The organism is Streptomyces sp. JLSY215, assembly GCF_059682825.1.
The window spans coordinates 4817555-5044023 of sequence record NZ_CM185022.1 but is presented as its reverse complement, the minus strand read 5'-3'; the positions used below and the strand labels follow the sequence as shown (position 1 = coordinate 5044023).

The following is a 226469-nucleotide window of genomic DNA, read 5'->3' as shown; positions in this document are numbered from 1 at the left end:
CCCCCTGCGCACCGAACGCCTGGAGCTGCGTCCGGTCCGCGCCGAGGACTTCGAGGCGATCTACGCCTACCAGCGGCTGCCCGAGGTCTGCCGCTACCTCTACTGGGGCCCGTTCGAGGAGGCGGAGTCCCGTGCCTCCGTCGCCACCAAGACGACCCGCACCACCCTGCGCCAGAGCGGCGACGTCCTGAACCTGGCCGTCATCGTCCGCGAGACAGGCCGCCTCATCGGCGATGTCACCTTCTTCTGGACCAGCGCCGAACACCGCCAGGGCGGCATCGGCTATGTCTTCCACCCGGATCAGCGCGGCCACGGCTACGCCACCGAAGCGAGCCGCGCACTGCTGAAGCTGGGCTTCGAGGACCTTCAACTGCACCGCATACAAGCCGAGTTGGACGGCCGGAACACCGCGTCGGCGGGGGTGCTGGAGCGGCTGGGGATGCGCCGCGAGGGCCATCTGCGGGAGAACGAGTTCCTCCACGGGGAATGGACCGACGAGGTCATCTACGCGATGCTGGCGCGGGAGTGGCGGGCGCAGCGGGACGCCGGCCGGCCGAAGACCGGATAACCGGCACCCCGCGGCGCCCCGGCCGCCTCAGGTCTCCGACCGGTACATCAGATCCGTCTCATGCGTGACGAAACCCAGCCGCTCGTACACGCTCACGGCCGCCACATTGTCCGCGTCGACGTACAGCATCGCGGTCGGCAGGCCCTGCGCCGCCAGATGCCGCAGCCCGATCGCGGTCAGCGCCTTGCCCAGTCCGCCGCCCTGCGCACCCGGCCGCACCCCCAGGACATAGACCTCGCCGAGGCCCTCCTCGGCGTGCACCTTGGTCCAGTGGAAGCCGACCAGCCGGCCGTCCCGCTCCGCGAGGAAGAAGCCCTTCGGGTCGAACCACGGCTCGGCCTTGCGGGCATCCAGGTCGCGCTGGGTCAGCGAGCCCTGCTCGGGGTGGTGGGCGAAGGCCGCGGCGTTCACCTCGAGCCAGGCCGCGTCGTCGGTGCCCGGCTGGAAGGTCCGTACGGAGATGCCCTCCGCGAGCTGCGGCTCCGGCAGGATCAGATCGCCCAGCGAGCGCCGCATCTGCCGCAGCTCGCGGAACATCGTCAGGCCGAGGGTCTGGGCGAGGTGCCGGGCGGCCGGATGCCCGCCGTGCGCCCACACCCGCAGCCGGCGCCCGGACTGCGCGAGCAGTTCGGTACCCAGCGCCCGGCCGTGCCCGCGGCCGCGGTAGGCGGGATGCACGACCAGCTCGGCGGCCGGCGCCTCCACCGGGTCGGTGTCCTCCAGCTGCCCGTACCCGACCAGCATCTCCTCGTCGTCCGCCAGCGCATGGACGAGCACATGCCGCACGCCCTCCCGCCGCCCGCCCCGCAGCTGCAGCCGCCCCTGCTCGGACACGGCCGGCTGCCCGTCCGTACGCCCGGCCCGCTCGATCAGCTCCAGCACGGCCGCGGCCGCATCCGGCGCCAGCTCCTCGGCCACCTGAATCCTGCGGCCGGACCGGCCCATCTCGTGTGCAGCGTCAGTCATGCCTGAAGCGTACGGCTCTCCCGGGGCCGGGGGCCGGGTGGTCGGGCGCGGGACACCGCACGGGGGTGACCTCGCGGACCGGTCCGGTGGTGCCGCGGCGCTCCGGCGATGTCGCGCCGCTCCGCGGGCGGCCGTCACCGTCATGGCGCCGGCCGCACCCTCAGCCTTACTCAAGGTCCACGGGTTCGCCCGCCCGTAACCCCTTCCCCCCTGTTGCGCTACGCGCGTTGACCTTATGCTGCCGACCGCTCAGACCATCCAGGAGGGGAACCCATGCCATCCACACCTCAACGGCGGCGGCCGACAAGCAGATTGACGGTCGGACTCACGACCGGGGCCGCCGTACTGGCCGCCGCCATCGGGGTCACCGCGACGGCCCTGCCCGCCGGGGCCCAGAGCGCGCATCCGCGGCCCGGCCGCACGGTTGATGTGCAGCTCCTCTCCTTCAACGACTTCCACGGCAACCTCGAACCGCCGCAGGGCTCGTCCGGCACCGTCGAGGAGCTCCAGGCCGACGGCACGAAGAAGAGCGTGCCGGCCGGCGGCGTCGAGTACCTGGCGCAGTCCCTCCGCACGGCCCGTAAGGGACACCCGTACTCCATCACCGCCGCGGCCGGCGACCTGGTCGGGGCCAGCCCGCTGCTGTCCGGCCTCTTCCACGACGAGCCGACCGTCGAGGCCATGAACAAGCTGGGCCTGGACGTCACCTCGGTCGGCAACCACGAGTTCGACGAGGGCCGGGCGGAGCTGACGCGGCTGCAGAAGGGCGGCTGCCATCCGAAGGACGGCTGCTCCGAGGAAGGGAAGAAGTACGCCGGGGCCGACTTCCCCTACCTCACCGCGAACGTCACCGACGACAAGACCGGCAAGCCGCTGCTCAAGCCGTACACCGTCTGGCAGCACAAGGGCGTCAAGATCGGCTTCATCGGCGTGACGCTGGAGGGCACCCCCGACATCGTCAACGCCGACGGCATCAAGGGCCTGAAGTTCCACGACGAGGTCGAGACGATCAACAAGTACGCCAAGGTGCTGAACAAGCAGGGCGTCAAGGCGATCGTCGCCCTCATCCACGAAGGCGGCATGCCCGCCTCCACCTCGTACAACTACAACTGCGACAGCCCCGGACCGGGCGACGGCATCTCCGGCCCGATCACCGAGATCGCCAAGCACGTCACCCCCCGGGTCGACGCCCTCGTCACCGGCCACACGCACCAGGCCTACGCCTGCACCATCCCCGACCCGTCCGGCCGCCCGCGCACCGTCACCTCCGCCGCCTCCTACGGCAAGCTCTACACGGACACGACGCTCACCTATGACCGGCGTACCAAGGACATCGTGCGGACCAGCGTGCACGCGCCGCGCGGGGTCAACCACGTCGTGGACCGCACCCAGCCCAAGGCCGCGGACATGACGTCCCTGATCGCCCGCTGGAACAAGCTCGCCGCACCGGTCGCCAACCGCCCCGTCGGCCATATCGCCGCCGACATCGCCGGCCGCGGCGCCAACGGCCCCGAATCCCCCCTGGGCGACGTCATCTCCGACGCCCAGCTGGAGGCCACCCAGGCCGCCGACAAGGGCGGCGCCCAGCTCGCCCTGATGAACCCCGGCGGCATCCGCTCCGACCTCGCCTACAAGGCGTCCGGAGCGGAAGGGGACGGCGTGGTCACCTACGGCGAGGCCTTCACCATCCAGCCCTTCACCAACATGATGAACGTCGTCGACCTCACCGGCACCCAGCTGCTGACCGCCCTCCAGCAGCAGGTCAGCGGCCCGAACCAGGCCTCCCCCAAGATCCTCCAGGTCTCCAAGGGCCTGACCTACACCCTGGACCTGACCAAGTCGGGCGCCGACCGCATCGTCAAGGACTCGGTCAAGCTCAACGGCACGCCCCTCGACCCGGCCAAGACCTACCGCGTCGCGATGAACGAGTTCCTGGCCGGCGGCGGCGACGGCTTCCCCGTCTTCAAGGACGCCAAGAACAAGTACGTCGGCGCCTCCGACCTGGACGCCTTCACCGCCTACCTCACCGCCCACTCCTCGGCGTCCGGCCCGCTGGACCCGCCGAAGGCGGACCGGATCACGGTCGTGAAGTAGACGACTGAGGAGAGCTGTTCGGCCCCGGCCGTCCGTCTGAGAGGCGAGCGGCCGGGGCCGCTGCGCTTCGCACCGCGGCACAGACCGAATCCGGGCCCAGTCGCTACGGCATCCGTTCCTGGGCTCCCATGACGACGGCCCGGTGGGAGCGCTCCCACCGGGCCGTCGTCCTGTGTGTGCGTAACGCGTTGCTCAGCCGCCGTACGGGTTGCCCTGCTGCGGCGGCGCCTGCGGGTAGCCGGGCTGCTGCGGCGGGGCCTGCTGGTAGCCCGGCTGCTGGGGCTGGCCGGGAGCGGGCGGGTAGCCGTACTGGCCGGGCTGCGGCTGGGGCGCGCCCTGCTGGTAACCCGGCTGCGGCTGCGGGGCCTGCTGGTAGCCGGGCTGCGGCTGCTGCGGGGCGGGCTGCTGGTAGCCCGGCTGGGGGGCCTGCTGCGGGTAACCCGGCTGCGGCTGCGGCTGGTAGCCGGGCTGCGGCTGCGGGGCGCCCTGCGGCGCATAGCCCTGCTGAGGGGCGTACCCCTGCTGCGGCGCAATGGCGTGCTGCTGCGGCGGCGGGGCCATCCCCGGCTGCTGCTGGACCGGCGGCATACCGGGCTGCTGCCCGGCGAATCCCTGCTGCTGCCCGGCGAACCCCTGCTGCTGCACACCCAGCATGCCCAGCAGCTGCTCCAGCTCACCCCGCCAGATCCGGTGGACGTTCAGCCGGACCGGCGCCGACTCGCCGGGGAGCGCCATCTTGACGTAGCTCCACAGCGGGTTGAAGTTGATGTCCGAGAACGCCTGCTGGGCCTGTTCCCGCGGAATCGCGTGGACAACCTCCTGCGGCCGCTGGCTGAGCCGGTGCAGCCGGTGCAGCACGACCGCCTGGTCCGTCACGGTCACGAAGTAGTACTTCACCAGCAGCTGGCCGATCAGCCCCAGCACCCCGTTGGTCAGCCACGGGGTGGGTCCCGTGACCGTGGCGAACGTCACCAACGCCCGGTCCCCGGGGGCCTGCTGGGCTATCGCCGCGGAGACCTGTTCCTTCATCGTGTCCTTGCGTATCGCCATTGCGGCTGTTCCCCAATTCCCGTGACAGTGGACCGCCCAGCGTATCCACGCGGCCAATGGGCTCCATGGTGGTGCCGGATGCCGGTCCCCCGCACCTTTCCGTGGAACACCGCGCAACCTCTCCCGCGCCCGCGCCCGCGCGCCGTGCGCCGTGCGCCGTGCGGCCATGGGGAACGGCGGACCGGCCGCACCCCGGTCAGGACCGGTCAGGACCGGGGTGCGGACGGTCAGGCCCCGTCAGGCCCCGCCGGTACCCGTCAGGAGAAATCCGCGGCGTGATCCCGCGCCCACTGCGCGAAGGTGCGGGCGGGACGGCCGGTGACGCGCTCGACCGCGTCCGAGACGGGGAAGGCCGGCCGGCCGACCGACTCGCCGAAGAGCCGGACGAGCTGCAGCGCGGCCTCCTTGGGGAAGCGCGGTCCGGCCATCGCCTCGGCGGCCGCCTCCTCGGAGATCTGCTCGACGCGGGTGTCGCGCCCGATCGCCCGCCCGATCTCGGCGACCTGCTCCGCCACGGACATCGACTCCGGGCCGGTGACGACATAGGCCTGGCCCACGTGGGCGCCGCTGCGGTCCAGCAGGGCGACGGCGGCGACATCCGCGAGGTCGGCTTCATGGACGGGGACGCCCTGCGCGCCCGGATGCGCATCGCGCACCACGCCGGACTCCCGGATCGCCGGGGCCCAGGCGAGGGTGTTGGTGGCGTAGTTGGCGCCGCGGACGAAGGTCCACTCCAGGCCGGAGTCGCGGACCGCGCGTTCCACGACGGCATGCATCCGGGAGATGAAGTTCGACTCGTCGGCGGGCGTATCGGTCACCGAGGCCGAGGAGTTGAGGACGACGCGCCGGACGCCGGCCTTCGCCGCGGCGGCCAGCACCCCGGTGGCGGCGGCCTCGCCGCCCGCGGCGAGGTTGAGGAACAGGGCATCGGCGCCGGTCAGCAGGGGTTCGAGGGAGGCGGCGTCGGTGAGGTCCGCGCGGACCGTCTCGGCCTCGTCCGGCAGCCCGGCGCGGGCCGGATCGCGGGTCAGCGCGCGGACGGCCACACCGTCCGCCAGCAGCCGGCCGACAAGGCTGCGGCCGATATTTCCGGTGGCTCCGGTCACGACGATCATGGAATACACCTTTACGGGAGATGTCGGAACGTGGCAGTCGTCACGGGAACGCGCCCACCGCACCAATTGTTCCGGCAGGCTCCTCTCCTTGAGAGCCAAGGAGTCGAGGAGTCGAGGAGGCTCAAGGGTCCCGGGAATCCGAGGAGTTCAACCTGAAGAAAGAGGCGGAGCGGAACGGAAGGGAGCGGCACGGAACGACGGGAAAGAGCCCCGAAGAGCGGGCACGGCAAGTGGCGACGGCTCAGGTCATCAAACGATCTGACGCTAGTTCAGCGGGACTCACGGGCGCGACAAATTTTCCCCAAGCCGACGGGGCATCTTTCGCGTACATCACATACTGCCGGTAAGAGTTGCACTCAAGGGTCCCGCTCATGGTGGGATATGCGGATGCGAACCCCCACACGCATATCGTCACCCGCACCGTCGTCCACCCCGCAGCAGCCCCCGCATTCCCCGGCGCCGGGCGCTTCCGACGACTCCCGCGGCGACACCCGCGAGCTGGAGAGGGTCAACCCGTACGCGGATCTGGCCGCCCTCGCCGACCCCGAGCCGCAGCCCGAGCCGGAGCCCGAGCCCGGATACCGCCTCACCCGCCGCACCTACCTCAACGAACGCGACGACAGCGACGACCCGCTGGGCCTCGGACTGCGGTCGGACGAAGAGGACGAGGAGGCGTGGACGCCGCCGAACCACCGCCGGACGAAGCGGGGGATCAGCCGCTTCGCCGCCGTCCCGCGCACCGCGAAGGTGCTGGTGGCCGTCCTGGTGTGTACGGCGTTCCTCGCCCTCTTCGACCGGTTCGCGGTGCTCTACGCGCAGAACAAGACCGAGGAAAAGCTCAAGGAATCCCTGCATCTGACGGCCAACCCGGAAGTCACCATCGAGGGGTTCCCCTTCCTCACCCAGGTCCTGGAAAAGCGCCTCGACCATGTGGACGTCACCATTCCCGACCTGGCCGCCGACCGGGTCTCGCTGGCGAAGTTCTCGGCGACCGCGAACGACATCCGTATCGACGGCGATCTGCCCACCTCCATCAAGGGCGCCACGATCGGCCGCGTGAACGGCAGCGTGCTGCTCGCCTTCGACGACATGAATCGCGAACTGGGCGCCTCCCAGGTGAAATTCAGCGAGATGGGCCCCAATGCGGTGCGCGCCGACGGCCGGCTGCCGATCGCCGGTCACCAGCTGCGGGTACGGGCCGAGGCGCGCATTCAGCGGGCCGGCGACCGCGGGATCTCCACCGACATCAGCCGGATGCGCCTCGACATCGGCGATGTCGCCGTCTACCGCCCCGGCACCGGCAAGGAGGAAGGCCTCCGGCTGACCCGTAAGGCGGCCGCCCAGCTCAGCCGGGAGGCCGCCAAGGCGAAGGCGATGCTGAGCATTCCGGCGATCGCCCAGCGCATCGGGATTCCCCAGCAGTACATCGACGAGGCGTTGCGCAGCGAGGAGAAGCTGCATGAGCTGACCGGCTCGCCGCGCTTCATCGAGAAGCTGATGAAGGTCAACCTCGTGGATGTCGTCGTCGATCACCCCTGGCTGCTGCAGAAGGTCGGCATCGACCCGAAGGTCCTCGGCGCGCTGACCGGGCTGACCAAGCCCCAGCTCGCGGACCGACTGTCGCTGTCGTTCCGGCTGCCGAAGACTCCCGGCGACATCCGGCTGGTCGACATCTCCGTCGAGCGGGACGGCATCCGGGCCACGATGGCGGGACGGAATCTGCCGTTCGGGGACGCCGCGAAGAAGTAGCGAGGGGCTGCGGTCGCTACCGCTGCGGCGGCTCGGGCGGCTCGGGCGGCTCCGGCATTTCCGGCGGCGGAGTCGACGCGCCCGGCAGGGTCAGCACCGCCTCCGTGCCGCCGAGGTCCACGGACCGCAGCCGTACGGCGCCGCCCGCCTGCTGCGCCGTACGGGCCACGATCGACAGGCCCAGCCCGCTGCCGGGCAGGCTGCGGGCGGACGGCGAGCGCCAGAACCGCTCGAAGACATGCGGCAGCTCGTCCTGCGAAATGCCCGGTCCGTGGTCCCGGACGGTCAGCTCGCCGCCCGCCAGCCGGACCTCCACGGAGCCGTTGGCCGGGCTGAACTTCACGGCGTTGTCGAGGAGGTTGACCACCGCGCGCTCCAGCCCGGCGGGCTCGGCGCGTACGTACCAGGGGTCGAGGTCCGCGGTGATGGTCAGGGACGGGCCGCGCAGCCGGGCGCGGGCCAGGGCCGAGTCGACGATGCCGTGCAGGGCGACGACCTCGACGGCGGCCTGTCCGCGCTCCGGGCGGGACAGCTCCTGAAGGTCGCCGATCAGCGCCGCCAGCTCCCCCATCTGTGCCTTCACCGACTCCAGCAGCGCCGCCTTGTCCGCGGCCGGGATCGGGCGCCCGGACTGCTCGCTGCGCACCAGGAGGTCGATGTTGGTCCGCAGGGAGGTCAGCGGCGTCCGCAGCTCATGCCCGGCATCCGCGATCAGCTGCTGCTGGAGGTCGCGGGAGGCGGCCAGCGCGGAGGTCATGGAGTTGAAGGAACGGGAGAGGCGAGCGATCTCGTCCTCGCCGTCCACGGGGATGCGGACGGCCAGGTCCTCGGTGCGGGCGATGTGTTCGACGGCGTCGGTGAGCTGGTCGACGGGTTTCAGGCCCGCGCGGGCGATCCAGAGTCCGGCGCTGGCGGCGCCGAACACGCCGGCCCCGGCGACGAACAGCAGCACCAGGGCGAGCTGGTTGAGCGGACGGGTGATCTGGTCCAGCGGGGTGGCGATGGAGACGGCCAGCCGGTTGCCCGCGCGGTCGAGGGCGGGAACGTCGAAGACCCGCATCTCGGCGCCGTTCTCGTCCCGGGTGGTGTACAGGTTCTTGCCCAGCCGGCCCTGGGCCACCAGCAGATCCGCCCGCTGCGCCGGGATCTTGGCCTTGCCGGGGACATGGCAGACCTCACCGGTCGCCGTGATCACCCGGACGGTGTACGGCGTGAAGAAGGGGGGCTGGGGCTGGCCCTGGCAGGACGCATACAGGTTCGCGACGTTCGTGTCGGCCACGTTGACCGAGGTGAGGGTGTCGTTCAGCTGCTCCGTGAGCCGGTCGCGGGTGATCAGCCAGCACGCCGCCGCCGAGAGGGCGACCGCCACCGCGACCGCCGTCGCCACCAGCATCGCCAGCCGGGAGCGCAGCGGCAGACTGCCGTACCAGCGCGTCATTCCGCGCCGCCCTCCGACCGCAGGACATAGCCCACCCCGCGCACCGTGTGCACCAGCCGCGGCTCGCCGCCCGCCTCCGTCTTGCGGCGCAGATACATCACATACACATCGAGGGAGTTGGAAGTGGGCTCGAAGTCGAAGCCCCAGACGGCCTTGAGGATCTGCTCGCGGGTCAGGACCTGCCGCGGGTGCGCCAGGAACATCTCCAGCAGCGTGAATTCGGTACGGGTCAGCTCGACCGGCCGGCCGCCGCGGGTCACCTCGCGCGTGGCCAGGTCCATCCGCAGATCGGCGAACGCCAGGGTATCGCCCTCCTCGGGCTGCGCACCGGCCGCCGCGTACGAGCTGCGCCGCAGCAGCGCGCGGATCCGGGCCAGCAGCTCGTCCAGTTCGAACGGCTTGACCAGGTAGTCGTCGGCGCCGGCGTCCAGCCCGGTGACCCGGTCGCCGACCGTGTCCCGCGCGGTCAGCATCAGGATCGGTACGGTCACCCCGCTCGCCCGCAGCCGCCGGGCGGCGGTCAGCCCGTCCATCCGGGGCATCAGCACATCCAGCACGATCAGTTCGGGGGCGTAGGACGCCACCTTCTCGACCGCGTCCAGACCGTCGACCGCCTGCTCCGTTTCATAGCCTTCGAAGGCGAGCGAGCGCTGCAGCGCCTCGCGGACGGCCGGCTCGTCGTCGACGATCAGGATGCGGGCGGGCTGATCACCGTGCTCGGCGGGGCTCATGTGCGTGGTTACCTCGGGTGGATGGGGGTACCTCCCGTGCCCTTGAGGCAGGGGGGAGGAACGAACGGCCGGTTCTCAGCCTGGCACGGCGGTGGGCCGCGTGGGGACGGTCAGACGCCGCTGTTGCCGCCCCCGTTCCCGCCGTCCCGCAGCGAGTCGAGATCCGCCTTGACGGTGTTGATCGGGATGGCGAAGCCGAGGCCGACGCTGCCCGCGGTGCTGCTCGACGCCGAAGTCGGCGAGTACATCGCGGAGTTGATGCCGATGATCTGGCCCTGCATATTGATCAGCGCGCCGCCGGAGTTGCCCGGGTTGAGCGAGGCGTCGGTCTGGATGGCCTTGTACGAGGTCTTCGAAGACCCGGTGTCGCCGTTGTATTCGTTGCCGCCGAACTCGAACGGCCAGCCGCCGCGGTCGCCCGGATTGCCCTGCTGCCCCTGGCCCTCGTCCTTGGGGACGGTGACGTCGCGGTTGAGGGCGGAGACGATGCCGCTGGTCACGGACCCGGTGAGGCCCTCGGGCGAGCCGATCGCCACCACGCCGTCGCCGACCGCGATCTTGTCGGAGTCGCCGAGGGTGGCGTGGGTCAGCCCCTTGGCGCCGCTGATCCTGATCAGCGCGAGGTCCTTGTCGGGGTCGGTCCCGACGACCCGGGCGGTCTTCTTGCTGCCGTCGCTGAAGCTGACCTGGACCGTGCGCGCGCCGGCCACCACATGGTTGTTGGTGACGATCTCGCCGCTGCCGGTGATCACCACGCCGGACCCGGTGGACTCCCCGCCCGCGGTCCGGGACTTGATCTCCACTATCGCCGGGCTGACCGCCTTGGCCACCCCGGAGACGCCGCTGCCGCTGGTCTTGCCCGCGTTGACGAGCGGCGTGCCGCTGCTGTCCTGCTGCGCGTGCCCGGTGGCGCCGGCCAGCAGCGCCGCGCTGCCGCCGCCGATGAGACCGGAGGCGAGTGCCACCGCCGCGATCAACGCGATCGGCCGGCGCACCTTGCGCCGCGGCTCCTGCGGCGCGGGGCCCGGCGTGTACGGGGGCGGCGGGGGAACCGCCTGGCCGTGGCCGTACTGCCCGTGCCCGTACTGCCCGGGATCGCTGTGGCCGGGATCGCTGTGGCCGTGGTCGTTCCGGCCGTGGTCGTCGCCGTATGCGTACGGCCGGTCCTGTGGCATCTCATCGCCGCTTCGGCGGTAGCTGTCGGTCATACCTTTGACTGTGCTGTGCATCCATGAGAACAGTCTGAGAGCGCCCTGAGAGACCCGACAGAAGTGGGTATGCCCGGTATAAAGGCGCCCCCGGAACGCCCCCGCTGCCGCTGCGGGCCGTCAGCCGTCGCAGCCGCAGGACCGGCGTACGACCAGCCGCGACGGGAACTGCCGCAGTCGCTCCCGGCGCGATCCGACCACCCGCAGCCCGTCGTCCAGGACGAGGTCCACCGCGGCCCGCGCCATCGCCTGGCGGTCCGAGGCCACGGTCGTCAGCGGCGGATCGGTCAGCCCGGCTTCCTTCACATCGTCGAAGCCCGCGACCGCCAGCTCGCCCGGCACATCGATCCGCAGCTCACGGGCGGCCCGCAGCACCCCGATCGCCTGGTCGTCGGTCGCGCACATGATGGCCGGCGGCCGGTCCGGTCCCGCCAGCAGCTGCAGCGCGACCTGGTAGGCGTCATAGCGGTTGTACGGCGCCAGGAAATAGCGGCCCTCCGGCGTCTTGCCGGACTCCAGCATGGCCCGCCGCCAGCCCTCGACGTGGTCGGTGACCGGGTCACCGGACTTCGGGGTCTCCTCCGTACCGCCGAGGAAGGCGACGTAGGGGTGGCCGTGTTCGAGCAGATGCCGGGTGGCCAGCTGGGCGCCCCAGACGTCGTCCGTCATCACGGCGACGTCGTCGATGGCGTCCGGCCGGCGGTGCAGCAGCACCACCCGGGCGTCCCAGGCGTCGATCTCGGCGGCGGCGTGCTCGCTGGGACCCTGGCTGATCAGGATCAGCCCGGCCACCCGCATCCCGAGGAACGCCCGCAGATAGTGGGCCTCGCGCTCGTCCTCGTAGTTGGCGTTGCCGACCAGCACCATCTTTCCGCGCTCGGACGCGGCCCGCTCCACGGCATGCGCCATCTCCGCGAAGAACGGCTGCCGGGTGTCCGGCACGATCAGGCCTATGAGATCGGTACGGCGGGACGCCATCGCCTGCGCGACCCGGTCCGGCCGGTAGCCGAGCTCCTTGATCGCGGCGAGTACCCGCTCGCGCGTGGCCGGGGCGACCGGCCTTGGTCCGTTGTTGATGACGTAACTGACGACGGCGGTGGATGTCCCCGCCAGCCTTGCCACATCATCCCGCGTCACCTTGGCCACGCGCGGCAGTCTACGCGGGTGGCCCTACCGGGAGGCAGGGCGTCCGGCGGCGGATCCGGCGCGGGCCCCGACGGCCTTCCCGGAGCCGTCACCGTCCCGCGACGGCGCCCGCTCGTCCGTCGCCGCCTCGGTGGCGTCCTTGGTTGCCTTCTTCTGGGGCTCCGCCGCCCGCTCCGCCTTCTCCGGCGTCACGAAGCGGTAGCCGACGTTACGGACCGTGCCGATCAGCGACTCGTGCTCGGGGCCGAGCTTGGCGCGCAGCCGCCGGACGTGCACATCGACCGTGCGGGTACCGCCGAAGTAGTCGTAGCCCCATACCTCCTGGAGGAGCTGGGCGCGGGTGAAGACCCGGCCCGGGTGCTGCGCCAGATACTTCAGCAGCTCGAACTCCTTGAAGGTCAGATCCAGTATCCGGCCCTTCAGCTTCGCGCTGTACGTCGCCTCGTCCACCGAGAGGTCGCCGTTGCGGATCTCGGTGGGGACGTCGTCGGTGGTGATCTGCTGGCGGCCCATGGCCAGCCGCAGCCGCGCCTCGACCTCGGCGGGTCCCGCCGTGTCCAGCAGTACGTCGTCGATGCCCCAGTCGGCGGTGACGGCGGCCAGCCCGCCCTCCGTCACGACCAGCACCAGGGGACAGCCGGGTCCCGTGGAGCGCAGCAACTGGCACAGGGACCGGACATGCGGAAGATCACGACGGCCGTCGATCAGTATGACGTCGGCCCCGGGGGTGTCGATCAGGGCCGGGCCCTCGGCGGGGGCCACCCGCACGCTGTGCAGCAGCAGGCCCAGCGCCGGGAGCACCTCCGTCGACGGCTGGAGTGCGTTGGTCAGCAGCAGAAGCGAACTCACTTCCGACCACCTACCCGGTTTTCGGCGTGACTCATCCTGTGCGGCTGCTCACGGTTCTGCTCGCTTCGTTTGCCCATGACGTCTGGTTCCTCCTCGGTCCCTGCGACGAAGGCACACCCCGGCCGGAGCCGGGGGCAGTCTGCGGCACTGCTTCGTACGAGTGCTCTCTCGACCACGTTTCGCGGACACCTCACGCCTGCCCGCTTCGCATGTGTGAAAGCACAAAAGGACCCGGGGGCTACGCTGCCCGGATCCTTCTTGCCCAGCAGAATAGCTCAACTGGCTTCCGTACCCGCGGCCGATTTTGCACGTTCTTGTGTTCCGTCGATCACTTCGAGTGGTCATCGGGCGCCATCGTTGACGGAGGACGGCGCCCGGACCGGGGCCGAACTCGCCCCGCACGCGGGCCGGATCGGGCGGGCTCCGGGAGCCTTCGCCCGCCCCTGCGCCGGCGCCCCGGAGCGCGCCGCGCCACCTCACCCCGCCGCCGCTTTTCCCAGCATGCGGACATGATCACGCTCGCCCGTCGGAGGCGCGACCGCTCCGCCGCCGGCCACCGGGAGGCGCAGGACGGCGCCGCCACGGTCCGCCGGCCCACCCGACGGGGGTGATCCGTCGGCGGCTCCCCGGGCGGCCCGGCCTCCCGCGGCGCGCGGCCCTCACGGCCCGGGGGAGCACGAGGGGCGCACGGGTGCGCGGCCGGTGTCACATGCCGACCGCCCTACTCCGGCTACTCCGGCTCCGCCACCGCCTCCGCGAACTGCGCCGCGTACAGCCGGGCGTAGGCACCCCCGGCCGCCAACAGCTCATCGTGGGTGCCCTGCTCCACGATGGCGCCCGACTCCATGACGAGGATGAGGTCCGCGTCGCGGATCGTGGACAGCCGGTGGGCGATGACGAAGCTGGTGCGGCCGGTGCGGAGCTGCGCCATGGCGTGCTGGATGAGGACCTCGGTGCGGGTGTCGACCGAGCTGGTGGCCTCGTCCAGTACGAGGATGGCGGGTTCGGCGAGGAAGGCGCGGGCGATGGTGATGAGCTGCTTCTCGCCGACGGAGACATTGCTGCCCTCTTCGTCGATGACGGTGTCGTAGCCCTCGGGGAGGGTGCGCACGAAGCGGTCGACGTGGGTGGCCCTGGCGGCCTCGATGACCTTGTCGAGGGAGGTGCCCTCGGGGGCGCCGTAGGCGATGTTGTCGGCGATGGTGCCGCCGAAGAGCCAGGTGTCCTGGAGGACCATGCCGATGTGGGCGCGCAGTTCCTCGCGGGACATCGCGGCGATGTCGACGCCGTCCAGGGTGATGCGGCCGCCGCGGACCTCGTAGAACCGCATCAGGAGGTTGACCAGGGTGGTCTTGCCGGCGCCGGTCGGGCCGACGATGGCGACGGTCTGGCCGGGGTGGACGCTCAGGGAGAGGCCGTCGATGAGGGGCTTCGCCTCGTCGTAGCGGAAGGAGACGTCCTCGAACGCGACCCGCCCGGTGACGACGTCGGGGCGGGCCGGGCGCTCGGCATCCGGCTCCTGCTCCGTGGCGTCGAGGAGCTCGAAGACCCGCTCGGCGGAGGCGACGCCCGACTGGACGAGGTTGGCCATCGACGCGACCTGGGTGAGCGGCTGGCTGAACTGGCGGGAGTACTGGATGAAGGCCTGGACATCGCCGATGGACAGGGCACCGGAGGCGACCCGGAGTCCGCCCACGACGGCCACCAGGACGTAGTTCAGGTTGCCGATGAACATCATCGCGGGCTGGATGATCCCGGATATGAACTGGGCCTTGAACCCGGCGGCGTAGAGCGCGTCGTTCTGCTCGCGGAAGAGGGCGGCGGACTCCCGCTGCCGGCCGAAGACCTTGACCAGGGAGTGCCCGGTGTACATCTCCTCGATGTGCGCGTTGAGCTTGCCGGTGCTCTTCCACTGCTGGACGAACTGCGGCTGGGCGCGCTTGCCGACCTTGGTGGCCACCAGGACCGAGAGCGGGACGGTGAGCAGCGCGACCAGCGCCAGCAGGGGCGAGATCCAGAACATCATGGCGAGGACGCCGACGATGGTCAGCAGCGACGTCACTATCTGGCTGAGGGTCTGCTGCAGCGTCTGCTGGATGTTGTCGATGTCGTTCGTCGCCCGGGAGAGCACCTCGCCGCGCTGCTGCTTGTCGAAGTAGCTCAGCGGCAGCCGGGCCAGCTTCTCCTCGACCTGCTCGCGCAGCCGGAAGACCGTGCGCTGGACGACGTAGGTGGCGATCCGCGCCTGGAGGAAGCCGAAGAGGGAGCCTCCGGCGTAGATCAGCGTGGTCCACAGGAGGACGACGCCGATCGCGCCGAAGTCGATGCCGAGGCCGGGGACGACCGGCAGCGCGCCGACCATGTCGGCGAGCCCGCCCTGACCGTCCGCGCGCAGCTGGGCCGCGGCCTGGGCCTTGGTGAGTCCCTCGGGCAGCCGGCTGCCGATGACACCGGCCACGATCAGGTCCGTGGCATGCCCGAGGACCTTGGGCGCCGTCACGGTCAGCGCCACGCCCAGCACGCCGAGCAGCAGCCCGGCGGATATGACGGCGCGATCGGGCCGCATCTGGGCGAGCAGCCGTTTGCCGGAGCCCTTGAAGTCCATCGACTTCTCGGTGGGCTGGCCGCCCATCATCCGGCCGGGCCCGGCCATCGGGGCGGGCCCGCGCCGGGGCGCCGCCTTGGCCTCGGGGGCGGCCGCATTCCTGTCCGCGGTGGTCACGCCGCCTCCTGCTCGGTGAGCTGGGAGAGGACGATCTCCCGGTAGGTGTCGTTGCCGGCCATCAGCTCGGTGTGGGTGCCGGTGCCGACGACCCTGCCCTCGTCGAGGACGACGATCCGGTCGGCGCCGCGGATGGTCGACACCCGCTGCGCGACGATCACCACCGTCGCCCGGTCCGTTTCGCGGGAGAGCGCGGCCCGCAGCGCCGCGTCGGTGGCGTAGTCGAGGGCGGAGAAGGAGTCGTCGAAGAGGTAGATCTCGGGCTTGCGGACCAGGACGCGCGCGATCGCGAGCCGCTGGCGCTGGCCGCCGGAGACATTGGAGCCGCCCTGGGCGATGGCGGCGTCCAGACCGCCGTCCATCCGCTCGACGAACTCGCGCGCCTGGGCGGTCTCCAGGGCGTGCCACAACTCGTCGTCGGTGGCCTGCGGATTGCCGTAACGGAGGTTCGTGGCGACCGTGCCGGAGAAGAGATACGGCTTCTGGGGGACCAGGCCGATGGCCTTCGCCAGCGTCTCCTCGTCGAGGGTGCGGACGTCCTCGCCGTCCACCAGGACCGCGCCGCCGGTGGCGTCGAAGAGGCGGGGGACCAGCCCGAGGAGGGTGGACTTACCGCTGCCGGTCGAGCCGATGACGGCGGTGGTCTCGCCGGGGCGGGCGGTCAGCGAGATGTCCTTGAGGACCGGCTCCTCGGCGCCCGGGAAGCGGAATTCGACACCGCGGAGTTCCAGTTCGCCGTGGCGGCGCAGCTCGGTGACGGGGTGCTGCGGCGGGACGACGCTGGTGTCCGTGCCGAGCACCTCCTGGATGCGCTCGGCGCAGACCTCGGCGCGCGGCAGCATCATCACCATGAACGTCGCCATCATGATCGACATCAGGATGTACATGAGGTAGCTGAGGAACGCCGTCAGCGCCCCGATCTGCATCTCGCCGCTGTCGATCCGCAGCCCGCCGAACCAGACGACGGCCACGCTGGAGAGGTTCACGATCAGCATGACCAGCGGGAACATCATCGACATCAGTCGGCCGGCGCGCAGCGAGATGTCGTAGAGATCGGTGTTGGCCCCGGCGAACCGCTCGCGCTCGTGCCGGTCGCGGACGAAGGCGCGGATGACGCGGATGCCCGTGATCTGCTCGCGCAGCACGCGGTTGACGGTGTCGATACGGGTCTGCACACCGCGGAAGAGCGGGCGCATCCGGCGCACGATCAGCGAGACGAAGATCCCGAGGACCGGGACGATGACCAGGAGCGTGCCCGACAGCGTCACGTCCTGGTTCAGCGCCATGGCCACGCCGCCGATGCACATGATCGGCGCCGAGACCATCATCGTGAACGTCATCAGCACCAGCATCTGGACCTGCTGGACGTCATTGGTGGTCCGGGTGATCAGCGACGGTGCGCCGAAGGTGCCCATTTCGCGGGCGGAGAAGGACTGCACCCGGTCGAAGACGGCGGCGCGGATGTCGCGGCCGAGCGCCATGGCCGTCCGGGCGCCGAAGTAGACCGCACCGATGGCGCAGAGGATCTGCAGGACCGTGACGGCGATCATGAAGCCGCCCAGGCGGAGGATGTAGCCCGTGTCCCCCTGGACGACGCCGCTGTCGATGATGTCGGCGTTCAGGGTGGGGAGATAGAGATTCGCCAGTGTCTGGATCAGCTGGAGCAGCACGATCAGGGATATCGAGCGCCTGTGGGGTCGCAGATGCGCCCGCGCGAGTCGGACCAACACGGACCGAGCCTAAGGGAAAAATTGCCTTCGGCAATCGATTATCCGGGTTTGCGCGGCCCGCCGGGAGGCGTCACCGGGCCGCGGCCGGGAGCCGGGCCGGTCGCCGCGTACGCCATCATGGTGGCGGCAACGAAGGAGAAGGGGCCGTCGTGACAACAACAGGCACCGTGCGCTACTGGGCGGCGGCCAAGGCCGCGGCCGGTACGGCCGAGGAGCCGTACGCGGCGAGCACGCTCGCCGAGGCACTGGACGCGGCGCGCGCCGCGCACGCCGCCAACCCGGAGTTCGCACGCGTCCTGATGCGCTGCTCTTTCCTGGTGAACGGCACCACCGTCGGCTCCCGGGACCACGCGACGGTCGAACTGTCCCAGGGCGGCACCGTCGAGGTGCTGCCCCCGTTCGCCGGAGGGTGAGCACACGAACATGAGCGACAACCAGCCGCAGCAGTACCCCGGGTACCAGCCGCAGGATCCCTACGGGGCCCCGTACGACCGGCAGCCGGCGCCGCAGCCGTACGACCCGTATGCGCAGCAGCAGCAGTACGGGCACGGCCACGAGCAGTACGGCCAAGAGGCATACGGCCAGGACGCATACGGCCAGGCCCCGTACGGCACGCCGCCGCCCGCGGACCCCGCCGCCTTCCCCTCCCAGCACCACCAAGCCACCCTGGCGCCCCAGGAGCCGGACGCCCGGCAGCACCCGCAGTCGGCCCGGCCCGGCGCCGCCGCCGCGCCCGCCGCCTCGCCCGCGTCCACCGCACACCTGGCGCCCAACCAGCGCGCCCGCGCCGAGGGCCGCTCCCCGATCATCGCGCCCGGCATGCAGCCGGCCGTGCTGACCGCCGTCCTCGCCGCGCTGCTCGCGCTGACCGCGCCGCTGCCCCGTCCGGTGCTCGCCGTGCCGGTGGTGCTGCTGCAGGCGGTCACGGCGGCGGGCTGGTTCCGGCTGAACGGCATGTGGCCCGCCCGCCAGGGCATCGCGCTCGCCTTCCTCGCCGGGCTCACCACCGATGTCGCGCTGCTGGCCACCGACCGCGCGGACGCCCCCGTGGTGGCCATCGGCACGCTCGGCGTGTGGTGTGCGTTCGTCCTCGTCCTCCAGCTGCGCAACCGCAGCAGCGCCGACGAGCGGATGTACGCGCTGACCGCGGGCCTCACCTCGACCGCGCTGGCGGTGCTCGCCTCCGGCCACCTGGCCGCCGCCCCGCACGCGGTCTCGGTCGGCGCCGCCGCGGTCGCCGTGGCGACGCTCGCCCGTGCGCTGCCGCTGCCCTCGTTCGTCTCGGTGGCCATCGCCCTGGTGGCGGCGGCGGGCGCCGGAATCGGGGCCGGGCAGCTGACCGGCTTCGGGACGTCCGGGGCCCTGCTCGGCCTGGCGGCCGGCGGCTGCGCCCTGATCGGCCTGCGGGTGGCCAGCTACGACTACCCGTCGCGGTTCGTGCACATGACGGCCGGTGTGGCGCTGCCGCTGGCGCTCGCCGCGCCCGCCGTATACGTCCTGGGCCGCGCCCTGGGCTGACCGGGCGCCACCGGGAGGAACGGCACCTCCCGGTGGCCGCGGCGCGCACCCGCCGGGCGTCCTCGTCTAGGCTCCCGGTGCGCAGGCAGGGGGCCTGTGCCGTTTGCACCGAAGACACGGCCGGGCGTCCGGCCCTTGTGTGGGGGTAGTGGTTCGATGCGTGCACTGCGAGTGCTGCTGGTGATCGTCGTCATATTCGGCGCGCTGTTCGTGATCGGCGACCGTCTCGCGGTGAATTACGCCGAGGACATGGCCGCGGACAAGATCCGCAGCAGTCAGGGGCTGGAGAAGACCCCCGAGGTCTCGATCAAGGGCTTCCCGTTCCTGACCCAGGTCCTCGGCCGCAGCCTGGACGAGGTGGACGCGGAGCTCGGCGGCATGTCGGCCAGCGCCCAGGGGCACACCCTGCGCGTGGACAAGCTCAGCGCCCAGTTCCACGACGTGACGCTGGGCAGCGACTACACCTCCATCCAGAGCGCCGCCTCGGCCACCGGCAAGGCGCACATCTCCTACGCGGACCTGACCAAGGCGGCCGGCGGCGAGGTCAAGATCAGCTACGCCGGTGAGAAGAACGGCCGCAGCCAGGTCAAGATCTCCCCGAACATCCCGGTGCTCAACAATCTCGAGGTGACCGGGTCGCTCACCGTCTCCGGCAACACCGTCAAGCTGCGCGCCGACGAGATCCCCGCGATGTGCAAGGCCATCCCGAGCTGCCAGTCGGGGGTGCGCTCGCAGACGGACCACGAGTGGACGCTGTCGCAGCTGCCCGGCAACCTGAAGCTGGACGAGGTCGTGACGAAGGCGGACGGTATTTCCCTCACCGCCTCCGGGACGGACGTCAAGCTCCCCAGCTGACCGGCCGGACCTCCGCGGCGGATCGCCCCACCGACCCGCCGCGTCCACAACCTGAGACGGCACCGTCCGTACGCCAGACCCTCCACCCGCGCACCGGCGACCCCGGACCCGCCCGCACCCCTCGCCGGCAGCACCGCATCCCACATTGCGGACAATCACGTCTCAGCATTTGAGGCACCGGTGACACGCCCGGCCGTCCGTCCCTACGATCGGTGCCATGCAGAGCGCATTGAGCGGTCTCCGTCCACGGAGGCAAGCGGTACTGACGAAGCGGCGGGCAGTCGACCTGTGCCGCGTCGCCGCCATGCTCTGTCGCCCTGCCTGACGGGCACTCCGCTCCCCGTCCGCACCGGCGCGGCCCCCTCGGGGTCGTCCCCCGCATGTCCCCCGCGCAGCGTCGCGCGGCACCCCTCGCACAGACCTCCCGTCTGACGGGGTGCCGCCGCACACAAATGGCGCATTCGCGTGCAAACCTGCCACTGCCCCCCGCAACTGCCCCGGAGGAGAAGAACATGAGCCGTAGCGACGTCCTCGTAGACGCCGACTGGGTCGAGGCCCGCCTCGAGGACCCGAAGGTCGTGATCGTCGAGGTCGACGAGGACACCTCGGCCTACGACAAGAACCACATCAAGAACGCGGTCCGCATCGACTGGAAGCAGGACCTCCAGGACCCGGTGCGCCGTGACTTCGTCGACCAGGAGGGCTTCGAGAAGCTGCTCTCGGCGAAGGGCATCGCCAACGACGACACCGTCGTCCTCTACGGCGGCAACAACAACTGGTTCGCCTCCTACGCGTACTGGTACTTCAAGCTCTACGGCCACCAGGACGTGAAGCTCCTCGACGGCGGCCGCAAGAAGTGGGAGCTGGACTCCCGCGACCTGGTCGACGGCTCCGAGGTCCCGGCCCGCCCGGCCACCGAGTACAAGGCGAAGGCCCAGGACACCTCCATCCGCGCCTTCCGTGACGACGTCGTCGCCGCGATCGGCGACCTCAACCTCGTCGACGTGCGCTCCCCCGACGAGTTCAGCGGCAAGCTGCTCGCGCCCGCTCACCTCCCCCAGGAGCAGTCGCAGCGCCCCGGCCACGTCCCCAGCGCCCGCAACATCCCGTGGTCGAAGAACGCCAACGACGACGGCACCTTCAAGTCGGACGAGGAGCTCACCGCCCTCTACGAGGCGGAGTCCGTCGACCTGGCGAAGGACACCATCGCCTACTGCCGCATCGGTGAGCGCTCCGCGCTGACCTGGTTCGTGCTGCACGAGCTGCTCGGCCAGAGCAACGTCAAGAACTACGACGGCTCGTGGACCGAGTACGGCTCGCTGGTCGGCGTGCCGATCGAGCTCGGCGCCAACAAGTAACCCCAGAGCTTCTCCCTTACCCCTCAAGGAAGTACCCCTATGTGTGGAGCACAGGCAGGCGGCCCCGACGCCTCGACCATCAAGCCCGGCGAAACGACCATCCAGGGCAGCGTGACCCGTGACGGCCAGCCCGTCACCGGCTACGTCCGCCTCCTGGACAGCACCGGCGAGTTCACCGCCGAGGTCCCCACCTCGGCGACCGGACAGTTCCGCTTCTACGCGGCCGAGGGCACCTGGACGCTGCGTGCGCTCGTTCCGGGCGGCACCGCCGACCGCACCGTCGTCGCCCAGAAGGGTGGCCTGGCGGAGGTCGCCATCGCCGTCTGACACACGGCACGAGTACGGCCGGAGGGCCGCACCCCAGGGGTTTGGACGCCTTTGGCGGGGTGCGGCCCTCCGCGCTGCGCCGGGCTTCTCACCCGTCAGCCGCGGACTTACCGTGGACGTATGTACGCGCACCGTCGGCTGTCAGCACCACAACGCCGTCATCGCAGGTACTTCCTCCTGATGGGCGTATGCCTGGTGCTGTTCGTGCTGGCGTGGAGCGTGGTGCGGCTGTGGTCCGTGCCGGCCGCGGTGGCGATGTGCGTGGTCGCCATGGTCATCCCGCCCGTCGCGGCGATCATCGGCAACCGCCGGGAGCCCGGCGAACGCTGGTGGGACGAGTGCGGCGACCCGGAGTCCGACCGCTGGTGGCGCGAGCTGGACGACCGGGACGACCAGCAGCACCCGCAGTAGCCGCCCGCCGGCTCCGTGCACCCCGGGCTCAGTACACCAGCGCCTGCACGCCCTCCGGCATGATCTCGCTGACGAAGACCTGGGCGCCGGCGATCCCCGCCCGGTCGATCAGGTCCTTCTGCTCGATACCGCGCCGGGCCGCGCACTGGGTGCACACCGTGATCGCCCCGCCGCCCGCGAGGATCCCGTCGATCAGCTCCGGCAGCGGCGCCGCATGCGGCAGCTCGAACTCCGCGGCCCGCCCCGGCAGCGCGAACCACGCCGATTCCCCGGTCAGCCACAGCGACACCTCGACGCCGCTGGCCACCGCCACCGCCGCCACCGTGAACGCCTGCGAGCACCGTTCGGGCGCGTCCGCACCCGCCGTCACCTTGATCACGAGCTTTTTCGCCATACGGCAAGAGTAGGCCGCGGGCCGCTAACGGGGACGTTCCCCACTCCCCGAGAGGTCAAGGGGGGTCCCCCTGCTCCTCAAGAGCTTGGGGGCAGACCTCACAGCGCCGCCGTCACCGTCGCCGACTAGACTCACAGGCGGTCCGTTACACCACACTCCGCCCAAGGAGCGCGCTCGTGCTTGAGGCATTCTTCACCACCCTGCTCGTCCTGGTCGCCGTCGGCGTCATCGCCTTCGCCGGCCTGACCTGGAAGAAGCTGTACCAGGGCCAGCGCTGACGGACCCGCCGAGCAAACCCTCCCCTCTCTATAGATCGCCTGAGCTCTCATGATCGAGATCCCGTCCGACCTGAACCCGGCCCTGGTGCCGCTCGCCTTCCTCCTCGGCACCTGGGAGGGCGCGGGCGTGTCCGACTTCCCGGGCGCCGAAAAGTGCAACTTCGGGCAGGAGGTCACCTTCAGCCACGACGGCCGTGACTTCCTCGAATACACCTCGCACAGCTGGGTGCTCGACGGCGAGGGCAAGAAGGTCCGCCCCCTGGAGACCGAAAGCGGCTACTGGCGCATCGACGCCGACCGCAAGGTCGAGATCGTCATGGTCCGCGACCAGGGCGTGGCGGAGGTCTGGTACGGCGAGCTGGCCGACCAGAAGCCGCAGATCGACCTGGCCACCGACGCCGTCGCCCGCACCGCCGCGGCCGGCCCGTACAGCGGCGGCAAGCGGCTCTACGGCTACGTCAACGGCGACCTGATGTGGGTCGGCGAGAAGGCCACCCCCGAGGTGCCGCTGCGCCCCTACATGTCGGCGCATCTGAAGAAGGTCGGCGACCTGAAGGCATGGGCCGAGAGCCTGCCCGACGACATGCCTGACGGCGTCTCCTTCTTCCGCCCGGACGGCACGCCCTACGAGGGCTGAGCAGGGCGGCGAGCGCCGCTCCCCCCGGACGGGACCACCCGCCAACTGCCGTGGCACCGCCCGGCAGTTGGCGGCGTCGGGGCCCGTCCGCGATGGCCGGCCGGCTCGGCGCATACGCACCCGGCCGTCGGCCCTCCTACACTGGGCGTGTGGTGACCACCGACTGGCAGAGCGACCTCCGCAGGCGCGGATACCGCCTGACCCCACAGCGCCAGCTCGTCCTGGAGGCCGTGGACAGGCTGGAGCACGCCACCCCCGACGACATCCTCACCGAGGTGCGCAAAACGGCGGGCAGCGTGAACATCTCCACCGTCTACCGGACCCTGGAGCTGCTGGAGGAGCTCGGCCTGGTCAGCCACGCGCACCTCGGACACGGCTCGCCGACGTACCACCTGGCCGACCGGCACCACCACATCCACCTGGTGTGCCGGGACTGCACGGACGTGATCGAGGCGGACCTTTCGGTGGCCGATCTCCTCACGACCCAATTGCGCGGACAGTTCGGCTTCGAGACCGATATGAAGCACTTCGCGATCTTCGGGCGGTGTGCGGCGTGCACGGAGAAGGCCGCTCGGAAACAGAGCTAGCCGCGCCGTAGGCTGGTTCCATGCTGCGACATTCCTACGCCAGCCCCCTGCTGTCGCTGCCCGGCGCGGTGCCCGCCGAGGCCCCCGATGAAGGTGTCGCCGCGCATTACGGCGATCTCTTCCGGGAACAGCGCGCCCTCGCCGACGGCTCCGGCTTCGTCGACCTCTCCCACCGCGGCGTGGTCACGGTCACCGGCGCCGACCGGCTGAGCTGGCTGCATCTGCTGCTCACCCAGCACGTCAGCGACCTGCCGCCCGGCCAGGCCACCGAGGCGCTGATCCTCTCCGCGCACGGCCATATCGAGCACGCCGTGTATCTCGTCGACGACGGCGAGACGACCTGGCTGCACACCGAGCCCGGCCGGCAGGAGGCGCTGATCGCCTACCTGGAGAGCATGAAGTTCTTCTACCGGGTCGAGGTCGCCGACCGCACCGCGGAGATCGCCGTGGTCCATGTGCCGGCCGGCTCCATCGCCGAGGTGCCCAAGGACGCCGTCGTCCGGGAGACCCCGCACGGCCGCGACTTCTTCCTGCCGCGCGCCGAGCTGGAGTCCTTCGCGGCGGCTCACGGACCCGCCATCGGCATCCTCGCCCTCGAAGCCCTGCGCGTCGAGGCGCACCGGCCGCGCCTGGGCCTGGAGACCGACCACCGCACCATCCCGCACGAGCTGGGCTGGATCGGCACCGCCGTCCACCTCCAAAAGGGCTGCTACCGCGGCCAGGAGACCGTCGCCCGGGTCCACAACCTCGGCAAGCCGCCGCGCCGCCTGGTCTTCCTCCACCTGGACGGCAGCGAGGTCCATCTCCCACCGCACGGCGCCCCCGTACGCCTGGCGTCCGAGGGCGAGGAGGGCCGCCAGCTCGGCTTCATCACCACCTCGGTCCGCCACCACGAGCTCGGCCCGATCGCCCTCGCCCTGATCAAGCGGAACGTCCCGGTGGACGCGGAGCTGATGGCCGGGGGGACGGCGGCGGCGCAGGAGGTCGTGGTCGCGCCGTAGCGACGCCGACGGGCCGGGGGCAGAGCGCGCCGGGGGTCGGGGCCCGTCCGGTGGGTCAGGGGCGGACCCGGCCATGACCCACCGGACAGGCCCTACACCTCGACCAGCACCGTGAACGGCCCGTCGTTCGTCAGGGACACCTTCATGTCCGCGCCGAAGCGGCCGGTCTCCACCCGGGCGCCCAGGGCCCGGAGTTGGGCGACGACCTCGTCGACGAGGGGCTCGGCGACCGGGCCGGGGGCGGCGGCGTTCCAGGTGGGGCGGCGACCCTTGCGGGCGTCACCGTAGAGAGTGAACTGGCTGATCACCAGGAGCGGCGCCCCATTGTCCGAACAGGACTTCTCGCCCTGCAGGATCCGCACCGACCACAGCTTGCGGGCGAGCTGCGCCGCCTTCTCGCGGGTGTCCTCGTGGGTGACTCCCACCAGCACGCACAGCCCTTCCCCGACGATCTCGCCGACCGTCTCGCCCGCCACCTCGACGCGTGCGCCGTCCACCCTCTGTACCACTGCTCGCATACGCGCCATCATGCCCCGGGCGTCTCGGCCTGCGGACGGCCGTACCCCCGCAGGGGCCGTTCGGGTGCCCTTGCCCTGCACATGGACCGCCCAGAGTGGCACGATGCGTGCACGTGGTGCGTTACACGGACAACATGCCCTGGATGCCGCGCCAAACAAGGGGACGGAACGACTCATGACCACTGCCGGCTCCGGACAGACACCCGGTCCCGTACCAGCCGCCCGTACGACACCGGCCGCACCCGCGTCGCCGGCCGCCCGGATGAGACCGACCGCCCCAGAGACGCCCATCCCTCTGAAGCCCCCCACTGCCCTGACGACCACGACAACGGCTCGCATCGAGCCCGCCCGCACCGAGGACGGCCCCATGCCCCAGGCAGGCCAGGCGCAGCACCCCCGCCCGCCGCAGCAGCGTGACCGCTTCCGCCCCGTCGCCACGCCCGACCTGTCCGGTCTGGGCCTGCCCGAGCTGCGCGTGGTGCGGCGGGACTCGCAGCAGGAAGAGGCCGATCTGAGCTATCTGCGGCGGCTGCTCCAGGGCCGGATCGACATCCTGCGGGCCGAGATCGCCCACCGGACCACGCCGCATTCGCCGCTGCTGGACCGCCTCCCGGAGATCCTCACGGACGTCCCGTCGCGGCACCGCTCCTCGGCCCGGCATGTGACGCTGGGCACGCCGCACAGCGAGGAGTACCGCCGGCTGGCCGAGGAGATGCTCGGTGAGGTGGAGCTGTCCGACCTGAGCGCGCGGACGGACGAGGAGCTGCATGCGGCGATGGCGCGGCTGATCCGCCACGAGCGGGGCATCTCGCTGCGCCGTTCGTCGCTGCAGCGGATGGCCGACGATTGCAGCGGGGAGATTGCCCGCAGGTACCGTGAAGGTGAAGCACAAGTCGACGACCTGCTGTCCTGACCAGGCCACAAGCCCTCGGGGTGCGGGTCCATCCCATCCTCCGGAAGGCCGCCGATGACCTCGCCCAGCCCGATATCCGACCCGGTATCCGCACCGGCATCCGCGCCGGTATCTGTGCAGTCCCCGGAAGCCCCCGCCTCCCCCGTCCTCGCCGAGGTCGTCCGCTCCGGCTTCGTCGAGGGCCGCCACCGCGGCTCCCTGGTGGTGCTGGCCGCCGACGGCAGCGTGGAGTGGTCGCTCGGCGACAGCGCCGCCCCCGTCTTTCCCCGCTCGTCCAACAAGCCGATGCAGGCCGCGGCCGTGCTGCGGGCCGGCCTGGACCTGGCGGGCGAGCGGCTGGCGCTGACCGCCGCGAGCCACTCCGGTGAGCCCTTCCACCTCGATCTCGTCCGCACCATGCTCACCGAGCACGGCCTGACCGCCGAGCAGCTGCAGACGCCGCCCGACCTGCCGCTGGACCCGGCGGAGGCGGAGGCCTACCTGGCCGCGGGCAACGTCCGCGACCCGCTCACCATGAACTGCTCCGGCAAGCACACCGCGATGCTGGCCGCCAGCGCCCTGAACGGCTGGCCGCTCGACTCCTACCTGGACCAGGACCACCCGCTCCAGCAGCTGATCCTGGCGGGCGTCCGGGAGGCCAGCGGCGAGGACGTCGCGCACATCGGCACGGACGGCTGCGGCGCCCCCTTGATGTCCCTGTCGCTGACCGGCCTGGCCCGCGCCTTCCGCCACTTCGTCCTGGCCGAGCCCGGCACCCCGGAGCGCCGGGTCGCGGACGCCATGCGCGCCCACCCCGAGTACGTCGCCGGCACCCGCCGCCCCGACACCTGGCTGATGCGGGCCCTGCCCGGCACCCTGTCCAAGATGGGCGCCGAGGCCGTCCAGGCGCTGGCCCTGCCCGACGGCCGGGCCCTGGCCTTCAAGATCGACGATGGCGCGACCCGCACCCTGGGCCCCGTACTGGCCCGCGTCCTGCGGCAGATGGGCATCGACGACCCCGTGCTGAAGCAGATCGACGACGTACCGCTGCTGGGCGGCGGGGCGCGGGTGGGCGAGATCCGCGCGGCGTTCTGACGGGCGGGGATCTCCGGTCCTCATGCCCTCGGCGGCACGGCGAGGGCATGAGGACGGCGGCTACGGCCGGGACGCGGGAAAACGCGCGACGCGCCCGCCCACCCGTGACTAGCGTGCGGGTATGGACCCTGAGATCCGCACCATCGGCGACGAGGACATCCACGACTGGATCGTGGCCCTGGCGACGGGCTTTCTTCGCCCCCCGGAGGCTTCCGACGAGGACGTCGCGTTCCGGAAGGCGGATTACGACCCGGAGCGGACCTGGGGTGCGTACGACGGCGGGCGCTGCGTCGCCACCTTCCGCAGCTTCGCGCAGGAGCTGACGGTGGTGGGCGGGGCCGTCGTGCCCGCCGATGCCGTCTCCGCCGTGACCGTCCTGCCCACGCACCGGCGCCGCGGCCTGCTGAGCCGGATCATGGCGAAGGACCTGCGGGCGGCCAAGGAACGCGGTGAGGTCGTGGCCAGCCTGGTCGCCGCCGAGTACCCGATCTACGGGCGGTTCGGCTTCGGCCCGGCGGCCTGGACCACCAGCTGGCGTATCGACACGGCCCGCGCGGCGCTCGACCCGCGGCACGCCGCCCCGGAGAGCGGCGGCCGGATCGACTTCGCCACCCCGGAGGAGGTCCGCGCGTTCGGGCCCGGCCTCCACGACCGGTTCCGCGTCCGGGTGCCGGGCGCGGTCTCCCGTCATCACTGGTGGTGGCAGCGGGCCACCGGGGCCGTGCGGCTGACCGGCGACACCGCGGCGGAGCGGCACTACGCCGTCTACCGCTCCCCCGCCGGCGAGATCGAGGGCCTGGTCGACTACTCCTACGAGGCGCGCTGGGAGGCCAAGCGACCGGAGAACACCGCGCAGGTGCATCGCCTGATAGCGACCTCGCCCGCCGCCGAGCGGGCGCTGTGGCGGTTCCTGTGCTCCATCGACTGGGTGCAGTACGTCCACACCGGCCAGCGCGCGCCCGACGATCTGCTGCCGGACTTCCTGGGCGACCCGCGGGCCGCCGTCATCCAGGAGCACTCGGACTATCTGTGGCTGCGCCCGCTGGACGTCCCCCGCCTCCTGGAGGCCCGTACGTACCCGGTGGCCGGCGCCCTCGTCCTGCAGGTCGAGGACCGCGCCGGGCTGGCCGGCGGGCGCTTCCTGCTGGACGCGGGCCCGGCGGGCGCCACCTGCACGCCGACCACCCGTTCCGCCGAACTCACCCTGGGGGTGGGCGAGTTGGCGGAGCTCTATCTGGGCGACGCGGCGGCCACCCGGCTGGCGGCGCTGGGCCGGGTGCAGGAGGAGCGGCCGGGCGCGCTCGCCACCGCCGACACGCTGCTGCGCACGGCGCGGCGGCCGTGGTGCCCGGACATGTTCTGACCAGCGGCTTCCGGCCGGTCCGACGGCCCCGCGCGATCCCCGCCGAAACGGCGGCCGTGGCCACTGCCCCTCGCCTCCTGGCCTGCATAAGGTGGCGAGGACAGACCACGATTGTTTGCACGAGTGTCCGGGAGCCTCTCCCATGCTCCCGGACACCCACCACCACATCAGGAGGCCGGCGACCATGAGCGACGCGAATTCCGAGCCGCAGGGGCCCGAGGCGATCGAGCACGCGCACGACCCCGAGGTGCTGCAGCTCGCGGCCAAGGTGTTCGACCTGGCGCGGCACGGTGACACCGACACCGTCGCCGCCTATGTGGACGCGGGTGTGCCCGCCAACCTGACGAACGACAAGGGCGACTCCCTGGTGATGCTCGCCGCCTACCACGGCCACGCGGCGACCGTCGAGGCCCTGCTGCAGCGCGGCGGCGACCCCGATCGCCCCAACGACCGGGGCCAGACGCCGCTCGCCGGGGCGGTGTTCAAGGGCGCGGACGAGGTCATCAAGGTCCTGGTCGCGCACGGCGCGGACCCGGCGGCGGGCACCCCCTCGGCGATCGACACCGCGCGGATGTTCGAGAAGGCGGAGCTGCTGGAGCTCTTCGGCCAGGGATGAACCGGTGGCGCGACAACACGCCTTGACCTCAACGTCACTTGAGGTCTTAGCGTCGGGGCCCTGACGGCAACACCGCCGTGTGCGCGTCCTCCGGGCCGCGCGCCCCCGCCACGAAGGGCCCCGCATGTCCGCGCCACAGCACACCGCCGAGCACCGCCACACCCTCGCCGTGATCGTCGGCAGCACCCGGGAGGGCCGGTTCGCGCCCGTCATCGCGAACTGGTTCACCCGGCACGCCGAGACCCACACCCATATCGACGTCGACGTCATCGACCTGGGCGCCATCCGCCCGTACGAGCTCCGCGCGGGCACCGAGGCGTATGCGTCCTTCGCCAAGCGGATCGACCAGGCGGACGCGTTCGTCGTGATCACCCCCGAGTACAACCACTCCTTCCCGGCCCCGCTCAAGCACGCCATCGACCTGCTGCATCCGCAGTGGCAGGCCAAGCCGGTCGGCTTCGTCTCGTACGGCGGAATCTCCGGCGGCCTGCGCGCCGTCGAGCAACTCCGGCTGGTGTTCGCGGAGTTGCATGCCACCACGGTGCGCGAGACGGTCAGCTTCCCGCTCGCCGGCAGCCTCTTCGACGACGAGGGCGAGCTGCGCGACCCGGCCCTGCCGGCGAAGGCGGCCGACGCCCTGCTCCGCCAGCTGACCTGGTGGGCGGTGGCGCTCCGGGAGGCCCGGCTGGCGCGGCCGTACGGCGTCTGACCCGGCCGCGCCCGCCTGCCCGGCTACTCGGCCTCCGAGCCGACCGCCCGGTCGACCAGCGTGGAGATCAGCCCGTCCGTCTCCTCGACCGGCACCACCCCCGGCAGCGTGAGCTGCTCCAGCATCAGTCCGGTCATCGCCAGATAGATCAGCATCACGGCCGTCCGGTCACCCGGCAGCCCGCCCTCCAGATGGAAGCGGATGTCCTCGTCGAGCGTCTCGCGGATGACCCGGGTCAGCTCCGCCCGCAACTCGGGCCGCCGGGTGGCCTCCAGACGCAGCTCCAGCATCGCCAGATAGCCGGTGCGGTTCTCCGTCACCCGGCGGTTGATCCAGCGCATCAGCTCGGCCACCAGCGCCCGGCTCGGCGGCGCCGCCATCACCTCGGCGACCTCGTCCGGGTCGGGGGCGATGCGCTGGTGGATCTGGCCGGTGACCTGGCCCAGCAGATCGTCACGGCTGGAGAAGTAGTTGGACGCGGTCCCCTTCGGCACCGCCGCGGCCTCGTCGACCGCCCGGAAGGTCAGCCCGCGGGCGCCGTCCCTGGCCAGCACCTCGATCGCGGCGTCCACCAGGGCCGTACGCCGCTCCGGATTACGCACCATTGCGCTCTTCTCCCTCCTCGGGCCGCTCGGGCCCGCACCGGAGGCCGCCGGGTCCCGGAAAAACTCGTTCCCGAAACCACTTGCAACCACTACGGGAAGAGTACTACAAATAGAGCACTACAAGCGGAGTGGTTAACCGATTGCGGCCGTCCCGGCCTGCGCCGCGCGACCACTCGGCACGGCAACGAACACAAGGAATCCCCGTATGCGATTCAGCAAACTCGGCACCGCCCTGCTCACCGACGACGTCGTCGCCAGCACCCGCTTCTACGCCGACCACTTCGGCTTCCGGCCGCTCGTCGAGCTCGGCTGGTACGCCTCCCTCCAGCACCCCCAACACCCCGAATTCACCCTCGACTTCACACAGCGCGGCCACGAGGCGATGCCCGAAGACTTCCGCGCCCAGAAGACCGGCGGCGCCCTCCTCGGCTTCCTGGTGGAGGACGCGGCGGCAGAGGAAGCCGCCCTGCGCGACAAGGGCGTCCCCATAGCCGAACCGCTCCGCGACGAACCCTGGGGGCAGCGCCGCTTCAACGTCTGGGGCCCCGAGGGCACCCTGATCGAGGTGCTCCAGACCATCGATCCCGACCCGGAATGGATGGCGGCACAAGGGCTGTGACGGGTCAACCGGCGGATGCCCGGCCGCTCCCGCCGGCCTGCCGCTCGCGTGCGGCATGCCGGGCGCGCGCGGCCTGCAACGCCCGGTCGAAGCCGTGCTGGGTGGCGTCGCACCACCGCATGAGGTCCGCCAGCAGCTCCTGGAGGTTCTCACTCGGGGTGCGCCGCCACCCGTCCTCGGACAGCCCGTACGACGCCAACGCCTCGTTGGCGCGCGCGAGTCCACTGTCGGTCTCCGTCATGACGCCCCGCCCCTTCGCTCGTTCCGGCCCGCCGCGCGCCTCGCGGCGGGCGTTTCAATGCAAGCGCATCGGAACGATTCCGGGCAACCGTATTCCGGTCACGCCCCCCTCACCCCCTCGGCCGGCCGCTCCTGCAGGGCCCAGCCGTTCCCGTCCGGATCGCTGAAGTAGACGAACGAGTTCCACGGCTCGCCCGGCCCGTCGGCCATCGCCCCGTTCTCCACATGTTGTACGGGACCGGCCGCCACACCCCGCTCGACCAACTGGGCGCGGGCCGCCGCGATATCCGGGACGACCAGCTGCAACCCCTGCACCGACCCCGGCTCCGACGCCACGATGCCCGCGCCCTCGGCGATGACGATGGAGCAGCCCGAGCCGGGCGGCGTCAGCTGCACGATGCGTACGTCCTCGCCGACACGGGTGTCGTGATCGACGGCAAAGCCCACCTGCTCGCTGTAGAAGCGCTTCGCCCGGTCGACGTCCGACACCGGAACCGGCACCAGTTCGAGCTTCCAGTCCATGCCCATCACGCGTCGTCCTTCCGTGCCCTTCCCTCGAAGCGACGGACAAAAGTGTAGGTACCGGACGTCGGGCGCGCTTGCGCGCGGAGCGGGCGAGGAAATTCCTTGACGGAGTGAGCACTCACTCCGTACCGTGAATGCTATGACGCAACGCACTTCGGATACTTCAGAGGCTGCTGCGGAAACGGCATCCGCCGGCCCGGCCGCACCCCGCCGCCGCGCCCCCGGCATGAGCATCGACCAGCGCCGCATCATGATCGTGAGGGCCGCGCTGCCGCTGGTGGCGGAGTACGGAGCGGCCGTCACCACCAGCCAGATAGCGCGTGCCGCCGGGATCGGTGAGGCCACGATCTTCCGGGCGTTCAAGGACAAGGACGAGGTGCTCGACGCCTGCGTCGCGGAGGCGATCGGCACGGACCATGTGCTGCGCGAGCTCGGCTCCATCGACCTCGCGGAGCCCCTGGAGATACGGCTGACGGAGGCGGCCGAGGCGCTGCATGCCCATCTGGAGCGGGTGGGCACCGTGGTCGGCTCGCTGCACGCCTCCGGTCATCGCCGCGGGCGCGAGCCCGGCGGCCCCGCCCACCCGGCCGACCGCCCGGCCGGCGGGCCGGCGCCGGACAGCCGGGCGCGGTCCTTCGCCTCCCTGCGCGACGGCATCATCGACCTGATCGAACCCGACCAGGACGCCCTGCGCCTGCCGCCCGAGAAGGTCGCCTCCGCCTTCCTCGGCCTGCTCTTCACACGGATGCGGCCCCCGGTCGCGGAGGCCGACGCCCCGCTGTCGCCGGAAGAGCTCATCGCCGTACTGCTGCACGGCACCCTCAACGACCCGGGGAGCGCCCGATGACCATCAGCCTCAACCACACCATCGTCCCGGCCGTCGACCGCCACGCGGCCGCCCGGCGCTTCGCGACGGTCATGGGCCTCGAGGAGCTCCCGCCGGACGGCCATGGGGGCCACTTCGCCCCGGTCCGCGTGAACGACTCCCTCACCCTCGACTTCATGACCGTGCCGGACCCCGAAGGACATCATCTGGCCTTCGATGTCGACCCCGAGACGTTCGACGGGATCCTCGCCCGCATCCGGTCGGCGGGCATTGCGTACGGCAACGACCCCGCCGCGCCGGACAACGGCCGGATCGATCACCCACTGTGCGCCCGCGGCCTGTACTTCCGCGACGAGGCCGGAAATCTCTACGAGATAATGTCCCCGGCCTGAGCGGGCCCGGCGGAGGCGCGGGCGTCCGGGCTCACCGCCCCACGAACGTCATGCTCGTCGCGTCGTACCGGGTGCCGGCGATCCGGCCGGCCGGGGCCGCGGCGTCGATCGCGGCGAGGTCCTCGGGGGACAGCTCCACGGCCAGCGCGCCGAGGTTCTCCTCCAGGTACTTCTCGCGACGGGTGCCCGGGATCGGCACGACGTCGTTACCGCGGTGCTGCACCCAGGCCAGCGCGAGCTGCCCGGCGGTGACGCCCTTCGTGGCGGCCAGCTCGTTGAGCTTGTCCACGATGGCCAGGTTCTGCTCCAGGTTGCCGTCGGCGAAGCGCGGCTGGGAACGGCGCACGTCGTTCTCCGGCAGCCCCTCCACCGAGGTGTAACGCCCGGTCAGGAAGCCGCGGCCGAGCGGCGAGAACGGCACCAGTCCGACACCCAGCTCCCGGCACACCGGCGCGATCTCCTGCTCCAGGTCCCGGGTCCACAGCGACCACTCGCTCTGCAGCGCGGCGATCGGATGCACCGCGTGCGCCCGCCGGATGGTCGCGGCACCCGCCTCGGAGAGCCCGAGGTGACGTACCTTGCCGGCCGCGACGAGTTCGGCCATCGCGCCGACGGTCTCCTCGATCGGCACATCGGGGTCGACCCGGTGCTGGTAGTAGAGGTCGATGTGGTCGACGCCGAGACGGCGCAGCGAGGCGTCGCAGGCCTGCCGCACGTAGGCGGCGTCACCGCGGATGGCGGTCGGCTCGCCCAGCCGGTTGGCGAAGCCGAACTTGGTCGCGAGCACCACCTCGTCCCGCCGTCCGGCGATGGCCCGTCCGATCAGCTCCTCGTTGTGCCCCGCACCGTAGAAATCGGAGGTGTCCAGCAGAGTGACGCCGAGGTCGAGCGCCCTGTTGATGGTGGCGATCGACTGCGCGTCGTCCGAGTCCCCGTAACCGTGGCTCATGCCCATGCAACCGAGCCCCTGCGCGGAAACCACCAGCTCACCAAGGTGACGTGTGGGATTGTCCGTCATGCTGCTGCCTCCTGGCGCCGTATCGCGGATGGATCCGGGCGGTCCCCGTGATCGCGTTCCACACGGTAGGAGTTGAAGCGCGCTCCAAGTCAACAGAACTTCGGGCGCACCCCTGGGATAGCCCCTCAGCCCCCTTCCCCCTCAACCCCTGCCCACCACACCGGCCGGCCACCAGGGTGACCCCATGAACTCCAACTAGCCTCATTCACAGGCCACTTCGCCTTTCAGTGACGCCGTTGTGCCGAGCGGGTCGTGGAGTGCTGATCTCGACCGGCACCGCCTTCCGGAACGCCCCGGTCGAGTTCGGCACCATCGGGGCGTAGGGGGGAGGGGGCGCGGGGCGCGGCGGACGCAGGGGCACGGAGGGCGCGGGGGACACGGGGGACGCGGAGCCATCGCGGCCGGGCCGTCGGGAATGAGCGAGGGCGACACACCCGGCGCGGCTTCGCCCGCCCTCGGGTACTCTTGCCGTTCCCCACAAGGGGATCGACCAAGGAGGTGAGACCGATTTCCCGCCAGATCAGGCAGGTGCTCCCGTCTCACGCCGTACGGTCCACCGGACTCAGGTGACTGTCCGGCACAGGTGACCCGGGAGCGCCCATCGGCGTCCCGAAAGGCTCACAGGCTCATATGCCGACCCAGCGTTCTTCCCTCGGCTCATCACGCAACGCCGCACGCACCTCATCGCGCAAGGCAGCACGCGGTTCCTCAGGGACCGCGGCACGTAGCTCATCAGGCAGTTCGTCAGGCAGTTCGTCAGGCGCTCCCTCAGGCAACGCCGCACCCGGCCCGACGCGCCCCTCGTCGCCCCATTCGGCGACTCTCCCCGCAGCCGCCCCGCCCGCACTCTCCCGCCCCGCCGCCGTCGCCAGGCTCCGCGCCGCCGGCTGTGTCTTCGCCGAGGACGAGGCCGAGTTGCTCATCTCCGCGGCACGCACCCCGGCCGAACTCGCCGCCATGGTGGAACGGCGGTCCCTCGGCCTGCCCCTGGAACACATCGTCGGCTGGGCGGAGTTCCACGGTCTGCGGGTGGCCGTCGACCGTGGGGTCTTCGTGCCACGCCGCCGCACGGAGTTCCTCGTCGGCCGGGCCGTCGCCCTCGGCCACCGCGCGGCCCGCGCCGCACCGGACCGTACGGTCGTCGTCGATCTGTGCTGCGGCTCCGGCGCGGTCGGCGCGGCGCTGGGCACGGCGCTGGACCGGGTGGAGCTGTACGCGGCCGATATAGAGCCGGCGGCGGTGCGCTGCGCCCGCCGCAACATCGGTGCCGTCGGCGGCGAGGTGTACGAGGGCGACCTCTTCGCCCCGCTGCCCACCGCGATCCGGGGCCGTATCGACATCCTGGTGGCCAACGTCCCGTACGTACCCTCCGAGGAGGTGGGCCTGCTCCCCGCGGAGGCCCGCGAGCACGAGCCGCTGGTGGCGCTCGACGGCGGGGCGGACGGGCTCGACGTACTGCGCCGGGTGACCGCCGCGGCACCGCAGTGGCTGGCGCCCGGCGGCCATCTGCTCGTCGAGACCAGCGAGCGCCAGGCCGACCGGGCCGTCGAAACCTTCGCCCGCAGCGGGCTGATCCCCCGGGTGGCCGTGTCCGACGAGTGGTACGCCACGGTGATCATCGGGACGAGACCACGGCACACACGCGACGACCGGCGAGGACCACGCCACCGGCAATAAAGAAACGCGCCCCCCGCCGCCCGCGACTACCGTGGCGTCATGGCCTCGACGAGCATGAGCTACGCACGCCACTGCACCGAAATCGTCGCGCAGACCAGCCTGTTGCGGTCCGTCGTCGCGCGCGCGGACCTGACGGCGCCGGTGCCCGGCTGCCCCGACTGGACCCTCGGCCAGCTGCTGCGGCACCTCGGCGGCGCACACCGCTGGGCCGAGACGATCGTCCGGACCCGGGCCACCCAGCAGGTCTCCGACGCCCAGGTCAACGACGTCTTCGGCTTCCACGACGAGGACCCCGCCGCGCTCGGCGCCTGGCTCACCGAAGGCGCCGAGCAGCTGGCGGACACCTTGCGCGCCGCCGGGCCGGACGCCGAGGTGTGGACCGTGGTGCCCGGCGGCACCCCGGAGTTCTGGGCGCGCCGGATGACCCACGAGACGGTCGTCCACCGGGCCGATGCGTCGTTCGCCGTCGGCGCGGAGTTCGGCGTCGACGCGGCGCTCGCCATCGACGGCCTCGACGAGTGGATGGCCTTCGGCTCGCTCGATCAGGTCCTGGAGGCCAAACCGGAGATGCGCGACCTGCTGGGCCGCCCCACCAGCACCCTCCACTTCCACGCGACGGACGCCGCGCCGCAGGACACGGCGGAATGGCTGATCGACCTCACGGGCGCCACCCTCACCTGGCGCCACGCCCACGAAAAGGCCGCCGTCGCGGTCCGCGGCCCCGTCGCCGACCTGCTGCTGCTCGTCTACGGCCGGCGCCGCCCGCACGGCGACGGCATCGAGATCCTGGGCGATGCCCAGCTGCTGGATGCCTGGCTGGACGGGGTGAGCTTCTGGCTCAAGGAGTGAACGCGGGCCCGTCGAACGAGGCCATCGGCGCCGGATGACGGCATGCACACCGGTGGACGCGCCGACGCCGCATGCCCCGCGCGGGCGCGACTGCGGACGCGCACGATCCCGCGCGGGCATCACCTCATGCGGGCACCGCCTCACGCGAGATCATTCAGATGGGCAGGGCATGGCGCCAGGAGATAGCGGCGGGACACAGCAGCAGGGCATTTAGATGAGCAGCACAATGGCGGCGCCGATGCCCCCCACGAACAGGGCGAAGGCCGCCTCACCCCAGCCGCCCTTCCCCCAGCGGAACGGCCGGTCCAGGGAGAGCCTGCCGGGGCCGGTGGCGGCGATGGCGAGGGCGACTATCGCGATGCACACGTTGTACTCCGTGCCGCCGCTGGTCGCCCACAGGCCGTGGGCCGCGGTGACGGTCACCATGGCGTTGATCATCACGCCGATCAGGGCGGCGGCCGCCAGCGGGGTGAAGAGCCCCAGCGCCAGGCCGAGGCCACCGAGGAGCTCGGTTCCGCCGCCGACCACGGCGTAGACCTCGCCGGGGTGGTAGCCCAGCTTGGCGAATCCCTTGGCGGATTGCGTCAGGCCGCCGCCGCCGAACATCCCGAAGAGTTTCTGGGCGCCGTGTCCCGCCATGAGCAGGCCGAAGGTAATGCGGACAAGAAACAGACCGACGTCGCCGGCGGACGCCAACGGCTGCGCCTGGGCGTCGGCCGGGGGCGTGGGGGAGGCGCGCAGTCGCTCAGGGATGCGTGTCATCGGGAGCTCTCTTCTGCGCCGAGGTCCCCGGGCGGAGCCGACCGGCCGCTCAAGGAACCGGCAGATCGGGTTGTACGGTCACGCGGCGTTGCCCCTCGCGTGCGAGGCGCGGGGGTCACCCCACTGTCGGGGCGGCGGCCGGGACGACGTGGGGCGGGAATTCAGCCGGGGAAACGCCACACGCTCATGCACACATCGCCGTCGCTTCGCGCCGGTTCGGATTGTGTGGCGGACCGGCCGGGCCGCCGGTCTTTCTCGTCATGAGATAAGTCGGCTTGGGTGCTCGCGCTCGATCGTCATTCCTTTCCCTTCAGCCTCTCACGAGGACCCCGCGGCGCGGGAGTGCGGCAGCGGCCCGGCGACGTCGTAGACACTGTCTACTACTCTCTGGTAGACAGTGTCTATGCCCACGCCCGAGCCCGCATCCTCGCCAGAGTCCTCGTCCGGGTCCGCGCCTCCGCCCGCGCCCGCTCCCCCGCCACCCCCCGGCAGCGACGACCAGGCCGCGGGCCTGCGCGCCCGCCTCGTGGACGTCGGCGTCGACCTCGTCACCCGCGAGGGAATCCAGGCGCTGTCCCTGCGCGAGATCGCCCGGCGGGCCGGCGTCTCCCACGGGGCGCCGCGGCGCTACTTCCCGACCCATCTGTCGCTGCTGTCCGCCATCGCCCGCCGCGGCTTCGCCGACCTCGCCGCCCAGGTCGCCGAGGCGCTCGCCGACGGCGACGGGGACACCCGGCCGGCCGCTCGCGCCCAGCTCCTCGCGCTGAGCCGGGTCTATCTCGACTTCGCCCTCACCCACCGCGGCATGTACGAGCTGATGTTCCGTCACGACCTGCTGGAGAGCAACGAGCTCGGCCTGCGGGACACCAGCCTGCCGCTGTTCGACACCCTCGTCCGGCTCGTCACCCGGGCGCGACCGCCGTCGGACGCGGGGCCGACCGTGACACCGGCGGTCGTCGCGGGCGCGCTGTGGGCCAACCTGCACGGCATCGCCCAGCTGTGGGGCTGGGGCAGCCTCCCCCTTGCCACCGGCGCCGACACCGTCGAACCGCTGCTCCGCGCCGCCCTCGACGCCCACCTCGGCCCCGATACGGAGAACCAGTGACCCCCACACCCAGCCCCGAGCGCCACCTCGAACCCCGCCCCGAGCACCCTCCCCAGGACCACCCCCAGCACCCACGCCACCGGCGCCTCGCTCTCACCGGCAGCATCATCGGAGCCGTGATCGTCGCCCTCGACGGCACCGTGCTGACCATCGCCCAGCCCTCCCTGCAACGCGACCTGCACGCCTCCTTCGTCCAGGTCCAGTGGACCAGCACCGGCTACCTCATCGCCGTGGCCGCCCTGCTCGTCTTCGCGGGCCGGCTCGGCGACCGCTACGGCCACCAACGGGTCTTCGCCCTCGGCATCCTGGGCTTCGGTGCCGCCTCGGCGGGGATCGCCCTGGCGCCCGGCGTCGGCGGAGTGATCGCCCTGCGCATCGTCCAGGGGATCTTCGGCGCGCTGCTGCAACCGGCCACCCTGGGCATGCTGCGCGCCACGTATCCGCCCGACAAGCTGGGCATGCCCATCGCGCTGCGGACGAGCGCCATCGGACTGGCCGCCGCCGCGGGCCCGGTCATCGGCGGCGCCCTGACCGCCCGCCTGGGCTGGCAGTCCGTCTTCCTCCTCAACGTCGTACCCGCGCTCGCCATCGGCGTACTGGCGCTGCTCGTACGGATACCGACGCACCGTCAACCCACCGCCCCCGCCCGGCTCGACCTGCCCGGCGCCTGCCTGCTGGCGGCCGCCCTGGCGTGCCTGGTGCACACCCTCGTCGGCATACCGGAATCCGGCTGGACGGCGACGACCACGCTGGGACTCGTCGCGGCGACGGCGGCGGGCATCGCGTTCGTCCGGCACGAACGCCGTACGACGAGCCCGCTGGTGCCGCTCGCCGTGCTCGGCTCGGCCACCGTCGCCTCGGCGCTCGGCATCCTTCTCACCGCGTCGGCCGCGATGTTCGGCACGCTGTTCGTCGCCACCTACTTCCTTCAGGACGTCCTCGCCCTCGACCCGCTGCAGAGCGCGCTACGGGTGCTTCCCCTGGCCGCGATGATGGTGCTGAGCGCGCCGGCCTCGGCCGTACTGCAACGCCGGCAGGGCCCCCGCCGGACCACGGCCGCGGCGATGGCCCTGATCGCCCTCGGCATCCTCCTGCTCTCCCGCCTCGACCAGTCGTCGTCAACGGTGGCGATCGGCGGCGGCTTCCTCCTGCTGGGCGCCGGCTTCGGCACGGTGATGGTCACCGCGACGGCCGTCATCGTCCGCCACGCCTCCATGGCCCACGCCGGGGTGGGCGGCGGCCTCCAGCAGACCGCCATGAACATCGGCCCGGCCCTCGGTGTCGCCGCCGCGACCGTGCTGGTGACCCTCACCGCACCCACCGCCCCGGGACGCCCGTCGGCCCCCGGCGACGGTCCCCACTGGAGCGGCCCGGCCTTCACCTCGGCCATGGGCACCACCCTCACCGCCCTCGCGGCCGTCGCCGCCGCCGGCGTCCTGCTCACCGTCAAACTGCCCGGCCGGACCGACCGGCGACGCGCCGGGTCCCCGTCGGAGTCCGCCGCCTGATCACCCGCCGGGCCCTTGGCCCTACCCGCGGCCGAGGAGCTCGGCGATCCGGATGAACCCGTCCGTGCCGTGCCCCCGCCCGATGGCGCGACGGGCCAGGCCCTCGGCCGCACGCATCACGCCCGCATCGATGCCATGGGCCTCGGAGGTGTGGACGATATGCGCCATGGACGACACCGCCGAGGTGAGCGGATTGCCCTCGCCGGAGAAGCTGCCGCTCTCCATGTCCTCCGCGGTCTCTTCGAAGAGCGGCGGAAGGATCGCGCCGATGCCCTTGGCGAACGGTGCCAGCTCACGGGCGGTGACTCCCTCCGCGTTCGCCACCGCCAGCGCATGCGCATAGCCCGCCATGGCGGTCCAGAAGATGTCGAGCAGCGCGATGTCGTATGCCGCCGCCCGGCCGATCTCCTCGCCGAGGTGGGTGTGGGTGCCGCCCAGCGCCCCCAGCGCCGGCCGGTGCTCCTCGTAGAGGTCTTCCGGGCCGCTGTGGAGGAACACCGCGGCCGGCGTTCCGATGGTGGTGGTCGGCGTCATGATCGCGCCGTCCAGGTAACGGATGCCGTGCCCGGCCGCCCAGTCCGCGGTGTCCCGGGCGCGGTTGGGGGTGTCGGCGGTGAGGTTCACGACGGTGCGCCCCTTGAGCGCAGCGGTGACCGCGTCGCGCCGCAGAATGGCGTCCGCCGCCTCGTAGTTCACCACGCAGACCACGATCAGCCCGCTCGCGGCGACCGCCTCCTCGGCCGATCGCGCACCCACCGCGCCCCGCCCGACCAACTCCCGGTCCCGGCCCGGCGTCCGGTTCCAGACCGTGGTCCGCAGACCGGCTTCCAGAAACGCACCGGCCAGCGCCCGGCCCATCGGCCCCAGCCCGAGCACGGTGACGTCAGACTGTGCGGAGTGCGTGGAGTGCGTGGACGGAGACATGGTGGACATCAGCTCAACTCCCTGAGAAATAAAGGCAGAAACAACGCCGGAAGCAACGGCAGAGGCAACGCCGGGAACGGCGAAGCGAAACCGCGAAGCGAGACGGCGAAGCGAAACAGAAGACGGAATCAGGAACAGGAAAAGGAACGGGACGCAGATGACACGCAGTCGTGCCCAGGACCCGAATGTCTGCGGAGTGACGGCCGCGATCGCCGTGATCGACGGCAAGTGGAAGACGGCTCTGCTCTGGCTGCTGGAGTCCGGCCCGCAACGCCCCGGTGAGCTGCGCCGGCAGCTGCCCGGCCTCAGCGAGAAGGTGCTGACTCAGGCGCTCCGCGAAATGGAGACGGACGAACTCGTGCACCGGGAAGTGCACGATGTGCTGCCGCTGAAGACCGTGTACTCCCTGACCGCCTTCGGCCGCGAGCTCTCCGAGGCGCTGAGTCCCCTTTCCGACTGGGGGCACCGCCGCCTGGAGAAACTCGCCGAGGCTCCCTCGGCCTCCTGACGCAACAGACCTCCGTCCCCTCCGCGTCCGGCGGCCCGCCGGCCACCTGCCATCAGATTCGCCCGCTCGCCATCGGCTGCCAAGTACCCACAAAAAAGTGGGTACGGCGGGCGAGCCGTACGACCCGGGCCGGGCGCCGGAAAATTGCCCTGCGCGCCGCGGCCGTCCTTGGTACGGTCCCCGGCGTGATGATTTCCGCCGGCCAGAACTGGTTCCTCAAGCCCCGCAGCGCCGCTTAGCGGCAAGCTGCGACCGACGTTCCGACAGCTTCGCCGCACTCCGGTTCCCGGCCGGTGCGGTGCTCGACGCTGCCCGGCTCCGACGATGACCCACACCGCGGAGCACTTCGATGAACGACCAGAACCACCACGAGAACCAGAACCCGAACCACGGCAACAGCCGGAACGACCACGGCGACAACCACCACACCCACCACGGCGATCTCCACGACCTCCGTGATCTCCTCCCCCCGGCCGAGCCGACCCTGACCGAGGCCCCCGTCGAACTGACGCACTGGGTCACCCGGCACGCCTCCCGGCTGGCCGCTCTCGGTCCGGGAGCGGACCTCGGGGCGCCGCTCGACGACCTGGAGCCACTGCGCGCCCTCGTCGGCGACGCCCGTGTGGTCGCCCTCGGCGAAAGCTCCCACCAGATCCGCGAGTTCGGTCAGCTGCGCCACCGCATCCTGCGTTTCCTCGTCGAGGAGCTGGGCTTCACCGTCTACGCCATGGAGTACGGAGCCGCCGAGGGCCGAGCCGTGGACGCCTGGGTCCAGGGCGGGCCGGGCGACATCGACGACCTCCTCGCCCCCGAGCGCGGCGAAGCCGGGCAGCACGGCACCGACGGCGAGGACAAGATCCTCAAGGGTCTGGGACAGCCCGCCGAATGCCGGGACACCTTGCGATGGCTGCGCCGTCACAACTCCGGCGCCGCGCGGCCGGTCCGCTTCGTCGGCTGCGACATCCCCATGGCGGGCGGCTCGCTCGCGCCCGTACTCGATCCGGTCGCCGTCTACCTGGCGACGGTGGACCCCGGCGCGCTGCGCTTCCTGAACACCGCGCGGGAGATCTCCGAGCCGATCGCCGGCGGGACGGTCATGGTGCCCGCCTACGCCCGGCTCACCCTGGACCCGGCGGAGCAGGACCGCCTCACCACCGCGCTCGCCCGGCTGCTGGGCCGCGTCACGGACCTGCGCGAGATCTACACCGAGCGCAGCGGCCCCGAGGCGTACGCGACCGCGCTGTCGGACGTCCGCGCGGCGGTGACGACGGACCGGGCCCAGCGCGCCATGGCCGAAGCGCTCGCGGGCGCGCCCGACGGCCTGGGTTTCGCCACCCGGGAGCGCTATCTCGCCGACACCTTGCTGGAGCATCTGCAGCGGTCCGGGCCCGGCGTCCGCGTCGTCCTCGTCGGGCACAACGCCCACATCCAGCGCTCGGCCAACCAGGCCGAGGGCCCGCTGGCGGTGACGACCATGGGCAATCTGCTCTCCCGGGCGCTCGGCGCGGACTACGTTCCCCTCGCGCTGACCGGCAACGGCGGCGAGACGGTGGAGAACGTGCCCGACCCGGAGCACCCGCAGGGGATGCGCTGGGGCCGGGCCGTCACTCCTGAGGCCGCGCCGGACAGCGTCGAGGCGCTGTTCGCGGGCGTGCCCGGGGAACCGTCCCTGGTGGACGCGCGGGCGCTGGGCGCATACGCGCGGCGCCACGGGCTGCCGGAGCCGGTCCGCACGCGGCTGGACACGGCGTTCATCGAGATCCCCGCCCTGGAGGCGTTCGACGGGATCTTCTGCGTCCCGGACACCACCCTCGCCGCCGACGCGCAGGAGTAAGCGGCAAACAGCAGGAGGTAGCCGTGGGAAGCAGTAGGAGGCGCTAGGAGGCGGTAGGAAGACGCAAGCGCCGGAAGACGGGCGGTCGGGCCGTTCCGTACGAGCCAGGAGCGGCCCGCCGCGCCCGCCGGCGCGACCGGTCGCCCGACATCCACCCCCACTTTTGCTAGCGCTTGCTTGCAATAGTTAGCACTACCGTGCAGTATCGAGTCATGGCATCACTCAACGTCGGCAATCTCGGTGAGTTCCTGCGGGAGCAGCGGCGCACGGCGCAGCTGAGTCTGCGGCAGCTCGCGGATGCCGCGGGGGTGTCCAACCCGTATCTCAGCCAGATTGAGCGCGGCTTGCGCAAGCCGAGTGCGGAGATCCTGCAGCAGCTGGCCAAGGCGCTGCGGATCTCCGCCGAGACGCTGTATGTCCAGGCCGGGATCCTCGATGAGCGACAGGGGCCGGACGGGGTCGAGGTGCAGACCGCGATACGCACCGATCCGTCGCTGAACGAGAAGCAGAAGCAGGTCCTGCTCCAGATCTACGAGTCCTTCCGCAAGGAGAACGGGCTCGGGAGCGGCGCGGACCGCACTGCGCACGGGCATGAGAACGGGCGCGGATCGGGCTCCCCAGAGTCAGAGGCCGACGGCGGCCCGCACGCCACCTGAGCAACCGAATTCGTTTCCAGGAGGAAGAACGCATGGCCATCACCGATGACCTCCGCAAGACCGTCACCGACGCGACCCCGCTGTACGCCCTCGCCGGTGCCGCCGATCTGGCCGCCGAAAAGCTCGGCGAGGTGCCGGCCCTCGTCGAGAAGATCCGCGCCGAGGCCCCCAAGCGCTTCGAGGCGGTACGGGCCACCGACCCCAAGGACGTGCAGGACCGGCTCGCCAAGCAGGCCAAGGACGCTCAGGAGAAGCTGGGCGAGCTGCTCGGTTCGCTGGACGGTGACCTGAAGAAGCTCCGCGACCAGGCGCAGGACATCGCGCTGCAGGGCCTGGGCCGGGCCGCCGAGGCCGCCGTGCAGGTGCGCGAGACGTACGACGAGCTGGCCGAGCGGGGCCGCGGCGCGGTGGACACCTGGCGCGGGCAGACCGCCGACCACGTCGAGGAGCTCGCGGTGGCGATCGAGCCGGAGTCGGCCGCGAAGTCCGAGCCGCAGGCGCAGCCGACGGTGAACAACGACGCGGCGACGGGCAAGGCCACGACGGCGAACGGCACGAAGACCACGGACGGCCGGACGGCCGGAGCGAAGAAGACCACGCCCCCGGCGCGTAAGCCGGTGGCGAAGAAGTCCACCCCGCCGGCCGCCAAGTGACATCCGTCACCTTGCGCTGAGCGGGGCCGGGCCGGGCACACTTCAGGTGCCCGGCCCGTTGTTTGGGTACGGTGGGGCCCCGCAGAAGGGCCGCAAGAGGCTGAGGCCGGTAGAGCGACTGGTGGTGCGAGCGTGCTGTTGTACGGCTTTGGAGAGTTTCTGTACTGGGTGCAGATGGCTCTGGGCGTGTACGCCGCCGTGATGCTGATCGACTCCGCGGTGCACCGCGAGGACGCCTATCGCGCGGCCGACAAGCAGAACAAGGGCATGTGGCTGATCTTCCTCGGCCTGGCCACGGCGGCGCTGTTCCTGCTGCCCTTCGACGCGTTCGTGCCGATCCTCGGCCTGATCGCCGTGATCGTCTACACCGTCGATGTGCGCCCGGCGCTCCGCCAGGTCGCCGGCGGTGGCCGGGGCCCGCGCCGCGGCGGCTCCAGCTCGGACGGTCCGTACGGGCCGTACAACGGCGGCCGGTAAGCCCCCCCCGGGGGCCCGGGTCCTCCCCGTCGGCCCGCCGCCCACCGCCGTCCGGCGCGGCCCTACCGCCGGTCCAGCAGCAGCACGGCCACGTCGTCCGTCAGCTCGCCGCCGTTGAGATCGCGTACCTCCCGCACGGAGGCGTCCAGCAGCTCCTCGCCGCGCAGGCCGGCCGCCATCTGGCGGCTGACCAGCTCGGTCATGCCGTCCTGGCCCAGGCGCTGGTTACCCTCGCCGATCCGGCCCTCGATCAGGCCGTCGGTGTACATCATCAGGCTCCAGGAGCCCCCCAGCTCGACCTGCCGGCGCGCCCAGCGGGCATGGGGCAGCAGCCCGAGCGCCGGGCCGCCGAATTCGTACGGCAGCAGGCGCGGCGGCCGTCCTTCGCGGGCCAGCAGCGGCGCGGGGTGACCGGCCAGGCACAGGCCGGCGCGGCGGCCGTCGGGGGAGATGTCGACGGTGCACAGGGTGGCGAAGATCTCGTCGTCGGAGCGCTCGTGCTCCAGCACCTTCTGGAGGGTGGCGAGCAGTTCGTCGCCGCACAGCCCGGCGAAGGTCAACGCCCGCCAGGCGATGCGCAGTTCGACGCCGAGCGCGGCCTCGTCGGGGCCGTGGCCGCAGACGTCGCCGATCATGGCGTGCACGGTGCCGTCCGGGGTGCGGACAGTGTCGTAGAAGTCGCCGCCGAGCAGCGCGCGGCTGCGACCGGGGCGATAGCAGGCGGCGAACCGCAGATCGGAGCCGTCGAGGAGGGGGGTCGGCAGGAGACCGCGTTCGAGGCGGGCGTTCTCCTGGGCGAGCATCCGCGATTCGGTGAGCTGGCGCTGGGCCAGGTCGGCGCGTTTGCGTTCGACGGCGTAGCGCACGGCGCGGCTGAGCACGGCGCCGTCCAGCTCGTCGCGGAAGAGATAGTCCTGGGCGCCGACCCGTACGGCCTCGGCGGCCCGCTCCGCGTCCGTCTCCGAGGTGAGGACGAGGACGGCCTGTCCGGTCGCCATCCGCAGCACCTCGCGCAGCGTGCCGAGCTCGTCACCGGGGCAGCCGGTGTCGGCCGCATCGCACTCGGTGTGCTCGGGCGGGGCCAGGTCGAGCAGGATGCAGTGCACATCGTCGGTGAGCAGGCGCTCGGCCTCGGTGAGGTTGCGGGCGGTGCGCAGACGGACCTTGCGGCCCGCCCAGTCCCACATGTCGGGGACGGGGCTGTTGGGGTCCTCCCCGATGAGGAGCAGGATCAGGCCCTGGGGCAGCGCGCCGTGATCGGAGGCAAGGGCATCGGCCTCCACCGGGGCGCCGGTGTCCTGGAAGGAGGCATCGCCCGCCACCGGTGCGACGGCTTCCTGCGCGGTATCCGCGCAGGCGTCATCCACCGGTCCTGCCTGGTGCGGCAGCACGGCCGTCCGCTGGTGCGGTACGGGTACGGGCATTCCTCAGTTCCTTCCCTCCCCCCGAGGGTGCGGCGGTGCGCCGAGCGGCGTACCACCGTGCCCGGATTCCGCGTCGCTCTTCGGTCACCTGAGCGATCCGATACCGGGCACTGAGAGGCGACCATAGCGTCAGTGCCGAGCGGTTTGGAATGGCCGACGGCAATCGGCCAATGTCATATGCGGCATCTCATCTGCGATTTGGCGCGGGGTGGGAGGAAAGCGGAATGACGAACATCACCCCGCCTGACCGAATCCTGACCGTGCCTGGTTACCCGGCGTTAACCGCCCGATACCCATCAATCCGGTCATTGAGCCAGTGGCCCAGGTCACGGAACGGGACTCCCGTTTCCGTCGCCTCTGCCGGTACTCCGACTTCCGCTTCCGCCGCGGTTTCCGCTTCCGGTCCGCCGCGTTTCCGCTCCGGTGCGTTTCCGCTCCGGCGCGTTTCCGCTTCCCGCCGCCGCTACCGGTCCGTTCCCCGGTCGGATTCGGCATCCGGCCGCACGACCCCCAGGATCGGCATCGAGCCCGCTCCGGTGATCGTCACCTGCCGGCCCGGCCGCGGGGCGTGCACGATCGCACCGTCACCGATGTACATCCCGACATGACTGGCGTCCGAGAAGTAAATGATCAAGTCCCCGGGCCGCATGTCCTTGATCGCGACCCGGTGCAGCTGCCGCCACTGCTCCTGCGAGGTCCGCGGAATCGTCGTACCGCCGGCCTGCCAGGCGCGCAGGGTCAGCCCGGAACAGTCAAAGGTGTCCGGCCCCTCGGCACCCCATACATAATCCTTGCCGATCTGTGCCGTGGCGAACGAGATCGCCTTTTTCCCGAAGCGGGAGGCTTTGTTGCTGATCTCGTCGAGCACACCGGAGTCGAGCCATTTCTGCTGCGTGCGGAACGCCTGCTCGTCCTCCAGCTTCCGCAGCCGTTCCTTTTCCTTGGCGGCCAGCCGGGATTCGATTTTCTTCGCCGCTTCGATCTTTTTCTTGATGTCCCGCCGCGCGCTGTCCTTCTTCTTGCGGTTCGCTTCGAGCCGCTCCCAGCGGTCCGTAGCGGCCTCCGAATAATCCTCCAACTCGCCCTTTGTCCTGGACAGTTGAGTGATCACGCCCTTGGCGGCCTGCTGCGCCTTGCGGACCAGGGTGGCGTTGTCGAGAAACCCGCTGGAGTCGGCGCCCAGCATCAGCTTGGCCTCGGAGGGCATTCCGCCGCCGCGGTACTGCGCGCTGGCCAGTGCGCCCGCCTGGCGTTTGAGGGCGGCCAGCTTCTGCTGGGTGCGGTCGATGTTCCGGGCCAGCTTGACGATCTCTTTCTGCTGGAGCTCGACCTGCTCCTTGGCCCCGTTATAGGCGTCGGTGGCCTTCTCCGCCTTGCGGTAGAGATCGTCGATCTTCTTCCGTACGTCCTCGAGGTGCTTGAGCGACGCCTCGGCGGACTCCCGCCCCTGCCCCGACTCCCGCTGCGCGTCCCGCTTCTCGCCCGGCTTGGGATCCGCGTACGCGGCGGTCGCCGTCCCGCCCAGCAGCCCCATCGCACACAGGACCACCACCGTGCACGCCACGGCCCGGCCGCCCCCTGCAACGCCCCGGTCCCCATTGCCCCGTACGCCCCGAACGCCCTGCCGTGCCCCCTGGCTCCCCACCAGCCACCTCCGGTCGTTCCGCACCGATTCGCGTGTTCGTCTCCCGCGCGGATGCTGCCATACCTACCGGTAATTTGACAGGGCGACGGGCCGTTTCCGCGCCGGTCCCACCCGGCATCCACACCGGGCCCCGCCGACATCCGCAACCGGGCGAGCGACCCCGTGCCGGCGGCCCGCACCGGGGCGAGCGGCGGCGCGGCCGAGTCCGCTGCGCCACGGCGGCCACGGGGGATCCGCCCGGCCCGCCCGAGGAAACCCCCGGCAGACCTCCTCCCCCCTGTCCCCTCTTACGCGCGCGAGCCCCCTGTCCCCTCTTACGCGCGCGAGGCGAGGGAGAGAAGGGCGAGGAGGGCGAGGAGGGTGCAACGCACGGATGTTCGACATCTGCCCCCTATATGTCGCACTGGCCGATCGTTTTCGGACACCGTCCGGCCCTCACCCCCACCTGATGGCCGAGGTTCACCTTGCGTTCACTCTCCTCCATCGGCCGCTTCACCTGATCTGCCTAATTTCTGCCGTACCGAGTGCGCGGCACGCCCAGATGGCAAGCGCGACACGGTGGACCGACGCTGGAAGTAGCGCTGGTCACCTCACCCTCAAAAGCTCCCAGCACGCCGATGATGCGGCGCGCCCCAGGAAGGAACTCTCGACAGTGAAGCTTCAGCGCAAGAACCGGGTTCGCGCCCTCGCCGTTGGCGCTCTCGCCGTCTCCGGTGCCCTGGCCCTGACGGCGTGCGGCTCCGACGACACCAGCGGTTCCAGCGGTGGGTCCGGTGCCGCCAAGGCCGCGAACATCAAGTGTGAGGGCAAGGGCAAGCTGCTCGCGTCCGGCTCCTCCGCGCAGAAGAACGCCATGGACGTCTGGGTCCAGAACTACGCCGGCGCCTGCAAGGGCACCGAGATCAACTACCAGCCCACCGGCTCCGGCGCGGGCGTGACCACCTTCCTCCAGGGCCAGACCGCCTTCGCGGGCTCCGACTCGGCGCTCAAGCCCGAGGAGATCGCGAAGTCGAAGAAGGTCTGCAAGGGCGGCCAGGCGATCGACCTCCCGATGGTCGGCGGCCCGATCGCGGTCGGCTACAACGTCCCCGGCGTGGACAACCTCGTCCTGGACGCCCCGACCCTGTCGAAGATCTTCAACTCGGAGATCAAGAACTGGAACGACGCCGCGATCAAGAAGCTGAACCCGGGCGCGAAGCTGCCGGACCTCAAGATCCAGCCGTTCCACCGCTCCGACGACTCGGGCACCACCGACAACTTCACCAAGTACCTCAAGGCCGCCGGTGGCTGGAAGCACGAGCCGGCGAAGAAGTGGGAGGGCGAGGGCGGCCAGGCGGCCTCCGGCTCCTCCGGCGTCTCCTCGCAGGTCAAGGCCACCAGCGGCGCGATCTCGTACTTCGAGCTGTCCTACGCCACCCAGGGCAAGATCCCCACGGTCAAGGTCAACACCGGCGCCAAGGCCCCGGTCGAGGCCACCGTGGAGAACGCCTCCAAGGCCATCGCCGAGGCCAAGCCGGCCGGCGAGGGCAACGACCTGGCCCTGAAGCTCAACTACACCACCAAGGCCGAGGGCGCGTACCCGATCACCCTGGTGACGTACGAGATCGCCTGCGACAAGGGCAACAAGGCCGACACCCTGCCCGCCACCAAGTCCTTCCTGACCTACGTCTCCAGCGAGGACGGCCAGAAGGCCCTCAACGCGCTCGGCTACGCCCCGCTGCCCACCGAGATCGCCGACAAGGTCCGCAAGACCGTCGCCACCCTCTCCTGACCCACCGGGCGGCGGCCTCCCACAGGAGGCCGCCGCCCGTCCGGTGCACCGCCGCGCCAGGAGCCGGAGGACCCTCTCCCACCGGCTCCGCAGACCGGAGAAATCATGAACTCAACAGCTACCCCAACCGATACGCCGCCACCGCCGCCGTCGGGGAACGACGCCCCCGCCGCCATATCCGGCAAGGCGGTCCGTCCCGGTGACCGGATCTTCCTCGGGCTCTCCCGCGGCTCCGGCATCGCCCTCCTGGTGATCATGGCGGCCATCGCCGCCTTCCTCACCTACCGGTCCGTGCTCGCCATCTCCGGCGACAAGGCCAACTTCTTCACCACCCTCGACTGGAACGCCACCGGCACCGAGCCGAAGTTCGGCATCGCCGTCCTGGCGTTCGGCACGGTCGTCAGCTCCGTGATCGCGATGGTCATCGCGGTCCCGGTCGCGGTCGGCATCGCGCTGTTCATCTCGCACTACGCCCCGCGCAAGCTGGCCTCGCCGCTCGGCTACGTCATCGACCTGCTCGCCGCGGTGCCCAGCATCATCTACGGCCTGTGGGGCGCGCTGTTCCTCGTACCGCATCTGTCCGGTCTCTACAGCTGGCTGGACGACTACCTCGGCTGGACCGGCATCTTCGCCTACGGCGACGGGGCCGCCCGCTCGCTGTTCGCCGTCGGCATCCTGCTCGCGATCATGATCCTGCCGATCGTGACCAGCGTCAGCCGCGAGGTCTTCCTCCAGGCCCCGAAGATGCACGAGGAAGCCGCCCTCGCACTGGGCGCCACCCGCTGGGAAGTCATCCGGATGTCGGTCCTCCCCTTCGGCCGCTCCGGCGTGATCAGCGCCTCCATGCTGGGCCTGGGCCGCGCGCTCGGCGAGACGATGGCCGTCGCCACGGTCCTCTCCCCCAGCTTCCTGATCAACGCCAGCCTGCTGGACCCGGGCGGCGGCACCTTCGCCCAGAACATCGCCAGCAAGTTCAGCGAGGCCGATGAATTCGGCCAGGACGCCCTGATCGCCTCCGGCCTCGTCCTCTTCGTGATCACGCTGCTCGTCAACGGCGCGGCCCGCCTGATCATCGCCCGCCGCAAGGAGTACTCGGGAGCCGCCGCATGACCGCCGTAACTGACCGTCCCACGGTCGCCAATGGCGGCGCGCCGCGGCCCGTCTCCCTCAAGCAGGCCCGGCTGCCCCGCTGGACCCCGCCGGTCCTCGCGCTGGTCGCGGCCGGTGCGGGCTGCGGCATCGGCCTGGCCGCCGGACTCGACAGCAAGATCCAGTGGGGCCTGATCGCCGCCCTGCTCTTCGTCTTCGGCACCTACGCCCTGGCCACGGCCGTCGAAGGCGGCCGGCAGGCCAAGGACCGGCTGGCCACCAGCATGGTCTGGACGGCCTTCCTGCTCGCCGTCATCCCGCTCGCCTCCCTCCTGTGGGAGACCGTCGCCCGCGGCAGCAAGGTCCTGGACGGCTACTTCCTCTCCCACTCGATGGGCACCCTGCCGGACGCGATGCCCGGCGGCGGCATCTACCACGCGATCATCGGCACCCTGGAGCAGGTGGGCCTGGCGACCCTGATCGCCGCGCCGATCGGCCTGCTCACCGCGATCTACCTCGTCGAATACGGGCGCGGCACGCTCGCCAAGGTCGTCACCTTCTTCGTCGACGTGATGACCGGCATCCCGTCCATCGTGGCCGGCCTGTTCATCCTCTCCGTCTGGATCCTGATCCTCGGCTTCGGCCCGTCCGGCTTCGCCGGCGCGATGGCCCTGGCGATCCTGATGGTGCCGGTCGTCGTCCGCTCCACCGAGGAGATGCTCAAGCTCGTCCCGAACGAGCTGCGCGAGGCGTCCCTCGCCCTGGGCGTGCCCAAGTGGCGCACCATCCTCAAGGTCGTCCTCCCCACCTCCATCGGCGGGATCACCACCGGCGTGATGCTTGCCATCGCCCGTATCACCGGTGAGACCGCCCCGGTGCTGCTCCTGGTGTGGGGCGCGAAGACGATCAACAACGACCCCTTCGAAGGCGCCCAGCAGTCGCTGCCGCTGTATGTGTTCCAGCAGTGGCAGATCGGCTCCGACGCCGCGTACGACCGAGCCTGGGCCGCGGCGCTCGTCCTCATCGCCTTCGTCATGATCCTCAACCTGGTGGCCCGCGGCATCGCCCGCTGGAAGGCCCCCAAGTCCGGTCGCTGACGCGGCCAACACAGCGACCAGACATACCCCCGCGAAAGAAGCAGTGATCCCCATGGCCAAGCGAATCGACGTCAGCGGCCTCTCCGCCTTCTACGGCAGCCACAAGGCCATCGACGACATCTCCATGACCGTCGAGCCGCGCTCGGTGACCGCCTTCATCGGCCCGTCCGGCTGCGGCAAGTCGACCTTCCTGCGCACCCTGAACCGCATGCACGAGGTCACCCCCGGCGGCCGCGTCGAGGGCAAGGTGATGCTGGACGACGAGAACCTCTACGGCTCCGGCGTCGACCCGGTCGCCGTCCGCCGCACCGTCGGCATGGTCTTCCAGCGCCCCAACCCGTTCCCCACGATGTCGATCTTCGACAATGTGGCGGCCGGCCTGCGGCTGAACGGCTCGTACAAGAAGAGCGAGCTCAAGGACATCGTCGAGCGCTCCCTCAAGGGCGCCAACCTCTGGAACGAGGTCAAGAACCGCCTGAACAAGCCCGGCTCGGGCCTGTCCGGCGGCCAGCAGCAGCGTCTGTGCATCGCCCGCGCGATCGCCGTGGAACCGCAGGTCCTGCTCATGGACGAGCCCTGCTCCGCGCTCGACCCGATCTCCACCCTCGCCATCGAGGACCTGATCGGCCAGCTCAAGGAGCGCTTCACGATCGTCATCGTGACGCACAACATGCAGCAGGCCGCCCGCGTGTCGGACCGTACGGCCTTCTTCAACCTCGCGGCCGTCGGCAAGCCCGGCAAGCTGATCGAGATCGACGAGACCGAGCGGATCTTCTCCAACCCGTCGGTGCAGGCCACGGAGGACTACATCTCCGGCCGCTTCGGCTGAGCCGCCGAGCCCGGCCCATGGCCGACGCCCCTTGAGCGTCCTGCGGTGCTGCATGGCGGTGCCACCGCAAGGCGAAGGGCCCGCCCCTCTTCCCGGGGGGCGGGCCCACTTGCGTGCTGTCGTGCGGTGTCTAGCCGAACGCCAGCCGGATGATCCAGTACGCCAGCGCCGCGACGCCCGCCGCCGCCGGCATGGTGATGAACCAGCCCATCACGATGTTCTTCGCCACGCCCCAGCGCACCGCGCGCGAGCCCTTGGTCGAGCCGACGCCCATGATCCCGGCCGTGATGACGTGGGTCGTGGAGATCGGCGCGTGGAACATGAAGGACGCGGTGTACATGACCGAGGCGGCCGTGGTCTCCGCGGCGAAGCCCTGCGGCGGGTCCAGCTCGATGATCCGGCGGCCGAGCGTGCGCATGATCCGCCAGCCGCCCGCGTACGTACCGAGCGAGAGCGTGATCGCACAGGCCAGCTTGACCCAGACCGGGATGGCGTCGTTGGCGTCCTCGACGTCCGCGATGACCAGGGCCATCACCACGACACCCATGGTCTTCTGGGCGTCCTGCAGACCGTGGCCGAGCGCCATGCCCGCCGCCGAGACGGTCTGCGCTATGCGGAAGCCGCGCTTGGCCTTGTGCGGGTTGGACTTACGGAACATCCAGAGGATCGCGACCATCACCAGATAGCCGAGCACCAGGCCGATCACCGGCGAGATGAACATCGGCAGGACGACCTTCTCGATCACCCCGGACCAGATCACCTTGGTGCCGCCGGCCAGCGCCGCGCCGACCATGCCGCCGAACAGCGCGTGCGAGGACGACGACGGCAGCCCGAAGTACCAGGTGACGAGGTTCCAGACCACCGCGCCGAGCAGCGCCGCGAAGAGGATGCCCATTCCCTGGTTGCCCTGGGGCGTGGCGATCAGCCCCTCGCTGACGGTCTTGGCGACCCCGCTGCCCAGAAAGGCACCTGCGAGATTCATCACGGCGGCCATCGCGAGCGCCGCCCGCGGGGTCAGCGCGCGCGTCGAGACCGAGGTCGCGATGGCGTTCGCCGAGTCGTGGAAGCCGTTGGTGTACGTAAAACCGAGCGCGACCGCAATGGTCACGACAAGCGCAAAGGTATCCATGGCCGGGGCTCAGGATTCCTTTACCGCGATGGTCTCGACGGTGTTGGCGACGTGCTCGAAGGCGTCCGCCGCCTCCTCCAGGATGTCCACGATCTGCTTGAGCTTGAGCACCTCGATGGCGTCGTACTTGCCGTTGAAGAGGTGCGCGAGCAGTTTGCGGTGGATCTGGTCGGCCTGGTTCTCCAGGCGGTTGACCTCGATCCAGTACTCCGTGAGGTTCGACATCGTGCGCAGATTCGGCATCGCCTCGGCGGTCAGCTCCGCCGCCCGCGCCAGCACCTCGATCTGCTGCTCGATGCCCTTGGGCAGCTCCTCGACCTTGTACAGAACGACAAGATCGACGGCCTCCTCCATGAAGTCCATGATGTCGTCGAGCGACGAGGCGAGGTTGTAGATGTCCTCGCGGTCGAACGGCGTGATGAAGGAGGAGTTCAGCTGATGGAAGATCGCATGCGTCGCGTCATCTCCCGCATGCTCCGCCGCCCGCATCCGCTCGGCGATCTCTGTCCGCGCGGAGGCGTCGGCCCCGAGCAGTTCCATCAGGAGCTTGGAGCCCGTGACGATGTTGTCCGCGGAGGCGGCGAACATGTCGTAAAAGCTCGTCTCCCTGGGGGTCAGACGAAAGCGCACGTGAAATCCTCGGGGTGCATCGGATTCGGTCGAGTTGATGCTAGGCGCATCATCCAGCCACTGCTAACCGGCATTCCTTCAGTGTCGCCCATCGGGCAGCATGCTCTGCACGGGGTACCGCCGGTGCCCGCAAAGTTCGGTACGATATACCCACCAGGGGTATACGGATCGCCTGTATACGGAACGTCGAGATACCACGGGAGACGGCCATGACGACCACGGACGCCGACACCAACGGCACCGCCCCAGCCGCCGCGGCCTGCCACACCCCGCAGCCGAAAACCGACCCTGACACGGTGACCGATCACGACCGTGGCATCCACGGCTACGCCAAGCAGAAGGACGCCCACATCAAGCGTCTGCGCCGCATCGAGGGCCAGATCCGCGGCCTCCAGCGGATGCTCGAGGAAGACGTCTACTGCATCGACATACTCACCCAGGTCTCGGCGAGCACGAAGGGCCTGCAGTCCTTCGGCCTCCAGCTCCTGGAGGAGCACCTGCGGCACTGCGTCGCCGACGCCGCCGTCAAGGGCCCCGACGCCATCGACGCCAAGGTCCAGGAAGCGACCAAGGCCATCGAGCGGATGCTGCGCACCTGACCGGCGCGCCCTGGGGTGACGCGGGCCACGGCCCACCGGGCGGGCCCTAGCCGCGTCTCGCCGGCGCGCCGGGGCCTGGCGGCGCCTCGCCGTCGCCGCCGCCTTCCCCGTCTCCGCCCCCGTCCACGTCCAACACTTCGTCGATACGGTCCGGGCTGAGCCGATCCTCCGCGGCGGCCGCGGCCGCGATCATCAACTCACCAGTCAGGTCGATCTCGACGAGGGCGACGTGGTCCTGAACCGTCGGATGGCGGTGTGCAGGCACGTACCCCACCTCCTCCTTCGAGCGCCTTCCCACGCCTCTGGTGGTTACCGCCCAGCGTAGGGACGGGCGCACGCTCCACGCATGGCACGGATGGACCATTTCCGCCACCCGGCAAGCGCCCCCGGCAGTTGCGGGCCTGCCGTCCTCGCGGCGCCTTCCCGGCGCACTCCCGGCGCCTTCCTTCCGGCCGGCCGCCGTATCGTTACGGCGCCGCGGAGGCGATCTTCCCGGCATAGATGTCGCGCCCCTGCGGCATCCGCAGCGCGGCCTTCGCTCCAAAGTCGTACAGCTCTGTGGTGGAGGTCACCGACGCCCCCTTGGGCACACCATTGGCGAACTGGAACCGCTGGCACACCTTGCGCAGCCGCCCCGCCCGGTCCAGATAGGCATCGAACGGCACCACATCCGTGGTGAACCCTTTCTTCGCCGCCATCAGCGCCGGCCTGCTGCGCCGCGACGCCGCCCGCGCGGCCACCGCGATGTCCGTCGCACCGCGGTAGTGCCGCACCCGGACGCCGCCGAGCCGCTCCTCCCCCTGGTACGTCACATCCCGCGCCCCCCGCAGCAGTTCGGCGGCGGCCAGCGGATCGGTCGCGCCGCCGGTGACCAGATTCCCGTCGTCCAGCGAGGCGGTGGCGACCCGCACCCACTTGTCGGCCGGCACCCCGGCCCCGCGGTTCTTCATGAACAGCGCGCCCGGCGCCAGGACCTCGGTGATCGGCTGATGCCCCTCGCTGGGCCGGCCCGCCGGATCGGGCAGCAGAACGCGCAGCCGCCCGCCGTTCGCGCGGAAGTCATAGACCCCGGTGCCCCGGATGGCGACGCGGGTGCCGCCGCTCGCCGTCTCCATCGCCGTACGCACCCTGGCGGAGCCGGCCCGGACCAACGCATCGGCGCTGCGCCGGACCTCGGAGGCGGCCGCCGGGCCGCGGGGTGCCTGGTCGTCGGCCGCGGCGCCGTCGGGGGAACAGCCCGTCGCCAGGAGCCCCACGGCCAGACCCGTTCCGCACACCGCGGCCAGGGCGACCACGCCGCCTCGCCTGTCCTGCACCACCATCGCGTACGAGCCCCCTCGGCCGCTGTGTTCGGGACGGCCTGTGCCGACCGCTCCGTTCAACGACCAATACCGGGGGCCCGTCACGCAGCCCCCCTCCGGGCGCGTAGCGTGGCCGGGTGCCCGACCGAGCCCCGCACGCGACCTCCACCACCGAACGCGGTTCCTTCTGCCACGCCCGCTGCGACTGCGGCTGGCGGGGGCCGGCCCGCCGCGCACGCTCCCAGGCCCGTACGGACGCGGAGCGGCACCAGTCCGCCCCCGAAGGTGACGCGAAACGCCCCCTGGAATGACCCGGTCCGCCTCGGGAACCCACAACGCCCTCACCGCATCTGGGTATTAAGGGAAGCAAGAGCGCCGAGCGGCAACGGACTTCGCGGCCATAACGGGACACCGCAGGGCAACAAGCACCGGACGACATCGGCCTTTTCCGGACACGGCGGCATCCATCCGTTATGCGCCGCCGCCTGGTAGCCCGCTTCCCCTGCGCACCCCGTGACCACCCGCCGGCCATCGGCGGACGGGGCCCAACCGGACACATCGAGGGGGACACATCCCAATGAAGCGGCGCACACTCCTGCAAACGGGCGGCGCACTCGCGGCGACCTCGGTCGCCTGGGCCACCGGCTGCAACAGCACGACGGGCAAACCGGGCGCGGCGTCCTCCGCCACGGCCACGGCACGCGGCGCCGACGGGATACAGACGAACGCGGCCTCCGCCCCCGCGGCCGTCGCCAAGCGCCGGGCCACCCAGGCCTCCTGGACCGCCCTCGGCAAGAGCCTGGACGGCTCGCTGATACAGGCCTCCGACGCCGGATACGCAACGGCCCGCCGCCTGTACAACACCCGCTACGACAGCCTCAAGCCCTCGGCCATCGCCTACGTCAAGCACCCCGCCGACATCGCCGAATGCCTCGCCTTCGCCCGCCGCTACGACACCCCGCTCGCCATCCGCAGCGGCGGCCACTCCTACGCGGGCTGGTCCAGCGGCAACGGCAAGCTCATCGTCGACGTCTCCGCCCTCTCCAAGGTCGGCGCGCCGTCCGGCGGCATCACCCGCATCGGCGCCGGCGCCAAGCTCATCGACGTCTACGAGGGCCTGGCCCCGCACGGCGTGACGGTTCCCGGCGGCTCCTGCCCCACGGTGGGCATATCCGGCCTCACCCTCGGCGGCGGGCACGGCGTCGTCTCCCGCGCCTACGGCCTGACCTGCGACAGCCTCGTCAGCGCCACCCTCGTCACGGCCGACGGCAAAACCGTCGACTGCGACGCCTCCCACCACTCCGACCTCTTCTGGGCGCTGCGCGGTGCGGGCAACGGCAACTTCGGCGTGGTCACCGAACTCCGCTTCCGCACCCACCCGGCGCCCCGCGCGGTGATGGCGTACATGACCTGGCCCTGGGCCAAGGCCGCCAAGGTCCTCGCGTCCTGGCAGAAGTGGGGCCCGACCCAGGCCGACGAAATATGGTCGGCCTGCCATCTCGACGCCCGGCCCGGCGGCACCCCGGCCGTCTCCGTCGCCGCCTTCTCCCTCGGCAGCTACCGCGACCTCCAGAACGCCGTCGACAAGCTCGCCGACCAGCCCGGCGGCCCCGGCCCCGCCACCACCGTCCGCCTCACCCCGACCGGCTACCTGGACGCCATGGAGTCCTACGCCGGCTGCTCGTCCAAAACCACCACGCAGTGCCATATGCCGGGCAGCCTCCCCGGTCACACCGGCGACGGCCAACTGGGCCGCGAGACCTACGCCGCCCGCTCCCACTTCTTCGACCGCGCGCTCTCCGCGGGCGGCATCCAGACCCTGATGGCCCAGATAGAGAGCGGCGGCCGCAAGGGCGTCGCCGGCAATGTCGCCCTGACGGCCCTGGGCGGCGCGATCAACCGCGTCGGCCGCACCGACACCGCGTTCGTCCACCGCGGATCCCGCTTCCTCGCCCAGTACTTGACGTCCTGGCCCGCCGGCGGCTCGTCCACCACCCGCACCGCATGGCTGAATTCCTTCCATGCCGCCATGCGCCGCCACTCCTCCGGCGCCGCCTACCAGAACTACACGGACCCGGCGCTGACCGACTGGAAGTCCGCCTACTACGGCCCGGCCGCCGACCGCCTCGCCAAGGTCAAGCAGAGCTACGACCCGCAGCGGCTGTTCAGCACCTTCCCGCAGGCCCTCTGATCCCGCAGGCCGCCGAGGACCGAACGGCGACGGCCCGGCCCCCTCATGGGGACCGGGCCGTCTTCGTCCCTCCGGGACCGGCGCGTCAGGCCGCCAGATCCCTGTCGCGGTCACGGCGCCGCGTCGGCATCGCCGAGCCGGCCGCCACGACCCGCTCACCCTCGGCGTCGAGCTCCGCACGGCCACCGCCACCGGCAGCGGCCTGCGCCCGGCCACCCGGCGCCCGCACGAACCACGCGATCCACCCGGCCCGCGACCGCCCGATCGCCGTCATCAGCGGCACCAGCAGCGCCTGCGCAACCGGCGCGAGCAACAGCGCCACGGCCGTCCCCAGCGCGAACCCGCCCACCACATCGGTCGGGTAGTGCACCCCCATGTACACGCGGCAGAACCCCTCCGCCAGCGCCAGCGCGATCCCGATCAGCCCGTACTTCCGGCTGGCGACGAACAGCCCGACCCCGACCGCCATCGTCAAGGTCGCATGATCACTCACGAACGAGTAATCGCTCTTGCCCGGAATCAGCACTTCCAGCCCGGCGTGGTCCTTGAACGGCCGCGGCCGCTCCACGAACGCCCGGATCGGAATATTGGCCAGCAGCGCGAGCCCGGCCGCCAGGGGCGCCCAGACGAACCCGGCGATGGCGGCGGGCGCATCGGGCTTGCGCCGCGCGCCCCACCACGCGATCAGACACAGCACTCCGAGCCCGGCGATGATGCCGTACTCGCCGATGTACTCCATGGCCTTGTTGACCCAGTGGGGGGCATCCTTGGCAAGGCCGTTGATGCCGTCGAGCACGTCGACATCGGGGTTCGGCCCCTCCAGTGCGAGTCCAGCCATCTGCCGCGACCCCTTACCTTTCGCGCGCGCGAGCGCCTGTGTGTACTGCCGGCCCCCGTGATCGTCGAGCGTCTGCCGCGTTCCGTGCTTCTGGCTCGGATACGTCCACACGTCCCCACGCAAGGGAAACGCGAGGCCCCCCTCCGGCGTTCCACTCGCTACCGGATGATCACCAGGACGTTATCGAAGCTTGACTCATCACCGCAGTTCAGGGCCCGAATCCGGGCCCGCTCCGCCCTCCATGGTCACGCAGCGCCCGGCCGCGGCAGCGCTTTCGCGCCATCCGACGTGACCCGGGTCGCCCCGATGTAGTCCGGCGTATCGATCTTGTCGAACCGGATCACGGCCCCGGTGTACGGCGCATTGATCATGTAGCCGCCGCCCACGTACATCCCCACGTGGTGGATCGACCGCGGGTCCTTCAGGTCGTACGCGAAGAACACCAGGTCCCCCGGCAGCAGCTCGTCCCGCCCCGGATGCGGTCCGGCGTTCCACTGGTCATTGGCCACCCGCGGCAGCTCGATGCCCACCGAGTGGTACGCGGCCTGTGTCAGCCCGGAACAGTCGAACCGCCCGCCCTGCGCCGCCGTGCCCGTACCGCCCCACAGATACTTCGTCCCCAGCCTCTCCTGGGCGAAGTAGATGGCGGCCGCGGCCTGCCTGGACGACGCCACCGGCCCCGTGGGCGCCTCGAAGCTCTTGGCCAGCGTCGTGATCGTCTTCACGTAGTTCTGCGTCTCGCGGTACGGCGGCACCCCGTCGTACTGGATCACCCGGTACGCGCCCGCGTTGTACGCGGCAAGCATGTTGCGCGTGGCGTCTCCTGACGCCCCCTTCACATACTTCGCCAACTCGCAGTCATAGGAGGCCGCCGACGGAATCGCATCCTCCGGATCCCAGACATCCCGCTTCCCGTCGCCGTTCCCGTCCACCCCGTGCGTCTGCCACGTCCCCGGAATGAACTGCGCCATCCCCTGTGCGGCGGCCGGACTCTGGGCCTTGGGGTTCCACCCGCTCTCCTGGTACAGCTGCGCCGCCAGGAGCGCCGGGCTGATCGCCGGACAGAGCGTCCCCCACTTCTGCACCAGCGACTGATACGCGGCCGGCACCGCCCCCTTGGCCAGCCCGACCGCCCGCCCCCCGGCCCCCGCCAGCCCGGCCGCCGCCGAATACGTCCCCACCACCAGCAACCCCAGCAGGCAGAGCACCAGCCCCGCCCCGATCCCACCGGCAACCCAGAATTTCCGCACCCCACAACCCTCCCCCATCCGCGCCACGTTCACCGGATTTTCCCGTACCTACGCGCGATTTACGGCCGCACGGCGGGGCGCGGGGGCGCTCGGAGCGGGGGCACCGACGGGAGCGTCCGGCCCTCCGGCGGGGCGACGAGACGTCCGGAACCGGGGCGCACCGGGCCGCCCGCCACGGAGCCGCCAAGAGCTCCCCGCCCGCACGCCCACCCCGCGGCCCCCGCCCCCGTACGAGCCGCCACGCCCGCCCTCAGTCCGCACAGCGGCCGCCCGCGGGCCGAATCCCCCCCACGGCCCCGCCCACCCCGCGTACGGCCGAAAGGCCGCCGACTTCGACCACTTCGCGGGACTCCAGGACCGAACCGGACTCCGCGACCGCCCACCCCTGACCGACCGGGCGACCGGCCGACCGCCGCCCCCCGGTGATCATTGCTCAGGGTTATCGACCGTGATACACACAGTGAGACTAATGGGCTCAGTGGACGGTGTGAGTGCCCACGCACACACCTCCCCCACCGGATCCATCAAAGAAAGCCGCCAAGTCGACTTCTGATGGCGCCTTTGTCAGCGAAGATAGAGGCTGACTGTGCCATCCGGGCGCAGTCACACAACTACCCATAAGGGGCGGTGAGTTCACACATGGCACACATGTCAAACATGTTTCTTGCGGCCGAAAAGGGCGACATCACCACCATCATCGGCGGAATCGCCCCGGACTGGGGCCCGTTCGGGAGCCTGGGCAACGAAGCCCGCGTGATGGTCGAAGTGGTCATGGCGATCGCGATCCTGCTGTGCCTCGGTATCGCGATCTGGGGTGCGGCCAAGCAGCGCATCGGCGCCACCGCGCTGCGCGACACCTTCAGCGCCGAACAGGGCAAGGGCCTGATCGTGGCCGGCCTGACCGGCGTCTTCATCATCGGATCACTGGGGACGCTCTTCACCATCGTCTACGGCATGGCGGTCTAGGGCCACCAGCCCGCCCCCTCCATAGCCGCCGCCCCGCCGCACACGGTGCACGTACCCGTCCCGGTGCCGTCCCCGTGCGCCCCCGCCCGCCCCCTCTCCGCCGCCCCGTGCCCCCACTCGCTCCCACTGGCCCCACCTTCCCTGCCGAGGCCTCATGCTGACGCCCACTCACCCCGGCTCGACCCCCGCCCCGCCACGCCTGCGCCACCCGTGCCACCAGCGGGCCGATTGGGCGGGCCGTTGCGGGGGGACAGGTGGTTCCGGAGAGAAGAAGGCCGCGACCGGCGCGAAGCAGGCGATGGGCGCAAATGCCCCAGAGTCCCCCATTCGCCTCTGCCGCCCAGCATCTGAGGAACCGTCACCGTGAGATGTACTCGTACCACTTCGCCCGAGCCGCCGCCCACGCGGCTACGGTCATATGAGGGCGGCACCACAACAGCACGGACGGCGACGGCGGCAGAGGGGGCACAGGCGCGATGAGTCTCAGTGATGACGGCGGCTACGGCAGCGACCGCGGCCCCGAGACGGGCCAGACCCGCACACGACTCCCCGACAGCGGAGGCGACGGCTACGGCTCGGGACGACGGTCCCGGGCCGGCGTCTCCAGCCGCAACCTCGTCACGGGCGTCGGCGTGGTCGTCCTGCTGATCGCGGCCATCGCCTTCGCCAACCGCAGCGGCGACACCAACGGCGGCGCACCCTCCGCCGACTCCCCCAAGGGCACCGACACCCAGCCCACCGCCCCCACCGGCACCAAGCCCGTCACCGGCAAAAACGGCAACATCGCCACGGGCTTCGCCAAGACGGAGCAGGGGGCGCAGTCGGCGGCGGCTAATTATGCGGTGGCGCTCACCAGCGACGGGATGTACCAAACCGCGAGGCGCCAGCAGATCACCAAAACCGTTTACGCACCGACGATAGCGGCCGCGCGCAAGAGCGACCTCGACAAGGTGTACTCCGACCCCAAGTTCCTCGGCCGGATCGGCCTCAAGCCGGATGGCAGTGCCCCCAATGGCTTGACGTTCGTCTCTCGCGCCAACCCGGTAGGCACAAAGATCGAGTCCTACAAGGGCGACACCGCCAAGGTCTCGGTCTGGTACTCCGCTCTCTTCGGTCTCGCAGGTACGGAGTCGAAGAACCCCGTCTCGGAGAGCTGGTACACGAACACCTTCGACCTCAAGTGGATCGACGGCGACTGGAAGGTCACCGACTTCACGCAGAAGGACGGGCCGGCACCGGTCGGTAGGGACCAAGCCGCCGCATCGGCAAAAGACATGACCAAGGCCGTGCAAGGGTTCGGAGGGTTCACCTATGCCCGCTAACAGTCGCCGCCGCGCCTTGTCACTCACCGCTTTGGTGACGGGGATCCAGACGGCCGCCATCCTCCTGGCCTCGCGCGCATTCGCGGCCCCCCAGCCCAAGCCGAGCAGTGACCCCTGCGACCTCATCCGCGGCCCCGCCAAGGACTACTGCCAATCCGGCGACAAAGCCGGCTCCGGCACCCCCAAGCTCCCCTCCACCAACCCCCTCGACAACAACCCCCTCGACCCCCTCACCTCCCTCGCCAAGGGCTGCGCCAAAGCCGCCGCCTGGATCGTCACCAAACTCTCCGACGCCGTAAAGGCAACCTCCCAGGTCGACTTCACCAACGCCGCCTTCCTGCGCCAGTACGCGGTCGTCTTCGCCGCCTCCACCGTCCTGACCCTCGTCCTGTGGCTGCTCGCCGTCGCCAAGCGCGCCGTCCGCGGCGTACGGCTGACGGAAGCGATCAGCGAGGCGGTCGGCTTCCTCTGGCTGACGGTGCTCGCCTCCGCCTTCACCCCGCTCATCCTCTACACGATCGTCTCGGCAACCGACGGCGTCACCGAGATCATCGCCAAGGGCACGGGCGCCCAGACCGACACCTTCTTCGGCGCCTTCTCGGCGGCGCTCACCAAGGGCACGGACATCGGCGGCGGCCCGATCATGCTGATCGTCGTGTCGCTGGTCTCCGTGCTCGCCGCCGGCATCCTCTGGCTGGAGCTGGTGGTCCGGGCGGCCCTGCTCTACGTCGGCGCGCTGCTCGGCACCGTCGTCTACGCCGGGCTGGTCGACAAGAACATGTGGACGCATGTGCGCCGCTGGGCCGGCATCATGATCGCGGTGATCATGGTGAAACCGGTCATCGTGATCGTGCTCGGCATCGCTGGCGCGCTCTCCTCCGGCGACGGCCCGAACGCCTTCTCCGCCGTCGTCTCCGGCCTCGCGATCATCCTGCTCGCCATCTTCGCCAGCGCCATGATCTACCGCTTCGTCCCGGGCTTCGGCGACGAGATCGCCAATTCCCGCAACAACCGGCTCATGCAGGGCGCCGAGAACAAAGCTGCCGCCGTCATCAGCTCCCCCGCCGCCCTCGTCTCCCAGGGCATCAAAACGCACAGCACCCGCAAATCCGGCGACGGCGGCGGCCAAGGCGGGCAGGGCGCGCAAGGCGGCCAGTCCCGGCAGGCCGACGCCGTGGCCGGCGGCGTCGCCGCGCACAGCTCGCGCTCCGGCGGCGGCCGGGCCACGCCCCCCGCTCCCCGTACGAACAACCCCGGTCCGAGCACCAACGCCCGCACTGGCAAGACAGCAGGAGGTGAGGGGCGTTGAGCGCACAGTCCCACCCGATCGCACCCCGGCGCACCTATCTCATCGGCCGCGCCCGGCCCAACGCGATCGTCGGCAAGAACCGCGAAACCGGCGAGATCGCGCTGATCATCGCCGGGGCCTTCCTCGGCATGATGTGCGGCCTCCTGGTGCCCGTACTCCCGCTGCGGATCGCCACCCTCACGGGCTTCCCGATGCTCGGCCTCGCCACCGTCTACGTCCCGTACAAGGGCCGCACGTTCTACAAGTGGTTCGAGATCAACCGCAGCTACCGCCGTACGGTCCGCAACAACGCCGTCTACCGCTCCGGCGCCGCCGAGGCCGGCACCCGCTTCGACGGCCGGGAGATCGAGATCGGCCCGCCGCCCGGCATCGGCCGCATCAACTGGCTGTCCGCCCCCTTCGGCCCGGACGAGATCGCCGTACTGCTGCACGCGGACCGAAAGACCGTAACGGCCGCCATCGAGATCGAGGGACCGGGCGTCGGCCTGCGCGACAGCGAGGACCAGGAGGCCCTGGTCGACCGCTTCGGGACGCTCCTCAAGCACGTCGCCAACGGGGACGGCTTCGTCACCCGCCTGCAGATCCTGGCCCGTACGCTGCCCGCCGACCCGGACGCGCACGCCAAGGACGTCGCCCAGCGCGGCGACCAGAACTCCCCCCACTGGCTCCAGGATTCCTACGACCAGCTCCAGTCGATGGTCTCCACCTCCTCCGAACAACACCGCGCCTACCTCGTCGCCTGCATGCACTACACCCGCGAACTGGCCGCCGAGGCCCACACCATGGCGCGCGCCGCCCGCACCACGCGCGGCGGCCTCTTCGGCAAGAAGCTGGACCGCGACGCCGGCCTCGCCGTCGTCATGGCCCGCGAGCTCACCGACATCTGCGCCCGCCTCGCGGAGGCCGACATCCGCGTACGCCAGCCCCTCGGCCAGGGCCGCCTCGCCTCCCTCGTGCACTCCATGTACGACCCGGACCACCCCATCGACCACATCCAGGCCATGAGCAAGCGCAACGCCTGGCCCGCCGAGCTGGACGCCACCGAGCCGACATACCTCCAGGCCAAGACCCGCGAGTCGACGACCCGCGCGCCCTGGTGCCACTCCACCGCCTGGGTCAAGGAATGGCCGCTGACCCCGGTGGGCGTCAACTTCCTCGCCCCCCTCCTCGTCCACACCCCGGACGTGATCCGTACGGTCGCCGTCTGCATGGACCTCGAACCCACCGAGATCGCCATCGAACGGATGCTGACGGAGAAGACGAACGACGATGCCGAGGCCAGCCGCGCCGCCAAGATGAACCGCGTCGTCGACCCCCGCGACGTCGCCCACCACGGCCGCGTCGACCAGCGCGGCGAGGACCTGGCGTCCGGCGCCGCCGGCGTCAACCTCGTCGGCTACATCACGGTCTCCTCCCGCTCCCCCGAAGCCCTCGCCCGCGACAAGCGCACCATCCGCGCCTCCGCCGGCAAGTCCTACCTCAAGCTGGAGTGGTGCGACCGCGAGCACCACCGGGCGTTCGTCAACACCCTGCCGTTCGCGACCGGGATCCGCCGCTAAGCCGCTGGGAGGCGCGTACGTCATGGCCATGCTCGACCCGCTCGGTGCCCTCACCGACGCATTCACCAGCTTCCTGTTCGGGAAGGTGGAGACGACGCGGCTGCCCGTACGCACCTCCACCGGCCAGGCCCAGGCCGTCTATCTGCCCACCGCGGCCCCCGGCCTCGGCGACTCCGGCGTGATCATCGGCCGCGAGGTCTACAGCGGCAAGGGCTACATCTACGACCCCTTCCAGCTGTACGGACAGCAGCTCCCGGCCCCCCACTGGCTGGTCCTCGGCGAATCCGGCAACGGCAAATCCGCGCTGGAGAAGACGTACGTCCTGCGCCAGCTCCGCTTCCGCGACCGGCAGGTCGTCGTCCTGGACGCCCAGGGCGAGGACGGCGTCGGCGAATGGAACCTCATCGCCCAGGAGCTGGGTATAACCCCCATCCGCCTGGACCCCACCGCCGCCCTCAACGGCGGCATCCGCCTCAACCCCCTCGACCCCTCCATCACCACCACCGGCCAGCTGGCCCTGCTCCGTACGATCATCGAGGTCGCGATGGGGCACGGCCTGGACGAACGCTCCGGCTTCGCCCTCAAGGTGGCCCACGCGGCCGTACTCAACGACTTCACCGCCACGGACGCCGGCGACGGCAACCAGGACGACAGGCCCCGCACCCGCCGCCAGCCCGTCCTGACCGACATCGTCGAGCAACTGCGCCACCCGCAGGCGGAATCCGCCGAGGCCATGAACGTCGATATAGACGACGTACGAGCCTGGGGCCTGGACGTGGCGCTGGTCCTGGACCGCCTCGTCGACGGCGACCTGCGCGGCATGTTCGACGGCCCGACAAGTGCGGGCATCGACCTGGACTCGCCCCTGATCGTCTTCGACCTCTCCCATATCGACCGCAACTCCATCGCCATGCCCATCCTCATGGCGATCGTCGGCGTATGGCTGGAACACACCTGGATCCGTCCCGACCGGAAGAAACGCATCTTCCTGGTCGAGGAGGCCTGGCACATCATCAACTCCCCCTTCGTCGCCCAGCTCTTCCAGCGCCTGCTGAAGTTCGGCCGACGGCTCGGCCTGTCCTTCGTGGCCGTCGTCCACCACCTCAGCGATGTGGTCGACGGCGCGGCCGCCAAGGAGGCCGCGGCGATCCTCAAAATGGCCTCGACCCGCACCATCTACGCCCAGAAGGCCGACGAGGCACGCTCCACCGGCCAGGTCCTGGGCCTGCCACGCTGGGCCGTCGAGATCATCCCGACCCTCACCCCCGGCATCGCGGTCTGGGACGTCAACGGCAACGTCCAGGTCGTCAAACACCTCGTCACCGAAGCCGAGCGCCCGCTCGTCTACACCGACCGGGCGATGACCGAGGCCTCCGCGATGCCGACGGACGAGGCGCGCGCCCTCGAAGCGGCGGCGGACGCCGAGGCCGAGGCACGCGCCGAAGCCATGGCGATGGAACGACAGTGGAGAGACGAGTCGAGCGAGACGGTGGCGTGACACGCGGATACGAGCCGGAGCGAGGCCACGGCAGATACAGCAGCCGGGACGACCATGACGTCAGGAGCGCTCGCGGCCGCGAGCGCGGCATCCCCGACGCCCTGCTCATAGGGCTGCTCGTCTTCCTTCTCGGCCTGACCCTGCTGGTCTGGACGGCAACCGGCCTGGCCGGCCTGCTGGCCCACGGCTCCTGGCCCCGCGGCGTCAGCTATCCCGGCACCCCCATGGCCCTGCGCCATCTCGTCGCCGCCCCGCACGACCTCGCCGCCGCCTGGCCCCACACCCCCAAGGGCCAACTCTCCGGCTACGGGCTGTTCTGGGGCATCCTCATCGGCGAGCTGATGGTGCTGCTGGTCCTGACGATCTTCACGCTCGGCACGGTCACCCGCTATCGCGCGGTACGCGCCGCACGCCGCCAAGCCACCCGCACACCGGCCCACGACACGGCGGCGGCCGAGCCCCGCCCCCAGGCGGCACCAACCGCCCCCAGCGCCCACGACACGGCACCTTCCCCCGCACCTGAACCACCCCCCGCTTCCCTCCAGAAGCCCCCCGCCGTGGCCGGCCTCACCACCCCACCCGCCCACGACCTTCACCCCGCCCAACGCCCGACACCCGCACAAAAATCCCCCATCGACGCCAAACCGCTCGAATCACCCGAACAGGTGAAGGCGACCGCCCCGGCCACGCCACCCGAACTCGGCGCCCCCACCACCGCAGCAGCACCGGCGACAACGGCCCTGTCCTCACCACCCCTCCCCCACCTCCACTTCAGCTCCGACCGCACCGCCACCCGCGCCGCCGCGGCCGCCGCCATCACCTCCGCCGAGGGCCCCCTGGTCGTCGCCACCACCGACCCCGCCCTCTGGGCCGAGACCAAGGACGCCCGCGCCAAGCTCGGCCCCCTGCTGACCTACGACCCCACCCACCGCCTCGACACCCCGGCCCGGCTCCGCTGGTCGCCCACCTCCGGCTGCGAGGACATCGCCACCGCCACCACCCGCGCCGCCGCCCTCCTGGCCCCCGTACGCCCCACGAGCACCCTGGACTCGGCCGTCGCGGACGCCGCCCAGACCCTGCTGCGCTGCTGGCTGCACGCCGCCGCCGTGGACGGCCGCCCGTTCCGCCAGCTGCACCGCTGGGCCCACGCCACCGGCGCCGCGCAGGAACCCGTACGCATCCTGCGCACCAGCCCCAAAGCTTCGGCCGGCCAGGCCGGCGAGCTGGAGTCGGTCCTCACCGCTCACGCCGAACGCCGCGAAATGGCGAAGGAGTTGCTCGGCCGCGCACTGGCCGCCCTCTCCTCCATCCACATCCGGGACGCCTGCAATCCTCCCCGAGCGGATTCACTCATTCTCGAATCATTCATCCACGAGGGGGGAACGCTCTACGTGGTAGGCGAACCCATCGAGGACCCGCGTACCGACCCGGGTGCGATGCCCTTGCTCACCGCACTCCTCTCGCACGTGGTCGAGCACGGCCGCCGCATGGCCGAACGGTCATCTGACGGTCGGCTCGACCCACCACTCACCCTGGTCCTGGACGACATCGGAGCGCTCGCCCCGCTCCCGTCCCTCCCCGAACTCCTCGAGACCGGCCCCACCCGCGGCCTCCTCGCCCTGGCCACCCTGCGCTCCCCCGAACAGGCCCAGGCCCGCTGGCCACTCCGCCCCCTGCAGGCCTGACCGAAACAGCCACCACCCCTGCCCGGACGCCCCACTGTCATCATCAGTCTCAACCGGGCAAAGAAATACCGGTGGCAGCGGCCGCATTAACGATGCATCTCATGATGATCGGGTCCCTGGGCACGGCCCTGTTCTTCATCCAAGGCGAGCTCCTCCTCTCCTTATGGGGCTGGCCGAGCCTGAGCATCGGCTGGCTCACCGCATTCCCCCTCACGATCCTCGCCGGCCTGGCCTCCTCCTGCTGGCCTCCCTCGGCCGCGCGACCCGCACGATCCAGCCACTCCCCGCACCCGCCCCGGCCTCCTCCGCTGGGCCCTCGGCGTCTACGGCCTCGGCACGGCCGGCGCCGCCGCCCTGATAGCCGCCTCCTGGCAAGAGATCCCGTCCAACCTTCCCGGCGGCGTACTCCTGCTCACCGGCCTCCCGTACGCCTGCGCCGCCGCGCTCTTCCTCCCCGGCAAGCCCATCCGCCTGGCCGCGCTGGCCACCGCGACCACCCTCCTGACTCTCACCTGGTACGCCACCCATTAATCGACCACAACGCAAAAAAGCCTCATTCTCCGAGTTTTCACTCGGAGAATGAGGCTTTTTCAAAATTTGTTCGGCGGCGTCCTACTCTCCCACAGGGTCCCCCCTGCAGTACCATCGGCGCTGAAAGGCTTAGCTTCCGGGTTCGGAATGTAACCGGGCGTTTCCCTAACGCAATGACCACCGAAACACTATGAAGTTAACACCGGAGCATGACTCAACGGTCGTTACTTCAGAACCTACACAGTGGACGCGAGCAACTGAGGACAAGCCCTCGGCCTATTAGTACCAGTCAACTCCACACCTTACGGCGCTTCCATATCTGGCCTATCAACCCAGTCGTCTACTGGGAGCCTTAACCCCTCAAGGGGGTGGGAGCCCTCATCTCGAAGCAGGCTTCCCGCTTAGATGCTTTCAGCGGTTATCCTTTCCGAACGTAGCCAACCAGCCATGCCCTTGGCAGGACAACTGGCACACCAGAGGTTCGTCCGTCCCGGTCCTCTCGTACTAGGGACAGCCCTTCTCAAGACTCCTACGCGCACAGCGGATAGGGACCGAACTGTCTCACGACGTTCTAAACCCAGCTCGCGTACCGCTTTAATGGGCGAACAGCCCAACCCTTGGGACCGACTCCAGCCCCAGGATGCGACGAGCCGACATCGAGGTGCCAAACCATCCCGTCGATATGGACTCTTGGGGAAGATCAGCCTGTTATCCCCGGGGTACCTTTTATCCGTTGAGCGACGGCGCTTCCACAAGCCACCGCCGGATCACTAGTCCCTACTTTCGTACCTGCTCGACCCGTCAGTCTCACAGTCAAGCTCCCTTGTGCACTTACACTCAACACCTGATTGCCAACCAGGCTGAGGGAACCTTTGGGCGCCTCCGTTACTCTTTAGGAGGCAACCGCCCCAGTTAAACTACCCACCAGACACTGTCCCTGATCCGGATCACGGACCCAGGTTAGACATCCAGCACGACCAGAGTGGTATTTCAACAATGACTCCACAACCACTGGCGTGGCTGCTTCAAAGTCTCCCACCTATCCTACACAAGCCGAACCGAACACCAATATCAAGCTATAGTAAAGGTCCCGGGGTCTTTCCGTCCTGCTGCGCGAAACGAGCATCTTTACTCGTAATGCAATTTCACCGGGCCTATGGTTGAGACAGTCGAGAAGTCGTTACGCCATTCGTGCAGGTCGGAACTTACCCGACAAGGAATTTCGCTACCTTAGGATGGTTATAGTTACCACCGCCGTTTACTGGCGCTTAAGTTCTCAGCTTCGCCACACCGAAATGTGACTAACCGGTCCCCTTAACGTTCCAGCACCGGGCAGGCGTCAGTCCGTATACATCGCCTTACGGCTTCGCACGGACCTGTGTTTTTAGTAAACAGTCGCTTCTCGCTGGTCTCTGCGGCCACCACCAGCTCACCGAGTAAATCGGATCACCAGCAATGGCCCCCCTTCTCCCGAAGTTACGGGGGCATTTTGCCGAGTTCCTTAACCATAGTTCACCCGAACGCCTCGGTATTCTCTACCTGACCACCTGAGTCGGTTTAGGGTACGGGCCGCCATGAAACTCGCTAGAGGCTTTTCTCGACAGCATAGGATCATCCACTTCACCACAATCGGCTCGGCATCAGGTCTCAGCCTTAACGTGTGACGGATTTGCCTACCACACGGCCTACACCCTTACCCCGGGACAACCACCGCCCGGGCTGGACTACCTTCCTGCGTCACCCCATCGCTTACCTACTACCACCTTGGGTCAGCGGCTCCACCACGTCCCTTCGTCCGAAGACTCCAGGCCGGCTTCACGGCCTTAGCATTAATGGATTCGATATTGGGCGTTTCAAAGCGGGTACCGGAATATCAACCGGTTGTCCATCGACTACGCCTGTCGGCCTCGCCTTAGGTCCCGACTTACCCTGGGCAGATCAGCTTGACCCAGGAACCCTTAGTCAATCGGCGCACACGTTTCCCACGTGTGTATCGCTACTCATGCCTGCATTCTCACTCGTGAACCGTCCACAACTCGTTTCCACGGCTGCTTCACCCGGCACACGACGCTCCCCTACCCATCACAGCAGACGTTGGTCCTAATGCTGCAATGACACGACTTCGGCGGTGTGCTTGAGCCCCGCTACATTGTCGGCGCGGAATCACTTGACCAGTGAGCTATTACGCACTCTTTCAAGGGTGGCTGCTTCTAAGCCAACCTCCTGGTTGTCTCTGCGACTCCACATCCTTTCCCACTTAGCACACGCTTAGGGGCCTTAGTCGATGCTCTGGGCTGTTTCCCTCTCGACCATGGAGCTTATCCCCCACAGTCTCACTGCCGCGCTCTCACTTACCGGCATTCGGAGTTTGGCTAAGGTCAGTAACCCGGTAGGGCCCATCGCCTATCCAGTGCTCTACCTCCGGCAAGAAACACACGACGCTGCACCTAAATGCATTTCGGGGAGAACCAGCTATCACGGAGTTTGATTGGCCTTTCACCCCTAACCACAGGTCATCCCCCAGGTTTTCAACCCTGGTGGGTTCGGTCCTCCACGAAGTCTTACCTCCGCTTCAACCTGCCCATGGCTAGATCACTCCGCTTCGGGTCTTGGGCACGCTACTCAACGCCCTATTCGGACTCGCTTTCGCTACGGCTTCCCCACACGGGTTAACCTCGCAACATACCGCAAACTCGCAGGCTCATTCTTCAAAAGGCACGCAGTCACGACGTTGAATCCGAAGACTCAACGCGACGCTCCCACGGCTTGTAGGCACACGGTTTCAGGTACTATTTCACTCCGCTCCCGCGGTACTTTTCACCATTCCCTCACGGTACTATCCGCTATCGGTCACCAGGGAATATTTAGGCTTAACGGGTGGTCCCGCCAGATTCACACGGGATTTCTCGGGCCCCGTGCTACTTGGGTGTCTCTCAAACGAGCCGTCAATGTTTCAGCTACGGGGGTCTTACCCTCTACGCCGGACCTTTCGCATGTCCTTCGCCTACATCAACGGTTTCTGACTCGTCTCACAGCCGGCAGACTATGAAAGAGAGATCCCACAACCCCAACCACGCAACCCCTGCCGGGTATCACACGTGACTGGTTTGGCCTCATCCGGTTTCGCTCGCCACTACTCCCGGAATCACGGTTGTTTTCTCTTCCTGCGGGTACTGAGATGTTTCACTTCCCCGCGTTCCCTCCACACTGCCTATGTGTTCAGCAGCGGGTGACAGCCCATGACGACTGCCGGGTTTCCCCATTCGGACACCCCCGGATCAAAGCTCGGTTGACAGCTCCCCGGGGCCTATCGCGGCCTCCCACGTCCTTCATCGGTTCCTGGTGCCAAGGCATCCACCGTGCGCCCTTAAAAACTTGGCCACAGATGCTCGCGTCCACTGTGCAGTTCTCAAGCAACGACCAGCCACCCGTCACAACCCACCAAAGTGAGCCTTTACCGGGGCCGGCATCGCGAAGGTCCAGACTCACAGTCCGTACCCTCAGATACCCAACAACGTGCCCGGCCCACCATCTCAATCCCCACGTTCCACGCCGAAGCAGTACTAGTGACAACCAATTAAGTGCGCCGAATAGTCAACGTTCCACCCATGAGCTGACCACCGTCGGACATTTGCCGACGTAGTGGCTCTGGATCCCTTACGGGATCTAGATGCTCCTTAGAAAGGAGGTGATCCAGCCGCACCTTCCGGTACGGCTACCTTGTTACGACTTCGTCCCAATCGCCAGTCCCACCTTCGACGATTCCCTCCCACAAGGGGTTGGGCCACCGGCTTCGGGTGTTACCGACTTTCGTGACGTGACGGGCGGTGTGTACAAGGCCCGGGAACGTATTCACCGCAGCAATGCTGATCTGCGATTACTAGCAACTCCGACTTCATGGGGTCGAGTTGCAGACCCCAATCCGAACTGAGACCGGCTTTTTGAGATTCGCTCCACCTCGCGGTATCGCAGCTCATTGTACCGGCCATTGTAGCACGTGTGCAGCCCAAGACATAAGGGGCATGATGACTTGACGTCGTCCCCACCTTCCTCCGAGTTGACCCCGGCAGTCTCCTGTGAGTCCCCATCACCCCGAAAGGCATGCTGGCAACACAGAACAAGGGTTGCGCTCGTTGCGGGACTTAACCCAACATCTCACGACACGAGCTGACGACAGCCATGCACCACCTGTACACCGACCACAAGGGGGACCCTGTCTCCAGGGTTTTCCGGTGTATGTCAAGCCTTGGTAAGGTTCTTCGCGTTGCGTCGAATTAAGCCACATGCTCCGCTGCTTGTGCGGGCCCCCGTCAATTCCTTTGAGTTTTAGCCTTGCGGCCGTACTCCCCAGGCGGGGAACTTAATGCGTTAGCTGCGGCACGGACGACGTGGAATGTCGCCCACACCTAGTTCCCAACGTTTACGGCGTGGACTACCAGGGTATCTAATCCTGTTCGCTCCCCACGCTTTCGCTCCTCAGCGTCAGTATCGGCCCAGAGATCCGCCTTCGCCACCGGTGTTCCTCCTGATATCTGCGCATTTCACCGCTACACCAGGAATTCCGATCTCCCCTACCGAACTCTAGCCTGCCCGTATCGAATGCAGACCCGGGGTTAAGCCCCGGGCTTTCACATCCGACGCGACAAGCCGCCTACGAGCTCTTTACGCCCAATAATTCCGGACAACGCTTGCGCCCTACGTATTACCGCGGCTGCTGGCACGTAGTTAGCCGGCGCTTCTTCTGCAGGTACCGTCACTCTCGCTTCTTCCCTGCTGAAAGAGGTTTACAACCCGAAGGCCGTCATCCCTCACGCGGCGTCGCTGCATCAGGCTTTCGCCCATTGTGCAATATTCCCCACTGCTGCCTCCCGTAGGAGTCTGGGCCGTGTCTCAGTCCCAGTGTGGCCGGTCGCCCTCTCAGGCCGGCTACCCGTCGTCGCCTTGGTAGGCCATCACCCCACCAACAAGCTGATAGGCCGCGGGCTCATCCTTCACCGCCGGAGCTTTCCACACGGAGGTCATGCGACCCCGTGTCGTATCCGGTATTAGACCCCGTTTCCAGGGCTTGTCCCAGAGTGAAGGGCAGATTGCCCACGTGTTACTCACCCGTTCGCCACTAATCCACCACCGAAGCGGCTTCATCGTTCGACTTGCATGTGTTAAGCACGCCGCCAGCGTTCGTCCTGAGCCAGGATCAAACTCTCCGTGAATGTTTACCCGTAATCGGGTGACACTCGCGTTGAGCGGAACGAGCGGGCGGAATAAGCCCGCTACGTTCACAGCGTCCTCGCTGTGTATTGCCTACCGTCACACAAGATGTCGGCAGGACTTTCAAAGGAACCTCATCTCCCGGATGTTTCCGGTCGACGGGGTATCAACATATCTGGCGTTGACTTTTGGCACGCTGTTGAGTTCTCAAGGAACGGACGCTTCCTTTGTGCCTGTTTCACCAGGCTCTCCGGGCGCTTCCCTTCGGTCTTGCGTTTCCGACTCTATCAGATCCTTGCGGCCCCGATTTTCGCCGGTGCGTTTCCGCCTTTCGGCTTCTTCGCGTTTCCAACCTTACCAGATCCGTTTCCGTCTCCGGCCCCCTGTTGGAGCGGGGTTGGCCGCTTCGCTTTCGCTTTTCGGCCTTTCCGACTGTATCAGATCCGATTTCGTTCCGTTTCCGGTTCGAATTCAGTTCCGATTTCCTGTCGGGGTCACTACTTTAGCGGAATTCCTCGGTGACTCATAATCGAGTCCCGGTCCGAATTTCGGCATGCCGAAATTGTTCCCGGTGAGGGGCCGTGCAGTAGTGGTGTGCCGCGAAGCGGCGGGATGGTTGTCCGGGGCCTGCTGGCTCCGTGGCAACTCGGAGGACACTACACGAGGGGGTGAGGTTCTTCAAACTCCCGCCGGGCGCGGGGTGTGGGGGTACTTTGGGGTCCATGACTTCGCATGCGCTCGTACAGCTGTGGTGGCCCGCCTGACGGCGGCCGCCCCTTTGCGCATGCATGACCACGGCCGCCGCTTCGGCGGCCGTTCGCGTATCTCCATCTCGTAGCCGGCCGGTGAGTGCGGCGGTCCCGGACGGTGTTGGGAGAGATGGATGTTGGGTTCGCGGGCTACGGGTGTTGCTGGGCCTCGGGTCTTCAGTGGGGTGCAGCCGACGGGGCATCTGACGTTGGGGAACTACCTGGGGGCGATGCGGCGCTGGGTCGAGGTGGATCAGCGGCGGGGCGACGCGTTGTTCTGCGTGGTGGATCTGCATGCCCTGACCGTGGAGCACGATCCGGGGCGGGTGCGGCGGCTGACCCGGCAGGCGGCGACGCTGTTGCTGGCGGCGGGGCTGGATCCGGAGCGGTGCACGGTGTTCGTGCAGAGCCATGTGGATGAGCATGCGCGGCTGTCGTATCTGATGGAGTGCACGGCCTCCGACGGTGAGATGCGGCGGATGGTGCAGTACAAGGAGAAGTCGGCGCAGGTGGCGGCGCGGGGTGGGAGCGTGCGGCTGTCGTTGCTGACGTATCCGGCGCTGATGGCGGCGGACATCCTGGCGTACGGGACGCAGGAGGTGCCGGTGGGGGCGGACCAGACGCAGCATGTGGAGCTGACGCGGGATCTGGCGGTGCGGTTCAACCAGCGGTACGGGCCGACGTTCGTGGTGCCCAGGGCGACGCATCCGAAGGTGGCGGCGCGGGTGATGGACCTTCAGGAGCCGACGTCGAAGATGGGGAAGTCGGGGCAGGGGCGGAAGACGGGGGTGGTCTATGTGCTGGATGAGCCGGAGGTGGTGCGGAAGAAGGTCATGCGGGCGGTGACCGATGGGGGGAGTGAGGTGGCGTATGCGCCGGAGGAGCGGCCGGGGGTGGCGAATCTGCTGAATGTGCTGGCCGCGTGTACGGACGGGGATCCGCGGGAGCTGGCGGGGGCGTACGGGTCGTACGGGGCCTTGAAGAAGGACACGGCGGACACGGTGGTGGAGACGTTGCGGCCGGTGCGGGAGCGGCATGCCGCCCTGGCGGCGGACACGGGGTATGTCGATTCCGTGTTGCGGGGCGGGGCCGAGCGGGCCCGGTCGCTGGCGCGGCCGCGGGTGGACGCGGCGTATCGGGCCGTGGGGCTGCTGGCGTAGGTGGGACGGGCGGGGCGCGTGGTGTGGCGCCCCGCCCTTGGGTCAGCCGTTGCCGTAGGTCAGCCGTTGCCGGAGGCCAGTTCGCGGCTGCGGTCCCGGGCGGCTTCGAGGGCCGAGATCATGGCGGCGCGGACGCCGTGGTTCTCGAGTTCGCGGATGGCGTTGATGGTCGTGCCGGCCGGGGACGTGACGTTCTCGCGGAGGGTGACGGGGTGTTCGCCGCTGTCGCGGAGCATGACCGCGGCGCCGATGGCGGCCTGGACGATCAGGTCGTGGGCCTTGTCGCGGGGGAGGCCGAGGAGGATGCCGGCGTCGGTCATGGCCTCGACGAGGAAGTAGAAGTAGGCCGGGCCGGAGCCGGAGAGCGCGGTGGCGGCGTCCTGCTGGCTCTCGGGGACGCGGAGGGTCTTGCCGACGGTGGAGAAGATCTCCTCGGCGAGGGTGAGGTGGGCGGCCGTGGCGTGGGTGCCGGCGGAGATGACGGACATCGCCTCGTCGACGAGGGCGGGGGTGTTCGTCATGACCCGGACGACGGGGGTGTTGGTGGCCAGGCGTTCCTCGAAGTACGAGGTGGGGATGCCGGCGGCGCCGCTGATGACCAGGCGGTCGGCGGGGACGTGCGGGGCGAGCTCGGTCAGGAGCGTGCCCATGTCCTGGGGCTTGACCGTGAGGATCAGGGTGTCCGCGGACTCGGCGGCCTCGGCGTTGCTGACGGCCTCGACGCCGTAGCGGTCGTGGAGCGTCTTGGCGCGTTCCTGGCGGCGGGCTGTGACCAGCAGGTCGGAGGGGGCCCAGCCGCCTCGGATCATCCCGCTGAGCAGGGCTTCGCCGATTTTTCCGGTGCCGAGGACGGCGACCTTCTGGGTCATGCTGCGGTTCACCTCGCCGATGGTGCCTGATCGGTTACGCGGTCATCCTCGCACCTGGTGGCGCGGGGTGCCGGGGCGTATCGAGGGCCGGACGCGTCAGGCCGTGCGGCGGCGGAGGGTGGCGGCGCCGAGGGCGAGGACGAGCAGGGCGCAGCCGCTGACGATGAGGGTGTCGCGGACGAAGTCGGTGGTGATGCCCGGGTGGTGGAGGACCTCGGCCATGCCGTCGACGGCGTAGGACATGGGGAGGACGTCGGAGAGGGCTTCCAGGGCCGGCTGCATGGTGGCGCGGGGGGTGAAGAGGCCACAGAGCAGGAGCTGGGGCATCAGGACGGCGGGCATGAACTGGACGGCCTGGAATTCGGAGGCGGCGAACGCCGAGACGAAGAGGCCGAGGGCGGTGCCCAGAAAGGCGTCGAGGACGGCCACCAGGAGGAGCAGCCAGGGGGAGCCGGTGACGTCGAGGCCGAGGAGCCAGACGGACAGGGCCGTGACCAGGGCGGACTGGAGGGCTGCCAGGAGGCCGAAGGCGAGGGCGTAGCCGGTGAGCAGGTCGGCCTTGCCCAGGGGCATGGCGAGCAGGCGTTCCAGGGTGCCGGAGGTGCGTTCGCGGAGGGTGGCGATGGAGGTGACCAGGAACATCGTGATCATCGGGAAGATGCCGAGGAGGGAGGCGCCGATGGTGTCGAAGGTCTCCGGGCGGGCGTCGAAGACGTAGCGGAGCAGGGTGATCATCGCGCAGGGGACGACGAGGAGCAGCGCGAGGGTGCGGGGGTCGTGGCTCAGCTGTCTCAGGACGCGGGCGGCGGTGGCCAGGGCGCGGGACGGGGAGAGCGGCGGGGTCGTGGCGGGGTGGGGTGCGGGGGTGGTCATCGGGCCGACTCCTCGGGGGTGGGCTCCGGCTGCGGGGCGGCGGCCTCGTCGACGAGGTGGAGGAAGGCGGCCTCGACGGTGGGCGAGCCGGTGCGCTCGCGCAGGGCGTCGGGGCCGTCGGCGGCGAGGATGCGGCCCTCGCGCATCAGGAGGAGGTGGTGGCAGCGCTCGGCCTCGTCCATGACGTGGGAGGAGACGAGGAGGGTGGTGGCGCGGGTGGCGGCGAGGGTGTGGAAGAGGTTCCACAGGTCGCGGCGGAGGACGGGGTCGAGGCCGACGGTGGGCTCGTCGAGGACGAGGAGTTCCGGGGCGCCGAGGAGGGCCACGGCGAGGGAGACGCGGCTGCGCTGGCCGCCGGAGAGCCGTCCGGCCAGGGTGTCGGCGTGCCGGGTGAGGTCGACGTCCTCGATGGTGCGGGTGACGGTGGCACGGCGGGCGGCGCGGGCGGCGCGGCCGGGGTGCAGTACGGCGGCGAAGTAGTCGAGGTTCTGGCGGACGGTGAGGTCGTCGTATACGGCCGGGTCCTGGGTGACGTAGCCGATGCGGGGGCGCAGGCGGGGGTGGCCGGCGGGGTGGCCGAGGACGTCGAGGGTGCCGGTGAGGTGGGCCTGGGTACCGACGACGGCTCGCATGAGGGTGGTCTTGCCGCAGCCCGAGGGGCCGAGGAGGCCGGTGATCCGGCCGCGGGGGATGTCGAAGGCGAGGTCGTCGAGGACGGTGTGGCCGCCTCGTACGACGGTGAGGTGGTGGGCGTGGACGGCGGGGGCCGTGCCGGAGGGGGCGGTGGGGGCGGCCGGGGCGCGGGAGTGGCGCAAAAAATTCATCACGCGATGAATAGTCCTGGCGGGTGGCGTGCCCGTCAAGCGGTGCGGGCGGACTTCCGTGCCGTGGGGCGTGTGCGGGGCCGGGTCGCGCGCCGGCGGGCGCCGGGGCGATCGGAGCTGATCGTTCCTTTTCGACAGTTCCGGGTTTACATGGCGGTTACATACCGAGTTGCGACGGGACGTGTCCTCTTGGACAGAATGGAGGGCACTGTCCAGCCACACCGAAACGCGCCGGAACGCGCCGGAACCGGAAGGGGCGATGATGGCCGGCAGTCATTTCTGTGGCCGCGGTCGCGGCCGGTTCCTGTTGTTCGTCGTGGCCGTCCTGGCGGCGGCCCTCGTATTTCCGGCGGGTGCCGGGGGTGGCTACGGGGAGGCGTCCGGCGCGAGCGCGGCGGCCGCGCGGACGGCGGCCGGCGGGTCCGGCCCCGGCGCCCCGGCCGCCGCCCCGGTGGCGCTGGACACCCATGACCATCCGGAGACCGCCACCGACCGCGTGCGGCCGCGCCGCGGCGGACGGCCGGCGGCCGCGGTGTCCGCGCCGCCGCCGCTGTCCACGCCCCTGTCGACCGCCTCCCCGGCGCGCGAACCCGCCGGGCTGCCCGCGTCCGTACCGCTGACCGGGCAGCAGGCCGTCCCGTTGTCGAGATCCGGCGAACTGCCGGGCCGACTGCTCGTCTTCCGCTGCTGAGAGTCACGAGCCGAACGACGCTCCCGGGCTTCCCCCGCCCGCGCATTTCCGACGGATCCAGCCGTCACCTTCACGGCGCCACGTGGCGCGCGCCCCGCTGCGCGCCGCCGCGTCGCGCGCCACCGCATCCCGTCACGCTGGAGGCACTCTCATGCAGAAATCCCGGCAGATGTTCCCGCGTCTCACGGCCCGCATAGCCGCGCGCCGCTCCCAGCCCCCGTCCGCACGACTGTCCCCGCGCCGGTCCCCCTGGCACTTCGCCACCTGGCGGGCCGACTTCACCGCATCGCTCGTCGTCTTTCTCGTCGCCGTCCCGCTGTGCGTGGGGGTGGCCGTCGCATCCGGGGTGCCGGCCGAGCTGGGGCTGATCACCGGGATCGTCGGGGGGCTGCTCACCGGGCTGCTGCCCGGCAGCAGTCTCCAGGTCAGCGGGCCGGCCGCCGGGCTGACCGTGCTGGTCTACGAGGCCGTGCGGGAGTACGGGCTCGGCGCTCTGGGGGTGCTGGTGCTGGCCGCCGGGGTGCTGCAGCTGGCCATGGGGGCGCTGCGGCTGGGGCGGTGGTTCCGGGCGATTTCCGTTGCGGTGGTGCAGGGCATGCTGGCGGGGATCGGACTGGTGCTGATCGCCGGGCAGTTGTACGCGCTGATGGATGCCAAGGCGCCCGGAAACGGTCCGGCCAATGTGGCCGGGCTGCCGGGGCTCGCGGCCGAGACCGCCGGGTCCGGGCCGGGGCTGGCGGCGCTGGCGGTGGGCGTGGCGACCATCGGCGTGCTGCTGCTGTGGCCGCGCTGGCGGCGGGCGGCGGAGGTGCTGCCCGCTCCGCTGGTGGCGGTGGTGCTGACGACGGCGGTCGTGGGCGTCCTGGATCTGCCGGTGGCGCGGGTCGAGGTGCAGGGGCTGCTGGAGGCCGTGCAGCCGCCGGGCGGGGCGGACTTCGCCCGGCTGGCGGAGGCGGGGGCGATCGCCGGCGCGCTCGGCACGGTGCTCGCGTTCGCGCTGATCGCCTCGGCGGAGTCGCTGTTCAGCGCGGCCGCGGTGGACCGGCTGCACGACGGGCCGCGTACCGAGTACGACAAGGAGCTGATGGCGCAGGGCGCGGGCAATGCGGTGTGCGGGCTGCTCGGGGCGCTGCCGATGACGGCCGTGATCGTGCGCAGCGCCACCAATGTGCGGGCGGGCGCGCGGACCAAGGCCTCGCGGGTGCTGCACGGTGTCTGGCTGCTGGTGTTCGCGGCGGCGTTCCCGGCGGCCCTGGGCGTGGTGCCGGTCGCGGCGCTGGCCGGCGTCCTGGTGCATGCGGGCTGGAAGCTGATCCCGGTGCGCGAGCTGCGCCCGCTGTGGCGCGAGCACCGGGGCGAGGCGGTGGTGCTGATGGCGACGGCGCTGGCGATCATGGCCACCAACATGTTCGAGGGGGTGCTGCTGGGGCTGCTGATGGCGGTCGCCAAGTCGGCGTGGGAGACCTCGCACGTCCACCTGGAGATCGCGGGCACGGAGGAGTCCGGGGAGACTCCCCCGTCCGGCCGGCCCCTGTGCGTACGGGCGGTCGGGCATGCCACCTTCCTGCGGCTGCCGAAGCTGCTCGACCAGTTGGAGGCGCTGCCCCGGGACCGGGAGATCGAGCTGGACCTGTCCGGGCTGCGGCACCTCGACCACGCCTGCGCGGCCGCGCTCGGCAACTGGTCGGAGCAGCGCCGTCCGGGGCGGAACGCCTCGTTGCACAACAGCCGCTAAACGGAAAGGAACGGCGTTCGGGCAGAAACCGCCGTAGGGTCGGGAGACTTGTCGATCACCGACCCTAGGAGTGCTGTGACGACCCGCCGGCCCCTGCGCTACTGCGGTGCGACCGCAGCGCTGTCCGTCGCCCTGCTGCTGTCCTCCTGTACGGGCGGAACGGCGTCCTTCACGGGAAAGGCGGGCGCCGGCGGGGTCGGCGACCCGCTCTTCCCGGCACTCGGCAACGGCGGCTATCAGGTCACCCACTACGGGCTCACCCTCGACTACGACGTCAAGAAGCGGTATCTGGACGCGACCGCCCGCATCACCGCCGAGGCCACGCAGAACCTGACGTCGTTCAGCCTCGATCTCCAGGGGCTGAAGGTGTCCGGAGTGCAGGTCGGCGGCAAGGACGCGGACTTCTCCCGCAAGGGGCACAAGCTGCGGATCACGCCGGCGACGGGGCTCAGGAAGGGCGCGACATTCCGTACGACCGTCACCTACAGCGGGACGCCGCAGGAGGTGACGGACCCGGACGAGTCGACGGAGGGGTGGGTCAAGACCGCCGACGGCGCCTTCGTCTCCGGGGAGCCGGAGGGGTCCATGGCCTGGTTCCCGAGCAACAACCACCCCAGCGACAAGGCCACTTACGACTTCACGATCACCGTGCCGAAGGGCTACACGGCCGTCGCCAACGGGGAGCTGCGGTCGCAGAAGACCGCCGACGGCCACACGACGTTCATCTGGCACAACGGCCAGCCGATGGCCAGCTATCTGGCGACCGCCGGCATCGGGCACTTCCGCTTCACCGTGGACCGGATGCCTGACGGGCTGCCGCTGTACGAGGCGGTGGACCCGGCGGAGGCGGCCGACAGCGCGGAGGCGCTGAGCAGGCTCCCGGAGATCATCACCTGGGAGAAGAAGCTGTTCGGCCCGTACCCCTTCCGCTCCGCGGGCGCGATCGTCGACAACACCCCGCCGCGGATCGACTGGCTGGCCCTGGAGAGCCAGACCAAGCCGGTCTACGCGGGGGCGCCGGACACCGAGACCGTGGTGCACGAGATGGCCCACCAGTGGTTCGGCGACTCGGTCACGCCGAAGACCTGGCAGGACGCCTGGCTCAACGAGAGCTTCGCGACCTACACCGAGTGGCTGTGGGCGGAACGCGAGGGCGGCCCCACCCCCCAGGAGCAGTTCGACGAGCTCTACAAGCTGGGCAAGAAGGACCCGCTCTGGAAGTTCCCGCCCGGCAAGCCCGGCAAGCCCCAGAACGTCACCGCCGACCCCGTCTACTACCGCGGCGCGATGCTGCTCCAGCAGCTGCGGGACGCCGTCGGCGACAAGACCTTCTTCAAGATCCTCAAGGAGTGGCCCGCCAAGTACCGCTACGGCAACGCCGATGCCGCGGACTTCATCGCCTTCTGCCAGGAGCGGACCGACAAGGACCTGACGGACCTCTTCGACGTCTGGCTCTACGGGAAGGGCAAGCCGGACCGGACGTTCTGAGGCACTCCCCCGCCCCTCACAGCCGGTCGAAGTCCAGATGCCCGAGCTTGTCGGGGTTGATGACGGCGTCCACCTCCGTGATCCGCCCGTCGTGGACGGTGAAGGCGAGGACGCCCTCCTGGTCGCCCGCGGCGCCCGCGTAGACCAGCCCGGTGGCGCCGTTGACGTCCCGCAGCGCGACCCGCATCGTCGACGGGTCGTAGCCGCGGGCGACCAGGCCGAGCGCGTAGCGGGCGACCTTTTCGCGGCCCAGGACCGGGCGGCGGGCGGCGGACACCTTGCCGCCGCCGTCGGAGCGCCAGATGACCTCCGGGTCGAGTACGGACAGCAGCGCCTCGAAGTCGCCGCCCATGACGGCGGACAGGAACGCCTCCACGGTGCGCCGGTGTTCCGCCCGGTCGACGGTGCGGCGCGGGGCCTCGGCGCGCACCCGTCGGCGGGCGCGGGAGGCGAGCTGGCGGACGGATTCGGGGGTGCGGCCGACCGCCTCGGCGATCTCCGGGAAGGGGACCGCGAAGACGTCGTAGAGGATGAAGGCGGTGCGTTCGGCGGGGGTGAGGCGTTCCAGGACGGTCAGCAGGGCCATGCCGACGGATTCGTCGAGGGTGACCCGGTCCTCGGGGGCGGCCCCGGTGGCGTCGGCGGGTGCGTCGGCGAGCAGCGGCTCCGGGAGCCAGGGCCCGACGTACAGCTCGCGGCGGGCGCGGGCCGAGCCCAGCAGGTCGTAACAGATGCGGCTGACCACGGTGGTGAGGTAGCCGCGCGGATTGGCCACCGGCGGGTCGTCGGGCAGCGCCTGCCAGCGCAGCCAGGCCTCCTGTACGGCATCGTCGGCGTCGCTGACGGTGCCCATGATCCGGTAGGCGACGGCCCACAGGCGGCTGCGCTGCTCCTCGAAGCGGGCGAGGCGGTCGCCGCCGGGGATGCTCTGGGTGTCGTGTGCGTCCGTCACGGGGTGCTCCTCTGCCTCGTCCGACTCGTCTGACTCGTCTGCCTCGCCGGTACCTCCGGCTCGTTCGGCGCTTTCGCCCCGTTGGGCCTTCGGTGCCTTCGTTGCCTTCGTCGCCCTTAGGACGACGCGGCCGGGCGGAGTGTGACAGTGAGGTCGACGCCGTACCGCTCCTGGACGATGCCGTCCGGGAAGACGTCCAGGAGGGCGGCGCGTTCGTCCTCCAGGATGGCGGCGGCGGTGACGGTGTCGAGGACGGCGAACTGGGAGTGGCTGCCGAGCATCGAGATGTGGGTGTCGAGGGGCACCGGCCGGGTCCAGTCCGCGGCCCGGAAGGCGGGCCGCAGGCCGTGGCGGCGGAACAGCGTGTCGGGGTCGTCCGTGATGCGGTGGCGGTCGTAGCCGAACAGCCGACGGGCGAGCCGGGCGTCCTGGTCGGCGGCCCAGCCGGTCTCCCGGTACGGGATGTTCCACCACAGGGCGAGCGCGCCGCCGGGGCGGAGCACCCGCATCGCCTCGGGGACCGAGCGGGCCGGGTCGGTCCAGTGCCAGGCCTGGGCGTAGCAGACGAGGTCGAAGGCGGCGTCGGCGAACGGCAGGGCGTCGCCGCTCGCGCGGACCAGCGGGGTGGCGGGGAGGTCGGCGCGCAGCTGCGCGGCCATGCCGGCGCCCGGTTCCACGGCCGTGACGTCGGCGCCGCGGGCGGCCAGCAGCCGGGTGGCGATGCCGGTGCCGGCGCCGACGTCCAGCACCCGGGCGCCCTTCAGGGAGCGGCCGGAGCGCTCCTCGATCGCGTCGAAGAGCTCCGGAGGGTAGCCGGGGCGGGATGCCGCGTACTGGGCCGCCACCGCATCGAAGGACCGGGAGCGGGCGGCGCGGGTGGACGACCAGGGCTGCTGGGGCTGCTGGGGTTGCTTGGGGTGCTGGGGCTGCTCGGGGTCTTGGGACTGTGGAGGCTGTGGGGGCATGCGGGTCATCCTGCCGTCGAGTGCGGGGCCCGGCCCGGAATTTTGCGAAAGGTATGCCCCTCCGGCTGCTGTGCATTTTCCGCCGGCAGGCGGGGCGATTGCGTTTCTCGTGAGGGGCGGTGCCCCGTGGGCGCTGGGCGGAAGGAGATCTTTCCCTTTTCTTGATGTCCGGCGACTCGGCGGGCCGCTGCGACATACTCCGCCTGAAGAATTGATGCTCGGGCCCATAGCCGCGCCGACCGCGCGGTGGAGGGCCCCATCAGACCCAATCCTCTTCCCTCACCACGCAGTTCACAGGGCGGCCGGGGAGAGGCCGGAGAGAGTAAGAGGTCGATGTGCGCGCACGGGGTATCAACTACGACACCGGATTTCTGCCCGGTGAAGAGCTTTCCCGCAAGAGCTTCACCGAGGAGGCCGTACAGCGGGACATGGCGGCGATCGCCCATGAACTGCACTGCACCGCGGTACGGATTTCGGGCGGGCACCCCGAACGCCTGAGTGTGGCGGCCCGCCATGCCGCCGAGGCCGGCCTGGAGGTGTGGTTCGCGCCGTTCCCGGTGGATCTCGGGGTGGCCGAGCTGCTGCCGTTCTTCGCGGACTGCGCGGAGCGGGCCGAGGCCGTCCGGGCGGCCGGGGCCGAGGTGGTGTTCGTCGCCGGATGCGAGATGAGCGCTTTCTGCCACGGGTTCATTCCGGGGGAGACATACGGGGAGCGACTGCAGGCGATGGTGACCGGCGACCAGGACTGGTGGATGTCGCTGGGGCCCATACGGGAACGGCTCAACGGCTTTCTCGCGGAGGTGGCCGAGGCGGTCCGGGGCCGGTTCGGTGGCCGGATCACCTATGCCTCGGGGCCGTGGGAGGCCATCGACTGGCGGCCGTTCGATGTCGTCGGCGTGGATGCGTACCGGGCCGCGTACAACGCCGGCACGTTCCTGGACGAGCTGCGCGGGCACTTCGCCCACGGCAAGCCGGTCGCGGTGACGGAGTACGGCACCTGCGCCTACCGGGGTGCGGGCGAGCTGGGCGGGATGGCCTGGCGGCCGCCGCAGGGCGCGGTGCCGGACGAGGGCGAGCAGGTGCGCTATCTGACGGAGCTGCTGGACATCTTCGAGGCGGAGGGGGTGGATACGGCGCTGTGGTTCACCTTCGCCGGGTTCGGCAAGGTGGCGGACGGCGGCGATCCGTCCTCGGGCGAGGACCTCACGTCGTACGGCGTGGTGCGGATGGTCGGCCCGGAGCGGTGGGAGCCGCGGGCGGTGTTCCACACCATGGCGGAGCGGTACCGGCGCGGCGTCGAGCGCTAGGGGCCCGTCCAGCGGCGAGCGCCAGGGGACCGTCCGATGGGCGCCGCCCGACGAGCCGGGGCCTAGCGGCGCTTCTTCCCCTTCGGGCGGGGCTTCTTCGCGGCCGGGTTGCCGGTACGGGAGTTCCGTCGCCGCTCGTGGCGCTCGCGGGCTGCGGTGTACTCGGCGCGGCGCAGCTTCTCGCCGGGGGCTTCGACGAGGCTGCGGCAGAAGTAGGCCAGCAGCGAGCCGATGAAGCCGATGAGCATCAGGCTCTGGGCGGACTTGTCGGCGGCGCTCTCGCTCGAAGGGTCGGGGCGCTTCCCGAACCCCTCCCAGGTGCGGCGGAAGGCGAGGGCGCTGCAGATGGCGAATCCGGCGACGACGAGGACGCTGACGAGCGGGCCGACGTTGCCGAACTCCAGGCCCTGGAAGGCGAAGCGCAGGATGAGCGCACCGAGGGCGGCGAGCGCGAGCGAGCCCACCGCGACGGCGGCGCGGCGCAGTGCGTAGCCGCCGTCGTGATGGACCCAGGTGGTGCCGAAGAAGCGGATTTCCTCGGGCTGCGGGCCGCCGGTGGCCGCGCCGCCGTCCCGCTCCGGGCCGCCGGGTGCCGTGTGCGCTTCGCTCATGGCATCGATTATCCCCGGCGACCGGTCGCCGTCGGCCGGTGCGGCGGGGCGGCGCGGATCGGCCGGCGCGGCCGGTGCGGCGCGGCTCAGCTGGAGCAGCGCGGCGCGACCGGGCCGCTGCTGCCCGTCCGGACATACGCGTCGGAGACGTACTGGCCGGGCCCGATGCTGTCCCAGATGTCCGTGGTGCCGTAGGGGCCGGTGATCCGCTGGCCGCGTCGCTGGCACTGGATCTGGATCCAGGCGCCGCCCGGCAGCTTCCGGACGACCGAGGCGGCGGTCGAGGGGCCGCTGCGGACCTTGAGCTGCTGCCCGGGGGCGATCTGGTAGGTGCGGCGGGTGGCGGCGGCCTGGACGACGGGCGCGTCGGAATCCGTGGCGGTTTCCTTCTCGGACCGCACGCCGGACGCCGGGCCGGCCCCCGTGCCGGACGCCGGGCCGGAGCCCAGGTCGGAGTCCAGATCCCCGACGAGCGCATCCAGGTCCGGGAAGTGCCGATGATCCTCAGTGGTCATTTCGCGTTCCCCCGTATGTGACTTTTGCGTGGTTGATATGTGGCGAGTATGTGATGCGTACGCGATCCGTCGATACCCGTGGCTCTGGGCATTTTCGGACGCGCAACGCGCACGCTAGCAAGCCTCGTTCATCTCGTACGTGTCATCGACTAGGCTCCGCGCGTCGCACCTGCGACCGAATTGCATGGGTAGGACACGGGGGTGGAACAATGCCGCCGCTGCGTAATTCCGGGGACGGCCCGGAAGCGGAGCGTCCGGAATACGCCGGTCAATATCGCCTGGAGGCACGGCTGGGCTCCGGCGGTATGGGCGTGGTGCATGTGGCGCGCTCATCTTCCGGGTTGTCGCTCGCGGTCAAGGTCATTCACGCCGAGTTCGCCCAGGACTCGGAGTTCCGGGCGCGGTTCCGGCAGGAGGTGGCGGCCGCGCGCCGGGTCAGCGGGGCTTTTACGGCGCCCGTCGTGGATGCCGATCCGGATGCGGAACGGCCCTGGATGGCCACCCTCCACATTCCCGGCCCCACCCTTTCCGACCATGTGAAACGGAACGGGCCGCTGGCGCCCAACGAGGTACGGAAGCTGGCCGCGGGACTCGCCGAGGCGCTGCGTGACATCCACCGCGCCGGGGTCGTCCACCGCGATCTGAAGCCGTCGAATGTGCTGCTGGCCGCCGACGGCCCGAAGGTCATCGACTTCGGAATTTCCCGGCCGTCGGACAGCGAAATGCGCACCGAGACCGGCAAGTTGATCGGTACTCCGCCGTTCATGGCGCCCGAGCAGTTCCAGCGGCCGCGCGAAGTGGGGCCGGCGGCGGATGTGTTCGCGCTGGGTTCGGTGCTGGTGCATGCCGCCACCGGGAGCGGGCCGTTCGACTCGGACAGCCCGTATCTGGTGGCGTATCAGGTCGTGCACGACGAGGCGGATCTGACGGGGGTGCCGGAGGAACTGGCGCCGCTGATCGAAAGCTGCCTGGCGAAGGATCCGGCGGACCGGCCGACGCCCGGCGAGCTGATGGAGCTGCTGCACACCGAGATCCATACGGAGCTGGACCTCGGCCTGCCCCCGGTCCCCACGGCGTCCACGTCGCCCGCGCACCGGCCGGTCTCCGCGTCCCCGCGCATACCGGCCCAGCGGCAGCCGGCGGGCGCCGCCTCCGCCCCGTCCCCCGCCGAGACCACCCATGTACGCGCCCGCACGGCCCTGCCACCGGACCCGCCCGAGGAGACCGGAGGGGACGGAAGGAACGGAAGCAGCGGACGGGCCGGACGGGAAGCAGGCGCCGCCGCAGGAAAGTCGCGCCGCTGGCCGGTATGGGCGGCGGTGGCGCTGCTGATCGCCGGGTCCGGTGTCTTCGCGGGCGTACGGGCCCTGTCGTCCGGCGACGACTCCGGCCTCCAGACCCGCCCGCCGCAGGCCGAGGCCGCGATCCGCCCCTGGCACACCACGGTCGTCCAGCGTTCCCCCGGCCACCGTTCCGAGCTGCCGTTCTGCGCGGCCGGCCCGGGTGCGGTCTTCTGCTCGCTGTCCGGGCTGCGGGCCGGCCGCTTCGACGCCGACACCGGGCGGGCGTCCTGGCGCCGCGACGCCAAGGTCGCGCTCCGCACCGACGCGCCGCCGAGGGCACCGGTGCTGTCCGGCGGGCTGCTGTACGTCTGGACCGCCGACGGCAAGCGGCTGGAGGCGCTCGACCCGTCGGCCGAGGGGACGGGCGCCACGCGCTGGAGCCAGGACCTGGCCGGATACGAGGTGGCGGCCGTCATCGGCAACCGAGTGCTGCTGTCCGCCGGCGACGGCACGGTGACCGCGCTGGACAGCACCACCCACCGGCAGAGCTGGCGCAAGCGCTACCCCGCGCACACCCCGGCGACGTTCTTCTCCTACGGCGACCCGCACACCGCCTACGCCGTCGGCCTCACCCCCGACAGCAAGGGCACCCAGGTCACCGCGATCGACCTGAAGGACGGCGCGGTCCGCTGGGCGCGGCGCCTGCCCGGCTCGCTGACCCCCGCCGGTGTCGGCTCGTCCGGCGCGCTCTATTTCACCGCCGCCGACCCCATGCAGCCCATGACCACCACCGCCGTCGTCCGCTACGACCCGGGCACCGGCCGCCCGCGCCGCATCCCGCTGGACAGCCCGCTCGACGGCCTCGTGACGGCCGCGGTCCACGGCGAGACGGTCTACGTCCTCGCCGAGGGCGGCTCCCTTCAGGCCGTCGGCGCACGGAAGTGGAGCACCGAGACGTCGGTCAGCCGCGCCTCGACGCCCGTACTGAGCGGCGACCGGCTCTACTTCACCGCACCGGACGGCCGCCTGCTGGCCGTCGACACCCGCACCGGCACGCTGCTCGGCCAGACCCCGCCCCGTCTGGCGGCCGACCGGCACAACGGCTACCTCGACGTCCTGCCCGCTCCGGTGCTCGACGCCCGCCACGGCCGGATCTTCGCGTCGGCGCCCGACGGCACGGTCTTCGCCGCACCGACCAAGGACCCCGCCCGCTGGTGACGCCCGGCACCGCGGTCAGCCCGCTGCCGTAAGGGGCCACGCGCCCCATTGTTCGCCGGCGCCGACGCCGACGAAGGCGCCGGGATCCGCCTCGTGGCAGGGACAGGCGCAGACCTCCCAATGGACGCCGGGGGCCGAGGTGATCTCGGGCCCCGGCGTCCCCTTGTTGCAGGCCGCGTGGGTCCCGATATGGCAGGCCGGTGAGACGTACGGCGCCAGGATGTACGGCCGTACGAGCCGCGGGGTGTCCACGAACAGCCCCCCGTCGGCCGCATCGCGCGCGTACGGACTCCTGTGCCGCGGCAGCCGCCGACGGCGCCGGGGGCCCGGCGCGGGCTCCGGCTCCGGTACGGCGGCGGCGCGGTGCCTCCCGTACGCGGGGAAGAGCCGCACGAGCACGGCCCGTACGAGCCGCCGCCCGCTCACCGCTCCGCCGCTTTCCGGAGCACGGCGATCAGCCGGTGGGCCGTCTCCAGATTGCAGCGCCCCAACTCGACCAGCGCGCGGGGCTGTACGTGACTCAGCCAGACCGGGTCGACGCCGAGCGACGGCAGCACGATGCCGACCTGCTGGAGTGCGGCCGCCAGCTCATCGCAGGCCGCGTGCGCTTCGCTGTGGGGTTCTGTGGTCATTTGGTGCCGCTCCCGGTTGTCGTTTCCCTGCGTCGCACGCCGGACGCTGACTACCGTGAGTGGTCCGGCCATCACGAGAATGGACCGGCAAAAGGGCGCAACCCGCCACATGCGGCTCGTAGCTCCGCGCCCTGGGCGCTTGTTCCACACGTTCCCCGGAGGAGGTCGCATGCCGCCCAGAAGTGTCGTCACCGGACGAAGCACGGACCCGCGTCGACGATTCGCGGAGGAGCTGCGATTACTGCGCACGCGGAGAGGCGAGAGCCTGCGCCAGCTCGGCAGCGCGCTGGGGTGGGACGCGTCCCTGTTCGGGAAGATGGAACGCGGCCAGACGATCGGAGGCCCGGAGGTCGCCGAAGCGCTCGATCAGCATTACGGGACGCCTGGATTGCTGCTGGCGCTTTGGGAGTTGGCGGCGGCGGATCCTACGCAGTTCAAGGAGCGGTACCGCCGGTACATGCTTCTGGAATCCGAAGCGGCGAGCCTCTGCCACTACGGAGTCAGCACCGTTCACGGGCTGCTCCAGACGGAGGGCTACGCACGGGCCCTGCTCACGGCAGGTGGCATCAGCGGCGACGCACTGACACGGCAGGTGGATGCGCGCATAGGGCGCCGCGAAGTACTGCACGCAGAAGGCGCGGCGCAGTTCCGCACCATCCTGTCCGAAGCCGTCCTGCGCACGCCGCTGGGCGACGCCAGCGAGTGGCGTCAGCAGCTTGAGCACCTCATGGCCATGGGGGAGCAACCGAACGTCACCGTTCAGGTCGTGCGGTACGAGGTCGGGCTGCACGCCCTGTCGAACACCGACACCATGCTCCTGCGGCTCCCCGGCGGCCCCACCGTGGCTTGGGTGGAGACCGGATATTCGGGCGAACTCGTCCAGGAATCGGAACCAGTTGAGCGTCTGCAACGCGCGTACGATGCGGTGCGGGACCTGGCGTTGAGCCCGGCCGACTCACGGAAGTTCATCAACCAGACGTTGGAGGAAGTGCCGTGCGAACCATCGACCTGAGCACCGTCACCTGGCGCAAGAGCAGCTACAGCAACCAGGACGGCGGCGCCTGCATCGAGGTCTCCGACGACTTCCTCGCCACCGCCACCTGGCGCAAGTCCAGCTACAGCAACCCGGACGGCGGCCAGTGCATCGAGGTAGCCGACAACCACCCCGCCCTCGTCCCCGTCCGCGACAGCAAGGACCCCCACGGCCCCGCGCTCGTCTTCCCCGCGGCCGCCTGGTCCTCGTTCGTCACCACCGTCAAGGGCAGTGAACTGCCCGACGCCTGACGCCCCAAGCCCCAAAACCGGCCCCCGTCGCTACCGCGGCGGGGGCTGGCTCCGCGGTTTCCCGTTCCGTCAACCAAGATCCCTTGACCCCTGGGTCACAGCCTCGGGAGCATCGAGGCAACGCCGCGAACCAGCGGCACGGCAGAGGGGGACGGTGACCATGAAGGTGACCAAGCTCGTCAGTTCCTGCGACAAGAAGGACTGCCCGACGCTGTACGCGACGGACCGTGACACGCTCCTGGTACAGGGGGAAACCCCGGCCAACCACGGCTTACGGATTCCCGCTCACGAAACCCTCGTGGAGATCCCGATTGACCTCATCCGGAAGGCCATCCGTGACCAGCTCATCTAAGACCCTCGGAGATCTCTTCGACACATTCGAGCGAGAGGCATTCCGGCTGGAAACCCTGGACGACTACAGCAACTCCGGGAATGTCGACGCCTATCGAATTTTCCTGGCCGGCCAACCTCAGCCGCAGGACTACAACTCCCGATGGGTGGGCGAGGTCAAGTCGCACACGAGTCAGGGAAAGCGCATGTATCGCGTGCACATCCTGACCCGCCCGCTGACGAACTATCTCAGGTACGAGCTCGGGTGGGGCTATCAGAAGAACATGACCGGCGGGGAAGAGTTCTTCATCCTCGACGTCACCGAACAGCCCAACCCTCTGGCGGACGTCCCAGATTTCTGGCTCTTCGATGCGGAGAGCGCCGCCGCCATGCGCTACGACGATCACGGCGCGTTTCTAGGGGCGGACGTGCTGCCGCCTGACCGCGCGGCAGAGTTCGTCGGTTACCGGGACGAGGCGCTTGCACGCGCGGTGCCCTTCACCGACTGGTGGGCCAAGCACGGCGAGTGAATAGAGCACAGCTCGGGGCCGCGCTGCGGGCACTACGCTTGGCATCCAAGAAGGAGGCCAAGGCGGTGGCCCGCAGCGCACTCATGTCGCCGTCCAAACTTTCCAAGATCGAAAATGCCAAGCTGTCGCCGAGCCCGGCCGACGTCGAACGAATCCTGAGCGCAATCGGCGTATCGGATGAGGTCAAAGCGGAGTACGCGAACGCGGCACGCGCCGCCGCGACCGAGGTGACCGCCTGGCGAATACTGCATCGGGCAGGCCTCCACAAGGGCCAGCAGGCCACCCAGGCGCTCGAAGCGCAGATGACCACGCTTCGGCTCTTCCAATCGGCCCTGGTTCCCGGACTGCTCCAGACACCGGAATACATCAAGGCCATTCTGCAGCGTCACGATCTGAGCGAAGGGTCCCTGGCACGCACCATCGCCGGGAGAATTGATCGTCAGGGAGTCCTCTACGCCGGCACCAAATCATTGCACTTCATTATCACGGAGCCGGTTCTCCGATGGAGAATCGCATCGCCACAGATGATGGCCGCTCAGCTCGACCGGATCGTCTCCATCTCCCGGCTACCCCACGTGGATATACGGATTGTTCCCCTCACCGTGCAGCAAAACGATGTAGCGAACCACTCTTTCGTCATCCGGGACGACCGGATGGTGACCGTCGAAACGGTTCACGCAGAGGTGACCGTAACCGACCCACGGGACGTCCAGCTCTACGTTCGGAAGTTCCAGGGTTTCGAGGAGATAGCCCTGTCGGGCGAAGGAATGCGCGACATGCTCGAACGCATCAGGGACGAATTCTTGCGGGAACAGGAAACAGGCTAGGCCGGGTGCCGACCGCTGCCGAAGATAAATCCGTGCCGACAGACGGTCGGCACCCGGCAGACGACCAGGAAGGCACACCGATGCAGAACGGAACCGACCTGTACGCGCTCGACATCGATGGCGCCGCATTCACCACGGCATGCGGCGGCAACACCCACCCGGACGGGGAATCCTGCGTCACCCTCGCTCGAATCGGCCCGGATGCCTGGGCAGTTGGTGACAGCAAGCGACCGGGCCGGGAGCCGCTCCGGTTCACCACGGCGGAACTGGACGCGGCCGGTCTCGACCCGGCGCGGTTCGGGCTCCCGGCCTGACCGGCCCCTCAGCCCCGCCGGCCCCGGCCCTTCATCGAGGGGCCGGATCGGCGGGTCCCCTCACCACATCGAGCCGAACGGGACGACTGTGCACCACCACGGCTATCTCTGGACGGGCCCGAAACAACGCTTCGACGAAGAGGGCGTACGGCGGCCTCCACGCCCCGAGTCGCCTCCCGCAGCAGCACCGGACGACGGGGAACGCCACCGGTTGCAAGAACGGCATCGGGAAGCCGTAGCGGAATTCCCACGTACCAACCTGCCGCCCATCGAAACAGCCCACTGGCTCATGAAGCCCCGAACCTCCGTCCTGGGGACGTGGGAAGAGGCGGACGAGGCGGCGGCCTGGCTCGGGGAACAACTGACGGCGTACGCCACTCGCTTCGACTCCGGCGCCCACCGGAAGGCACCCCACCTGGCCATGCTCGTCAGCTCTGCCACCGAGCGGCTCGGCTGGGGTGGGGACGTGTCCCTCGGCTTCTACCTGGAACGCCCGTCGTTCCTGTCGCTGGCCCTGGTGACCTGTTCCCCGAACCGTTCTCTTCCGGAACTGCGCTGTCCCATCGGGTAGCCGAAGCGCAAAGGGCCCCGCCCGCCGGTGAATCCAGCGGACGGGGCCCGTACGGCTCTCGGGCTCAGCCGAGCTTGCTCACGTCCCGGATCGCGCCCTTGTCGGCGCTGGTTGCCATCGCCGCGTAGGCCCGCAGTGCCTGCGACACCTTGCGTTCGCGGTTCTTCGGGGCGTAGACGCCGCCGAGGGCCTCCCGGCGGGTGGCCAGTGTGGCGTCGTCGACGAGCAGCTCGATGGAGCGGTTCGGGATGTCGATGCGGATGCGGTCGCCGTCCTCGACGAGGGCGATCGTGCCGCCGGAGGCCGCCTCGGGCGAGGCGTGGCCGATGGAGAGGCCGGACGTGCCGCCGGAGAAGCGGCCGTCGGTGATCAGCGCGCAGGTCTTCCCGAGGCCGCGGCCCTTCAGGTACGAGGTCGGGTAGAGCATCTCCTGCATGCCGGGGCCGCCCTTGGGGCCCTCGTAGCGGATGACGACCACGTCGCCGTCCTTGACCTGCTTGTTCAGGATCTTCTCGACGGCCTGCTCCTGGGACTCGCAGACCACGGCCGGGCCCTCGAAGGTCCAGATGGACTCGTCCACGCCCGCGGTCTTCACGACGCAGCCGTCGACGGCGAGATTGCCCTTGAGGACCGCCAGGCCGCCGTCCTTGGAGTACGCGTGCTCAGCCGAGCGGATGCAGCCGCCCGCGGCGTCCTCGTCCAGCGCCTCCCAGCGCTCGGACTGCGAGAAGGCCTGGGAGGAGCGGACGCAGCCGGGGGCCGCGTGCCACAGCTCGACGGCTTCCCGGGACGGGGAGCCTCCGCGCACGTCCCAGGTCTTGAGCCAGTCGGCCAGCGACGGGCTGTGCACGGAGTGCACGTCCTCGTTCAGCAGACCGGCCCGCTGCAGCTCGCCGAGGAGGGCCGGGATGCCGCCGGCGCGGTGCACGTCCTCCATGTAGTACGTGCGGTTGCCGGCGACGTTCGGCGCGACCTTGGCCAGGCAGGGGACGCGGCGCGAGACGGCGTCGATCGCCTCCAGGCCGAAGGGGACCTCCGCCTCCTGGGCCGCGGCGAGGAGGTGCAGGATCGTGTTGGTCGAGCCGCCCATGGCGATGTCGAGGGCCATGGCGTTCTCGAAGGCGTCGAACGTGGCGATGTTGCGCGGCAGGACGGAGTCGTCGTCGCCCTCGTAGTAGCGCTTCACGAGGTCGACGACCGTACGGCCGGCGTTCTCGTACAGCGCCTTGCGGGCGGTGTGGGTGGCCAGCACCGAGCCGTTGCCGGGCAGCGAGAGGCCGATGGCCTCGGTCAGGCAGTTCATCGAGTTGGCGGTGAACATGCCGGAGCAGGAGCCGCAGGTCGGACAGGCGTTGTTCTCGATCCGGAGGATGTCCTCGTCGGAGATCTTGTCGTTGACCGCGTCCGAGATCGCGTCGACCAGGTCGAGGGTGCGGACCGTGCCGTCGACGAGGGTCGCCCGGCCGGACTCCATCGGGCCGCCGGAGACGAAGACCGCCGGGATGTTGAGCCGCAGGGCGGCGTTCAGCATGCCCGGGGTGATCTTGTCGCAGTTGGAGATGCAGATCAGCGCGTCGGCGCAGTGCGCCTCGACCATGTACTCGACCGAGTCGGCGATCAGGTCACGGGAGGGCAGGGAGTACAGCATGCCGCCGTGGCCCATCGCGATGCCGTCGTCGACGGCGATGGTGTTGAACTCGCGCGGGACGGCCCCGGCCGCCTTGACGGCCTCGCTGACGATCCGGCCGACCGGCTGGAGGTGGGTGTGGCCGGGCACGAACTCCGTGAAGGAGTTGGCGATCGCGATGATCGGCTTGCCGATGTCCTCGCGCGCTACGCCCGAGGCCTGCATAAGGGCACGGGCGCCCGCCATGTTGCGGCCATGGGTAACGGTGCGGGACCTCAGCTCGGGCACGATGGTCACTCCCTCGGGATACGTACGCATGGCAGCGGTGCCATACAGCAGCTGATCCCGAGGTTACGCTCTTGATCCAAGATCCGGACACTGACTCCGGTATGTGAGACTCCTGACCGGAGTGCGAGATGCCGCTTTTCGGCCGGGGGCGGCTGACCGCTACGGCCGCGGCGAGAGCTACCGCTACGGCTGGGTCAGGTATCTCTGGAGCGTCGGCGCGACCATCGCGACGATCTCCTCCAGGTCCGCGGACGCCATCGGCTCCATCTTGATCACATAGCGCAGCATCGCGATCCCGATCAGATGGCTCGCGGCCAGCTGCGCCCGGAACTCCGGATCGGGCACCTGCAGCTCGCCGGCCACCCGCTGGAGCAGGCGGCGCTCGACCAGCCCGCGCAGCACCGCCGCCGCGGTGTCGTTGGTCAGCGCGGAGCGCATGATCGCCAGCAGCGGCGGGCGGCTGACCGGGTTCTCCCAGACGCCGAACATGAAGCGGGCCATCCGCTCCCCCGCCCCGGCCTCGCCGCCGCCCACGATCGCGTCCGGCATGGTCAGCGCGGGTGCGAAGGACAGCTCGATGGCCGCCGCGAAGACCTGCTCCTTGGTGCCGAAGTAGTGGTGCACCAGGGCGGCGTCCACCCCGGCCGCCTTGCCGATGGCCCGCACCGAGGTCTTGTCGTAGCCGCGCTCGGCGAATTCCGTACGGGCCGCGGCCAGGATCCGCTCGCGGGCGCCGGGCCCCTCGGCGGCCTCGGCGCGGGCCGGGCGGCCGCGGCGGCGGGCGGGCCGGGACGGCTCCTCGCTCACGACCCCGGCACCCAGGTGGGCGACGCGAGGTGCAGCCGGGTGAAGGCCAGCGCCTCGGCGAGGTCGGCCTCGCGTTCCGAAGCGGACATCGCCCGGCGGGTGTTGACCTCGACGACCACATGCCCGTCGAAACCGGTGGCGGCCAGCCGCTCCAGCACATCGGCGCACGGCTGGCTGCCGCGGCCCGGCACCAGATGCTCGTCCTTGGCGGAGCCGTTGCCGTCGGCCAGATGGACATGCGCCAGCCGGTCGCCCATCCGCTCGACCATCTCCAGCGCGTCATTGCGCGCGGTGGCGGTGTGCGAAAGATCGACGGTGAAGTGGCGGTAGTCGTCGTTGGTGGGGTCCCAGTCCGGGGCGTACGCCAGCATCTCGCGGTCCCGGTAGCGCCACGGATACATGTTCTCGACGGCGAACTTCACATCCGTCTCGTTCTCCATCCGCCACACACCGCGCACGAAGTCCCGGGCGTAACTGCGCTGCCACCGGAACGGCGGGTGCACGACCACCGTCGAGGCGCCCAGCTTCTCCGCGGCGCTGCGGGCCCGCTGGAGCTTGACCCAGGGATCGGTGGACCACACCCGCTGGGTGATCAGCAGACACGGCGCATGCACGGCCAGCACCGGCACCCCGTGGTAGTCCGACAGCCGGCGCAGCGCCTCGATGTCCTGGCTGACCGGGTCGGTCCAGACCATGACCTCGACGCCGTCGTAGCCCAGGCGCGCGGCGATCTCGAAGGCCGTCGCCGTCGACTCCGGATACACCGAGGCCGTGGACAGGGCGACCTTCGCATCGGGGATGCGCACCACTGGCTCCGTCACGAGGGACAGCGTACGGGCCGTGGCTGTGCACCGGGCAGGAGGTCCGGGCCGCCGCGTTCACTCCGTCGCGGGAGGCGGCAGATGGTCCAGCCGCCGCAGGATGACGCCCTCGCGCAGCGCCCACGGGCAGATGGCCAGCGTCTCCACCCCGAACAGATCCATCGCCGCCTCCGCGACCAGCGCCCCGGCCAGCAGCTGCCGGGAGCGGCCCTCGGACACGCCGGGCAGCTCGGCCCGCTCCCGCGCCGACATCCCCGCCAGCCGCGGCACCCACTCCTCCAGCGTCTTACGGGTCAGCTCCCGCTGGACGTACAGGCCCTCCGCCGAGCGCGCCGCGCCCGCGATCCGGGCCAGCTGCCGGAAGGTCTTGGAGGTGCCGACGACATGATCGGGCGTGCCGAAGCGTGTGAAATCGCTCACCACCCGGGCGATCTCGGCCCGCACCCGGCGCCGCAGCGCCCGTACGTCCTCCGGGTCCGGCGGGTCGCCGGGCAGATCGCGGCCGGTCAGCCGGCCCGCGCCGAGCGGCAGGGAGGCCGCCGCGTCCGGCTCCTCGTCCAGGCCGTACGCGATCTCCAGCGAGCCGCCGCCGATGTCCAGTACGAGCAGCCGCCCCGAGGACCAGCCCAGCCACCGGCGGGCGGCGAGGAAGGTGAGCCGCGCCTCGTCCTGGCCGGACAGCACCCGCAGCTCGACGCCGGTCGCCGCGGCGACCCGGCGCAGCACGTCCTCGCTGTTGGTGGCCTCGCGGACCGCGGAGGTGGCGAACGGCAGCACGTCCTCGACGCCCTTGTCCTCGGCCACCTGGAGCGCCTCCAGGACGGTGGCCACCAGCCGCTCCACGCCGTGGTCGCTTATGGCGCCGTCGTCGAGGAGTTCGGCAAGGCGCAGCTCCGCCTTGTGCGAGTAGGCGGGCAGCGGTCGCGCGCCGGGGTGTGCGTCCACCACCAGGAGATGGACCGTATTCGAACCCACATCGAGGACACCGAGTCTCATGAGGGGAAACCTACTGCCGCGGCCGGTGAGTCTTGTCAGCCGCCTTAGGCTGGAGTCGTGGCAAAGACGAAAAAGGCGAAGAAGACAAAGCACGCCAAGCAGGAAAAGTCCGCGGCGGGCGGGGCGTCGCCCGACGAGGTGGGCCTCGACTTCGCCCGCGCCTGGGTCACCTTCCCCGACCCGGCCGATGACGAGCAGCTCTTCCGCTGCGACCTGACCTGGCTGACCTCGCGCTGGACCTGCATCTTCGGCAGCGGCTGCCAGGGTATCCAGGCCGGCCGCGCGGACGACGGGTGCTGCACGCTCGGCGCGCACTTCTCCGACGAGGAGGACGAGGAGCGGGTCGCGACGCATGTGGCGCGCCTCACGCCCGACCTGTGGCAGTTCCACGACGTCGGCACGACGACCGGCTGGACGGAGGAGGACGAGGACGGCGAGCGGCAGACCCGCCGCTGGCAGGGCTCGTGCATCTTCCAGAACCGCCCCGGCTTCCCCGCCGGCGCGGGCTGCTCGCTGCACATCCTCGCGCTGCGCGAGGGCCGCGAGCCGCTGGAGACCAAGCCGGACGTGTGCTGGCAGCTGCCCATCCGGCGCACCTACGACTGGATCGACCGGCCCGACGACACGCAGATCCTCCAGGTGACGATCGGCGAGTACGACCGGCGCGGCTGGGGTCCGGGCGGCCATGACCTGCACTGGTGGTGCACCTCGGCGACCTCGGCGCACGGCGCGGGCGACCCCGTCTACGTCACGTACAAGCCGGAGCTGACCGAGCTGATGGGCAAGAAGGGCTACGCCAAGCTCGCCGAACTGTGCGAGGAGCGGCTGTCGGCGACGCTGCCGATGGCCCCGCATCCGGCGGATCCGAAGCCGGCGGGCGCGAAGCCGGAGGCCTCGAAGCCGGCGGGCGGGAAGAAGTAGGGGCGGGTCGGGGCCGGAAAGGCCCCGGCCGCCTTCGGACGGGCCCTGGGGGCGGGCCCGGCCAGGACCCACCGGAGCGCCCCTAGCCCGCCCATTCCCGCAGCAGCCGCTCCCGCTCCGCGCCCCGAGGCGAGCCGCCGTCCCAGGCGCGGCCCCACTCCGCCATCGCCGCCAGCGTCGTGGACATCGTCGCGGCGCCTTCCGTGAGGCGGGACAGGAGGGCCCGGGAGAGTTCGACCTCCGCCGGGGAGTAGCCGACGGCCGCGGCCGCGTAGGCCGTCAACTCGTGGTCGCCGCCGGGCGATTCCACCCGCACCGTGATCAACGGCGGAGCGTCCCCCGCCAGGCCGGAGCCGATGGCGAGGTTCATCACCGTGTCCAGGGCCAGGTCCTTGACCGCGCCGGCCTGCCGCTTCAGGGATTTCACGGGGACGTCCGCCACCGTCAGGGCGTGGACGTCCTCCCACAGGTACAGGCCGGACTGGCTGTCGCCGAGGGCCACCACGCCCTCGGGGGTCAGGCGTACTCCAGGGGCGAGACCGGTCGGCTTCGCGCCCAGGTACACGTCGCCCTCGGTGATCCAGAACAGGCCGACCATGGCCATGCGTTGCTCACTTCCCCCGACGACGGCACCGCCGTCGTATCGCACGTCAAACGATCAGGTCGTCCCGCGCAACGCGCGACGGCGCCGAGAAGTTCCCGCATTCCCGGGCGGGACGGGCGGGCTCAGCGGGCCGGCTCAGCGGGCGGGGTTGGTGGTCGTGGACGGCTGCGTCGACGGGGTCGGTGTCGGGGTCGGGTCCGTGGGGCTCGGCGTCGGCGTGGGGTGCGTGGGGGTCGGTGTGGGCGTCGGGGTCGAAGGGGGCGGGGTGGGGGCCGGGGGCGAGGGGTCGCTCGGGCCCGGGTCGGGGTCGGTCACGCCGTAGCCCTCCATCGCGACGGCGGTGCCGCCGGGCTCGATCGCGATACGGGTCCGCCAGTGGCCCTCGGGCTCCCGGTCGTGATCGACGTAGACCGTGATCGTCGTGGACTCCCCCGGCCGCAGCACCCCGGCCGTATGGCTCATCTGGAGCCAGGGCGCACCGGCCGACGCCGTCCAGCGCACCGGGGTGCCGCCGGACGCGCTGAGCGTGATGACCGTCGTCGCGCCGCTCGGGTGCACCGTGACGGTCAGCCGGCCCGGACCCGACCGGCCCCGGGCGGCGTCGGCCGGCCGCAGTGGGGTGCCGTCCGCGCCGATGACCTGGGCCGACACATCGGACGCCGGGTCGCCCGGGGCGGGGGCCGGGCCGGGGGTCGTCCGGGCGTTGCCGGCGTTCTCGTAGCGGCGGCCGCCCAGCCGCCCGTCGTGACCGCCGGACTCGTTGGCCGTCACCGCGGGCGTGCCGTCCGTCGTCTCCTCGGTCGCCGGGGCCTGGCGGTACGCGGCCCATACGGCCAGCATCGGCGCGGCCAGCACGGTGGCGACGACGGTGCTGGTCAGCGCCCGGTTGCGCAGCCGGCGGCGGCGGGCGGCGCGGTCGGTGGGGGCGGCCGGGAATCCGCTGCGGTCATAGCGAGGAGAACCGTTTGCCCCGGTGGCTCTGCCCGCGCGTCCGGGGGCCGCCGCCGCGCCCGCGCCCGCCACTCCCTCCGCGCGCCCCGACCGCGACCGCCGGGCCGCCGCCATCGCCTCGGCCACCGCCGCCCGCGGCGCGGCGACCACCGGCAGCGAGCCGGGGCCGGCGGGCTCGGTGCCCGGCCAGGGACCGGCGGCGGTGGCCCGCTCCGCCGTCCGACGGCACTCGGGGCAGTCGTCCACATGCCGCACCAGCTCCCGGCGGAGCGCCGGGCCCAGCAGCATCTGGGTGTCGGCCGCGAGCCGCGCGACCTCCGGGCAGCGACCGCGTTCGACGACGGCCAGCGCGGCCCGGGTCCGCTCGACCTCGCAGGAGGCGGCGGCCAGCAGCACATGGGTGGCGGCCGGTTCGGCGCCGAGCACCGCGGCGACCTCGCCCGCCGGGAGGCGATGGCGTACCGACAGCTCCAGCGCCTCGCGCTGCTCGGGGGTCGTGCCGGCGGCCTCCGGCCACGCCAGCGTGGCGAGTTCACGCTGCCGGGCCTCGGCATCGGCGGGCTCCTCGCCGCCCTGCCCGAACGGCGCCTGGGGGACGTCCGCGAGCCGGCGCAGACACGCCCAGCGGGCCAGGGCGTAGAGCCAGGGCCGGTAGAGGTCCGGGCAGGACGGGCGGCGGCCGTGGTGCCGCTCGGCGAGCGCCAGCGTCTCGCCGAGCACCGCGGTCGCCGCGTCGTGCTCGCACAGCACCGACAGGCAGTACGTGAACAGTCCGTCCAGACAGGCGTCGTAGCGCTCCATGCGCTCGGCACGGTCCTGGGTCTGCGGGCTGCGCGACCGGTGTGCGCCGGTGGAGTGCGTGGGGTGCTCAAGCCTGCTGCTCATCACCCGGACGGTAGGCGGATGATGCAGCCGCACTCGCTCCCCTTGGACAGTTTTAACCCCTACGGGTGACCTTCTCCCTCAAAAGGGGACACCAGCCATCAGTCCCGTCCCGCGCGCACCACCCGGTCGGCCCAACCGGCGGCGCCGCCGGGCACTGTCGGTGCCCGCCGATACGGTGACCCCATGGCAACCCGTAAAACGTCGGCCAAGGAGCGCCCCTCCTACCGTTGCACCGAGTGCGGCTGGACCACCGCGAAGTGGCTCGGCCGCTGCCCCGAGTGCCAGGCGTGGGGCACGGTCGAGGAGTTCGGCGGCACCCCCGCGGTCCGCACGACCGCGCCCGGCCGGGTCACCACCGCCGCGGTGCCCATCGCCCAGGTCGACGGCCGGCAGGCCACCGCCCGCTCCACGGGCGTGCCCGAGCTGGACCGCGTACTGGGTGGCGGGCTGGTCCCCGGCGCGGTCGTTCTCCTGGCGGGCGAGCCGGGCGTCGGCAAGTCCACGCTCCTCCTGGACGTCGCCGCCAAGGCGGCAAGCGGCGACCACCGCACGCTCTACGTCACGGGCGAGGAGTCCGCGAGCCAGGTACGGCTGCGCGCCGACCGCATCGGCGCCCTCCACGACGACCTCTACCTCGCCGCCGAGACGGACCTGTCCGCCGTCCTCGGCCATCTGGACAGCGTCAAGCCGTCCCTGCTCGTCCTCGACTCGGTCCAGACCGTCGCCTCGCCCGAGATCGACGGGGCGCCGGGCGGTATGGCCCAGGTCCGCGAGGTGGCCGGCGCATTGATCCGCGCGTCCAAGGAGCGCGGCATGGCCACGCTCCTGGTGGGCCATGTCACCAAGGACGGCGCCATCGCCGGCCCCCGCCTCCTGGAGCACCTGGTCGACGTGGTCCTCCAGTTCGAGGGCGACCGCCATGCCCGTCTCCGCCTGGTCCGGGGCGTCAAGAACCGCTACGGCACCACCGACGAGGTGGGCTGCTTCGAGCTGCACGACGAGGGGATCATCGGCCTCGCCGACCCCTCCGGCCTGTTCCTGACCCGCCGCGACGAGCCGGTGCCCGGTACGTGCCTGACGGTCACCCTGGAGGGCCGCCGCCCCCTGGTCGCCGAGGTCCAGGCGCTGACCGTCGACTCCCAGATCCCCTCCCCCCGGCGGACGACCTCCGGCCTGGAGACCTCCCGGGTCTCGATGATGCTGGCCGTCCTGGAGCAGCGCGGCCGGATCAGCGCCCTGGGCAAACGCGACATCTACAGCGCGACGGTCGGCGGCGTGAAGCTGACCGAGCCCGCCGCCGACCTCGCCGTCGCCCTCGCGCTGGCCAGCGCCGCCAGCGACACCCCGCTGCCGAAGAACCTGGTCGCCATCGGCGAGGTGGGCCTCGCGGGCGAGGTCCGGCGGGTCACGGGCGTCCAGCGCCGCCTGTCGGAGGCGGCCAGGCTCGGCTTCACCCACGCCCTGGTCCCCGCCGACCCCGGCAAGATCCCCGACGGAATGCGGGTGATCGAGGTCGCCGATGTCGGGCAGGCGCTGAGCGTGCTGCCCAAGCGGGTGCGGCGGGAGGCACCACAGGATCAGGAGCAACGCCGGTAGACTTTGCCCTGGTCTCGCCCGTCACCGCAGTCGTGTGACCGACTGGGCTCCCGTCGTACTCTCGCTGAGTACGTCACCGCAGCACGGGCCGGGCGGCCCGCGGACCGAATGACCTTGCGACGGAGGAGTGCAGTGGCAGCCAACGACCGGGCATCGGCTCCCGGCAGGTCCGGGAGCTCCGGCACCGATCGCCTGATGCGCGCCACGCTGAGCGCCGTCGCGCCCGGTACGGCCCTGCGCGACGGCCTGGAACGGGTCCTGCGCGGCAATACGGGCGGCCTGATCGTCCTCGGCTGGGACAAGACCGTCGAGTCGATGTGTACCGGCGGCTTCGTCCTCGACGTCGAATTCACCGCCACCCGCCTGCGCGAACTGTGCAAGCTCGACGGCGCCCTCGTCCTCGACAAGGACATCACCAAGATCCTGCGGGCCGGCGTCCAGCTCGTCCCCGACGCCTCGATCCCCACCGAGGAGACCGGCACCCGTCACCGCACGGCCCAGCGCGTCTCCATCCAGGCGGGCTTCCCGGTCGTCTCGGTCAGCCAGTCGATGCGCCTGATCGCCCTGTACGTCGACGGCGAGCGCCGGGTCCTGGAGGAGTCGGCCGCGATCCTCTCCCGCGCCAACCAGGCCCTGGCGACCCTGGAGCGCTACAAGCTCCGCCTGGACGAGGTCGCCGGCACCCTCTCCGCCCTCGAGATCGAGGACCTGGTCACGGTCCGGGACGTCACCGCCGTCGCCCAGCGCCTCGAAATGGTCCGCCGCATCGCCACGGAGATCGCCGAGTACGTCGTCGAGCTCGGCACGGACGGCCGCCTCCTCTCGCTCCAGCTGGACGAGCTGATCGCCGGCGTGGAGCCGGAACGCGAGCTGGTCGTCCGCGACTACGTCCCCGAGCCGACCGCCAAGCGCTCCCGCACGGTCGCCGAGGCGCTCGCCGAGCTGGACTCGCTCAGCCACACCGAGCTCCTCGAACTCCCCGCCGTGGCCCGCGCATTGGGCTACAGCGGCGCGCCCGAGACGCTGGACTCCGCGGTCTCCCCGCGCGGCTTCCGCCTGCTGGCGAAGGTCCCCCGGCTGCCCGGCACGGTCATCGACCGCCTCGTCGACCACTTCGGCGGCCTCCAGAAGCTGCTCGCCGCCAGCGTGGACGACCTCCAGGCCGTCGACGGCGTCGGCGAGGCCCGCGCCCGTTCGGTCCGCGAGGGCCTGTCGCGGCTGGCGGAGTCGTCGATCCTGGAGCGGTACGTCTGACGCCTGGGCGCCGTACGGTGCGGCGGGCGCCCGTCGCGGCCGCCGCAGCGTACGCCCCGGGCCGGCCCGCTTCCCGCCGGGCCCGGCCCTCCGCGATCCGGCCCCGGGGCCGGCTCAGCCCTTGGCGAGCGTGAACTTCGCCTCCGCCGGGTCCAGCCCCGGCACCTTCGCCTCGATGACGTACTTCCCGGCCGGCACCGCCGCCGCGCTCGGGGTCGCGCACTGCGGGGCGCTGGCCCGCCGGTCCCATTCGACGGTGCGCTCCACGGAGCCCTTCGACGGAACCTTCAGGAGGGCCGGGCTCGTGCCCGCGGGGCAGTCGTTGGAGGCCCACACCCGGTCGTCGCCCGCGGAGTCCTTGATCGTCAGCACCGCGGCCTTGCGGCCCAGGTCGACCTTGCAGGCGACGTCCGCGGAATTCTCGACCGTCAGCTCGAACCGCGGCTTCTCACCCTGCTTGTAGCTGCTCTTGACGCTGCGGAGACTCAACTCGGCACCGCTGGTGGTGCAGTTGAGGAGCGGGGAGTCGGCAGGTACGAGCTTGCCGCCCGCGCCCTCGCCGATGGGCCCGCCGGCGGAACCGCCGCCGGCCGCGCCGTCGCCGGAGCCCTTGTCGCCCTCGTCCGATCCGGACCCGCCGCCCGCACCGTCCGAGCCCGACTCGCCCCCGCCGCCCGATCCGCCACGCCCGCCCGGCTTTTGACTGATCGCCGGCCCGCTGCCGGAGGGGCCGGGCGTGATGGACGTCGCCGGCCCCGAGCCGTGCGCCTTGCCGTTGCCGCCCTTGCCGCCGGTCTGTTCGGTGTCCCCGCCCATGCTGAGGACCCACACGACCACAAGGGCGAGCAGTGCGACGATGGCCAGCGCAACGGCCCTCCGCCGCCAGTAGATGGAGGAGGGAAGCGGCCCGATCGGATTGCGCAGTGATCCCACGTGGAAACTCTACGAGAGATCGGCGCGCAGACCGGCCAGTACCCGCCGCACGACGCTGCAACTTTTCCCATCATCGGCCCGGATACGGCCCGTCGGGGAGCCGGTGTGGGGCATTGCCACCGATCCGGCACGATCACACCCGATGTGCCGCGCCCCGCGCGTTCCGGACGTTTGCGCACCGAAAACCACCCGGCGGAAACGGCCCGGCGAAACGGCGCGGACGGAAACGGCCCAGGGCGGCTACGCGCTCCCGGCCCGCCGCCACTCCTCCTTGTGCCCGAATCCGCGGCCGTTGTCGATCAGCCGCAGCCAGTCGGGGCGCAGCTCCCACAGCGTGGTCCGCTCCAGGGCCGCGCGCAGCGACTCGCTCTCGGCGACGAAGGGGAAGCGTCCGGTGTAGACGCGCCAGCCGGCCGCCCGCTCGTCGTCCCCCAGCGGCCGGCAGCGGCCCCGCCCCTGAAGACCGGTCAGCCCGCTCCACTCCTGGCCGTCGCGCTGCGCGGTGAAGGCGACGCGCGCGCCGCCGCTCGCGGGTGCGGGTCCGGCCAGCGCCCGGCCGTGCCGCGTGCCGGTCGAGGTGACGAAGTAGAGGACCGGCCCCGCGTCCGGGCCGGGCGCGTACAGCACCGCGGCCGCCTGCGGCCCGTCCTCGTCCACATACGCCAAGGTCATCGTCGTATGCGCGGCCAGCGCCCGACGGATTTCCACCGGGCACGGGCTGTCCTTTGTGACCGGATTTTCTTCGCTCATGACCACATCTTCTTCCCTCCTGTTCCCTCCTGATTCCCTCGTGGCCGCTTCCCCCGCGTACCGCCGGTAGCGGCCACCCGTACGTACCGGGCCGTCCCGCGTGCGAGTGGGCGCGGGCGGCGCGGGGCCGGGGCGTTTCCCGGGCGGGCGTGGGCGTGCCAGGATCGGTGGTGCCATGACTTCGACGCCTGCCACATCCACTGCCATGACCGCCGCCGCCGAGACCACCTCCGCCGCTTCCGCCGCGGAGGCCGCCGACGGGACCGCGCTGCACGGCCCGGTCACCGACTGGTTCGACGAGCACGCCCGTGATCTGCCCTGGCGCCGCCCCGAGGCGGGTGCCTGGGGCGTGATGGTCAGCGAGTTCATGCTGCAGCAGACGCCGGTCAGCCGAGTGCTGCCGGTGTACGAGCAGTGGCTGGCCCGCTGGCCGCGCCCCGCCAACCTGGCCGCCGAGGCGCCGGGCGAGGCGGTCCGCGCCTGGGGCCGGCTCGGCTATCCGCGGCGCGCGCTGCGGCTGCACGCGGCCGCGTCCGCCATACAGGAGCGGCACGGCGGTGACGTACCGCGCGAGCACGGCCAGTTGCTGGCGCTGCCCGGTGTCGGCGAGTACACCGCCGCGGCCGTGGCGTCCTTCGCGTACCGGCAGCGGCACGCGGTGCTGGACACCAATGTGCGCCGGGTGTTCGCCCGCGCGGTCACCGGCTCCCAGTACCCGCCGAACGCCACCACGGCCGCCGAGCGCAAGCTCGCCCGCGCCCTGCTGCCCGAGGACGAGCAGCTGGCGGCGCGCTGGGCGGCGGCCACGATGGAGCTGGGCGCCCTGGTGTGCACGGCGCGCTCCCCGGAGTGTCAGCGCTGCCCGATCGCGGCGCAGTGCGCCTGGCGACTGGCCGGATCGCCGGCGCACGAGGGTCCGCCGCGGCGCACCCAGACGTACGCCGGCACCGACCGCCAGGTGCGCGGCAAGCTGCTGGCCGTACTGCGGGAGGCGGTGGCTCCGGTGCCGCAGCAGGTGCTGGACGCGGTGTGGGACGAGCCGGTGCAGCGGGCCCGTGCGCTCGACGGGCTGGTCTCGGACGGCCTGGTGGAGCCGCTGGGCGGCGGCCGGTACCGGCTGCCGCACGCGTAACGACCGAAGCCCGCATCACCGCGTGGCTGAAAGCGGCCCCAATTCGGCTTGATTGCGCTTGATTGGGGCCGTCGGCCTTTAGGCGGGCGCCCTCATCCCCCCGGAGTATGACCCGAACCGGCCCGCCGTCCGCCCCAGGTATGACCCCTGGCCTGCTGTTACACAACCGAAGGATTTCCGTGCATTCGCTGTGGGGGCGATGCACATTACGTCGCAACACCCCCTCCGTAGCGTCTTCCTCGTGCTGGAGATGACCGCCAGCGCATTCAACGTGGGGAACGCAAGCGGATCGGAGGCGTCGGGATGGCGACCAGCGGCGGCAAGGTACTGGACTTCGAAGAGTATGTGCGTACGCGGCAGGAGGCCCTGCTGCGCAGCGCCCGGCGACTGGTCCCGGACCCGGTCGACGCCCAGGACCTGCTCCAGACGGCCCTCGTCCGCACGTACGGCCGCTGGGACGGCATCGCCGACAAGTCGCTGGCCGACGCCTACCTCCGCCGCGTCATGATCAACACCCGTACGGAGTGGTGGCGCGCCCGCAAGCTGGAGGAGGTGCCCACCGAGCAGCTCCCCGACGCGAGCGTCGACGACGGCACCGAGCAGCGCGCCGACCGGGCCCTGCTGATGGACATCCTCGGCGTGCTCGCGCCCAAGCAACGCAGCGTGGTCGTGCTGCGACACTGGGAGCAGATGAGCACGGAGGAGACCGCGGCGGCGCTGGGCATGTCCACCGGGACGGTCAAGAGCACGCTGCACCGAGCCCTCGCCCGGCTCCGCCAGGAGCTGGAGAATCGCGACATCGACGCGCGGATGCTGGAGCGCGGCGACCGGGACCGGGAGCGGTGCGCGGCCTGACCGTGACGAACGTCGCGGCACACTTCACGGCATGTCGCGCGACAATCGCCACACGAGCACGACAGAGCACCACACGAGCAGCGGCGGGACCAGCGGCTGTGCGAGCGGCACGGTGAGCAGGAGCGGATTGTCCAGGAACAGGTTGACCGGGGGGTTGACCAGAGGCGGCGCGGTCACGGCGGGCGTGGCCGCCGTCGGCCTTTTGCTGGCCGGATGCAATCCCGGTGGCGACGGCGTACGGACCGAGGGCTCGGCCACGGGCACGCCCGCACCCGCGGGCAAGGTGAGCGCCGTCCCCTCCCCGGCCTCCGGTTACAAGAAGGTCGACGCGGTCGAGCTGCTCAAGCACGACCCCAAGGTCGGCGACGACGTGAAGAAGTCCCTCGCCAAGCCCTGCGCGGCGGACGAGTACCCGGTCGAGGTGACGTACGCCTCACTGACCGGCAACAAAGACCCCGACGTCATCGTCAACGTCATGACCTGCGCGGACTCCGTCGGCCTCGGCGCCTATGTGTTCCGTAAACAGCGCGACGGCGGGTATGACAACGTGTACCGCAATGAGCAGCCGTCGGTCTCCGCCGGGGTCAGCAAGGGAGGCCTGGAGGTCTCCGTGCAGACCTATGAAGCCGACGACCCGGTGTGCTGCCCATCGGGCGAGGACGTCCTGACCTACCGCTGGTCGGACGACCGCTTCACCCCGTACGGCGAGAAGTCCCACACCGACTACAGCAAGACCACCGTCGACAACGCACCCGTGGCCACCGACGGCACGGGATCGGAGGGTTGAGACAACGGCATGGCCGACACCCATGTGCTCTTCGTCGAGGACGACGACGTGATCCGCGAGGCCACCCAGCTCGCCCTGGAGCGGGACGGCTTCGAGGTCACCGCCATGCCCGACGGGCTCGCCGGGCTGGAGGCGTTCCGCGCCAACCGCCCGGACATCGCCCTGCTCGATGTCATGGTGCCGGGCCTGGACGGCGTCAGCCTGTGCCGCCGCATCCGCGACGAGTCCACGGTCCCGGTGATCATGCTCTCGGCCCGCGCCGACTCCATCGACGTCGTTCTCGGCCTGGAGGCCGGCGCCGACGACTACGTCACCAAGCCCTTCGACGGCGCCGTCCTGGTCGCCCGGATCCGCGCCGTCCTGCGCCGCTTCGGCCACGCCAGCGGCCCCGACGGCAACGGCAACGGCGCCACCGACACGGACGGGCCCGCCGAGGCCGTCCTGCGCTTCGGCGACCTGGAGGTCGACACCGAGGGCATGGAGGTCCGCAAGGCCGGCCAGAACGTCGCCCTCACCCCCACCGAGATGCGGCTGCTGCTGGAATTCTCCAACGCCCCTGGTACGGTCCTCTCCCGCGACCGCCTCCTGGAGCGGGTCTGGGACTACGGCTGGGGCGGCGACACCCGCGTCGTCGACGTCCACGTCCAGCGGCTGCGCGGCAAGATCGGCCAGGACCGGATCGAGACGGTCCGCGGCTTCGGCTACAAGCTGAGAGGCTGACACCCCCGGTGGTCAGGCTGGCCCTGCGCACGGGCCTGAGATGGAAGCTCAGCGCGGCGATCGCGCTCGTGGGAGCGCTGGTCGCGATCGCGCTGAGCCTTGTCGTGCACAACGCGGCCCGGCACTCCATGCTCGACAGCAGCCGCGACGTGCAGGTCGAGCGGCTCAACTTCACCGAGAAGATCTTCCGGTCGAGCAACCGCCTCCAGTTCGGCGCCCGCATCAACGACCCGGCGCTGCCGGAGGCCCTCAAGAAGGAGATCGGCGAGGGCGAGCGCGCCACCTACGTCCAGGACGACGGCGACCAGGCCCCCGAGGTCTGGGCGGCCACCCCGCTCGGCAACGGCCAGGTGCTGTCCCTGCACGACCCCTTCTTCGACCGCTTCACCGTCCTGGACGACCTGGACCGGGCGCTGCTGATCGGCTCGTCCGCGGTCGTCCTCGGCGGCTGCGCACTGGGCGTACTGATCGGCGGGCAGCTCTCCCAGCGGCTGCGCAAGGCGGCCGCCGCCGCGGGCAAGCTCGCCGAGGGCGATACGTCCGTCCGCATCCGTGACGAGGTCGGCGGCCGCGTCCGCGACGAGACGGACGACCTCGCCTGGGCCGTCGACGCCATGTCCGATGCCCTCCAGCAGCGCATCGAGGCCGAGCGCCGGGTCACCGCCGACATCGCCCACGAACTGCGCACCCCGGTGACCGGGCTCCTCACCGCCGCGGAACTCCTGCCCCCCGGCCGCCCCTCCGAGCTGGTCCGCGACCGCGCCCAGGCGCTGCGCACCCTCGTCGAGGACGTCCTCGAAGTGGCCCGCCTCGACGGCTACGCCGAGCGCGCCGAGCTTCAGGACGTCGCCCTGGGCGAATTCGTCAGCCGCCGCGTCCGCGCGCTCAGCCAGGACGTCAGCGTCGACGTCGTACGGGACGCCGACGTCACCACCGACCCCCGCCGCCTGGAACGCATCCTCGGCAACCTCATCGCCAACGCGGCCCGGCACGGCAAGCCGCCCATCGAGGTCACGGTCGAGGGCCGCGTCCTGCGCGTCCGCGACCACGGCCCCGGCTTCCCCGAGCACCTCCTGCGCGAGGGCCCAAGCCGCTTCCGCACCGGCAGCACCGACCGCGCCGGCCGCGGCCACGGCCTCGGCCTGACCATCGCCGCAGGTCAGGCCCGCGTCCTCGGCGCCCGCCTCACCTTCCGCAACGCCGACGAGCTGACGGACGGCTCGACGGGCGCGGTGTCGGTGCTGTGGCTGCCGGAGAACGCACCGACGAGCACGGGCAGCTTCCCGGTCATCCACCTGCCGGACCGCTGACCGGCGGCCCGGCCGGTTCTCCTCACATCTTCCGCAGCTGCTCCTGCGTGGGCAGTTGAGACGCCGGCGTCAGATCCGACTCCGTCTCGCCGCCCTGGTAGAAGACGACGAGGCGCGCCCCCTTGCGGTGCACCGTCACCCGCATCAGCGGATGGGCGGACGAGCCGTCGGACGACATCTCCAGGGTGTAGCCGGCGCGCTCCCCCGGCACATTGCCGTCCCCGGGCGTCACCCCCGTCACCTCGGTCTCGTCGTTGACGAGGGTCGCGTTGGGGTCGAGCGTGAAGGAGCCGCACGTCGACAGGGCACCGATGACCTTGTCCACGACCGTCTTCGCGGTCGCCTCGTCGGCGTATCCGCGCAGGCCCATGCGTACCGTCCAGCTGCGCGACGTCGCATCGAGACGGCGTACCTGGCCGAAGTGGGTGGGCGTCGGCAGCTCGGCCGGTTTGTGGCTCAGTACGTCCACCAGCGGACGGCACTCCGCGGGCTGCGTCCGCCCCTCGCTCAGGGCCGCGTAGACGGGCCTGCCGTTGTTCGTGACGGCCTCCACCGTCCATGGATTCGCCCCGCCGGCCAGGTCCTTGGTGGTCACGGCCGACTCCTCCAGGCCCCGCGCGGAATCCCCGCCGGAGTCGTCACCCGATAACAGCTGCACTCCGCCGTAGACGACGAGCGCGACGGCCAGGACCAGGGCCAGGGCGAGGGCCGCCACGGTCAGCCGTCCGGACCGGTTGTTGGTGACGGTCAGCGGACCGAGGGCGATCTGGTTGCCCTTCAGCCTGCTGCCCGTGATCACCACGCTGCCGGTCACCGACGCCGGTGCCGACGGCGGCCCGTTCAGCGCCGTCCGCAACGCGGCGGCGAACTCCGGGGCCGACAGCGCGGCGTCGAGAGCCGAGCGGACGGCGGCCGCCGCGTCGGGATCGTCGGGCGCGCGCTCCAGCCGCGCCAGCGCCTCGCGGCCCTCCTCCGCTCCCTGTAGACGCTCCCGCGCGAGGGCCGCGGCGTGCTGCCCCGCGACCGTTCCGATGCTGGTGCCCGCCCCCGTGGCGAGGGCGACAAGCACCTGCACCACCTGCCCCGCCAGATCCCCGTTTGATGCATCCATGCCAGGGGTTGTCTCCTGTACGGATTGTGATGAAACGCGCACGGCGCGTCGTCACACGGCGTAGCGTTGCCGCTACGGGGTTGCAGCGGGCAACCTGCAAGCAGCGGTGGTGAGTTATGCCCCCTCGGAAGGATCCTGACGCTTCGGCGAGCGTTCCGTGTTTCTACGGTGCGGAGTTGCGCTACCAGAGAGAAAAAGCCGGCCTCACGCTGGAACAGCTGGTGGAGGGCAGCTTCCGCGGCCTCTCGTTCCTCAGCCAGATCGAGCGGGGGGAGCGGGCGATGCCGGAGGATCTGGCCCGGCACGTCGACAAGAAGCTTGCCACGAACGGCTTTTTCGAGCGCCGTTGCGAAGATGCGCAAAAGGCGCGCCTGGTCGGACATCCGCCGTACTTCGCGAAGATCCCGGAACTGGAGAAGACCGCTACGACGGTCGAGGACTGGGCGCCGTTCATCCTCCCGGGCCTGTTTCAGACCAAGGCGTACGCCCGGCACATCGTGCAGACCACAGCACTGTGGGTACCACCCGAAATTGTGGAAAAGCGCGTCCGCGCAAGGCTGGCACGCGCCGAATTCTGGAGGCGTGACCACCGCGCCACGTACTGGGGGATCCTCGCCGAGCCGCTGATCCGTAAGGCGGTCCTCCCACCCGACGAGATGGCCGAGCAGCTGGAACACATCGCCGAACTGATCAGGTCGACTCAGTGCGTTGTGCAAATCCTTCCGGAACCGGAGGTCCAACACTCACTCATGATGGGGGTTCTCAAAGTCATGACCTTTCCGGACTCCCCACCGATCGTCTGGACCGAGGGCGTTCACCACGGCCAACTCATCGACTATCCACCCCTCGTGAGGGACTACCGAAGCTCGTACGATCTGCTCAGGGCCGCCGCACTGTCACCCAAGGCGTCCCTGGCCATGATCGAGGAATCGGCAAGGGGCTACAGAAATGAAGCGCAGCAACAGGACTGACGTGAGCTCTGCCTCCTGGCGCAAGAGCAGCTACAGCAACGGTGAAGGCGCCGAATGCCTGGAGGTCCGCGACGACCTCCCCGGCCTCGTCCCCGTCCGCGACAGCAAGGACCCGCACGGCCCGGCGCTCGTCTTCCCGGCCGCCGGCTGGACGTCCTTCATTGCCGCCGTCCAGGACGGCGAACTGACCGGCGCCTGACCTGACTTGCCCCGTCGAGACGCTCGGCGGGGCAAGGCGCTCGGAACGGGCCACACCGGCGACGGCCGCCTGGCAAGATCGCCTGCATGTCGAACGAATCGGCGAATACCTATAGGCGCATAGGCGACATCCTCCGCGACCTCGGCATCACGCCGCATCAATCCGGGGCAGAGGGAGCCGGCCATCCGCCCGACAACACCACCCAGCCGCCCTCGCTCACCTACGCCCGCATAGGCGCGGTCCTGCACGACCTCGGCATGGTGTCCGAGGAAGCGAGAGACCGTGTCCTCGAAGAATGGGCCCATGGCGCCGACGACGAACTGGACTACGGCAACGCGGCCGACGCCCTCGAAGAGTTCGGCGTGGCGATCTCGGTCAGTTCCACCAGCGTCGACCTCCACTACGAGTACGAGGTGCTGATGAGGGACGCCGCCGCGATCGCCGGCGACAACGTCACCATCACCAACTTCCGGCTCGTCGAGGGCGAGGGCGATTTCGCGAACCCCTTCGGCGACCGTTTCGACACTTTGGAATTCGAGCGGAACGGCGAGCCCGTCACCATCGGCGTCGAGCACTTTTCGGATCACTACTTCAACCCGGGGGCGGCCGTCGATGCCGTCGTGATGACCGTCGCCGACGACGACCCCCGCTCCTGGCACGAGATCGACTTCGAGGGCACACCGCGCAGCGGGGGCGACACCGTCCTGGTCCTCGCCACCCCCGGGCAGGCGGCGGCCCTCCACGACCGGCTGGGCTTCGCCTTCGTCGCGTACGAGGACGAGGACGAGGACCCGACAACGTTCACGTATGCCCAGGTCGGCACCGTCCTCCACGAGATCGGCATGATCTCCGAGGAGCGGCTGCGGCGCGGCATCGAGGAGTTCGCCGACTACGCGGACGAGGCGGGGGACCACTACGAGGCGGCCTGCGCGCTCGAACACTTCGGTGTGGCGGTCTCGGTGCACGCCGACGACATCGACTCGATCCACGAGGGCTACGCCTACCTCCTGGAAGCTGCTTCCGAGGTCGCGGGCAACAGGGTCGCCATCACCGATGTCCGGCTCGTCGAGGGCGAGGGCGAGCTCGCGGACGGCCGGGACGACATCCTGGAGTTCGTGCGCGACGGCAAGACCGTGTCCATCGACGCCGAGCACCGGGCGACCGACTACTACGACCACCAGGCGGCCTGCGACGCCATCGAGGCGACCGGTCACGAGGACGACCCCCGTGACTGGTGCGTCCTCGACTTCCAACGGGAGCAGCACCGCGTCTACGACACCGTGATGGTGTTCGCGACGCCCGAGCAACGGAAGACGCTGGGCGAGCGCCTGGGGTTCATGTTCCCGTCCGACACGGAATGACGAGCGGCCCCCGCGTATGCGAGGGCCGCTCCGTTCAAGACGGTCGCTCCGGTCCGGCCGGACCGCCGCCGTCCGTCAGACGCCTGCGGGCTCCATCATCGGCGCCTCGTCCGCCGCCGCGTCCGCGTCCGGCTTGGGGGCCGCCGGGCCGCCCCGCAGCGGGACCTCCTTCAGGAACCAGGCCGCGGCGAAACCGATGATGCTGACGGCCGCGCCCCACAGGAAAACCTGGTGGCTGCCGTTGGCCACGGCGTGTGCGTACGCGTCCTGGACCACCGGCGGCAGCTGCGGCAGGCGCTTCGGGTCCATCTGGGCGCCGCCGCCGGTGACCTTGGCGCCGGCCGCGGCACCGAGCCGGTCGACCATCGTCGTCTTCACCTGGCTGGTGAAGATCGCGCCGAGGATGGCGACGCCGAACGAGCCGCCGATCGTACGGAAGAGGGTGGCCGAGGAGGAGCCGACGCCCATGTCCTTCATCTCGACGCTGTTCTGCGCGATCAGCATCGTGGTCTGCATCAGGAAGCCCATACCGGCGCCGAGCACCGCCATGTAGAGCCCCGAGGTGAAGCGGGTGGTGTCGGTGTCCATCAGGGACAGCAGGGCCAGACCGGCCGTGATGAGCGCGCCGCCGACGACCACGAAGACCTTGTACTTGCCGGTCGTGGTGGTGACCCGGCCGGCGAACAGCGAGACGGCCATCATCGCCAGCAGCATCGGGAGCAGCAGCAGGCCCGAGTTGGTGGCCGAGGCGCCCTGCACGGTCTGCTGGAACAGCGGCAGGAAGGTCATCGACCCGAACATCACGAAGCCGACGAGGAAGCCGATGACCGTGATGAGCGAGAAGTTGCCGTTACGGAAGATGTGCAGCGGCACCACCGGCTCGCTGACCTTGCGCTCCACCAGGACGAAGAGCAGCAGGGCGACGACGCCGCCCGCGCCCAGCCCCAGGATCTGCGGCGAGGTCCAGGCGTACTCGGTCCCGCCCCAGGTGGTGAGCAGCACCAGCGCGGTGATGCCGAGGGTGAGCAGCGCGGAACCGACGTAGTCGATCCGGGCCTTCGACCGCTTCTTCGGCAGGTGCAGCACCGCGGTGACCATGATCAGTGCGACCGCGCCGAGCGGCAGGTTGATGTAGAAGCTCCAGCGCCAGCCGAGGTGGTCGGTGATGCCGCCGCCGACCAGCGGTCCGCCGATCATCGCGACGGCCATGACACCGGCCATCATGCCCTGGTACTTGCCGCGCTCCCGCGGCGGAATCAGATCGCCGATGATGGCCATGACGCCGACCATCAGGCCGCCCGCGCCCAGGCCCTGCACCGCGCGGAAGCCGATCAGCTGCCCCATGTCCTGGGCCATGCCGGACAGCGCGGAGCCGATCAGGAAGATCACGATGGACGTCAGGAAGACGCCCTTGCGCCCGAACATGTCGCCGAGCTTGCCCCAGATCGGGGTCGATGCGGCGGTGGCGAGCGTGTACGCGGTGACCACCCAGGACAGGTGCTCCATCCCGCCCAGTTCACCGACGATGGTGGGCATCGCCGTACCCACGATCATGTTGTCCAGCATCGCGAGAAGCATCGCGATCATCAGCGCGAAGAGGACCACCCGCACGCTGGCGGGCTTCTTCCCCCCGTCCGCTGCCGATATCTGTCTGTCCCCCGCTGAGGCCGCTTTCTGCGACATCCCCGTCGTCACTTCTCCCACTCCTACTTACTTGCCGCCCGGCTAGTTCAGTACAGTGAGGAAGGTAGGCGGCTAACTAGCCGGGCGTCAAGTAAGTTTCTGGGGCGCCCGACGGGGCAGCCCTCTGACCAGCACCGACTACGCAAGCAGCACGTGCACATCACATGCGAATCACAGACGAACCACGCAGCAACGACGCGGCAGCGACGCAGCGACCACGCAGGAGAAGGCCATGAGCACACCGCACACGCGCCGGGGAAACACCCGGCAGCGCATTCAGGACGTCGCTCTGGGGCTGTTCTCCGAGCAGGGCTACGAGAAGACCTCGCTGCGTGAGATCGCCGAGAAGCTCGACGTCACCAAGGCGGCGCTGTACTACCACTTCAAGACCAAGGAAGACATCGTCATCAGCCTGTTCGAGGACCTGCGCGGTCCCATCGACGAGCTGATCACCTGGGCCGAGGCGCAGCCCCGCACCCTCGCCACCAAGCAGGAAGTGATCCGCCGCTACGGCGCATCGCTCCGCGACGCCGAACCCCTCTTCCGCTTCATGCAGGAGAACCAGGCGACCGTACGCGACCTCGCCATCGGCGACACCTTCAAGGAGCGCATGCACACCCTCTTCGGCCTCCTGAGGGAGCCCGATGCGGAGCTGGCGGATCAGGTGCGCTGCCTCACGGCGCTGTTCTCGATCCACGCGGGCATGTTCGCGATGCAGAACCTCGAAGGCGACCCCGAGGAGAAGCGCAAGGCCATCCTCGAGGTCGCCACAGAACTGGTCACGGCGGCAAACCCGCCGAACCGCCGGCCAGTCCGGCCGGATTCAGCTCAGACGGCGTCGCCGTGAGCCCGCAGGAATCCGGTCGGCTCGATGCCCGTCCCGTAGTCGGGACCGGTGCGGACCTCGAAGTGCAGGTGCGGGCCGGTGGAGTTGCCGGTGCTGCCGGAGAGCCCGATCTGCTCGCCCGTGGCGACCTGCTGGCCCACCTGGACCTGGATCTGTGAGAGGTGCGCGTACTGGGTGTACGTGCCGTTGTCGTGCTGGATCACGATGGCGTTGCCGTACGCCGGGCCGTCGCCGCCGCCCCAGGGGCCGGCCTTGACCACGGTGCCGTGGTGCACGGCGTGGACCTGGGTGCCGGTCGGCACGACGAAGTCCTGACCGCTGTGCTTGTGCGCCCAGTGGCTGCCCGGAATACCGAACGGCTCGCCCAGGGTGTAGCTGTCGACCGGCTTGACCCAGGCCTCGGCCCGCTGGGCCGCGTCCTTCCGGGCCTGCACGGCCTTCGCCTTGGCCTTCGCCGCGGCCACCTTCGCGTCCTTGACGGCCTTGGCCTGCGCGGCGGCCTGGTTGCTGACCGTGGAGCCGATGTTCGCGGAGAGGTTCATCAGGCTCGAGTCGGCGGCGCTGGCGACACCGGCGCCCAGCGCGGCGGCTATGCCGAGACCACCGGCGACCACGGCGACGCGATTGCGCAGTACGGACTTCTTCGCGGAGTTCTTGGAATTGCGGATGGCAGCGAACTTGGACATGCGGGTTTTTCCTCCAGTGATCTGGAATCAGGAATTCAGGGGGCTTCTCCCGGCTGCGGACCGGGTTGGCCATTCCTTGGTAACCCGCATTCGGCGCCCCGCCAAGCCGCCCCCGCTACTACCCGATGCCGTACTCGACCCGATGTAATTCAGGCCATTGCGAGGCGACGAAACCTGCTCACCGGCGACATCACGGCACCCGCACACCGCTTCCGACCTGCCATTACGTCGACACCCCACGCTCCGTCGACCACCCGCTCCCCTGAGCGGCATCGCCCCCGCCGCGCCGCCCCGCCAATCCCCTAATTTCTCTAGTAGGCGCCAAATACGCTGTGCGCCATGTCACCGCCGAATAAGATCCACGGCTTTCTTTGTGACCTGAGCAACGTGACGCGGGTTACCTGAAATCCCGAGAATTACGCGAATTGCCCACCCGGCGGCCCCTCGGCGCGTAGCCTGGCCCGGACGACATCAGCAGCCACGGGGGAGGCCGCCCGCATGGTGGAACCGTCAGCAGTGGGCATCCGGCTCGCCTCGGGCGTGGTCGCGCCCCTCGTGAAGAAACTGTTCGTCCAGGAAGGGCCGGGCGCCGGGCTCGTCTCCGGCCCCGTACGGATCTCCGGCCTGGTGTCCTTCAAGGGCGAGAAACGCACCCTCACCGACAAGGACCTGCACAGACTCGCGGCGGAGCTGGTGTCCAGGTCCGTACGCGCCGCCCGCCCCGGCGAGCGGCCGTGCCCCGAGGACGAGGAAACGGCGGTGGCCGACGCCCTGGCCGCCACGCTGAGCGGCCTCGGCGCGCTCGCCATGGACGACGTACAGGCCGTCCTGCTCGGCCACAGCGTCCTCGCGGAGCGCCTGATGGGCGCCGCCCCGCACGCCACCCGCGGCCTCACCCGGGACGCCGAGCTGCTCCATCACACCCTGCTCAGCACGGCCTGCCTGCACATCGTCCACTTCTTCACCCAGCGGTCGACGTTCGTGGCCCGCACCCTCGTCGAGCAGAGCCGGACCCTGGACGGCGTGATCACCAAGATCGACGCCTTCCTGGAGGCCCACCCCTCCCCGCGCGCCGCCGACACCGCCTTCGAGCGCAGCTACCTCACCTACATCGCCCGCAAGCACAGCCGGCTGACCATCTACGGCATCGATCTCGCCCACTCCCCGGACCGGTGGCCGCTGGACTCCGCGTATCTGAGCCTGGGCGCGACCAGCCCCCGCCACGAGTTCACCGTCATCACCGGCGCCGGAGCCCAGGAACCACCGCCCCGCCCGCCCCGGCCCGCCGACCGGGCCCTCGCCGACTTCGACCGGGTCCTGCTGCGCGGCGTCGCCGGCTCCGGCAAGAGCACCCTCATCCAGTGGCTGGCGGTCTCCTGCGCCAAGGACCCCGCCGACACCCCCCTCCCCCACCTCTCCGGCCGCATCCCCTTCGTCCTCCCCTTACGCACCCTCACCCGCTCCGGCGCCGCCCTGCCCACCCCCGACCGCTTCCTGTCCGCCGTCGGCTGCCCGGTCTCCGGCGCCCAGCCCGACGGCTGGGCCGAACGCGTCCTGACCTCGGGCCGCGGCCTGCTCCTGGTCGACGGCCTGGACGAGATCCCCGAGGCCGAGCGCAGACCCGCCCGCACCTGGCTGCGCGACCTGCTGGACGCGTTCCCGGACAACCTCTGGCTGGTCACCACCCGCCCCTCCGCCGTACGCGAGAACTGGCTCGCCACCGACGGCTTCGACGAGCTGACGCTGACACCGATGGGCCGCGAGGAAGTGACCGCGTTCATCGGACGCTGGCACGCCGCGGCGCGCCAGGACGCCGAGGACACCGACCGGCTGGACGCGTACGAGCAGTCGCTGCTCTCCGCCGTCCGCACCAAACAGGACCTCGGCCGCCTGGCCACCAACCCCCTGATGTGCGGACTGATCTGCGCACTCCACCGCGACCGGCGCGGCTATCTCCCGCACGGGCGCAAGGAGTTGTACGACGCGGCGCTGGGGATGCTGCTGTCGCGGCGGGACCGGGAACGGGACATGGGGGCGCCGACGGGCATCGAGCTGGCCGACGAGCCGCAGGTGCAGCTGCTGCAACGGCTCGCCTACTGGCTGATCCGCAACGGCCGCACGGAACTCGTCCGCGAACGGGCCGAGCGGATCATCGGCGATGCGCTGCCGGCGGTGCCCGCGGCCGCGGCGCAGGGCGACTCGGCGGCCGTCTTCCGTCATCTGCTGCTGCGCTGCGGCCTGCTGCGCGAACCGACGCCCGGATCCGTGGACTTCGTCCACCGCACCTTCCAGGACTACCTGGGGGCCCGCGCCGCCGTCGAGGAGGGCGACTTCGGGCTGCTGGTGGAGCACTCCGTCGACTCCCAGTGGGAGGACGTGATCCGGATGGCGGTGGCGCACGCCCGGCCGCGCGAACGGGCGGAGATCCTGCGGGCGATGATCGCCCACGGCGACGGCATCCGGAGTCCTCGTACGCGGCTGCGGGTGCATCTCCTCGCCATGGCCTGCCTGGAGCATGCGACGGAGCTGGATCCGGACGTACGGGACCTGGTGCACAAGCGGGCGAGAGCAATCCTGCCGCCCCGTTCCCGCGAGGAGTCGGAGCTGCTTGCGGCGGTGGGGTCGATCATTCTGGAGCTGCTGCCCGGTTCGGACCATCTGGAGGACGACGAGGCGCAGGAAGTGGTGGTCACCGCCGTGCGCATCGGATCGGACGCCGCTCTGGAAGTACTGAAGGGCCTCCGGAGGCATCCGGCGTTCGGCGCGCGCGCACAACTCGCCTTGTCCTGGGGATCTTTCGACACCGAACGCTATGCCCAGGAGATCATCTGCCACCTCGACGCCGACGCACCCATCCGGGTCGGCAGCCCGGCCGAGCTGCGCATCCTCAAAGATCTCGGCGGCCGGCCGCGCACCTCTGTCCGCGGCCCCTTCACCGACCGGCAACTTCTCGACGGGCTGGTCTACCAGAACATCGCCCATCTGGCGCTCAACAACAACCAGGAAGTCCGCGACCTCACATTTCTCCGGGACTTCCCTGCACTGAAATCGCTGGAACTTGTGGATTGTCCCGCAATCGGCAGCGTCGCCCCCCTCGCGGATCTACCCCTCCGCAGCCTCTTCATCAGCGGGTCGAAGGACAGCACGGTGCGTATCCCGCAAGGACTGGACCGCCTGCGCCACGTCGACTCCCTGATGCTCTATGCCCCGCTCCCACCGGAAGGACTGGCGGCCCTCCCAGCAGCGGCCCCACTAACCCACCTCTCTCTCGGGGAGCCCGTCGGCGCCGACTTCACCCATGCGACGTCCTGGCCGCATCTGAGGTACATCCAACTACGACGCATGGCCTCCGACTTCGCCGAAAGCCAGTGGCAGACCCTCACCCATCTCACCGAATTGGAGGGCTTCACCTTCGGCCTGGACACCGAAGGCGCCCCCCTGCGCATTCCCCCCGGTCTTCAGCTGCCGCAGGTGAAGACCCTCAGCCTCCTCAATACGGACCGCAGCCCCGTCTCCGAGCTGCTCCGCATCCTGCACGCCGCCCTCCCCGCTTTCCCCGGCACCCAAAAACTCCAGCTCTACGGCATGGCCGACGCCCCCATCGAGCTCCCGCCCCTGACCGCTCTCCCCGACCTCCAGGAGGTCTACCTCTCCTACCTCCACCCCGAGAACCCCGACTCGCTCCCACCCCACGTCAACCTCACCCTCTACCCCCGCCCCCGCACCTGACCGCAGCCACAGCCGTTACGGGAAACCCATGGATCCCACAAACCCCACGCCGGGCCCCACCCCCGACTCCCCCTCCGCCCCCTCGTCCGATCCCTCTCCCACCCCCGACTCCGCCTTCGAAGCCCACTACGCCCGCTCCACCGCCACCACCCACAACCACCTCACGATCTTCGGCATCGACCTCGCCCACTCCCCCGACAGCTGGCCCCTGGACGCCGCCTACCTGGGCCTCCAGTGCGAGCCGGACCCGGCCGCCCAGTCCGCGGGCGACGAGCCCCCGACCCCCGCCGAGCAGGCCCTCGCCGGCCGCCCCCGCATCCTCATCCGCGGCGTCGCCGGCTCCGGCAAGACCACGCTCCTCCAGTGGCTGACCGTCGCCACCGCCCGCGACGAGCTGCCCGACGCGCTCGCGGGGCTCCGCGACCGGGTCCCCTTCCTCCTCCCCGTACGCCGCTTCGCCCGCGACGGCTTTCCCGAACCGGCCGCCTTCCTGGCGGCCACCGGCTCCCCGGACGCGGCCGCCCAGCCACCCGGCTGGGCCGAGCGCGTCCTGAGCCAGGGCCGGGCCCTCCTCCTCATCGACGGGATCGACGAAGCGCCCGAGAGCGCCCGCGAGGAGGTACGCGAACGCCTCCGCGACTGGACCGTCCGCTACCCGGGAACCATCTGCATCGTCACCTCCCGCCCCTCCGCCGTACCGGACAACTGGCTCGCCGCCGAGGGCTTCACCGAGCTGTCCCTGGCGCCCATGAGCCGGGAGGACATCGCCGCGTTCATCCAGCGCTGGCACCGGGCCGCCGCCCAGCAGAACCCGGCCGACCTCGACCGGCTCGGGCATTACGAGCACACGCTGCTCAATGCCGTCCGCATCACCCGCGACCTGGGCCGGCTCGCCACCAATCCGCTGATGTGCGGGCTGCTGTGCGCCCTGCACCGCGACCGGCGCGGCTATCTGCCCAACGGCCGTAAGGAGCTCTACGACGCCGCGCTGTCGATGCTGCTGGAGCGCCGCGACCGGGAGCGGGCGATGGTGGCCACCGACGGCGTCGAGCTGACCCGGCAGCCCAAGATCCAGCTGCTGCAGAAGCTCGCCCACTGGATGCTGATCAACGGGCGTTCGGAGATGGACCGGGACACGGCCATCGCGACCCTCGCCGAGCATCTGCCGGCCATTCCGGACGCCGCCCGCCAAGGCGGCCCCGAAGAGGTGTTCCGCCATCTCCTCAACCGCACCGGGCTGCTGCGCGAGCCGACCCCCGGCACCGTCGACTTCGTCCACCGCACCTTCCAGGACTATCTCTCCGCGCGCGCGACCGTCCAGCGGCACGACTTCACGCTGCTCCTCGACCACGCCCACCACGACGCCTGGGAGGACGTCATACGGATGGCCGTGGCCCTGGCCCGGCCCGACGAGTGCGCGGCGCTCCTGGACGGCCTGCTGGCCCCGCACGCGGGCATCAAGGCCGCCGAGGCCCGGCACCGCAAGCTGCTGGCGGCCGCCTGCCTGGAACACGCCACCGAGCTGGACCCTGCGGTCCGGGCCCGGGTGCAGCGCTTCACCCGGGACATGGTGCGGCCCGGCACCCCGTCCGCGGCCCGCGCCCTGGGCTGGATCGGGCCGATCGTCCTGGAAATGCTCCCCGAACCCGCCCGCGCCTCCGACGACGAGGCGTATCTCCTCGCCGTCACCGCCACCTCCATCGCGGACGATATGGCGATCGACTATCTGACGGGGCTGCGCCACCACCAGCACCACGCCGTACGGGCGCAGCTCGCCGGGGCCTGGCGGCATTACGACACCGCCCGCTACGCCCGCGAGATCATCGCCCATCTGGAACCGGCCGAACTGTATTTCCCGGTGGCCGACATCGGGGAATTGCATGCGCTGCGCCGTCTCGGCGGCCGTCCGCACCTCCGGATCTCCGGGCACTTCACCCCGGACCAGCTGATCGAGGGCATCGCCCCGGCGGACGGCCTCACCCGCCTCTGGCTCGCCTATGACCTGGGCGTCTCCATGGAATGGCTGTCGGCCTTCCCCAAGCTGGACACCCTCCGGATCGGCCGCCGCATCCCTCCGGTGACGGGCGTCCCCGACGGCATCCGCGTCATCCAGCTCTAGGCGGGGGGCGGATGCCGCCCCAGGGGAGCCGGGGCCGGCGTCGGCCGAGGGGAACCGGGGGCTGGCTTCGGCCGAGGGGAACCGAGGGCTGGCGTCGGCCGAGGGGAGCCGAGCCTCTTGGCGATCGGACCGCCGGGCGTCGGGCAGCTGCGCAGCCGGGCCGCTGAGCCGCTGAGCCGCTGAGCCGCTGAGCCGACCCTCCCCGATCACGTTGCGTGCCCGCGGAATACCGCCCTGTCACCCCGCGTTGTGGCCCCGCAGGGGGCCCTCGCACCCCCTACGGGATGCGTTCGACCACCCCGTAGGGGCTTCGCCCCGTGAGGCCCCGCCCCCACCCCCTACCGCCCAACGGGACCACCCAGCCCAACAAAAACCGCCCCACCCAACGAAAACCGCCCCGGACCCGCACGAAGCGGTCCGGGGCGGTTCCCGTATGGCGAGGCGGGCGCTTACGCGTCCTTGCTCAGGTTCGGGCCCGAGCCGCCGGTCGCGGACTCGATCGGCGGGGCGTCGGGCAGGGCCGACTTCTCCTCGCCGCGGAAGGTGAACTTGGCGGTGTCACCCTCGCCCTCGACGTCGACGACCACGATGTGACCCGGACGCAGCTCGCTGAAGAGGATCTTCTCCGAGAGGGCGTCCTCGATCTCGCGCTGGATCGTGCGGCGCAGCGGACGGGCGCCGAGCACCGGGTCGTACCCGCGCTTGGCCAGCAGCGACTTGGCCTCGCCGCTGAGCTCGATGCCCATGTCGCGGTCCTTGAGCCGCTCGTCCACCTTGGCGATCATGAGGTCGACGATCTGGATGATGTCTTCCTCGGTCAGCTGGTGGAAGACGACGGTGTCGTCGACACGGTTGAGGAACTCGGGGCGGAAGTGCTGCTTGAGCTCTTCGTTGACCTTGTTCTTCATCCGCTCGTAGCTGGACTTCGTGTCGCCCTGGGCCGCGAAGCCGAGGTTGAAGCCCTTGGAGATGTCCCGCGTGCCGAGGTTGGTCGTCATGATGATGACCGTGTTCTTGAAGTCCACGACCCGGCCCTGGGAGTCGGTCAGGCGACCGTCCTCCAGGATCTGCAGCAGGGAGTTGAAGATGTCCGGGTGGGCCTTCTCGACCTCGTCGAAGAGCACGACGGAGAACGGCTTGCGGCGCACCTTCTCGGTGAGCTGGCCGCCCTCTTCGTAGCCGACGTAGCCGGGAGGCGAACCGAACAGCCGCGAGACCGTGTGCTTCTCACTGAACTCCGACATGTCGAGGGAGATCAGCGCGTCCTCGTCACCGAAAAGGAATTCGGCGAGGGTCTTGGACAGCTCCGTCTTACCGACACCGGACGGGCCCGCGAAGATGAACGAACCGCCGGGGCGCTTCGGGTCCTTCAGGCCGGCACGGGTACGGCGGATGGCCTGGGAGAGCGCCTTGATGGCGTCCTTCTGGCCGATGACGCGCTTGTGGAGCTCGTCCTCCATGCGCAGCAGGCGGCTCGACTCCTCCTCGGTCAGCTTGAAGACCGGGATGCCCGTCGCCGTCGCCAGGACCTCGGCGATCAGCTCCTCGTCGACCTCGGCGACGACGTCCATGTCGCCGGCCTTCCACTCCTTCTCCCGCTTGGTCTTCGCGGCCAGGAGCTGCTTCTCCTTGTCGCGCAGGCCCGCGGCCATCTCGAAGTCCTGCGAGTCGATCGCGGACTCCTTCTCCCGGCGCACATCGGCGATCTTCTCGTCGAATTCGCGCAGGTCCGGCGGAGCGGTCATACGGCGGATCCGCATTCGGGAGCCGGCCTCGTCGATCAGGTCGATCGCCTTGTCCGGCAGGAAGCGGTCGGAGATGTAACGGTCGGCCAGAGTGGCCGCCGCGACCAGGGCGGAGTCCGTGATGGAGACGCGGTGGTGCGCCTCGTAGCGGTCCCGCAGGCCCTTGAGGATCTCGATGGTGTGGGGCAGCGACGGCTCCGCGACCTGGATGGGCTGGAAGCGGCGCTCGAGGGCCGCGTCCTTCTCCAGGTGCTTGCGGTACTCGTCGAGCGTCGTGGCACCGATGGTCTGCAGCTCGCCTCGCGCCAGCATGGGCTTGAGGATGCTGGCGGCGTCGATCGCGCCCTCGGCGGCACCCGCACCCACCAGGGTGTGGAGCTCGTCGATGAACAGGATGATGTCGCCGCGGGTGCGGATCTCCTTGAGGACCTTCTTCAGGCGTTCCTCGAAGTCACCGCGGTAGCGGGAGCCGGCGACCAGGGCGCCGAGGTCGAGGGTGTAGAGGTGCTTGTCCTTGAGGGTCTCGGGCACCTCGCCCTTGACGATGGCCTGCGCCAGTCCTTCGACGACCGCCGTCTTGCCGACGCCGGGCTCGCCGATGAGGACCGGGTTGTTCTTCGTACGGCGGGAGAGCACCTGCATGACCCGCTCGATTTCCTTCTCGCGCCCGATGACCGGGTCGAGCTTGGTCTCGCGAGCGGCCTGCGTGAGGTTGCGGCCGAACTGGTCCAGGACGAGCGACGTCGAGGGCGTGCCCTCGGCGGGGCCGCCGGCGGTGGCGGCTTCCTTGCCCTGGTAGCCGGAGAGCAGCTGGATGACCTGCTGCCGCACCCGGTTGAGATCGGCGCCCAGCTTCACCAGGACCTGGGCTGCGACGCCCTCGCCCTCGCGGATCAGGCCGAGCAGGATGTGCTCCGTACCGATGTAGTTGTGGCCGAGCTGGAGGGCCTCGCGGAGCGACAGCTCCAGGACCTTCTTCGCACGGGGGGTGAAGGGGATGTGCCCGGACGGAGCCTGCTGGCCCTGCCCGATGATCTCCTCCACCTGCTGGCGGACCGCCTCGAGCGAAATCCCGAGGCTCTCCAGGGCCTTAGCGGCGACACCCTCACCCTCGTGGATCAGGCCCAGGAGGATGTGCTCGGTGCCGATGTAGTTGTGGTTGAGCATCCGGGCTTCTTCCTGAGCCAGGACGACAACCCGCCGCGCGCGGTCGGTGAACCTCTCGAACATCGTTAATCGCTCCTCAGAGCGGTCAGAAAGATCGGGGACGATCCCCTCCCTGTCCTTCCGCATGCTAGTCCCGCGGGGCGGGACAGCTCATTCCAACTGCCGACACCCGTCCGGATCACCCCCGCTCCGGCGGGGAAATTTACTGCCGAACAGCTGACATCTGCTCCAACTCGATGGTGCGAGACGATGTTCCCGCAGGCCAGGCATATACGCTCTTCGCCACTACGCCCGTGGCGAACGCGCCCCTTGCCGACACGCCCACCGCATCCCGCCATCAGCCGGGGTAAATCGCCGTGAGCGCCGGTCACACGGTCTCTTCCCACTGTGACTGTCTTACCCGCTGCCACTGACACTCCATGCGGCGCGGGCCGCTTCCATCCGCTACGGGCGAACATCCACGCGCCACCGGATGCGCCGCCGCACGCCCTTACGGCTACGGTGCGTATCCGCATCTCGACCCAGCGTAACTTCCTGGGTTTCGGGGAGTTGCACCGGATATGGCCCGCGCGCTTCCGCGACCCCGCAGCCCTCTTTCCGCCGTCCGCCGGTGGTACGAGGAAGAGATGAGCTGGCCGACCGCCGGCACGGAGCCGGTGGAACTGCTGGTGGGGCAGCGTTTCGACGTCCTGGAGATGCCGGCCGACGCGGGGCGGGCCGTGCTGCGGCGGCTGCCGGGCACCGGTCCGGTCGCGTTGCTGCGAGCCGGGCAGGACGGAAATCGCCGCATTGAACGGCCGAAATTGCTCATGCTCATCGCGGTCGGCGGCGCCGAGGAACTCCCGGAAATCCTGGAATGGCTCGAGTGGGGTGCGCTCGCACCCGATCTCGGTGCACGCGGGGCCGGAGAGCGGATGCCCGCACCGGCCGTCCCCACGTACTCCTGTACCGGCGAGCCGTCATCGCGCGGATTCGGCGCTCGGGAGGCCGCAGGATGGTTGCGACCTCCCCGGCCGGGGCGCGCGGCGGAGAATTCCCTGCCCACCACGGGGATCGGGGCAGGAATCGGAGACGGTGGGGGCGCCCCCGACCTCATTCGGCTGGTGAGCGCGGCGGCAACGGAGTGCCACCGTGCCCGGTTGCTGCGTGCTCGTAAAGGTCAATCGGATCGCGTTGACGGCGATCAGCCGTTGGCCTTCTCAAATGCCTCGCGAATGTCCGCGGGGACACGGCCGCGGTCATTCACGTTGTAACCGTTCTCCTTCGCCCAGGCGCGGATCTTCGCGGTGTCCCCGGAGCCGCCGGCGGAAGCCGCACGCGCCTTGCCGCGGCCCGCAGCGCGCCCGCCCGTACGGCGGCCGGCCTTCACGAACTCCGCGAGCGACTCACGAAGCTTCTCGGCGTTGGCGTCGGTGAGGTCGATCTCGTAGGACTTGCCGTCGAGAGCGAACGTCACGGTCTCGTTGGCCTCGCCGCCGTCGAGGTCGTCGACAAGAAGAACCTGAACCTTCTGTGCCACCGGTTTCCCTTTCATCGAATGTGGATTACGACGGAAAGCAAACCGCTTTTCCGGGAAAAACACAAACCCTTGGGTAGGGTTCACTTGCCCGCAGAGCGGGGAACACATGCTTCCGTAGCCATGAGATAGGGGAGCGATTCGGACATAGAACACTGATCACAGGTGCAGAAGCATGCGGCTGTTGCCCAGGGTGTTGGGCTTCACTCGTTCGAGCCCGAGGAACTCGGCAACGCCCTCGTCATAGGAACGCAGCAGCTCACTGTAGACATCACCGTCTACCGGAGTCTCGCCGATCTCCACGAAGCCGTGCTTGGTGAAGAAGTCGACTTCGAAGGTGAGACAGAAAATGCGCCGCACTCCGAGCCAGCGCGCGGTGCTCAGCAGCTTGTCGAGAACTTGGTGGCCGACTCCCGAGCCCTTGAGCTGCGGATCCACCGCCAGGGTGCGCACTTCGGCCAGGTCTTCCCACATCACATGGAGTGCGCCGCAGCCGACGACCTCGGCGTCTTCATCGCGCTCCGCGACCCAGAACTCCTGGATGTCCTCGTAAAGCGTGACGGTGGCTTTGTCGAGCAGGATGCCATCTCGTGAGTACGAGTCGATGAGCCGGCGTACCGCAGGGACATCGCTGGTCCGGGCGCGACGGACGGTGAGGCCTTTTGAATGCACGGGCATGCCGGGACGCTATCGCCCCGCCTCCTCGGTGCCCGCCTCGGGTTCATCACCTTCGCCGGATGCGCGTTCTTGTGCCGCTTGTGGGGCTTGTTCCGTTCCGGCTTGAGAGGGCTGTTCCGATCCGGCTTCCGTTCCGGCTTCCGATCTCGCTTCCGGCGCCCGTTCAGGAGTGGTCTGTTCCGCCCGCTCGGCGCTCTCCGGATCGTCGATCTGCACCATCCGCACGGCATCGCGCAGGGCATGTCGCTGTTCCGGCGACATCATGTCGAAGAAGGCCACAAGAGCGGCCGCGGGGTTGTCACTGGCGGACCACGCTTCGTTCATCAGTGCGGCCGAGTACGCGGCACGAGTGGAGACCGCCTCATATCGATAGGCGCGGCCTTCTGCTTCGCGGCGGACCCAGCCCTTCTGATGAAGGTTGTCCAATACGGTCATGACCGTCGTGTAGGCGATCGACCGTTCCTTCTGGAGATCTTCCAGGACTTCTCGAACGGTGACCGGGCGGTTCCACTCCCAGACCCGCGTCATCACCGCGTCTTCCAGATCACCCAATGGTCTCGGCACACAAGAACAATAGTGGGAGATGTCGTGAATGCCGGTTGATCTCGTTGCGTTTGGGCCGGAAAAAGGATGTACGACCCGAGACAGTCATTCCCGGGCCGTACCGTGCGCGTACACCGCCGAATAGGCGGCGGAGCGGTCAGGCGCCCTGCGCCTTGGCCTCCGCAGCGGACTCGGCGCGGGCCAGCAGGGCGTCCGCGGCGGCGTCCTCCTTGGCCTTGTTGGGGCCGCCCTGGCTCTTGACGATCGTCACGATCAGCGCCGTGAAGGCCACGGCCATCACTACGGGCGGGGTGAGCGCTGCGAGGTAATCCATGGCGTATGGCCTCCTTTGGGGCGTGAGATTCCAGGGTACGCAGCGCTCAGGCGGTACGTGTCTCGGGGGGCGGGGCGGGCTTGCGGCGGGGCGGGAAGACCTCGCCGGGCGTCGGGATCGGGCGGTCCGGGCGCGGGGACCTGGGGGCGGGCTGCGGTGCGGGCTGCGGCCGCCGCTTGGGCTCGGCGGCCGGCTCGGACTCCGGCTCGGACTCCGGCGCACGCTCCGGCTCGTGCGCCGCACGCCCTCCGGGCAGGGCCCGCAGCCGGGCCCGTACGGAGCGCTCGGCCAGCTGCTCGCAGTGGCGCAGCAAGGTGGCGCGGCGTTCGCTCTCGACGGCTCCGGTGCGCCGCGCGACGAGGGAGCGCAGGGCGGCGAGGTCGGCGGGGCCGGGGACGTAGCCGGCCTCCAGTGCCTCCTTGAGGTGCGCGAGGTAGCCGGCGGCCGAACCGGGCAGGGTCTCGCGGTAGCGGGCGAGGTCGGCGAGCAGGAAGGCGCGCAGCCGGCCGCCTTCGCGGACCGCCTCGTCCACCGCCTCCGCCAGCCGGAGGTATTCCTGGATTTCCTCGGGCCACTGCAGGGCGGTGCCGAGCGGGACGGCGCGGTCCACCAAAGTGGCTGACTGCAGGGCATGGGCGAGAGCGCGACGGAGCACTCGCAGCTCATCGGCGCTGAACGTCATGCCGCCGCGGGATCCGTTTGGCATAGGCATGCGGCGACTTTACGACCGTTTCGGACAAAAGCCGCTTAATTCGTGCACGATGGCGCGGCTGGCGGTACGGAGCGATCTCGCCAGGTCCCGGCGGCGTACGAGGCCAGGACCTGACGGTGTGCGAGGCCAGCACCGGGACCCGGTGAGGCGCGACGTCAGGACCGGGCGATGTTCCGCTCGTACACCAGCCGCAGGCCGATCAGGGTGAGCCAGGGCTCGTGTGCGTCGATCACCGAGGACTCGCCGAGGACCATCGGGGCCAGGCCGCCGGTGGCGATCACCGTCACCTCGTCCGGGTCGTCGGCCAGCTCCCGCGCCATCCGCTGCACCACGCCGTCCACCTGGCCCGCGAAGCCGTAGAGGATGCCGGACTGCATCGCCTCGACGGTGTTCTTGCCGATGACGCTGCGCGGCCGGGCCAGCTCGATCTTGCGGAGCTGGGCGCCCTTGACGCCCAGCGCGTCCACCGAGATCTCGATGCCCGGCGCGATCACGCCGCCGACGTATTCGCCGCGCGCGCTGACCGCGTCGAAGGTGGTGGCCGTACCGAAGTCCACGACGATCGCCGGGCCTCCGTAGAGCTCGACGGCCGCCAGCGAGTTGATGATGCGGTCGGCGCCGACCTCCTTGGGGTTGTCCATGAGGACCGGCACGCCCGTCTTCACGCCGGGTTCGACGAGGACGGCCGGGACGTCGCCGTAGTAGCGGCGGGTGACCTCGCGCAGCTCGTGCAGCACGGAGGGGACGGTGGAGCAGATGGAGATGCCCTCGATGCCGTCGCCCAGGTCGTCGCCCAGGAGGGGATGCATCCCCATCAGGCCCTGGAGGAGCACGGCCAGCTCGTCGGCGGTGCGGCGGGCGTCGGTGGAGATCCGCCAGTGCTCGACGATCTCCTCGCCGTCGAAGAGGCCGAGGACGGTGTGGGTGTTACCGACGTCGATGGTGAGCAGCATGGCGGTCAGCGGCCCTCGTCCTGGTTGCCGGCCTCGGCCTCGCCGTTCTCGTCGCCGCTCTCGTCGCCGCTCTCCTCGGTGTCGCCCTCACGCAGGTCGAGGCCGATGTCGAGGATCGGGGAGGAGTGGGTGAGCGAGCCGACGGCCAGGTAGTCGACGCCGGTCTCCGCGTAGGTGCGGGCGTTGGCGAGGGTCAGGCGGCCGGAGGACTCCAGCATCGCGCGGCCCGCGACCAGCTCCACGGCCTCCTTCGTCTGCTCCGGCGTGAAGTTGTCGAGAAGGATGAGATCGGCGCCCTCGGCGAGGATCGGCGGGATCTGGTCGATCCGGTCGACCTCCACCTCGATGGCCAGCCCCGGGAACTCCTCCCGTACGGCCGTGAACGCCGCGGCCACGCCGCCCGCCGCGACGACGTGGTTGTCCTTGATCAGCGCCGCGTCCGACAGCGACATCCGGTGGTTGACCCCGCCGCCGCAGCGCACCGCGAACTTCTCCAGGGCGCGCAGCCCCGGTGTCGTCTTCCGGGTGTCGCGGACCCGGGCCTTGGTGCCCTCCAGGACGTCCGCCCAGGCGCGGGTGGCGGTCGCGATGCCCGACAGCCGGCACAGGAGGTTCAGCGCGCTGCGCTCGGCGGTGAGCAGGTCGCGGGTGCGCGTGGTGACCGACAGCAGCTTCGTGCCGGCCTCGACCCGGTCGCCGTCCTCGACATGCCGCTCGACCGCGAACTCGTCGGTGCACACGATGGACAGCACCGCCTCGGCGACCCGCAGCCCGGCGACCGTACCGGCCTCGCGGGCCGTGAAGTCGCCGGTGGCGACGGCGTCTTCGGGGATGGTGGCCACGGTGGTGACGTCCACGCCCTGGTCGAGGTCCTCCTCGACGGCGAGGTGCGCGATGTCCTCGACCTGTACGGGGTCGAGGCCGGCGGCCACCAGGAGCGCGGCCAGGTCGGGGTCGAGGCCGCAGCTCAGCGGGTCCAGCTCGTACGCGCCGTCGTCGCCGCCGGCGCAGCCGCAGGCATCGCCGCAGCCTCCGCCCGCGGGGGCGCCGTTGGAGGGCCCGCCGATCTGGAGGAGGGGGAGGTCGTTGGGGGTGCTGCTCACGGGTTCGGCTCCGTTTCGGGCTGGGTGGCGGGGAAGTCGGCGGTGTCCGTGGCGCGGTGGACCAGGGTGTGCGGCGGACTGTGGGTGATCAGGGTGTGGCGCTGCCAGGACGCGTCGTCCCGGTCGGGGAAGTCCTCGTGCCAGTGGCAGCCGCGGGTCTCGTTGCGCCTGCGGGCACTGGAGACCAGCACCCTCGACACCAGCAGAAGGTTCGTGGCCTCCCAGGCTTCCACGCCGGGCTCGGCCGTCTTGCCCTCGTCGGATTCGGTGCGGGCCCGTGCGGTCATCCGGTTGAGCGCGACGGAGGCCTCCGCCAGGCTCGCCTCGGACCGCAGGACGCCGGCGCCCCGGGTCATGATCCGCTGGATCTCGAAGCGTGCCTCGGGCGACAGCAGCGGCACCGGCGGGCCGCCGGGCAGCCGGTGCTCCCCGGGCTGCCGTACGGGGTGCGCGGTGATGTCCTCGGCGATGCGCTCCGCGAACACCAGCCCCTCCAGGAGGGAGTTGGAGGCCAGGCGGTTGGCGCCGTGGACACCGGTGCAGGCGACCTCGCCGCAGGCGTAGAGGCCGGGCACGGTGGTGCGCCCGTGCAGGTCCGTACGGACGCCTCCGGAGGCGAAGTGGGCGGCCGGGGCGACCGGGATGGGCTCGGTGACCGGGTCGATGCCGTGGGCGCGGCAGGCGGCGAGGATGGTCGGGAAGCGGTGTTCCCACATCTCGGCGCCGAAGTGCCGGGCGTCCAAGTACATGTGGTCGGCGCCCTGTTCCAGCGCCCGCCGGATGATCGCCTTGGCGACGATGTCGCGCGGGGCCAGCTCGGCGAGTTCGTGCTGCCCGACCATGAAGCGGGTGCCGTCGGCGTCGACCAGGTGGGCGCCCTCGCCCCGTACCGCCTCGGAGATCAGCGGCTGCTGGCCCTCCGCGTCCGGCCCCAAGTACAGGACGGTGGGGTGGAACTGGACGAATTCGAGGTCGGACACCTCGGCCCCGGCACGCAGCGCCAGCGCCACGCCGTCACCGGTGGAGACGGCGGGGTTGGTGGTGGCGGAGAAGACCTGCCCCATGCCCCCGGTGGCGAGGACCACCGCCGGGGCGTGCACCGCGCCGACGCCGTCGTGCTGCCCCTCCCCCATGACGTGCAGGGTGACGCCGGAGGTGTTGCCGTCGGCGTCGGTGAGCAGGTCGAGGACGAGGGCGTTCTCGATGGTGCGCAGTCCGGCGGCGCGGACCGCCTCGACCAGCGCGCGGGAGATCTCGGCCCCGGTGGCGTCGCCGCCCGCGTGCGCGATACGGCGGCGGTGGTGGCCGCCCTCACGGGTGAGCGCTATCTCGTCGCTGTCCGGTGCGGTGTCGAAGCGGGCGCCGGCGGCGATCAGCCGGTGCACGGCGTCCGGGCCTTCGGTGACCAGGGCCCGTACGGCCGCCTCGTCGCACAGTCCGGCGCCCGCGACGAGGGTGTCGGCCAGATGCTGCTCGGGGGTGTCGCCGTCGCCGAGGGCCGCGGCGATGCCGCCCTGGGCCCAGCGGGTGGAGCCGTCGTCGAGCCGGGTCTTGGTGACGACGACCGTACGGCGGCCGGCGGCGGCGCAGCGCAGGGCCGCGGTCAGCCCGGCCACTCCGGAGCCCACCACGACGACGTCCGCCTCGATGGACCAGCCGGGGGCGGGAGCGGTCAGGCGTATGCCGGGGGCTGGGGCGGTGCCGGGGGCTATCGCCTGGCCGGGGCCGGTTCCTGTGGCGGTCATCGGGGCGCTCCGAGGGGGCCTTGGGGAGTGGTGGTGGGGTGTGCGGGCAGGGTCGCGCCGGGGCCGTCGGCGGCGGCGCGGGTCCCGGCGGCGGCCGCGTGGCGCGGCGCTGCGGGGGCGTCCGCCGTGCCTGCCGCCGGAGGGAACACGAGGCGGATGTTGTCGATGAGGCGTGTGGTGCCGACCTTGGCGGCGACCGCGAGGACCGCCTCGCCCTCGTAGGCGTCCGCGACCTCGGTGAAGTCGGACGGATCGACCAGCGCCAGGTAGTCCAGTTCGAGCGGCGGGTCCAGGTGGGCCGCGTCCGTCAGGACCGCGCGGGCCGCGGCGCGAGCCACGGACGGGCCGTGCGGCGGGCCGGCGGCGGCATAGGCGACGGCGTGCGCGTCCGCGGCGGCCCGGTCCTCGCCGAGGGCGGCCAGCGCCGCGGCGCGGTCCTGTGCCGGGTGGCCGGTGGAGGCGGCGCGGGCGCGCAGGGCCTCTTCCGCGGTGAGCCGGTCGCGGGCCGCGAACAGCGCGGCGGACAGCGCGAGCGCGGTGCGGCGTTCGGGCCTGGAGAGATAGCGGTTACGGCTGGAGAGGGCCAGGCCGTCGTCCTCGCGGACCGTCGGCACGCCCACGATCTCGACGGGGAAGTTCAGATCGGCGGCCATGCGGGTGATCACGGCGAGCTGCTGGGCGTCCTTCTCCCCGTAGAGGGCGATGTCGGGCGCCGTCAGGTGCAGCAGTTTCGCGACGACCGTGAGCACACCGTCGAAGTGGCCGGGGCGGCTGGCGCCTTCCAGGAGCGTGGCCATCGGCCCCGCGGCGATCCTGATCTGCGGCTCCCCGCCCGGGTAGACCTCGTCGGCGGACGGCGCGAACACCACGTCCGCGCCCGCCTCGGCGGCCAGCGCCACGTCCGCGTCCAGGGTGCGGGGGTAGCGGTCCAGGTCCTCGCCCGCCCCGAACTGCAGCGGATTGACGAAGACCGTGACCACGACCTGGCCCTGCGCCCCGACCCTCGTCCGCGCGGCGCGGATCAGGGTGGCGTGCCCCTCGTGCAGCGCGCCCATGGTCATGACGACGGCGCGGAGGCCGTCGCGGCGCGGGAGGTCGCGGAGGGCGGCGGCGGTGTGGAGGAGGTGGGCGGGCGGGGGCGAGGGGGTCATCGGTCGCCTCCGGCGGGGCCGTTGCTGTCGGGGTGGGGGCCGTTGTCCGGGCCGGTTTCGGGGGTGTCGTCGGGGGTGTCGTCGGGGGCGTCGTCCGAGCCGTTGCGGGGACCGCCGTCGAGGCCGGAGCCGCCGTCCGGGGCGGGGCCGTCGCCCGGCCGGTCGGGCGCGGGGCCGGCGAGGACGCCGAGCAGGTCCTCGGCCAGTTCCGGCTTGAGCAGACCGTGGGCGAGCGCCCGGTCCGCGGTCGTACGGGCCATCGCCAGATACCCGGCGACGCTCCCCGGGGCGTGCCGGCGCAGCTCCGCGACATGCGCGGCGACCGTACCCGCGTCCCCGCGCGCGACCGGCCCGGTCAGGGCGGCGTCTCCCGAGCGCAGGGCGTTGTCCAGGGCGGCGCCGAGAAGCGGGCCGAGCATCCGGTCGGGAGCCTCGACACCTGCGGTGCGCAGCAGCTCCATCGACTGCGCCACGAGGGTGACCAGGTGGTTCGCGCCGATGGCGAGCGCCGCATGGTAGAGCGGACGGGCCGATTCCGCGATCCACTCGGGCTCCCCGCCCATCTCGATGACCAGCGCCTCAGCGGCCATCCGCAGCTCGTCGGGCGCGGTCACCCCGAACGAGCACCCGGCCAGCCGCTGGACGTCCACAGAGGTGCCGGTGAACGTCATGGCGGGGTGCAGCGCGAGGGGCAGCGCGCCGGCGCGGGTGGCCGGATCGAGCACGGCCGTGCCGTAGCGCCCGGAGGTGTGCACCAGCAGCTGGCCCGGCCGCACGGCGCCGGTCTCGGCGAGGCCGCGCACCAGGTCGGCGAGGGCGTCGTCGGGGACGGTCAGCAGTACGAGATCGGCGCGGGCGAGCACCTCTGCCGGGGTGACCAGGGGGACATCGGGGAGCAGGGCCGCGGCGCGGCGTACGGAGGCGTCGGAGACCCCCGAGACGGCGACCGGGCGATGCCCGGCGAGCTGCAACGACGCGGCGAGGGCGGGCCCGACACGGCCCGCGCCGACGACTCCGACGGTGAGCCGGGCGGGGCGGTCCTGGGCCTCGAGGGGTGGGGTTGCATTCACGCGGCGATGGCCTTCCGTTCCAGTCCGCGGGGGGTACCGGACGATTCCTCGCCATGCTACGCGAGTGTTTCCGGCCGCCCGGAGGGCTGTACGGAGGATGAGACGGGGCCCACTCCGCACACCGCCCAGCGGGTTATCCACAACTTTATCCACAGGGGTCGCGGGTCTGCGAGGAACTGCGTCATGATCCAGGCGTCGGCACGCACGGGGTGCGGGGACGGCAGGGACGGCAGGCACGGACTGCACACGTACGGGCTGCACGTACGGGCTGCACGTACGGGCTGCAGGCAGGGACGGCACGCACGGACTGACGGACAGACGGAGTGACGGACGGAAGGGCAGGTGGGGGCCGTGGAGAAAGGCGCACGGAAGCAGGAGGCGGGGGCCGGTGCGGCGGAGCAGGGGGCCGACGGGGCGGCGGGCCAGTCCGGGACCGGGAGCGGGGCCGGGGACCGTGCGCCGGACCGGGTGCGGCTGATCACGGCGTGGCGCGGTGCGGAGCGGAGGCTGGCGGACGGCCCGTCGGGCGTGACGGTCCGCGAGCGCCTGGACCGGCTGCTCGCCGACGCGCCCGCCTCGTACGACCTGGACAACTGGACGGACACCTACGGCGACGGCATCGTGGGCGAGCTGGAGCGGCGCACCGCCGAGCTCCTGGGCACCGAGGCCGCTGCCTTCTTCCCGACCGGCACGATGGCGCAGCAGGTCGCGCTGCGCTGCTGGGCGGGGCGCACGGGCAGCCGGACGGTCGCCGGGCACCCCCTCTCCCATCTGGAGGTACACGAACGCGACGCGTATGCGGTGGTCAGCGGGCTGCGCATGGTGCATCCGACGCGCGCACCACGGCTGCCGACGGCCGAGGAGATACACGACCTGCAGGAGCCCTTCGGCACCCTCGCCGTCGAACTCCCGCTGCGGGAGGCGGGCTTCGTACTCCCGCAATGGGAGGACCTGGAGGCCACCGTGGCCGCCGCGCGGGACCGTGAGGCAGTGATCCACTTCGACGGGGCGCGGCTGTGGGAATGCACCGCCCACTTCGGCCGTTCGCTGCCGGAGATCGCCGCCCTGGCGGACAGCGTCTATGTCTCGTTCTACAAATCGCTGGGCGGCATATCGGGCGCCGCCCTGGCGGGCCCGGAGGACTTCGTCGAGGAGGCCCGCGCCTGGCGGCACCGCTACGGCGGCCAGCTGTTCCAGCAGTGGCCGGCCGCGCTGGCCGCCCTCACCGGACTGGACCGCGTGCTGCCGCGGCTGCCGGAGTACGTGGCCCACGCGAAGGTCGTCGCACGGGCGCTCCGCGACGGCCTGGCCGAGGCGGGTCCGCCCTGGTCCCGGGTGCATCCGGAGATCCCGCACACCCATGAGTTCCAGGTGTGGCTCCCCTATCCACCGGAGGTCCTGAACGAGGCCGGGGCGCGGCTGGCGGAGGAGACCGGGATCCTGCCGTTCCGGTACTGGTTCACGCCGGACGGCGCCGGCCCTCCCGGCCTGTCGATGACGGAGGTGTCGATCGGGGCGCCGGCCCTGGAGTGGACGCCTAAGGATGTACGGGCGGCCCTTGCGGAGTTCCTGGCGCGGGTGCAGACGGCCGGCGGCTGAGCAGTGCCACCCAGGCTCCCCACACCCTCCGTGCGGCCCGCCCCACCCGGGCCGGGAGGCGGTCGGCCGGGTCCGTGACGACGGCCTGAAAGCGTCGCCACTGCCGGACCTCGCGGAGCGTACGGACGGTGGCGGCGCCCGGAGCGACGGGGGGTTCCTGGCCCTGCTGGGCGGCGCGGTAGGCATCGAGGAGGTGTTGCTGGCTGGCGTTCATGGGCCTCACTGTGGGACCACCGCAGGGCCGTTGGCGCTTTGATTGACGGGAGCCGTCAATCGACGACCATGCAGGTCGCGGCCTCGCGCATGATGGGCACATGGCCAACGTCATCGACATCACCGGGCTGCCGCAGGAGCGCATCGTCTTCACCCCCTCCCCCTTGGCGGAGCTGGGCGCCGCGCTGCATGCGCTGTCCGAGCCGGGGCACCACCCCGGGCTGCACGGCTGGGTCACCGCGACCAACGCGGGGCTGAAGACGGACCTGGCCGACCGGCTGTGCGAGGCGGACTTCCTGTGGCGGTCCTCGCGTTCGGACATCCTGCTGCCGGCCCGCCCCGGGGCGACGCTGGCGGAGGATCTGGACGAGCTGGACAAGATCGACGACGAGCGGTTCGTGGCCGCCGCCTTCGAGATCACCTGCTCCGCCGCGTACACCCGCGTCACCCCGTCGCCGCTGGTCGACGCCGACGAGCGGGCCCGCGTACGGGAGATGGCCGCCGCCCGCGGCCCGCGGCAGGCGGCGTTCACGGACCGGATGCTCACCGACCCCGACGGCCTGCGGGAGTGGCTGCGCCGCCTCTTCGAGGACTGCGAGGACGCCTTCTTCGGCGACATCTGGCGCCGGGTGGGCATCCAACTGGCCGCCGACGCCCGGCACAAGAGCGAGCTGCTGCGTCGCAAGGGCCTGGCCGAGACGCTGTCCGCGACCTCGGCGGCGCTCACCCTGGACGAGGCGCAGGGCGACGGCGCCGGTACCCGCATCCTGGTGGACAAGCTGGCCGTGGGCCGTACGACGGCGTACGCGAGCCCCGCCGACCCTGGTGTCACCTTCCTCCCGACGTCCTTCGGCTGGCCCCATCTGGTGTTCAGCCACGCCCCGGGCTGGCGTCCCGTGCTCCAGTACCCCGTCGCGAGCCCGGAGCTGCCGGCGCCGACCGCGCTGGACATCGTGCAGCAGCGGCTGGAGGCGCTGGGGCATCCGATGCGGATGCAGCTGTGCCGCACGCTGTCGCGCGGGCCGCATACGACCGGGGAGCTGGCGACCGCGTTCGGGATCACCTCGCCGGAGGTGTCGCGGCACATCGCCACACTGAAGAAGGCCGGCCTGATCCAGACGCGGCGCCGCGGACGGTATGTGCTGCACCAGCTGGACCTCCAGGTGGTGGCCCGGCTGGGCAGCGACTTCCTGGAGGGCGTGCTGCGCTGACGGCACGCGCGAAGGACGCCGCCGGGCGGGCGCGGCGGCCGGCCCCGGAGACCGCGTCCGGCGCCTACGCCCCCGCCCCGCCGCCGGCCCGCACCAGCCCCGTCTCGTACGCGAGCACCACCGCCTGCACCCGGTCCCGCAGGCTCAGCTTCGTCAGGATCCGGCCCACATGCGTCTTGACCGTGGCCTCCGACAGCACCAGCCGCGCCGCGATCTCGCCGTTCGACAGTCCCTGGGCGACCAGCAGCAGCACCTCCCGCTCCCGCTCCGTGAGCCGCTCCAGCTCGGGCCGGGCCGACTCGGCGCCGGTGGTGGGCAGCATCGGCGTGAAGCGGTCGAGGAGGCGGCGGGTCGTGGACGGCGCGACGACCGCGTCGCCGCTGTGCACGGCCCGGATCGCGGCGAGCAGTTCGTCCGGCGGCACGTCCTTGAGCATGAAGCCGCTGGCCCCGGCCTTCAGCGCGGAGAAGGCGTATTCGTCGAGGTCGAAGGTGGTCAGGATGAGGACCTTCGGCGCGTCCGCCTTCTGCCCGCCCTCGCAGATCCGCCGGGTGGCCTCCACCCCGTCCAGATGCGGCATGCGCACATCCATGAGGATCACATCGACCTGGGTGGCACGCAGCGCCTCCAGGGCCTGCACCCCGTCCCCCGCCTCCGCGACGACCTCCATGTCGGGCTGCGCGGCCAGCACCATCCGGAAGCCGGTGCGCAGCAGCGCCTGGTCATCGACGAGCATCACACGGATGGTCATGGCGGGGAGATCCCTTCAACTGTGGGGCTACAGGGTACGGAGCGGGCCGGGTCGACGGAGAGACGCAAAGGACGCAGGAGACGCAAGGGACGCATACGGCGGGCGGGACGGGAGCGGTCGGGCACGGACGCGGTCATGGCCACGCCCTTCCCTCACCTCTCCGGCTTCAACGGCAGCACGGCGCTGATCCGGAACCCGCCGCCCGGCCGCGGCCCCGCCGCCAGGCTGCCGCCCACCATGCCGACCCGTTCCCGCATCCCGATCAGGCCGTGGCCGAGGCCGTCCGCGCCGCCCTCCGCGTAGAGCTCGTGCTGCGCGCCCCGTCCGTCGTCCTCGACGAGCAGATCGAGGTCGCTGTCGCGGTAGGCGAGGCGGACGGTGGCGCCGACGTCCGCGCCGCCGTGCTTGCGGGTGTTGGTCAGCGCTTCCTGAACGATGCGGTACGCGGTCAGCTCGACGCTGCTGGGCAGCGGGCGCGGCTCGCCCTCCACCCGGAAGTCGACGGGCAGTCCGGCGCCGCGCACCTGGTCGATGAGGTCGGCGAGCTGGTCGACGCCGGGCTGCGGGACGTATTCGCCGCCCTCGGGCTGTTCGCCGGTGCGGAGCACGCCCAGCAGCCGGCGCATTTCGGCCAGCGCCTGCCGGCCCGTACCGGAGATCGTCTCCAGCGCCTGCCGGGCCTGCTCGGGCGCGGCATCGAGGACGTACGCGGCGCCGTCCGCCTGGACGACCATCACCGAGACGTTGTGCGCGACGACGTCGTGCAGCTCGCGGGCGATCCGGGCCCGCTCGGCCGCCACCGCGATCCGGGACTGTGCCTCGCGCTCCTTCTCCAGCCGGGTGGCCTTCTCCTCCAGCTGCGCCCAGTACGCGCGGCGGGTGCGCATGGAGTCGCCGAGCACCCAGGCCAGGACGAACGGCACCGTGAGCAGCACCAGGAAGAACAGCGTTTCCCACGCCGGCCGCCCGGCCGGCGCGTCCGCAGTGCGCCATACGGAGAGCGCGGGCCCCAGGAGCGCACCGGCGAGGGCGCAGCGGGAGGCCCAGCGGACCGGGCCGGACGCGACGGTGTAAGTGATCACAAACATCGCGAAATCGCCCGGATACGGTATGACGGCGAAGATCAACTGGGTGACGCCGATGGCCGCCGTCAGCAGCAGCATCGGCACGGGAGCCTTGCGGCGCAGCGCCACGACGAGGCAGAGGCCGACCGTGCAGACCGCGCCGACGATCCGCTTGCCGCCCTGGAGGTCGGCCACGACCCACAGACAGCTGAACCCGAACAGGAGGACGGCCCAGAAGCTGTCCACTCCCGTCGGGTGTCTGCGGAGAAAGTCGTAGAGGCGCTGCACGTAACCCAGCGTAGGCAGGCCGGATAGGTGTATGAGTCAACCGGAGGAGCGATCCTGTGCGCTGGGCGTACTCCCCAAGGTGGAGACCGAAGGCGCCGTCACATCAACCCTGCGGACGGGGCCCCCGGAGCCGGACCCAGGGTCCCCGCCGGCCGCCCGTAACGTGGGGCGGGTGACGAACGAGTGGCAGGGCTGGCGGGACGCGATGGAACGGGCCCTGTACGGCCCCGACGGCTTCTACACCCGCCCCGGCGGCCCCGGCCCGGCCGGCCACTTCCGCACCTCCGTGCACGCCTCCCCGCTGTACGCCGGTGCCGTCGCCGCCCTGCTGCAGCGCGTCGACGCCGCGCTGGGCCGTCCGAGGGAGCTGGCGCTGGTCGACGTCGGCGCGGGGCGCGGCGAGCTGCTGACGGGGGTGCTGAGCGCGCTGCCGGACGCGGTGGGCGCGCGGGTGCGTCCGTACGCCGTCGAGCTCGCCGCCCGCCCCGAGGGCCTCGATCCGCGCATCGAGTGGCGCGCCGGGCTGCCCGCGGAGGGCTCGCTCACCGGGCTGCTGTTCGCGAACGAGTGGCTGGACAATGTGCCGCTCGACGTCGCCGAGACGGACGCGGACGGGGTGCCGCGGCGGGTACTCGTACGGGCCGACGGCACGGAGCGGCTGGGCGAGCCGGTGACCGGGGCGGACGCGCAGTGGCTGGCGCGGTGGTGGCAGGCGGCCGGGTCCCCCGGTCTCCGGGCGGAGGTGGGCCGGCCGCGGGACGCCGCCTGGGCGCGGGCCGTCCGCACGCTGCGGGGCGGGCTCGCGGTCGCCGTCGATTACGCGCACCGGCGGACGGACCGGCCGCCGTTCGGGACGCTCACCGGCTTCCGGGAGGGGCGGGAGGTGCGGCCGGTGCCGGACGGCAGCTGCGACATCACGGCGCATGTGGCGCTGGATGCGTGTGCCGTGCGCCCGTCGGCGCGGCTGATGACCCAGCGCGCGGCGCTGCACGCCCTCGGCGTGGACGGCCGCCGCCCCCCGCTCGCCCTGGCCACCACCGACCCCGCCGGGTACGTACGGGCCCTCGGCGCGGCCGGTGCGGCCGCCGAGCTGACCGACCCGGCGGGCCTGGGTGCCTTCGGCTGGCTCCTGGAGCCGGTGGGCGAGGCGTGCACGGGGGCCCTCGACGAAGCGGCGCTGCTCAAGGAGTGGGACGGCTGAGGGCCAGGGCGTCCCCTGGGGCGGCCTTTTGCGAGACTGTCCCCATGACGGAGACGACGGTCGGCATCGGCGGCGCGGCGGAGAGCACCGACATGGTGCTGAACATCGGCCCGCAGCACCCCTCCACGCACGGCGTGCTGCGGTTGCGCCTCGTGCTGGACGGCGAGCGCATCCAGCACGCCGAGCCGGTGATCGGCTATATGCACCGCGGCGCGGAGAAGCTCTTCGAGGCCCGCGACTACCGCCAGATCATCATGCTCGCCAACCGACACGACTGGCTGTCGGCCTTCTCCAACGAGCTCGGCGTCGTCATGGCCGTGGAGCGGATGCTCGGCATGGAGGTCCCCGAGCGCGCCGTGTGGACCCGTACGCTCCTCGCCGAGCTGAACCGCGTCCTCAACCACCTGATGTTCCTCGGCTCCTACCCTCTGGAGCTGGGCGGGATCACGCCCGTCTTCCACGCGTTCCGCGAGCGCGAGGAGCTCCAGAACGTCATGGAGGAGATCTCCGGCGGCCGGATGCACTACATGTTCAACCGCGTCGGCGGCCTCAAGGAGGACCTGCCGGCCGGCTGGCTCGGCCGCGCCCGGCACGCCGTCGCCGATGTCCGCTCCCGGATGGACGTCTTCGACAACCTGGTCCTGGGCAACGAGATCTTCCGCGGCCGTACCCGCGGCATCGGCCGCCTCGCGCCCGAAACGGTGCATGCCTACGGCGTCTCGGGGCCGATCGCCCGCGCCTCCGGCGTCGACTTCGACCTGCGGCGCGACGAGCCGTACCTCGCCTACGGCGACCTCGGCTCGACCCTCAAGGTCGTTACCCGCCAGGAGGGCGACTGCCTGGCCCGCTTCGAATGCCTCCTGGAGCAGAGCCACAACTCCCTCGACCTCGCCGATGCCTGCCTGGACCGCCTCGCGGAGCTGCCGCCGGGCCCGATCAACCAGCGGCTGCCCAAGGTCCTGAAGGCGCCGGAGGGCGCGACCTACGCCTGGACCGAGAACCCGCTCGGTATCAACGGCTACTACCTCGTCTCGAAGGGCGAGAAGACTCCGTACCGTCTCAAGCTGCGCTCGGCGTCGTACAACAACATCCAGGCGCTGACGGAGCTGCTGCCGGGCACGCTGGTGGCGGACATGGTGGCCATTCTCGGCTCGCTGTTCTTCGTCGTCGGGGACATCGACAAGTAGCCGGGCGGGCGCGAGCGGGCCGGGGCGTCGTCCACACCCTGTGGACAACTTCGCCCCGCCGCCTGGCCGGTCACCCGGCCGGTCCCCGTCACCTGATCGCGGTCACCTGATCGCCGTCACCTCGTACGGAACGCGAAGTCGAGCATCCTCGCCGCGTCCCGGAACCGGTACGGGGCGTTCAGGACGGCGCCCACGACCGTCCGCTTGCCCCGCTTGGCCGCGAAGACCAGGCAGTAGCCCGCCCGGCTGCCGGCGCCGGTCTTGATGCCGAGGGCGCCCCGGTAGGAGCCCAGCAGCGTGTTGGTGTTGTACCAGGTGTAGGTGCGGTTGACGTTGGCCGCCTTCTGCCGGGTGCGGGGCGCCTTCACGATGGCGGCGAAGGTGCGGTTGCCCATCGCGTGCCGGGCGAGCCGGACGAGGTCCCGGGGAGTGGTGTAGTTGCGGCCGTGCGGAATGCCGTCGAACGAGTCGTAGTGGGTGCGGCGCAGCCCCAGTGACCTGGCTCGCGCGTTCATCCTGGCGATGAAGGACTGGGTCCGCTGCGCCATCGTCCGGCCGCTGCCGAGGGCGTCGGCCAGCGCGTACCCGGCGTCGCAGCCGGAGGGCAGCATCAGCCCGTACAGCAGCTGGCGTACGGTCAGCTTGTCGCCGGTGCGCAGGTCGGCGGTGCTGGCGCCATAGCGGGCGACGTAGTCGCGGTAGGCCTTTTTGACGGTGACCTGCTTGTTGAGGTTCACCCCACGGGTCTCCAGGACCACGAGCGCCGTCATCACCTTGGTGGTGCTGGCCATCTCGAGCCTGGTGTCCGCGGCCCTTCCCCACAGCGTCCGGTTGCTCCCGCTGTCCAGGAGGTAGGCGCCCTTCGCCGTTATCCCCGACGGGCCGCTCGCGGCCTGCATCCCTGACGGGCCGCTCGCGGCCTGCGCCGGGGCCGCGGGAAGGATGACGGCGAGCGTCACCGTGGAAGCGGCCAGCGCAAGGCCGACTCCCCTGCGCCGGACCGTGCTGCCCCCGAAAAGCTTCATCGATGCTCCGTCCCCAGGGTGGCCTCACACCGGTCTCACACCAGTGGTGAAGGGAGCCGCATCCTGCCACTCGGCGCGCGCCCCGGGGAATAGGACAATCACTCGTGTCGCACTTTGTGTCGCATTGCTTTCGCGGCGGGGCCGTTTCCTGCCGTATGCCGTCGGCGGCCCCCGGCCGTTCCGCGCGGCGCCCCGCCGTCCTGCGTGACGCCCCGCCGCCCTGCCTGAAGCCCCGCCGTCCTACGTGAGGTCCCGCCCTACGAGATGGCGGTGCGCAGTCCGGCGAGGTCGAGCTGCTCGGTCTCGTCGTGCGCGGTCAGGTCGATGACCTCGCCCACGCCGTCGGTCGTCGCACCGTCAGGCCCCTTGCCCTCGGGGGCCGTGGGGTCACCCGCCTGACCGTCAGCCGCTTCGCCGACGGCCGCGGCGCCCTCACCCGTATCGCCCGCAGCCAACTCGCCGACCGCCGTGCCGGCCGGGGCCGTCAGCCGCGCCCCGGCATGCGCCGACTGCTCGGCCAGCGCCTCGTCACCGACGACGTCCGCCAGGTCGTGCTCCAGCGGCGCGGTCAGCTGCCGGGGCGGTACGGAGGCGGCGTTGCCGAAGAAGTCGAAGCCGCCCAGCATGCGGGAGGCGGTGGGACGGTGCGGTGCCACGGCAGCGGCGGCGGCCGGGACCCGGCGGAGCGCAGGGGTGACGGCCGCCTCGGGCTTCCCCTGGCGGCTCTCACCGTCCCGGGCGCCCTCGCGCCGGGCGTCGCCGCCGGGCTCGGCGTTGCGCTGCCGGGCCGCGTTACGGGCCAGCCGCCGCAGCGCCCGGTCCGCCTGGGCGTACATGGTGCGGGCGGGCGATGGGCCGGAGGCGGGAGCGGGGACGGAGGGGGAAGCGGGGACGGAGGGGGAAGCGGGAGCAGCGGGGGCGGGAACCGGAGCAGCCGCACCGGGGGCCGCCGGGCGGCGCTCGGCCGCCGCCGGCAGCGCACGCGCCGGAGCCGCCGCCTCGATGGCGAGCAGCCGACGCCCCTCCAGGGCACTGGCCCGCTCGGTCTCCGCGGTCGCATAGCGACGCAGCAGTTCGGCGTGCTCGCTGCGCAGCCGGGCCAATTCGGCGCGCTTGGCACGCAATTTGGCATCCAGGGTGGTGCGGATCTCGCGGGACTCCTCGACATCCGTTTCGAGCTCGGCTATCCGCTCCTCGGTGCGCCACTCGTCGCGCGCTCGGGCGCGGATGAGTTCGGCGACCTTCTTTCCGGCCTTACGGTCCCAGGTCCGCAGAAGGACCGCGCCGCTGATTGCGGCGGCCGCCGCACCCGCGGCGAGTACCCGCTGCACCAGATCGTCGCCGACAAACCACGCGCCCGTGGCGCACGCAATCGACGCACCGGCGACCGTCGACGGAGGAAGCAGCCGGTGGAGGGGTGGTGAATGGCGGTGGCGTCCTCGTGGCATGGCCAGAAACTTACCGTGCGTGCGGGACCTATGGGGCCCCGCACGCCAATCCGTTTCTCGCTGGTTACTTCTTCAGCAGTCCCTTGGACTCCAAATATGCCTGCGCGACATCCCCGGGCTTGAGCCGCTCGGCATCAACTTTGCGGTTCAGGCTGATCAAGTCCTCGGTGGTGAGCGTCTGTGTGAGCCTGCCGAGCGCCCCCGCGATCTCCTTGTCGCCGGCGGTCTTGGCATTCACCACCGGCAGCACATTGTCGGCGTTCTGAAGCTTCTTGTCGTCCTGCAGAAGCACCAGCCCGAAGTTGTCGAGCGTGGCGTCCGTGGTGGTGGTCAGCACCAGTTGGTCCGTGCCGTCCTTGACCGCCTGCTTGGCCTGCGGGGTCCCCACGCCCTTGGGGTCGAGGCCCGTGATGTCGATGCCGTACGTCCGCTCCAGGCCCGGCTTGCAGAACACCCGGGTCTCGCACTCCTCCCCCGAGGCGAGTTTGATCTTCTCCTTCGACCGGCCGAGGTCGGAGAGCGTCTTCAGCTTGTGCTCGGCGGCGAATTCCTTGGTGACGGCGAAGGCGTTCTGGTCGGTGGCCGAGCCGGCCGGCAGCACCTTGAGACCGTAGGAACCGGCGAGCTTCTTGAGAGCTGTCACGGTCTTGTCGATGTCGCTGGAGGCCACCGGCTTCGCCTTGGCGCCGTTCTTCTTGGCGTTGAGGAATTCGGCGAGCGTGGAGGCATATTCCGGAACGACGTCGATCTGGCCCTTCTCCAGGGCAGGTTCATACAGCTCACGATTGGCCAGCGCCTGAACCCGCGCGTGATAACCCGCGTCAATAAGGATCTTGGAATACATCTCGGCGAGCACCTTCGACTCGGTGAAACCGGCCGAGCCGACGACGATCTCGTCGCTCCCGCCGCCGTTGTGCTTATCGCCCTTGTCCTCCAGGCTCTGGCCCTGGCACGCGGCCAGCCCGGCCGTCAGAGCGATCACTGTCCCCGCGACAAGCGCGGTGCGCACCGCGCGCGACTTGCTGCTCATGGAATTCACCATTCAGTCCGTTCGGATGGCGTCGGATGACGTCGGATGAGACCGCTGAAGCCGACCGGGACCGGCGCAGACCGGCCGGGATCGGTGAGGACGGATACGGCCCGGCGGGTCCGTCCGACGCCGGATGCGGCCGGACACCGCCGGGCGCGTCATGCCGGGACCCACGGCGGCAGCATCGCAAAGCCGGGATCCGGCGTCAGGGGATTTTCCGCACCGCGACCACATCGTCACCCCTCCCCTGCCCCGACCCCGGCCTCCGCGCGCGAGGCCGGACCCGAGGCCTCCCCCGAGGCCGTAGCCGATGCGCCACGGCCCCCGCGTCCCCTGCGTCCCCCGCTTCCCGCACGCGCCCCACGTCCCGCACTCCGCCGCCCCCGCATCGGATCGCACACCCGGTCCACCACGACGAGCGCCCCCTCGACGGCCAGCGCCAGTACGGCCACCAGCAAGGCACCCGCGACCACCTGCGCGGTGTCGTAGTTGCCGAAGCCCGCCGTGATGATCCGGCCCAGGCCGCCGCCGCCCGCCAGCGCGGCCAGCGTCGCGGTCGCCACCACCTGGACCGTGGCCGACCGTATGCCCGTCATGATCAGCGGATAGGCGAGCGGTATCTCGACCCGCAGCAGGAGCTGCGGCCCCGACATGCCCATCCCCCGGGCCGCCTCGACCACATCGCGGTCGGCCTCCCGCATCCCCAGATAGGCATTGGTCAGCAGCGGCGGCACCGCGAACAGGACCAGCGCGATGACCGTGGGCCAGTCCCCCTGGGTGCCCAGCGGACCGAGCGTCAGCAGCACCAGCACCGCGTACGTCGGCACCGCCCGCCCCACATTGGAGACATTGACCGCCAGCGCCCCGCCCTTGCCCAGATGCCCCAGCCACAGCGCCACCGGCAGCGCTATCAGGCAGGCGATGACCAGGCACAGCCCGCTGAGCCACAGATGCTCGCCCAGGCGGTGCCAGACCCCCTTCTCCCCGGCCCAGTTGGCGCCCGTCGTCAGCCACTGCCACGCGCCGCCGATCGCCCCCATGCGCTCAGCCCCCCGCCGTCTTCACCAGGCGCGCCCCGCGCCGCGCCCCGGCACCCGCCCGCTTCCGCGCCCGCGTCCAGGGCGTCAGCAGCCGCTGCAGCACCATCAGCAGTCCGTCGGCCACCAGCGCCAGCAGCACGCACAACACCGACGCCGTCAGGACCTCGGCCTTGAAGAAGCCCTCCATACCGCTGGCTATGAGGTTGCCCAGGCCGCCGTAGCCGACCACGGAGCCGATGGTGGTCATCGCCACCGTCGAGACCGTGGCGATACGGAGCCCGGCCACCACCGCCGGCAGCGCCAGCGGGAGTTCCACCTCGAACAGCAGCCGCGCCGGGCCGTATCCCATCCCCCGGGCGGCCTCCCGCACCTCGGCGGGCACCGCCTGCAGGCCGGCGAGGATGTTGCGTACCAAAATCGTCAGCGAATACAGCACCAGGCCCGTGACCACCACCGCGGCCGATACCCCGAACACCGGCGTGAGCAGGGCGAACATCGCCAGCGACGGCACCGTGTAGAGCACCGTCGTCAGCCCCAGGACCGGCCCGGCCGCGCCCCGCCGGCGCCGGGCGATCAACGCCAGCGGAAAGGCGATCAGCAGCCCGATCAGCACGGACACGGCCGTGATACCGATGTGCTGAAGCGTCGCGTCCACCAACTCCTGGCTGCGGGTGCGGACATACTCACCGCAGATCCAGTCGTTCGCCGTCAGACAGCTCGCACCACCCGACGCCGTCGCCGTCGTGGCCTTTGCAGCCGTCGTGGCCTTTGCGGCCGTCGTGGCCATTGCCGTCATGGCCATCGCTCCACTCACCGTCCGTCACCTCCCCCGCCCCGGTCGCCGCTGCTGATTTCGGTGACTGTCTGCGACCCTAACCCCCACCACTGACAATCGCCCCGGCCTCGCCTCTCCCCACCCGCGCCCGCCATGCATCCGCAACACCGCGTTCATGACCGCCCGTTCACCTGATTCCTCCGAGGACGCTCGGTCCTTCAGGCCGGAGTGGGGGAACCTCGCGCTTACGGGGGAGGGAATCCGCCCGCTGAGAACGGCGCAGGGAAGGCGAATGCCGTCAGGGCGATTCGCCTTCTGCCGTGACGGCGCTGCGCCCATTCTCAAGACGGTGCACAATCTCGGAGTTGAGTGACCGTCGGGCGGACTTTGCCTGATCGGCCGGCCATGTGTGGAGGTCTGCGGGGAGGCGGAGGGTGGGGCGTGTCCGGTACACCTACAGACTCCGTGTGACGTCCACCGCCCGCACCGCGCTGTTCGCAGAGTGGGCGCGGTGCCGGTGGATATGGAACGAGTGCGTTGCTCGTTCCAAGAAGGCTCACCAGGACAGGGAGAAGTGCGGCCCGGCCAGGCTGGACAAGATGCTGACCGAAGCCCGCAGCGACATGGCATGGCTGCGGGAGGGCAACAGCGTTCCGCAACAGCAGGTCATCCGCGACTTCGGCACGTCCCGCGCCAAAGCTTTGAAGGACATCAAGGAGCGACTGCCGATGCGGCAGCAGGCCGGGATGCCGAAGCACAAGAAGAAGCACGTGGCGGACCCAACGCTGAACTACACGCAGCACGGCTTCCGGCTGAGGGGCGGCCGACTGCACCTCGCCGGGGGCATCGACGTCGCGGTCGTGTGGTCCCGGGACCTGCCGGGCCCACCGTCGTCCGTTCGCATTTACCGAGACAGCCTCGGCCACTGGTACGCGTCGTTTGTGGTGGCCACGACGACCGAGTTCCTGCCCGTCACGGGCCGGGACATCGGGATCGACTGGGGCGTCACGGAGACCGCGACCACCACCAGCGACACCCACGACCTACCCCACGCGCAGCACGGCAAGAACGCTGCCCAGCGCCTGGCCCACTACCAGAGGATGATGGCCCGCCGTAAGCCGAAGCCCGGGCAGGCCGGCTCGAAGGGCTACCTCGAGGCGAAGCGGCAGACCGCGAGGCTGCACAAGAAAGTTGCCCGCCAGCGCCAGGACACCGGCCGCAAGTGGGCCAAGCGCGTGGTCCGCGACCATGACCGCCTCGCGGTGGAGGACTTCCGACCTAAGTTCCTCGCCAAGTCCACCATGGCGAAGAAGGCCGCTGACGCCGCGATCGGGGCGACCAAGCGGGCGCTGGTCGACATGGCCCGCAAGCACGGCCGCGAGCTGCACCTCGTACACCCCGCGCACACCACCATGGACTGCGCGCAGTGCGGAGCAAGAGCCAAGCACGCACTACCGCTTTCGGAACGAACGTATACGTGCACCGCATGTGGAGCCGTCTCACCCAGAGACAAGAACTCCGCCCGCGTGATGCTCGTCCGGGCTGGTCTCATACCCGGCTAGCGCTGATCGTGTAAGACCTGCGCGGCCGCCGGCCCCCAGGCAACGTGAGCTAGGAATCCCCCTCGTTCCTTAGGGGGGAGGAGTCAAAATGGAACCGTCCACACCTGGGGGAAGCATGATCCGCTTTGAGCACGTCACCAAGAACTACCCGGACGGCACGACCGCCGTCGACGACCTCTCCTTCGAGGTCGCCGAGGGCGAACTCGTCACGCTCGTCGGCCCGTCGGGCTGCGGCAAGACGACGACGATGAAGATGGTGAACCGGCTCATCGAACCCACCAGCGGCCGCATCCTGCTCGACGGCGAGGACATATCCGCCGTCGACCCCGTCTCCCTGCGCCGCCGCATCGGCTATGTCATCCAGCAGGTCGGCCTCTTCCCCCACAAGACCGTCCTGGACAACACCGCCACCGTCCCGCACCTGCTGGGCCGGCCGCGCAAGGAGGCCCGCGCCCGCGCCGCCGAACTCCTCGATCTGGTCGGCCTGGACCCGTCGACATACGGCGACCGCTACCCCGACCAGCTCTCCGGTGGCCAGCGCCAGCGCGTCGGCGTGGCCCGCGCGCTCGCCGCCGACCCGCCCGTCCTCCTCATGGACGAGCCGTTCGGCGCCGTCGACCCGGTCGTCCGCGAGCACCTCCAGAACGCCTTCCTGGAGCTGCAGTCCACCCTCCGCAAGACGGTCCTCTTCGTCACCCATGACATCGAGGAGGCGGTCCGGCTCGGCGACCGGATCGCCGTCTACGGTGCCGGGCGCATCGAGCAGTTCGACACCCCGGCGACCGTCCTGGGCGCCCCCGCGACGCCCTACACCGCCGAATTCGTCGGCGCGGACCGGGGGCTGAAGCGCCTGTCCGTCACTCCGGTGGAGGCCGACGACCTCGAACACCCCCCGGTGGTGCACCTCGACGACCCGGCGGCCCGCGCCGCCGGCCGGCTGTCCGCGGACGGCGCCCGCTGGGCCGTCGTCCTGGACGCCGACGCATCCCCGTACGGCTGGGTCCCGGCCGCGGCGCTCGAGGGCGCGGACGGCTCAACGGTCCGCGATCACGCCCGGCGGATGGACGCCCGGCTGACGCTCGGCACGCCGCTCCGGCAGGCGCTCAGCGCGATGCTGCAGCACGACGCCGGCTGGATCGCCGTCCAGGACGGCGACCGCTTCCTCGGCGTGCTCACCCCTGCCCGGCTGCACGCGGCACTGCGCCGCTCCACCACCGCGGACGCCGCGAACGTCCCGCGCGGCAAGGTCGAGCTCGATACGGTCCCGGAGAGCTGACCGGGGGGGTGGGGCGGAACGGGACGGGCGGGGCGGAGAGAGCCAGGCCACATCGGCCTCGCTCGTACGCCGCCGGGAAGCACCGTGGACGCGCCGCACCGGCCGCAGCCCCGGCCCAGCCCGGCCCCTGCCCCCGTTGCTGTTGCTGTTGCTGTTGCTGTTGCTGTTGCTGTTGCTGTTGCTGCCGCACGCTTCCACGCGGAACGATCGCGCGGTGCCCCGCGGGAATACCTCCCGGCACCGGCACGTTGTGGCCCCGCAGGGGGGCCACGCATCCCCTAAGGGATCCGTTCGGCCACCCCCCAGGGGATCCCCGCTCCCCTCAGGGGCTCCGCTCCCCTCCAGGCCCCCGTTACGCCCTACGCCCGCAGCACCCCGCTACGCCCTACGCCCGCGGGGAACCCGGGTGATCGTGGTCGTCCTCGCCCTCGGGAAGCTTGCAGACCCGCTCCAGGAAGATCGCGGCGATCACCACGGCCGCGCCCGCCAGGACCGAGAAACCGGCGTAGATCGCCTGCTCCACGCGCGGGGCGACATCGAGGCCGGAGGTCAGCAGGAAGACGCCGACGCCGCCGTAGAGCCCGGCGACCAGCGCCGCCACCAGCGCACTGGCCTGGCCGAAAACCACCGCGCGGGCGGCCACCAGAGGATCCACGCCCTTGGCGCCCGGCCGGCGCTCGCGCTGTGCGCGCAGCCGCGACCGGATGGAGAACGCCGTGGCGGCGAGCACGGCGGCGATCAGCGCCAGCACGATCGGCGCCGCCACCGGCACGCTCGGCAGGGTGCCGAACGAGTCCCACAGCCGGGCGCCGCCCCAGGCCAGCACGCCTGCCGCCAGAAACAGCCCGACCAGCACCTTGATGTGTAGCTGCTTCACCGAGCCATCGCCCCTCGTGCCGTTCTGGCCATCCCTGCCGCTCTGGCCACCTGTCCGTTCCGTACACCTTCATGGGCACTCATGCGCAGCCTTAAGCACCCACACGCGCCCATACGCACCCATGCGCGGTCCCGAGCACTCATACACGCCCGCAGGCACCCACAAGCACCGAGACGCACCCGCACGCACTCAGCCACACACATGCGCAGATGCCCACATGCACACCCACAGGCGTCCATAGGCATCCATGCCGTACGGAACCCCCGTCTACGCATCGTCGCCGCCGGCGACCGACCCGCAACCCTAACGACTACTCAGGCAGCCGCAGTTCCAGGTCCATGCGCGGCGTCACGCCCTCGCTGCCGACCGACGACAGCAATTCGGCCACCGCGCCGCGTCCGGGAACCTCGGCCGACGGGTCCACGTCGTGCCACGGCACCAGGACGAATGCGCGCTCATGGGCCCGCGGGTGCGGCAGCGTCAGCCGCGGATCGTCGGAGACCACGTCCTGGTAGGCCAGGATGTCGACGTCGATCGTGCGCGGGCCCCAGCGCTCGTCGCGCACCCGCTCGAAGGCTTCCTCGATGGCGTGCCCGCGCTCCAGGAGGGAGTCCGGGGGCAAAGTTGTCTTGATCAGCACCACGGCGTTGAAGTACGAGGGCTGGGACTCGGGGTCCACGCCCCACGGCTCGGTCTCGTACACCGGGGAGACGGCCTTGACCCGCAGGCCGGGGGTGTCCTCCAGCGCGTCCACGGCGCCCTGGAGGGTCTCCAGGCGGTTGCCGAGATTGCTGCCGAGCGAGATCACGGCGCGTTTGGGATTGGACAGCGTCACGTCCGCGGCGTCCACCTGCTCCACGACGGAGGCGGGCACCGGCTGTACGGTCGGGTCGCCCTGATGGGCGCGCTGGGCGGCGACGCCGTCCGGGGCGGTGGTCGGGTGAGAGGTGGGATTCATGCGGCACTCCGGGTGATGGTGATGGTCACGTCGTCGAAGGGGACGGTGATCGGAGCATCCGGCTTGTGCACCACCACCTCCACTTCCTGAACCCCCTCGTGCTTGAGGCACTGGTCGGCGATCCGCTCCGCGAGGGTCTCGATCAAGTCGACGGGTTCGCCCTCCACAACGGCCACCACCTCCTCGGCCACGATGCCGTAGTGCACCGTCTTCGCGAGGTCGTCGGACGCCGCGGCGGGGCGGGTGTCCAGGCCGAGCACCAGGTCGACGATGAAGGTCTGGCCTTCCTCGCGCTCCCGGGGAAACACCCCGTGGTGTCCTCGGGCCTTCAGCCCACGCAGCGCGACACGATCCACGCGAATCACTCCCACTGGTCCACTGGCACCGTCGGCGCCACTGCTCATCCGATTTCGGGCATGCACCGGACTCGTCCGGCACACTGCCCCACAGTCGAATCTACCTGCGAGCACTGACAGTGCTCGCCCAAGGGGGCTATGGACAAGTCCCCGGACTGCTGCTAGCGAGCCACGAGAGGTCATCCGCGCGACCTCTTACCCCTCTGCCCGCACCCCACCCCTACCCGTGCCTCACTTGGCTCGAACGGGTGCCCCCAGACCACCTCGCTGACGTAACCAAGGGAAGGGACCGGGGAGCCCGAAGGGATACCGGCGTCCGGCTCTGAACGGCCCCGGGGCGGCCCCCAGAGACGGCCGGGGAGCACCCCGGACGCCCGGGACCGCCCCAGGACACCGCCGTACGGCTCAGACCCCGCCCGGCGCCCCGGCCCCGCCCACCGGGCCGTTCTCGCCGCCGTCCACGTCCTCGTCGTCGCCGTTCTCGCCGTCCTCGTCGTCCTCGCGGTCCGCCAGCACCGGCGACCCGTGGTGCGACCACACCCGCCAGCCGTCCTGCGTGCGCTTGAAGACGTTCGTCGCCACGACGAGCTGGCCGATCAGCGGCCCCACCGTGCCGTCGTCCTCGGCCGGACCGCCGCTGAGGATGTTCTCGGTGCACGTCACCAGGGCGGTGTCCCCGATGACGTCGATCTCCACATCCGTCAGAAAGAACTGGATGTACTCGGTGTTCGCCATGATCAGCGCGTACGAGCGCAGCACCTCGCCGCGCCCGCGCAGGACCGGCCACCCCGGGTGCACCACACTCACCTGACCGTCGAGCCACAGCTCGGACAGCGCCTCGTGATCGCCGCGCTCGATGGTCTCGTACAGGGTGGTGTTCGCCTGCTCGACCAGCTCGATGTCCGTTTGTGGGCCCAAGCCGCTCACAGCGCTCCCGTCGCGTTCGCCGTCGTGTCGACCGTGTCCGTCGCATCCGCCGTACCGGTCGTCTCGGTCACATCCACCGCGGCTTCCACCGCGCGGGCCACCCGCACCGCGTCCGCGCTCGCCCGCACCTCATGCACCCGCACCGCCCAGGCCCCCTCTCGCGCCACGATCGCCGACACCGCGGCCGTGGCCGCGTCCCGCTCCCTGGCGGGCGGCGGGGCGGCTCCCTCGCCGCCCGCCAGCACCCTGCCCAGGAACCGTTTCCTCGATGCGGCAACCAGGAGGGGACGGCCCAGCGCCCGCAGCCGGGCCAGCTGGGCCACCAGCGCCAGATCGTGCCCGGCCTCCTTGGCGAAGCCCAGCCCCGGGTCGATGACGATCCGGTCCGGGTCGATACCGCCGGACACCGCGCGCTCCAGGGACTGCCCCAGCTCGTCGACGACCTCGCGGACCACGTCCCCGTAGACGGCGCGGTTGTTCATGTCGATCGACTGGCCGCGCCAGTGCATGACGACGAACGGGACGTGCGCGGCGGCCACCACCGGGACCATCGCCGGGTCGGCGGCGCCCGCGCTGACGTCGTTGACCAGCCGGGCGCCGGCCGCCACGGCCGCTTCGGCGACGGACGCGCGCATCGTGTCGACGGAGACCACGGCGCCGGCCGCGGACAGTTCCCGTACGACGGGCACGACCCGGCGCAGCTCCTCGGCCTCGTCCACCCGGGCCGCGCCGGGCCGGGTCGACTCGCCGCCGACGTCCACCAGGTCGGCGCCCTGGGCCACCAGGTCGAGGCCGTGCTTGACGGCGAGTTCGGTGTCGAACCACTCGCCGCCGTCGGAGAACGAATCGGGCGTCACATTGACGACGCCCATCACCGCGCAGCGGTCCCAGTCCGGCAATCCGGCCACCCGGCCACGCAAGGTACTCATGACACCAGCCTAGGCCGTGTGCCGACCGGCCGGATTGTGGCCGTCGACTGGGGCTCAGGGCGGTCGGTACGCCGCCCCGCGCCGCCGTCCGGACGGCCCCGCGCCGCCTTTTACGCGGCGGTCTCGACCGCCCCCTGCGCCTGCACCCGCTCCGCTTCGTGGGCGCACGGCCGCGGCTCGGCCGCCTTCGTCCGCCGCAGTACGCGCGGCAGACCCAGCTCCAGATAGCCCTCGGCCTGCAGCGCCGCCAGGCCGATCCGGGGGATGTCGCGGCTGTTGCGGAAGACCACGAAGCGGGGCTCCCAGCGCGGCTGGAACTTGTCGTTGAACTTGTAGAGCGACTCGATCTGGTACCAGCGCGACAGGAAGATCAGCATGCCGCGCCAGACACGGATGACGGGTCCGGCGCCGAGCTTCTCGCCGCGCTCCAGGGAGGAGCGGAAGACCGCGAAGTTCAGCGACACCTGCTTGATCTTCAGGTCGGGTGCGGCCTGCAGCGCGGCGACGATCAGCAGCTCGTTCATGCCGGGGTCGGCGCTGCGGTCGCGGCGCATCAGCTCCAGGGAGATGCCGCTGTCGCCCCACGGGACGTAGTGCTGCATGGCCTTGAGGTCGCCGTACGGGCCGGGCTCCTCGCCCTCGGCGGGGGCCAGGTGGGCGGTGGCGATCACGGCGTCGCCGTCGGTCTCCGCGTCGATCCGGCCGAGCGCCATGGAGAAGCCGCGCTCGGTGTCGGTGTCGCGCCAGGCGTCGGCGGCGGCCTGGACACGGGCCAGCTCCTCGGGCTCCAGGTCGCGCACCCGCCGCACCCGGGTCTCGTAGCCGTTGCGCTCGATGCGCTTGACCATCTGGCGGACGTTGCGCATCGCGCGGCCGCTGAGGGTGAAGTCGGCCACGTCCACGATCGCCTCGTCGCCGAGCTCGAGGGCGTCCATGCCGGTCTCGCGGGTCCATACCTGGCCGCCGGTCTCGCTGCAGCCGGTGACCGCGGGCGTCCAGGAGTGCGCCCGCGCCTCCTCCATGAAGCGCTCGATGGCGCCGGGCCAGGCCTCGACGTCGCCGATCGGGTCGCCGCTGGCGAGCATCACGCCGGAGATCACCCGGTAGCAGACCGCGGCCTTGCCGGTCGGGGAGAAGACGGCGCCCTTGTCGCGGCGCAGCGCGAAGTAGCCGAGCGAGTCGCGGGCGCCGTGCTTGGCGAGCAGCGCGCGCAGCCGCTGTTCGTCGTCCTCGGTGAGGCGGGCGACGGGGTGCTCGGGGCGGAAGGCGAGGTAGGCGGTGGTGGCGACGGTCAGCAGGCCGAGGGCGCCGAGGGAGTAGCCGACGGTGTAGTCGACGCCGTGGGTGTAGGCGACGGGACCCTCGAAGCCGAACAGGCCCCACAGGACGTGCTGGGTGCGCTCCCAGAAGGACGGCGAGCCGATGGTCTTGTGGGGGTGGGAGCTGACGATCACCATGCCGATGGCGAAGCTGGCCCCACCGAGGACGACGAAGTTGGCGACGGCCTTCCAGCGGCTGCGGGGGTCGGGCAGGGCCGCGAACTCCTTGCGGTGCCACACCAGGAACACCAGCAGCACGAGCGAGAGCACCGCTCCGAAAACGGAGTGGCGATATACGAGCTGAGCGGCGATCCCCACCGGAAGCAGCGCCACGGCCGCCACCCAGGCCCGCCGCTTACGCCGTTTGAGCCCGTGCGCCAGCAGGAGCAGCAGGATGCCCACGACGATGGACGCGGCGGCCGCCAGCGGGCTCACCGCACCGGGCAGCACCTCGGCCATTGCGTGCATCTTGCTGTGCCGGAACCGCGGAAAGACACCGGCCGCGAGGTTCAGCAGACCGACGACCACGCCGGCCGTACCGACGAAGCCGGGGACCTTTTCGGGCCGCGGGCCTCGGAGCCAGCGTGGCGTGCGCCACGCAACCGTCTCCGACTTTTCGCCATCTAGCCTGTCAGACATCACTTTCCCGTCGCCCCGGTCGAGAGAACGTGCGAGCCTAGTCGCAGCATCTGGACTTTTTGCGCCCTGTATGACGGCGTTTCAGGGCTCGGGGTTCCACCAGCGGCCCGGCTGGACCGGCCGCCCGGCAGAAAGCACCTCATGGGCCTCACCAGCAAGAAAGTGCTGCTGCTTGCCGTCCTCGTCGCGGTAGCACTCTTCGTCCTCACGATCTGGCTCTGGCCTCGCCTGTCCAAGGGGAACTGGCGTGCCGTCCTCGGCCGGATAGGTCTACTGCTGGCCACCCAGATATCCCTCTTCGCCACCATTGGCCTCGTAGCCAACAATTCATTCGGTTTCTATGCCTCTTGGGCCGACCTCTTCGGCCAGGAACAGCAGCCGGGCGTGGTCACGAATTACGAGACCGGACCGAACGGCACCAAGCTGCAGATGCTCGGAACCCAGCGGATCAGCATCGCCGGCGGCTCCCGGCCCACGAAGGGCGGCCGGGTCGACAAGGTCGTGGTCCGCGGTGAGCGGTCCAAGATCGGCAGCCCAGCATATGTGTATCTGCCGCCGCAGTATTTCCAGAAGAAGTACGCGAAAAAGAAGTTTCCGGCAGCGGTCGTGCTCACCGGCTACCCGGGAACCGCCGAGGCGCTGTTCAAAAAGCTGGATTTCCCCCAGACCGAGCACGACCTGCTCATGCAGCACAAAATGCCGCCGACCATCCTGGTGATGATGCGGCCGACCGTCGCCCCGCCCCGTGACACCGAATGCGTGGACGTCCCCGGCGGCCCGCAGACCGAGACGTTCTTCACCCAGGATCTGCGCGCCAATATCGCCGAGCACTACCGCGTCGGCACCAAGGCCAAGAACTGGGGCGTCATCGGCGACTCCACCGGCGGCTACTGCGCCCTGAAGATGACCATGCGCCACCCCGAGGCGTTCTCCACCGCCGTCGCCCTCTCCGGCGCGTACAAGGCCCCGCTGGACGCCACGACCGGCGACCTCTTCGGCGGCGACCCCCAGCTGGCCCGCGAGAACAACCTCCTGTGGCGCCAGCGCCACCGCCCCGCACCGCCGGTGAACCTGCTGGTCACCACCAGCAAGCAGGGCGAGAGCAACTACCGCCAGACCCTGCGCTTCATCCAGCAGACGAAGACGCCCACCCGCATCTCGTCGATCATCCTCGACAGCGGCGGCCACAACTTCAACACCTGGCGCCGCGAAATACCCGCCGCCCTGGAGTGGCTGGGCGGCCATCTGACCGCCTGACGGACGCCCCGAACGCACACACCCGGACGCACCGGCGCCCGGACGAACCGGCCCGGACAAGCGAACGGCCGGGCGACAGCCCGCCACCCGGCCCTACACCCCACGCCACGTGATCAGGCCATGACGAGCCGGTAAGCGCCCATACCGCCTTGCGCGTCAATACCAGCCATCGCGCCCATACCGACTATCGCGCCAATATCAGGCTCATCGCCTCGGCCCGGGTCGAGGCGTCACGCAGCTGGCCGCGCACCGCCGAGGTGGTCGTCTTGGCCCCGGGCTTGCGGATGCCCCGCACCGACATGCACATGTGCTCGGCCTCGACCACCACTATCGCGCCGCGCGCTTCGAGGATCCGCATCAGCGAGTCCGCGATCTGCGTCGTGAGGCGCTCCTGCACCTGCGGCCGGCGGGCATAGACGTCGACCAGACGGGCGAGCTTGGACAGACCGGTGATCTTGCCGTTCTCCGCCGGGACGTACCCGACGTGCGCCACGCCGTGGAAGGGCAGGAGATGGTGCTCGCACAGGCTCACGATCTCGATGTCCTTGACCAGGACCAGCTCGTCGTGACCGAGGTCGAAGGTGGTGGTCAGCACGTCCTCGGGGGTCTGCCACAGCCCCGCCAGGATCTCCTTGTACGCCCGCGCCACCCGCGCCGGGGTCTCCAGCAGCCCCTCGCGGTCCGGGTCCTCCCCGACCGCGATGAGCAGCTCGCGCACGGCGTTCTCGGCACGCTTCTCGTCGAAGATGCCGATCTTGCCGTCGCTGTCCAGCGTCACGGGGTCCGTCATTCTGGTGCCTCAGTCTCTCTGCGCCCACTCCGGCGCCCGCTCGAAACGCGGAATGCCGCGCCCCCCAGGCTAGAACCTGTGGGGCGCGGCATCCATTCCGGGTCCGGTACGGACTTCCCGTACCGGGCGCCGGATCAGCTCTCCGGGCTGGTGTCCTCGGGGGCGTCCGCCTTCTCGATGGAGACGGTGGCGCTGTTGGGCACCGAGCCGTTGGCCGGGGCGAGCTCCTTGGGGGAGAGCACCGGCGGGCGGCTGGAGGGCGTACGACGCGAGGAGCCGGTCCACGCCGGGCGGGCCGGCCGCTTGACGACGTGCTTGAAGACCTCGGCGATCTCCTCCTTGCCGAGCGTCTCCTTCTCCAGGAGCGTCAGCACGAGGTTGTCGAGGATGTCGCGGTTCTCGACGAGGATCTCCCACGCTTCGTTGTGGGCGGTCTCGATGAGCTTCTTGACCTCCTCGTCGACCAGCGCGGCGACCTCTTCGGAGTAGTCGCGCTGGTGACCCATCTCACGGCCCAGGAACGGCTCGGAGTTGTCCGTGCCGAACTTGATCGCGCCGAGCCGCTCGGTCATGCCGTACTGCGTGACCATCGCGCGGGCCGTGGCGGTGGCCTTCTCGATGTCGTTCGCGGCGCCGGTGGTCGGGTCGTGGAAGACCAGCTCCTCCGCCGCGCGCCCGCCCAGCATGTACGCCAGCTGGTCGAGCATTTCGTTGCGGGTGGTGGAGTACTTGTCCTCGTCGGGCAGGACCATGGTGTAGCCCAGGGCCCGGCCGCGGGACAGGATCGTGATCTTGTGGACCGGGTCGGAGTTCGGGGAAGCCGCCGCGACCAGGGCGTGTCCGCCCTCGTGGTACGCGGTGATCTTCTTCTCCTTCTCGGACATGATCCGGGTCCGCTTCTGCGGTCCGGCCACGACGCGGTCGATCGCCTCGTCCAGGAAGTGGTTGTTGATCAGCTTGCTGTCGCTACGAGCGGTGAGCAGCGCCGCTTCGTTGAGGACGTTCGACAGATCGGCACCGGTGAAGCCGGGGGTGCGCTTGGCGACGGCCGAGAGGTCGACGTCCGGCGCGACCGGCTTGCCCTTCTGGTGGACCTTGAGGATCTCCAGGCGGCCCTGCATGTCCGGACGGTCGACGGCGATCTGCCGGTCGAAACGGCCGGGGCGCAGCAGCGCCGGGTCGAGGATGTCGGGCCGGTTCGTGGCGGCGATCAGGATGACGCCGCCCTTCACGTCGAAGCCGTCCATCTCGACGAGCAGCTGGTTGAGGGTCTGCTCGCGCTCGTCGTGACCACCGCCGAGGCCCGCACCGCGGTGCCGGCCGACGGCGTCGATCTCGTCGACGAAGACGATCGCCGGGGCGTTCGCCTTGGCCTGCTCGAAGAGGTCACGGACCCGGGAGGCACCGACACCGACGAACATCTCGACGAAGTCGGAACCGGAGATCGAGTAGAACGGGACCCCCGCCTCACCGGCGACGGCACGCGCGAGGAGCGTCTTGCCGGTGCCGGGCGGGCCGTACAGCAGCACGCCCTTGGGGATCTTGGCGCCGACGGCCTGGAACTTCGCCGGCTCCTGGAGGAATTCCTTGATCTCGTGGAGTTCCTCGACCGCCTCGTCCGCACCCGCGACGTCCGTGAAGGTCGTCTTGGGCGTGTCCTTGGTGATCAGCTTCGCCTTCGACTTCCCGAAGTTCATCACCCGGGAGCCGCCGCCCTGCATCTGGTTCATCAGGAACAGGAAGACGACCACGATGAGGACGAAGGGGAGCAGCGAGAGCAGCACACCGACGAAGGGGTTCTGCTTCGACGGCGAGACGGTGTACCCGTCCTTGATGTCGCCGGTCTGGTACTTGGCCTGAAGGTTCTTGGCCAGGTCGACGCCCTGGTCGCCGATGTAGCTCGCCTGGAGCTTGTTGGAGCCGTCGATCTTGTTGGAGCCCGACAGCTCGATCTTGATCTTGTTCTCGTCACCGGTCGTCAGCTCGGCGGACTTCACCTTGTTGTCAGCGATCGCCTTGACGACCTGACCGGTGTCCACCGTCTTGTAGCCGCCGGACGAGCCGACGACCTGCATCAACACGACCACGGCGAGGACGGCCAGCACGATCCACATGACCGGCCCACGGAAGTATCGCTTCACGTCCATCCATACGGAGCCGCTTGAGGCCCCGTCCCTCCTGCCACAGTGAGGCACAACGCCCTTGGGAGGGCTGGTCGTGCGTACGGTGTATTACTGGCCCGAAAAAAGAACTGCCTTCGGACGGTACCCCAGCATTGTCGCCCGAGGCTGCCGCCCACGGTGAACAATGCGGCCCGGGATTCCGTTCTCCCTGCTCCAACGCCGGGGAACCGCGAAGGGTTCCCGACGGGTGTCAGAGGCCGGTCCCGGCCCGCCCCGGCCACCACGGCCGGGGCCCGGCAACGACGCCGACTCGTGTTCAGCCGCCGTAGACGTGTGGCGCGAGGGTACCGACGAACGGGAGGTTGCGGTACTTCTCCGCGAAATCCAGGCCGTAGCCGACGACGAATTCGTTGGGAATGTCGAAGCCGATCCACTTCACGTCGATGGCGACCTTCGCCGCGTCCGGCTTGCGCAGGAGCGTGCAGACCTCGAGGGAGGCCGGTTCGCGGGAGCCGAGGTTCGACAGCAGCCACGACAGCGTCAGGCCGGAGTCGATGATGTCCTCGACGATCAGGACGTGCTTGCCCTTGATGTCGGTGTCGAGGTCCTTGAGGATGCGGACCACACCGGAGGACTGGGTGCCCGCGCCGTAGGAGGACACGGCCATCCAGTCCATCGTGACGGGGGTGGACAGCGCGCGCGCCAGATCCGCCATCACCATCACCGCGCCCTTGAGGACACCGACGATGAGCAGGTCCTTGCCCGCGTACTCCGCGTCGATCTTCGCGGCCAGCTCGGCCAGCTTCGCGTCGATCTCTTCTTTGGTGATGAGTACCGACTGAAGGTCGGTGCCCATGTCCTTGTCGTCCACCCGTGCCACTCTCGCTCGGTTCGGTGTTCCTGACCTGGCCGGCTCAGCCCTGCCGAATCACCAGTCTGCCACCCTGCCGGCGGACACCGACCCGCCCGGGGAGGTTGATGGCCCCCTGGCCCCGCCAGGCGGTGATCAGCCGGTCCACTTCTTCGATGTGGCGGGCGAAGAGCGACCCGGCGGGCGAACCGGCCGCGATGACGGCCCGGCGCAGCACCCGGCGGCGTACCGCGGAGGGCAGCGCGAAGAGCGCCGCGACGTCCAGCGCGCCGGCGTCGTCGAACACCGCGGCCTCGGCGTCGGCGGCCCAGGCGTCCAGGGCGTCGGCGTCGTCCCGGGAGAGCTGGGCGGTACGGGCGAGCGCCTCGACGACGCCCTTGCCGAGCGCCTTCTCCAGCGCGGGCAGCCCTTCGTGACGCAGTCGTGAGCGGGTGTACGCGGGGTCGGTGTTGTGGGGGTCGTCCCAGACGGGCAGCGACTGCATCAGACAGGCTTTGCGGGCGGTCTGGCGGTCGACGTCGAGGAACGGGCGGCGGTAGCGGCCGTCCGTTCCGCTGGTCGCGGCCATCCCGGACAGCGAACGGGTCCCGGAGCCGCGGGCGAGGCCGAGCAGCACCGTTTCCGCCTGGTCGTCGCGGGTGTGGCCAAGGAGGACCGCGGCGGCGCCGTGGCGTTCCGCGGCGGCGTCGAGGGCGGCGTAACGGGCATCGCGGGCGGCGGCCTCCGGGCCTCCCTCTCTGCCCACCTGGACGGTGACGGTCTCCACGGGATCGAGCCGCAGGCCCCGCAACCGGAGGGCGACCTCGGCGGCGCGGAGGTCGGAGCCTTCCTGCAGGCCGTGATCGACGGTGACGCCGCCGGCCCGTACGCCCAGTTTGGGGGCTTCGAAGGCCAGGGCGGAGGCGAGCGCCATGGAGTCGGCGCCGCCGGAACAGGCGACGAGCACGAGCGGGGAGTCGTGCCGGCCCTGCGCGAGGTGGTGGTTGAGTACGTCGTGGAGTACGCGGCGGACCGCCAGGCGTATCGCGGCGACCGCTGGATGGGGACCCATGTCCGTTTCCAATCGTTCAGCTGGGAGCCTCGGGCGCGGACAGCGGCGTCGTGTTGTTGGTCACGCCGTCGCCATCACACAGAGTGCCTAGATGGTGACAGAGGCGGGAGGTTCCCCGAGCATTGCACGCCTATCCATGGACCACGGTCCCTCAGACGGGTGATTGAAGGGGCGCTCTTCTGCCGCGCGGCGCGCCCGTCGGGTACGGCTCGCTTACGGCGCTCCGTCCGCCTTGCGGTGCACCCGCGCGATCCAGTCCGCCGGTTTGGCGATCTCCTGCTTGGTGGGGAGGGTGTTGGGGGACGTCCACACACGGTTGAAACCGCCCATGCCGACCTCCTCGACGACGGCCCGCACAAAACGCTCACCGTCGCGGTACTGACGCAGCTTGGCGTCCAGCCCGAGCAGTTTACGCAGCGCCTGGTCGAGCCGGCCCGCGCCGCTGGCCCGGCGCTTCTGGAACTTCTCGCGGATCTCCGCGACGGATGGCACGACCTCGGGTCCCACGCCGTCCATCACGAAGTCGGCGTGGCCCTCCAGCAGGGACATCACGGCGGTGAGGCGGCCGAGGATCTCGCGCTGCGCCGGTGTCTGGACCACGTCGACCAGGGAGTGGCTGCCGTCGTCGCCCTCCTCGCCCTCGGGCTTGGCGCCGGCCAGCGACTGGGCGGCCTCGCGCAGCCGCTCCAGGAGGGTGCCCGGGTCGATGTCGGTCTCACCGAGGAATGACTGGATCTCGCCCTCGATGTGGTCGCGCAGCCAGGGCACCGCCGTGAACTGCGTGCGGTGGGTCTCCTCGTGGAGGCAGACCCACAGGCGGAAGTCGTGCGGGTCCACTTCGAGCTCGCGCTCCACGTGGACGATGTTGGGCGCCACGAGAAGGAGCCGGCCGCCCTGCGCCGAGGCGGGCAGATCCCGGGAGGCGGGGGCGAAGGTCTCGAACTGGCCAAGGACGCGGGAGGCCAGGAACGACAGCAGCATGCCGAGTTCCACGCCGGTCACCTTGCCGCCGACGGCACCGAGGACGCCGCCGCCGGGGACCGTGGCGCGGCGGTCCGCCATCTTGGCCAGGAGGGGCTTGAGGACGGCGCGGAAGCCCGCGACGTTCGCCTTGATCCAGCCGGGCCGGTCCACGACCAGGACCGGCGTGTCGTGCGGCGCGTCGAGGGGCGCGCCGTCGGCCGCGCCCGGCTGTGCCAGGCCGGTGAATTCCCGGACGTGCAGTTCGGAGGACTTGGCGTGCCTTCGTAGTTCGGCGACGATCGCCCGCGCCTCGTCGCGGCTCACCTCGGGGCCGGGGCGCACGAGGCGGGTCGCGGTTGCCACCGCGAGGTTCCAGTCGACCATCTCGGTTCCACCGATGCTCGTCATGGGTTCACCGTACGGGGGCGCTTCGCTTGAAGGTAGCCGATTCGCTGCGCTTTGCCTGGGCCGACGTGTTCGGCTTGCCCGCCGTGGGGGTTTGCCGCCGTTGCGCCTGCGGCCCGTTCGCTGCGCTTTGCCTGGGCCGTACGTTGCCGTCTGCGGCGCCGCGGTGTCTTCTCACCGTTGCGCCTGCGGCGGGCGGGGTGGTTTGTCGGCCGCGGTGCCGGCCCTCCGGACTCCGTCCTGCGGTCCGTCCCCTCCCGACGGTGGGAGGTGACGAGGCCGGTGGGGGCGAGCGTCCCACTCCCACTGCGCGCGCGTACGGGCTTACGGCCACCCCCACCAGTCTTCCCCCCACAACGGGGAGGCGCCGGGCTGTAGCGGCGGAGCCGTGTAAGCCCGGTGCCGCTGCCGACCAGCCCCGCGCAGCGGCAACCAGCCCGCCGCAGGCGCACCCGGAGAAACCCCTACGGCGAGACGGCCAAAAACGTGGGGCCCAAGCACAGCGCAGCGGCTAGCGACACCCGCAATTCGCCACCGTCGTCGCGAGCCTGTCGAGCGCCGTCTGCGCGCCCTGGGGGCTCGTCGTGCCGTTGGTCATGAATGCGAAGACCAGGAGGCGGCCGTCGGCGTCCACGACCGTGCCCGCGAGGGTGTTCACGCCGGTCAGGGTGCCGGTTTTGGCGCGTACGGCGCCGGCTCCCGGGGTCTGGGCGTAGCGGCCGCTGAGGGTGCCGGTGAAGGCGGCCACGGGGAGGCCGGTGACCACGGGACGCAGGGCCGGCTTGTCGGGTGCGGAGGCGGCCAGGAGGAGGTGGGAGAGGAGGGCGGCGGAGACCTTGTCGTCGCGGTTGAGGCCGCTGCCGTCCTTGAAGGCGGCTCCGGAGAGCGGGAAGTGCCGGGCGGCGAGCGCCTGGTGGACGGCCTTTCCGGCGCCCTCGAAGCTGGCGGGTTGCCCGGAGGCGAGGGCGGTCTGGCGGGCCAGGGCCTCGGCGATGTCGTTGTCGCTGAAGGTGAGCATCCGCTCGACGAGGGCGGAGAGGGGCAGGGAGTGGACGGCGGCGATCCGGTCGGCCTTCTTGGCGGCCCTGGCCCGCTTCGGGGTGCCGGCGACGGTGATGCCGCGGTCGTGGAGGAGGTGGGCGAAGGTCCGGGCCGCGGCGGCCGCGGGGTCGCCGGCGCGGGGCGCGGTGCCGTGGTCGCTGGTGTCCAGCCGGGCCTCGTCGGCCATGAGGGGGCTGACGGGGGCGAGGTTCTCGTTGGGGCCGATGGGGTGCAGGACCGGGCCCGAGTAGGCCGAGGTGTCGTAGCCGAGCGTGATCTTCGTGGCCTTGCGCTGCTTGAGGGCGCGAGCGGTGTCGTCGGCCAGGGCCCGCAGGCTCGCAGGGTGGTCGCCGGGGCCGCGCCGCGGTGCGCGGGCGGTGAGGGTGGGGTCGCCGCCGCCGACGAGGACGATGCGGTGGGCGCCGTCGGCGACGACCGTGGTGTCGATGCGGTGGTCGGGGCCCAGCAGGGAGAGCGCGGCCACGGCGGTGGCGAGCTTGACGGTGGAGGCGGGGGTGGCGGGCGCGCCCTGTTTGGCGCCGAAGACCTCGCGGCCGGTGGCGACGTCCACGACGGAGGCGCTGCGCAGGCGGCCGAGCTCGGGGGCCTTGAGGAGCGGTGCGAGGGCGTCGGCCAGGCCGGCGTCGGTGGGGACGGGCGCGGCGCCGCGGCCGGTGGGCACCGGGCCGCCCAGCGCGGGCAGTACGGGCGGCGCGTGCGGCACGGGCCGCCCGGCCTCGTGGCGGTGGCCGCGGCCCGCGCCGTCCATGGCGGCGGCCGCGAGGCTCCGCTCGGCCGTACGCTGGCCGGATTCCCAGGGACCGGCCACCGCGATGGCGCCGCCCGCGACCGCGAGACCGGTCACGGCGGAAACGGCGGTCAGCTGCCAGGTCCGTTTCCGCTGCGGCGGGGTCCGCCGCCACCACTGGCGCGCGAAGAACCATTCATCGGCCACGAACTCGGCGGCACCCCGGCCCGCACCGGTCACCGCCCGCACCGCGGACCGGCCCCTGCCGACCCACTTGACCTGCCACGACCTGGTCTCCGGCACCTCGGACCAGCCCCTTTCGCGATCACACACCAGCGTGAGGGACACTTAATCACCAGAAGTATGTGCTGATCATGGAGGAGCCACCCGTGGAGTTCGACGTCTGCATCGAGATCCCGAAGGGTTCGCGGAACAAGTACGAGGTGGACCACGAGACCGGTCGCATCCGACTGGACCGCCACCTGTTCACCTCGACCGTCTACCCGGCCGACTACGGCTTCGTCGAGGGCACGCTGGGCGAGGACGGCGACCCGCTGGACGCGCTCGTGCTGCTCGACGAGCCGACTTTCCCGGGCGTCCTGGTGAAGTGCCGCGCCATCGGTATGTTCCGGATGACGGACGAGGCCGGCGGCGACGACAAGCTGCTGTGCGTCCCCGCGTCCGACCCGCGCGTGGAGCACCTGCGCGACATCCACCACGTCTCGGAGTTCGACCGCCTGGAGATCCAGCACTTCTTCGAGGTCTACAAGGACCTGGAGCCCGGTAAGTCCGTCGAGGGCGCCGACTGGGTCGGCCGCGCCGACGCCGAGGCCGAGATCGAGGCCTCGTACAAGCGCCTGGAGGCGCAGGGCGGGGCTCACTGAGCCAGTCGCGCCGGGGTGGTCGACGGCGGCTCTCCGGGCCGCCGTGCGCCCGCCTGCGTGCTCTGATTTTCGGACGCGAGGGTCGTACGGAAATCACACGAACGGGCGGCACCCACAGGAGTGGGTGCCGCCCGTTCGCGCGTGCCGGGTCCTGTTGCGCGCGTGCCGGTTCCTAGAAGCCGCGGGTGCGCTTGGCCGCGCGGCGGCCGCCGGCCTCCTCCAGGCCGAGGGCCGGCGCCCGCAGGAACAGCCGGGCCACCTCGCTTCCGAGGTTCACGCCGACGGCGATGGCCAGCGCCAGCGAGGCCGCCTTGATGAGCGAGGAGAAGCCGTCGATCAGATGGCCCTGGGCGAAGTTCAGCAGGCCGAAGTAGGTGGCGCTACCGGGCAGCAGCGGGCCGATGGCCGCGGTGACGTACGGCAGCGCGGACGCGTAGCGGTAGCGGGACAGCAGCTGGCCGAAGAGGCCGACGAGACCGGCGGCGATGGCGGTGGACGGCACTTCGTTGAAGTCGGCGGTGACCGCGAGGGCGCCGTAGACGATCCAGGCGACGCCGCCGTTTATCGTCGCGAAGGCCACGGTGTGACGTTCCTGCTGGAGCAGCACGCAGAACGCCAGCGCCAGCAGCATGGACGCCATGATCTGCACCAGCGGCTGGTTGTAGAGCTTGAAGGACTGCTCGGGGTTGAGGTGCTTGAGGGCGGGGTTCAGCTGAAGCCCGACGTAGAGCACGGAGAGCACGCCGACGACGATGCCGACGACCAGGTAGCCGACTTCCAGGAGGCGGGCGGCGGCGGTGATGTAGTAGCCGGTCAGGCCGTCCTGGACGCCGGCGACCAGCGCCCGCCCCGGGATCAGCGCGAAGAGCCCACCGGTGATCACCGCGGAGGCCTGGACGTTGGAGTGCGCCAGTCCGAAGGCCAGGCCCACCGCGGCGGGCGGCATCGCCGCGACCACGAACTGGTAGAACTCCGGCAGCCCCCGCCCGGACGCCAGCCACGCCAGCCGGTCGCCCAGCATCGAGCCCACCGCGGCCGCGAAGAACACCAGCGCCCCGCCGCCGACCAGCATCGAGGCGGCACCGGACAGCAGCCCGGAGGACAGCGTCAGCGCCCAGCTCGGGTACGGGTGGCGGTTACGGCGGATCTCGGCGAGGCCGCGGTAGGCCTCTTCGAGGGTGAGGCCTTCGGAGGTGATCTCGTCGACGAGCCGGAAGACGGCCGAAAGCCGGTTGTAGTCGACGCCGCGGCGCCGCACCGTCCGGCTGGCCGTGAGCGGGTCCTCCACCAGCGACGGCTGGTACGAGATCGACAGCAGCGTGAAGGTGACGGTCGGCTCGACCCGCTCCAGCCCGTAGGCGTGCGCGACGCCGAACATCGCCGCCTCGACGTCCTCGGCTCCCTCGCCACCGGCCAGCAGGATCTCGCCGATACGCAAGGTCAGGTCGAGCACACGGGGAATGGCCGGACCGGTCTCCTCTTCGGGGCGTTCCGGCCGCTCGGGCACCGGCCGCTCGTGGACCGGCATCCGCAGCATCGTGCGCATCCGGTCCTGCCAAGGGGCTTCCTTGGTGAGGCGGATGGTCGGTATGCCGTGCGGCGGGGTGAAGGCGCTCATGGCCGTGGCGCCTACGGGGACCGGGGTCTGGCCGGTGGTGCTGCCGGGCGGCGCGAACGCCGATCCCTCCTGCTCGGGCGGCGTCTCCGGACGCAGCCCCGTCGGCACGGCGAACTCGGAGGTGGGGTGCTCGTCCTCCGGGAGGGGCGGATACGGCACGCCCAGCGGAGGCGTGAAGGCGCTGTGCGCCTCGTCCGAGTGCGGTTTGCGGTCCTCGAGACCGCCCTCCCCCGGGCCGTTGCCGTTGCTGGTGCCACGCTGTGGGTCCGACGCCACTCTGCTCGCTCCTCGTACGCCTCCTACCTACCGTCAGGGACACAATGCCTGATGCCCTGCGCCGTCAGCACACGGGTGGGTCGGTGTCGGTCAGCGGTGGGGGGGAGAGCGGCGCGGGGAGGGGCGCGGGGAGGGGTGCGGGGACGGACGGCCGGGCCGGCGTCCCCGTACGGCGGCGTCAGCGCTTGGCGTGCCGGCCCCGGCGCCCCTCGGCGCCGCCGCCCTGCGGCCGGTCGGCGGCCTGGTGGAGGGCCTGGCCGTACTCGCCCGCCGCGGCCGTATCCTTCTTGGCCTTGCCGCGGGCGCGGAGGTACTCGATGGCGATCGGCACGACGGAGACCAGCACGATCGCGATCAGGATCGCCTCGATGTTCTTGTGCACGAACGCGATGTTGCCGAGCAGCGCGCCGAGCACCGTCACGCCCACGCCCCACAGCGCACCGCCGATGAGGTTGAAGGTGATGAAGGAGCGGTAGTTCATCCGGCTCACACCGGCGATGATCGGCGTGAAGGTCCGCACGATCGGCACGAAGCGGGCCAGGATCAGCGACTTCGGCCCGTACTTCTCGAAGAACTCGTGCGCTTTCTCAACATTTTCTTGCTTGAAGAGCCGCGAATCCGGGCGCTTGAAGAGCGACGGCCCGACCTTGCGGCCGAAGAGATAGCCCACCTGGTCACCGAGGCACGCGGCGAGGAAGATCAGCCCGCACACCAGCCACAGCGGCCGGTCCAGCTTGTTCGCCGTGACCAGCAGACCGGTGGTGAACAGCAGGGCGTCGCCCGGCAGGAAGAAGCCGATCAGCAGGCCGGACTCCGCGAAGACGATGACCAGGACGCCGATCAGACCGAACGTCCCGATCAGATAGTCCGGGTCCAGCCATTGGGGGCCGAGCGCGAGAGTATTCACGGGGTGAAGGCTCCAGGGTCGAGGGCGCCGGATCGTGCGGTGCGACACGGGGTGCAACGGGGATGCAGGCGCAGTGTGCGGCCCAAAGCTATCAACGCCGGGTGACCGGACATGGTTCCAGTCGCGCGCTCCCCGGGCCCGCCCGCTGGCAGCACCCCCGGCACCGGGTGATCCTGGCCACTAAGAGGCGCAAGGAGGTGCACCCCTATGGGCATCGACGAGTACGGCGGTGGACAGCAGTCCGCGTCCGACGTCCTGGTGGTCACGACGAACGACGTTCCGGGGTTTCACGTGGAACGCGTCATCGGCGAGGTCTTCGGCCTGACGGTGCGCTCCCGGCACCTGGGCAGCCAGATCGGCGCCGGCCTGAAGTCGATGATCGGCGGCGAGCTGCGGGGCCTGACCAAAACCCTCGTCGAGACCCGCAACCAGGCGATGGACCGCCTGATCGAGCAGGCCCGCTCGCGCGGCGCGAATGCGGTGCTGATGTTCCGCTTCGATGTCACGGAGGCCGCGGACGTGGGCACGGAGGTCTGCGCCTACGGAACGGCAGTGGTGCTCGCCCCGCTGAGCTGACCCCCGCACCCGCCCCTCATGCGTGCCGGACGCCGTTGGCGAACATCGCGTCCCGCATATAGACGGCAAGCCCCGGCCGGATCGCCTCATACGTGGCCGTGAACCGCTCATCGGCCACGTACATGTCACCCAGCCCCGTGTGCATCTCATGGCTGCATTCGTAGTACGCCCCGGAAATGAATTGCCGGTGCGCCTCCGCCACATCCATCGCGGCCTCGGAATCCGCCGCCACCCCCTGCGCGAGCAGATCGGCCATCTTCCGGTGCAGGGCGTCGAATTCCGCCGTCAGCCGCTTCCAGTCGTCCTTCGTGTACGAGGCCGTCCGCCGCTGCGACTCCTTGTACGCATCGGTGCCGCCCCACCGCTCCTTCACTTCCTCCGCATGGTCGTCCGGGTCGAAGTCCCCGAACACCTCGAACTTCTCCTCCGGTGTCAGCCGTACCTTCATCCTGCGTGCCTCCATCGCGTGTTCGACGGCGGCGGCCATTTCCTGGAGTCTGCCGATCCGGTCGCTCAGCAGGTCGTGCTGGCGCCGCAGATGTTCCTGCGGGTCCGCGTCCGGATCGTCCAGGAGGACCGCGACCTCATCGAGCGGAAAGCCGAGCTCCCGGTAGAACAGAATCTGCTGCAGCCGGTCGAGATCGTCCTCGCCGTAGCGGCGGTGCCCCGCGTGATTCCGCTCACTGGGCACCAGCAGTCCGATCTCGTCGTAGTGGTGCAGGGTCCGCACCGTGATACCGGCGAACTCCGCCACCTGCCCCACCGAATAGCTCACTTCCGCACCCTTTCCCTTACAGGCCGTGTTCCGTACGCGCTCCACGATGTGACCTCACGCCGCGTGAGGTGCAAGTCCGCATGCTGAAAAACCGGTGAGGTGACGTCTCGGAGGGTGAGATCCTGCCGCACATGCTGGGGATAACGGATCTGTCCACCTATCTGGTGGGCCTCGCGCTGATCATTCTTCTTCCGGGCCCGAATTCGCTGTACGTCGTCTCCGTGGCGGCCCGGCGCGGCCCGCGCATCGCCTACCGCGCCGCGCTCGGCGTGCTGTGCGGCGACACGGTCCTGATGACCCTGTCGGCCGGCGGGGTGGCCTCGCTCCTCCAGACCACGCCGATCCTCTTCACCATCGTGAAATTCGCCGGCGCGGGATATCTGACCTGGCTGGCCGTCGGGATGCTGCGCGGCGCCTGGGCCCTGTGGCGCGGCCGCGAGGCCCGCCGGGCGGAGCGCGCCGGGAAGCCCGCCGAGCCCAAGGAGACGATCGAGCGCCCGTACCGCCGGGCCTTCGTGGTCAGCCTCCTCAACCCCAAGGCGATCCTCTTCTTCATCTCCTTCTTCGTGCAGTTCGTGGACCCGTCGTACGCGCACCCGGTCCTGTCGTTCCTCACGCTCGGCGCCTGGGCCCAGCTCTTCAGCTTCACGTACCTCTCGATCCTGATCTTCAGCGGTACGTTCCTGGCGGCCACCTTCCGCCGCCGCCGCAAGCTGACGGCCGGGCTCTCCGCGGGCGCCGGGGCCGCCTTCCTCGGCTTCGCCGCGAAGCTGTCGCTGGCCAGCGCCAGTAGCTAGTAGCCAGTAGCCAGGAACGGCCCCCGGGCCCTCGCCGTCAGGATGTGAGGGAAGCCAGCGCAGCGGGCGGCACCGCACCGGCCGCGGCCGAGCCGAGCAGCAGTCCGGCCAGGTCATGGGGGTGCGCCCGCTCTCCGGTGGGCGCCGCCGCGGCGATCCGGTCCAGCCGGAAGCCCCGCCCGGCCCGCCGGGTGCGGCACCACGCGATGAGGTACCACCGGCCGTCGGCGGTGAGCAGCCCGGCCGGTTCCACCACGCGCTCGCTCTCGCGTCCGGCCGCGTCGACGTACGACAGCCGCAGCGCCACGTTGTCGGTGAGGGCCGCTTCCACCGCGGCGCGGACCGCGGAGTCGGTCCGCGTCGGCAGCGCGACGATCCGTGCGGCCAGTTCCCGGGCCGCCGCCGAGGCGGCACCCGTCATCGAGGCCACGATCTTCTGGTACGCCGTGCGGGCCGCACCGGTGTACGGGGCGGCGGCGTCGGCCGCGGCCAGTGTGGCGGTCAGCGCCCAGGCCTCCTCGGCGGTGAAGTGGACCGGCGGCAGCGTCATCGCCGGATCCACCGACCAGCCGCCGCCCCGCCCGGTTGTGGTGCGCACCGGGACACCGGACGCCATCAGCGCCTGGAGGTCACGCTGCACCGTGCGCGTACTGACCTCGAACCGCGCGGCGAGCACCGCGACGGTCAGCGGCCGCGGCGCCGCCGCACGCAACTCTTCGACCAGCGCATAGAGCCGGGCAGTGCGGTTCATGACGCCGACGCTACCGTCACGCCGCGGCCAGGAATTCCTGCTCCCGCCGCAGCTCACGTTCGCTGATGGTCAGCGGGAAGAGCGTGAAACCGTGCATCGCACCGGCGACGACCCCGAGCCGCACGTCCGCACCCGCCGCCCGCCACCGCTGGGCCAGGAACAACGAATCGTCCAGCAGCGGATCCTCGGTGCCGACGGCCATCCGGGCGGGCGGCAGCCCCGTCAGGTCGGCGAAGAGCGGCGAGACCTCCGGGTCCCGGCGCAGCTCCGCCCCCATCCCCGGCGTGAACATCTCATAGCTGCCCCGCAGCGAATCGGTGTTGCTCAGCAGCCGCCGGGCGCCGAACGACCGCTGGCTCGGCGTCATCGACAGGTCGTACGGGCCGAAGAGCAGATGCGCCGCCCGGAACGCGCCCGTGATGCCGTGCCGGTCGCGAAGGCGCAGCAGCGTCACGACACTCAGATGCGCGCCGGCCGATTCCCCGCCGATCAGCAGCCGTTGGGTGCCGAACTCGGCCGCGGCGTGATCCACCAGCCACCGGGCGGCCGCCTCGCAGTCGTCGGGTCCGGCGGGGAACGGATGCTCCGGCGCCAGCCGGTACTCCACGCTCACCACCGCCAGCCGCGCCTGTACGGCCAGCCGCCACAGCTTCTCGTCCTGCCCGCCCGCGGAGCCGAACACCCAGCCGCCCCCGTGGATGTGCAGATACACGCCGTCGACGCGCTCCGGCACGAACGCCCGGACCCGCACCCCGCCCGCGATGACGCGGTCCTGCCCCTGCGGCAGTCGCACCGGCGGCGCCTGGCCCCCGAGCCGGTTGCGCCGCAGCAGCGCCAGCGTGGCCGGGTCCGGCGCTTCCCCACGGGCCGGACGGCTCGCGGCGGCGGCCTCGAATTGCTCGTTGAATGCCAGGGTCTCGGCGAGGCAGTCCTCATCGGTGATCTTCATGCCGTCGACGGTCGCAGCCACCCGCGACAGCCCCCTGTCACCCTTTCCCGGTGAGCTGCGTCACAGCCGCCCGCCGCCGCCGGACGACCACCTGTTGAGCCGCCGGACGTTCTCCGCCAGCTCCTCCCGCTTCGCGTGATGCGCCCGCAGCTCCCGCCATTCGTCGTCGCTGAGCACGTACGGCCGTACGAGACGGCTGTCCGCGCTGCACATCACGAGCAGCGCGGGCGGCACCCGGCGCACGAAGACGAGACGACGCCGCCCCGACGGCGGCACCTCCACTTGCCAACGGGTCCCGGTGGTGGGCCCGTTGAGCGCCCGATGCTGTCCTCGGCCGGGAATTAACCAACACAGCAGCGTCTCGAACAGCATCCGGCTAAGGTCGGTCACGCCGTCTTCTCCTGACTAGTTGATGGCCATGCCCCCGGGCCGGTTGCGTCGGTCGCGGGGGTCTTCGCGTACGTACTTCTCTTACTTCTCGGCGGCTTTACGAAGCGCCTCGGCCAATTTGCGGGCGGTGGCCGCATTGCAATTCCCGAGGGCGACGAGCGGGACGCCGTAGCTGCCGGCGAGGCTCGGCAGGTCGATACCGAGCGACGGCAGGGTGATGCCGTTCGCCCGGAGCGCGGCGAGGAGCTGCTCAGCACTCTGATGGACGTCCTCATGAGGGTCGGACATGCACCGTACGCCTTCCTGTGCACAAAGTGACGAATCCCTTACAGCGTGCGGCCAACGCACGTAGCGTGGAAGGCAATTGGGTTGCGCACGGCAATCCAGCTAGTTGGGTGGTGAACTATGCCTCCTCGCAAGGATCCCGACGCATCAGCGAGTGTTCCCTGCTTCTACGGCGCCGAGTTGCGCTATCTGAGGGAAACCGCGGGGCTCACGCTCGAACAATTGGTGGACGGCAGCTTCCGCGGGCTCTCGTTTCTCAGCCAGATCGAGCGGGGCGAGCGGCGGATGCCGGTGGATCTGGCCGTTCACGTCGACAAGAAGCTCAAGACGAACGGGTTCTTCGAGCGCCGTTGTGAAGATGCGGCGAAGGCGCGCCAGTCCGGCATTGCGGAGTACTTCGCAGATGTCGCGGAGATGGAGCAGCACGCTGCGACGATTGAGGACTGGGCTCCCGCGCTCATCCCCGGACTGCTGCAAACCGACCCCTACGCCCGGAAGGTCGTGAAGACCGGAAAACCGTGGCTAAAGCCCGCGAAAGTCGAGCAGCTTGTGCACGCGAGGGTCGCGCGTGCGGAGCTCTGGAAGCACGAGATCCGCCCCATGTACTGGGGCATCCTGTCTGAGGCAATGATCCGCACCCCCCTGCTGCGGCCCGAGAAGATGGCCGAGCAGCTGGAGCACATCGTCGAAATAATCCAATCGACGCAGAGCGTTTTGCAGATCCTTCCGGTCACAGCCGCCACGGCCCCACTCATGATGGGCTTCATGAAGGTCGTAACCTTCCCCGACGCCGCGCCGCTGGTGTACACCGAGAACGTTCACAGTGGGCAAGTCATCGACTATCCACCACTCGTGACTGAGTATCGAAGGTCGTACGATCTGCTCAGGGCCGCCGCTCTTCCACCAGAGGCGTCCCTGGCCATGATCGAGGAAGCGGCAAGGGGCTACAGAGATGAAGCAGCGCAAGGGGATTGACCTCAGCTCCGCAACTTGGCGCAAGAGCAGCTACAGCAACGCCGACGGCGGCGACTGCATCGAGGTGGCCGAGGGCTTCCTCGGCGCCGCCACCTGGCGCAAGAGCAGCTACAGCAACCCCGACGGCGCCAACTGCCTGGAGGTCCGCGACGACCTCCCCGGCCTCGTTCCCGTCCGGGACAGCAAGGACCCGCACGGCCCGGCGCTCATGTTCCCGGCCGTCAGCTGGTCGTCGTTCGTCACCGCCGTCAAGGACGCCGAACTGCCGGGCGCCTGACGCCCATCGGGCGCACCCGACCCGACAAGAGGCCCCCGTGGGACATCACGGGGGCCTCCGGCGTGGTCAGCGGGCGGCCGGCCGGCCGTCGGCGCGGTCGGCGAGGGCGCGCAGTTCGTCGGCGTAGGTGGCCCAGGCGTCGCGGGTGAAGAAGTGGCCGAGGCCCGGCAGGGTGCGCAGGCGGGCGCCGGGTATGGCGGCCGCGATGTCGCGTGCGGCCGACGCGCGTACCAGCGGGTCGTCCTCGCCGTGCAGTACCAGGGTCGGCGCGGTGATCCGGGCGAGCGGGGCGCCGTGCCATTTCGCGCCGATCTGGCGGCTCTGCGCCTTGGCGTCGCGGAAGCTGGAGACCTGGTGCGCGGCCTCCTTGTCCACGAACTCGCGCACATCGCGCTCGTCGACGTCCCGGCCGGGCCCGGCGGCGATACGGGCGACGGCGGCCGCCAAGGCGTAATCGCCCTCGGGGGTCTCGGGGTGGCGCAGTCGTGCGAAGCGGAGCACGGTCGCGAGGCGCAGATAGCGCAGGACGCGCCAGCCCTTGGCGTCACTCGGCACGGCCGATGACGTGGCGAGGCTCAGGACGCGCTCGGGGTGGCGGATGGCGATGCGCTGCGCCAGGAGCCCGCCCATGGAGACGCCGAAGAGGTGGGCGCGGTCCCAGCCGAGGGCGTCGAGCACGGCGACGGCGTCGTCGGCCAGGTCCTCGGCGCTGTAGGCGGGGGCCGTGCGGCGCAGGAGGGCCGCGGCCGGCGCGCCCTCCCGCCGGTCGGGCAGGTGCGTCGACTGACCGGCGTCGCGCTGGTCGTAGGACACGACGTGGAAGCCGCGATGGACCAGTTCGTCCACCATCCCGTCCGGCCACCAGAATCGCGAGGTCCCCAGCCCCATCACCAGCAGCAGCGGGTCGCCGCCCGCGCCGCCGAGGTCTTCGAAGGCGATCCGGATTCCGTTGTGGTGCGCAAAGCGCGGCAAGCCTGGCAGGCGCGGCAGGCGTGGCATCGCAACCCCCTCAGTTCGCAAACGACGTTCGCGAACACCGTAATCGAAAGGTAGGGTGGCGGCAACGCGGGAGGTGGCGGTGGCAGGAGAGCAAGGGCCGGTGATCTGGCTGCGGCCGGAGCAGGCACCGGTCGGACGCCCGGCCGAGCGCAGCCGCGCCGAAATCACCGCCGCCGCGGTGGAACTGGCCGACCGCGAGGGCCTGGACGCCGTCTCCATGCGCCGCCTCGCCGCGGCCCTGGGCACCGGCGCCGCCTCGCTCTACCGCTATGTGGCCACCCGCGACGACCTGCTCGACCTGATGATCGACAGCACCGCCGGCGAATACGACCTGCCCGCCCCGAGCGGCGACTGGCAGGCGGACCTTCTGGAGGTCGCCCAGCAGGCCCGGCGCATCATGCGGCGCCACCCCTGGCTGCCCCTCCTGGTCGTCACGCGTCCCACCCTCGGACCGCACGGCAGCGACCTGCTGGAGCATCTCCTCGACGTACTCGCCGACCATCCGGCCGAGCCGGGCCGCAAGCTGGAGGCGTTCGCCGTGCTGAACGGCGTGACGGCGACGTTCGTCCAGAACGAACTGGCCGCCTCGGGCCCCGGCGCCGGGCGGCAGTTCGCCTACCTGCGCCAGGTGGCCACCGCCGGGACCCATCCCCGCATCTCCGCCCTGCTCACCGCCGACCAGCCGGAACCCCCGTCCGGCGACCGGTTCGCCACCGTCCTCGCGCGCACCCTGGCCGGAGTGCTGGGCTGACCGCCGGGCGCGGGCGCCCGCGCGTGATCACCGGGGCCGGTAGGCGGTGACCAGCACGGAGACGGTGACCCGGTCGGGCAGGAGGCCGTCCTCGTCCAGGTCCGCACGGCTCACGTGGCGCGCGCTCGGCGTCATCCCCACCAGGTCCAGGGGGTGGCTCGCGCGGCGGGCACACCAAGGAGGGCGCCGTCGTCCGCCATCGCCCTCAACGCCTTCCGATCACAGGAAGAAGTAGTGCGGGGTGCTCAGGAATGCCACGCCGTGAGTTTACGAGCCTCGGCGAAGCGCTTCACGCCCGCCGACGTGGAGGGCCACGGGTCTTGTGCATGCCGGGAAGTCTGGCGGCGCGCAGGGCAGTTGGACCGGCTGGATCCGGTCGTCGGCTTCACCCCTGCCGGGGATCAGCGGGAAGCCGCGCCGGTCTCGCGTGCCAGGCGCCGCAGGAAGACGGTGCGCCGACGCAGGACCGTCAGAAAGCCCGCCAGCGGTCCGGCGACGACGGTGGCGAAGCAGATCCCGAACAGCGGCCCGCCATCGTGGCCGACCCCCGCGACGATCAGGCATACGGCAAGGAAGCCGAGGACGGACCCGTACATTCCCGGGCCGTGCACGGCCGGCTGCCACAGCACGTACGGTCCCACCGCGCGCAGGGGACGGGCGCCTTGGCCGGGTAGCTCGGCCGGTTCGCCCTGGGGGAGGCCGGCATCGCTTCCCGGGGGCGTCAACCCGCAGACGTACCGGTCGTCGTCGAGGACGAGCAGCGCCGCGACGGACCAGTCCGATGGCTTGTCCGCGGCCGGCGCCCAGTAGAGCCACCCGGCCCGGCCTTCGAGGGCTCCGGCAAGGGCTTGCGGGTCGAGGCACCGGTCGATGAACAGGTCACGGCTGCCTTCGGGCGAGGAGAGACGCAGGGCGGGGGACAGACGGGAATCGGGTTCAGGACGCTCGTTCGGTGGGGTGCGAGCGGCCTTTTTGGGGTCGGGCGACGTGAGGCATTGCCCGGCCGCCCCGCCCGCGATCTGCACCCGCAGTCTGCGCCCCGGACCGTCCCCGAGCGCGGACTTGGGGGTCATGGGTCCGTCCCAATTCTTGACGCCGGACCTGACGAGCAGGAGGAAACTGCCGATGGGAAAAGCGCCGAAGATGGCCAGGAGAGTCATCTCACCCGGTGATGCCGGGCCTCCCAGAAGGGAGTCGATATGCCGAGGGGGGATCAGCATGATGCCCAGCGAGGGGGCATCCGGGGCGTAGAGGCCACTCATCCGGTCCCCGGTTGACCAGCCGTCAGACGATGTCTTGGCTTCACCTTCCAAGCGCAGAGCTTTGCCGTGCCCACCGGGTCCGGGAGCCTCGACGGTGACCGCGTAGGTGTACGTCGTGCCGTTCTTGCCCTGATTCCGGTATACGTGATGAATCTTCGTGATCGTGACCGGCGCATACCGGTAGTCATGTTGAGTAATGGCGGTCAATTGTGGGGTGTTCTCTGATGCCGAAAAGCCGAGTAGGAAGAAGGGGCAGAACAAGCCCCAGACCAAGGAGACTGCGCACATAGCGCGCACCGGCGGCCACCACCACTGGCCCATTTTCAGCCCGAACGCCGACGGTACGCCCCCTCCCAGCCGGGAGCGCCACCGTCCGGTTGCCCGCAGCCACCACGCAAGGAACGCCACCGCCGACAGCGCCAGACAGGCCAGCAGATCCCAGCGCGGATACGGCGCGATCTTCCGTATCAGCAGACACACCAGAAACGCCACGGCACCGGCCCAGGCCAGCACCGATGCCGCGGCGGTTCCCACGTCCCGCCCCCTCACCCGAAAACGTCCTTCACTGATCCGTTCTTCGGCGACGCGGTGGCTGCATCCTTCGGCTCACCGGGGTTGTCGTCGTCCCAGATGGCGTCGTGCAGCGGCTTGCCGATGGCTCCGGCGCCACCGTAGATGATTCCCTGGGCCGGACCTTCGACAGAGAAATGCGGGCCTTCCCTACCGGGTGGCAGTTGGGTGTTCGCGCCGTGTACGGCGGCGCCTCCCGCGGCGCCGCCGACCCCGTTGACCCCCGCGTCCCAGAGCATGTCGCGCCCGCTGACGTCGTTCGACGGGTCGTTGTCGAGGTTCTTCACCCCGTCGACGGCGAACCCGCCGGCCATGCTGCCTGTGGCGCCGCCCGCCATATCTCCGAGCAGTCCAGAGCGTCGACTGAACCCTTGGGCAAGGGGATTCGCGAATTTCCCCGCAGCGTTGCCCAGAGCTTTGGTACCGGCCGTCGCGAGCATCCCCGGCCCCGTACCGACAACGGCCGACAGCCCGCCCTGCCAGACCGCGTCCTTCAGGTTGGTGTCCTGCCCCGTGAGCGCGTTGGTAATGACCGTGCCGCCGGTGTTGCTGGCCCAGTTGACCAGCACGTTCTTCAGGAAACGGTGCTCCTTCGCCAGCCGGGAGATGACTTTGAACGCCTCGCCGACCTTGCGCAGGATGGTGCCGAGCGTTTTCGCGAGTTTGGCGGCGCGGGTGGCGAGCTGAGCGGCTCGGGCGGCCCCCGCGGCCGCCGAGAAACCCATGGTCAGAAAAGACAGGCCGACGGAAACGCCGATGGAGATACCGATTTCCAGATAGATCTCATGGATCTCGGCGTTGATCTCCTCGACCGCGTCCGCGGCCTCATCGAGGCTCTTTGCCGCCGCGGGCAGTTGCGGCAGGGTCTTGTCCATCGCCGCGTCGAGGCTTTTCCAGTGTTCCGCGAATGCGTCCGCCGCGGGTCCGTGCCAATGGGACTCCAGCGTCCGCTGCACCTCGCGGTCCATGTCCTTGAACATGTTCTGGAGGTTTTCGTGGAGGTCCCGCCAGCCCTTGGCGGCCGAGCGCAGTACGTCCGGATCGCCACCGGGGTTGATGATTTCCAGTCCGGCCTCGAAGACCTGCTCCGCTACGGACTCGTCGCCGCTCATGCGTGACGGCCCTGGTCGAAGCCGGTCGCCAGGGACTCGTCGGTCGCCGTGGCGTTGTGCTGGACCGTGCGCAGCCCGTCGCCGAGGTGGTCCAGGTGCGCGCGCAGGGCATGCAGCGACTCGACCATGTCATGGGACATCTCGATGTACGCGGACGTCACCTCCTCGGATTCGGTGAGTACGCCGAATCCGTCGTGAATCACCTCGGAGTCGGTCTTGGCCTGGAATTCCTTCAGATAGGTCTCCAGGTCCGATCCGTAGGCATCGAAGCTCTTCGCCAGCTGCGAAAGCGCCGCGGCGTCCACTAACGATTCGTTTTCGGGCATGCGTATCCCCGTTCCGCTCCCAGGCATGGTGACGGCACAAGACAGAAAGGCGCCGTGGCGTATCAGCGTAGAAGTGCGGTGATCTTCATTGCGGGCGCCGGGGTCGTTCTTGTCGGAACCTTTATGCCGCGTCGCGGGCGGGACCGCCGGCGGGAAGTCGGCGCCCGGTGACGAGCGGAAAGACAGCACGGCACGCACACCCTCGCGCCGCACCGAACCGCCACACTGACCGCATGAGCAGCCGACCCACCACACTGATCACCGGCGCGACCCAGGGCATGGGCCGCGGCCTCGCCCTCGATCTCGCCGCACGCGGCGGCACCGTCCTGCTGCACGGCCGCAATCAGGCCCGTCTCGACGCCGTCGCGGCCGAGGTAGCGACCGCCGCCCCCGACGCCACCGTCCGCACCTACCTCGCCGACCTGGCCGACCTCGACCAGGTGCATGCGATGGCCGCGGAGATCCGCGCGGCCGAGCCCCGCCTCGACGGGCTGATCAACAACGCCGTCGCGGGCGGCGGCACCGATCCGCTCAAGCGCGAGCTGAGCCGTCAGGGCCACGAACTCCGCTTCGCCGTGAACCACCTCGCCCCGTACGCCCTCACCCGAGATCTGCTGCCGCTGCTCACCGCCTCGGCGCCCGCCCGCATCGTCAATGTCGCCTCGATAGGGCAGGAAGCCATCGACTTCGACAACGTCATGCTGGAGCGGGACTACGAGGGCCTGCGCGCCTACTGCCGCAGCAAACTCGCCCTGATCATGGCGACGTTCGAACTCGCCGCCGAGCTGGACGGCACCGGCGTCACGGTGAACACCCTGCACCCGGCGCACCTGATGGACACCGAAGGGGTGCGCGCGTACGGCCTGACGCCGGTCACCGGCATCGACGAGGGCGTGCGGCCGACCGTACGACTGCTCACCGACCCGGACCTGGCGACCACCACGGGCCGCTACTTCGACCGGTTCACCGACACCCGCGCCCACGAACAGGCCTACGACCCCGAGGCCCGCGCCCGCCTGATGGAACTGACCCGCGCGCTCGTGGGGTAGCGGAGAGCGGGTCAGCGGAGAGACGGGCCGCCATGAGCCGGCGGCCCGTCAGGCCTCCTCGGCGTCGTCGATGAGCGCCTGGACGCCGTCGAGGATGCGCTCCAGGCCGAAGTCGAGCGGGTCGACCGGCGGCGGCGCGAAGGCGCCCTGCGCGATGGCCTTGGTCAGGGCGGGGAAGCGGTCGGCGTGGCGGTCGAGGAGTTCGCCGGTGAGGCGGTTCCACTCCTGGTCGTGGTCCTCGTCGAAGTCGGCCCGCTGCTGGGCGAGGTTGCGCACCAGGCCGACGATCAGGAGGAAGACCTGGTGGCGCTGGGCGGCCGTCAGGGGCGTCGGCTCCATGGCGGCGAGCGCGGCGTCCAGCCAGGCGAGCTGGCCGGGCCCCATGACCTGGCGGCGCATCGCGGTGGCCGCGAGCAGCCAGGGGTGGGCCTGGTAGACGGCCCATGACCGGCGGGCCCATTCCTCTAGCCGGGGCCGCCAGCCGGGGCCCGCGGCGGTGAGGTCGGGGCGCTCCGCGCTGACGGCCTCGATCATCAGCTCGACGAGTTCGGCCTTGCCGGGGACGTAGCGGTAGAGGGCCATGGCCGAGACGCCGAACTCGGCGGCGACCTTGTTCATCGAGACGGCGTCCAGGCCCTCGGCGTCGGCGAGGGCCACGGCGGCCTCGGCGATGCGGCGGGGGGTGAGGCTGGGCTTGGGGCCGCGAGTGGGCTGGTCCTGCTCGCCCCACAGCAGCGCCACGCTGGTGCGCAGGTCGCGCCCCTTCTCCTTGGCCCCCTTGTTTCCCCGTGCTGTGCCGGCCTTGGCCATGACGGTCCTCCCTGTCGGTGCCGCGGCGCCGGGGTGTTGACGCCGCCACCAACTGTATATACCTTAAACGTCACCGCTTACGACATAAACAGTTTAGGGGGAACACTCATGCTCGGCACCCTCGTCCTCGCCACCTCCGCCGCCGTCGTCGCCGCGCCCGTGGCCGGCCTGCTCGGCTACCGGCAGCTCAAGCGCGCCGCCCACGCCAAAAAGCTCCGCATCACCACCCCGAACGGCATCGACGAAGCCGGCTTCGTCCGCATCGGCGGCATCGACCAATGGATCTCGATCCGCGGCGAGGACCTCCGCAACCCGGTCATCGTCGAGGTCCACGGCGGCCCCGGCGCCTCCCACCTCGTCTACACCCCGCGCACCCGCGCCTGGGAGCGGCACTTCACCCTCGTGCGCTGGGACCTGCGCGGCGCCGGCAAGACCTTCGGCCGCACCGGCCCGGACGGGCAGGGCGAGATGCGCCTGGAGCGGCTCCAGCGCGACGCCGTCGAGGTCACCGAGCACATCCGCGCCCGGCTCGGCGTCGAGAAGGTCGTGCTGGTCGCCAACTCCCTGGGCTCCGTCCTCGGGCTACGCCTGGCCCGCAGCCACCCCGAGCTGTACTCCGCCTACGTCGGCACCGACCAGAACATCAACGCCGGCGGGCGCGAGCGCGCGGCGTACGGCGCGCTGCTGGACCGGCTGCGGAAGGCGGGCAAGCGCAAGGAACTGGCCGCCGTCACCGCGATGGGCGCCGACAAGTCGGCCTGGAGCACCGAGCAGTGGACGCAGCACAACAAGCTGCTCGTCACCTCCGACCCGCTGACCTACGACACCATGAAGACCGTGGTGATCCGCTCGCTGTGGTTCTCACCGCTGCACACCCTCCGCGAGCTGGGCACCTACTTCAAGGGCATGACCTTCTCCGAGCGCCTCGCGCCCGAGTGCCTGACGATCGACGAGTGGGCCGAGGGCACCTCGTTCCGCATCCCGTTCTTCGTCTTCCAGGGCGATCGCGACGCCATCACCCCGGCCGAGCCGGCCAGGCGGTTCTTCGACGACGTCACCGCCCCGGTCAAGGACTTCGCGCTCATCCAGGACGCGAGCCACTTCGCGTCCTTCCGCCACCCGGACCGGTTCCTCGACCTGATGCTCACCAAGGTGCGCCCGGCGGTCACCGGCGAGCCGATCGCCCGCTGACGGCCGTCGCGTCCGGCCCCGGGCGTCCGGCCCCCGCCCCGCCCCACTGGCCGAACCCTGGAGGCCGGGCGCCCGTTCTGCCCCTATCGTCGGGATCCAGGAGGTGCCCCATGTCCCCGGAACCGCCCCCGCCCCACTCCCCACCGGTGCACGTAGCCGTCATCTACTACTCCTCGACCGGCACCGTCGCCGAACTCGCCCGGGTGATCGCGGACACCGCCGAGCACGAGGGGGCGGAGGTGCGCCTGCGCCGCGCGGCCGAGCTGGCGCCGCAGGTGGCGATCGAGTCGAATCCGGCGTGGGCGGCGAACGTCAGGGCGACCGCCGACATCCTGGAGGCGACGGCCGAGGACATGCTCTGGGCGGACGCGGTGATCTTCGGTACGCCCACCCGCTTCGGCAATGTGACCTCGCAGCTCAAACAGTTCCTGGACACCCTGGGCAGCCACTGGCAGCAGGGCCATCTGGCCGACAAGGTCTACAGCGGCTTCACCGCGTCCGCCACCAAGCACGGCGGCCAGGAATCGACCCTGCTCGCGCTCTACCAGACCATTCACCACTTCGGCGGCATCCTCGTCACCCCCGGATACACCGACCCGGCGAAGTTCGCCGACGGCAATCCGTACGGCACCTCACACGTCGGCGGCCCCGACACCCCCGTCGACGACGAGGCCCGCACCGCGGCACGCATCCAGGCGAAGCGCGTCGTGAAATTCACCCGGGCCATCAAGTCCGGTTTGTCGCAAGCCAGTTGATGCACGGACGGATGGACGGCGGACCATGACCCTGCACAAAGGCGCAACCGAGAGCGACCGGCAGGCCGCCGGCCACTCGGTCAACCCCTTCTACGGCGAGGCCGATCCGGTGTCGGGCATGATCACCTCGCCGCCGCGGCACACCCTCCCCGAAGGCCCGATCTCCCCGCACACCGCCTACCAGTTCGTGCACGACGAACTGATGCTGGACGGCAATTCCCGGCTCAACCTCGCGACCTTCGTCACCACCTGGATGGAGCCGCAGGCCGGGATCCTGATGGGCGAATGCCGCGACAAGAACATGATCGACAAGGACGAGTACCCACGCACCGCCGAGCTGGAGCGGCGCTGCGTGGCGATGCTCGCCGACCTGTGGCACGCGCCCGACCCGTCCTCCACCGTCGGCTGCTCCACCACCGGGTCGAGCGAGGCCTGCATGCTGGCCGGGATGGCACTGAAGCGCCGCTGGATGCGGAACAACCAGGACCGCTATCCGGGCCGGGCCCGCCCCAACCTCATCATGGGCGCCAACGTCCAGGTCTGCTGGGAGAAATTCTGCAACTTCTGGGAGGTCGAGGCGCGCCAGGTCCCGATGGAAGGCGACCGCTTCCACCTCGACGCGGAGACCGCCGTCGACCTCTGCGACGAGAACACCATCGGCGTCGTCGCCATCCTCGGCTCGACCTTCGACGGGTCCTACGAGCCGGTGGCCGACATCTGCGCCGCCCTCGACGCACTCCAGGAACGCAAGGGCTGGGACATTCCGGTGCACGTCGACGGCGCGTCCGGCGCCATGATCGCGCCGTTCCTCGACCCGGACCTGGAGTGGGACTTCCGGCTGCCGCGGGTCGCCTCGATCAACACCTCCGGGCACAAGTACGGCCTGGTCTACCCCGGCGTCGGCTGGGTGCTGTGGCGCGATGTCGCGGCGCTGCCCGAGGAGCTGGTCTTCCGCGTCAACTACCTGGGCGGCGACATGCCGACCTTCGCCCTCAACTTCTCCCGCCCCGGCGCACAGGTCGCCGCCCAGTACTACACCTTCCTGCGGCTGGGCCGGGAGGGCTACCGCGCCGTCCAGCAGGCGACGCGCGAGGTGGCCGGCTCGATGGCCGAACGGATCGCCGCGCTGGGCGACTTCCGCCTCCTCACCCGCGGCGACGAACTGCCCGTCTTCGCCTTCACCACGACCGACGACATCAAGGCCTTCGACGTCTTCGACGTCTCCCGGCGCATGCGGGAACGCGGCTGGCTGATCCCCGCCTACACCTTCCCCCCGAACCGCGAGGACCTCTCCGTCCTGCGCATCGTCTGCCGCAACGGCTTCTCCCAGGACCTCGCCGACCTCTTCCTCGCCGACCTGGAACAGCTGCTGCCCGAACTCCGCGAGCAGCCCGGCCCGCTGCAGCGGCCGGAAAGCATGGCGACGGCGTTCCACCACTGACCGCCCCGGCCAACTCCCGCCCGCCGCGCACCGGCTCGCGGACGCGAAGCAACCAAGTGGGCGCTAACCGCCTCTTTCCGGGAAACCGGATCGAGGGGGCAGCGTCGTGGGCTGGTTGCGTATCACGGTCGCCGCGATGTGCGGTGCGATGGCGGTGTGCGGCGTCACCGCGCCCGGTGCCGCGGCGGCCGACGACGGCAGCCAGGCCAAGAAGAAGCCGCAGCTGCTGTTCCAGACCGACGGCGAGCGGCCCGGACAGCTCGTCGATCTGGAGGTGATCGGCGTCAAGGCCCGGCACGAGAAGGTCGTCGTGACCTCCCGGGCCTTCCCCCGCCCCCTCCGGCTCGCCTACCACCAGGACCCGATGACGGAGCCCACCTGGGGCCTCAGTTACCGCGCCCGGACCCCGATCGCGATGAGGACCCGCCCCGGCACCTACCCACTCACGGTCGAGATCGCCGGGCGCATCACGCAACGGAGCAAGATCCGCGTGGTGGCCGCGCCCCGGCCCTCGTTCGACGTGGCCGGCGATCTGGACGGGAACCGCCCCGGCGCGCCGGTCGGGCTGTCCTACGACGATCTGTACCCGGGGGAGACCGGCACGTCCTTCACGGTGCACTCCAAGGCGTTCAAGGGCCCCGTCCCGCTCCGGCACGACGAGCACGGCGGGTACTGGCACATTCCCCGGATGTTCGAGGCGGTGCCCAGGGTGCGGCCGGAGGCCGAGGACGGCACGTACAAGGTGGTGCTGACCGGCCCGAAGGGGCGGGTGATCGCCGAGCGCCGGCTCACGGTACGGGCCGCCCGGCCCGGCGACCACGACTACAAGGGCAAGGGGCACGGCCCCGAGTTCTTCCGGAAGCGCGGCTACATCGAGGACTCCACCCGCCACTTCCGCGTCAAGGCCGGCGGCCGGATGCAGGTGGTGTGGTGGGACCGTTCACCCGACCCGGGTGAGGAGGAGCGACTGACCGCGACCTCACCGGCGTTCGAGGGGCCGGTGCGGCTGAGGCGGGACGACAGCAAAGCCGGTGACGGCGACGACCCGCGCTTCTACGGTCCGGCCAGGATCCGGTCCGACCTGGACAGCGGCAGCTATCCCGTGACCGTCGTCAGCCACCACGGGCGGGTCAGGCGCAGCAGCAACCTCGTCGTGACGGCAGCGTCCGGACACCACAGCGGCACGGGCACGCCGGGGCAGGACGGCGGGAGCGGGGGCATTGCGCCCCTGGCGGTGGCCGGCGCCGGCGCCGGGACGCTGGCGGCGGGCGGGGCCGTCACCCTGCTGCTCCGGGCCCGCCGGGCGCGGACCGACGACTCCCGCTGACGCCGCCGGCCCCCTCCCCCACCGGCCTACGCGCCGGAACCGCCCTGCCGCCGCCGCACGACGAAGACCGCCCCGGCGCCCGCGAGGACCGCGGCACCACCGAGGGCGGCGACGGTCGGCAGCGCGTCGGAGGAACCGGTCGTGGCGAGCTTGCCGTCGGACGGGCCGCCGACCGGGCTCTCGTCGCGCGCACCGGACGCCGCGGGCTTGGTCCCTGCGGTGTCCGCGTGGGCAGCGTGGGCCGCGTGGCCGGGCGTTCCGGGCTTGCCGGCGGTTCCGGGCGCGCCCGGCGTCGCCGCCTTCCGCGGCTTCCCCGGCTTCCCCGGCTTGGCCTTGGCATCGGTGACCTTGCCCGGCTTGCTGCCGGCGGCCAGGACGGTGAAGTCGAACCGGCTGATCTCATCGAAGCCGCACTGGCCGTCCTCGCCGTACGAGTGGCCGAGGGTGAAGAAGTAGCCGGTGCCCGCCTTGGCCTTCTTGCCGATCTTGATCCGCATCTTGGCGTCGGCGTGCTCGCCCGGCTTGAGGTTCTTCAGGGTGGCGAACTCTTCGTTGTCGAAGACCCCGGCGCCGCCTCCCTCGATGGGCTTCCACTTGCCGGTGACCGGGTTGAACCAGTCGACCGTCACGGCCAGCTCGGAGACGTCCTTGATCTTCGGGTCCGCGGTGCCGAGATCGAGGGAGACATCGGTCTCCATGACCTTCACCTTGGACACGTTCACCACGCGATAGGTGAACCCGTGCCAGCCCGATCCGGCGACGATCTTGCCCGGGAGGCCGCGCAGCCCCGTCTTGCCGCGCTCCTCTTCGGGGATCCCGGAGCAGAAGGTCGGGCGGGTGTACTCGGGGGACGGCTCACCGCTCGGTTCTGCCGACGCGGCGGCGGCCGGCTCGGAAGCACTCGGCTCGGCCGGCCCGGAGGCGGCCGGCTTGGGCGAGGCGGCCGGCCCCTCCTCCGTCGCCTGGGCGGCGGGGGCCGCGAGCAGTGCCACGGGCCCCATGACGGCAAGGGCGACAACGGTGCCCGCCAGAGTGCGGTGAAGCTTCATCCAGACCTTCTTCGGGAGTCAGAGCGGCCGCCGCGACCCGCCCGGCGTGATCCGGCCATACGCGATACGGCTGTACGCGAACATGACCTGCGATTTCTCCCGAAGGTTGCACACCGTCCGACCACTCGCCGGGTGATCGTCCTCACAGCGGCCCCACAGCGAACTCACAGGCCCGCCAGGGCCGGTTCGGCCTGCCCCGGCCGAATCAGCGATCGTCCCCAGGATGGACGTCCTCCGTCGCGTAAGGGTTCTCCTGCCCCTCCGCCAGCACTCCCACGAACGGCTCCCCCTCCCCCGCGAAGACATACGCGCCGCCCTCGATCCGCTCGATCAGCCCGCGAGTCCACTCCGCGCCGCTGTCCGCGGAGCACACCCACATGTTCATGATCTCGCCGATATGGCCCAGCTGACCGGGCCCTCCCTCGGGCGTGTAGTACTCGGTGACCGCGCTCCGCCACTCCTCCAGGCCGCGCACCCGCTCCTTGAGCAGCGCCACCGCCTCGGCCCGGGGCAGGTCAAGCAGAAAGCCGATACCGGCGCTGAGCACATCGGGCTTCTGATCGTGCTGCGAGAGTGCCTCGCGCAGCAGCGTGAAGAACTCCGCCTCGCCCGCCTCGGTCACCTCGTATTCGGTACGGGGCGGGCCGCCGACGGTGCTGGGCGCGACGTCATGGGCGAGCAGCAGCCCTTGCTTCGCCATCTGCTTGAGCGCGTGATAGATCGAGCCCGGCTTGGCGTTGGACCACTCATGGGCGCCCCAGTACTCCAGGTCGTTGCGCACCTGATAGCCGTGCGCCCGCCCGTGCTGCCGCACGGCACCCAACACCAACAGCCGGATCGCCGACATCGCTTCCTCAATCCCTCACAGCCGTCCTGCCCACAGACTAGACGGCCCCACCCCTCGACGGATTGAGCTATTCAACCTTGACTACATCGGGCCCCGCCCCGCGCGCACGGTCCGCCCGCACCGCCGCCGCAGCGGAGGACACCCCGACCAGGAGCGGCCCACAGAGGCCGAAGACCCCGAACTCTCCCCGCACGAAAGCGAGTTGACGAGGCACGCCGGGCGGCGGGCGGCGGGCGGCGGGACCACTGACCGCCCCGCAGAGCACCGACCGGCCGCCCCCGCTCGCCGCTCCCCCGCCGCTACTCCCCCTGCGCCGCCTGCTCCTCGTCCACCAGCTCGAAGGCCGTCTTGCCGTCGAGGGACTCGCGGACGATGTCGGCATGACCGGCGTGCCGGGCGGTCTCCTCGATCAGATGCAGTACGAGCCAGCGCATCGACTGCCGGGCGTTCGGCGGGAACCACGGCGCCTCCGGCAGCGGGAAGGTGTCGTCCAGGCTCGGCACCTTGCGGATGAACTCCTCGGTCAGCCGCGCGATCTCGTCCCAGTGCGCCAGCACCCCGGCCAGCGTCTCGCCGTCCTCCAACTGGAAGCTCAGGTGCCAGGTGTCCTGGGTCCGCACGACGGACTGCGGCAGCTCCTGCGCCATCTCGACCCAGCGCTGCTCGACCTCCGCGACATGCTTGACCAGCCCGCCCAGCGACAGTTCGCTGGCGCTCGGCCGCCCGGAGGCCTGCTCGTCGCTCAGCCCCAGGACCGCCCGCCGCAGCCCGCCGCGCTGCGCCTCCAGGAAGCCCAGCAGCGCACCGCGCTCGTCACCAGGGGCCTCGGCAAGTACGTGAGTGGGCATAACAGCCGCCTTTCGTGGCATCCGCCGGCGGACGGCACCGCGCCGTCCGCTTCCCGACACCCCTCACGTTAGGAGCCAAGTAGGACAGTTTCTGCCCTACTTGGGAATCGGCGGCTCAGAACGGAAACTGCGACCGGCCGTGCTGGATGGAGATCCACTTCGTCGTCGTGAACGCCTCCACCATCGCGTCGCCGTTCAGCCGCCCCACCCCGGAACTCTTCTCGCCGCCGAACGGCACGATCGGCTCGTCGTGCACCGTGCCGTCGTTGATGTGGATCATCCCGGTGTCGATGCGCTTGGCGAACCGCACCCCGCGCTCGATGTCCCCGGTGTGCACGGCGCCGCTGAGCCCGTACGGCGTGGCGTTGGTGAGCCGCACGGCCTCGTCGTCGCCGTCGAAGGGGATCAGCAGGACGACCGGGCCGAAGATCTCCTGGGTGAGGAGCGGGGAGTCCTCCGGCAGGCCGCTGAGCACGCTCGGCCCGACCAGCGTGCCCCGGGTCTCGCCGTGGACGAGCGCGGCGGCACCGTCGGCGACCGCCCGGTCCACCAGGGCGGCGATGGCCTCGGCCTGGCCCTCGTTGATCAACGGCCCGATATGCGTCCCCGGATCCGTCGGGTCGCCGACCTTCAAGGACGCGACCTTGGCGACGAACTTCTCGGTGAACTCCCGCTCCACGGCGCGGTCCACCAGCACGCGGTTGGCGGCCATGCAGACCTGGCCCTGGTGGACGAAGCGGCTGAAGACGGCGGCGTCCACGGCGTAGTCGATATCCGCGTCGTCGAGGACGACCAGCGCGCTGTTGCCGCCCAGCTCCAGGATCGAGTGCTTGAAGTTCGCGGCGGCGACCGTCGCGACATGGCGGCCGACCTTCTCCGAACCGGTGAAGGAGATGGTCTTGGGTACCGGGTGCTCGATCAGCGCATCACCGATCTCGGCGATGTCGGTGACCACGACATTCAGCAGCCCGGCCGGCAGCCCGGCGTCCTCGAAGATCCTGGCGACCAGCCCGCCACCGCAGATCGGGGTGTTCTGGTGCGGCTTGAGGACAACGGCGTTCCCCAGCGCCAGCGCGGGCGCGACGGACTTGACGGAAAGGAGGAAGGGGAAGTTGAAGGGGGAGATGACCCCCACGACACCGACCGGGAGCCGGTAGAGGCGGTTCTCCTTGCCGTCAATGGGCGAGGGCAGAATCCGGCCCTCGGCACGCAGCGCCAGCTGCATCGCCTCGCGCAGGAATTCCCGTACCAGATGCAGCTCGAAGCCCACCTTGGCCCGCGTCCCGCCGACCTCCGCGGCGATCGCCGCGCCCAGTTCCTCCTCGCGGTCGTCGATGATCCGCAGCGCCCGCTCGAAAACCAGCCGCCGGGTATAGGGGTTGGTCGCACCCCATTCCCGCTGGGCGCGTTCGGCGGCGCGATAGGCCTGGTCGACCTCCTCGACCGTGGCCACGGTTATCGACGTCAGCTTTTCGCCGTTATAGGGATTGAAATCGACGATGTCCCACGAGCCGCTGCCCGAGCGCCACTCGCCGTCGATGAACTGATACGCCAACTCGTCGAAGTAGGACATGCCATCCCGATCTGGAGGAAGGGCGCTCAGGGCGCCGCAGTGGGGGTGCTGACTCCTGATGGTTTTTCATCCTACCCACGCGTCACATCAGTTGGAGGAGACCGCGCAACAGGTCGCGGGTCTCGGCCGGATTCGGCCCCTCTTCCTGGAGACGGTCCATCGCCCGCGCGTACTGCGCCACTTCCTCGGGCTTGTCCACGTACAGCGCGCTGGTCAGCTGTTCCAGATAGACGACGTCCGGCAGCCCCGTCTCCGGGAACCCCAGCATGGTGAACGCGCCGCTCTCCGCCGCGTGCCCGCCGAAACTGAACGGCATGACCTGGAGGTGCACATTCGGCCGCTCGGACAGATCGATCAGATGCCGCAACTGGTCGCGCATCACCGCGCGGTCGCCGTACGGGCGACGCAGCGCCGCCTCGTCCAGCACACAGTGGAACTCCGCCGGCTGCTCGGCCACCAGCAGCTTCTGCCGCTCCAGCCGCAGCGCGACCCGGCGCTCTATCTCGGCGGTACCGGCGCCGGGCATACCGCTCCGGACGACCGCATGCGCATAGCCCTCCGTCTGCAACAGCCCGTGCACGAACTGGACTTCGTAGTTACGGATGAGGGAAGTCGAACCCTCCAGACCGACATATGTCTGGAACCAGCCGGGCAGCACATCGGTGTAACTGTGCCACCAGCCCGTCGCATTGGCCTCGCGGGCGAGGGAGAGCAGCGCATCGCGCTCCTGCTCGTCCCCGACCCCGTACAGCGAGAGCAGATCCTCCACATCGCGCGCCTTGAAGCTCACCCGCCCCAATTCCATGCGGCTGATCTTGGATTCCGACGCACGGATCGAGTAGCCGGCCGCCTCACGGGTTATGCCACGCGATTCACGAAGCCTGCGGAGCTGCGCCCCCAGCAGGATGCGCCGCACCACCGACCCGCTCGACTCACCTTCGGACACCTCTCAGACCCTCCTGTGACCCCACCCCGTCCAATGGTGCGCCGCAGTCTGCCACGTTCGCGCTTCGTTGAGTGCTCGTGCGGTTACTGATATGTGACTTCCGCGCAAGGCCTCCACACGAAGTCGAGGAAAAAACAGCCCGATATCGCCCCGTTCTCCGCAATCGAGGCGCGTGCACGTGCATCTGCCCTTGCATCTGTCGTGGACATTGGGAACGATAGGCGACGCACACATGCTCGCTCGTGAAAGATCCGCCAGATCCGGCTGACCGGCCAGGGTCATGACGTCCGCGAACGCCAGGAGTGCCTCGCATGGGGACCAGGGTTTTGACCATGCTCGAGCCGTTAGGGCAGGGCCTTCCTCCCGTCGACCCCTTGTCCGTCTCCGGATCCGTGTCCTGCACGCTCCCGCCGCGGTACGAATCGGTCGGCGGTGCACGGAAGTTCACCCGCGACACCCTCCAGAGATGGGATCTGGACGAGCTCTTCGACGGGGTCGCCCTGGTCGTCTCCGAACTCGTCACCAACGCCCTGCGGCATGCGATCCTCGCCACGGAGCCACTCGCACCGGAGGCCCGGGTCCCGGAGCCCCGTATGCCGGAGACGGCCATCGGCGCCGCGCCCGCCCGGCTGCACCTGATGCGCTGGTCCTCCCGGCTGATCTGCGCCGTACGCGACCCCAGCGACGCCTCACCGGTCGCCGGGGAGGCCGACTCGGCCGCGGAATCGGGCCGCGGGCTCTACCTGGTGGAGTCCTTCAGCGACAGCTGGGGCTGGCACCGGCTCACCGGCGCGATGCACGGCAAGATCGTATGGGCCCAGTTCCGGCTGCCGTAGAGCCGGAACGGGAGACCCCGGAGAACCCGGGGAGCCCGGAGAACCGCACCTCGGTGCACGGATGCACGGCCCTGCCCGGCGGCCCCTGGAGGCGCCCCGCCCGGACGGGGCCTCTGTCGTACGTACCCGCACCCGGGCAAGCCGCCGCTCCCACGCCGAACGTCGAACGCCGAACATCAAACGCCGAACGCCGAACGCCAAAGGGTCGAACTTTCGGTCCTGCGCGCCTATTCGCCCACGAGATGGTCGAATTCCCCGTCCTTGACGCCGAGCAGCATCGCCTCGACCTCGGCGGGCGTATAGATGAGCGCCGGGCCGTCCGGAAAGCGGGAGTTGCGTACCGCGATCTCACCCCCGGGCAGCTTCGCGAATTCCACGCAGGAACCCTGGGAATTGCTGTGCCTGCTCTTCTGCCAGGCCGCATCGCGGAGATCCGTGGCGGCCATGCCGTTGTATGCGTGGGGCACAGGGCTCTCCCAGTGAGAAAGGGCGTCAACTGCCGGGGATCATAGCTGTGTTCACATGCAGATGCATGCGCAGATGCACGTGCACGACAGCGCGTGCCGCCCCCGTCACAGCTCGTCGAGCGCCTTCCCCGAACGCCCCCTCACAATCGGCCGACGACCGTCCCGCATGCGGCGGTGCCGCCACACCTGGTACGGCTCGTCGAGGTCGAAGCCCTCATCGGCCAGGCCATCCCCTCCTTTCTCGTCATCGCGGGTGCGCCCTTCCGGCAGGGCGGGGCAGGGCAGGGACGGCGCCGGTCACCGGGAGGCGTACGGCAGCAGCGCCATCTCCCGGGCGTTCTTGATGGCGCGGGCAAGCTGCCGCTGCTGCCGCGCGGTGACCCGGGTGACGCGACGGCTGCGGATCTTGCCGCGGTCCGAGAGGAACTTCCGCAGCAGATCGGTGTCCTTGTAATCGATGTAGGTGATGCCCGCCGCATCCAGCGGGTTGGGGCGGGGCGTGGTCCTGCGGCGGGGGTCGTGCCGACGGGGCATGGGAGCTTCCTTCACTGGCAGCACTTAAGGGCTTCACTTGCACTACAGGGCCGGATCCGTACGCATCACGGCCGGTTTCCGGCCCGTCCTACGAGACCGGCCCGTCCTACGAGACCGGGTCGAGCAGCTCGTCGAAGGCGGGCGGCAGGCTCTTCCAGGCCGACGGCCCGCCCACGTACTCGGCATCGGTCAGCAGACAGGACTCCAGCAGGGACGTCAGCCCCTCGCGGTCCAGTCCGGGCGAGGTGAAGACGAGGTGCTGGGCGCGGTCGCCGCGCTCGGGATGCCAGTCCAGCGCGGCGGCGGCCCGGCGCACCGGCGGCACCATCTCCCAGGCGGCGTCCGGCAGCGAGGCCAGCCACGGCCCGGAGTTCTCCACGCACAGCGCGCCGCCCGCCGCGTCCCAGGACAGCAGGGTGTCCGGCCGGTCGGCCAGCCAGAACCGGCCCCGGCTGCGCGCGGCCGCGCAGGTCAGATCCTCCAGCGCGGCGTAGAGCCGCTCGGGGTGGAACGGCCGGGTGTGCTGCCATACGAGCGTGCCGACGCCCTCCGCGTCGGCCTCCTGCGGCAGCAGCGCACAGGCCGGGTGCTGCCGCGCGGCGGCGGCCTCCACATCGAATCCGGCCAGCGCCACGGCCGCCAACTCACTTGACTCGACGGGCACTTGGCGCGCCGTGGGATGCAGCTGCGCAAGCAGCGCAAGATCGGCCGGCGCCGCCGCCTCCTCCCCCGTGGCGATCGCCAGCACCGGCGCGTACTCCAGCTGCCGCGCCCCAGGTGTCGGCGACGGTGCGCCGGTCGGCGGAGGCGGCCGCGAGCCCCGCCTCGGCGAGGTCGTCGCCGCACGCCAGATACGGGAGCAGCAGCGCCGGGTCGACGGCCGTGATCACCCCCGTCAGCGCGAGGTTCTCGCTGCCGCATGCGGTGACCACCTCGGCCATCGCCTTCGGCTCGACCGAGTCCCACAGCTCCACGATCGCCAGCCGGGTCCCGCCCGCGGCCAGCCGTTCCAGCTCGGGCACCAGGTCCTCGCGCAGCGCGCAGCAGGCGCAGTCGTTGACCAGCGGGGCGTCGCCGGCGCCGAGCGTGCCACCGGCGTCGCGGACCGTGCGGCGCACGGTGCCGTCCGCCGCCGAGGCGAGGTCGTGATGCAGGGCGACGCTGCCGGGCACGGAGCGCAGCAGCCGCTCGACGGCGGCCCGCCGCGCATCCGCGTGCAGGCCGCCCACCAGCGCGATATCGAGCGGTTCCATCAGCGGGCCCCGCGCTTGCCGGCCGCGCCGTACCGGCGCTCGAACCGCTCCACGCGGCCCGCGGTGTCCAGCACCCGGGCGGTGCCCGTGTAGAAGGGGTGGCTCGCCGAGGAGATCTCGACGTCGATGACGGGGTAGGTGTTCCCGTCCTCCCACTCGACCGTCTTGTCGCTGGTGGCCGTCGAGCGGGTCAGAAAGGCGTGGTCGGCGGCCCGGTCACGGAAGACGACGGGCCCGTACGCGGGGTGGATTCCAGGCTTCATGGCTGCTCTCAGCGCTCCTCTCGGAAGGTGACGTGGCGCCCGGCGACCCGGGCGTTCTTGCGCAGTTCCAGGCGGTCGGGGTCGTTGCGGCGGTTCTTGCGGGTGACGCTCCGCTTCGCTCCGCCTCTGCTCTGTAGTGAGTCATCGGATGCAGAGCACGTGAACCCGGTTCCGGCGGTGGACCGGAGCTTGATGGCCGGGCGTAGTTCATTGCGCGCCATGCCAGGTAGTATACGCAAATGGTTTCCATTTTCAATAAGGCTTCCGAGAGGGCCCCGACCACCGGAGGGACCGCACCATGTCCGCCCACTGCCGGCTGACCGGCCGCAAGCCCGGCTTCGGCAAGTCCGTCTCCCATTCGCACCGGCGCACCTCACGCCGCTTCGACCCCAACATCCAGCACAAGCGCTACTGGCTGGAGAGCGAGGGCCGGCACATCCGGCTCACGCTCGGCGCGAAGGGCATCAAGACCATCGACACGATCGGGATCGAAGCGACCGTCGCCCGGATCCGCGCCCGGGGGGAGAAGGTCTGATGGCCAAGCAGGGCAAGATCGCCATGAACGAGAAGCGCCGCGCCAGGGTCGCCCGCTACGCCGCCCGGCGGGCCCTCCTCAAGGCCGTCATCCGCAATCCGCTCACGCCCGAGGAGGAGCGGCTCGCCGCCCGGCGCGAGCTCCCCCGTCGGCCGCGGGACGCCGGCGCCACCCGGGTCCGTAACCGCGACGGCGTCGACGGCCGCCCGCGCGGCTACTTCCGCGCCTTCGGACTCTCGCGCGTACGGCTGCGCGAGCAGGCCCACCACGGCTACCTCCCGGGCGTACGCAAGTCCGGCCGGTAGCCGCGACCGGCCGTCCGGAGCCAGGTGCGCCCCCTGGACCGGGCGGCCGGACCGTTCGGGTAATACTGGGCAGACCGCCCCAGGCACCTACCCGACGAAAGCGAGCGCCCCATGCTCCGCAACGCCTTCGAGCCCTGGCACCTCATCCTGATCATCGCGGCCCTCGTGCTGCTCTTCGGCTCGAAGAAGCTGCCCGACATGGCGCGCGGCCTCGGCCGGTCGATGCGCATCCTCAAGTCCGAGGCCAAGGCCCTCAAGGACGAGCGCCCGGCCGAGACGCCCCGCCCGGAATCCGCCCCCGGCCACTGACGCGCCCCACCCCGGCCGCCCGGCCCTGACCGCCCCCGCCTAGCTGTCCCCGCCCTCGTCGATCAGCCGCCGCACCTCGCGGTCGACCAGCCCCAGCCGCGCCTCGGCCACCAGCGGCACCGCGCGCCGCTGCCGACGCGCCTCGGAGGGATCGATGTCGACGGTGACCAGCCCCGGCTCCCATTTCGGCGCCTGCGCCACCACCGTCCCCCGGGGATCCACCACCCGCGAGCCGCCCCAGAACGTGGCGCCGTGCTCGTTCCCCACCCGATTCACGAACACCACCCAGCACTGCAGCATCCGAGCCGTATAGGCCAGCAGGGTCTCCCAGTACGCGACGGTGTCCATCGCCTCCGGGTCCAGACTCGCCGCGCTGTTGGTCGGTACGAACAGCACCTCGGCGCCGTCCTGCACTGCCAGCCACGGCAGCACCGGCTGCCACGCGTCATTGCACACCAGCGTGGCACCCCGCCCGCCGCTCGGCGACTTCGTCAGGTCGTACGCGCGCATCGACTGCCCCGGGCTGACATGCTTGCGCTCCTCCCACGCAAGGTAATTGGGCAGATAGAGCTTGCGGTGCGCATGCACCAGCGACCCCTCCGCGTAGTACGCCGAGGTGTTGTACGCCCGCAGGCTGGTGTGCTCATGCAGGCCGACCAGCACATCGGGCCCGAGGAAGCTCAGCTCCAGCAGCCGGGAATCGCGCGTCTCGATGGAGGTATCGCGCTTGAGCGCACCCAAGTGATAGCCGTGCAGGCTCAGTTCGGGAAAGACGACGAGATCGGCGCCCTGCTCCGCCGCCTGCTTGATCTGCTCCTGGGCGATGTCGAGATTCTCCGGCACCTCACCCAGCACGCAGTCCGTCTGCGCCAGTGCGATACGCATGGCCCACACCTCACCGATCAGTCGGCTTTGCGGCTTGTCGCTGCAGCGTGCCTCTGCAGCTCGTCCCTGCAGCCTTTCGCTACGGCCTGTCTTTACGACTTGTCTCTACGTCTCGTCGCCACGTCTTGTCGCCACGACCTGTCGCTGCGACCTGTCGCCACGACTTCTCATCGCCGATTTCATGTCCGGCTTGTGTGCAATTTTGCCAGCTCCCGGCCGTACGGTCTCCCGGATCATGCACCGCACCCGAACCGCACCCCAAGGCCACGTCAAACCCCCAGGCGGAGGGGGCTCCCCAACGGGCGAAAGAACGATCCTTCCCGTGCCGGACACGGGTCTCCCCCGTTGATCCACACGACCGTCGTACGACCGCCGGGCGGCTTCCAGCCGCAGTCCGTCCGGCGCCGCGGAGACGACGGCGCGCGGCCGAGCCGTCCGGCGCTGCCGATGACCGCCTCGGCCGGGCGGCCCAGGCCGAGCGGCCCGCCGGAACCGCTCGGCCGGCCGCCGAAACCCGCCGGCCGCGCATGACCGTCAGTGGATACCGGACTCCCCCCGCCACGGCCGCGCCCACCCTCCTCTTCTTCATTGCGCATTACCCTTCGGAGAAGCACCGCCGCTATGGGAATCCTCTTCCCACCAACCCACCAAACGGGCGCGAGTTCCGCACCATCACCCGAACAGATGGAATTGCGCCTGCCCATAAGGCATCACCCGGATTTATTGCGGCGCCGCCTCGGCCATCTGCCGCAGCAGATCTTGCAGACCGTCAATACCGTTCGCAGGGTGACGATGAGCCCCCGCACCGCTCGGCTCCTTCGCACATCACGGGAAAGGAACCCGCCATGCGTATCTCCCGGAAGGCCGGTCTGCTGATCTCCGCCGCCGCGTGTGGAGCCCTCGCTCTGGGCGTCGCGGGACAGGCCATCGCGTCCATGGACGACGCCCCGCGCCATTCCGACGGCGCCCGCGCACACCGGGTTCCGCTGCCGAACACCGACGCCCTCAAGACGCAGGCCAAAAACCTGGGAGATATCGCCGGAGTCCTCAAACCGGTGACCGACCTGATCAATGACGTCCTGGCGGCCGCCGACGGCGGAAAGCTGCCCACGGATCTCCTCAACACCCACACCACGGCCATCAAGAACGCCATCAGCGCCGCCCAGCAGGCCTCCCCCGCAGCTCCCTCCGCACCGTCCATCTCACAGCCCGACAACGGTGCGCGGCGCGGCACCGGAAAGTCCGCCGCCGATCTGCGGGCCGAATCCCTGGCCGGGCTCCAGGCAAAGGCCGACGCCCTGCTCCGGGCGATTTCGGCGGGCGATCCGGCCACCATCACCAGCGCCACGGCAAACAGCATCACCGCACTGGTGAACGTCATCGCCGGCATTACCCTCGGCGGGCTGCCGGCCCCCGACCTCCCGGGCCTGCCCACACTGCCCAGACTCCCCGGCGGAATCACCTGACCCCGGAAACATCATCGGGCCCGCGCCGACGACGGCGCGGGCCCGATGGCGCTGCACTGAACTTCACGTTTCCGGCGGGCATGCCAATGCCCTGGCAGCCCCATCAATCTCGCAAGGGCATTGACATGCGTCCCTCCACACGCCCTGGATAACGAATACCCCGGCCCATTCCGATCACGGCCGAATAACAATTCCGAGCCGCGCTTCCAGATCGATTATCACACCCGCTTCACTTTCCCCTCACATCCGGCACGCAGCCGAACACGTACCCCTTCCCCCGCCCCCATACAGCGAAATCCGGGCCGCCCAGAAGAAGGAGGCCCGGACGGCCCGGATCCTATCCGTAAGGTACGTGATTGCCCTTACCGTTCCCGGCGAGAACCAGGATGTCATCCAGAATGTGCGGCAGCTCCTCAGCACCCTCGACCGGAAAGGAGTTCCCGTGCGACTGCCACGCACCCTTTCCGTTGACGGACAAAGAGCCGTGCCGGCCGACTCACCGTGGTGAACCGACCGGCACTCATTCGCCGAACAATGACCCGGCACCTTGATCCGCCGTGCCGGACCACCCTGCCGAGCGCCCTAACGGTCTGAAATGCCGGTCCGGGATGCCACAGGGGATCCGCCGACGCGATTCGCCGGGAACGCCGGAACGAAAGCGAACAGCGAAGTTCAGTTCACGCCCACCCGGTCATTACCGCGGAAGCGGCAGACCGCCGAGCAGCGACCGCTGCGCGCCATTGACCTGGTTACCGCGGAGAAAATTCTTGGGCCCGCCCTTCACGGTCTTCGTCGTGGCCTTGACCGTCTTGACCAGCGGCGCGACGTCGCGGCCGTCCAGCTGCCCACCGTGCAGCACGTCCGCCAGACCGCCGTTGAGGCTCATGCGCGGGGCCGCGGGGCGCGGGGCCGTGGGGCCGGCTGCAAAAGCGGGGGCGGCCGCACCGATCGCCATGACAGAACCGGCAACAATCGCGGCAGACTTCGCGTACTTCACTTTTTCGCTGTCCCTTCTCGGGGCGGTGCTTGAGGGGCTCGCGACACCAGCGCCGCGTGAGCAAACACTTAGCTGCTCGGATCACCGCTTTCGCCCTGACTAACGAGTCCCGCCCCCCGGAGAAACTCTGAACTGCCGCCTTCTTGACAACGCCACCCGAAAGAAGCGAACCGTTCGCGTTTCCGATGCCCGCCGCCAGACGTCGACGGCCCCGGCACGCATGGACTGCGCGCCGGGGCCGGTCAGAGCGACCTGGCTCGAATTATTTTTGCGTTCAGCGGTTGAGGCAGTGGTTACCGAACGCCGGGCTGAGCAGCCCGATGAACTCGACGGTGTTACCGCAGACGTTGACCGGGATGTGGATCGGCGTCTGAACGACATTGCCCGAGAGGACGCCGGGGGAGTGCTTGGCGCCACCCTTGGCGTGCGCATCGGCGAACGCCGGCGCAGCCGCGCCCACTGCCATGAGCGTTCCGGCAGTAACTGCAGCGACCTTTGCGTACTTCACTTTCAGCCCTTCCTGCAGCGGGTCCGTAGCGATCACGACCGTCGTGCCGCACGGGCGAAATCCTGATCGCCCGTAACTCCGCTGCCACCATTGATAACAATTCACCCTCGCCAACGAAACGCCCGCGGCAGAGTTTTCCGAAGAATCGCCCGAATGATGCAAAGTCGTTTCGGGAGATTGCCGCCGCGCATATGACGCGAGGAAACTACCGCAGTTCGAACAGGCGAGGGACTCGCCGAATACGAATTCCTACCGAAAAGGGAACCTGGAATTCCCGCCCCTACGGTCCGTAGGGGTACCGCGCGTCCGGGCCCGCCCACAAGGAGGAAGCCGACGATCCCAGATGTACGGCCGATGGCCTGATCAGTGGTGACGGACTCCGTTGCCGAAAGCCGACAGGGGGCCGTTACCGTTGACCGTGCCGGTGCCGTTGTGGTCACCGATTGCCATCGCCTGGGGGACGGCCGTCACCGGGATTCCGACGACAGACGCGGCTGCAGCCGCCACGGCCAGGACCTTCTTGATCACCATTCACCCTTCTCGAAGCGGAGTGCCCGTATCCGGAGCGCACTGGTCAACTCGCTTCGGGGAGAGCGGTTTCGCCCATTCACCCGAATGCCACGTTATCCATAGACACATATCACCGCCTCCGAGCGGTGCCGCGACCGCGGACGGGGTTCCGGCTTTGAGCCGAGTTCCGGGCGCGCAAAGGCCGGTACGGAGAGCACGTACCGGCCTTGCAACTGACGCGGGGAATGGTCAGCGGTTGACACAGCGGTTGGCGAACGCCGGGCTGAAGAACCCGAGGCCCTCGACGGTGTTGCCGCAGACGTTGAGCGGGAGGTCGATCGGCATCTGGACCACATTGCCGGAGAGCACACCGGGGGAACCCTTGGCGACGCCGACCGCCTTGGCGCCGTGCCCACCGTCGGCAGCGGCCATTCCGGCCCCGCTCACCACGGCCACACCCGCGGCGGCGGACAGGACAACGGCCTTCGATACAAGCTTCACTGGGAACCTCTTTACTGAGCAGCATTTCGGGGATCTGTACGCGCCGCTAAGAGCGACAAGCTGCTCAACGCATGAAGCAGGAAAGAGGTAGTGAAGCATCCGGGTGAAGGTGCCAAAGTGCCGATCCCCTAGCACAATCAATTCCCATCGTTGCATATCGGCGTCGCCCCTATGCCAGTTGTCCATGCGGCTCGCAAGGGGTGTCCTTGGCTATCGGCGGCGCCTGCGGAGGAATCGTCTTCTCCCCTCCCGCTCCCCGCTCCGCCATTGCTCACAAACCACGGACGAAGCGCCGACACGGCCGCCCTCTACCGCCGAACTTGCCGTCGTCGCACGGCAGATGGGGCCGCATGATGGAGCCGTCCGCCGGGCTCTCTGCCGGGGCTCTCCGCTGGAGCCGTCCGCCGCCGATGCCGTGCGGCAGGCACCGGCGGCGCGTCGTCCGCACCGGCCAGGGCCCGCGGACGTCGGCCGCCTCTGGGCTCAGCCCTCGGCGCTCCGGTGTCGTATGCGCAGGTCAGGGCGATTGTCAGACCCTGGTGCAAGACTCGGGGGCATGAGATGGGCGGTAGCGGAGACGGGCGACGGGGGTGCTCGTCTCTGCCCGCTCACCCTGGACGGGCGGGCAGCCGGGCCCGTGCAGGAAGAGCGTTCACTCGCCGAGGCGATCCGGTCACGGCCCGAGGCCGAGCGGTGGGTGTGGCGGTCCACCCCGGAGATCTACCGGCGTCTGCTGGCGGACGGGGTGCGGGTCGCGCGCTGCTACGACGTCGAGGCGGCCGAGGCGCTGCTGATCGGCCACGAGGAGGGGCAGTCGGGCCAGCCGCGCTCGCTGGCCGCCGCCTGGGCCCGGCTGCACCGCCTGCCGGTCCCGGAGGACGCGCCGGCGCGGACCGCCGAGACACAACCGTCGCTGTTCGAGCCGGGGCCGGTGCCGCTGCCGCCCGGCACGGACGAGCTGACGGCCCTCCTGGAGGTGTACGCCGGCCAGGTGGCCCGTACGGCGAAGACCGAACACCCGGAGCGGATGCGGCTGCTGCTCGCCTCCGAGTCGGCGGGCATGCTGATCGCGACGGAGATGACACGGGCCGGGGTGCCGTGGCGGGCGGATGTGCACCGCGAGCTGCTGAACGGACTGCTGGGCGAGCGCTATCCGGGCGGCCTCGAACCACGGCGGATGGCGGAGCTGGCCGAAGAGGTGTCGAGCGCCTTCGGGCCCGGCGAGCGGGTGCGCCCGGACCTGCCGAACGACATCATCAAGGCGTTTGCCCGAGCCGGGATTTCCCTGTCCTCCACCCGTAAATGGGAGCTCCAGCAGATCGACCATCCGGCCGTGGCCCCGCTCCTGGCCTACAAGTCCCTCTACCGCCTCCACACCGCCCATGGCTGGTCCTGGCTGCAGCAATGGGTGCGCGACGGCCGCTTCCGCCCCGAGTACTTCCCCGGCGGCACGGTCTCCGGCCGCTGGACCACCAATGGCGGGGGCGCACTGCAGATCCCCAAGGTGATCCGGCAGGCCGTGATCGCCGACCCGGGGTGGCGCCTGGTGGTCGCCGACGCCGACCAGATGGAGCCCCGGATGCTGGCCGCCGTCTCCCGCGACCGCGGCCTGATGGAGGTGGCCGGCAGCGGCGAGGACCTCTACGCCGACCTCGCCGCCCGCGCCTTCCGCGGCGACCGCGCCCAGGCCAAGCTCGCGCTCCTCGGTGCCATCTACGGCCAGACGTCCGGCGATGCCCTCAAGCACATGGCCGATCTGCGCCGCCGGTATCCGGCCGCGGTGGCCTATGTCGACGACGCGGCCCGCGCCGGCGAGGAGGGCCGCCTGGTGCGCACCTGGATGGGCCGCACCTGCCCGCCCGCGTCCGTGACACCCCCCGACGAGGCGGGTCTCCCCCAGGAGGAGGCGCCTTCTGGTTACGGCAGCAGCTCGGCGGCCCGCGCCCGCGGCCGGTTCACCCGTAACTTCGTCGTCCAGGGCAGCGCCGCCGACTGGGCCCTGCTGATGCTGGCCGCCCTCCGCCATTCGCTGTCCCGGGGCGGGCTCCGCGCCGAGCTGGTCTTCTTCCAGCACGACGAGGTCATCGTGCACTGCCCGGCCGAGGAGGCCCGGTCCGTCTCCGACGCCATCACAACGGCCGCCGCGGCGGCGGGCCGGATCGCCTTCGGGGACATACCGGTGCGCTTTCCGTTCACTACGGCGGTGGTGGATTGCTATGCCGATGCGAAGTGAACGGACGCGGGGTGCGTTCCCCGTCGGAGGTGCGATCCCCGAGGGAGGTGCACTCCCCGAGCGAGGTGCGATCCCCGAGGGAGGGCGGAATGTGAAGTAGGCGCAGGGTGGCGCCGGGAGGGGCGGGCGGAGCGCCGGGGGGAGGCGGCGGGGCGGCGCTCCGTGCGCACGTCACGCTCGGGCCGTGGCGTCGCCGTCCTGCCCACCCTCCGGGGCCTCGAAGGTCGCAATCAGGCCACGGGTGATCCGCAGCATCGCCGCGACCAGTACCTCGCGCGGGCGCTCGGGGCGTTCCAGCCACCACAGCGCGAGCCCGTACAGCGAACTGCGGATCGCCTCCCCCAGCGGCTCCAGCTCGGTCTCCGGGATACCGGGGACGAACTCGCGGAGCAGCGCCATATCGGTCTCCCGCTGCCTGCGCTGCAGTTCGCGGTGGAACGCCTGCACCTCCGGGTCGCCCGTGGCGTCCCGGAACATCAGGCGCCAGGTGTAAGGGTGGCTCCGCCGTACGGGGCGCAGGGCCTGCTGGACGGCCAGGAGCCGCTTGCGGCGGCGGCCACGGACTCGGCGGCGGGCACGTCTTAGCGGCGTGCGGCCCGAAACGTCGCCGTCAGCCCGGACATTCCGGTGCCGCCATCGGCCCGGACTCTCTGGTTCCGCGGGCGCCTGCCCCGTCAGCACCAACTGCCCGTCGACGCCGTGCCTCTGCCACCATCGCCCCCGCCCGCATCGCCGTGCCTCTGCCATCGCCCGGCGCCCTGAAGGTCATCGGTGCACCGGCGCAGGTCGTGGGCGCGTCGGCGGAGGTCGTGGATGCGTCGGCGGAGGTGACCGGTGACCGATAGCCGGTGGAGGTTATCGGTGAGGTGATGGGGCCCGGTGTCCGGGTGGTTGTGCTGGGTGGCGGCGAGTGCCACGTGACGTTGATGGTCGGGTGTGGTGCGAGGGGCCGCTGGTGGCTCGCGTCATGTTCGGGTGGCGGGTGCGCTCTGCGCGTGTCCTGTGAGCTGATGCCCGGGGCCGACCGCATGGGATCTCGTCATCTCCGTCCAAGAGGTTCCCCGGGGGGAGTGGGACGCGCTTCAATCGCTGGGTGTGCGGGAGCAGTTGGCGGCGGAGGGAGCCCACCGGAGATGAGCATGAGCGCTGAGACCCCCGTGCCGGCCGCGTCGGGCGCGTCCGGTGCCTGCCTGGAGCGCATCAACCCGCCCCATCTGTCGCGGCCGACGGGGTTCAGTCATGCCGTTCGGGCCGCCTCCGGGACCATGGTTTTTCTTGCCGGGCAGACCGCCCTCCTGGGGGATCAGATCGTCGGCGTCGGCATCGTCGCGCAGTTCGAGCGGGCCCTGCGGAACCTCCTGGACGCGGCGGCCGCCGCCGGTGCCGGCCCGTCGGATCTGGCCAAGCTCACCGTCTTCGCCGTCGATGTCGCCGACTACCGCCGGCACGCCCCGGAGATCGGACTGGTGTGGAAACGGCTGGTCGGCAGCGACTACCCGGCGATGGCGGTGATCGGGGCGACCCGGCTGTGGGACGAGGCGGCGTTGGTGGAGATCGAGGGGATTGCCGTCGTGCGATAGGGCTTCGCCATCGGGGCGCCTTGGCGATTCGGCAAGGCGCCCCGATGGCGAATTCAGCCGAGGGCCGCGATGGCGACTCGGCCCAAGCGCCGCGATGACGGTTCGGCCAAGCGCCCCGATGACGAATCGGCGAGGCGCCCCGATGGCGATTCGGCGGGGCGCCTCGATGGCGGTTTGCCGGGGCGCCTCGCTCGAGGGGCAGGTGCCCATGTTTGTCCGGCCCGACAGCGTGGTTCGTGGGGTTGCACGTCGCGCACGTTCACGTTGACGTTCGCGGTCGCGTTCGGGGGTTGCGTGTCGCGCACGTTCGCGGTCGTTCGTGGGGTTGTGCGTCGACGCATTCGATCCGGGTAGCGATAAGGCCAGGGGGTAGCCATACCCCTAGGGGGCATCCCCGAACTTGCCCTGAAATGCGACCAACGCCTCGGCGTCCGCCCCCGACAGGGTGATCCCGAATTCCGTCTCCAGGACCTCCGGAGTCTCCTCCGGTGGCACCTCGCGCACCTCGGTGGACCAGTCCGGGTGGGTGCGGGTCAGTTCGCGGCCGATCAGCGTGCTGCGCAGGTCGGGGAGCGGGCGTTGGGCCACGAGGCGCCTGACGAAGGGCGAGCGTGGGTGGGTGGAGATGTAGTGGTTGAAGACGGTGTAGTCGACGGGGAAGCGACGCTCCGCACCGAAGGCGTAGAGGTCCATCCAGCCGTCGGCGGTGCGGGAGCGCAGCGCCCAGGCCTCGGTCTTCTTCTCGTAGGCCAAGGCGAAGGTCCAGGCGCCCTGGCGGGCCTCGATTCCGTCCCGTAGGGGGAGGGGTTCGCGCAGGGCCGAGGCGCCGAAGCCGACGTCGGTGATGAAGTCCTCGCCGTCCAGCTCGACCTTCAGCAGCGCGTGGGTGACCGGGCGGAGGCGGTCGTCGCCCATCCGGATGCGGGCGCCGAGGCCGGAGACGCGGAAACCGAAGCGGTCGAGGGCGGCGGCGTAGAGGAGGTTGTGTTCGTAGCAGTAGCCGCCGCGGTGCCGGTCGATCATCTTGGTCTGGAGTGTTTCCAGGTCGAGCGGGATCGGGCGGCCGAGGACCACGTCGACGTTCTCGAAGCCGATGGATGCGGAATGGCGGGCGTGCAGCCGGCGCAGGGCGTCGAGGGTCGGCTCGCGGTCGCCCTGGTAGCCGATGCGGGCCAGGTAGTCGTCGAGGCGTATCCGGTCTCCGCCCCAGACGGAACCGCTGTCGGTCATGGTGTGGTGCCTCCGCGTTCCACGGCCGGTGCTCGGCCGTGTGACGAGCCTAGGAGACGTGGTGACGGGGTGCGATCGGCTGATGGGCCGAGGCCCATCCGCCCCATGGACTAGGTCGCGCGGACCAGGGAGGGGTGGGGAGGGGTGGGGGACTACCGGGGAGGAGCGGGAGGGCCAGGGGGCGTGCGTGGTGCGCCGGAACGGGTCCGTAGGGGGCGGGGACGAACGGGTCAGGGGCACCTGTTCCCCCGGAGATCCCGGTGGGACAGGTGCCCCTGACACTGTTCACGCGGCCCTGACGCCCTGACGCCCTGACGCCCTGACGCCCTGGCGTCCTGGCGTTCAGTTCCGGCTACGGGCCATGCCCACCGGGTCCTTCTTGAACGCCCAGGTCATCTTGGGTTCCATCGCCCAGCGGAAGCACCGCTGTACCGGCGGCGTGCAGAGCAGGGTGATGAGGGTGCCGGCGGCGAGGGTGATCAGCACCATGCCCCAGGGCTTGTGCACCCACGGGTTGTCGTACCAGTTCCAGAAGCGGGAGCCCTTGGCGACGAAGCCGTGCAGGAGGTAGCCGTAGAGCGTGCCCGCGCCCAGCGCCGTGCACCACATCGTGCGGCCCGGCACCCAGGCGAAGAAGCAGGCCACCAGGACCAGCGAGCAGCCGAACATCGCCAGCGTCATCACCACGCCGCTCCACCACGGGGCGGCCAGTTCCTGTGCGGCGTCACGGTGGTAGAACCACGCGGCGTTCATGCGCGGCGCGGCCCAGTAGGCGAACACCAGGGCGGCGGCGAAGACCGGTACGGCGAGGATGCGCGCCTTCTTGCGGCGTACGAGCTTGAAGTGCTCGGCCTTCAGGCACAGCCCGATCACGAAGAAGGGCAGGAACTGCAGCGTTCGCTGGAGGTCCAGGTCGTCGCCGATGTCCGGCGATATGGAGGCGAGCGCCGCGATGGCCAGTGCCAGCGGAACCGGCCAGCGCACGATCTTCCACAGCGGAGTGGTCAGCCGCCACACGAACAGCGCCAGCAGGAACCACGTGAGGTACCAGGGGTCCGTGAGGCTGATGGGGTAGTGCGGATCGTCGTCCGCCCACCTCTTGAAGAGGGTGTAGGCCACCTCGAAGAGGATGTAGGGGACGGCGACGCCGGTGATCAGCCGTTGCAGCCGGTCCTTGCGCATGTCGAAGCTGCGCGAGAAGTAGCCGGAGATGATGATGAACGCCGGCATGTGGAAGGCGTAGACGGTGATGTAGAGCGCGGCCGCCGACCGGCTGCCGTCGCGCAGCGGCTCCCAGGAGTGCCCCATCGCCACCAGCACGATGGCCAGGAACTTCGCGTTGTCGAAGAACGCGTCACGGGGCTTCGCCTTGGCGTCGGCACCGGTCTGGGCCTTGCCGTGCGCCTTGCGTGCCTTGTGCCTGCCGTGCGATCCGGCGGCGGGCTTCGCGCGCGTGGCCTGGCGGTCCGGGCTGGTCTGCGACGTCGGCTGGTCGGCGGTGCCCACCTCGGTGGCCACGCCAGTGGGCACACCGGCGGCTGCGCCGATGCCGGTGGCCGTCGCGGCGGCCGGCGCCATGGTGGCGGTCGCCGCGCCCGCTCTCAGCGGGTCGTACGACGTCGCGTCGGGCACCTGCCGCTGCGGGGGAAGGGGCGCCCGTCGATCGCCGTACGCCGGAAAATCGTTCGTCAAGGGCCCTCCTGGAACGAACCCTGAGGAGGAGCTGGACGCGGGCCCGCACCGGGCCCCAAATCGGAACCCAAAAGCGCCATCCTGCGTCTTAGTTCTTTAACGGGGAGTGTGGCGGCGTCGAACATCCCTGGCACCATAGCCGTGCCGCGGGAATCCCGTAAATCCCCGCCCGGCGCGGCTCACCAGCCGCTTGTCCGGCTTCCACAGCTCCTTCACGCCCCCTGAACGTACCGTGCGCCGGAGGCGGGTGCATATTCGGAACCGGCTGCCCGCGAAATCAAGACAATGCCCCCGCAATGCGCCCTAGGTGATGACCCCTTCAATACCCCGGGCCCGCGCCTCGCGTACGCCCGTGTTCTTCCCCACACCCCACGCGTAGATCCGCAACGGCCTGCCGTGCGGGCCGCGGAGTCGGTGCACGGCCTTGATCCAGCGCGAACTGAGCGCGGACATACGGGGGTTGATCTCGTCGGCGAATCGGGCGTAACGCGCCAGTTCGGCCACTCGGGGCGATCCCAGGATCCCCGTACGCACCTGGGGCACCAGGTCGTGGACCACCTTCACGCATGCCGCGCAGAAGCTCTGGACGACCAAACGGTTCCTGACATGCACGCGATCCAGCCAGCCGCGGCGACGGAGTTCGCGGACGACGTCGTCCTCGATTCCCGGATAGGCCTTGGGGGACTTGATCTCCAACAGCAGCCGCTGGTCGTTGTGGTCCAGACGGCGTAGATAGTCGGCGAGCGTGGGCACCCGCTCCCCCGCGAACCGCGGCCCGAACCAGCTTCCGGCGTCGAGGCGCGCGATCTCGGCCGCGGTGAAATCGCGGACCCGCCAGGGTGCCCGGCCGGGAAACACCTTTTCGACGTCGGTGGTGCGCCTCAGCGTGGTGTCGTGCAGCACCACCAGTTGGCCGTCCTTGGTGCGCTGGACGTCGTTCTCGACCCAGGTGAGCCCGCGGCGGTGGGCGGCGTCCACGGCGGCGAGGGTGTTCTCGGGCGCGTAGCGGGAGGCGCCGCGGTGGGCGATGACGAGCGGCGCCCCGGCGGATCCTGCGCGCGGCCCGGCCCCCGCCGCGGACAGCGGCACGGCCGCCATGGCTATGAAGGCAACGCCCGCCGCGGCGGGCTTCATCGGGCCCGGGAACGATCGGCGGCGCGGATTTCCGCGGGGACTTCGAAGTCGCTTCCGGAGCGGTTTCCGGAGAGGGAACCGGAGCGGATTCCGGGGTGGGATCCGGAGCGGATTTCGGAGAGGTATGTGGAGCGATTTCCCGCGTGCGGTGCGGTCCGGTCTCCCGTCCATGGGGGCCTCCTGGGCGCTGGCCCCAACATGCCGTGATCCCCCGGCGCCCGCCACGCGGGAGGGCCATCCGTGTGCGTGTACGCGCACCCATCCCGTCCCGGCGCTCCGGAACCGGCGCGGGAATTGTGGCCGGGCGGGCGATAAATCATGCCCGTATTGGACTTTCCCCTGCTTTGCCCGCCCGTCGTACGGTCGCAAGCACACTGGATCGAGGGGAGAACGGATAACCATGTCCGTAACCGTGCGCGTACCGACCATTCTGCGCAGCTACACCGCCGGCGCCGCCGAGGTGACCGCCTCCGGCGCCACTGTGGTGGAGATTCTGGAGTCCCTGGAAGGCCGGTTCCCGGGGATCCGCGACCGCATCACCGACGCGGACGGCGAGATCCGCCGGTTCGTCAATGTCTATGTGGGCGACGAGGACATCCGCTTCGCCGACGGCGTCCGTAGCGCCGTCGCGCAAGGGGCGGTCATATCGGTCATCCCGGCGGTGGCCGGGGGCGCGGAGACCGCCCCACTGCCGTGTTGTCGGTGAACGGTACGGATGACGCCGGGGGAAGCATGACGGGGGATGAACCGATGGAGAAGCTGACACTGGTGGGGGACCGGCAGTGGGTGCCCCTGGTGACCGGCGGGGAGGTCCGCCGGCTCGATCTCGACTACGCCGCCACCGCGCCGTGCGCCGCGCAGGTGCGCGATGCGGTGGACGAGATCCTGCCCTGGTACGGCAGTGTGCACCGGGGGGACGGGTTTCCCTCGGCGGTGTGTACCGAACTTCAGGAAGCCTGCCGGGAATCGGTGCGCGCCTTCACGGGGGCCCGCCCCGACGACACGGTGATCTTCACGCGCCACACCACCGACTCGCTCAATCTGCTGGCCCATGCCCTGCCGGAGGACTGCGAGGTGTTCGGTTTCGCCACCGAGCATCACGCCAATCTCCTGCCGTGGGAGCGGCGCACCGTGCGCCGCCTGCCGGTGCCCGACAGCCCGGCGCACGCCCTGGCGCTCCTGGACGCGGCGCTGGCCTCGGCGGCCCCGGGCGGCGGCGCCCGTCTGGTGACCCTCGCCGGGGCCTCCAATGTCACCGGCGAGGTGTGGCCGGTCGCCGAACTCGCCCAGGTGGCCCGCCGGTACGGCGCACGGGTCGCGGTGGACGCCGCGCAGCTCGCGGCGCACCGGCCGCTGGACATGTCCGGCTGGGACGTCGACTATGTCGCCTTCTCCGGGCATAAGCTCTACGCCCCGTTCGGCGCCGGTGTGCTGGTCGGCCGGCCCGACTGGCTGGATGCCGCGGCCCCGTATCTGGCGGGCGGCGGCGCCACCCGCCATGTCGGTCCGGAGTCGGTGGACTGGGCGCCTTCGCCGCAGCGGCACGAGGCCGGGTCGCCGAACTTCCTGGGCAACTACGCCCTGGCGACGGCGTGTGAGCTGCTGCACGGCGCGTTGCGCTTGGGGCTCGTCGAGGAGGAGGAGCGGCTCACCGCGCTGCTGGAGCGGGAGCTCGCCGGCATTCCGGGCCTGCGGGTGCACCGTATGTGGGACGAGCGGCACCCGAAGGTCGGCACCGTGACGTTCAGCGTGCGGGGCCTGGAGCCGGGTCTGCTGTCGGCGGCGCTGTCCGCGGAGCACGGTATCGCCGTGCGCACCGGGCGGTTTTGCGCTCATCCGCTGGTCAGGCATCTGCTGGGGGACGGCGGTGCCGGCGGCGACGCGCTCCGGGTCAGTCTCGGGGCCGGGATCACCGAGCAGGACGTCAGCGATTTCGTCTGGGCGCTGGCGGGTCTTGTCGAGCGCGGTCCCGCATGGTCCTACCGGGCGGAGGGGGCGCGGTTCGTACCGGACCCCGATCCCCGGCCGATGCCTGCGCTGAGCCATGGCGCGCGGGTGCTGCTGCGGGCCGCGGAACGGCGGGAGCGGGCGCCGCGTACGCCCGTCGGGGCGGCCTGCGGGGGCTGAGCCGGGGCGGCGGGCGGCCGTGTGCGGGGCGGTGCCGGGCCGGACGGCGGCCGGGAGCCCGTCCCGCCCGGCACCGTGCTCGCCCGCCGCGGCCGGCTGCGGCCTGCCGCGGCGGCGTGCGGTCAGCCCGCGCGTCCTCGCAGGTCCTGGGTGAGGGAGCCCATCGGGTCGGTGATCGTGCGCAGGATGTGGGGCTTGGTGCGGCAGACCTGGCGGACCGCCTTGGTGAAGGCCGCGACGGCCGGGTTCGTGGTGCTGTGCGACCAGGCGAGCGCGACGGTGCTGGGGCTCACGCCGTCCACCGGTACGTACACGATGCCGGAGCGCGGGTAGAAGCGGGCGGCGGCGGCCGGTGTGATGCTGATGGCCCGGCCGGCCGCGACCGCCTGCAGTTCGTCGTCCGCGCTGGAGACCTCGACCAGCCGCGGCATGTCCAGCCGCCGCCGGTATTCGGCGCACATCCAGTAGTCGGCCCAGATCCGGTCGGGGCTGCGGCGCAGTACGAAGGGTTCGTTGAGCAGCTCGGTGATGTGGACGCGCGGGCGGGCCGCGAAGCGGTGGCGATGCGGCAGCACCGCGACCCGGGGTTCCGCGAACAGCGGCTCCATCTTCAGGTCGCGGGCCTGGAACGGCGGGCGTACGAATGCCGCGTCGACCTCTTGGGTGTTGGCGCCCGCCGATGGGTCGTCCCAGTCGTAGCGGCACATCTCGACTTCCACGCCGGGACATCGGCCCTCGAACGCGTCGAGTATCAAGGGTGTCAGCTCCAGCGCCGCCACTCCTTGGAAGCCGACCTTGAGCCTGGCTCTTATGCTGCTGGCCGCCTCGCGGGCCTGGCGCAGTGCCTCTTCGTGGTGGCGCAGGGCGTGTTCGGCCTCGGCAACGAATCGTTTGCCGGCTTCCGTCAGCTCCACCCGGCGTGTGGTGCGGTGGAAGAGCGCGACGCCGAGCTCGGCCTCCATTTCCTTGATGCGTGCCGAGAGCGCCGACTGGGCGACGTGCAGGCGCTGGGCGGCGCGGGTGAAGCTGAGTTCCTCGGCGACGGCTATGGCGTAACGGAAGTGCCGCAATTCGATATTCATGGGTCCACCACGGGTGAGGGAGGGAAGGTCGGCCGCCCATGACGGGCGGCACCTTCAGCAGCCTCTGTCTCCCCGGTGGAAGGATGTGTTGCCACCAGAGGACCCCCCGTCCAGCTCAAGCGACGCCCTCACTGTAAACCACGCCCTAAATCGCGCGATGGTTCAATTTTCTAGGAAAGAAAGGACGTTGCTGATGTGGCCGGACGGGGGTCCTGAGCGGCGTTCCGTGCGGCGCTTATTGCGCGGCGAAGGCGAGTCCCAGTCCGGCGAGCGTTTCCTGGGTGTACCGGCCCTCGACCGTCGCCTCCACGTCGAACGCCCAGTGGGCGGTGGGCGGGTAGCCGATCATCTGCGGCGCGCGGCCGGGCAGCGGCTGGGCCGCGGCCTCCCGCGACTCCCACAGGAGTACGGCGCCCCAGCGGTTGGCGTTCCGGTCGGAGATCCAGGTCTTCAGGCGCAGCCCGGGTACGTCCGTGAAGGCGGTCACGGACTCGTCGCGGAGATAGGTCCGCAGCGAATCGATGGTCTGGGACGACTCGGCCAGATCCCACCACGCGATGACGATGTGCATCGGTTCACCTCACCCTTTCGATCGGGGAGAGCCGCAGCGCGTCCCCTTCCAGGAGTTCTCCCGCGCCGTCGCGCACCCGCAGCGCGAGCGGTGCACAGGCGTCGGATGCGTCTTCGCCGGGCGGCGGCGCCCAGGCCGCGAGGGTCGGCAGAAGTGCCGTCTCCCGGCTCTCCAGGTAGCAGATCATGTTGATCGGCCAGCGGGTGTTGGCGAACATGTGGCGGTCCATCGGCGTCGTCTGCTCGCTGATCCGCATGCCGCGCTCGTGCGCGGGGCCGATCCGGTGCCAGTCGGGGTGCAGATGGATGGAGCCGACGATGTCCAGACCGTCGCGCTGCGCCTCGCGGTCGATGCGCAGGAGGTCGCGCGCATCGCACCAGTAGCCGCGGCGTTTGTTGTTGTACGCGGCACCGAAGCAGGGCACGATATTGGCCGCGAATTCCGCTTCTGCGGTGTCGTCGGACGCCCTTACGTTCCGGGCGAACTCAAGCCGGTTGATATGAGCGATATCACCGAACAGCGATCCGACGAGGACGGCAAAACAGCCAGGCGGGTCCTCTGGTGTACAGCTCAGATATTCCTCGGTACACAGCTCCAGGAACATATCCAGGGAACGGATGTCCATGAGCACCGTGCGCGTTCCGGTGTCCTCCCTGGTGAGCAGGTCACCGCCGGCCCGATCGTTTTCGGGCAGGAGTTGAGACATGCGGAATTTCCCCCGTTTCGGTGTTGGTTCAGCCGGTGGGCCCCGATCGCGGCGCCGCCGGCCTCATCAGCGGTCCGGCCAGCTTGGTCAGGGCCGGGAAGACGACGTAGGTGGCGAGCGGTGCGACGACCGCGACGATGATCAGGACGCGGACCGGCAGGGAAAGGGTGGCCAGTTGTTTCCCGAAGATCAGCTGGAAGAGCGTCAGCATCGGATAGATACCGACGAACGTGAGAATGGTCTGCTTCCAGCGCGGCGGGCGTCCGGGCGGTGCCGGGCGGGCCGGCGGTGCATGATGCTGCGCGATCTGCTGCGCTTCCGGTGTGGTCGTCACGAATGCTCCCAGGTATTCCACTTGGCCGGGTGCCCACTCCTGCGGGAACACCGGGCCGACTCGACGAAGAGACGAATCGACGATAAACGCGCCGTACACCGGAAGAGAAAGACTAATCGCAGGCCCATTTATCGCGACACCGCGCATAATCGGCCATCGCCCCGATGTCTCGACTCTAGAGCGGGCTCCCCGGCGCAGTAAAAGACCGGAACGGGAAGGATTAATTACCGGGACAGAAAGAATCCGGCGGGCCGGTTCCCGGTCGCGGCGGGGCCGGCGGGCCCGGCAGCCCCGGCGGGCGCCCCCCGGCCGCCCGGCGGGGCCGGATTCCGGCTCCGGCCCCGCCGATCCGGTTCACCGCTCCAGCGCGTGCCCCGTGGTCGCGTCCACGTGGTCCGGGATCTCCTCGTGCCGGTCGCCGACGGTCAGCGTCCCGGTGGGCTCGAACATCAGGACCGAGGCGCCGTCGGCGGAGTACGGCCGGTGCTCGGTGCCCCGCGGCACGGTGAAGACCGACCCGGCCGGCAGCGTCACCGAGCGCTCGCGCCCGTCCTCCCGGAGCCCGATGCGCAGTTCACCGTCGACCACCAGGAAGAACTCGTCGGTGTCCTCGTGCACATGCCAGATGTACTCCCCCTTCATCTTGGCGATCCGTACGTCGTAGTCGTTGACACGGGTGGCGATGCGCGGGCTCCACAGGTCGTCGAAGGAGGCCAACGCCCGGGCGAGAGAGATCGGTTCGCTGCTCATGGGCTCATCCTCGGCCGCGCCGGGGCGGCCCGCGAGTGCTAGAAATCGCATATGCCGCACGATTCCTCGCAGGCACCGGCGACACCGGAGCCCACGCCTCCGCGCCGCGCCCCGCACCGCGTCGTCGTGATCGTCGACGAGAACTCCAACCCCTTCGAAATGGGCTGCGCGACCGAGATATTCGGCCTCCGCCGACCTGAAATCGGCCGCCCGGAAGGCCTTTACTCCTTCGCCCTCTGCTCCCCCGCGCCCCGCACCCGCATGCGGGACGGCTTCTTCACCCTCACCGGCGTGGGCGACCTCGACGAACTGGCCGACACCGCCGACACCCTGATCGTCCCGAACCGTCCCGACACCGACGTACCGCGCCGCCCCGCCGTACTGGACGCCATCCGGCGGGCGCACTCCCGCGGCGCCCGCCTGGTGGGCTTCTGCAGCGGCGCCTTCACCCTCGCGGAGGCCGGTGTCCTGGACGGCCGCCGGGCCACCGCGCACTGGCAGTGGGCGGCCTCCTTCCGCGACCGCTTCCCCGCCGTACGGCTCGAACCGGACGTGCTCTTCGTCGACGACGGCGACATCCTCACGGCGGCGGGCAGCTCGGCCGCCCTCGATCTCGGGCTGCACCTCGTCCGCCGCGACCACGGCGCCGAGGTCGCCAACGCCGTCAGCCGCCGCCTCGTCTTCGCCGCCCACCGCGACGGCGGCCAGCGCCAGTTCGTCGAACGGCCCGTACCCGACATCCCGGACGCGTCGCTGGCCCCCGTACTGGCCTGGGCCCAGGCGCGGCTCGGCACCCCCCTCACCGTCGCCGACCTGGCCGCCCGCGCGGCCGTCAGTCAGGCCACCCTGCACCGCCGCTTCCGCGCCCAGCTGGGCACCACCCCCCTGGCCTGGCTCACCGGCGAACGCATCACCCTCGCCCGCCGTCTCATCGAGCGCGGCGAGGAACGCCTCGACGTGGTCGCCCACCGCAGCGGCCTGGGCACCGCCGCCAACCTCCGCGCCCGCCTGCGCCGCGAGACGGGCCTGAGCCCGTCGGCGTACCGCCGGAGGTTCGGTCCCGGGGCGGAGGCGCCGGGCGCACTTCGAACGCCTCTCAACTCCCTTCTGTAACAAGGCACTTGCGAGTGCTCCGCTGGCGGTGTGAAGGTGGGCGCCCGCGGCTTGGGGGAGGCTCGTATGGACGCGTTGCGCTCGGCCGGGGACCCGGAGGACGGGCGGGCCGCCGGCCTCCCGGTGCGGCTGACGGGCCACCCGGCCCACCTCGACTTCGACGGAGAGCAGTGCGTCATCCGGTATCCCGGGCGCGGCGGCCGGTCGTTGCAGCACGCACTCGACGGCCGCCCGCTGCCCGTCCGGGCGCTCTCCGCCGCCGTGCTCCGCCCGCCGCAGGACCGTGGCAGGTGGTGCACCCTGCGGCTGGTCCCGCACCCCGGCATCGACGCCGTGGCCGAGGTGATCGGGGAGCAGCTGCCCGAGCTCGACGACCCCTATCTGATCCGCTTCCACCGCCGGGAACTCCGCCGGGCCGAGCATCTGCACCGCCTCCTGACCCAGGCCATCCACGACGCCGGCCCACCCGACGGCTCCGGGCCGCGGCTGCCCGTACCTTCCCCTCCCCGGGTACTGCGGGCGATCCTCAGCCAGGCGGAGTTCGACGGCCACGTCATCACGCTCAGGGGCGGCGGCCACCACAGCGCCGACGGTTCGGCGCGCATCATCCCGCTCGCCGCCCTCGACGGCATCACCTACACCCACGGCTACCCCCCGGCCCTGCGCCTCCACCTCCCGGACGCGCGCCCCCCGTATCCCGGCCCCGTCGACGACCCGGACACGCTGGTCCTCAACGGCCTGCGCGAGGGCGCCAACGTCCTGTTCGCGGCCCGATTGCTGGAAGCGCACACGGCGGCGGCAGCGGCCCGGGCGCGGGTGACGCTACGGACCGAGCCGGCCGCCGACGACGGCTCGTTCGCCGCCCGCGCGGAGCTGGCGGGCGAGGCGGCGGGCTCGGTCCGGGTGCGGACCTTGCCGGATGCCCCGCAGGTGCGGGAGATCGCGCACCTCCAGGTCGACCGGTCCGTCGGCATCGGTGCCGTCCGGGTGGTGGAGGACGCCCTCGTCCATGCCGCGCTGCGCTGGTGCTATGCGTCGGGGGCCATGTACCTCACGGGCCGGGGTACCGCCGAGTCCGGCAGGCCGGAGGTCTACCGGCGGCACGGATTCGGCGACCGGGCCCTGACGGGGGTGGCGGACGAGGCCCCGCGGCCGTGCCTGGCCCTCGGCCGCTACGCCTCCCACCAGGCACACGACGTGTTCACGCTGCTGGACGACGTCGCACCGCGGCGGCGGACGGCCGCCGGATGCGGCTCCTGGGCGCTCGGGTTCCTGTTCTACTGCGCGCTGATGTTCGTCGGCGGCGCCTACCGGCTGGCCGCCGGACCGCGCCTCGCGGGCGTACCCCTGGGGTTCCTCGCGGTCGGCTCGCTGATCGCGCTGGTCGTCTGGCCGCGGGCCCGTGCGGCGATGCGCGCGATCCAGCTGAAGAATTCCCGGGACGTACGCACCGTCCTGCTGGAGGATCCGCGCCCGCCGGTGCTGTACCTGCGCTCGTTCCGCGACGACAAGCAGGCCAGGGAGCCCAGCAGGTTCGGGTCCCTGGTCACCGAGGAGGAAGCGGTCTCCACCGCCATGGCGGGCATCGGGCCGTTCATCGGCCTGGACAACGAGATCGAGACGCTGGGTGCGGCGAAGGCCAGGGTCAGGGACGAGGACTGGCGCCCCGCGGTGACCACGCTGATGTCCCGCTGCTCGCTGACGGTGATGCGGTGCGGCGAGGGCGAGTCGCTGTTCTGGGAACTCCGGCAGGCGCGGCGGCTGTTACGGCCGGAGCAGCTCGTCATTCTGGTGCCGCGGGACCGGGACCTCTACGAGGCCTTCCGGAAGCGGGCCTCCGCTCTCCTGCCGCATCCCCTGCCGCCCGTGTCCGTACCGCGCCGTACCCGCCAACGGCTGGTGGCGGCCATCCGCTTCGCGGAGGACTGGCGTCCGCGGAGCATCTCCCTCCGGATGCCCCTCGCCCTGCGGTTCTTCTCCCTGGAGTCCTGCCTCGCCTTTCGACTCCTGCCGGAATTGGGGGAGTTGCACGGCAACCGGATCGCCTTCTGGGGCCGACGTGTGACGTTCTCCCTGGTCACCGCCGCCGCCCTCTATCTCCTCATCGACGGCGGACTACCGCTCCTGGAAGCGCTGACGGGCATGGCGACCCCCATCGACGCGGATTTCCCCACCTTCCCGACCGCCCCTCCCACCACGCACCGCTGACAACTGCCGCGCCGACGGCCATGCTGCCCCCATGACGTCGATTCCGGACAACCTCTGGAACACCTCTGTCGATCCGTCCACCTACACCCGCGAGCGCGACCGCTACCAGACCGCGGTGCTGGAGCAGTACAAGCTCTGCGTGGAAATGGCGGACCGGGTCAGCTCGCGCCGAAGCCTGACCAACACCTTCTTCCTCTCCCTCAACAGCGCCATCGCCGCGGGAGCCGCGGCACTGAGCGACGGCGTCGCCAGGGCTCCCGTGTGGCTGCTCGCCGGCGCGCTGGTCATCCTGGTCACCCAGTGCGCGGCCTGGTTCCTGATCATCCGCTCCTACCGCCAGCTCAACGGCGCCAAGTACGCCGTCATCGGCGCACTGGAGGAGCGGCTCCCGGCCTACGCCTACTCCCGGGCCGAGTGGCAGGCGCTGGGGCAGGGCCGGGACTGGCGCCGCTACCTCCCCCTGACCCACGTCGAGCAATGGGTCCCCTCGATCTTCGCCCTCACCTACCTGCTCGGATTCCTCGCCGCCGCGCGGTGACCGCGGCCAACCGCTCCGACAAGAGCCCGCCGAGGCGCCGCCGAGGCACCACCGAGGCCCGCACATACGGAAAAGCCCAGGTCACGACCCTCGTGACCTGGGCTTCCAGCCGACGGAGACGCCCTCACGTCGCTTCCGGCCGCGCGATGCGCAGCAGCAGCCCATGGAGCGTCTCGCGTTCGCGCGGGGTCAGCGCCGCCGTCAGGTCGTCCGTGACGCGGTGGCTCGCGGCGTCCGTGTCGCGCAGGAACGCCTCGCCCTTCGCGGTGAGCACGACGATCCGGCTGCGGCGGTCGGCGGGTGCAGGGGCCCGCTCGACGAACGCCAGGGCTTCGAGGTCGTCGACGAGTCCGACGATGGCGCTCGGGTCGTAGCCGAGCCGGGTGCTCAACTCCCGCTGGAGCGCGCCCTCGACGGTGGCGAGGTAGCGCAGCACCGCGTAGTGGCGCAGCCGGAGGCCGGATTCCTGGAGGGCGGCGTTGAAGAGCTGACCGGAGCGCAGGCCGAGCCGGTAGAGCAGGTAGCCGGTGTCGGCATGCAGGCTCCGCATCCACGGTTCGTCCGCGTCGACGGGATTGCCGGAGACGGTACGGGGGGTGGGCTCGATGCTGATGACGCACTCCATGGTCGGGGCCGGGTACGGGGCGGGCGGCGGCGGGCGCCGACGGGGTCAGCATGCCGCACCTTCACCTCAACAACAACTATTGACGTCAACAATTATTGGTCCTAGCTTCCTTCCGGTCGGACCGTACGCCGAAAGGACGCCTCCGTGCCCGGTACTCCCACCCCAACTCCCCTCGCCGCCCCACGCGTTGACCTGACCGGCAGGACCGCCGTGGTCACCGGTTCCGGCCGCGGCCTGGGACTCGCCTACGCCACCGCCCTCGCCCGCGCCGGAGCCCACGTCGTCGTCAACGACCTGGACGAAGACCTCGCCCAGGAGGCCGCCGAGACCGTCACCGAGGCCGCCGGCGACAGCGGCGGGCGCGCCGTGGCCGAGGCGGTGGCGGTCGGCACCGCCGAAGCCGCCGACCGCCTCGTGGCCCGCGCCGTCGACGAGTTCGGCCGGCTCGACATCCTCGTCACCAACGCGGGAATCCTCCGCGACCGCGTGCTGTGGAAGATGTCCGACGACGACTTCGACGCGGTGCTCACCACCCACCTCAGGGGAACCTTCACCTGTGCCCGCGCCGCCGCGATCCGCATGCGCGAACAGGGCGCGGGCGGCCGCCTGATCCTCGTCGGCTCCCCGGCCGGCCAGCGCGGCAACTTCGGGCAGACCAACTACGCCGCCGCCAAGGCCGGGATCGCCGCGATGGCCCGCACCTGGTCGATGGAGCTGGCCAAGGCGGAGATCACGGTCAACGCCGTCGTGCCCGTCGCCGCCACCGCCATGACCGAGACCATCCCCGCCTTCGCGCCGTACGTCGAGGCCCTGCGGCTCCAGGGGACGCCGCTGCCGGACTTCCTCCGCAAGGGGGAAGGGTTCGGCACCGCGCAGGACTGTGCCGCGCTCGTTCCCTTCCTCGCGTCCGACGCGGCGCGCGGGATCACCGGGCAGTGCATCGGCATCGGCGGCGACCGGCTCGCCCTGTGGTCGCACCCGCAGGAGACCGCCACCGCCTACGCCGACGGCGGCTGGAGCCCGCAGACCATCGCCGACGCCTGGCACACCTCGGTGGGCGCCCGGCCGGAGTCCGTCGGCATCCCCGCCCCGCGCGTCCCGGAGCGCTGAGCCATGAGCGCGCCCTACCGCCCCGCCCTCGACCCCGCCACCCTCACCGCGATCGACGTGCACACCCACGCCGAGGTCTCCGCCGCGGGCCACGCCTCCCTCGACGACGACCTGCACGACGCGTCCGGCGCCTATTTCAAGGTCGCCGGCAAGCGCAAACCGACCCTGGAGGAGATGGCGGCCCACTACCGCGAACGGAACATGGCCGCCGTCGTGTTCACCGTGGACGCCGAGTCCGCCACCGGCACCCCGCCGGTCCCCAACGAGGAGGTCGCCGAGGCGGCCGCCGCCCACCCCGACGTCCTCATCCCCTTCGCGTCCCTCGACCCCTTCCGAGGCCGGGCGGCGGTCCGCCAGGCGCGGCGCCTGGTCGCGGAATACGGGGTGCGGGGCTTCAAGTTCCACCCCAGCATCCAGGGGTTCTATCCCAACGACCGCCTCGCGTACGAGCTGTACGAGGTGATCGAGGAGACCGGCACCGTCGCGCTCTTCCACACCGGTCAGACGGGCATCGGCGCGGGCGTACCGGGCGGCGGAGGCATCCGGCTGAAGTACTCGAATCCGCTGTACGTGGATGACGTCGCCGCCGACTTCCCGCACCTCAAGATCATCCTGGCGCATCCCTCCTTCCCCTGGCAGGACGAGGCCCTCGCCGTGGCCACCCACAAACCGGGCGTGCACATCGACCTCTCCGGCTGGTCGCCGAAGTACTTCCCGCCGCAGCTCGTCAAGTACGCGAACAGCCTGCTCCAGGACAAGGTCCTGTTCGGCTCGGACTTCCCCGTCCTCACCCCGGACCGCTGGCTCGCCGACTTCGACGCCCTGGCCATCAAGGACCACGTACGGCCGAAGATCCTCAAGGACAACGCCGCCCGCCTGCTGGGCCTCGGCAAGTCCTGACGCCACGTCACCACACCGGGCCGCCACACCGGTTCACCGCACCTGGCCACCACTCCAGAAGGGGGCATCGCCATGCGCAACGAGGGACTCGGCTCCTGGCCGGCCCGCCGCGCCCGCAAGACCCCGCACCGCACCGCCCTCGTCCACGAGGGCACCTCGTACACCTACGCGCAGCTGCACGACCGCACCACCCGGCTCGCGCACGCACTGCGCGCGGCCGGCATCCGCCGGGGAGACCGCGTCGCCTGCCTCAGCCCCAACCATCCGGCCTTCCTCGAAACCCTCTTCGCCTCCGGGCTGCTCGGCGCCGTCTTCGTCCCGCTCAACACCCGCCTGGCCCCGGAGGAGATCGGCCATCAGCTCGCCGACTCGGGCGCCCGCCTCCTGGTCCGCTCCCCCGCCCTCGCGCCGCTCGTCCCCGCGAGGGCCACCGGGGCGCAGCCCGTACGGACGGTGGAGACGGGCGAGGAGTACGAGCGGCTGCTCGCCGGGGCGCCTGCCGTCCCCCTGGACGAGCCGGTCGCCGGCACCGACACCTGCCTGATCATGTACACCTCGGGCACGACGGGCCGGTCCAAGGGCGCCGTGCTCACCCACGCCAACCTCACCTGGAACGCCGTCAACGTCCTGATCGACGCCGATCTCGGCGCCGACGAACGGGCTCTGGTGACCGCCCCGCTCTTCCACGCCGCCGGCCTCGGCATGCTCACCCTGCCCGTCCTGCTCAAGGGCGGCACCTGCGTCCTCGTCGAATCCTTCGACCCCGACGGCACCCTCGGCCTGATCGAGGACCTGGGGATCACCACCATGTTCGGCGTCCCCACGATGTACGAACGGATCGCCGCCGCCCCGCGCTGGCCGTCGGCGGACCTGTCCTCGCTGCGCACCCTGCAATGCGGCGGATCGCCCGTCCCGGCCGCGCTCATCACGGCCTACCAGCGGCGCGGCCTCGTCTTCCAGCAGGGCTACGGCATGACCGAGGCCGCCCCCGGCGTCCTGTTCCTGGACTCCGCACACGCCACCGCCAAGGCCGGATCCGCGGGGGTGCCGCACTTCTTCACCGATGTCCGCGTCGTACGCCCCGATCTCACCGAGGCCGGTACGGACGAGCCGGGCGAGGTCCTGGTGCACGGGCCGCATGTGATGGCCGGGTACTGGGGGCTGCCGGAGGCCGGTGCCACCGCGTTCGCCGAGGGCTGGCTGCGGACGGGCGACGCCGCGCGGGTCGACGCCGACGGCTATGTCACCGTCGTCGGCCGGTTCAAGGACGTGATCATCTCGGGCGGCGAGAACGTCTACCCCGCCGAGGTCGAAGAGGCCCTCGCCACCCACCCCGCCGTCGCGGAGTGCGCCGTCATCGGCGTACCGGACCCGGCCTGGGGCGAGGTGCCGCGCGCGGTCATCGTCCCCGCGGACCCCAAGGCGCCGCCCTCCCTGGAAGAGCTCCGCGCCTTCCTCGCCGGCCGCCTCGCCTCCTACAAGGCGCCCAAGTCCCTGGCCGTCGCCACCGAACTCCCGCGCACCGCCTCGGGCAAGCTCCGCAAGCCCCTGCTGCGCGAGCGGTTCGGCACCGCCGGAAACCCCTTCCCCTCTCCGCCCCTAGGTGTATTGATCACGAGCGTTGTTAACGGTCGCTGAGCTTGATCATGGCGAAGACCTCCGGTGTGGTGGAGGTGTCTAGGACTACACCGTACGGAGGTCTTCGTGTCCCACCGTAACGCCCGGCTGACCGTCTTCGGCAGGCGGCTGCTGGTCGAACGTGTCCGCTCCGGCCGCCCTGTGGCTCATGTGGCGGCTGAAATGGGCGTATCCCGGCCCACCGCGCACAAGTGGGTCCGACGCTGGCGAGCCGAAGGCGAGGCGGGCCTGCACGACCGCTCCAGCAGACCTCGCACCACCCCGCACCGCACAGGGTCCGAGACCGAAGCCCGCGTCTGCGAACTGCGGCAGAGCCGCAAGCTGGGACCTGCCCGCATCGGACCGATCCTGGGCCTGCCGGCTTCCACCGTGCACCGCATCCTCACGCGCCACGGACTGCACCGCCTGGCCTGGCTGGACCGGCCCACCGGCCGGCCGGTAAGGCGTTACGAGCGGGCCCGGCCGGGCGAGCTGGTCCACGTCGACATCAAGAAGCTGGGCAACATCCCCGACGGAGGCGGATGGCGCACGGTCGGCAGAGAAACCGGCGACCGCAACCGCCAGGCCACCACCGACCAGCGCAGAAGCTGTAAACCGGTGATCGGCTACAGCTACATCCACTCCGCCGTCGACGACCACTCCCGCCTGGCCTACAGCGAAGTCCTCACCGACGAACGCAAAGAGACCGCCGCAGGCTTCTGGCAGCGGGCCCATGCCTTCTTCACCGCCCACGACATCACCGTCGAACGGGTCCTGACCGACAACGGCCCCTGCTACAAGTCCAGGCACTTCACCCGCACCCTCACCGCCGCGGGCATCGCCCACAAACGCATCCGCCCCTACCGCCCACAGACCAACGGCAAGGTCGAACGCTTCAACCGCACCCTGCTCGACGAATGGGCATACCTACAGCCCTACACCAGCAAC

General features: G+C 70.6%; 216 protein-coding genes, 3 rRNA genes and 4 pseudogenes (2 of these 223 running past the window's edge). 105 read left to right on the top strand and 118 right to left on the bottom strand.

Annotation, left to right across the window (positions count from 1 at the left end; all coding sequences use genetic code 11):
• Positions 1 to 568: the 3' portion of a GNAT family N-acetyltransferase gene (locus tag AC5677_RS22680; protein WP_497189746.1), read on the top strand. The gene continues 59 nt to the left of window position 1, outside the view; only the last 568 of its 627 coding nucleotides appear in the window; its start codon lies beyond the left edge, outside the window; its stop codon occupies positions 566 to 568.
• A gap of 27 nt (positions 569 to 595) precedes the next feature.
• Here AC5677_RS22680 and mshD read toward each other — a convergent pair whose 3' ends face one another.
• The gene (gene mshD, locus AC5677_RS22675; RefSeq protein ID WP_497196721.1) at positions 596 to 1513 is read right to left on the bottom strand and encodes a mycothiol synthase; all 918 of its coding nucleotides are present in this window, start codon (positions 1511 to 1513) and stop codon (positions 596 to 598) included.
• Between the two features lie 294 nt (positions 1514 to 1807).
• Between mshD and AC5677_RS22670 the strand changes: the two genes are divergently transcribed.
• Positions 1808 to 3628 carry a bifunctional metallophosphatase/5'-nucleotidase gene (locus AC5677_RS22670; RefSeq protein WP_497189745.1) on the top strand — a complete coding sequence of 607 codons (1821 nt, stop codon included), beginning with the start codon at positions 1808 to 1810 and terminating at the stop codon, positions 3626 to 3628.
• A 192-nt stretch (positions 3629 to 3820) separates the two neighbouring features.
• Here the strand turns inward: AC5677_RS22670 and AC5677_RS22665 are convergent, their stop codons facing one another.
• Positions 3821 to 4678, bottom strand: a complete 858-nt coding sequence (locus tag AC5677_RS22665; protein ID WP_497189744.1) for a hypothetical protein — start codon at positions 4676 to 4678, stop codon at positions 3821 to 3823.
• A gap of 257 nt (positions 4679 to 4935) precedes the next feature.
• Complete coding sequence (locus tag AC5677_RS22660) at positions 4936 to 5793, bottom strand: SDR family oxidoreductase (protein WP_497189743.1); 858 nt, start codon at positions 5791 to 5793, stop codon at positions 4936 to 4938.
• 387 nt (positions 5794 to 6180) lie between these two features.
• Here AC5677_RS22660 and AC5677_RS22655 point away from each other — a divergent pair, with 387 nt between their 5' ends.
• A complete protein-coding gene (locus AC5677_RS22655; protein ID WP_497189742.1) occupies positions 6181 to 7542 on the top strand; it encodes an LmeA family phospholipid-binding protein in 1362 nt (453 codons plus the stop codon).
• 16 nt (positions 7543 to 7558) lie between these two features.
• Here AC5677_RS22655 and AC5677_RS22650 read toward each other — a convergent pair whose 3' ends face one another.
• The 7 genes from AC5677_RS22650 to AC5677_RS22620 form a co-directional block, all read right to left on the bottom strand.
• Positions 7559 to 8980, bottom strand: a complete 1422-nt coding sequence (locus AC5677_RS22650; RefSeq protein WP_497189741.1) for a sensor histidine kinase — start codon at positions 8978 to 8980, stop codon at positions 7559 to 7561.
• On the bottom strand, positions 8977 to 9711 hold the full coding sequence (locus AC5677_RS22645; RefSeq protein ID WP_497189740.1) for a response regulator transcription factor: 735 nt from the start codon (positions 9709 to 9711) through the stop codon (positions 8977 to 8979). The genes AC5677_RS22650 and AC5677_RS22645 overlap by 4 nt, the downstream gene beginning before the upstream one ends.
• A gap of 110 nt (positions 9712 to 9821) precedes the next feature.
• Positions 9822 to 10919, bottom strand: coding sequence for a S1C family serine protease (locus AC5677_RS22640; RefSeq protein ID WP_497189739.1), 1098 nt, complete (start codon positions 10917 to 10919; stop codon positions 9822 to 9824).
• A gap of 120 nt (positions 10920 to 11039) precedes the next feature.
• Entirely contained in the window at positions 11040 to 12065 is a 1026-nt protein-coding gene (locus tag AC5677_RS22635) for a LacI family DNA-binding transcriptional regulator (protein WP_497189738.1), read from the bottom strand.
• A 24-nt stretch (positions 12066 to 12089) separates the two neighbouring features.
• On the bottom strand, positions 12090 to 12914 hold the full coding sequence (locus tag AC5677_RS22630) for a response regulator transcription factor (RefSeq protein ID WP_497189737.1): 825 nt from the start codon (positions 12912 to 12914) through the stop codon (positions 12090 to 12092).
• Between the two features lie 730 nt (positions 12915 to 13644).
• Positions 13645 to 15546, bottom strand: coding sequence for an ABC transporter ATP-binding protein (locus tag AC5677_RS22625; protein WP_497196720.1), 1902 nt, complete (start codon positions 15544 to 15546; stop codon positions 13645 to 13647).
• 86 nt (positions 15547 to 15632) lie between these two features.
• Positions 15633 to 17366, bottom strand: a complete 1734-nt coding sequence (locus tag AC5677_RS22620) for an ABC transporter ATP-binding protein (protein WP_497189736.1) — start codon at positions 17364 to 17366, stop codon at positions 15633 to 15635.
• A 149-nt stretch (positions 17367 to 17515) separates the two neighbouring features.
• Between AC5677_RS22620 and AC5677_RS22615 the strand changes: the two genes are divergently transcribed.
• The 7 genes from AC5677_RS22615 (at position 17516) to AC5677_RS22585 (ending at position 21835) form a co-directional block, all read left to right on the top strand.
• Positions 17516 to 17779 carry a MoaD/ThiS family protein gene (locus AC5677_RS22615; RefSeq protein ID WP_497189735.1) on the top strand — a complete coding sequence of 88 codons (264 nt, stop codon included), beginning with the start codon at positions 17516 to 17518 and terminating at the stop codon, positions 17777 to 17779.
• A 10-nt stretch (positions 17780 to 17789) separates the two neighbouring features.
• Positions 17790 to 18884, top strand: coding sequence for a hypothetical protein (locus AC5677_RS22610; protein WP_497189734.1), 1095 nt, complete (start codon positions 17790 to 17792; stop codon positions 18882 to 18884).
• Positions 18885 to 19040: 156 nt separating this feature from the next.
• Positions 19041 to 19739, top strand: a complete 699-nt coding sequence (locus tag AC5677_RS22605; RefSeq protein WP_497189733.1) for an LmeA family phospholipid-binding protein — start codon at positions 19041 to 19043, stop codon at positions 19737 to 19739.
• 217 nt (positions 19740 to 19956) lie between these two features.
• Entirely contained in the window at positions 19957 to 20064 is a 108-nt protein-coding gene (locus AC5677_RS22600) for a putative leader peptide (RefSeq protein WP_393538362.1), read from the top strand.
• 187 nt (positions 20065 to 20251) lie between these two features.
• Positions 20252 to 21097 carry a sulfurtransferase gene (locus tag AC5677_RS22595; RefSeq protein ID WP_497189732.1) on the top strand — a complete coding sequence of 282 codons (846 nt, stop codon included), beginning with the start codon at positions 20252 to 20254 and terminating at the stop codon, positions 21095 to 21097.
• 39 nt (positions 21098 to 21136) lie between these two features.
• Positions 21137 to 21424, top strand: a complete 288-nt coding sequence (locus AC5677_RS22590) for a DUF1416 domain-containing protein (RefSeq protein WP_030660503.1) — start codon at positions 21137 to 21139, stop codon at positions 21422 to 21424.
• A gap of 120 nt (positions 21425 to 21544) precedes the next feature.
• Positions 21545 to 21835, top strand: coding sequence for a DUF3099 domain-containing protein (locus AC5677_RS22585; protein WP_497189731.1), 291 nt, complete (start codon positions 21545 to 21547; stop codon positions 21833 to 21835).
• A 28-nt stretch (positions 21836 to 21863) separates the two neighbouring features.
• Here the strand turns inward: AC5677_RS22585 and AC5677_RS22580 are convergent, their stop codons facing one another.
• Positions 21864 to 22229, bottom strand: coding sequence for a DsrE family protein (locus AC5677_RS22580; protein ID WP_497189730.1), 366 nt, complete (start codon positions 22227 to 22229; stop codon positions 21864 to 21866).
• A 327-nt stretch (positions 22230 to 22556) separates the two neighbouring features.
• On the opposite strand from AC5677_RS22580, the gene AC5677_RS22575 reads away from it, so the two are divergent.
• The 3 genes from AC5677_RS22575 to ygfZ all read left to right on the top strand — a co-directional run bounded on the left by AC5677_RS22575 (position 22557) and on the right by ygfZ (position 24732).
• Complete coding sequence (locus AC5677_RS22575) at positions 22557 to 23144, top strand: heme-binding beta-barrel domain-containing protein (RefSeq protein WP_497189729.1); 588 nt, start codon at positions 22557 to 22559, stop codon at positions 23142 to 23144.
• Positions 23145 to 23293: 149 nt separating this feature from the next.
• The gene (locus AC5677_RS22570) at positions 23294 to 23731 is read left to right on the top strand and encodes a Fur family transcriptional regulator (protein ID WP_497189728.1); all 438 of its coding nucleotides are present in this window, start codon (positions 23294 to 23296) and stop codon (positions 23729 to 23731) included.
• Between the two features lie 20 nt (positions 23732 to 23751).
• Positions 23752 to 24732, top strand: coding sequence for a CAF17-like 4Fe-4S cluster assembly/insertion protein YgfZ (gene ygfZ / locus AC5677_RS22565; RefSeq protein ID WP_497189727.1), 981 nt, complete (start codon positions 23752 to 23754; stop codon positions 24730 to 24732).
• A gap of 92 nt (positions 24733 to 24824) precedes the next feature.
• Here ygfZ and dtd read toward each other — a convergent pair whose 3' ends face one another.
• Entirely contained in the window at positions 24825 to 25250 is a 426-nt protein-coding gene (gene dtd / locus AC5677_RS22560) for a D-aminoacyl-tRNA deacylase (protein WP_046926656.1), read from the bottom strand.
• Positions 25251 to 25617: 367 nt separating this feature from the next.
• Here dtd and AC5677_RS22555 point away from each other — a divergent pair, with 367 nt between their 5' ends.
• The 5 genes from AC5677_RS22555 to AC5677_RS22535 all read left to right on the top strand — a co-directional run bounded on the left by AC5677_RS22555 (position 25618) and on the right by AC5677_RS22535 (position 29925).
• On the top strand, positions 25618 to 26163 hold the full coding sequence (locus tag AC5677_RS22555) for an RsiG family protein (protein WP_497189726.1): 546 nt from the start codon (positions 25618 to 25620) through the stop codon (positions 26161 to 26163).
• Between the two features lie 54 nt (positions 26164 to 26217).
• The gene (locus tag AC5677_RS22550) at positions 26218 to 27237 is read left to right on the top strand and encodes an asparaginase (protein ID WP_497189725.1); all 1020 of its coding nucleotides are present in this window, start codon (positions 26218 to 26220) and stop codon (positions 27235 to 27237) included.
• 121 nt (positions 27238 to 27358) lie between these two features.
• On the top strand, positions 27359 to 28600 hold the full coding sequence (locus AC5677_RS22545) for a GNAT family N-acetyltransferase (RefSeq protein WP_497189724.1): 1242 nt from the start codon (positions 27359 to 27361) through the stop codon (positions 28598 to 28600).
• A gap of 184 nt (positions 28601 to 28784) precedes the next feature.
• Positions 28785 to 29216, top strand: a complete 432-nt coding sequence (locus tag AC5677_RS22540) for an ankyrin repeat domain-containing protein (protein WP_497189723.1) — start codon at positions 28785 to 28787, stop codon at positions 29214 to 29216.
• Between the two features lie 124 nt (positions 29217 to 29340).
• The gene (locus tag AC5677_RS22535; protein WP_497189722.1) at positions 29341 to 29925 is read left to right on the top strand and encodes an NADPH-dependent FMN reductase; all 585 of its coding nucleotides are present in this window, start codon (positions 29341 to 29343) and stop codon (positions 29923 to 29925) included.
• 23 nt (positions 29926 to 29948) lie between these two features.
• Here the strand turns inward: AC5677_RS22535 and AC5677_RS22530 are convergent, their stop codons facing one another.
• Positions 29949 to 30530: a TetR/AcrR family transcriptional regulator gene (locus AC5677_RS22530; protein WP_497189721.1), complete on the bottom strand. Its 582-nt coding sequence runs from the start codon at positions 30528 to 30530 to the stop codon at positions 29949 to 29951.
• Positions 30531 to 30735: 205 nt separating this feature from the next.
• Here AC5677_RS22530 and AC5677_RS22525 point away from each other — a divergent pair, with 205 nt between their 5' ends.
• The gene (locus AC5677_RS22525; protein WP_497189720.1) at positions 30736 to 31149 is read left to right on the top strand and encodes a VOC family protein; all 414 of its coding nucleotides are present in this window, start codon (positions 30736 to 30738) and stop codon (positions 31147 to 31149) included.
• A gap of 4 nt (positions 31150 to 31153) precedes the next feature.
• Here the strand turns inward: AC5677_RS22525 and AC5677_RS22520 are convergent, their stop codons facing one another.
• Positions 31154 to 31390 (bottom strand): hypothetical protein, encoded by a 237-nt coding sequence (locus tag AC5677_RS22520; protein WP_497189719.1) that lies wholly within the window; start codon positions 31388 to 31390, stop codon positions 31154 to 31156.
• A 98-nt stretch (positions 31391 to 31488) separates the two neighbouring features.
• A complete protein-coding gene (locus AC5677_RS22515) occupies positions 31489 to 31911 on the bottom strand; it encodes a VOC family protein (protein ID WP_497196719.1) in 423 nt (140 codons plus the stop codon).
• Between the two features lie 253 nt (positions 31912 to 32164).
• Here AC5677_RS22515 and AC5677_RS22510 point away from each other — a divergent pair, with 253 nt between their 5' ends.
• Positions 32165 to 32761, top strand: coding sequence for a TetR/AcrR family transcriptional regulator (locus AC5677_RS22510; RefSeq protein ID WP_497196718.1), 597 nt, complete (start codon positions 32165 to 32167; stop codon positions 32759 to 32761).
• A complete protein-coding gene (locus AC5677_RS22505; RefSeq protein WP_497189718.1) occupies positions 32758 to 33132 on the top strand; it encodes a VOC family protein in 375 nt (124 codons plus the stop codon). The genes AC5677_RS22510 and AC5677_RS22505 overlap by 4 nt, the downstream gene beginning before the upstream one ends.
• 31 nt (positions 33133 to 33163) lie before the next feature.
• On the opposite strand, the gene AC5677_RS22500 is transcribed toward AC5677_RS22505, so the two are convergent.
• Positions 33164 to 34150: an aldo/keto reductase gene (locus tag AC5677_RS22500; protein WP_497189717.1), complete on the bottom strand. Its 987-nt coding sequence runs from the start codon at positions 34148 to 34150 to the stop codon at positions 33164 to 33166.
• Positions 34151 to 34972: 822 nt separating this feature from the next.
• On the opposite strand from AC5677_RS22500, the pseudogene AC5677_RS22495 reads away from it, so the two are divergent.
• Both AC5677_RS22495 and AC5677_RS22490 read left to right on the top strand, forming a co-directional pair.
• Positions 34973 to 35827, top strand: a pseudogene (locus AC5677_RS22495) (putative protein N(5)-glutamine methyltransferase); the annotation flags it as partial.
• Between the two features lie 39 nt (positions 35828 to 35866).
• Positions 35867 to 36676 (top strand): maleylpyruvate isomerase family mycothiol-dependent enzyme, encoded by an 810-nt coding sequence (locus tag AC5677_RS22490; RefSeq protein WP_497189716.1) that lies wholly within the window; start codon positions 35867 to 35869, stop codon positions 36674 to 36676.
• A 210-nt stretch (positions 36677 to 36886) separates the two neighbouring features.
• On the opposite strand, the gene AC5677_RS22485 is transcribed toward AC5677_RS22490, so the two are convergent.
• Positions 36887 to 37438 (bottom strand): DoxX family protein, encoded by a 552-nt coding sequence (locus tag AC5677_RS22485; RefSeq protein WP_497189715.1) that lies wholly within the window; start codon positions 37436 to 37438, stop codon positions 36887 to 36889.
• A gap of 403 nt (positions 37439 to 37841) precedes the next feature.
• Here AC5677_RS22485 and AC5677_RS22480 point away from each other — a divergent pair, with 403 nt between their 5' ends.
• Together AC5677_RS22480 and AC5677_RS22475 are read left to right on the top strand one after the other, a co-directional pair.
• Positions 37842 to 38543, top strand: coding sequence for a TetR/AcrR family transcriptional regulator (locus AC5677_RS22480; protein ID WP_497189714.1), 702 nt, complete (start codon positions 37842 to 37844; stop codon positions 38541 to 38543).
• Positions 38544 to 38659: 116 nt separating this feature from the next.
• Positions 38660 to 40051: an MFS transporter gene (locus AC5677_RS22475; protein ID WP_497196717.1), complete on the top strand. Its 1392-nt coding sequence runs from the start codon at positions 38660 to 38662 to the stop codon at positions 40049 to 40051.
• A 21-nt stretch (positions 40052 to 40072) separates the two neighbouring features.
• Here AC5677_RS22475 and AC5677_RS22470 read toward each other — a convergent pair whose 3' ends face one another.
• On the bottom strand, positions 40073 to 40975 hold the full coding sequence (locus AC5677_RS22470) for an NAD(P)-dependent oxidoreductase (protein ID WP_497196716.1): 903 nt from the start codon (positions 40973 to 40975) through the stop codon (positions 40073 to 40075).
• A 157-nt stretch (positions 40976 to 41132) separates the two neighbouring features.
• Between AC5677_RS22470 and AC5677_RS22465 the strand changes: the two genes are divergently transcribed.
• From AC5677_RS22465 to AC5677_RS22445, 5 genes are all read left to right on the top strand, one after another.
• Positions 41133 to 41483: a winged helix-turn-helix transcriptional regulator gene (locus AC5677_RS22465; RefSeq protein ID WP_497189713.1), complete on the top strand. Its 351-nt coding sequence runs from the start codon at positions 41133 to 41135 to the stop codon at positions 41481 to 41483.
• Between the two features lie 349 nt (positions 41484 to 41832).
• On the top strand, positions 41833 to 43317 hold the full coding sequence (locus tag AC5677_RS22460; RefSeq protein ID WP_497189712.1) for an erythromycin esterase family protein: 1485 nt from the start codon (positions 41833 to 41835) through the stop codon (positions 43315 to 43317).
• 212 nt (positions 43318 to 43529) lie between these two features.
• Complete coding sequence (locus AC5677_RS22455; RefSeq protein WP_497189711.1) at positions 43530 to 43973, top strand: helix-turn-helix domain-containing protein; 444 nt, start codon at positions 43530 to 43532, stop codon at positions 43971 to 43973.
• A 32-nt stretch (positions 43974 to 44005) separates the two neighbouring features.
• A complete protein-coding gene (locus AC5677_RS22450; protein WP_497189710.1) occupies positions 44006 to 44626 on the top strand; it encodes a hypothetical protein in 621 nt (206 codons plus the stop codon).
• A gap of 132 nt (positions 44627 to 44758) precedes the next feature.
• A complete protein-coding gene (locus AC5677_RS22445) occupies positions 44759 to 45103 on the top strand; it encodes a DUF2516 family protein (protein WP_497189709.1) in 345 nt (114 codons plus the stop codon).
• A 62-nt stretch (positions 45104 to 45165) separates the two neighbouring features.
• Here the strand turns inward: AC5677_RS22445 and AC5677_RS22440 are convergent, their stop codons facing one another.
• Both AC5677_RS22440 and AC5677_RS22435 read right to left on the bottom strand, forming a co-directional pair.
• A complete protein-coding gene (locus AC5677_RS22440; RefSeq protein WP_497189708.1) occupies positions 45166 to 46527 on the bottom strand; it encodes a PP2C family protein-serine/threonine phosphatase in 1362 nt (453 codons plus the stop codon).
• A 463-nt stretch (positions 46528 to 46990) separates the two neighbouring features.
• Positions 46991 to 48091: a C40 family peptidase gene (locus AC5677_RS22435; RefSeq protein ID WP_497189707.1), complete on the bottom strand. Its 1101-nt coding sequence runs from the start codon at positions 48089 to 48091 to the stop codon at positions 46991 to 46993.
• 733 nt (positions 48092 to 48824) lie between these two features.
• Here AC5677_RS22435 and pstS point away from each other — a divergent pair.
• The 4 genes from pstS (at position 48825) to pstB (ending at position 52958) form a co-directional block, all read left to right on the top strand.
• On the top strand, positions 48825 to 49943 hold the full coding sequence (gene pstS / locus AC5677_RS22430) for a phosphate ABC transporter substrate-binding protein PstS (RefSeq protein WP_497189706.1): 1119 nt from the start codon (positions 48825 to 48827) through the stop codon (positions 49941 to 49943).
• Between the two features lie 105 nt (positions 49944 to 50048).
• The gene (pstC, locus tag AC5677_RS22425) at positions 50049 to 51053 is read left to right on the top strand and encodes a phosphate ABC transporter permease subunit PstC (RefSeq protein ID WP_497189705.1); all 1005 of its coding nucleotides are present in this window, start codon (positions 50049 to 50051) and stop codon (positions 51051 to 51053) included.
• Positions 51050 to 52129 (top strand): phosphate ABC transporter permease PstA, encoded by a 1080-nt coding sequence (pstA, locus tag AC5677_RS22420; RefSeq protein WP_497189704.1) that lies wholly within the window; start codon positions 51050 to 51052, stop codon positions 52127 to 52129. The genes pstC and pstA overlap by 4 nt, the downstream gene beginning before the upstream one ends.
• A 52-nt stretch (positions 52130 to 52181) precedes the next feature.
• Entirely contained in the window at positions 52182 to 52958 is a 777-nt protein-coding gene (gene pstB / locus AC5677_RS22415) for a phosphate ABC transporter ATP-binding protein PstB (protein ID WP_497189703.1), read from the top strand.
• A gap of 130 nt (positions 52959 to 53088) precedes the next feature.
• Here the strand turns inward: pstB and AC5677_RS22410 are convergent, their stop codons facing one another.
• The gene (locus AC5677_RS22410) at positions 53089 to 54087 is read right to left on the bottom strand and encodes an inorganic phosphate transporter (RefSeq protein ID WP_497189702.1); all 999 of its coding nucleotides are present in this window, start codon (positions 54085 to 54087) and stop codon (positions 53089 to 53091) included.
• 9 nt (positions 54088 to 54096) lie between these two features.
• Positions 54097 to 54717, bottom strand: coding sequence for a DUF47 domain-containing protein (locus AC5677_RS22405; protein WP_030069756.1), 621 nt, complete (start codon positions 54715 to 54717; stop codon positions 54097 to 54099).
• Positions 54718 to 54926: 209 nt separating this feature from the next.
• Here AC5677_RS22405 and AC5677_RS22400 point away from each other — a divergent pair, with 209 nt between their 5' ends.
• The gene (locus AC5677_RS22400) at positions 54927 to 55316 is read left to right on the top strand and encodes a metal-sensitive transcriptional regulator (RefSeq protein ID WP_497189701.1); all 390 of its coding nucleotides are present in this window, start codon (positions 54927 to 54929) and stop codon (positions 55314 to 55316) included.
• A gap of 46 nt (positions 55317 to 55362) precedes the next feature.
• Here AC5677_RS22400 and AC5677_RS22395 read toward each other — a convergent pair whose 3' ends face one another.
• Both AC5677_RS22395 and AC5677_RS22390 read right to left on the bottom strand, forming a co-directional pair.
• A complete protein-coding gene (locus AC5677_RS22395) occupies positions 55363 to 55590 on the bottom strand; it encodes a hypothetical protein (RefSeq protein WP_497189700.1) in 228 nt (75 codons plus the stop codon).
• Between the two features lie 193 nt (positions 55591 to 55783).
• Complete coding sequence (locus AC5677_RS22390; RefSeq protein WP_497189699.1) at positions 55784 to 56638, bottom strand: SCO4651 family lipoprotein; 855 nt, start codon at positions 56636 to 56638, stop codon at positions 55784 to 55786.
• Between the two features lie 116 nt (positions 56639 to 56754).
• On the opposite strand from AC5677_RS22390, the gene AC5677_RS22385 reads away from it, so the two are divergent.
• A complete protein-coding gene (locus AC5677_RS22385) occupies positions 56755 to 56928 on the top strand; it encodes a hypothetical protein (protein ID WP_497189698.1) in 174 nt (57 codons plus the stop codon).
• A 266-nt stretch (positions 56929 to 57194) separates the two neighbouring features.
• A complete protein-coding gene (locus AC5677_RS22380) occupies positions 57195 to 58808 on the top strand; it encodes an FAD-binding oxidoreductase (RefSeq protein WP_497189697.1) in 1614 nt (537 codons plus the stop codon).
• Between the two features lie 85 nt (positions 58809 to 58893).
• Here the strand turns inward: AC5677_RS22380 and AC5677_RS22375 are convergent, their stop codons facing one another.
• On the bottom strand, positions 58894 to 59646 hold the full coding sequence (locus AC5677_RS22375; protein ID WP_497196715.1) for a phosphatase PAP2 family protein: 753 nt from the start codon (positions 59644 to 59646) through the stop codon (positions 58894 to 58896).
• 245 nt (positions 59647 to 59891) lie between these two features.
• Positions 59892 to 60896 (bottom strand): C40 family peptidase, encoded by a 1005-nt coding sequence (locus AC5677_RS22370; protein WP_497189696.1) that lies wholly within the window; start codon positions 60894 to 60896, stop codon positions 59892 to 59894.
• 657 nt (positions 60897 to 61553) lie between these two features.
• Between AC5677_RS22370 and AC5677_RS22365 the strand changes: the two genes are divergently transcribed.
• The 6 genes from AC5677_RS22365 to AC5677_RS22340 all read left to right on the top strand — a co-directional run bounded on the left by AC5677_RS22365 (position 61554) and on the right by AC5677_RS22340 (position 69235).
• The gene (locus AC5677_RS22365) at positions 61554 to 61862 is read left to right on the top strand and encodes a DUF8827 family protein (RefSeq protein WP_400064477.1); all 309 of its coding nucleotides are present in this window, start codon (positions 61554 to 61556) and stop codon (positions 61860 to 61862) included.
• 476 nt (positions 61863 to 62338) lie between these two features.
• Positions 62339 to 63184, top strand: coding sequence for a DUF8175 domain-containg protein (locus AC5677_RS22360; RefSeq protein ID WP_497189695.1), 846 nt, complete (start codon positions 62339 to 62341; stop codon positions 63182 to 63184).
• Positions 63174 to 64493 carry a hypothetical protein gene (locus tag AC5677_RS22355; protein WP_497189694.1) on the top strand — a complete coding sequence of 440 codons (1320 nt, stop codon included), beginning with the start codon at positions 63174 to 63176 and terminating at the stop codon, positions 64491 to 64493. The genes AC5677_RS22360 and AC5677_RS22355 overlap by 11 nt, the downstream gene beginning before the upstream one ends.
• Positions 64490 to 66052, top strand: coding sequence for an SCO6880 family protein (locus AC5677_RS22350; RefSeq protein WP_497189693.1), 1563 nt, complete (start codon positions 64490 to 64492; stop codon positions 66050 to 66052). The genes AC5677_RS22355 and AC5677_RS22350 overlap by 4 nt, the downstream gene beginning before the upstream one ends.
• 28 nt (positions 66053 to 66080) lie before the next feature.
• The gene (locus tag AC5677_RS22345; RefSeq protein ID WP_497196714.1) at positions 66081 to 67550 is read left to right on the top strand and encodes an ATP-binding protein; all 1470 of its coding nucleotides are present in this window, start codon (positions 66081 to 66083) and stop codon (positions 67548 to 67550) included.
• Positions 67547 to 69235, top strand: coding sequence for a type IV secretory system conjugative DNA transfer family protein (locus AC5677_RS22340; protein ID WP_497189692.1), 1689 nt, complete (start codon positions 67547 to 67549; stop codon positions 69233 to 69235). The genes AC5677_RS22345 and AC5677_RS22340 overlap by 4 nt, the downstream gene beginning before the upstream one ends.
• A gap of 599 nt (positions 69236 to 69834) precedes the next feature.
• On the opposite strand, the gene rrf is transcribed toward AC5677_RS22340, so the two are convergent.
• The 3 genes from rrf to AC5677_RS22325 all read right to left on the bottom strand — a co-directional run bounded on the left by rrf (position 69835) and on the right by AC5677_RS22325 (position 74976).
• A 5S ribosomal RNA gene (gene rrf, locus AC5677_RS22335) occupies positions 69835 to 69951 on the bottom strand.
• Positions 69952 to 70025: 74 nt separating this feature from the next.
• Positions 70026 to 73147, bottom strand: a 23S ribosomal RNA gene (locus AC5677_RS22330).
• Between the two features lie 300 nt (positions 73148 to 73447).
• A 16S ribosomal RNA gene (locus AC5677_RS22325) occupies positions 73448 to 74976 on the bottom strand.
• Together the 16S, 23S and 5S rRNA genes form the textbook arrangement of a ribosomal RNA operon.
• 881 nt (positions 74977 to 75857) lie before the next feature.
• On the opposite strand from AC5677_RS22325, the gene trpS reads away from it, so the two are divergent.
• Positions 75858 to 76883, top strand: a complete 1026-nt coding sequence (gene trpS, locus AC5677_RS22320) for a tryptophan--tRNA ligase (RefSeq protein WP_497189691.1) — start codon at positions 75858 to 75860, stop codon at positions 76881 to 76883.
• A 59-nt stretch (positions 76884 to 76942) separates the two neighbouring features.
• Here trpS and proC read toward each other — a convergent pair whose 3' ends face one another.
• The 3 genes from proC to AC5677_RS22305 form a co-directional block, all read right to left on the bottom strand.
• Positions 76943 to 77752 (bottom strand): pyrroline-5-carboxylate reductase, encoded by an 810-nt coding sequence (gene proC, locus AC5677_RS22315; protein ID WP_497196713.1) that lies wholly within the window; start codon positions 77750 to 77752, stop codon positions 76943 to 76945.
• A gap of 96 nt (positions 77753 to 77848) precedes the next feature.
• Positions 77849 to 78625, bottom strand: a complete 777-nt coding sequence (locus AC5677_RS22310; protein ID WP_497189690.1) for an ABC transporter permease — start codon at positions 78623 to 78625, stop codon at positions 77849 to 77851.
• A complete protein-coding gene (locus tag AC5677_RS22305; RefSeq protein WP_497189689.1) occupies positions 78622 to 79449 on the bottom strand; it encodes an ABC transporter ATP-binding protein in 828 nt (275 codons plus the stop codon). Before AC5677_RS22305 ends, AC5677_RS22310 begins: the two co-directional genes overlap by 4 nt.
• Before the next feature lie 259 nt (positions 79450 to 79708).
• Between AC5677_RS22305 and AC5677_RS22300 the strand changes: the two genes are divergently transcribed.
• The 3 genes from AC5677_RS22300 to AC5677_RS22290 all read left to right on the top strand — a co-directional run bounded on the left by AC5677_RS22300 (position 79709) and on the right by AC5677_RS22290 (position 83363).
• Positions 79709 to 80140 (top strand): hypothetical protein, encoded by a 432-nt coding sequence (locus tag AC5677_RS22300; RefSeq protein WP_497189688.1) that lies wholly within the window; start codon positions 79709 to 79711, stop codon positions 80138 to 80140.
• Between the two features lie 151 nt (positions 80141 to 80291).
• Entirely contained in the window at positions 80292 to 81875 is a 1584-nt protein-coding gene (locus AC5677_RS22295) for a SulP family inorganic anion transporter (protein WP_497189687.1), read from the top strand.
• A gap of 75 nt (positions 81876 to 81950) precedes the next feature.
• On the top strand, positions 81951 to 83363 hold the full coding sequence (locus AC5677_RS22290; protein WP_497189686.1) for a M1 family metallopeptidase: 1413 nt from the start codon (positions 81951 to 81953) through the stop codon (positions 83361 to 83363).
• Between the two features lie 16 nt (positions 83364 to 83379).
• On the opposite strand, the gene sigJ is transcribed toward AC5677_RS22290, so the two are convergent.
• Both sigJ and AC5677_RS22280 read right to left on the bottom strand, forming a co-directional pair.
• On the bottom strand, positions 83380 to 84315 hold the full coding sequence (sigJ, locus tag AC5677_RS22285) for an RNA polymerase sigma factor SigJ (RefSeq protein ID WP_497189685.1): 936 nt from the start codon (positions 84313 to 84315) through the stop codon (positions 83380 to 83382).
• Between the two features lie 116 nt (positions 84316 to 84431).
• Positions 84432 to 85280 carry a class I SAM-dependent methyltransferase gene (locus AC5677_RS22280; protein WP_497189684.1) on the bottom strand — a complete coding sequence of 283 codons (849 nt, stop codon included), beginning with the start codon at positions 85278 to 85280 and terminating at the stop codon, positions 84432 to 84434.
• A 335-nt stretch (positions 85281 to 85615) separates the two neighbouring features.
• Between AC5677_RS22280 and AC5677_RS22275 the strand changes: the two genes are divergently transcribed.
• Complete coding sequence (locus AC5677_RS22275) at positions 85616 to 86587, top strand: glycoside hydrolase family 113 protein (RefSeq protein WP_497189683.1); 972 nt, start codon at positions 85616 to 85618, stop codon at positions 86585 to 86587.
• Between the two features lie 62 nt (positions 86588 to 86649).
• Here AC5677_RS22275 and AC5677_RS22270 read toward each other — a convergent pair whose 3' ends face one another.
• Both AC5677_RS22270 and AC5677_RS22265 read right to left on the bottom strand, forming a co-directional pair.
• Positions 86650 to 87198, bottom strand: a complete 549-nt coding sequence (locus AC5677_RS22270; protein ID WP_497189682.1) for a hypothetical protein — start codon at positions 87196 to 87198, stop codon at positions 86650 to 86652.
• 86 nt (positions 87199 to 87284) lie between these two features.
• Positions 87285 to 87713 carry an SH3 domain-containing protein gene (locus AC5677_RS22265; protein WP_497189681.1) on the bottom strand — a complete coding sequence of 143 codons (429 nt, stop codon included), beginning with the start codon at positions 87711 to 87713 and terminating at the stop codon, positions 87285 to 87287.
• Between the two features lie 209 nt (positions 87714 to 87922).
• Here AC5677_RS22265 and AC5677_RS22260 point away from each other — a divergent pair, with 209 nt between their 5' ends.
• Positions 87923 to 90214: a serine/threonine-protein kinase gene (locus AC5677_RS22260; protein WP_497189680.1), complete on the top strand. Its 2292-nt coding sequence runs from the start codon at positions 87923 to 87925 to the stop codon at positions 90212 to 90214.
• Between the two features lie 15 nt (positions 90215 to 90229).
• On the opposite strand, the gene AC5677_RS22255 is transcribed toward AC5677_RS22260, so the two are convergent.
• The gene (locus tag AC5677_RS22255; protein WP_497189679.1) at positions 90230 to 90640 is read right to left on the bottom strand and encodes a hypothetical protein; all 411 of its coding nucleotides are present in this window, start codon (positions 90638 to 90640) and stop codon (positions 90230 to 90232) included.
• Complete coding sequence (locus AC5677_RS22250; protein WP_497189678.1) at positions 90637 to 90846, bottom strand: hypothetical protein; 210 nt, start codon at positions 90844 to 90846, stop codon at positions 90637 to 90639. Before AC5677_RS22250 ends, AC5677_RS22255 begins: the two co-directional genes overlap by 4 nt.
• 169 nt (positions 90847 to 91015) lie before the next feature.
• On the opposite strand from AC5677_RS22250, the gene AC5677_RS22245 reads away from it, so the two are divergent.
• From AC5677_RS22245 to AC5677_RS22215, 7 genes are all read left to right on the top strand, one after another.
• Positions 91016 to 91858 (top strand): helix-turn-helix domain-containing protein, encoded by an 843-nt coding sequence (locus AC5677_RS22245; protein ID WP_497189677.1) that lies wholly within the window; start codon positions 91016 to 91018, stop codon positions 91856 to 91858.
• On the top strand, positions 91840 to 92130 hold the full coding sequence (locus AC5677_RS22240; RefSeq protein WP_497189676.1) for a DUF397 domain-containing protein: 291 nt from the start codon (positions 91840 to 91842) through the stop codon (positions 92128 to 92130). Before AC5677_RS22245 ends, AC5677_RS22240 begins: the two co-directional genes overlap by 19 nt.
• A gap of 160 nt (positions 92131 to 92290) precedes the next feature.
• Positions 92291 to 92482 carry a hypothetical protein gene (locus tag AC5677_RS22235; protein WP_497189675.1) on the top strand — a complete coding sequence of 64 codons (192 nt, stop codon included), beginning with the start codon at positions 92291 to 92293 and terminating at the stop codon, positions 92480 to 92482.
• Entirely contained in the window at positions 92466 to 92990 is a 525-nt protein-coding gene (locus tag AC5677_RS22230) for a DUF6879 family protein (RefSeq protein ID WP_497189674.1), read from the top strand. The genes AC5677_RS22235 and AC5677_RS22230 overlap by 17 nt, the downstream gene beginning before the upstream one ends.
• A complete protein-coding gene (locus AC5677_RS22225; RefSeq protein ID WP_497189673.1) occupies positions 92987 to 93817 on the top strand; it encodes a helix-turn-helix domain-containing protein in 831 nt (276 codons plus the stop codon). The genes AC5677_RS22230 and AC5677_RS22225 overlap by 4 nt, the downstream gene beginning before the upstream one ends.
• Positions 93818 to 93897: 80 nt before the next feature.
• On the top strand, positions 93898 to 94131 hold the full coding sequence (locus AC5677_RS22220; RefSeq protein WP_400070868.1) for a DUF397 domain-containing protein: 234 nt from the start codon (positions 93898 to 93900) through the stop codon (positions 94129 to 94131).
• 88 nt (positions 94132 to 94219) lie between these two features.
• Positions 94220 to 94702: a hypothetical protein gene (locus AC5677_RS22215; RefSeq protein WP_497189672.1), complete on the top strand. Its 483-nt coding sequence runs from the start codon at positions 94220 to 94222 to the stop codon at positions 94700 to 94702.
• A gap of 64 nt (positions 94703 to 94766) precedes the next feature.
• Here AC5677_RS22215 and ilvD read toward each other — a convergent pair whose 3' ends face one another.
• From ilvD to AC5677_RS22195, 4 genes are all read right to left on the bottom strand, one after another.
• Complete coding sequence (gene ilvD, locus AC5677_RS22210) at positions 94767 to 96617, bottom strand: dihydroxy-acid dehydratase (protein ID WP_497189671.1); 1851 nt, start codon at positions 96615 to 96617, stop codon at positions 94767 to 94769.
• Between the two features lie 183 nt (positions 96618 to 96800).
• Complete coding sequence (locus AC5677_RS22205) at positions 96801 to 97424, bottom strand: TetR/AcrR family transcriptional regulator (protein WP_497189670.1); 624 nt, start codon at positions 97422 to 97424, stop codon at positions 96801 to 96803.
• On the bottom strand, positions 97421 to 98245 hold the full coding sequence (locus tag AC5677_RS22200; protein WP_497189669.1) for a sugar phosphate isomerase/epimerase family protein: 825 nt from the start codon (positions 98243 to 98245) through the stop codon (positions 97421 to 97423). Before AC5677_RS22200 ends, AC5677_RS22205 begins: the two co-directional genes overlap by 4 nt.
• A 57-nt stretch (positions 98246 to 98302) precedes the next feature.
• Positions 98303 to 99241 (bottom strand): Ppx/GppA family phosphatase, encoded by a 939-nt coding sequence (locus AC5677_RS22195; RefSeq protein WP_497189668.1) that lies wholly within the window; start codon positions 99239 to 99241, stop codon positions 98303 to 98305.
• Between the two features lie 57 nt (positions 99242 to 99298).
• Here AC5677_RS22195 and AC5677_RS22190 point away from each other — a divergent pair, with 57 nt between their 5' ends.
• On the top strand, positions 99299 to 100162 hold the full coding sequence (locus AC5677_RS22190; protein WP_497189667.1) for a DUF3109 family protein: 864 nt from the start codon (positions 99299 to 99301) through the stop codon (positions 100160 to 100162).
• Between the two features lie 82 nt (positions 100163 to 100244).
• Here the strand turns inward: AC5677_RS22190 and AC5677_RS22185 are convergent, their stop codons facing one another.
• Together AC5677_RS22185 and AC5677_RS22180 are read right to left on the bottom strand one after the other, a co-directional pair.
• Positions 100245 to 100766 carry a hypothetical protein gene (locus AC5677_RS22185; RefSeq protein ID WP_497189666.1) on the bottom strand — a complete coding sequence of 174 codons (522 nt, stop codon included), beginning with the start codon at positions 100764 to 100766 and terminating at the stop codon, positions 100245 to 100247.
• A 135-nt stretch (positions 100767 to 100901) separates the two neighbouring features.
• On the bottom strand, positions 100902 to 102602 hold the full coding sequence (locus AC5677_RS22180) for a BACON domain-containing protein (protein WP_497189665.1): 1701 nt from the start codon (positions 102600 to 102602) through the stop codon (positions 100902 to 100904).
• A gap of 183 nt (positions 102603 to 102785) precedes the next feature.
• Here AC5677_RS22180 and radA point away from each other — a divergent pair, with 183 nt between their 5' ends.
• The gene (gene radA / locus AC5677_RS22175; RefSeq protein WP_497189664.1) at positions 102786 to 104198 is read left to right on the top strand and encodes a DNA repair protein RadA; all 1413 of its coding nucleotides are present in this window, start codon (positions 102786 to 102788) and stop codon (positions 104196 to 104198) included.
• 132 nt (positions 104199 to 104330) lie between these two features.
• Positions 104331 to 105452, top strand: coding sequence for a DNA integrity scanning diadenylate cyclase DisA (gene disA / locus AC5677_RS22170; RefSeq protein WP_403827007.1), 1122 nt, complete (start codon positions 104331 to 104333; stop codon positions 105450 to 105452).
• Between the two features lie 114 nt (positions 105453 to 105566).
• On the opposite strand, the gene AC5677_RS22165 is transcribed toward disA, so the two are convergent.
• A complete protein-coding gene (locus tag AC5677_RS22165; RefSeq protein WP_497189663.1) occupies positions 105567 to 106385 on the bottom strand; it encodes a hypothetical protein in 819 nt (272 codons plus the stop codon).
• 240 nt (positions 106386 to 106625) lie between these two features.
• Positions 106626 to 107135, bottom strand: coding sequence for a pyridoxamine 5'-phosphate oxidase family protein (locus AC5677_RS22160; RefSeq protein ID WP_497189662.1), 510 nt, complete (start codon positions 107133 to 107135; stop codon positions 106626 to 106628).
• 175 nt (positions 107136 to 107310) lie between these two features.
• On the opposite strand from AC5677_RS22160, the gene AC5677_RS22155 reads away from it, so the two are divergent.
• From AC5677_RS22155 to cseC, 5 genes are all read left to right on the top strand, one after another.
• A complete protein-coding gene (locus tag AC5677_RS22155) occupies positions 107311 to 108267 on the top strand; it encodes an HhH-GPD family protein (RefSeq protein ID WP_497189661.1) in 957 nt (318 codons plus the stop codon).
• 303 nt (positions 108268 to 108570) lie between these two features.
• Positions 108571 to 109122: a SigE family RNA polymerase sigma factor gene (locus AC5677_RS22150; protein WP_400070844.1), complete on the top strand. Its 552-nt coding sequence runs from the start codon at positions 108571 to 108573 to the stop codon at positions 109120 to 109122.
• 154 nt (positions 109123 to 109276) lie between these two features.
• A complete protein-coding gene (locus tag AC5677_RS22145; protein ID WP_497189660.1) occupies positions 109277 to 109909 on the top strand; it encodes a hypothetical protein in 633 nt (210 codons plus the stop codon).
• Between the two features lie 9 nt (positions 109910 to 109918).
• Positions 109919 to 110629 carry a two-component system response regulator CseB gene (gene cseB / locus AC5677_RS22140; RefSeq protein WP_497189659.1) on the top strand — a complete coding sequence of 237 codons (711 nt, stop codon included), beginning with the start codon at positions 109919 to 109921 and terminating at the stop codon, positions 110627 to 110629.
• 8 nt (positions 110630 to 110637) lie between these two features.
• A complete protein-coding gene (gene cseC / locus AC5677_RS22135) occupies positions 110638 to 111939 on the top strand; it encodes a two-component system sensor histidine kinase CseC (RefSeq protein ID WP_497189658.1) in 1302 nt (433 codons plus the stop codon).
• Between the two features lie 22 nt (positions 111940 to 111961).
• Here cseC and AC5677_RS22130 read toward each other — a convergent pair whose 3' ends face one another.
• On the bottom strand, positions 111962 to 113050 hold the full coding sequence (locus AC5677_RS22130) for a hypothetical protein (RefSeq protein WP_497189657.1): 1089 nt from the start codon (positions 113048 to 113050) through the stop codon (positions 111962 to 111964).
• Positions 113051 to 113166: 116 nt separating this feature from the next.
• Between AC5677_RS22130 and AC5677_RS22125 the strand changes: the two genes are divergently transcribed.
• The 3 genes from AC5677_RS22125 to AC5677_RS22115 all read left to right on the top strand — a co-directional run bounded on the left by AC5677_RS22125 (position 113167) and on the right by AC5677_RS22115 (position 115581).
• On the top strand, positions 113167 to 114021 hold the full coding sequence (locus AC5677_RS22125; RefSeq protein ID WP_497189656.1) for a helix-turn-helix domain-containing protein: 855 nt from the start codon (positions 113167 to 113169) through the stop codon (positions 114019 to 114021).
• Positions 113999 to 114220, top strand: coding sequence for a DUF397 domain-containing protein (locus tag AC5677_RS22120; RefSeq protein WP_497189655.1), 222 nt, complete (start codon positions 113999 to 114001; stop codon positions 114218 to 114220). Before AC5677_RS22125 ends, AC5677_RS22120 begins: the two co-directional genes overlap by 23 nt.
• A gap of 86 nt (positions 114221 to 114306) precedes the next feature.
• Complete coding sequence (locus AC5677_RS22115; protein WP_497189654.1) at positions 114307 to 115581, top strand: hypothetical protein; 1275 nt, start codon at positions 114307 to 114309, stop codon at positions 115579 to 115581.
• Between the two features lie 75 nt (positions 115582 to 115656).
• On the opposite strand, the gene AC5677_RS22110 is transcribed toward AC5677_RS22115, so the two are convergent.
• Positions 115657 to 117264, bottom strand: a complete 1608-nt coding sequence (locus AC5677_RS22110; RefSeq protein ID WP_497189653.1) for an MDR family MFS transporter — start codon at positions 117262 to 117264, stop codon at positions 115657 to 115659.
• A gap of 232 nt (positions 117265 to 117496) precedes the next feature.
• Between AC5677_RS22110 and AC5677_RS22105 the strand changes: the two genes are divergently transcribed.
• Complete coding sequence (locus AC5677_RS22105) at positions 117497 to 118111, top strand: TetR/AcrR family transcriptional regulator (protein WP_497189652.1); 615 nt, start codon at positions 117497 to 117499, stop codon at positions 118109 to 118111.
• Here AC5677_RS22105 and AC5677_RS22100 read toward each other — a convergent pair.
• Positions 118093 to 118797: a M23 family metallopeptidase gene (locus AC5677_RS22100; protein WP_497189651.1), complete on the bottom strand. Its 705-nt coding sequence runs from the start codon at positions 118795 to 118797 to the stop codon at positions 118093 to 118095. The genes AC5677_RS22105 and AC5677_RS22100 overlap by 19 nt on opposite strands.
• A gap of 498 nt (positions 118798 to 119295) precedes the next feature.
• Between AC5677_RS22100 and AC5677_RS22095 the strand changes: the two genes are divergently transcribed.
• Together AC5677_RS22095 and AC5677_RS22090 are read left to right on the top strand one after the other, a co-directional pair.
• Positions 119296 to 122526, top strand: a complete 3231-nt coding sequence (locus tag AC5677_RS22095) for an NACHT domain-containing protein (RefSeq protein WP_497189650.1) — start codon at positions 119296 to 119298, stop codon at positions 122524 to 122526.
• A 28-nt stretch (positions 122527 to 122554) separates the two neighbouring features.
• Positions 122555 to 124645, top strand: coding sequence for an NACHT domain-containing protein (locus AC5677_RS22090; RefSeq protein WP_497189649.1), 2091 nt, complete (start codon positions 122555 to 122557; stop codon positions 124643 to 124645).
• A 449-nt stretch (positions 124646 to 125094) separates the two neighbouring features.
• Here AC5677_RS22090 and AC5677_RS22085 read toward each other — a convergent pair whose 3' ends face one another.
• On the bottom strand, positions 125095 to 127620 hold the full coding sequence (locus AC5677_RS22085; protein ID WP_403498792.1) for an ATP-dependent Clp protease ATP-binding subunit: 2526 nt from the start codon (positions 127618 to 127620) through the stop codon (positions 125095 to 125097).
• A gap of 497 nt (positions 127621 to 128117) precedes the next feature.
• Between AC5677_RS22085 and AC5677_RS22080 the strand changes: the two genes are divergently transcribed.
• A complete protein-coding gene (locus AC5677_RS22080; protein WP_497189648.1) occupies positions 128118 to 128810 on the top strand; it encodes an SCO3374 family protein in 693 nt (230 codons plus the stop codon).
• Here AC5677_RS22080 and AC5677_RS22075 read toward each other — a convergent pair.
• The 10 genes from AC5677_RS22075 to AC5677_RS22030 all read right to left on the bottom strand — a co-directional run bounded on the left by AC5677_RS22075 (position 128741) and on the right by AC5677_RS22030 (position 137362).
• Positions 128741 to 129076, bottom strand: a complete 336-nt coding sequence (locus tag AC5677_RS22075) for a histone-like nucleoid-structuring protein Lsr2 (protein WP_497196712.1) — start codon at positions 129074 to 129076, stop codon at positions 128741 to 128743. The two genes, AC5677_RS22080 and AC5677_RS22075, sit on opposite strands and share 70 nt — an antisense overlap.
• A 156-nt stretch (positions 129077 to 129232) precedes the next feature.
• Complete coding sequence (locus AC5677_RS22070; RefSeq protein ID WP_467937496.1) at positions 129233 to 129751, bottom strand: amino-acid N-acetyltransferase; 519 nt, start codon at positions 129749 to 129751, stop codon at positions 129233 to 129235.
• A 9-nt stretch (positions 129752 to 129760) separates the two neighbouring features.
• Complete coding sequence (locus tag AC5677_RS22065) at positions 129761 to 130279, bottom strand: BlaI/MecI/CopY family transcriptional regulator (protein WP_497196711.1); 519 nt, start codon at positions 130277 to 130279, stop codon at positions 129761 to 129763.
• A 172-nt stretch (positions 130280 to 130451) separates the two neighbouring features.
• Positions 130452 to 130628, bottom strand: a complete 177-nt coding sequence (locus tag AC5677_RS22060; RefSeq protein WP_497189647.1) for a hypothetical protein — start codon at positions 130626 to 130628, stop codon at positions 130452 to 130454.
• A 46-nt stretch (positions 130629 to 130674) separates the two neighbouring features.
• Positions 130675 to 131340 (bottom strand): hypothetical protein, encoded by a 666-nt coding sequence (locus AC5677_RS22055; protein WP_497189646.1) that lies wholly within the window; start codon positions 131338 to 131340, stop codon positions 130675 to 130677.
• 155 nt (positions 131341 to 131495) lie between these two features.
• The gene (locus tag AC5677_RS22050; RefSeq protein WP_403498800.1) at positions 131496 to 132293 is read right to left on the bottom strand and encodes a type III pantothenate kinase; all 798 of its coding nucleotides are present in this window, start codon (positions 132291 to 132293) and stop codon (positions 131496 to 131498) included.
• Positions 132294 to 132298: 5 nt separating this feature from the next.
• Positions 132299 to 133396: a carboxylating nicotinate-nucleotide diphosphorylase gene (gene nadC, locus AC5677_RS22045; protein WP_497189645.1), complete on the bottom strand. Its 1098-nt coding sequence runs from the start codon at positions 133394 to 133396 to the stop codon at positions 132299 to 132301.
• Positions 133393 to 135141 (bottom strand): L-aspartate oxidase, encoded by a 1749-nt coding sequence (locus AC5677_RS22040; RefSeq protein WP_497189644.1) that lies wholly within the window; start codon positions 135139 to 135141, stop codon positions 133393 to 133395. The genes nadC and AC5677_RS22040 overlap by 4 nt, the downstream gene beginning before the upstream one ends.
• Positions 135138 to 136292 carry a pantoate--beta-alanine ligase gene (gene panC / locus AC5677_RS22035; RefSeq protein WP_497189643.1) on the bottom strand — a complete coding sequence of 385 codons (1155 nt, stop codon included), beginning with the start codon at positions 136290 to 136292 and terminating at the stop codon, positions 135138 to 135140. Before panC ends, AC5677_RS22040 begins: the two co-directional genes overlap by 4 nt.
• Entirely contained in the window at positions 136289 to 137362 is a 1074-nt protein-coding gene (locus tag AC5677_RS22030) for a Rossmann-like and DUF2520 domain-containing protein (protein WP_497189642.1), read from the bottom strand. Before AC5677_RS22030 ends, panC begins: the two co-directional genes overlap by 4 nt.
• A gap of 351 nt (positions 137363 to 137713) precedes the next feature.
• On the opposite strand from AC5677_RS22030, the gene AC5677_RS22025 reads away from it, so the two are divergent.
• A complete protein-coding gene (locus tag AC5677_RS22025) occupies positions 137714 to 138961 on the top strand; it encodes a threonine aldolase family protein (RefSeq protein ID WP_497189641.1) in 1248 nt (415 codons plus the stop codon).
• A gap of 314 nt (positions 138962 to 139275) precedes the next feature.
• Complete coding sequence (locus AC5677_RS22020; protein ID WP_497189640.1) at positions 139276 to 140385, top strand: DUF5937 family protein; 1110 nt, start codon at positions 139276 to 139278, stop codon at positions 140383 to 140385.
• Positions 140386 to 140449: 64 nt separating this feature from the next.
• Here AC5677_RS22020 and AC5677_RS22015 read toward each other — a convergent pair whose 3' ends face one another.
• Complete coding sequence (locus tag AC5677_RS22015) at positions 140450 to 141136, bottom strand: response regulator (protein ID WP_497189639.1); 687 nt, start codon at positions 141134 to 141136, stop codon at positions 140450 to 140452.
• 152 nt (positions 141137 to 141288) lie between these two features.
• The gene (locus AC5677_RS22010; protein ID WP_497189638.1) at positions 141289 to 142488 is read right to left on the bottom strand and encodes a sensor histidine kinase; all 1200 of its coding nucleotides are present in this window, start codon (positions 142486 to 142488) and stop codon (positions 141289 to 141291) included.
• Between the two features lie 205 nt (positions 142489 to 142693).
• On the opposite strand from AC5677_RS22010, the gene AC5677_RS22005 reads away from it, so the two are divergent.
• Entirely contained in the window at positions 142694 to 143689 is a 996-nt protein-coding gene (locus tag AC5677_RS22005) for an SAM-dependent methyltransferase (RefSeq protein ID WP_497196710.1), read from the top strand.
• Between the two features lie 44 nt (positions 143690 to 143733).
• A complete protein-coding gene (locus tag AC5677_RS22000; RefSeq protein ID WP_497189637.1) occupies positions 143734 to 144876 on the top strand; it encodes an NADH-quinone oxidoreductase subunit D in 1143 nt (380 codons plus the stop codon).
• A gap of 116 nt (positions 144877 to 144992) precedes the next feature.
• Here the strand turns inward: AC5677_RS22000 and AC5677_RS21995 are convergent, their stop codons facing one another.
• The 6 genes from AC5677_RS21995 to AC5677_RS21970 all read right to left on the bottom strand — a co-directional run bounded on the left by AC5677_RS21995 (position 144993) and on the right by AC5677_RS21970 (position 150648).
• The gene (locus AC5677_RS21995; protein ID WP_497189636.1) at positions 144993 to 145901 is read right to left on the bottom strand and encodes a D-alanyl-D-alanine carboxypeptidase family protein; all 909 of its coding nucleotides are present in this window, start codon (positions 145899 to 145901) and stop codon (positions 144993 to 144995) included.
• Positions 145902 to 146158: 257 nt separating this feature from the next.
• A complete protein-coding gene (locus AC5677_RS21990) occupies positions 146159 to 147349 on the bottom strand; it encodes a hypothetical protein (RefSeq protein WP_497189635.1) in 1191 nt (396 codons plus the stop codon).
• 64 nt (positions 147350 to 147413) lie between these two features.
• Complete coding sequence (locus AC5677_RS21985; protein WP_497189634.1) at positions 147414 to 148379, bottom strand: ABC transporter substrate-binding protein; 966 nt, start codon at positions 148377 to 148379, stop codon at positions 147414 to 147416.
• A 236-nt stretch (positions 148380 to 148615) separates the two neighbouring features.
• Positions 148616 to 149419, bottom strand: coding sequence for an ABC transporter permease (locus AC5677_RS21980; RefSeq protein ID WP_497189633.1), 804 nt, complete (start codon positions 149417 to 149419; stop codon positions 148616 to 148618).
• Positions 149420 to 149423: 4 nt separating this feature from the next.
• Positions 149424 to 150206, bottom strand: coding sequence for an ABC transporter permease (locus AC5677_RS21975; RefSeq protein WP_497196709.1), 783 nt, complete (start codon positions 150204 to 150206; stop codon positions 149424 to 149426).
• A gap of 286 nt (positions 150207 to 150492) precedes the next feature.
• Positions 150493 to 150648 (bottom strand): Arc family DNA-binding protein, encoded by a 156-nt coding sequence (locus AC5677_RS21970; RefSeq protein ID WP_497189632.1) that lies wholly within the window; start codon positions 150646 to 150648, stop codon positions 150493 to 150495.
• Here AC5677_RS21970 and AC5677_RS21965 point away from each other — a divergent pair.
• Together AC5677_RS21965 and AC5677_RS21960 are read left to right on the top strand one after the other, a co-directional pair.
• Positions 150602 to 151829, top strand: a pseudogene (locus tag AC5677_RS21965) (RNA-guided endonuclease InsQ/TnpB family protein). The gene AC5677_RS21970 and the pseudogene AC5677_RS21965 sit on opposite strands and share 47 nt — an antisense overlap.
• Positions 151830 to 151871: 42 nt before the next feature.
• Positions 151872 to 153032: an ABC transporter ATP-binding protein gene (locus AC5677_RS21960; RefSeq protein WP_497189631.1), complete on the top strand. Its 1161-nt coding sequence runs from the start codon at positions 151872 to 151874 to the stop codon at positions 153030 to 153032.
• Positions 153033 to 153417: 385 nt separating this feature from the next.
• Here AC5677_RS21960 and AC5677_RS21955 read toward each other — a convergent pair whose 3' ends face one another.
• The 6 genes from AC5677_RS21955 to AC5677_RS21930 all read right to left on the bottom strand — a co-directional run bounded on the left by AC5677_RS21955 (position 153418) and on the right by AC5677_RS21930 (position 159037).
• On the bottom strand, positions 153418 to 153909 hold the full coding sequence (locus tag AC5677_RS21955) for a DUF3180 domain-containing protein (protein ID WP_497189630.1): 492 nt from the start codon (positions 153907 to 153909) through the stop codon (positions 153418 to 153420).
• A gap of 310 nt (positions 153910 to 154219) precedes the next feature.
• Complete coding sequence (folK, locus tag AC5677_RS21950) at positions 154220 to 154978, bottom strand: 2-amino-4-hydroxy-6-hydroxymethyldihydropteridine diphosphokinase (RefSeq protein WP_497189629.1); 759 nt, start codon at positions 154976 to 154978, stop codon at positions 154220 to 154222.
• Positions 154864 to 155223, bottom strand: a complete 360-nt coding sequence (gene folB, locus AC5677_RS21945) for a dihydroneopterin aldolase (RefSeq protein WP_403498830.1) — start codon at positions 155221 to 155223, stop codon at positions 154864 to 154866. Before folB ends, folK begins: the two co-directional genes overlap by 115 nt.
• Before the next feature lie 405 nt (positions 155224 to 155628).
• Positions 155629 to 156141, bottom strand: a complete 513-nt coding sequence (locus tag AC5677_RS21940) for a nuclear transport factor 2 family protein (RefSeq protein WP_497196708.1) — start codon at positions 156139 to 156141, stop codon at positions 155629 to 155631.
• Between the two features lie 5 nt (positions 156142 to 156146).
• Positions 156147 to 157079 carry a dihydropteroate synthase gene (gene folP, locus AC5677_RS21935; RefSeq protein WP_497189628.1) on the bottom strand — a complete coding sequence of 311 codons (933 nt, stop codon included), beginning with the start codon at positions 157077 to 157079 and terminating at the stop codon, positions 156147 to 156149.
• A gap of 110 nt (positions 157080 to 157189) precedes the next feature.
• On the bottom strand, positions 157190 to 159037 hold the full coding sequence (locus AC5677_RS21930) for a phosphatidylglycerol lysyltransferase domain-containing protein (RefSeq protein WP_497189627.1): 1848 nt from the start codon (positions 159035 to 159037) through the stop codon (positions 157190 to 157192).
• A gap of 141 nt (positions 159038 to 159178) precedes the next feature.
• Here AC5677_RS21930 and AC5677_RS21925 point away from each other — a divergent pair, with 141 nt between their 5' ends.
• Positions 159179 to 160294, top strand: coding sequence for an alpha/beta hydrolase (locus AC5677_RS21925; protein WP_497189626.1), 1116 nt, complete (start codon positions 159179 to 159181; stop codon positions 160292 to 160294).
• A gap of 184 nt (positions 160295 to 160478) precedes the next feature.
• Here AC5677_RS21925 and folE read toward each other — a convergent pair whose 3' ends face one another.
• The 6 genes from folE to dacB all read right to left on the bottom strand — a co-directional run bounded on the left by folE (position 160479) and on the right by dacB (position 168589).
• Complete coding sequence (gene folE / locus AC5677_RS21920) at positions 160479 to 161084, bottom strand: GTP cyclohydrolase I FolE (protein WP_497189625.1); 606 nt, start codon at positions 161082 to 161084, stop codon at positions 160479 to 160481.
• 134 nt (positions 161085 to 161218) lie between these two features.
• A complete protein-coding gene (gene ftsH, locus AC5677_RS21915) occupies positions 161219 to 163231 on the bottom strand; it encodes an ATP-dependent zinc metalloprotease FtsH (RefSeq protein WP_497189624.1) in 2013 nt (670 codons plus the stop codon).
• 292 nt (positions 163232 to 163523) lie between these two features.
• Entirely contained in the window at positions 163524 to 164063 is a 540-nt protein-coding gene (gene hpt, locus AC5677_RS21910; protein WP_362703440.1) for a hypoxanthine phosphoribosyltransferase, read from the bottom strand.
• 58 nt (positions 164064 to 164121) lie between these two features.
• Entirely contained in the window at positions 164122 to 165129 is a 1008-nt protein-coding gene (gene tilS, locus AC5677_RS21905) for a tRNA lysidine(34) synthetase TilS (protein ID WP_497189623.1), read from the bottom strand.
• Positions 165130 to 165342: 213 nt separating this feature from the next.
• Positions 165343 to 166500 (bottom strand): zinc-dependent metalloprotease, encoded by a 1158-nt coding sequence (locus tag AC5677_RS21900; RefSeq protein WP_497189622.1) that lies wholly within the window; start codon positions 166498 to 166500, stop codon positions 165343 to 165345.
• Between the two features lie 508 nt (positions 166501 to 167008).
• Entirely contained in the window at positions 167009 to 168589 is a 1581-nt protein-coding gene (dacB, locus tag AC5677_RS21895; protein WP_497189621.1) for a D-alanyl-D-alanine carboxypeptidase/D-alanyl-D-alanine endopeptidase, read from the bottom strand.
• A gap of 86 nt (positions 168590 to 168675) precedes the next feature.
• Between dacB and AC5677_RS21890 the strand changes: the two genes are divergently transcribed.
• On the top strand, positions 168676 to 169170 hold the full coding sequence (locus AC5677_RS21890) for an inorganic diphosphatase (protein WP_053922704.1): 495 nt from the start codon (positions 168676 to 168678) through the stop codon (positions 169168 to 169170).
• Positions 169171 to 169342: 172 nt separating this feature from the next.
• Here AC5677_RS21890 and AC5677_RS21885 read toward each other — a convergent pair whose 3' ends face one another.
• Together AC5677_RS21885 and AC5677_RS21880 are read right to left on the bottom strand one after the other, a co-directional pair.
• Positions 169343 to 171064 carry a threonine/serine exporter family protein gene (locus tag AC5677_RS21885; RefSeq protein WP_497189620.1) on the bottom strand — a complete coding sequence of 574 codons (1722 nt, stop codon included), beginning with the start codon at positions 171062 to 171064 and terminating at the stop codon, positions 169343 to 169345.
• A 178-nt stretch (positions 171065 to 171242) separates the two neighbouring features.
• Positions 171243 to 171971 (bottom strand): DedA family protein, encoded by a 729-nt coding sequence (locus AC5677_RS21880; RefSeq protein ID WP_497189619.1) that lies wholly within the window; start codon positions 171969 to 171971, stop codon positions 171243 to 171245.
• 207 nt (positions 171972 to 172178) lie between these two features.
• Here AC5677_RS21880 and AC5677_RS21875 point away from each other — a divergent pair, with 207 nt between their 5' ends.
• Positions 172179 to 172547: a YbjQ family protein gene (locus tag AC5677_RS21875; RefSeq protein WP_497189618.1), complete on the top strand. Its 369-nt coding sequence runs from the start codon at positions 172179 to 172181 to the stop codon at positions 172545 to 172547.
• A gap of 16 nt (positions 172548 to 172563) precedes the next feature.
• On the opposite strand, the gene AC5677_RS21870 is transcribed toward AC5677_RS21875, so the two are convergent.
• The gene (locus AC5677_RS21870) at positions 172564 to 173322 is read right to left on the bottom strand and encodes a MerR family transcriptional regulator (RefSeq protein WP_497189617.1); all 759 of its coding nucleotides are present in this window, start codon (positions 173320 to 173322) and stop codon (positions 172564 to 172566) included.
• Positions 173323 to 173453: 131 nt separating this feature from the next.
• Here AC5677_RS21870 and leuE point away from each other — a divergent pair, with 131 nt between their 5' ends.
• On the top strand, positions 173454 to 174119 hold the full coding sequence (leuE, locus tag AC5677_RS21865) for a leucine efflux protein LeuE (protein WP_497189616.1): 666 nt from the start codon (positions 173454 to 173456) through the stop codon (positions 174117 to 174119).
• Between the two features lie 37 nt (positions 174120 to 174156).
• Here leuE and AC5677_RS21860 read toward each other — a convergent pair whose 3' ends face one another.
• From AC5677_RS21860 to AC5677_RS21845, 4 genes are all read right to left on the bottom strand, one after another.
• The gene (locus AC5677_RS21860; protein WP_497189615.1) at positions 174157 to 174870 is read right to left on the bottom strand and encodes a helix-turn-helix transcriptional regulator; all 714 of its coding nucleotides are present in this window, start codon (positions 174868 to 174870) and stop codon (positions 174157 to 174159) included.
• 16 nt (positions 174871 to 174886) lie between these two features.
• The gene (locus AC5677_RS21855; protein WP_497189614.1) at positions 174887 to 175819 is read right to left on the bottom strand and encodes an alpha/beta hydrolase; all 933 of its coding nucleotides are present in this window, start codon (positions 175817 to 175819) and stop codon (positions 174887 to 174889) included.
• A 60-nt stretch (positions 175820 to 175879) separates the two neighbouring features.
• Positions 175880 to 176209 carry a hypothetical protein gene (locus tag AC5677_RS21850; protein ID WP_497189613.1) on the bottom strand — a complete coding sequence of 110 codons (330 nt, stop codon included), beginning with the start codon at positions 176207 to 176209 and terminating at the stop codon, positions 175880 to 175882.
• Positions 176210 to 176290: 81 nt separating this feature from the next.
• A complete protein-coding gene (locus AC5677_RS21845) occupies positions 176291 to 176497 on the bottom strand; it encodes a hypothetical protein (RefSeq protein ID WP_497189612.1) in 207 nt (68 codons plus the stop codon).
• Positions 176498 to 176614: 117 nt separating this feature from the next.
• On the opposite strand from AC5677_RS21845, the gene AC5677_RS21840 reads away from it, so the two are divergent.
• On the top strand, positions 176615 to 177469 hold the full coding sequence (locus AC5677_RS21840) for a helix-turn-helix domain-containing protein (protein WP_497189611.1): 855 nt from the start codon (positions 176615 to 176617) through the stop codon (positions 177467 to 177469).
• Positions 177447 to 177746 carry a DUF397 domain-containing protein gene (locus AC5677_RS21835; RefSeq protein WP_497189610.1) on the top strand — a complete coding sequence of 100 codons (300 nt, stop codon included), beginning with the start codon at positions 177447 to 177449 and terminating at the stop codon, positions 177744 to 177746. Before AC5677_RS21840 ends, AC5677_RS21835 begins: the two co-directional genes overlap by 23 nt.
• Before the next feature lie 66 nt (positions 177747 to 177812).
• Here AC5677_RS21835 and AC5677_RS21830 read toward each other — a convergent pair whose 3' ends face one another.
• The gene (locus AC5677_RS21830; protein WP_497189609.1) at positions 177813 to 178718 is read right to left on the bottom strand and encodes an alpha/beta fold hydrolase; all 906 of its coding nucleotides are present in this window, start codon (positions 178716 to 178718) and stop codon (positions 177813 to 177815) included.
• 106 nt (positions 178719 to 178824) lie between these two features.
• Here AC5677_RS21830 and AC5677_RS21825 point away from each other — a divergent pair, with 106 nt between their 5' ends.
• The gene (locus AC5677_RS21825; RefSeq protein ID WP_497189608.1) at positions 178825 to 179496 is read left to right on the top strand and encodes a TetR/AcrR family transcriptional regulator; all 672 of its coding nucleotides are present in this window, start codon (positions 178825 to 178827) and stop codon (positions 179494 to 179496) included.
• A 27-nt stretch (positions 179497 to 179523) separates the two neighbouring features.
• Here AC5677_RS21825 and AC5677_RS21820 read toward each other — a convergent pair.
• The 4 genes and pseudogenes from AC5677_RS21820 to AC5677_RS21805 form a co-directional block, all read right to left on the bottom strand.
• Positions 179524 to 179646, bottom strand: a pseudogene (locus tag AC5677_RS21820) (methyltransferase type 11); the annotation flags it as partial.
• A 251-nt stretch (positions 179647 to 179897) separates the two neighbouring features.
• On the bottom strand, positions 179898 to 181292 hold the full coding sequence (locus AC5677_RS21815) for a hypothetical protein (RefSeq protein WP_497189607.1): 1395 nt from the start codon (positions 181290 to 181292) through the stop codon (positions 179898 to 179900).
• Between the two features lie 11 nt (positions 181293 to 181303).
• On the bottom strand, positions 181304 to 182440 hold the full coding sequence (locus tag AC5677_RS21810; RefSeq protein ID WP_497189606.1) for a WXG100 family type VII secretion target: 1137 nt from the start codon (positions 182438 to 182440) through the stop codon (positions 181304 to 181306).
• A complete protein-coding gene (locus AC5677_RS21805; protein WP_497189605.1) occupies positions 182437 to 182766 on the bottom strand; it encodes a hypothetical protein in 330 nt (109 codons plus the stop codon). The genes AC5677_RS21810 and AC5677_RS21805 overlap by 4 nt, the downstream gene beginning before the upstream one ends.
• Before the next feature lie 233 nt (positions 182767 to 182999).
• On the opposite strand from AC5677_RS21805, the gene AC5677_RS21800 reads away from it, so the two are divergent.
• Positions 183000 to 183815, top strand: a complete 816-nt coding sequence (locus AC5677_RS21800) for an SDR family NAD(P)-dependent oxidoreductase (RefSeq protein WP_497189604.1) — start codon at positions 183000 to 183002, stop codon at positions 183813 to 183815.
• 48 nt (positions 183816 to 183863) lie between these two features.
• Here the strand turns inward: AC5677_RS21800 and AC5677_RS21795 are convergent, their stop codons facing one another.
• On the bottom strand, positions 183864 to 184625 hold the full coding sequence (locus AC5677_RS21795) for a TetR/AcrR family transcriptional regulator (protein WP_497189603.1): 762 nt from the start codon (positions 184623 to 184625) through the stop codon (positions 183864 to 183866).
• Positions 184626 to 184733: 108 nt separating this feature from the next.
• Between AC5677_RS21795 and AC5677_RS21790 the strand changes: the two genes are divergently transcribed.
• The 4 genes from AC5677_RS21790 to AC5677_RS21775 all read left to right on the top strand — a co-directional run bounded on the left by AC5677_RS21790 (position 184734) and on the right by AC5677_RS21775 (position 189339).
• A complete protein-coding gene (locus AC5677_RS21790; protein WP_497189602.1) occupies positions 184734 to 185816 on the top strand; it encodes an alpha/beta hydrolase in 1083 nt (360 codons plus the stop codon).
• A 110-nt stretch (positions 185817 to 185926) separates the two neighbouring features.
• Positions 185927 to 186571: an NAD(P)H:quinone oxidoreductase gene (gene wrbA / locus AC5677_RS21785; protein WP_497189601.1), complete on the top strand. Its 645-nt coding sequence runs from the start codon at positions 185927 to 185929 to the stop codon at positions 186569 to 186571.
• 25 nt (positions 186572 to 186596) lie between these two features.
• Positions 186597 to 188012, top strand: coding sequence for a glutamate decarboxylase (gene gad, locus AC5677_RS21780; RefSeq protein ID WP_497189600.1), 1416 nt, complete (start codon positions 186597 to 186599; stop codon positions 188010 to 188012).
• A 106-nt stretch (positions 188013 to 188118) separates the two neighbouring features.
• A complete protein-coding gene (locus tag AC5677_RS21775) occupies positions 188119 to 189339 on the top strand; it encodes a hypothetical protein (RefSeq protein ID WP_497189599.1) in 1221 nt (406 codons plus the stop codon).
• A gap of 26 nt (positions 189340 to 189365) precedes the next feature.
• On the opposite strand, the gene AC5677_RS21770 is transcribed toward AC5677_RS21775, so the two are convergent.
• The 5 genes from AC5677_RS21770 to AC5677_RS21750 form a co-directional block, all read right to left on the bottom strand.
• Entirely contained in the window at positions 189366 to 190388 is a 1023-nt protein-coding gene (locus tag AC5677_RS21770; protein WP_497189598.1) for a hypothetical protein, read from the bottom strand.
• A 205-nt stretch (positions 190389 to 190593) separates the two neighbouring features.
• The gene (locus tag AC5677_RS21765; RefSeq protein ID WP_497189597.1) at positions 190594 to 191235 is read right to left on the bottom strand and encodes a PadR family transcriptional regulator; all 642 of its coding nucleotides are present in this window, start codon (positions 191233 to 191235) and stop codon (positions 190594 to 190596) included.
• A 299-nt stretch (positions 191236 to 191534) separates the two neighbouring features.
• Positions 191535 to 192083, bottom strand: a complete 549-nt coding sequence (locus tag AC5677_RS21760) for a DinB family protein (protein WP_497189596.1) — start codon at positions 192081 to 192083, stop codon at positions 191535 to 191537.
• Between the two features lie 115 nt (positions 192084 to 192198).
• Entirely contained in the window at positions 192199 to 193656 is a 1458-nt protein-coding gene (locus tag AC5677_RS21755) for an aldehyde dehydrogenase family protein (RefSeq protein ID WP_497189595.1), read from the bottom strand.
• A gap of 82 nt (positions 193657 to 193738) precedes the next feature.
• Positions 193739 to 194602 (bottom strand): Sco1979 family transcriptional regulator, encoded by an 864-nt coding sequence (locus AC5677_RS21750; RefSeq protein WP_497189594.1) that lies wholly within the window; start codon positions 194600 to 194602, stop codon positions 193739 to 193741.
• Positions 194603 to 194913: 311 nt separating this feature from the next.
• On the opposite strand from AC5677_RS21750, the gene AC5677_RS21745 reads away from it, so the two are divergent.
• Positions 194914 to 195438, top strand: a complete 525-nt coding sequence (locus AC5677_RS21745) for an ATP-binding protein (protein WP_497189593.1) — start codon at positions 194914 to 194916, stop codon at positions 195436 to 195438.
• Positions 195439 to 195665: 227 nt separating this feature from the next.
• Here AC5677_RS21745 and AC5677_RS21740 read toward each other — a convergent pair whose 3' ends face one another.
• The 5 genes and pseudogenes from AC5677_RS21740 to rpmG all read right to left on the bottom strand — a co-directional run bounded on the left by AC5677_RS21740 (position 195666) and on the right by rpmG (position 198176).
• Positions 195666 to 195905, bottom strand: a complete 240-nt coding sequence (locus AC5677_RS21740) for a DUF397 domain-containing protein (protein WP_497189592.1) — start codon at positions 195903 to 195905, stop codon at positions 195666 to 195668.
• Between the two features lie 297 nt (positions 195906 to 196202).
• On the bottom strand, positions 196203 to 196439 hold the full coding sequence (gene rpsR / locus AC5677_RS21735; RefSeq protein ID WP_497189591.1) for a 30S ribosomal protein S18: 237 nt from the start codon (positions 196437 to 196439) through the stop codon (positions 196203 to 196205).
• A 106-nt stretch (positions 196440 to 196545) separates the two neighbouring features.
• Positions 196546 to 197692, bottom strand: a pseudogene (locus AC5677_RS21730) (CobW family GTP-binding protein).
• A complete protein-coding gene (locus AC5677_RS21725) occupies positions 197692 to 197955 on the bottom strand; it encodes a type B 50S ribosomal protein L31 (protein ID WP_497189590.1) in 264 nt (87 codons plus the stop codon). Before AC5677_RS21725 ends, AC5677_RS21730 begins: the two are co-directional and overlap by 1 nt.
• Positions 197956 to 197963: 8 nt before the next feature.
• Positions 197964 to 198176, bottom strand: coding sequence for a 50S ribosomal protein L33 (rpmG, locus tag AC5677_RS21720; RefSeq protein ID WP_497189589.1), 213 nt, complete (start codon positions 198174 to 198176; stop codon positions 197964 to 197966).
• 77 nt (positions 198177 to 198253) lie between these two features.
• Here rpmG and rpmB point away from each other — a divergent pair, with 77 nt between their 5' ends.
• The 3 genes from rpmB to tatA all read left to right on the top strand — a co-directional run bounded on the left by rpmB (position 198254) and on the right by tatA (position 199104).
• Complete coding sequence (rpmB, locus tag AC5677_RS21715) at positions 198254 to 198490, top strand: 50S ribosomal protein L28 (protein WP_497189588.1); 237 nt, start codon at positions 198254 to 198256, stop codon at positions 198488 to 198490.
• Complete coding sequence (rpsN, locus tag AC5677_RS21710) at positions 198490 to 198795, top strand: 30S ribosomal protein S14 (protein ID WP_497189587.1); 306 nt, start codon at positions 198490 to 198492, stop codon at positions 198793 to 198795. The genes rpmB and rpsN overlap by 1 nt, the downstream gene beginning before the upstream one ends.
• A 111-nt stretch (positions 198796 to 198906) precedes the next feature.
• The gene (gene tatA / locus AC5677_RS21705; protein WP_497189586.1) at positions 198907 to 199104 is read left to right on the top strand and encodes a Sec-independent protein translocase subunit TatA; all 198 of its coding nucleotides are present in this window, start codon (positions 198907 to 198909) and stop codon (positions 199102 to 199104) included.
• Between the two features lie 39 nt (positions 199105 to 199143).
• On the opposite strand, the gene AC5677_RS21700 is transcribed toward tatA, so the two are convergent.
• Complete coding sequence (locus AC5677_RS21700; protein ID WP_497189585.1) at positions 199144 to 199989, bottom strand: nitrilase-related carbon-nitrogen hydrolase; 846 nt, start codon at positions 199987 to 199989, stop codon at positions 199144 to 199146.
• 845 nt (positions 199990 to 200834) lie between these two features.
• Here AC5677_RS21700 and AC5677_RS21695 point away from each other — a divergent pair.
• The gene (locus AC5677_RS21695; RefSeq protein ID WP_497189584.1) at positions 200835 to 201455 is read left to right on the top strand and encodes a hypothetical protein; all 621 of its coding nucleotides are present in this window, start codon (positions 200835 to 200837) and stop codon (positions 201453 to 201455) included.
• Positions 201456 to 202149: 694 nt separating this feature from the next.
• Here AC5677_RS21695 and AC5677_RS21690 read toward each other — a convergent pair.
• The 4 genes from AC5677_RS21690 to AC5677_RS21675 form a co-directional block, all read right to left on the bottom strand.
• Entirely contained in the window at positions 202150 to 202452 is a 303-nt protein-coding gene (locus AC5677_RS21690) for a hypothetical protein (RefSeq protein WP_497189583.1), read from the bottom strand.
• A gap of 274 nt (positions 202453 to 202726) precedes the next feature.
• Entirely contained in the window at positions 202727 to 202960 is a 234-nt protein-coding gene (locus tag AC5677_RS21685; RefSeq protein WP_497196707.1) for a chaplin, read from the bottom strand.
• A 363-nt stretch (positions 202961 to 203323) separates the two neighbouring features.
• The gene (locus AC5677_RS21680) at positions 203324 to 203491 is read right to left on the bottom strand and encodes a hypothetical protein (RefSeq protein ID WP_497189582.1); all 168 of its coding nucleotides are present in this window, start codon (positions 203489 to 203491) and stop codon (positions 203324 to 203326) included.
• 228 nt (positions 203492 to 203719) lie between these two features.
• The gene (locus tag AC5677_RS21675; RefSeq protein WP_497189581.1) at positions 203720 to 203971 is read right to left on the bottom strand and encodes a chaplin; all 252 of its coding nucleotides are present in this window, start codon (positions 203969 to 203971) and stop codon (positions 203720 to 203722) included.
• 556 nt (positions 203972 to 204527) lie between these two features.
• Here AC5677_RS21675 and AC5677_RS21670 point away from each other — a divergent pair.
• Positions 204528 to 206204 (top strand): bifunctional 3'-5' exonuclease/DNA polymerase, encoded by a 1677-nt coding sequence (locus AC5677_RS21670; RefSeq protein ID WP_497189580.1) that lies wholly within the window; start codon positions 204528 to 204530, stop codon positions 206202 to 206204.
• A 171-nt stretch (positions 206205 to 206375) separates the two neighbouring features.
• On the opposite strand, the gene AC5677_RS21665 is transcribed toward AC5677_RS21670, so the two are convergent.
• Entirely contained in the window at positions 206376 to 206681 is a 306-nt protein-coding gene (locus AC5677_RS21665; protein ID WP_497189579.1) for a hypothetical protein, read from the bottom strand.
• 662 nt (positions 206682 to 207343) lie between these two features.
• Here AC5677_RS21665 and AC5677_RS21660 point away from each other — a divergent pair.
• Complete coding sequence (locus AC5677_RS21660; RefSeq protein WP_497189578.1) at positions 207344 to 207784, top strand: RidA family protein; 441 nt, start codon at positions 207344 to 207346, stop codon at positions 207782 to 207784.
• Between the two features lie 381 nt (positions 207785 to 208165).
• Here the strand turns inward: AC5677_RS21660 and AC5677_RS21655 are convergent, their stop codons facing one another.
• The 3 genes from AC5677_RS21655 to AC5677_RS21645 all read right to left on the bottom strand — a co-directional run bounded on the left by AC5677_RS21655 (position 208166) and on the right by AC5677_RS21645 (position 211840).
• Positions 208166 to 209014 carry an arylamine N-acetyltransferase family protein gene (locus AC5677_RS21655; protein WP_497189577.1) on the bottom strand — a complete coding sequence of 283 codons (849 nt, stop codon included), beginning with the start codon at positions 209012 to 209014 and terminating at the stop codon, positions 208166 to 208168.
• A gap of 342 nt (positions 209015 to 209356) precedes the next feature.
• On the bottom strand, positions 209357 to 210706 hold the full coding sequence (locus AC5677_RS21650; RefSeq protein ID WP_497189576.1) for an acyltransferase family protein: 1350 nt from the start codon (positions 210704 to 210706) through the stop codon (positions 209357 to 209359).
• 303 nt (positions 210707 to 211009) lie between these two features.
• Positions 211010 to 211840, bottom strand: a complete 831-nt coding sequence (locus AC5677_RS21645) for a glycerophosphodiester phosphodiesterase (RefSeq protein ID WP_497189575.1) — start codon at positions 211838 to 211840, stop codon at positions 211010 to 211012.
• Between the two features lie 400 nt (positions 211841 to 212240).
• Between AC5677_RS21645 and AC5677_RS21640 the strand changes: the two genes are divergently transcribed.
• Positions 212241 to 212546, top strand: coding sequence for a MoaD/ThiS family protein (locus AC5677_RS21640; RefSeq protein ID WP_497189574.1), 306 nt, complete (start codon positions 212241 to 212243; stop codon positions 212544 to 212546).
• 44 nt (positions 212547 to 212590) lie between these two features.
• The gene (locus tag AC5677_RS21635) at positions 212591 to 213967 is read left to right on the top strand and encodes an aminotransferase class V-fold PLP-dependent enzyme (RefSeq protein WP_497189573.1); all 1377 of its coding nucleotides are present in this window, start codon (positions 212591 to 212593) and stop codon (positions 213965 to 213967) included.
• 122 nt (positions 213968 to 214089) lie between these two features.
• Here AC5677_RS21635 and AC5677_RS21630 read toward each other — a convergent pair whose 3' ends face one another.
• The 5 genes from AC5677_RS21630 to AC5677_RS21610 all read right to left on the bottom strand — a co-directional run bounded on the left by AC5677_RS21630 (position 214090) and on the right by AC5677_RS21610 (position 217410).
• The gene (locus tag AC5677_RS21630; RefSeq protein WP_497189572.1) at positions 214090 to 215049 is read right to left on the bottom strand and encodes a LysR family transcriptional regulator; all 960 of its coding nucleotides are present in this window, start codon (positions 215047 to 215049) and stop codon (positions 214090 to 214092) included.
• A 235-nt stretch (positions 215050 to 215284) separates the two neighbouring features.
• Positions 215285 to 215620 carry a hypothetical protein gene (locus AC5677_RS21625; RefSeq protein WP_497189571.1) on the bottom strand — a complete coding sequence of 112 codons (336 nt, stop codon included), beginning with the start codon at positions 215618 to 215620 and terminating at the stop codon, positions 215285 to 215287.
• A 4-nt stretch (positions 215621 to 215624) separates the two neighbouring features.
• Positions 215625 to 216326, bottom strand: a complete 702-nt coding sequence (locus AC5677_RS21620) for an MPN domain-containing protein (RefSeq protein ID WP_497189570.1) — start codon at positions 216324 to 216326, stop codon at positions 215625 to 215627.
• Positions 216327 to 216354: 28 nt separating this feature from the next.
• Complete coding sequence (locus AC5677_RS21615) at positions 216355 to 216660, bottom strand: putative antibiotic biosynthesis monooxygenase (protein WP_497189569.1); 306 nt, start codon at positions 216658 to 216660, stop codon at positions 216355 to 216357.
• 354 nt (positions 216661 to 217014) lie between these two features.
• On the bottom strand, positions 217015 to 217410 hold the full coding sequence (locus AC5677_RS21610; RefSeq protein WP_497189568.1) for a cupin domain-containing protein: 396 nt from the start codon (positions 217408 to 217410) through the stop codon (positions 217015 to 217017).
• Positions 217411 to 217461: 51 nt separating this feature from the next.
• Between AC5677_RS21610 and AC5677_RS21605 the strand changes: the two genes are divergently transcribed.
• The 3 genes from AC5677_RS21605 to AC5677_RS21595 all read left to right on the top strand — a co-directional run bounded on the left by AC5677_RS21605 (position 217462) and on the right by AC5677_RS21595 (position 221269).
• Positions 217462 to 218523 (top strand): helix-turn-helix domain-containing protein, encoded by a 1062-nt coding sequence (locus tag AC5677_RS21605; protein ID WP_497189567.1) that lies wholly within the window; start codon positions 217462 to 217464, stop codon positions 218521 to 218523.
• A 66-nt stretch (positions 218524 to 218589) separates the two neighbouring features.
• Positions 218590 to 220731, top strand: a complete 2142-nt coding sequence (locus tag AC5677_RS21600) for a DUF4429 domain-containing protein (protein ID WP_497189566.1) — start codon at positions 218590 to 218592, stop codon at positions 220729 to 220731.
• A gap of 31 nt (positions 220732 to 220762) precedes the next feature.
• On the top strand, positions 220763 to 221269 hold the full coding sequence (locus tag AC5677_RS21595; protein WP_497189565.1) for a RipA family octameric membrane protein: 507 nt from the start codon (positions 220763 to 220765) through the stop codon (positions 221267 to 221269).
• Positions 221270 to 221393: 124 nt separating this feature from the next.
• Here the strand turns inward: AC5677_RS21595 and AC5677_RS21590 are convergent, their stop codons facing one another.
• Positions 221394 to 221894, bottom strand: coding sequence for a MarR family winged helix-turn-helix transcriptional regulator (locus AC5677_RS21590; protein ID WP_497189564.1), 501 nt, complete (start codon positions 221892 to 221894; stop codon positions 221394 to 221396).
• 144 nt (positions 221895 to 222038) lie between these two features.
• Between AC5677_RS21590 and AC5677_RS21585 the strand changes: the two genes are divergently transcribed.
• From AC5677_RS21585 to AC5677_RS21570, 4 genes are all read left to right on the top strand, one after another.
• Positions 222039 to 223004: an SDR family NAD(P)-dependent oxidoreductase gene (locus AC5677_RS21585; RefSeq protein ID WP_497189563.1), complete on the top strand. Its 966-nt coding sequence runs from the start codon at positions 222039 to 222041 to the stop codon at positions 223002 to 223004.
• Positions 223005 to 223007: 3 nt separating this feature from the next.
• On the top strand, positions 223008 to 223904 hold the full coding sequence (locus AC5677_RS21580) for an amidohydrolase family protein (RefSeq protein WP_497189562.1): 897 nt from the start codon (positions 223008 to 223010) through the stop codon (positions 223902 to 223904).
• A 72-nt stretch (positions 223905 to 223976) separates the two neighbouring features.
• Positions 223977 to 225542, top strand: a complete 1566-nt coding sequence (locus AC5677_RS21575; protein WP_497189561.1) for an acyl-CoA synthetase — start codon at positions 223977 to 223979, stop codon at positions 225540 to 225542.
• Positions 225543 to 225608: 66 nt separating this feature from the next.
• Positions 225609 to 226469, top strand: partial view of an IS481 family transposase gene (locus tag AC5677_RS21570; protein ID WP_497189560.1) — the 5' portion only. Its footprint extends 123 nt past the window's final position; the window shows 861 of its 984 coding nt (coding positions 1-861); it begins with the start codon at positions 225609 to 225611; the stop codon falls past the right edge of the window.

Bases quoted from the DNA above. Each gene is read 5' to 3' on its own strand.
- mshD (WP_497196721.1), bottom strand. From the start codon at position 1,513: ATGGGCCGGTCCGGCCGCAGGATTCAGGTGGCCGAGGAGCTGGCGCCG.
- AC5677_RS22670 (WP_497189745.1), top strand. From the start codon at position 1,808: ATGCCATCCACACCTCAACGGCGGCGGCCGACAAGCAGATTGACGGTC.
- AC5677_RS22665 (WP_497189744.1), bottom strand. From the start codon at position 4,678: ATGGCGATACGCAAGGACACGATGAAGGAACAGGTCTCCGCGGCGATA.
- AC5677_RS22660 (WP_497189743.1), bottom strand. From the start codon at position 5,793: ATGATCGTCGTGACCGGAGCCACCGGAAATATCGGCCGCAGCCTTGTC.
- AC5677_RS22655 (WP_497189742.1), top strand. From the start codon at position 6,181: ATGCGAACCCCCACACGCATATCGTCACCCGCACCGTCGTCCACCCCG.
- AC5677_RS22650 (WP_497189741.1), bottom strand. From the start codon at position 8,980: ATGACGCGCTGGTACGGCAGTCTGCCGCTGCGCTCCCGGCTGGCGATG.
- AC5677_RS22645 (WP_497189740.1), bottom strand. From the start codon at position 9,711: ATGAGCCCCGCCGAGCACGGTGATCAGCCCGCCCGCATCCTGATCGTC.
- AC5677_RS22640 (WP_497189739.1), bottom strand. From the start codon at position 10,919: ATGACCGACAGCTACCGCCGAAGCGGCGATGAGATGCCACAGGACCGG.
- AC5677_RS22625 (WP_497196720.1), bottom strand. From the start codon at position 15,546: ATGGGCGGCCAGCCCACCGAGAAGTCGATGGACTTCAAGGGCTCCGGC.
- AC5677_RS22610 (WP_497189734.1), top strand. From the start codon at position 17,790: ATGAGCGACAACCAGCCGCAGCAGTACCCCGGGTACCAGCCGCAGGAT.
- AC5677_RS22605 (WP_497189733.1), top strand. From the start codon at position 19,041: ATGCGTGCACTGCGAGTGCTGCTGGTGATCGTCGTCATATTCGGCGCG.
- AC5677_RS22600 (WP_393538362.1), top strand. From the start codon at position 19,957: ATGCAGAGCGCATTGAGCGGTCTCCGTCCACGGAGGCAAGCGGTACTG.
- AC5677_RS22595 (WP_497189732.1), top strand. From the start codon at position 20,252: ATGAGCCGTAGCGACGTCCTCGTAGACGCCGACTGGGTCGAGGCCCGC.
- AC5677_RS22590 (WP_030660503.1), top strand. From the start codon at position 21,137: ATGTGTGGAGCACAGGCAGGCGGCCCCGACGCCTCGACCATCAAGCCC.
- AC5677_RS22585 (WP_497189731.1), top strand. From the start codon at position 21,545: ATGTACGCGCACCGTCGGCTGTCAGCACCACAACGCCGTCATCGCAGG.
- AC5677_RS22580 (WP_497189730.1), bottom strand. From the start codon at position 22,229: ATGGCGAAAAAGCTCGTGATCAAGGTGACGGCGGGTGCGGACGCGCCC.
- AC5677_RS22575 (WP_497189729.1), top strand. From the start codon at position 22,557: ATGATCGAGATCCCGTCCGACCTGAACCCGGCCCTGGTGCCGCTCGCC.
- ygfZ (WP_497189727.1), top strand. From the start codon at position 23,752: ATGCTGCGACATTCCTACGCCAGCCCCCTGCTGTCGCTGCCCGGCGCG.
- dtd (WP_046926656.1), bottom strand. From the start codon at position 25,250: ATGCGAGCAGTGGTACAGAGGGTGGACGGCGCACGCGTCGAGGTGGCG.
- AC5677_RS22555 (WP_497189726.1), top strand. From the start codon at position 25,618: ATGCCCCAGGCAGGCCAGGCGCAGCACCCCCGCCCGCCGCAGCAGCGT.
- AC5677_RS22550 (WP_497189725.1), top strand. From the start codon at position 26,218: ATGACCTCGCCCAGCCCGATATCCGACCCGGTATCCGCACCGGCATCC.
- AC5677_RS22545 (WP_497189724.1), top strand. From the start codon at position 27,359: ATGGACCCTGAGATCCGCACCATCGGCGACGAGGACATCCACGACTGG.
- AC5677_RS22540 (WP_497189723.1), top strand. From the start codon at position 28,785: ATGAGCGACGCGAATTCCGAGCCGCAGGGGCCCGAGGCGATCGAGCAC.
- AC5677_RS22535 (WP_497189722.1), top strand. From the start codon at position 29,341: ATGTCCGCGCCACAGCACACCGCCGAGCACCGCCACACCCTCGCCGTG.
- AC5677_RS22530 (WP_497189721.1), bottom strand. From the start codon at position 30,530: ATGGTGCGTAATCCGGAGCGGCGTACGGCCCTGGTGGACGCCGCGATC.
- AC5677_RS22525 (WP_497189720.1), top strand. From the start codon at position 30,736: ATGCGATTCAGCAAACTCGGCACCGCCCTGCTCACCGACGACGTCGTC.
- AC5677_RS22520 (WP_497189719.1), bottom strand. From the start codon at position 31,390: ATGACGGAGACCGACAGTGGACTCGCGCGCGCCAACGAGGCGTTGGCG.
- AC5677_RS22515 (WP_497196719.1), bottom strand. From the start codon at position 31,911: ATGGACTGGAAGCTCGAACTGGTGCCGGTTCCGGTGTCGGACGTCGAC.
- AC5677_RS22510 (WP_497196718.1), top strand. From the start codon at position 32,165: ATGATCGTGAGGGCCGCGCTGCCGCTGGTGGCGGAGTACGGAGCGGCC.
- AC5677_RS22505 (WP_497189718.1), top strand. From the start codon at position 32,758: ATGACCATCAGCCTCAACCACACCATCGTCCCGGCCGTCGACCGCCAC.
- AC5677_RS22500 (WP_497189717.1), bottom strand. From the start codon at position 34,150: ATGACGGACAATCCCACACGTCACCTTGGTGAGCTGGTGGTTTCCGCG.
- AC5677_RS22490 (WP_497189716.1), top strand. From the start codon at position 35,867: ATGGCCTCGACGAGCATGAGCTACGCACGCCACTGCACCGAAATCGTC.
- AC5677_RS22485 (WP_497189715.1), bottom strand. From the start codon at position 37,438: ATGACACGCATCCCTGAGCGACTGCGCGCCTCCCCCACGCCCCCGGCC.
- AC5677_RS22480 (WP_497189714.1), top strand. From the start codon at position 37,842: ATGCCCACGCCCGAGCCCGCATCCTCGCCAGAGTCCTCGTCCGGGTCC.
- AC5677_RS22470 (WP_497196716.1), bottom strand. From the start codon at position 40,975: ATGTCTCCGTCCACGCACTCCACGCACTCCGCACAGTCTGACGTCACC.
- AC5677_RS22465 (WP_497189713.1), top strand. From the start codon at position 41,133: ATGACACGCAGTCGTGCCCAGGACCCGAATGTCTGCGGAGTGACGGCC.
- AC5677_RS22460 (WP_497189712.1), top strand. From the start codon at position 41,833: ATGAACGACCAGAACCACCACGAGAACCAGAACCCGAACCACGGCAAC.
- AC5677_RS22455 (WP_497189711.1), top strand. From the start codon at position 43,530: ATGGCATCACTCAACGTCGGCAATCTCGGTGAGTTCCTGCGGGAGCAG.
- AC5677_RS22450 (WP_497189710.1), top strand. From the start codon at position 44,006: ATGGCCATCACCGATGACCTCCGCAAGACCGTCACCGACGCGACCCCG.
- AC5677_RS22440 (WP_497189708.1), bottom strand. From the start codon at position 46,527: ATGCCCGTACCCGTACCGCACCAGCGGACGGCCGTGCTGCCGCACCAG.
- pstC (WP_497189705.1), top strand. From the start codon at position 50,049: ATGAACTCAACAGCTACCCCAACCGATACGCCGCCACCGCCGCCGTCG.
- pstA (WP_497189704.1), top strand. From the start codon at position 51,050: ATGACCGCCGTAACTGACCGTCCCACGGTCGCCAATGGCGGCGCGCCG.
- pstB (WP_497189703.1), top strand. From the start codon at position 52,182: ATGGCCAAGCGAATCGACGTCAGCGGCCTCTCCGCCTTCTACGGCAGC.
- AC5677_RS22410 (WP_497189702.1), bottom strand. From the start codon at position 54,087: ATGGATACCTTTGCGCTTGTCGTGACCATTGCGGTCGCGCTCGGTTTT.
- AC5677_RS22400 (WP_497189701.1), top strand. From the start codon at position 54,927: ATGACGACCACGGACGCCGACACCAACGGCACCGCCCCAGCCGCCGCG.
- AC5677_RS22390 (WP_497189699.1), bottom strand. From the start codon at position 56,638: ATGGTGGTGCAGGACAGGCGAGGCGGCGTGGTCGCCCTGGCCGCGGTG.
- AC5677_RS22380 (WP_497189697.1), top strand. From the start codon at position 57,195: ATGAAGCGGCGCACACTCCTGCAAACGGGCGGCGCACTCGCGGCGACC.
- AC5677_RS22375 (WP_497196715.1), bottom strand. From the start codon at position 59,646: ATGGCTGGACTCGCACTGGAGGGGCCGAACCCCGATGTCGACGTGCTC.
- AC5677_RS22365 (WP_400064477.1), top strand. From the start codon at position 61,554: ATGTTTCTTGCGGCCGAAAAGGGCGACATCACCACCATCATCGGCGGA.
- AC5677_RS22360 (WP_497189695.1), top strand. From the start codon at position 62,339: ATGAGTCTCAGTGATGACGGCGGCTACGGCAGCGACCGCGGCCCCGAG.
- AC5677_RS22355 (WP_497189694.1), top strand. From the start codon at position 63,174: ATGCCCGCTAACAGTCGCCGCCGCGCCTTGTCACTCACCGCTTTGGTG.
- AC5677_RS22345 (WP_497196714.1), top strand. From the start codon at position 66,081: ATGCTCGACCCGCTCGGTGCCCTCACCGACGCATTCACCAGCTTCCTG.
- trpS (WP_497189691.1), top strand. From the start codon at position 75,858: ATGTTGGGTTCGCGGGCTACGGGTGTTGCTGGGCCTCGGGTCTTCAGT.
- proC (WP_497196713.1), bottom strand. From the start codon at position 77,752: ATGACCCAGAAGGTCGCCGTCCTCGGCACCGGAAAAATCGGCGAAGCC.
- AC5677_RS22310 (WP_497189690.1), bottom strand. From the start codon at position 78,625: ATGACCACCCCCGCACCCCACCCCGCCACGACCCCGCCGCTCTCCCCG.
- AC5677_RS22305 (WP_497189689.1), bottom strand. From the start codon at position 79,449: ATGAATTTTTTGCGCCACTCCCGCGCCCCGGCCGCCCCCACCGCCCCC.
- AC5677_RS22300 (WP_497189688.1), top strand. From the start codon at position 79,709: ATGATGGCCGGCAGTCATTTCTGTGGCCGCGGTCGCGGCCGGTTCCTG.
- AC5677_RS22295 (WP_497189687.1), top strand. From the start codon at position 80,292: ATGCAGAAATCCCGGCAGATGTTCCCGCGTCTCACGGCCCGCATAGCC.
- AC5677_RS22280 (WP_497189684.1), bottom strand. From the start codon at position 85,280: ATGCCCCCACAGCCTCCACAGTCCCAAGACCCCGAGCAGCCCCAGCAC.
- AC5677_RS22270 (WP_497189682.1), bottom strand. From the start codon at position 87,198: ATGAGCGAAGCGCACACGGCACCCGGCGGCCCGGAGCGGGACGGCGGC.
- AC5677_RS22265 (WP_497189681.1), bottom strand. From the start codon at position 87,713: ATGACCACTGAGGATCATCGGCACTTCCCGGACCTGGATGCGCTCGTC.
- AC5677_RS22260 (WP_497189680.1), top strand. From the start codon at position 87,923: ATGCCGCCGCTGCGTAATTCCGGGGACGGCCCGGAAGCGGAGCGTCCG.
- AC5677_RS22250 (WP_497189678.1), bottom strand. From the start codon at position 90,846: ATGACCACAGAACCCCACAGCGAAGCGCACGCGGCCTGCGATGAGCTG.
- AC5677_RS22245 (WP_497189677.1), top strand. From the start codon at position 91,016: ATGCCGCCCAGAAGTGTCGTCACCGGACGAAGCACGGACCCGCGTCGA.
- AC5677_RS22235 (WP_497189675.1), top strand. From the start codon at position 92,291: ATGAAGGTGACCAAGCTCGTCAGTTCCTGCGACAAGAAGGACTGCCCG.
- AC5677_RS22220 (WP_400070868.1), top strand. From the start codon at position 93,898: ATGCAGAACGGAACCGACCTGTACGCGCTCGACATCGATGGCGCCGCA.
- AC5677_RS22195 (WP_497189668.1), bottom strand. From the start codon at position 99,241: ATGAGACTCGGTGTCCTCGATGTGGGTTCGAATACGGTCCATCTCCTG.
- AC5677_RS22185 (WP_497189666.1), bottom strand. From the start codon at position 100,766: ATGGCCATGGTCGGCCTGTTCTGGATCACCGAGGGCGACGTGTACCTG.
- AC5677_RS22180 (WP_497189665.1), bottom strand. From the start codon at position 102,602: ATGAGCAGCAGGCTTGAGCACCCCACGCACTCCACCGGCGCACACCGG.
- radA (WP_497189664.1), top strand. From the start codon at position 102,786: ATGGCAACCCGTAAAACGTCGGCCAAGGAGCGCCCCTCCTACCGTTGC.
- AC5677_RS22160 (WP_497189662.1), bottom strand. From the start codon at position 107,135: ATGAGCGAAGAAAATCCGGTCACAAAGGACAGCCCGTGCCCGGTGGAA.
- AC5677_RS22155 (WP_497189661.1), top strand. From the start codon at position 107,311: ATGACTTCGACGCCTGCCACATCCACTGCCATGACCGCCGCCGCCGAG.
- AC5677_RS22150 (WP_400070844.1), top strand. From the start codon at position 108,571: ATGGCGACCAGCGGCGGCAAGGTACTGGACTTCGAAGAGTATGTGCGT.
- cseB (WP_497189659.1), top strand. From the start codon at position 109,919: ATGGCCGACACCCATGTGCTCTTCGTCGAGGACGACGACGTGATCCGC.
- AC5677_RS22130 (WP_497189657.1), bottom strand. From the start codon at position 113,050: ATGGATGCATCAAACGGGGATCTGGCGGGGCAGGTGGTGCAGGTGCTT.
- AC5677_RS22125 (WP_497189656.1), top strand. From the start codon at position 113,167: ATGCCCCCTCGGAAGGATCCTGACGCTTCGGCGAGCGTTCCGTGTTTC.
- AC5677_RS22120 (WP_497189655.1), top strand. From the start codon at position 113,999: ATGAAGCGCAGCAACAGGACTGACGTGAGCTCTGCCTCCTGGCGCAAG.
- AC5677_RS22115 (WP_497189654.1), top strand. From the start codon at position 114,307: ATGTCGAACGAATCGGCGAATACCTATAGGCGCATAGGCGACATCCTC.
- AC5677_RS22110 (WP_497189653.1), bottom strand. From the start codon at position 117,264: ATGTCGCAGAAAGCGGCCTCAGCGGGGGACAGACAGATATCGGCAGCG.
- AC5677_RS22105 (WP_497189652.1), top strand. From the start codon at position 117,497: ATGAGCACACCGCACACGCGCCGGGGAAACACCCGGCAGCGCATTCAG.
- AC5677_RS22100 (WP_497189651.1), bottom strand. From the start codon at position 118,797: ATGTCCAAGTTCGCTGCCATCCGCAATTCCAAGAACTCCGCGAAGAAG.
- AC5677_RS22095 (WP_497189650.1), top strand. From the start codon at position 119,296: ATGGTGGAACCGTCAGCAGTGGGCATCCGGCTCGCCTCGGGCGTGGTC.
- AC5677_RS22090 (WP_497189649.1), top strand. From the start codon at position 122,555: ATGGATCCCACAAACCCCACGCCGGGCCCCACCCCCGACTCCCCCTCC.
- AC5677_RS22085 (WP_403498792.1), bottom strand. From the start codon at position 127,620: ATGTTCGAGAGGTTCACCGACCGCGCGCGGCGGGTTGTCGTCCTGGCT.
- AC5677_RS22080 (WP_497189648.1), top strand. From the start codon at position 128,118: ATGGCCCGCGCGCTTCCGCGACCCCGCAGCCCTCTTTCCGCCGTCCGC.
- AC5677_RS22070 (WP_467937496.1), bottom strand. From the start codon at position 129,751: ATGCCCGTGCATTCAAAAGGCCTCACCGTCCGTCGCGCCCGGACCAGC.
- AC5677_RS22065 (WP_497196711.1), bottom strand. From the start codon at position 130,279: ATGACGCGGGTCTGGGAGTGGAACCGCCCGGTCACCGTTCGAGAAGTC.
- AC5677_RS22060 (WP_497189647.1), bottom strand. From the start codon at position 130,628: ATGGATTACCTCGCAGCGCTCACCCCGCCCGTAGTGATGGCCGTGGCC.
- AC5677_RS22055 (WP_497189646.1), bottom strand. From the start codon at position 131,340: ATGCCTATGCCAAACGGATCCCGCGGCGGCATGACGTTCAGCGCCGAT.
- AC5677_RS22050 (WP_403498800.1), bottom strand. From the start codon at position 132,293: ATGCTGCTCACCATCGACGTCGGTAACACCCACACCGTCCTCGGCCTC.
- AC5677_RS22040 (WP_497189644.1), bottom strand. From the start codon at position 135,141: ATGACCGCCACAGGAACCGGCCCCGGCCAGGCGATAGCCCCCGGCACC.
- panC (WP_497189643.1), bottom strand. From the start codon at position 136,292: ATGACCCCCTCGCCCCCGCCCGCCCACCTCCTCCACACCGCCGCCGCC.
- AC5677_RS22020 (WP_497189640.1), top strand. From the start codon at position 139,276: ATGGCCAACGTCATCGACATCACCGGGCTGCCGCAGGAGCGCATCGTC.
- AC5677_RS22015 (WP_497189639.1), bottom strand. From the start codon at position 141,136: ATGACCATCCGTGTGATGCTCGTCGATGACCAGGCGCTGCTGCGCACC.
- AC5677_RS22005 (WP_497196710.1), top strand. From the start codon at position 142,694: ATGGAACGGGCCCTGTACGGCCCCGACGGCTTCTACACCCGCCCCGGC.
- AC5677_RS22000 (WP_497189637.1), top strand. From the start codon at position 143,734: ATGACGGAGACGACGGTCGGCATCGGCGGCGCGGCGGAGAGCACCGAC.
- AC5677_RS21995 (WP_497189636.1), bottom strand. From the start codon at position 145,901: ATGAAGCTTTTCGGGGGCAGCACGGTCCGGCGCAGGGGAGTCGGCCTT.
- AC5677_RS21990 (WP_497189635.1), bottom strand. From the start codon at position 147,349: ATGCCACGAGGACGCCACCGCCATTCACCACCCCTCCACCGGCTGCTT.
- AC5677_RS21985 (WP_497189634.1), bottom strand. From the start codon at position 148,379: ATGAGCAGCAAGTCGCGCGCGGTGCGCACCGCGCTTGTCGCGGGGACA.
- AC5677_RS21980 (WP_497189633.1), bottom strand. From the start codon at position 149,419: ATGGGGGCGATCGGCGGCGCGTGGCAGTGGCTGACGACGGGCGCCAAC.
- AC5677_RS21975 (WP_497196709.1), bottom strand. From the start codon at position 150,206: ATGGCCACGACGGCCGCAAAGGCCACGACGGCTGCAAAGGCCACGACG.
- AC5677_RS21960 (WP_497189631.1), top strand. From the start codon at position 151,872: ATGATCCGCTTTGAGCACGTCACCAAGAACTACCCGGACGGCACGACC.
- folP (WP_497189628.1), bottom strand. From the start codon at position 157,079: ATGAGTACCTTGCGTGGCCGGGTGGCCGGATTGCCGGACTGGGACCGC.
- AC5677_RS21930 (WP_497189627.1), bottom strand. From the start codon at position 159,037: ATGTCTGACAGGCTAGATGGCGAAAAGTCGGAGACGGTTGCGTGGCGC.
- AC5677_RS21925 (WP_497189626.1), top strand. From the start codon at position 159,179: ATGGGCCTCACCAGCAAGAAAGTGCTGCTGCTTGCCGTCCTCGTCGCG.
- folE (WP_497189625.1), bottom strand. From the start codon at position 161,084: ATGACGGACCCCGTGACGCTGGACAGCGACGGCAAGATCGGCATCTTC.
- ftsH (WP_497189624.1), bottom strand. From the start codon at position 163,231: ATGGACGTGAAGCGATACTTCCGTGGGCCGGTCATGTGGATCGTGCTG.
- hpt (WP_362703440.1), bottom strand. From the start codon at position 164,063: ATGGGCACCGACCTTCAGTCGGTACTCATCACCAAAGAAGAGATCGAC.
- tilS (WP_497189623.1), bottom strand. From the start codon at position 165,129: ATGGGTCCCCATCCAGCGGTCGCCGCGATACGCCTGGCGGTCCGCCGC.
- AC5677_RS21900 (WP_497189622.1), bottom strand. From the start codon at position 166,500: ATGACGAGCATCGGTGGAACCGAGATGGTCGACTGGAACCTCGCGGTG.
- AC5677_RS21875 (WP_497189618.1), top strand. From the start codon at position 172,179: ATGGGCATCGACGAGTACGGCGGTGGACAGCAGTCCGCGTCCGACGTC.
- leuE (WP_497189616.1), top strand. From the start codon at position 173,454: ATGCTGGGGATAACGGATCTGTCCACCTATCTGGTGGGCCTCGCGCTG.
- AC5677_RS21860 (WP_497189615.1), bottom strand. From the start codon at position 174,870: ATGAACCGCACTGCCCGGCTCTATGCGCTGGTCGAAGAGTTGCGTGCG.
- AC5677_RS21855 (WP_497189614.1), bottom strand. From the start codon at position 175,819: ATGAAGATCACCGATGAGGACTGCCTCGCCGAGACCCTGGCATTCAAC.
- AC5677_RS21845 (WP_497189612.1), bottom strand. From the start codon at position 176,497: ATGTCCGACCCTCATGAGGACGTCCATCAGAGTGCTGAGCAGCTCCTC.
- AC5677_RS21840 (WP_497189611.1), top strand. From the start codon at position 176,615: ATGCCTCCTCGCAAGGATCCCGACGCATCAGCGAGTGTTCCCTGCTTC.
- AC5677_RS21835 (WP_497189610.1), top strand. From the start codon at position 177,447: ATGAAGCAGCGCAAGGGGATTGACCTCAGCTCCGCAACTTGGCGCAAG.
- AC5677_RS21810 (WP_497189606.1), bottom strand. From the start codon at position 182,440: ATGAGCGGCGACGAGTCCGTAGCGGAGCAGGTCTTCGAGGCCGGACTG.
- AC5677_RS21805 (WP_497189605.1), bottom strand. From the start codon at position 182,766: ATGCCCGAAAACGAATCGTTAGTGGACGCCGCGGCGCTTTCGCAGCTG.
- AC5677_RS21800 (WP_497189604.1), top strand. From the start codon at position 183,000: ATGAGCAGCCGACCCACCACACTGATCACCGGCGCGACCCAGGGCATG.
- AC5677_RS21795 (WP_497189603.1), bottom strand. From the start codon at position 184,625: ATGGCCAAGGCCGGCACAGCACGGGGAAACAAGGGGGCCAAGGAGAAG.
- AC5677_RS21790 (WP_497189602.1), top strand. From the start codon at position 184,734: ATGCTCGGCACCCTCGTCCTCGCCACCTCCGCCGCCGTCGTCGCCGCG.
- wrbA (WP_497189601.1), top strand. From the start codon at position 185,927: ATGTCCCCGGAACCGCCCCCGCCCCACTCCCCACCGGTGCACGTAGCC.
- gad (WP_497189600.1), top strand. From the start codon at position 186,597: ATGACCCTGCACAAAGGCGCAACCGAGAGCGACCGGCAGGCCGCCGGC.
- AC5677_RS21770 (WP_497189598.1), bottom strand. From the start codon at position 190,388: ATGAAGCTTCACCGCACTCTGGCGGGCACCGTTGTCGCCCTTGCCGTC.
- AC5677_RS21765 (WP_497189597.1), bottom strand. From the start codon at position 191,235: ATGTCGGCGATCCGGCTGTTGGTGTTGGGTGCCGTGCGGCAGCACGGG.
- AC5677_RS21760 (WP_497189596.1), bottom strand. From the start codon at position 192,083: ATGCCCACTCACGTACTTGCCGAGGCCCCTGGTGACGAGCGCGGTGCG.
- AC5677_RS21755 (WP_497189595.1), bottom strand. From the start codon at position 193,656: ATGTCCTACTTCGACGAGTTGGCGTATCAGTTCATCGACGGCGAGTGG.
- AC5677_RS21745 (WP_497189593.1), top strand. From the start codon at position 194,914: ATGGGGACCAGGGTTTTGACCATGCTCGAGCCGTTAGGGCAGGGCCTT.
- rpsR (WP_497189591.1), bottom strand. From the start codon at position 196,439: ATGCCCCGTCGGCACGACCCCCGCCGCAGGACCACGCCCCGCCCCAAC.
- AC5677_RS21725 (WP_497189590.1), bottom strand. From the start codon at position 197,955: ATGAAGCCTGGAATCCACCCCGCGTACGGGCCCGTCGTCTTCCGTGAC.
- rpmG (WP_497189589.1), bottom strand. From the start codon at position 198,176: ATGGCGCGCAATGAACTACGCCCGGCCATCAAGCTCCGGTCCACCGCC.
- rpmB (WP_497189588.1), top strand. From the start codon at position 198,254: ATGTCCGCCCACTGCCGGCTGACCGGCCGCAAGCCCGGCTTCGGCAAG.
- rpsN (WP_497189587.1), top strand. From the start codon at position 198,490: ATGGCCAAGCAGGGCAAGATCGCCATGAACGAGAAGCGCCGCGCCAGG.
- tatA (WP_497189586.1), top strand. From the start codon at position 198,907: ATGCTCCGCAACGCCTTCGAGCCCTGGCACCTCATCCTGATCATCGCG.
- AC5677_RS21700 (WP_497189585.1), bottom strand. From the start codon at position 199,989: ATGCGTATCGCACTGGCGCAGACGGACTGCGTGCTGGGTGAGGTGCCG.
- AC5677_RS21695 (WP_497189584.1), top strand. From the start codon at position 200,835: ATGCGTATCTCCCGGAAGGCCGGTCTGCTGATCTCCGCCGCCGCGTGT.
- AC5677_RS21680 (WP_497189582.1), bottom strand. From the start codon at position 203,491: ATGGTGATCAAGAAGGTCCTGGCCGTGGCGGCTGCAGCCGCGTCTGTC.
- AC5677_RS21670 (WP_497189580.1), top strand. From the start codon at position 204,528: ATGAGATGGGCGGTAGCGGAGACGGGCGACGGGGGTGCTCGTCTCTGC.
- AC5677_RS21665 (WP_497189579.1), bottom strand. From the start codon at position 206,681: ATGTTCCGGGACGCCACGGGCGACCCGGAGGTGCAGGCGTTCCACCGC.
- AC5677_RS21660 (WP_497189578.1), top strand. From the start codon at position 207,344: ATGAGCGCTGAGACCCCCGTGCCGGCCGCGTCGGGCGCGTCCGGTGCC.
- AC5677_RS21655 (WP_497189577.1), bottom strand. From the start codon at position 209,014: ATGACCGACAGCGGTTCCGTCTGGGGCGGAGACCGGATACGCCTCGAC.
- AC5677_RS21645 (WP_497189575.1), bottom strand. From the start codon at position 211,840: ATGAAGCCCGCCGCGGCGGGCGTTGCCTTCATAGCCATGGCGGCCGTG.
- AC5677_RS21640 (WP_497189574.1), top strand. From the start codon at position 212,241: ATGTCCGTAACCGTGCGCGTACCGACCATTCTGCGCAGCTACACCGCC.
- AC5677_RS21635 (WP_497189573.1), top strand. From the start codon at position 212,591: ATGGAGAAGCTGACACTGGTGGGGGACCGGCAGTGGGTGCCCCTGGTG.
- AC5677_RS21630 (WP_497189572.1), bottom strand. From the start codon at position 215,049: ATGAATATCGAATTGCGGCACTTCCGTTACGCCATAGCCGTCGCCGAG.
- AC5677_RS21625 (WP_497189571.1), bottom strand. From the start codon at position 215,620: ATGCACATCGTCATCGCGTGGTGGGATCTGGCCGAGTCGTCCCAGACC.
- AC5677_RS21620 (WP_497189570.1), bottom strand. From the start codon at position 216,326: ATGTCTCAACTCCTGCCCGAAAACGATCGGGCCGGCGGTGACCTGCTC.
- AC5677_RS21610 (WP_497189568.1), bottom strand. From the start codon at position 217,410: ATGAGCAGCGAACCGATCTCTCTCGCCCGGGCGTTGGCCTCCTTCGAC.
- AC5677_RS21605 (WP_497189567.1), top strand. From the start codon at position 217,462: ATGCCGCACGATTCCTCGCAGGCACCGGCGACACCGGAGCCCACGCCT.
- AC5677_RS21600 (WP_497189566.1), top strand. From the start codon at position 218,590: ATGGACGCGTTGCGCTCGGCCGGGGACCCGGAGGACGGGCGGGCCGCC.
- AC5677_RS21595 (WP_497189565.1), top strand. From the start codon at position 220,763: ATGACGTCGATTCCGGACAACCTCTGGAACACCTCTGTCGATCCGTCC.
- AC5677_RS21590 (WP_497189564.1), bottom strand. From the start codon at position 221,894: ATGGAGTGCGTCATCAGCATCGAGCCCACCCCCCGTACCGTCTCCGGC.
- AC5677_RS21580 (WP_497189562.1), top strand. From the start codon at position 223,008: ATGAGCGCGCCCTACCGCCCCGCCCTCGACCCCGCCACCCTCACCGCG.
- AC5677_RS21575 (WP_497189561.1), top strand. From the start codon at position 223,977: ATGCGCAACGAGGGACTCGGCTCCTGGCCGGCCCGCCGCGCCCGCAAG.